A 230,686-nucleotide genomic window follows, 5' to 3' on the forward strand; every position below is an offset into this window, starting at 1 on the left:
AGCTCGACCGGATCGCCCGCATCGCGGAGCCCGAGGAAATTTGTGCCTTTGACGGTGCGTCCGTCCTTAACGTCCAGGCACGGGACGATGCGTTTAGCCAGCATATTTAGCGAGGTCCTCCAATTTTATGTTTTGCTCGTAAAGGGCCTTGCCGACGATCACGCCCGAGCAGCCGATCCGGTCAAGCTCGTCGATATCCGCAACCGAGGTGACGCCGCCGCTTGCTATCAGATGTATCTCAGCGATCGCCGCCCTGATCTGCCGATAAAGCTTGAACGACGGCCCTTTCATTGCGCCGTCACTCGCGATATCGGTGACAAAAGCGTTGGTCACGCCTCGCTCAGCGAAATTCCTGAGGAACGCCAGAACGGGCGTTGTCGTGTCGGTCTGCCAGCCATTTATCGCAACCTTCCCGCCGCGGGAATCTGCCCCCAGCAGCATCTTTTCGCTGCCGAACTTCTCGACCCACGACAGGAAAAGCTCGGGCTGTTTTACCGCAACGCTGCCAACCGTAGCGATCGCCGCACCGGTATCAAAAACCGCTGCAACGTCCGATTCCGTCTTCAAGCCGCCGCTGAAATCGATAGTGAGTTTCGTTCCGGTCGCGACCTTTTTAAGCACGTGCAGATTCGCCGGTGCTCCCGTCCGGGCACCGTCCAGATCGACCATATGCAGCCGCCGCAAACCTGCATCCTCAAACCGCTTCGCCGTTTCAAGCGGGTCGTCGGAGTATACCGTCTTCCGCGAAAAATCGCCCTGCGTGAGCCGCACGCATTTGCCGCCGATCAGATCCATTGCGGGAATTATTTCGATCATATTTATTTCAGCAATAATTACTTCCTGTCCACATGGCTTGAGACGAGCCTGTCAATACTGGTTCAGTTCGATTTCTCCGGGGTCTCCGTGTCTTCGCCTCGGCGGCCTCTGTGTTAAGAAAAACTCTTTTAAACACAAAACCCCAAAAAAGGGGGCCCGAAGGCCACCAGGACACCTCCAACTAAAACAGGCGGGTAACAAATCTAAGGAAATCTTCAGATGTTCCCACGAAGCCCGATTTCTCGGGGTGAAACTGGATCGCGTGAAAATTGTCGCGGCCGATCGCGGCACTAAACCTTTGGCCATATTCAGATGTCGCGGTTGTGCTCTCACCTGTTTCGACATAATAACCGTGCACGAAATAGACACGCTCGCCTTCCGCAACGCCGTCAAATAAAGGTGAATTAAGCTCTGTGATCCGGTTCCACCCCGTATGCGGTATCTTCAGCGTGTCCGACTCAAACCGGCGAACGCGATACGGCATTATGCCCAGACATTCCGTCTCGTTTTCCTCCGACGCCTCGCACATCAACTGCATCCCGAGGCAAATTCCCAAAACCGGCGTCGTCAGCGAACGGATTACCGAATCGAGCCCGCGTTCACGCAGATACTTCATCGCCGTCGAAGCCTCGCCAACGCCTGGAAAGATAACTTTGTCCGCCGCTCGCAATTCGTCTGCAACGTCAGTAACCAAAGGCTCGACACCAAGACGGATCAGAGCATTCGCGACCGAGGCCGTATTTCCGCCGTTGTATTTAACGATCGCTACTTTCACAAAACTCCTTTAGTGGTCGGCAACTGGCTTCCCTCTCGGCGGACCGCCATCTTGATTGCCTTAGCAAATGCTTTAAAGATCGCCTCGATCTTGTGGTGTTCGATAGTACCTGTCGCGCTGATATTCAGGTTGCACAAAGCCTTGTCCGAGAACGACTTAAAGAAATGAAAGAACATCTCCGTCGGCATCTCGCCGATCATTTCGCGTTTGAATTCCGCATCCCAAACGATCCAATTCCGCCCGCCAAAATCGATCGCGACCTGCGCCAGGCAATCGTCCATTGGAAGACAATATCCGTAACGCTCCATTCCGCGTTTATCAGCCAATGCAAGCGAAAACGCCTCGCCGAGAGTTATCGCGACGTCCTCTATCGTGTGGTGTTCGTCGATATGCAGATCGCCGTCGGCCTTGATCGAAAGGTCGAGCCCGCCATGGCGAGCAAGCTGTTCGAGCATATGGTCAAAGAACGAGATCCCGGTCGAGATTGATGAACTGCCGGCTCCGTCGAGGTTCAATTCGACCGTGATCTCGGTCTCTTTCGTGTTGCGAGTATGCGTAACGCGTCGTTCCGGAGCACGGAGCAGATCGTAAATGTCACTCCAATCATCGACCGTAACCGCCGATTCATCGCCCTCGAGCGGAAAAGACGGATTGCGAATATAGATCGCCTTCGACCCGAGATTCTTCGCAAGCTGAACATCCGTCGGCCGGTCACCGATGACGTATGAATTCGCGAGATCGTATTCGCCGGTCAAATATTTCGTCAGCAGCGCCGTTCCCGGCTTTCGGGTTGGTGCATTTTCGTGCGAAAAGGTACGGTCGACAAAAATGTCCGCAAACTCAATTCCCTCGTCCGCTAGAGCCTGAATGACAAAATTCTGCGCCGGATGAAATGCGGTCTCGGGAAAACTCTCCGTTCCAAGGCCATCCTGATTCGTCACCATAACGAGCACGAAATCGGTCTCGCGAGCGATTTTCGCAAGATTGGTTATCACACCCGGCAAAAACCGCAGTTTCTCAAGCAGATCGACCTGAAAATCATCGGGTTCCCGTATCAATGTCCCGTCGCGGTCAATGAAAAGTACTTTTTGCATAGTTTTGTTATCAGTTATCAGCTATTAGCTATCACTTATTCCGAATCGAACAGAGGCGGCCAACAGCCGTTCATTTTCTTCCGGCGTTCCAACCGTGATCCGCAAACAGCCTTCGCAAAGCTCGACGTTGTTTCGATTGCGAACGACGATCTTCTCCTCGATCAAGTATTGATAAATGGCGTTGGCATCATCAACCTTAACCAGCAGAAAATTTGCGTCAGATGGATAGACTCGCTGCACGATGTCGAGGCCGATCAACGAATTTTCTAACCGCAACCGCTCGGCTTTAGCAGCATCGATCCACGCGTTTACCGTCGCTTCGCCGTCCAGAGCGTCGATCACGGCCTGCTGGGCAACGCCGCTGACGTTGTATGGCGGCTTTACGCGGTTAATCAGGTCGATTATCTCGCTGCTCGCAAAGGCTAGTCCAACGCGAACGCCAGCCATTCCCCAGGCTTTTGAGAATGTCTGTAGAACGACGAGATTCGGCTGTTCGGAAAGTTCAGCGATCATTGACGGTTCGTCCGCAAAATCAATATACGCCTCGTCAACAACAACGATCCCGTCAAACTCCCGTGCGATCTCCAGCACCGATCCGCGGCTCATCAGATTGCCCGTCGGATTGTTTGGCGAGCAGATAAAGATAAGTTTTGTTGAAGCTGAAATGGCTGCGAGGATCGCCGGAACGTCGAGCTGAAAATCATACGTCAGGCGTATCTCGCGGACCCCTACATCATTTATATCCGCCGAGACACGATACATTCCGTACGTCGGCGGGCACGTGATCACTTCGTCGCGTCCGGGCTCGCAGAAGATGCGAAACAGCAGGTCGATCGCTTCGTCGCTGCCGTTCCCGACAAATATCTGCGACGGCGAAACGCCTTTCATCGCCGCGATCCGATCTTTCAGTTCACGCTGAAGAGGGTCAGGATAGCGGTTGAGCCCAAAGCCAGCAGGCGAACCGAACGCATTCTCGTTAGCGTCGAGAAACACCTCGGCCGAGCCCTCGAATTCGGATCGTGCCGACGAATACGGTTTTAGACTCCTGACGTTTTTACGCACCAGGCTCTGCAGATCAAACGTCATCCCGACCTCCGCTCCATTCGCGTCTGATCGCGACGGCATTTTTGTGCGCGTCGAGCCCTTCGGCGGCGGCCATCGTTTCGATCGTCGGGCCGAGATTTTGAATGCCTTCGGCAGTCAGACGTTGAAACGTGATGCTTTTTGTAAAGCTCGCGACCGACACGCCGCTGTACGCCCGGGCCGCACCGCCGGTCGGCAGCGTGTGATTCGTCCCCGACGCATAATCTCCTGCACTCTCGCACGAGTAGTTTCCGATGAAAACGGAGCCCGCGTTGATGATCGTTTCCGCGATCTCGTCGGCGTTTTGTGTGGCGATAATGAGATGTTCTGGACCGTATTCGTTGAGTAGTTCGATGCCGTCTTCCAGTGTCTCGACCAATATCGCTTTCGAATTCTGGATCGCTGCCGCTGCGGTCTGCTTTCGTGAAAGCGTCTCGATCTGACGATCGACCTCGGCGAGCGTTTCGTTGATCACGGTTTCCGAAGTCGAGACCAGAATAACCTGACTGTCCGGCCCGTGTTCAGCCTGCGAAAGCAGATCTGTCGCGACAAACGCCGGTACGCTGCCTTCGTCCGCCAAAACGGCAACTTCTGACGGCCCGGCCGGCATGTCGATCGCGACACCTGAACGCAGAACCTGCAGCTTTGCCTCAGTAACAAATTGATTCCCCGGCCCAAAGATCTTGTAAACCGACGGAACAGTCTCCGTCCCATACGCCAAAGCCCCGATCGCCTGAGCACCGCCGATCTTGAAAACCTTGGTCGCCCCGCAAAGCCGCGCTGCATACAGCGTCGTCGGATCGATCTTTCCTTCCTTATTCGGCGGCGATGTAACGACGATCTCTCGGCAGCCCGCAAGTTTCGCCGGGATGACAAGCATCAGCACCGTCGAAAACAGTGGAGCACTTCCTGCCGGAACGTAAAGTCCGACTTTTTCGATCGCAACGTTCTTTCTCCAGCAAAACACGCCCGGCGTTGTCTCGATGACGTTTCGAGCGCTGTGGTCGACGGCGTGAAACTTCTCGATATTAGCTTTCGCAACCGCGATCGCGTCCTTTAGTTCCTGAGGAACGAGGGCATCTGCTTCTAGAAATTCGTCTTCGGTCACCAAAAACTCTTCCATCTCGACCTTGTCGAAATGCCTGGCACAATGGCGCAGAGCCGAATCTCCATGTTCGCGGACGTCTTTGAGGATGTTCGCGACCGTGCGTTCGAGAAAGACGGTGTCGATCGTCGGGCGCTTGAGCATCGCGGCCCAGGTTTCTTTTGATGGCTTCTTTATTATTTGCATTTCGTTCACTAACCTTTCTTCCCATGTCTTTTGTGAAGGAACTTTGTGGTCTTTGTGTTAAGAAGCGTTCTTAAACACTGAGAACACGGAGCAAAGCCCACAGAGGTCACGCAGAATTTATTACCTGATCATCTGATCGATCGAGAGAACGAGGATTCCCTCAGCTCCCGCATTTTTTAGCTGGTCCACGACTTCCCAAAAATCTGTTTCGCTCACGACCGAATGCAGTGAAACCCAGCCTTCATCAGCGAGCGGCACCATTGAAGGGCTTCGCATTCCGGGCAGGAGGCGTTTGATCTCGTCGACCCTTTCGACGGGAGCGTTGAGCAAAATGTATTTGTTTTGAGCTGCAGCTTTTACGCTGCGGATGCGGAATAGAAGCCTGTCGAGGATCGCCTGTTGTTCTGGCCCGAGATCACGCCGCGTTATCAAAACTGCCTCCGACAACATCACAGTCTCAACCTCTTTCAAACCGTTCGAAAACAAAGTGCTGCCCGAGCTCACCAGATCGCAAACCGCATCGGCCAGCCCGATCGACGGAGCGATCTCAACCGAGCCGCTGATCTCGTGGATGTCTGCTGACACACCTCGCGATGTGAAATAATCTCTCAGAATATTCGGATAGCTCGTCGCGATCTTTTTGCCCGCGAGCTGAGACAATTCCGAATACTCAAACCCTTTCGGCACCGCGAGCGACAAACGGCAGCGTCCGAAGCCGAGCTTTTCGATCGTGTCGACGGCCTTTGGATTCTCGGCGATCACGTTCTCGCCGACGATCCCTATATCAGCAACACCATCAGCCACATAGTCCGGAATGTCGTCATCCCGCAAGAAAAATATCTCGAGCGGAAAATCCGCCGCCTCGGCCCGCAGCTTGCCGAGCCCATTCGAAAAGCCAATGCCGCATTTTTTCAGCAGCCCGGTCGAACCGTCCGACAACCTTCCTGATCTTTGTAAAGCTATCTTTAATTTCATATCTAAAAACGACAAAGCGACGCCCATCGAGACTTGATTCGAAGTTTCGCGGCGTTTGGATTAAAACTAATTTACGATTTTGTTAAAACGAGTATCAGTTCACGCAGCTATTTGCTTACGTGATGATGGTGGAGATGAATGTGTGAAAAAGCTCTAAGCATCCTGACTTATATTAAAACCACACCGCGAGATCATTTGCAAGCACTGCCGGAAAAACTCCATGTGATAAAATCTAAAAACACATATGGACGACCACAGCGAAGAAGAGATATTGCAGGAATTTGGTAAACGCATCCAGCGTTGCTACGGCTGTTTTATCGCCTATCATCTCAAAGACATGTACCTCGGCGAAGACGTCACGTTCTTCTGCGAACATTGTAAAGACGAGACGATGTTCCACTTTGACCAGTTCTCAAAGCTCCTCGACCTTAGCAAACTGAACGAGGTCGCCGGCGAGCATCATCATTGAGCTTTAGAAATGCGAAGCTATGAACTGCTGCCAGCCGTCGGGAGTTAGCTTTTCAGTTTTTAGGAGTTTTAGTTTGAACGTTTTCCAATCCGGATTATTGGCGACGTCAAATTCCATGTCTTCAATATAGCTTCCCTTCGTGTTAACCCAGATCAAGCCTTTCCCGCCGATCCCTGGACCCGATGCTTCGTAGAGGCGGCATTTTTCGCCGTTACGGGTTTCGTCTCGCTGATACCTGATGTTGAGATCACCACGATAGGCGAACATCGGGCCGTCCGGTTTGAACGTCGGATCCGCGATCCCCACTACAAATGACTTTTTCGGATCCCTGAGGTGAGGGAACGAAACATTCAAGCTCGCGAGATCAAAATTGTAGAGGTGGAATGGAAGCCTGGCGATCTTTGCCGATTCTTTATCTGGTTTGAAAGCCGGGATCAGCACGTCAACCTCGCGGGAGGATGGTTGAAAAGTCAGGGTTGCGAAGAGCCGGCGGTCTTCTTTGGAAAAGACCTGATAGGATTCGATCTTCTTGGGGAAAAATCCCGCCCAATCCATCTCTGCAACTACCAAGCCGGCTTGTGTACCTTTCTCGTGAAACTTGAACGATTCGATACGGGCATTGGTCGCGACATAGAGCGAGACGTTCTCCGACTTGGTGCCGTCCGTATTGGTTTTCAGGTAATGAAAGACCGTGCCGACCGCGACCCTTTGCGGCTTAAAATTAAATGCAGCTGATTGGGCCGATGCCGATATGACGACCAGCCCGGTCAAAAACAGCGGATAGACGATTTTCTTGATCAATAGCATAGTGGCTCTCCGTTGAAAGTCTAAGTTACGCCTTATCTAAAAGATATGTTCCATCGTTTTGGACAATGGCGGATCCAATTCTTAGACTTGGAAAAGTAATGGAAGAGGCTCCGATACCAAAAAACACCCTAACCGGGCTCGCCGCCCGGCTAAGCAGGCTGCCGAGCGACAAACGACGGGCCGCACTGGAAATAGCGGCTTCGCTGGCCGGCGTCTCTCTTCGAGTCAGCCGCGAGTTTGTTGAGGCAGTACCGAAGGCGGCGAAGATCCTGTCCGCCGATGATCTGCGGCATTGGGGCGAGCTCGGGCGGCGGCTGGCGATGGGGAATGCTGATACAGGTGCCAAATTCTTTACGGATGGCGTCGGTGCTCTTAAACCCGTGCCGGACGAGGCTCGTTCGGCGGTCTTTCAGATCTGTACGCGGCAGTTGGTTTTGTCGAGTTCGATCTCGCTAGAAACATTCAAACTTGTTCCAAAGATCGCAAGTGACATCGGGGACGACCAGCTTTTCGCAGACGTGCTGAATCTCGCGGCCGAGATCGCGCAGCGGTCGGCGAAGCACAGCTCTGAATTTCTCGAAAACACTCCGGCGGTCGCGAAAGTCCTCACTGAATTTGGCGATGAAAAGCGTGCGGTCGCCGACGGTGTGCTCGCACTCGCCGCCCAATTTGCCAACCGAACCGGCGGCATGACCGCTGATCTATGGTCGAATCTGCCCGCGTCGCTCGAACGGCTAAATGCTGAAAACGCCAAACTTCTGATGATCCGTGCCGGTGAATTCCTTGAATTCGGCGGCAGTGTCACGCTGCATTTTGTCTCATCGGGCAGCGAAGTTTTGGCGGCTTCGGAATCGGCGTTTGAGGATTGGTGTAAGCTTGCCCGCTCGATCGCTCGTCACGGAAATGCGGTCCTGATCTCATTCCTGAGGGCCACACCAAAATTTTTCGCATCCTTCACCAAAAAGAAGAAAGCTTCCCCGGCAGACATTCGACGCGTGCTCCAACTAACTACGAAGATTGCCGAAACCGATGCGGAAAGTGCACTCGCGGCGTTCAAATCGAGCTCGGGAGCGTTGAGAAAGGTATCGATCGAACAGTTCGAGGAATGGGTCGATAAAGGGTTATCTGAACGCAGTAACGAATCTTCAAAATCACGCCGCAGCTATTTTGCTCTCGAAACGCGTGCTTCGAATGAACGTCTTCAGGAAACTCGACTGGGACTTCCACTTGAAAAAATTCAGTCTATTTTGCGGATGTACGTAGAGGCTCTAACGGGCAAAGAGATAGAGATCGCGCCGCTCACGGCGATGCCGCAGGAATCGCGGATCGGCGACGGCAAGACGATATATCTGCCCGCGTCCGTTGCCGAATTTGACAACGACGACCTCGATTTCAAGCTCTACAAAGTCCTCGCCGCCCATGGTGCCGGCCAGATCGAATTCGGCACTTTCGAGCGCGACACCGACGAGCTAAAGCAAGCATACGCTGAACTTACGGAGCTTTATTCCATCTCAGAGGATGACAGGGATGCGTTCGCTCTTGGCGGTTATCTTGAGGACGTTCGCAAAGCAGAAAAGGCTCTATCGGAAAAAGAGATAAAGGCCGAGGCGAAAAAACGGCGGAAGAAATTGCCGAAAGATTCCGACTACAAGACAGTCCTGACTGCGTTCCCCGAACCCCGTCTCGCTAAAAAGATCTTCGGCACGATGGAGAATGCCCGCATCGACAATCGCCTGCGCCAAACCTACCGCGGCCTTGTTCCGGACCTCGATCTGATGCAATCGTTTTTGCGGTCAAATCGCCCGTACATCTTCGACCTGCCGATGTACCAGGTGCCGTTCGAATTGCTATTCCAGATCACGCTCTGCGGCGGTGCGACGGATGACGCAAAGCAATTCTATGGCCAGGTCGTTAGCGAGATCGAAGCTATCGTTGAGAAATACGTGTCGGGCCAACGGGTCAGAACCGGGAGCGATAGCGACTGGGCTCCCGCACCTGCTCAAAAGGCCGACTCCAATCCATCGAAGAACCCGGTCGCTACCGCTCCCGGTTCTGACAGTGTTGCCGATTCCCTGATGGCAACGAGCCGCATCTACACACTCTTTCAAAACATCTCGCCCGAGCAGAATCAGGAAACTGAGGCTGAGAATGAGGAAGACAAGAGCGAGTTTGCCTACGACGACAAAGACACGTCCGAAGGCGTCGTTGATGACAAGGCCAAAAAGGAGCGTGAAAAGCAGGCGCAGGACATTCGTGACCTGTTCAACGCCTGGAACAGCCTCGACGACGAAGGCGAACCTGACGAGCTGCAGGGTGCCGAGGCCTGGTCGCAGAACGAGATGCCGGAACAGGCTCTCGAGGATGACGATGTCGCCTTTGCGTACGACGAATGGGACCGCGATCTGAACGATTACCGCGTGGGCTGGAGCCGCGTGATCGAGAAAAAGGTGAAGCAGGGCGATCGGACCTTTGTCGAGCTGACGCGTTCGCGATATCGCGGCGTGATCTCATCGATCAGGCATCAATTCCAGCTCATGAAGCCCGAAAATCTCACGCGGATCAACCGCGAGATCGACGGCGAAGACTACGACCTCAACGCCCTCGTTGATTACGTCGTCGACAAACGTGCCGACGGCCAGCCGTCCGAAAATATCTATACCAAAAAGCTCCGCCGCCAACGCGACGTGGCCGTTTCGATCCTCCTCGATCAGTCCAGCTCGACCGCTCGCACGATCACGCGAAACCCTCTGCAGCCGTACACCCATCCCGGCCGCCGCATCATCGAGATCGAAAAAGAAGGCCTTGTACTAATGAGCGAAGCCCTCGAAGCCGTCGGCGATGTCTATTCCATCTACGGCTTCACGAGCGAAGGCCGCCGGAATGTTAAGTTCTATGTCGTCAAGGATTTTGCCGAGAAGTATTCGGCCGATATCGAGAAACGCATCGGCGGCATCACGTTCCAAAACAACACACGCCTCGGCGCCGCGATCCGTCATGCCTCGGCAAAATTGTTAAAACAGGAAGCCCGCACCAAGCTCCTCATAATCCTGACCGACGGCCGCCCATACGATCACGACTACGGCGACGCCCGCTACGCCCGCGAAGACGTCCGCGAAGCCCTAACCGAAGCCAAAACGATGGCAGTAACCCCATTCTGCATCACCATCGACCGCGAATCCGAAGCGGAGCTGAAGGATCTGTACGGCAACGTCGGGTACACTATCATCGATGACGTTTTGTCACTGCCAGAGAGAATGCCGAATATCTATAGGAGGTTGACTAGTTAACACATGGATAAGGCTGAGACAGTTTTCCTCTTCGACGTCGATAACACGCTGCTTGATAATGATCGCGTGACGGCGGATCTGCGGCGGTTTTTGGATCGGGAGGTTGGGGCTGAGCGGAGCGGTGTTTACTGGCGGATATTTGAGGAGCTGCGTAGCGAATGCGGTTATGCGGATTATCTTGGGGCGTTGCAGCGGTATCGGCTCGGGCATCCGTATGACTCGCATTTGCTGGCGGTTTCGACTTATCTGATCAATTATCCGTTCGCCAATCGCCTGTTCCCGAATTCGCTCGACGTTATCGAAAAATGCAGCCAGATCGGGCAGGTTGTGATTCTCACCGACGGCGACGTGGTCTTTCAACCGCGTAAGATCGAGCGTTCAGGCCTGTTCGAAGCGGTCGGCGGCAATATCCTGATCTACATACACAAGGAACACGAACTCGAAGACGTCGAGCGCCGCTACCCCGCGAAAAAATACGTTCTCGTCGACGACAAGATCCGCATCCTCTCCGCGATCAAAGACATCTGGGGCAACCGCGTGACGACCGTCTTCCCACGCCAGGGCCACTACGCTCTTGACACTGAACACGTCGCGAAATACCCCGACGCTGACATCACCGTCGAGCGGATCGGCGACATCTTGGATATAGATTCCTTCTGAACCTTTGCGACTTTGCGGCTTAACTTTGCGGCTTTGCGGGAAACACAGCGTAAAGGAGAATTTCCCGCAAAGCCGCAAAGAAAGGACGCAAAGCCGTAGAGGAAGAAAACCGCACAATGGCGACTAGCTCGATATTCTGCTAACGTTAAAGTTTTGCTATGAATATCGTCTCGCTCGAAAATGTCTCTAAAAACTACGGATTTAAGCCGCTTTTTGAGAATGTAACGCTTGGTCTTGAGGACCGTGACAAGATCGGCATCATCGGGGCGAACGGCTCGGGGAAGAGTACGCTTTTGCGGATAATTGCGGGTGTCGAGGTGCCGGACACGGGCCGCGTGGTCACCGCAAAGGGCCAGACGCTGGCGTTTCTCTCGCAAAATCCACCGTACGACGAAAACCTGACCGTGCTTGAGACCATTTTCGCGTCGAGCAGCGGTGTGATGCAAACGATCCGCGATTATGAGGCTATTTGTCACGACGTGGCGGCCGGTGCTCATGACGACGCAACGATGGAGCGGATGTCCGATCTCCAACACGAACTCGAGATGAACGGCGGTTGGGATATCGAGGCTAACGCCCGGGCCGTCCTCACCAAGCTCGACATTACCGACACCTCCGCCAAGATGGGCACGCTCTCGGGCGGCCAGCGAAAACGCGTCGCTCTCGCCCACGAGCTGATCTTCAAACCCGACATTCTGATCCTCGACGAGCCGACCAATCATCTCGACGCCGACACGATCGAGTGGCTTGAGAATTACCTCGCCCGTTATACCGGAGCCCTTTTGCTCGTCACGCACGACCGTTATTTTCTCGATCGCGTGACTGACCGAATCTTTGAGGTAGATCGCGGGACGGTGCAGAGCTTTGCGGGCAATTACGCCTATTATCTTGAGAAAAAAGCAGAGCAGGACACGCTTCGCGAGGTCGAAGGGCACAAACGCGAGCAGTTGATCAAGAAAGAACTCGCCTGGCTCCGCCGCGGTGCGAAGGCGCGCACACGTAAATCCAAGCACCGCATCGAGGCCGCTCACACGCTGATGGCCGTTCCAAAAGAGCAGGCAAAGGGCGAGGTCGATATCGCGATCGGCTCAAAACGTCTGGGATCGAAAGTGGTCGAGATCAACGACATTTCAAAATCGTACGGCGAAAACCGCCTGATCGACCACTTCACATACCTGCTGAAACGCGACGACCGCATCGGCATCATCGGTGCAAATGGTTCCGGCAAAACGACTTTGCTCGATATGCTCACCCGCCGCATCGAGCCGGACAGCGGAGAGATCGAGATCGGCCAGACGGTCCACATCGGCTATTACGACCAGGAAAGCCGCGAGTTGAACGACGACCAACGCGTCATCGACTACATCCGCGACGTCGCCGAATACGTCACCACCAACGAGGGCATCCAGATCACCGCCGGCAAAATGCTTGAGCGTTTTCTATTCGCTCCCGCGGCCCAGTACGCCGTGATCGGCAATCTCTCAGGCGGTGAACGGCGACGCTTGTATTTATTAAGAATTTTGATGGGCTCGCCCAACGTCCTGCTCCTCGACGAGCCGACCAACGACCTCGACATCCCGACGCTCATCGCTCTGGAGCAGTACCTCGACGAATTCGCAGGTGCCCTGATCGTCGTCAGCCACGACCGTTACTTCCTCGATCGCACGGTCGAAAACATCTTCCGCTTCGAACCCGGCGGCCACGTCCGCGAATACGCCGGCGATTACTCAGCCTATCTGGAAGCCGTGGAACGTCAAGAAGCCGAACGCAAGGCCGAGGCGTCTACTCCTGTCAATGCCGCTAGCAGTAGCGACGCGGCAACCGCCCGAGTCAGAACCGGGAGCGATAGCGACTGGGTTCCTACAACAGCTGAAAAGGAAAAGCCAAAAAAACTCACCTTCAACGAAAAACGCGAGTTCGAAACCCTCGAAAAACGCATCGCGGAAACCGAATCACGCCTTCCCGAGATCGAACGCGAAATGGTCACAGCGGCCAGCGACGCGGGCCGTGTCCACGAGCTTTTCACGGAGCAGCAACAGCTAACCGAGCAGCTCGAAGCCGACATGGAACGCTGGGCTGGGCTTGCTGACCGTATCGAAGGCTAACTAAAAAAATGAATATACAAGAACTTGGGTATCAGCAGACGCCGCTTGGCGATCTGACGTTGCGTCGGCGGCTGGAAACGCTTTTGGATTACCGCGAGGTCTACGAGGTCAAGCTCGGCGACGATTATCTGATGTCGAGCCTCTTTACCGAGGCCGAACAGCAACTCGCAACCCTCGGCCTCGCGCCGCTTAAGGGCAAACTCGACGTCGTCATCGGCGGTCTTGGACTCGGATACACCGCTGCGGAAGCTCTCAAAAACGACAATTTAGAGAGCCTGCTCGTCATCGACCTTTTCCAAACAGTTATCGACTGGCATAACCAAGGCCTCGTCCCGCTCGGTTCCGGGCTGCGCGATGACCCGAGATGCGAACTCCGCCAAGGCGATTTCTTCGCCCTCGCCCACACCGGCTTTGACACAGCCACGCCGGACCGAAAATTCGAGGCCGTCCTTCTCGACATCGACCACTCGCCAAAACACTTCCTCGACGCCACAAACGAGTCGTTCTACACCACAAAAGGCTTCACCGCCATCCGCCACCAACTAAAACCGAACGGCACATTCGCCCTCTGGTCCAACGATCCCGAAAATGAAGCTTTCACCACACATTTGAAACAGATCTTTGGCACTGCCGATGCTTATGACATCGAATTCGCCAATCCTTACACTGGCTCGACATCGATCAATTCAGTGTATGTTGCACAAAACGGCCGTTAAATTTTCGAGATTGAAACTAATTCGTGTGATATGCTAGCGGCAAGACTGAGCATACAGGATCTGCATTATTATGGATCTGCGAGATATCTTCCAACTATCTTTCCGCACACCACACCGGTTTCAACTGTATCGATTGAACGTTTTTCTCTCTCTTTTTTTCTTCTGGGCAGCGAGTTCAGTGCCCGCTCAGGATAAGCCTAAACCAACGCCCGCACAGACTCCGCCAACTATCACCGATCCCGACGATGCTCCGTTAAGAGTTCAAACGGACCTCGTTACGCTCACGTTGACGGTCCAGGATACATGGGGACGGGTTGTGTCGAATCTGACCAAGAAGCATTTCTCGGTATTTGAGGACGGTGTTGAGCAGGAGATCAGTTTTTTTGAGGACGTCGATGCCCCAGCCTCGATCGGAATAATCTATGACGTTTCCGGGTCGATGGGCGGCGGGAAGATCGGGCGGTCGCGACGAGCTCTAGAGCGCTTCATGCTCACAAGCCATCCATCTGATGAGTTTTCGCTGATCACATTCAGCGACAAGGTCCAACTGCTTGCAGACCGCACCCGCGATATCAATGCCGTTCTCGATAAGCTTACGCTCGTAAAACCGGGGGGAAATACCGCATTCTATGATGGGGTCTATCTTGGAGCGGATCGAGTCATGCGCGGTTCTCACAACAAAAAGGCGTTGCTGATCATAAGCGACGGGGTCGATAACAACTCGCGCTACACCTTTAACGAAATGCGGCGTTTTCTTAAGGAATCGGACGTTATCATCTATGGTATCGGCATCTACGGGAATGGCGACGGCGGCGGAGAAGGTGCTTTAACTCGCCTAGCCGAATCCACCGGCGGCCGAGCATTTTACCCGGGCTTGACCGACGGAAGTTTCGACGAGATCTGCGAACGTATCGCCCTTGAACTTCGCCATCAATACTCCATCGGCTACGTACCGAAGGATTTCCGCCAGGACGGTAAATGGCGTCGGCTAAAGGTCAAGATCACTCCGCCCCGCGGTATGCCCCGCCTGTCAGTTCGAGCGAGAGAAGGGTATTTCGCCACGCCCCTTATTCAAAATAAGTAAAAAGGGCTGTCGAAAAGCGACAACCCAATATTCATTTTTGGAGATGATGGTGGCTGGAGAGGGACTTGAACACTCGACCTCGGGGTTATGAATCCCGCGCTCTAACCAGCTGAGCTACCCAGCCACGAATATACGATTATAGTTTCGCGGGCGAAAAAATCAAGGCGTAATTGTGAAAGCTGAGTATTTTGCCGTCGATCCGCCATTCGCATTTGTGAACAACCCATCGCGAAATTGAGCCGTCGAACCTTGTAGGGGTATTATTAGCTCTATGACGAAGCCTTCTTCACACGGCGTTTTTATCGTTGCGTTTTTATTATTGACTTCCCTATCGGAGCTCGTTTATGGCCAGGCGGCAAAGCCTGCAACTTTCAGAGCGATCACGATCGTGACCGAACCTTCTGCGTCCGTTTGGATCGACGGCGTTGGCTGGGGAAAGACCGACAAGGCCGGCCGGATGGAGATAAAGACGGTTTCGGCAGGTGCTCATTCGCTGCGCGTTCGAGCGAATGGATTCAAGGAAAAGACCGTGCCTCTGACCGCCCTGCAGAAAGGCGAGATCAGCATTGCTCTCGTCAAAACCACCGACGAAGCTGAGCTCGCCTTCCAAGAGGGCGAGCGAATGGCGTTTTCTGACCGTGAAAAAGCGGTCGAAGCGTATCAAAAAGCAATAAAACTCCGACCAAATTACCCCGACGCTTACCTCGCTCTGGCCCGCGTTCAGACCGAGATGCAGGATACCGAGGACGCGCTGGAATCGATCCTTGCGGCTCGCAAGCTGCGACCCGGCTTTGCCGAGGCTGCGGCGGTCGAGGGACGTATCCACAAGGAGAACGGCGAAGAGGCTAAAGCGATCGCGGCTTTCAAGCGCGCGATAGCCGAGGGCAAAGGCTTTCAGCCGGAGGCTTACGCTGGATTGGGCCTTTTGTACAAGGAAAAAGCGGAAGGGGCTGGGGCCTCGGGAGATTTTGAGGCCGAAGACGCCAATTTCGCCGAAGCAGCTAAGAATTTGAAGATGTCGTTGAGGCAGCTCTCAGGAGCTCCGGACACGGTGGTGATCTATCAGCTGCTTGGCTTGATCTACGAACGCGAGAAGAAATACGCCGAGGCTATCGCTTTATACGAGGAATTCCTCCGCATCTTTCCTAACAGCAGCGAGGCAACCGCGGTGCGGTCATTCATAACTCAAATTAAAAAAAATATGGCCGACACGCCCAACTAACTGGCGTGCCGGCCGGATGCCGCGGCTCCAATCGTTTAGAACGCTTGCGAGAAACGGAAATGGATGTGGCTTTGCCGCAAGCGATATTCGGCCGGCGGCCCGATCGGTTGCGGTATCAGGAATCGCGGCGGGTTGAGCAAATGGCCATAGTCTACGCCAAATTCGCCGCCGACCGGCGTCTTGATCCTGAGCCCCAGGCCAACCGAATGGGTCCAGACCGCACGCTGATTCTGAGCAGCGATGTCGCCTGCAACGACAGCCGGAGCACGGAAAACATCTTTCGCGGTACGGAAAACATTTCCGCCATCATAGAATGGAACGACCCGGATCGAGCTTGAAATTGGAACGCGGGCTTCGAGATTGACGACCGCCAAAGCGTTACCACCGAACGGTATGGTGAAAGGATCTAGCGTCACGATCTCACCGCGGCTGTTGCGAAACGTCCCTTGCGGTACGATCGCCACACGCGGGCCCGCTTCTTCAAAATCGAATCCCCGCAGGTTATTCGCTCCACCGGCAAAAAATCGCTCGCTGATCGGAAGCAGGCCGTTCAGCGAAGGGTATTGAACACTAGTGAATCGGTTGTCATCGGAGAAAACGCTGCCGAGTCCGATGATCGCCCTCGCGGCAAGCGTTGTGTTCTTCAATGCGGCAAAGGTGTGGTAAAAATTATAGCTTGCCTGGAACTTCTGAAAACCGATATTTGCCCCGAGTGCGGGCACCGAAAAATTATAGTCAGCCGTCAAATAACTTCCATGGGTCGGATCGCTCGCGTTGTATCGGCACGGTTCCGATTGCTCGCCTTTGGCTATGAGATCGAGCAGCGAATATTTCACAGAGCAATTGCGACGCGTATCCAGGACAAAAGTTGCCCCAAACCCTGATATCCGTGTTTTAGCGTCGGGCCGGAGTAGATCTTTAACAAGTAGACTTTCGATATTGAATAGCCGTACATCTTCGAACTTATAACGTAAGAAGAGTATGCTCCGTTTCTTTCTACTGATAGTTCTGTTGGTCTCGACCGAGAGACTGAGCCGGTTGATAGTGGGGTCACCGACGTTATTCCCAAATATATCGATCGGGTTACCGTCTGCGTCTATCCGCTGGACGATCCCGAACGTGCCTTTATCAAAAGTCGATCGGAAAAACCGTGTGACCGTAGTATCACGCTGATATTGTGCCGAAAACGTCAGCGGAGCAAATCGCTTCTCGCCGTCGCGCAGGAATCGCGGGTTGATGAAATCAAGTTGAACGAGCTGCTGCCGCTGAGAAACTTTTACCCTGGCTCCGCCCTGCCAGAGATTGCCGAAGAGATTGACATTTCGAATGTCGAAAAACCCACTCAACCCAAGGTCAGTTGAAAAACCACCTCCGTACGACAACAGCCGCGAAGGCTGCTCTTCGAGGTTGACGATCACGTCTGTCAGCCGGCGAGCCGCCGTTTTATCACCCGCGGGCTGCGTTTTGATGTCAACACGGGAAAACGCATCGGAACCGTAAAGATTCTGCTCGCTCGAATAAATATCGGTCGCCTTGAGCAAGTCACCCGAGCGAAAAGCGAGTGCCTTCGAAACTGCCGAGCTTTTCGTTAGCTCATTACCGTTTATCAGGATGCGGTTTATTTCTACCTGCTTACCCTCATTCTCGACGCTGAACTGTACCCTCACTTCATTCCGGTCACTGGCCGTGTCCTCAGGGTCGATCACCTTTGACGTAACGCGGGCATCGTAATAGCCAAGATCAGAGTAATATTCCGATATCTTTCTAACCGCGTTTCTGGTACGTGCACGCGAGTAGTTGACCCCGATCAACGATGGCAGTTTTGCCTGAAGGTCAGCAGTCGGGATCGTGCTGTTGCCGACTATGTCGATCCCAGTCACAACGGTTGGAATTCCTTCGTCGACCTCAAACGTGATAATGAGATTCTCGCCATCGAGCGATACGCCCTGATTTACGCGGACCTTTGCGGATTGATAACCAAGCTCAAACATCAGCGACTCGATGGTACTTTTGTCATCCTCGAGGATCGCCTCACTGGTGTAACCGCGGCCATAGCCCAGTACCGGGACAATACCCAGCAGGTTCGCTTCTTGCGAAGCGAGCACGGTTTGTATGTCCTCGATCGTTAATTTATTGGTTCCTCGGATCCGTATATCCGTGAGTTTCAGCCGTCGATCGAGGTTGACGCGATATCTGACCAGAACCTCACGGCCCATGAGGTCTTCGCCACCCAGCGATTGACACAGAAATAGTGTGTCATTCGGAATCAAATTATTCTCGGAATCTGAGATCGCTGGCGTGACGGAACAGTAGGCCGTCGCTTTTGCGAAAAAATAGCCTTCTTCCTGATAGTAATTTGCGAGGCGGCGTTCGCCTTCCACGATCGCTGAATAGTCCAGGGTGCCTTCTCGTTTTATCGGCAAGAGCCTCGTTTGGGAGCTTTTGCCTAACTTGCCTTTTTCCGTCTCAACGGTAACTTCGACCTTAGGCCCGACCTTGCCCACAAGCGTTACGGTGATCCGATTCGCGTCGCCGTCATAGGTAACTCGAGGCTCGTCGAGCAGCGGGGCGAGAAAATTATCTTTTCGGAGGATCTCACGCACCTTAGCCACATCCGCCATCAGGCGTTCGCGCGAGTACGAGCCGCCTTTTTTTAGCCTGAGATCTTTCTCGGGTATGGGCTTGTTGTATCCGTCGATCTTGATCTGAAAACCCTCGACCTTAGCCTGCTCATTCGGCTTGACTTTGAAAGTGACGCCAACTTCGTTCTCGTTCTGCAGCGGCCGCCGTTCGTAGACAACTTCTGAGCGGTAGAAACCCCGCTCGCGCAAATAGTCGAGTATGTCATTAGCGTTGTCCTGGAGTGTCTGCTCCGTTATTGCGGTGCCAGGGGTCAACAAATTAAGCTTGAAAAGCAGGTCCTGTTCGGTGATCTTGTCGCCATCGCTCGCCCCGACCACGACTGAAACTCGTTCGGCCTGTGTCTTTCTCTTTACGTCGAAACGCAGCTCGACATCCCCCGCAGTATTGGTCGCCGCGGTCACAACAACGGTATCGACTTTATTTGTCTCATACAGCGCAGCGACCGCGTCACGAATTCGCGGGGCAGAATATGAACCGCCGATCGCGAGCCGTACCATCAACCGGTATTGCTCAGCCAGAGCATCATTTTTGCCTGAACCGGTAAAGACTACATCGATCTTTGAGACGGGCAAATTATCGTATTTATTTTGAGAAAGGACGGAAAAAAAGCAGAGTACTATCAGAAAAACCAAGCCTACAGTTCGTTTCAACAGCGCGGCAAAACCCGGCGGCGCGTTGAACGCCGTCTGGAGTTTTGTGTTTTTGCTGCTTTCAAACCCCATCTTCCCCGTCGCTAAAATCGTCTCCTGAACCTGATCTCAAAGCTGAAATTATCTCTGTTTCGCGTGACGTTCGTCAGTGAACGCTGTTCGTATTGAGCGACGAATGAAAGTTTGTTCGAGACGCGGTACTCGAGGGCTAAGACTTGATTCTGGTCCTGCGAAAGGTTCGTCGAATACGTCACCCGCAGATTATTGTTGATCTGACGCCCGACCGTCAGCCTCGCTCCCGGATTGACCGTCTGGCCCGAGATCAGCGGATCGATCTCAAAGACATTTAGGCCGAAGAGTTTGTCCGTTGCCTTTCGCGCCGGGTTGTTAATGATCGAATCGGTCAAGATCTCAGCCGCCGTGTTGATGCCGGTCGACGCCAGAGTTGGAATGCCCCCAGCCGCATTTGTAAGGCTGCCGGTCGTGATCAGCGAAACCACATCGGCTTGAGGTAGTGCAGGACTTGATCGAACCGTCGCCGAAAGCTCTTCCGAATCCTTGAGCGGGCCCGCGAGGTTCACAAAAACCTGATAACCGCCGATCTCGGACTCAGCCTGCAGATTGATCACCGGCTCGATCGCCGTGTCCGGCGGGAATTCTAAAACGCCGCGTTGTACAACGTATCGATCCTTGCGAAAGAGGATCGTTCCGCTATTCGCCGTGATCCTGCCCGATAATCGAGGTTCATTCGTATCGCCCGTCAGCGTCAGCGAAACCGATGCGGTTAGATCCGCAATGTTGTTTTTTACGACGAGAGCATCGCGTCCCTCGATGACTAGATCGAACCGCGGCGGCTTGATCGCCCCTGCTCCGCCGCCCGAGAGGACCGGATCGCGGCGGCCGCTTACGAGATTGGCAAGGTCAATATCTTTCGAATAAACTGCCCGGCGTGCAAAGACCCGTCCACCGATAATTAGCTGCAGATTCTCGTTCTTAGCCTCGCGGAGCCCAGTGATCTCAAGCCGGGCATCGCCCGTCGTCACAAAATCCTTTGGCAAGGGAACTGTCACATTCTTGCCATCGAGCGTAAATCTAAACCGCTGAACGGCAAATCCATCGAGCGTTCCGCCGCCGCTGCCGGTAAACCTGCCGCCGCCCAGATAACCGGCTGCCTCTTCGATCTCAACCTGATTCGAGGTAAAGATCACTCGCGCCTTCAGACGGTCAACGGTAAATCTGTCAGAACCGAGAAACGTCGCTACCGAGCCGTTGACAACATTCGCGGTGCCTGAGATCAAAGCCGTCTTATTCGGCCCGGAAAATCTAACTGCGGCATCAGCAAACCCTGAAAAGAAGGTATCTTTGACAAAAAGGTTGATCAGATTCAGGTTAACGCGGCCATCGATAGCTAGGTTATTTATGCCGGCATCGGTCAGGGCTTTCGCTCCCGTAATAGTCATATTCGAACCGCCGCCCGAGAATCGTGCTTTCTCAAACACGACCTCGCGCGGGTTAAATCTAACGAGGATCGGTTCCGCGGCCGACAGCGGAGTGTCCTGGATCAGCATCGCAAGCTGGGAAAATTCTGCTTTGCCGGTCAAAGCCGAGGTCGAAAATTCGCGAACCCCTTTATCATTTAGCTGACTGAGATTCCCGCCAAACTCAACGCGGCCTGTTCCGGTTCCGGTGATCGCCATTCCTTTAAGTTGCGGCACGAAAGCCAAAAACGGAGCGAGCGGGTTTTGGTTAAAATCGGTTGCGACCATGAATGGCAGATCTTCGCTGCCGAAATTCGCCGTCGCATTGATCACCTGCGGCCGTCCGTCGAGTGTCGCCGTGAGATCAGCGGTCAAAATTTGATTTGCCGTCTGTCCTTTGAACACCACCTGCCCGAGTATGTTGTCGCCGACCTGAACATTCGGAGCGATGCCGCTGAAATTGATGTTGTAGCTCGCTGTTTGATTCGAATTTCCGGTCGCGTTCGCCGCAAAATCAAGATCACCGGTGATGACCGGAATGTTGTCGGATCTTGGCAGCAAAGCGATAACGAGCGGCACTGGAACCGACTTGCCGACGAGGCTGAAATTAAAATTGCCCGCGGCGCGATCGTACGTTCCCTTGGCAGTTAGTTGTCCGGCACCGATCCGCATATCAGCCTGCTGCAGATCGATGGTAGTGCCGTTGAAAACCGCCTTCACATTCAGTCCGTCAAAAACCTGTCCGGCAATGATACCTTTCTTTGCGAGTAGATTTACCTCGCCGCGGGATTCGTTTGGAAGCCCCGTAATGTCAACGGTTCCGGATGTTTGGCCGTTGAGGTCGCGGATCTGTTCCGGCAGCGTTATAGGCAAGGCCGCTAGCAAATTTCCAGCATTGACATTAGTCAGCGTGGCTTTTATGGCGACGTTGTTGCTGCCGGTCCTTGGCATATTTACGGCGAATTCCGCGTTGCCGCCCGAGCCGTCGACTAGTTTTCCGTTTTTCAGATCAACGCCGTCAGGCGAGACGAAAACATCGGTCGTGACCCTGCCCAATTCCCTTCCGCGAAGAGCGATCGAATCGAGCGAAGCCTTGCCATCAACGATCGGATCGGTCAGATTGCCCTTAACCATGCCGTCAAAATTGAGATTTCCGGCGACCTGCACCTCCATTGAATTGAGTTGCTCCTCAAGCGCCGGCGATAGATCTAAAACCCTAACAAGGCGATCGATCTCAGCCGCATCCATCGAACGCAACGCAACATTCAAATCGGAATTTTCATCCTTCAGATCAAATCGTCCGGTCGCAGTCAGCTTACTTTTTTCGGTATTCAGATCTGCACGATCAACATTGAACAGGCCGTTCGTTGCCGTTAGCCGAACATCGCCGTTCACTGGAATAAGTCCCCGTTCAGCAGTTCCCGCGTTTGCCGTGATCGCTGCATTCAAGGTGCCGCTTGCATTGCGAAAGTTCGTTCCGTTGAACGTCAGATCGATGTCCCCCGTAGTTTTCCCCTCGATCGGCGTCAGGCTTCCGCCTTGCAGGGCGATGAGCTTAGAGATATCAAGATCAGAAAACAACCCTTTCAAGCTTGATCGGCCGCGATCATTTAGAGCGATCATGGCGTTTCCATTCAGCTTGCCGTCCATTACGTCGGCGTTTAGGTCATTTAACAAAACACTGTCATTGTTTGCTTCGACCTTTGCCGAAGCCGCCCCCAGAGCAACGCTGCCGATCAAACCGCCGCCGAGCGTCATGTCCGCCGTCGCTCGATAGCGTCCTGAAGGCTCGAGAATGAAAACGGGTCTCGCGATCTTTACTGCCTCAAGCTTGCCGCCGTCCGGAAGAGAAGTCGTTTTTTTGAGCGCTACATTTCCGGCGTCGATATCATTGGAACGTGCCTCGACTCGGCCTTGTCTGATCGTCACTCTCACGCCGCCGATGTTTAAGCTTCCCAGTACCGCCGCTCCCGTATCGATCTTTGCGACGCGTGATCTATCGGCATAAATGACCAATCCGGCTCTAGTATTTTCGATCTCGGCGAGCGGCGTTTCGACTCCGTTTACGATAACGCCGTCTTTTGTAACCTGATCGGCACGCAGATTTTCGAGGGTCACGGCGGTCGAATTCGGCAGGTCCTTGAACCGGAATTTATCTGCGGATGCATTCCTCACCTTTGCATCTTTTATCGCTGCGGCCTCAGACCTAGCTCCATCGAGGCCGACTTCGGTCAGGCCATCGCGGTGCTTTACCGTCACATTGCGGCCGGTCACGCCCTGCAGGCTGAGATCTTTCGTTTTAAACGAACGCGTCGTCGCGCTCGCTGAGTTCAGGCTGAATGCACCGCCGTTTTGCGAAAGTTTCAGATTCCTCGCCGCCAGTTCCTCGAACTCAACATCACCGATCGCAAAACGCTTCGCCCGCCCGTTTCCCGCCTCAGCCCGAATCTGTTTGTCCTTGTATTCAGCTAAAGCGTCGGACAGAAAAAGTCCGCCAAGTGTCAGATCTCCCTTTTTCGCCGCCGCGGCCTGCAGTTCGCCGACCCAGCGGAAATCAGTCCCCGTACCGCGAACATTACCCGCAAGCTTCAAAAGATCGATACGGAAATCATCGAAGGTCAGGAGCTGTGCGATCGCCGTCCCGTCGGCCTCGTAATTGGAATTCGTCCCGCTAACGGTCGCTACGACATTCGCACCTTTCAACGAAACGCCGTCGGCACGAAGCGATTCCGTAAAGATCTCGCCATCGACCTTATAACTCTCGCCCTCACCCGTGACCTTGCCCATAAAATTCCCGACGCCTACCAGCGAGGTCCCGAGCGGCATAATGCTCGAAGCCTGCGTCAGGTCGACGCTCGAGTTGATGTCGAATGCATATTTCGGCGATGCCCAGTCGGTCAGGGTTCCCGTCAACGCCATTTCACCGATCGGAGTGTTGATGTCAAATCGGGTTAGTTCTGCTCCATTTTTATGAGCGATACCTTGCGCCCGAATGTCGATCTTTTCGATCGCGCGTTCCTCGTAGATAAAATTAGAATCCGTCGATGCTAGGTCGAATTTGTAGCGTTTTTGATCGTCCGCGACGTCGCGATCTTCGGGTGAGAGAAGAAAAACCACGTTCTTCGCATTGCCAGAGATCTTTCGCGATTTGTCGCCAAAATGCACAACGCTGTCCTTTAGCGAAAAATCGACCGAGTCGTACTTGAAGTTCACCGCCGAGCCCTTCTGATCCTCGATGAGCTTCAAATTAGAAAAATTCGACTTCCCATTCTCATCAAAGGTTACCCACGCTTCGGCCCCGTTTACGTCGGTCTTGTCGAGGATCACGTCGCGTGCAAGCTGCCAGGAATAGAGGTCTTTTACGGAAAGATTGAGGTGGGCATCGCGGATAAAAAAGAGCTTTTCTCCGCTGACCTTGTCATTGAAAGTTGCGTTCTTAAGCTCAAGTTCAAGCGGATTGAGCGTCACGCGAAAAACGTCGGCATCAAAGACTATCCCGATGTCGGCCATTTTCGCCCCGAACTGGGTTTTCACATAATTATCGAAAACGCCGTATTTGTATGCAATCAAACCGATGAGCGAAATGAGCAAGCCAAGCAGAGCCATGCTGCCCAGGCCGAGGAACGCCTTGCGACGGGTCAAGAAACGGCGCCGTGCGGGGCTCGGATCGCTCTGTTCGAGCTCGCTTCCTTCCTTGATCTCGTTCTCCGCCATTATTTCGATGCCTTGATGCGAAAGCCCGCGCGTATGCAAGGGCGATTCATTCAACGTACGCAATTCACCCATGCTTTTACGCATGGACTTCTGCATGAATCCTTACAACCTTACTGTCTCCACGATCTGCAGATCGAACGCGTCCAGCGCGTTCACCTTGGGTGGGTGATTCGAAAGTAGCCTGATCTTGGTCAGCCCGAGGTCCTTTAATATCTGGGCGCCGATGCCATAATCGTGAACTTTCCCGTACCCTGTCTCGATTTTGGCCGCCTGAAAGTCCATGCCTTTCTCATGCATCAACGCATAAGTCTTCAATTGGTTCACTAGGTCTAAATTATTCTCACGCTGGCGAAGGTAAACAACGACGCCGCTGCCGACCGCAGCGATCGTTTTGAGCGACGCCTCGACCGCGCTTGATGCCTCACCAAGCTTTGCCCCGAACATTGCAAAGGTCACGTTCTCCGTTTGGACGCGTACAAGCACCGGCTCAGTTGTATTAGAAACGTTTCCCATCGCAAGCGCGAGATGCGTTTCGCCATTGATCACATTCTCGTAGAGGATCGTCCGGAATACCCCGAATTGTGTCGGCAGGTCAGCCTCGACAACCCGGCGAACAAGCGGTTCTTTCTGCATTCGATAGCGAACCAGGTCGGCGACCGAAATGATTTTCATAGCGTGCTTCGCCGCAAAGACTTCGAGCTCCGGCATCCGTGCCATCGTGCCGTCGTCATTCATGATCTCGCAGATGACCGCCGCCGGCCGTAAGCCAGCGATCTTTGAAATATCCACGCTCGCCTCTGTCTGCCCGACACGAACCAAAACCCCGCCATTTTTTGCCCGCAACGGAAAAACGTGTCCCGGCCGCGCCAAGTCAGTCGGCCTCGAAGCCGGATCGACAGCCGTCAGGATCGTTTTCGCCCGGTCAGCTGCCGATATACCCGTCGTCACACCTTCCTTAGCCTCGATCGACGTGGTGAAAGCCGTGCCCATGCTCGACGTGTTCTCTGTCGTCTGCGGGTAGAGCTGCAGCTCGTTACAGCGCTCCTCGGTCAGCGGCAGACAGATAAGCCCGCGGCCGTGGACCGCCATAAAATTAATGATCTCGGGCGTAACTTTTTCAGCCGCGCAGACGAGATCGCCTTCGTTTTCACGATCCTCATCATCGACGATGATGATCATTTTTCCGTCGCGAATGTCTTTCGCAGCGTCTTCGATCGAGGAAAGAGCCATGTTGTATTTCCGCATGCCGGCCCAAATCCGGCGTAAGTCACTTTGTAACTGAATTTTAACGAAAAAGGCTCGGATATGCGAACAATCATCGGAACTGTCCATATATCAGGTTTCCCTAAATTCACTTTTTAGACTGTATGCGTGCCGACATAATGAAAACGATAACCTGCATGCCCCGGCCATATGCCCCAATTTTGCCTCGCAAATGCGACAGGTCGGCTCTCGGGCTGAAATCTTGCGACGTACCGATTTGTCTTTCGCCCGCAGCCTGACACAATATCTGTTTACGCGAATGACACAGCCCGACAACACACGTAAACTCTCGATCATTCTGCACGCCCTGTTTCTGATCTCTGGAACGGTGACCGTGCTGATCGGGCAATTCCTGCCGATCATGGCGCGTCACTACGAGCTGAACGACCTGCAGGTCAGCTTTTATTTTCCGTCGCAGTTTGCGGGTTCTCTTCTCGGAACTTTCCTGACCAGCATCTTTGCGAGGCGGAATCAGTTCCTCGCGGCGTCGTTCGTCGGGGCCCTGTGCATGGCAACCGGGATATTGCTGATGAACGTCGATTCTTTCCCCGCATCACTTGCAGCGTTTGCCCTGACCGGCGTAGGTATCGGCCTGACGCTGCCGGCGATCAACATGACGGTGCTCGAACTGAACCCGATGAATTCCGCGTCGGCACTCAGCGTACTTAATTTCTGCTGGGGCATCGGAGCGATCGTCTGCAAACCGTTTGTCGATGCGACGCATGTCGGCGGCAATATCTGGGCGACGACACTGATCCTTGCGTTGCCGATGTTCGCGGCGGCAGCGTTCCTGTTCTTCCAGCCGACACGCATCATTACCCTCGCCGAAACGCCCAGTGACGCGCCGGTCGACACCACACCGATCTGGACAACGCCGCTCGCCTGGGGCATTGCTCTGTTCAACTTCATCCACGTCGGATTCGAAAGCGGCATGGGCGGCTGGCTAACGACCTATACAGAACGCATTGACGCCACGCACGCAACACGTTTGGTGACGCCGACGCTGCTCTATTTTGTTCTATTCGTCGTGGGACGCGGCGTCGCACCGCTGCTGTTCAGATTCCTGAACGAGAACAAAATGATCCTGCTAGGGCTGTTTACAGTTCTCGCCGGAATGGCCGTCACCGTCACCGCGTCATCAGTTGCGTTGCTCGCCCTCGGAGCCGCGATCGCCGGATTTGGCACATCCTGGATATTCCCGACCAACGTCTCGCGGTTTTCACACACCTTCGGCCCGACCGCAACGCGACGCGCCACGCCTCTCTTCATCTGCGGCACATTGGGAGCCGCGTCATCGACATGGCTGATAGGGTTTGTATCGGACAAGACGGGAAGCTTGAATTCAGGAATGTACGTGTTGGTCGTAAGTATTTTGTTGCTGCTGGTGTTGCAGTTTGGATTAGCGATGCGAAATGCGGAAGCCCGCACGAAGTAAGGGCTCTCTGAAAAATTCCGAAGTACTGGTATTTTGGAGGCGATCGACCTAAAAGGTTCTTTGATAACTAAAATGTCATTATCCCGACTGAGCCCTTACTTCGTGCGGGCTTCCGCAACTGGTCGCCAACTGCGATAAACCAATACGCCTAGGGTGCAGCCGCTTCGGCGGAACGCTAGGAACGAGGTGCGGAAAGGTTCGGCTCCCTGAAGGGGAGCAACCAGCCGTCAAGAAATGGCAACGAATTCTAATATCATGATTAAGATAGCAATTGTACTAATTTTCCTCAGCACGGCCTTTTGTCTAAGCTCTCACGCTCAAGTGGTGGGTGGGAGTTGGCGTGGAATAGTTTTGTTGAAGTCGGATAAAGCTGAGGTTGAAAAGCTCTTGGGAAAACCGAAGGGAAAGTCCGATATCTACGAAACTGAAAAAGAAACAGTCACTGTTTGGTACAACAAAGGATTTTGTAAGGAGAACAAGAAAAGCACCTGGAATGTAAAAAGAGACACAGTTGTCGGAATGATCGTATCGCCGAAGCTTAGCGTAGATATTTCAAAATACGTAGGCGGCGATCTGAAAAACTTTGAAAAAAATGCCGACAAGGAGTTTAAAGGAACTTTCCTATATCTCAATTCGGATGAATCGCTTGAGATAGAAACAAAGATCTCGAACGATGGCGTTGAGGAAGTCATCTATACGGCGTATCGTCCGCTTAAATCGGAACTAAATTTGCGGTGCGAGAAACGATAGGTTCTTACCGCAAATTGAGGCCTTTCAGATATTCCCTAAACTCCTTCCCCAGATCCGCCCGCTTCAACGCAAGCTCAACGGTAGCGATCAAGAACCCGAGCTTATCGCCGGCGTCGTGGCGGGTGCCTTCGAGTTTGACGGCGTAGAAAGGGCGTTTTTTGAGTAGGATACGCATCGCGTCGGTGATCTGGATCTCGCCGCCGGAACCTGGTTTCGTTTGCTCGATCGCTTCGAAGATGTCGGGTGTGAAGATATAGCGGCCGATGATCGCAAGGTCGGACGGAGCCTCGGCGTAGGCAGGTTTTTCGACCATGTCTTTTATCTTAAAGACGTTGGGCTCGACCTCGTCAGCATCGATCACGCCGAAGCGTGAAATGTCCTCGCCCGCGACCTGCATCGTGGCGATCACGGGTGCGTTATATTTCTCATAGACCTCGACCATCTGCTGCAGGGCCGGTTTTTCGCTATCAACGATGTCATCGGCGAGCAGAGCGGCAAAAGGCTCGCTGCCGACGAAATCCTTCGCCTGATAGATCGCATGGCCCAGGCCGAGGGCCTGTTTTTGCCGTGTGTAGCTGATGCGGGCGATGTCTGAGATAGCCCTGATCTGCTCGAACATTTCGGTCTTGCCGCGTTCGATCAGCATCTGTTCCATTTCGAACGAGATGTCAAAATGGTTCTCGATCGCACTCTTATCGCGGCCCGTGATTATCAGGATGGACTCGATGCCGGATGCAACCGATTCCTCGACCACGTATTGGATCAGCGGTTTATCGACAAGCGCCAGCATCTCCTTAGGCGAAGCCTTAGTTGCGGGCAGAAATCTGGTACCGAGCCCGGCAGCGGGGAAAACAGCCTTGCGAATTTTATTTACCATAGTAACTTTGCTAAATTCGATAAGTCCTTGGCGTATCGATGAACTCTAGATTTTAGGTTAAAAATGGCCGATAAACAAACATTCGAAACGGTGCTGGTTAAGCACGAAAAACTCGACGCGACGGGCATCGAGATACCGTTCGATGTCGAGGCGGTTTTCGGCGCGAAACGCGTTCCGGTCAAAGCCGTGATCAACGGAGCCGAATATCGCGGCTCCATCACCCGCATGCGCGGCAAATACATGCTCGGCGTGCCAAAGGAATTCCGCACACATGCCGGAATCGCTGCTGGTGAGCACATTGTAGTTACATTGGAAAAAGACACGGCTGAGCGTACAGTCGAAACTCCTGAGGATCTCGCCGCCGCACTCAAAAAGGCCGGGGTTTCCGCAGCGTTCGATGCATTGAGCTACACATTGAGAAAAGAAAACGTTCGATCGATCAAGGACGCTAAATCATCAGAGACCAGAGCTCGGAGAATCGCAAAAACGATCGAATTGCTTACAGCCAGATAACACGACTGATAACTGACCATGCTAGACCTTAACTTTGTTAGAGATAATTTGGAAGCCGTTCGCGAGGCACTTGCGAACCGTAATTTTCCGGCTGAGCCGCTCGAAAAGTTTGCCGAGCTTGACGCTCAGCGCCGCCGCGTGATCGGCGAAGCCGACGCGGTAAACGGCCAGCGAAACGCCGTGAGTAAAGAGATCGGTGCCCTGATGCAGTCGGGCAAACGCGATGAAGCTGAAGCAAAAAAGGCCGAGGTCGCTGGCCTTAAGGAACGTCAGGGAGAACTCGAAAGGCTCCGCGACGAGGCGGAATCAGCAATGCGTGACGTACTGATCAACCTCCCAAATCTTCCCGCATCTGACGTTCCGATCGGCAAGGACGAAACAGCGAATCAAGAGATCCGCCGTTGGGGCACACCTCGGGAATTTGATTTTGAACCTAAAGATCACGTCGATCTCGGCGAATCTCTCGGCATTTTGGATCTCGAGCGTGCGACCAAGATCGCCGGTTCCCGGTTTTCAATACTGCTCGGAGCGGGTGCGAGACTGGAGCGGGCCTTGGTCAATTTCATGCTCGAAATCCACACGACCGAGCACGGCTACACTGAAACCCTGCCGCCGTATCTTGTGAACCGCACCGCCCTTTTCGGAACGAACCAGCTGCCGAAGTTTGAGGAAGATCTGTTTCATACGACCGACGAACGACAGTTCGCCCTTATCCCGACCGCCGAAGTTCCCGTGACAAACTACTTCGCGGACGAGATCCTCGATGCAAGTGATCTGCCAAAGCATTTCGCCGCATACTCCATGTGTTTCCGCAGCGAAGCTGGAAGTTACGGCCGCGATACGCGGGGCTTGATCCGCCAGCATCAGTTCGAAAAGGTCGAACTCGTAAAGCTCTGCGCACCGGAAAACTCCGAGGAAGAGCACGAAAAACTGACCGCAAACGCTGAGAAAATATTGCAGCTATTAGGTTTACCGTACCGAACGGTCGTCCTCTCAACCGGCGACATGGGCTTCGGAGCAAGGAAAACTTACGACATCGAGGTCTGGCTGCCTTCGCAAAAAACATATCGCGAGATATCAAGCTGCTCGAACTGCGGTGACTTTCAGGCACGCCGCATGAACACCCGCTTCCGCCGTGCCGGCGGAGCCAAACCCGAATTCGTCCATACACTAAACGGCAGCGGTTTGGCAGTTGGACGAACGTGGATCGCGATAATTGAGAATTATCAGCAAGAAGATGGATCGATCCTGATCCCGGAAGTTTTGCGGCCGTATATGAATGGAGTTGATTCGATAGCATTAAAGTAAGCGGTAATCAAAATGATTTAACCGCAGATGACGCAGATACAACAGATAAAATCTGATCTTCTTAAATCTGCTTCATCTGCTTCATCTGCTTCATCTGCTTCATCTGCTTCATCTGCGGTTAATTTTACTAAGCGACACTAAACTTTTCTTTGACGAGAAAGAATGTCGTAATTACAATGTAATTATGAAAGCCCAGATCATTCAGATCGGTAATTCGCAAGGCATTCGAATACCGAAAGCTTTGCTCGAAGAAAGCCGCATTGTTGGCGAGGTCGACCTTGAGTTGCACCCGGACGGCATCCTGATCCGCAACGCTCAGAAACCGCGCGCGGGTTGGGAAGATGCGTTCAAGCTGATGGCTGAGAATGATGACGACGAACTCGCGAGCGATGCCTCGACCAGCGGTTTCGACAAGAAGGAGTGGCAATGGTAAATAGATTCGACGTCTATCTCGCGGGCCTCGACGCCGTGCCGTCCAAGGACGCCAAAAACACGCGCCCATGCGTGGTCATCTCACCCAACGAAATGAACGCCCATCTCGCCAGCGTGATGATCGCTCCGCTTTCGTCCGTCACCACAAAATACCCGACGCGGATCGCAGTAAATTTCCTCAACAACGAACGCATGATCGTCCTCGATCAGATCCGCACGGTGGATAAAGTTCGGCTCGTCAAGAAAATAGGTGAGATCGACAAATCGGCACACAAGGAAACGATCGATCGGCTTCAAGAAATGTTTGCGTAGTAATTCCGAGGTTTTTCCTTTGCGTCTTGCTCCTTGGCGACTTTGCGTTAGGAAGTTTTTTTAACGCAAAGTCGCGAAGACCGCAAAGGAAAGAACAAGAAGTTCAAGCTCTCTGGGGTTTAGCCTTGTTCCACAGATCATCCATTTCCTTGAGGTTGGCATCTTCCAGCGTTTTGCCTTCGCGTTTTAGTTCGTCTTCGATGTATTTGAACCGCTGACGGAATTTGCGGTTAGTTTTGTTGAGGGCAGTTTCGGGTTCGACGTCGAGGTGGCGGGCGAGGTTCATGACGACGAAAAGCAGATCGCCGATCTCTTCGTCGATGTTGGTTTTGTCGCCGTTTTCGATCGCGGATCGCAGTTCGGCAGTTTCTTCGTTGAGTTTATCGAATATCTGGTCCGCATTTTCCCAGTCGAACCCGACTTTCGCTGCTTTTTTGGTAAGCTTCAGCCCTTCGAGCAGGGCGGGAAAATGAACTGGCACTTCGTCGAGGATCGAATCTTTCACCTTCTCAACCTTGCCGGATGCCTTTCGCTCGTCAGCTTTTAGCTGGTCCCAGTTGTCGAGAACGTCCTCGGCACGGGCAAAATTAGCATCACCGAACACGTGCGGATGCCGCAAGATCAGCTTTTGTGTAACTCCCGCGGCAACGTCATCGATCGTGAAATCACCACGTTCCTTGCCAATGGTCGAGTGGAAAACTACTTGCAGCAGCAGGTCGCCGAGTTCCTCGCGTAGATTTGCAATGTCGCCGGTTTGATCGGCTTCCTGGATCGCGTCGAAGGTCTCGTAAGCTTCCTCGATCAGGTATTGCGACAGCGATTGATACGTCTGCTCCGCATCCCAAGGGCAGCCGCCCGGAGCACGCAGTCGGTCCATTATTGTGACGAGTTCGTCGAAGGATTTTGACATAGGTTTGGTTCTTTGATCATGGTTCGTTGATCATTGTTTTGGAAGAAAGAAAACGACTTCTAACGAACAACGATCGACGAACAACCATCTAACAACCAAGATTTTGAATTCTTTTTTCCCAAAATGCTACTATCGAAATAAGGTAAAAATATATGATCGGTCACGACGACGAGAACGAAGAAGTACATTATAAGGTCGCTGACAAGCGAAAATTCAACGCTGACGGCTCGCTCCGCGAAGGCGTAACGCTCGATGCTGCTCCTGCAAAACCGGCTGCTCCGGCGGAAGAAAGACGCGCTGCGGCTCCGACTGCCGCGGCTCCGCAGTCGGCCGCAGTTCAGGAAACTCACATCGGCCCGATGGACGAGGAAGAGGAGTTTGCGGACGAAGACAATGGCGACGAGATCCCGGGAGCAAAAGATCCGGCGAGTTTTGTAAATTTCCTCTCGACCCTGGCGACCAACGCTGCTGCTGCTCTTGGAGCCGTTCCGCACCCCGCAACCGGTCAGCGTTCGCTCGATCTCGAATCCGGTAAATACTGGCTGGACATCTTGGGAATGCTCCGCGACAAAACCAAGGGAAACCTACACCCACAGGAAAGCCGCCTGCTCGAAGGCCTGCTCGGCGATCTGCGAATGCAGTATGTTCATCTGGTAAAGGCAACCGAAGAAAAGCTCAAGGCCCAGGCAGCTCAGAAGTTTTCGAGCGCGGATATTTTGGGAAAGAAATGATCGACCACATAGGAACATTGAACACATAGTTCTCTTCGCCTATGTGTCTATGTTCCTCTGTGGTAAAGACCTCAAATGAAACTCACCTTCCTCGGCACAGGCACATCGACCGGCGTTCCCTCGATCGGGTGCGATTGCGAAACGTGTCTTTCTGAGGACCCGCGTGACAAACGCCTGAGAGTTTCGATCCTGATCGAGCATCGCGATAAGAAGATCCTCGTTGATACCTCGATCGATTTTCGGCAACAGGCTTTGCGGGCGAAGATCAACCATTTGGATGCGGTTTTGGTTACGCATTGTCATGTCGATCATGTTTTTGGCCTCGACGACATTCGACCGTTAAATTTTCGCCACGGGGCGATGGGCGTTTATGCGAACGAGATCGCGTGGACCGACCTTCGGCGAATTTTCCAGTATATTTTCAACCCCACGCACTTCGGCGGTGGCTTGCCGCAACTGATCCCGCACACCGTTACGCCCGGAGCTCCATTCTGCATCGGCGAAGATATCGAGGTCACGCCGCTCGAGGTCATTCACGGAAAATTGCCGGTCATCGCATATCGCTTCAACGATTTTGCATACGCGACCGATTTGAAAGTGATCCCTCCCGCATCGATGGACGGCCTCCGCGATCTCGATGTTTTGGTCTTGGATTGTGTGAGGATAAAGCCGCATTCGACGCATCTATGCTTGGAAGAAGCATTGGCGATCATCGCTGATCTTCGGCCCAAACAGGCTTTCCTCACCCATCTGAATCACGATATTCTGCATGAGCGAGATACGAAATTATTACCCGAAAATGTTCGATTCGCCTACGATGAGCTTGTGGTCGGCTAGATCGGCACTTTTCCATAGATTTTCCTCCATTTTTCCACCGAAACATTGGTTATCTAACTGCTTAAATGCTTGTGCTTAAACACGTTACCGACATGTTACAGAAAATATCATCCTTTTCATTACCCCACGCGCGCTAAGTGTTGCAAAAACAAGGGTTATGAGAAAGTTTCAAAACCACTATATTTTGTGTTGACAAAGCCAAACCTCTACCATATAGTCTATATCCACGCGAGCGAAACACATTCCAAAACCCGCGTGATTAAAATTTAAAACGAACGGTGAAATTGCAGTCGTGCCGGAGAAACATAGACACGACAGCGGGATTTTCTCGCTAAAAATCACCTGAAACACATCAAAGCGTGGCCCATTTTGAGCCTAAACGCGTGACTTACTGACTAAAAGATATGGACACATTCTTTACACAGACAGGAACAGCGGCGACCCGCCAGGAAGACAACGCAGCACAGACCTCGATGCAGGTACGCAAGCGAAATGGCAATCTCGAACCGGTAGATATCAATAAGATCGTACGCGCGATAACCCGCTGCTGCGTAAATCTGCCGTCGGTTGACAGCCTTCGCATTGCGACTAAAACCATCAGTGGCCTATATGACGGAGCAACGACCAAGGAACTCGACAAACTTTCGATCCAGACCGCGGCGAGCCTCATATTTGAAGAGCCCGAGTATTCCAAACTCGGGGCGCGCCTTCTTAATCAATATATCGAAAAGGAAGTTCGCAATCAGGAGATCCACTCGTTCTCACAATCGATCGCCTTTGGCGTAAAAGAAGGGTTGATCGGCGAGCGTGTTGCTCAGTTCGTCGTAGACAACAGCCGCAAACTGAATGACGCGATCGACAATACACGAAACGACCTGTTTGAGTTCTTCGGCCTTCGTACATTATATGACCGCTATCTGCTGAAGAATCCGGAAACCCGCGATGTGATCGAAACACCGCAGTTCTTCTGGATGCGTGTCGCCTGCGGCCTTTCCGAAAGTCCGTACGAAGCTATCAGCCTGTATCACCTTTTCTCGTCGCTCGAATACGTTCCGTCGACACCGACCTTGTTCAACTCGGGTACACAGCACGAACAGCTTTCGAGCTGCTTCCTGCTCGATTCGCCACAGGATACGCTCGATAGCATCTACAAAAAATATTCCGACGTCGCGATGCTGTCTAAATTCTCGGGCGGCATCGGCATAGCGTATCACCGTGTGCGTTCACGCGGCTCGCTGATCCGTGGAACCAATGGCCATTCGAATGGCATCGTCCCGTGGCTCAAGACACTGGATTCCAGCGTTTCGGCCGTAAATCAGGGCGGCAAACGCAAAGGTGCGTGCTGCGTCTATCTCGAAACCTGGCATGCTGACATAGACGATTTTCTCGAACTGCGCGACAACACCGGCGATGACGCCAGCCGCACGCACAACCTGAATCTCGCGAACTGGATCCCGGACCTGTTCATGAAGCGCGTTCAGGCTGACGGCCAGTGGTCGCTGTTTGACCCTAAGGTCGTGCCTCACTTCCCTGACCTGTTCGGCGAAGAGTTTGAAGCCGCTTATGTTAAAGCCGAGGAAGAAGGCCTATTCATGCGTCAGATCAACGCCCGCGATCTTTATGCAAAGATGATGCGGACGATGGCGCAGACCGGCAATGGCTGGATGACTTTCAAAGATTCGTCGAATCGCAAATCGAATCAAACTGCACGTCCCGAGAACGTTGTTCACCTTTCAAATCTCTGTACGGAAATCATCGAGGTTACGAGTGACGACGAAACCGCCGTCTGCAACCTCGGTTCGATCAACGTGGCTCGTTATGTAAAGGACGGCCAGGTCGATTACGACAAGATCCGCCGCAACGTCCGCCTTGCGGTTCGTCAACTGGATAAGGTCATTGATCTGAATTACTACGCTATCCCCAGCACTTCGCAGTCCAACAACCGCTGGCGCAATATCGGCCTCGGTGTGATGGGATTGCAAGATGTTTTCTTCCAGCTTCGCCTGCCATTCGACTGCGAAGAGGCTCGCAAGATCTCGGCGAAAATTCAGGAAGAGATCTACTTTGCAGCACTCGACGCTTCGTCGGATCTCGCGGTCGAACGCGGCGTTCACCCGGCGTTCCTCGACACGCGTGCGGCACAGGGCGATCTGCAGTTCGATTTCTGGGGCGTAACGCCGGACGACATGCCGCGTTGGGATGCTCTGCGTGAAAAGATCAAGGCGACCGGACTGCGTAATTCACTGATGATCGCCATCGCCCCGACCGCCACGATCGCCTCGATAGCCGGCTGTTACGAGTGCATCGAACCGCAGGTCTCGAACCTTTTCAAACGCGAAACCCTCTCGGGCGATTTTGTCCAGATCAACAAATACCTCGTCCAGGAACTCAAAGCTCTGGGTCTTTGGAACGAAGAGATCCGCACAAAGATCAAGCTCAGCGAAGGCTCGGTACAGGACATCGCCGAATTCAACGACGAACTCAAAGCTATCTACCGCACCGCCTGGGAGATCCCAATGCGTTCCCTCATCGACATGCAGGCCGACCGCGGAGCGTTTATCGACCAATCGGCTTCCTTGAACCTTTTCATGGAAAGCCCGAATATCGGCAAGCTTTCGTCGATGTATATGTACGCTTGGCAAAAGGGTTTGAAGACGACCTATTATCTTCGCTCACGCCCAGCTACGCGGATTGCACAGGTCGCCGCCGCTGATAATATCGCATCTGTTATCGAAGAGCCTAAAAAAGTCTATACGGATGAGGAAGCGTTGGTCTGCTCGCTGGAGAATCCCGAAGCGTGCGAGGCGTGCCAGTAAGACGGCCGGTTTAAAAGATTCTCGAAGTTCAGCTTCGAGTCAGAAATAGAAAAGAGCCTTCCCGACTACTTGGCAGCGGTAGGAAGACTCTTAGGTTTACTCCAAATTTCCGTGGAAACGTGGAGGTTAGCTCATCGGGCATTTATTGTGCCTGACGAGCCGATAGCGTTTCCCCATATTTTCATAAGGAGGTACGCTAAATGTCTACGACAACAGACGAGTTTGAGATTATCTATGTCGCCAGCTACTGGCATAAATGGGCTAAGAAACGCATTTATGCTCGTTCGTTTGGTATCAAAGCTTTTCCAATTCGCGTTCGCACAAGAAAGCGAAAAGAAAAAGCCTAATCCACAATAGCGGTTCAGTTCAAAGATCTTCTTAAAAGGGCCGGAATATCGAACCAACTGAAAATCTAATAGAGCTTAATGACAAATGAAACTCTATCATAAAAACGCCATTTCGCAAATCTAGGCCCTCTCAAATTTACAAGGAGTAAATTATGCCCAAAAAAAGTAATGAACAGACTTCATCGCGGGTCGCATCGAAGGCCAGTGCTTTATTGCGGAATCCGCGGACGCCCGCTAACGTTAAGAGCGTAGCGGCATCCGCTCTAACTCAGAGCCCGAACAAATCGGGCGGCAAGCGAAAAGGTAAATAGAAACTACCTGCATTCTTTAACGACGGTCCCGACAATGTTGGGGCCGTCTTTTTTTGATAAAAATCTCCTTTATCTGCATCGACTTAGTGAAATTCCACGAACACAAGACAAGAGACGTTGTCCACAATCAACCACTACCGCTTGGTATTTGTCCTGTCAGAGGATACAATATCGTCCATTCTGTAGTGGTAATCGTTTTCATTCGTTCTTTGTTATTTACTAAAGAAACATCTTTTATAGTTGACGATTCGCACGTTTCGTCAAATGTAAATTAAAGTGCGGCTCGTGGCGATTTTTAACGCGGCGTGGGCGATTTAAAACGACTCTATTTGCGTATTCATACGAATTTCAGGAGATTCAAAATCATGTTGCTCGATAATGGCTTTAACCTAACTCTTCGTCCAATGAAGTACCCGCAGTTTTACGAGATGTACAAAAATGCGATCAAAAACACTTGGACAGTAGAAGAGGTTGATTTCTCGACCGACGTAAACGATCTCCGCAACAAGATGTCTGCTTCAGAGCGTCATATGATAAACCGCCTTGTCGCTTTTTTTGCGACAGGAGACTGTATCGTTTCTAACAATCTCGTTCTCAATCTCTACAAGCACATCAATTCGCCCGAGGCGAGGATGTATCTGTCGCGGCAGCTTTTTGAGGAAGCGGTCCACGTTCAGTTTTACCTGACGCTGCTCGACACCTACATTCCGGACCACCACGAACGCGAGCAAGCTTTCGCCGCCGTCAACAATATTCCGTCGATCCATAAAAAGGCCGAGTTTTGCTTCAAATGGATCGATTCGATCCAGAATCTGCACGCTCTCGAAACCAAGGAAGACCGCAGACAGTTCCTGCTCAATCTGATCTGCTTTGCGACCTGTATCGAAGGCCTGTTTTTCTTTGCCGCATTTGCATACGTCTATTTTCTCCGTTCTAAAGGCTTGCTCCACGGCCTCGCGGCGGGAACGAACTGGGTTTTCCGCGACGAATCCGCCCACATGGCTTTTGCCCTCGACGTGATCGGCGAAGTCCGCAAAGAAGAGCCAGATCTATTCGACGAATCGCTCAACCGCCAGATCGTCCAGATGATCGACGAAGCGGTCGATTGCGAAATGCAGTTCGCCGAAGACGTCCTCGGCCTCGGCGTCTCGGGCCTCTCGATCGCAAATATGCGGCAGTATCTCGAATACATCGCCGACCAGCGTTTCGTCATGCTCGGCCTGCCAAAGGTCTACGGAGCGAAAAATCCGTTCGACTTCATGGACCTACAGGACGTCCAGGAACTAGCCAACTTCTTCGAACGCCGCGTTTCCGCATATCAGGTCGCGGTCGCGGGCGAAGTCAGTTTTGGGGAATCGTTCTAGCAGCGAGAGCTAAATAAGGTGAAGCAGGTAAAAAACTCGGGCGAGGATAGTCCGAGTTTTTTGCTCTCAGTCTGGTGAAAATATTCTGGGCTCATCTACTTTTTGGACGTTCACTTTCGGTAAGATCACTTTTGGCTCAACTTTACCAAAAAGTCCTAATAAAAAAGTGTGAATCGATTCACACTTTTGACTTGGTCTAGCTCAGAATGCCTATAAACAGGGCATTCTGAGCGATTCACATGCCGCTCTGCGAGCCAGAATCACCCCCTCAATTGGTAGAGGAAAATAACCTGTTTCCACCCATTGACCGACAGATTGGTAGAGTTATTCTTGCGATTGGTCAAACGTTATATATGCTCAAGAATCGTCGGTTTTGTTGGCGAGAATGTGGGATTTTTGTGGAAATCGGACTTTTTGAGATGGGTGCGGCGATGGGTTAGAGATGGGATATCATGATGGCGTAGGTGATGAATCTGATGGACGCGAGCCGATGGCAAAAGGTCAAATCGCTGCTTGAGGTGGCAATCGACACCCCGGCTGAACAGCGCGAGGTTTTTCTCGCTCGTTCGTGCGCAGGCGACCAGAGCCTCATCGATGAGGTGAACGAACTGCTGCGGTTCGAAACCGATGGCACCGACCCGCTCGAAGATATCGCATTTTCATCGCTCCCGAATGAACGAACGTCGCGGATCGGCACAGAAATTGGGCGCTACCGGATCATTGATGAGATCGGAGCCGGCGGAATGGGAGCCGTATTCCTGGCGGAGCGCTCGGATGGTGAGTTTGAACAGCGTGTTGCGATCAAGATCATCAACAGTGCGGTCGGTTCGGCTGAGCTGCTGCGTCGATTTCGCAACGAACGCCAGATCCTTGCCACGCTTGACCATCCAAACATCGCCCATCTTATCGACGGCGGAACGACCGGCGACGGCCAGCCTTACCTCGTGATGGAATACATCGAGGGCGCGTCGATCATCGAATTCGCAAACGCAAAGAACCTATCGATCGACGAACGCCTCGACCTGTTTCGCGAGGTCTGCTCAGCGGTTTCGTTCGCCCATCAAAAGCTTGTCATTCACCGCGATCTCAAACCGTCGAATGTTTTTGTTACGAGCGACTGCACGGTAAAGCTCCTCGATTTCGGCATCGCAAAGCTCTTAAAATCCGACGGCGGCAACGAAACGCGGACGCAGGCGTTTGCCTTCACACCGGAATACGCCTCGCCCGAGCAGGTTCGCGGTGAGCCGCTTTCGACCGCGACGGATATCTACTCACTTGGGGTTATCCTTTTCGAACTCCTGACTGGCTCGCGGCCCTTCGAGCTGAATGATAAAAACATCGCGGAAATGATCCGGACATTGACCGAATCCGCTCCGCCAACGCCGTCGGCGGTTACGGGACGGGGAAGTTCGGACGTCGTCCTGAACAAGGGCCCGCGTTTAAAAGGCGACCTCGACAGTATCGTTTTGATGGCTCTCAGAAAAGAGCCATCGCGGCGATATCTCTCCGTCGAACAGTTCAGCGAAGACATCCGGCGACATTTCAAGCGCCTTCCGGTTTCGGCGACGAAAGATACGTGGAATTACCGCACAGGGAAATTCGTCCGGCGGCATAAGGTTGGCGTTGTCGCGGCGGTTATCATTCTGATCACGCTCATGGGAGGCCTTGCGGCGACGATGTATCAGGCACGCATCGCGAGCGTCGAGCGGGCTAAGGCCGAGCGTAGATTTAATGACGTTCGGCAGTTCGCAAATTCCTTCATGTTCGAGATCAACGAACAGATCATGAGCAGCCCGATCAAGGCCCGCGAGCTGCTCGTGCAGCGGGCGATCGAATACCTCGACAGGCTAGCCGCCGAATCTTCCGACGACACCGAACTCGAAAGCGAACTCGCCACCGCCTACGAAAAGATCGGCGACGTGCAGTCGGAGCTTTTCAAGCCTTCGTCCGGCAAAACCTCGGAAGCACTGACGAGCCATCAGAAGGCTCTTGGGCTTAGAGAAAATCTATTCAGATCCGATCCCTCAACAGCAAGAGCGATCGCGGTTAGCGACAGCCGCATGAAGATCGGCGACATCCTGGTCGCGATCGGACGGCTCGCCGAAGCGCGAGAGAACTACTCTAAAGGCAATGAGTTGCTTGCATCTCAAGCCGCCTCATCGAACAGCGAATTTCGCCATCAGCAAGCCCGTTTGCTGGCACGGCTCGGCCAAACCTCGGTTCGCAGCGGAGCCCTGAGCGAAGCACTTCGTTACTACGAAGATTCGCTCGCTCTATATCGCGTCTTAATGGCGGAAAACCCGGAAAATACGAAGTACCGCCGCAATTTCGGCATCATTTCATCGTTCCGCGGCTTCGTTAACATAGAAACGGGCCAAACCGCTGAGGGCTTGAAAGACTACGGAACGCTGCTCGCGATCGAACGCGAAATACTGGCTAAAGACGAAAGCGATAACGTCTCTCGCGGCGTCGTTAGCGGAGCCCTCGTCTGGTACGCCGTGGCGCTGAGCGAGGACGGGCAGATCGCGGAATCCATCAAGCACTTCAGCGAAGGCATCAAGATGCAGGAAGCGATCCTCGCCGCCGATCCTGGGAACCTCGGCGAGGAATACGGCCTTGCCGATTGCCGTTTGGAATTTGGCAAAGCGATGGTCAGAAATCGTCTGTTTCGTGAATCGATCGACCCGCTCGAAAAAGCCCTCGTGGGTTATCGAAAGGTCTCCGAACAGGACAGACAAAACCTGATGAACCGCCACCGCATCGCCAACGCCCAGCGATTTCTGGCCGACGCCCTATTTCAGACCGGCAGCAAGCCTAAAGCTCGAGAGCATTACGAGCATGCCCACGCGGCTTTTAAAGAGCTGACAGCCTCAGACCCCGAAAATGTTGATTGGCAACAAGACCTTGCAATGAGTTACCAGCGCCTCGGCGAAGCCGCCCTCGACAACCGCGATCGAATTGCCGCTCGCATTCAGTTTGAGACTGCCTTACCAATATTCGAAAATCTCGCGGCAAGATCGCCTGACAATATCAAACGTCGAAACGAACTCGCCACAATTCGGTCTCTGGTCGCAGAGATGTAATTTACCAGCCCGAATTGATCTGCGTCGGCACCTTGCGATCCTGCCCGATCGCCGCGGTTTGTGAAAAGCAAACAAAAGAGATAAACAAAAATAGATTCTTGGCCATTTTTATTTAGTTCGATCCATACGGATCCGTCTCCATCTTTTGAATTTTCCTCATTAAAGCAGTTCGTGCACCGAGTTGGCAACTTTTTGGGCGGCCGTTCAGCCTGTTCAGAAGCTTCTCCATACAGTCAGAAGTGTCGCGGTGTGAAAAGCGGCGATCAAAAGATTGCTTATAACAACGGGGTTTTTGAAGGTTCTAACGGTAAATGGCGTGGTAATTTTATATACGATCTGCACGAATAATAACGCCGAGGCTGCTTCCGGTCTTGAGACGATCAAGAGTAGGGAAGACGCTAGAAGGATCGAAATGTATATCGACAGTAGAATGCTTCGAGCAGGCGTGTGATCGCCGTAACTCTGGCGGACCCATGCTGCGTTCGTTAAAAGCCCCGCACAGACCGGGATGAGTACTGCAATGTTGAGAACTAATGAAAGGACGATCATTATCGGCATAGTTTCCTCGATACTGGAAATTAATCTAACCTATATTGCATACTTTTTGTTCGCTGTTAACTTCGAAAACAGAGCTCGAACAGATTCATTTAGACCGCTAAAGACCGACAGTAAAAATGCATGACAGGCCCGGAATGCGGTATTATTTCCTTTAAATACTTGCAGCAATTCGCGGGCAATTTAATCATGAATAACCAGATCACCGATTTTATCAAACACCATTACCGCCATTTCAATTCGGCGGCCCTTATCGACGCTTCGGAAGCTTACGTCAAGCACCTCGATGGCGGCGGGAAGATGATGATCACGCTCGCGGGAGCGATGTCGACAGCCGAATTGGGCTTGAGTCTGGCGGAGATGATCCGTCAGGACAAGGTGCAGATCATTTCCTGCACGGGAGCCAATCTCGAAGAAGACCTGTTCAACCTTGTCGCCCACGACTTCTACGAGCGCGTGCCGCATTACCGCGACCTGACGCCGGCTGACGAACAGGACCTGCTCGACCGCCATATGAACCGCGTGACCGACACGTGTATCCCCGAGATGGAAGCGATGCGGCGATTGGAAAAGGCGATGGTCGATGTCTGGACCAAGGCCGATCAGGAAGGCAAACAGTACTTCCCGCACGAATTCATGTATCAGGTGCTAAAAAACGGCTCGCTTGAGGAGTATTACCAGATCGACCTCAAAGATTCGTGGATGTACGCCGCGATGGAGAAAAACCTGCCTATGGTCGTGCCGGGCTGGGAAGATTCGACGATGGGCAATATGTTCGCGGGCCACGTCATCACCGGCGACATCAAAAACGTCCACACCGTCCGCACCGGCATCGAATACATGATGTCCCTCGCCGAATGGTACACCGCGAACGCGACCGACGACTCAACCATCGGATTCTTCCAAATAGGCGGCGGCATCGCCGGCGATTTCCCGATCTGCGTCGTGCCCATGCTTCACCAGGACCTCCAGCGAGACGGCGTTCCTGTCTGGGGCTATTTTTGTCAGATCTCGGATTCGACCACATCGTACGGTTCGTATTCAGGAGCCGTGCCGAATGAGAAGATCACCTGGGGCAAACTCGAAGCGACGACGCCTAAATTTATTGTGGAATCGGATGCATCGATCGTGGCTCCGTTGATGTTTGCTTATATTTTGGGGTGGTGACGTCATGACTGAAGCTCAATCCATTGCGACAGAGATCAACAGGACAGTTTCAAAGATAAAGGCCGGTTCGCTAAGATTCTTCGGCGAGTGGTTTGGGCGTCCCTATGACAACGGACACCAAGTAGTTTCGGCATCGGCGGTAGAGAATGTTTTGACGATTCGGTTTAATGAAGATGAGACTTTGTCAGTTTGGGATCCTTCGAAATCAAAGATCAGTGGATCGGAATTCGAGATAAAATCTGCTTCATGGGTTCGATGGGAATGGTTTTTGTACGGCCGGGAAAGGACAGAAGAAAACCTTAGATTTGAAGACTTCAAGGTTGTCGACGGTAAGATTCAGGCTACACACAATATTGATTGGTATGAACCGAAATTTCGAGCAACTGTAGATTTCCCAGCAGTTCAGATGTATTCTCCGTTTGACCTCTGAAGCATTTGTTCTGATTCTTGATGAGCGCAGAGGCCCGTCCATTGACACGATTGAGTGATCGGAGTTATGCTTCTCACATATTCCCCCGTTTGTTTCGACAGGCGGGTGCGAGGGCGGGGTAAGCAATTACTTCGCCTTCTGCGTTTTTCACTCACGTTTTGATGAACATAAACGTTTATATCGATGGGTTTAATCTTTATTACGGTGCGACAAGGGGAACGCCGTATAAATGGCTCAATCCATTTAAGGCCTGTCAGCTACTGTTCCCAAATGACTCAATAAATAAGGTCAAGTATTTTACCGCCCGAGTTTCAGCTAGAGCCTCTGACCCAGATCAGCCAATTCGTCAAAACACATATTTCCGAGCTCTATCGACGGTACCGCAAATTGAGATCATCGAAGGAAGATTTCTGACGAAGGACGTGATGATGCCTTTAGCAAATACGAATCCGCAGCAATATGCGCGAGTCGTAAAGACTGAGGAGAAAGGCTCGGACGTCAATCTGGCCGTCCATTTAGTAAATGACGCCTACAAGAAAGATTTTGAAATGGCCGTGATGGTCACAAATGATTCTGATCTGTTGGAACCGCTAAAGATCGTGAAAGACGAGTTAGGCCTGGCCGTCGGGATCGTTAATCCACAAAAGCATCCAAGCTTCCATCTCAAACAACACGCAACATTCATGAAAAAGCTTAGAACAGGCGTTCTGCTGGCAAGTCAATTCCCGAATACTTTGACAGATGCCAACGGAACATTTCACAAACCGTTAATCTGGTAAATTTCGAAAGGACTTAAATGCAGCATTTCGACGTCCTCATTATCGGCGCGGGCCTGTCCGGGATCGGGGCTGGGGCTCGGTTGCGGATGGACTGTCCGGATAAGACGTTTGCGATACTAGAGGGACGTGAGGCTTCGGGTGGGACTTGGGATCTGTTTCGGTATCCGGGTGTGCGGTCGGATTCGGATATGTTTACGCTGGGTTATCGTTTCAGGCCGTGGCGTGACGGCAAGGCGATCGCGGACGGGCCGTCGATACTCAGGTACATCCGCGATACCGCGAATGAGTACGATCTCGACAAGCACATCAGATACGGACATCGCGTGACGCGGGCCGAATGGTCGTCGGATGATTCGGTTTGGAAAGTCAGTGTCAGTGTCAGTAGCCCGCACGTAAGTAAGGGCTCGACTGCGGAGGAGACCTCGCCGGGATATGTGGAAGGCCCCGCCGTCGCTGGATCTTTCCCGCAAAGCCGCGAAGGAGCAAAGAAACCGCAAAGAGAGACGCGGGTCTTAACATGCAAATTCCTCTACCTCTGCACCGGCTACTATGATTACGAGGCGGGCTACACGCCGGACTGGCCGAACATTAAGGAATATCGCGGAACGCTCGTGCATCCGCAGAAATGGCCGGAAGGTTTAGATCATGCGGGGAAACGCGTTCTCGTGATAGGCAGCGGGGCGACGGCGGTCACTCTCGTTCCGGCGATGGCTGAAACGGCGGAGCATGTCACGATGCTACAGCGTTCGCCGACGTATATCGTGACGATGCCTTCGCAGGACGGGATAGCCAACCTCTTTCGAAAACTGTTTCCCGACCGAGCCGCATATATGCTCTCGCGGTGGAAAAATATTCTGCGGCAGATGCTGTTTTACGAGATATCGCGAAAGCGGCCGGAATTCATGAAGCGGCTGATCGCGAAAGGTGTTAGGGCTGAGCTTGGCGACGAGCAGGCGATGGAGAGCTTTCAGCCGAGATACGATCCATGGGATCAGCGGCTGTGTGTCGTGCCCGATTCGGACCTTTTCCGCGCGATCCGCGAAGGTTCGGCCTCTGTCGTCAACGGCGAGATCGAAAAGTTCACCGAAACCGGCGTCCGGCTCACGAATGGCGAACAGCTCGATGCCGATATCATCGTCACCGCGACCGGTTTGGTGCTAAAGATAATGTCCGGCCTCACGCTCGTCGTTGATGAAGAAACGGTCGATCTCTCGAAGGTAATGGCCTACAAAGGCATGATGTACAGCGATATTCCTAATCTCGCTCAAGCATTCGGCTATACGAACGCATCGTGGACGCTCAAATGCGACCTGACGAGTGAATACGTCTGCCGCCTGATAAAGTACATGGACGAGAACGGCTTTGCGAGCTGTGCACCACGTCTTACCGACCCGACGGTGAAGCCCGAACCTGTTCTGGATTTTAATTCCGGATACGTGGTTCGTGCTCTGAGTGAACTTCCAAGTCAGGGCACGAAACCGCCGTGGCGTTTGTATCAGAATTACGTCAAAGATCTCGGAATGCTCCGGCGTGGACGGCTCGATGACGGAACGATGGAGTTTCGCCGCCCCGGTTCGAAGACAGTTCCCGAATCGTAAGCGGTCGGTGTATCATCGTTTCTAATGAAGATAATTGTTACAGGCGGAGCAGGATTTATCGGTAGTGCAGTCGTCTGGCGGCTCAATGAGCTGGGCCACGACGACATTCTGATCGTTGACCGCCTAGATGAGACCGATAAGTGGAAGAATCTGGTTCCGCTGAAATTCGCTGATTATTTAGATGCGGACGATTTTCTCGACGATCTCGGCGATTTCAAGGATGCTCAGGGCATCTTTCATCTCGGAGCCTGTTCAGCGACCACGGAACGTGATAGCGATTACTTGATGCGTAATAACTATCAGTACACAAAGGATCTCGCGGATTTCGCTGTCGCGAATAATATACGCTTTGTTTACGCTTCTTCGGCGGCAACGTACGGTGACCGTTCAGCCGGAATGGATGACGGAACGGAACATCTCGACGCCCTGCGGCCGCTGAATATGTACGGCTATTCGAAGCATATTTTTGACAAGTATGCGGCTCGAAACGGCATGTTCGACCGCATCGTCGGGCTCAAATATTTCAACGTCTTCGGCCCGAACGAGGACCATAAGGGCGACATGCGTTCGCTCGTGAACAAGGCTTTTGGCGAGATAAACGCGACCGGGATGATCGGGCTCTTTCGCAGCTATAATCCAAATTTCGAGGATGGTGAATTCGGGCGGGATTTTGTTTATGTGAAGGATGCGGTCGATATGACGCTGCATTTTCTCGAAAACAGTGTCGGCGGGCTGTTCAATGTTGGCTCGGGAGAAGCGGCGACGTGGAATTCCCTGGCTAACGCCGCTTTTGCTGCATTGGACAGGAAACCGAACATTCAATACATCGACATGCCCGAGCAGCTTCGCGGCAAGTACCAATATCATACGCAGGCCGACCTGACGCGGATACGAAATGCCGGATATGCAAAGCCGATCACGCCGCTCGCTGACGCCGTCGCCGATTACGTTCAGAATTACCTTGTCCCGGACAAGCACCTCGGCGACTAGTTCCCTATGAGCCAGATCGACGACATCTTTGTTTCCACGCACGATTGGTGCGGTACCGTACTCGTTTGGGACGAGCAGGCGATCTTTCTCGGCCGGGCCGCGGATGCTAGCCTGCACGAATCGCCGGCGATCAAGGTATGCGTGGCACTCGAGCAGAGCTTTGCGTTGAGAACCCACGAAGACGACACTTTCACCAACTACGAATCCGCCATCATCGCACCCGGCCAGCCCCACGCCATCGATGGACGCCACAATTGGATGGTGATGCTCCTTCTTGCTCCGGAGACCAAACTTGCACAACCGCTGGCGCCGATATTCTCCAAGAAAGGAATTACAAGGCTTACGACAGAAGCCGTTACGAAGATCCGTGCGATCTTTGCGGATTTTGACGAACGTTTGGCGGCAGGTGATGTCGATAATATTTGCCAACAAATGGTCGCAGCCATCGATAACGGTGAAAGCCTGCCGATCGACAGCCGCGTCGCACAGAGCATCGAATGGATCAGGGCGAGCCGCGATGAGGGCATTTCTGTACAGGAGATCGCCGCTGGGGTCGAGCTTTCAGAAAGCCGTTTCTCGCACCTTTTTACTGAAAACGTACGAGTTCCGGTCCGCCGATATCTACTGTGGCTGCGTCTGCGTGATGCGATGCACTTGTTCGCAAAAGGTGAATCTCTGACCGAAGTTGCCCACGAGGCGGGTTTTGCTGACTCCGCACATCTCACTCGCACTTTCCGCTCGCTGCCTGGGGATCGCCCCGTCCGCCCTCACCAAGGAAAGCACCATCATTTCATTCCTCAAATAGCAGAAGCGTTCAAGCATTTCTGCCCCCGATGGTTCAAACTCGCTGTTACTAAGCGATGAATAAAGATAATTTGATCTATCCGGAACCGATAGTCATCGGTGCCGACGAAGCGGAAAGCTGGGAAAATTGGGGTTTTCGCGACACGAGTTTTGCGATCAACGAGCGTGATGTTGTCGAGATCACCGGCAGCCGTTACGAACTGAGCGGACAGGAATTACCCCGTCTGCTGCCGTGGATCCGCGAAACTCTGGCGATCGACCTGGATCCGAAAGATCAACATCGAAATTCCTATCCGACCGAAATTCCCGCCGCGATCGAGTCACCTGCTTTCAGCAAGGCCATCCGCGAATTCCTGAAGGAAGAGCAGATCGACGCCTCCGGCGAAAATCGCCTGCGCCACGGCCACGGCCACACGCAGGAAGAGATGTACGCCATCAAGCACAAACGCCTCGGTCGCATCCCGGATGTGGTTTTGTATCCGGAGAGCGAAGCTCAGGTCGCTTCACTCATCGCGACGGCGAAGGATCATAATGTTGTGCTCATCCCATTCGGCGGCGGCACGAACGTCACCGACGCATTACGCTGCAGCGACAATGAAAATCGCGTGATAGCGACTGTCGACATGCGGCGGATGAACCGCATTTTGTGGATCGACAAGGAAAATATGATGGCCTGTATCGAAGCCGGAGCCGTCGGCCGTCATATCATGACGCAGCTTGCAAAATACGGCGTTTCGATGGGCCACGAGCCTGACAGCGTCGAATTCTCAACCCTCGGCGGCTGGATCGCGACCAACGCGAGCGGCATGAAAAAGAACAAATACGGCAATATCGAGGACATCGTCGTCGATATCACCGTCGCCGCTGCCGACGGCGAGCTAAAACGCACGACCGCCGCCCCACGCGAATCCGTCGGCTCCGATCTCCGCCGTTTGATGTTCGGCTCGGAAGGCACGTTGGGTATCGTTACGTCGGCGATCGTAAAGCTTTTTCCTCTGCCGGAATCACAGGCTTATGGCTCGGTTTTGTTTCCGAGTTATGAGGCCGGTTACGCCTTCATGCAAGAGCTTGCTCACACATCGACACCGCCCGCTAGTGTTCGTCTGGTGGACAATTTGCAGTTCCAGTTCGGGCTCGCTCTGAAGCCAGCATCGAACGGACTAAAGGTTTGGAAGAGCAGCATCGAAAAGTTTGTCGTCACGAAGGTTAAAGGATTTGATCCTTACAAAATGGTCGCTCTGACTTTGGTTTTCGAAGGCACAAAGCAAGAGGTTGACCGCCAGCAAACGGACGTTTACCGCATCGCCGCCAAGCACGGCGGGATGAAAGCCGGTGCCGAAAATGGCCGTCGCGGCTATCAGCTGACGTACAGCATCGCTTATATTCGTGACTTTTTGATGAATTACTACATCATCGCTGAGTCCTTCGAAACCTCGTGTGCGTGGAGCGATGCGCTCAAGATCTGTGACAACGTCAAACGCGTGCTGCGCGAGGAATATACGAAACGCGGCCTTCCCGGGACGCCGTTCGTCACATCTCGTATAACGCAGGTCTATCGAACGGGCGTCGCGATCTATTTCTACTTCGGCTTTTACTACAAAGGTGTTGAGAACCCATCCGAGGTCTATCTGGAGCTGGAAAACATCGCTCGCGAGGAAATATTGAGATGCGGAGGTTCGCTTTCGCATCACCACGGCATCGGCAAGATCCGCGAGCAGTATCTGCCGGAGATCATGTCCGAAACGGCTTTGAAATGGAAGAAAGACATCAAGAAAAGCCTTGATCCGCAGAATATTTTTGGAGCAGGAAATCAGAGCCTGAGGTAAAGAGCTATGATGCGAGCCGAACGATTGATCCAGTTGATCAAGACCGCAAAACTGAGCGGCGGCGTGGACGATCCGCCGTTGTGGCAGATCGAGAAGACGCGTTTTCAGTCTAACCTGTGCCGTATTTTGCTGCTTCCGGTCGGCGGCTTGCTGGTCGCGGTAATGAAATATGTCCAGGGCTACCGCATCGAGAATATGGCGGAGATCCGCAAACAGTTTAGGCAGATCTGGGAGGACAAAGAGCGGGGGCAATATCCGCTGGTCATCTGTTCAAATCATCTGACGTTTATCGATTCGGCTTTGGTTATCTGGGCGTTAGCATCGAATTTGTGGTATCTGTTCAATTATAAAGCGTTCATGTGGAACGTTCCGGCCGGTGATTTCTTTAAGAAAAAGCTGCACTATCACGCCATTCTTTACCTAACGAAATGCATCTTCATCGACCGCAAAGGCTCGCCGGCTCATAAAAATGCGGTCCTCAATCTGTGCCGATATTTATTGGCAAAAGGAAATGTCGTACTGATATTTCCCGAAGGCCAACGCAGCCGGGAGGGACGTTTTGATGTGGACAAACTCCGCTTCGGCACCGGCAAGATCCTGACATCGCTCGAAAACGCCCGTGTTCTTTGCGTCTACATCCGCAGCCCGCTTCAGAAGGCCTTCTCGAATTATCCGCCGAAAGGCTCCAATTTCAGCCTCAATATGAAGCTCATCCAGCCAAATATCGAAGGCACGTCCAAAAAACAGGCCAGCATCGCGGCTGTCAAAGAGATCGGAGCTGTGATCGCGCAGATGGAGAAGGAATTCTTCGCTGCACACCCAACGCCATGAACGTACTCGCCCTGACATTGCTTCTCTCATGTCTGCCGTCGGCTCTGATAGATTTTGCATTGCCGAAATGGAAGGCGGACAAGAATGTGCGTATCGAGGACGCCTATAAATGGACGTTTCAGGCGACACGCGGCGGTGAACACGCCGTTCCGGATACCGAATCTGCCCGAAACTGGATGATGGGCGAATGGGATTCACTAAGCGCAAAAGCTGCCGTTGAGCCGATCTGGGACCCACTTTGTAAGGGCGACGACATCGGGAGGCTGAACCTGCGGCCCTTCAAAGCCCGCGGCGGCAAGCCCGATGACCTGCTTGACGCATTCCTCGCCAGCAGCCGCGAATACCGATCTGACGGCAAGAATTTTGTGACAGCGTGGAACGAACTCGGCAGGCGTTTGAAGAAACGACCCGCCGGAAACTTGAAATATGGTGATTGGCTCTCACTCGACACCGAAATGAAGGCGAGAAACTATCCGGCAGTTCACCATAGCAAAGCTTACGATGAAGCGGTTCAGCCTTCTTATCGAATCTTGACAAAGGCGGAAATGAAGAAGCTTCTCGCTCCCATAAAATAGGCTAATTTTCTGGCCGGTTGCCTATTCCCGCCTGCTCAAATAACATTTCCCTGATGAAGATATTTCACGGAACCGAAAATGCCAACATCACGCGGCCGACCGTTCTGACGCTCGGCGTTTTTGACGGACTGCATCTTGGGCACCAGGAAATAATGCGAAAGGTCGTCGAGCGGGCCAAGGCGGTCGAGGCGGTTGCGACCGCTATAACCTTTGACCCTCATCCACGGGCTGTTCTGCATCCTGATTCGGCTCCGCCGATGCTGCAGACGCTCGATCAGCGGCTCGCGAACCTCGAGGTTCTCGGCATCGAGCAGACCATCGTAATTCCGTTTACACGTGAGTTTGCAGGTCAGCCCGCTGAGAATTTCCTTGCTGATATCATTCATGACCGTTTGCAGGCAAGGGAGGTCTATCTCGGCAAAGGTTTTGCCTTTGGCAAGGATCGCGGCGGTAATATCGAGCTTCTGCGAACGATGAGCGAGAAACTTGGCTTTGTTGCAGATGAGGTCGACGAGATCCAGCTTCGCGGAATGCGGATTAGCTCTTCAAAGATCCGTAGGCTTCTCGCCGAGGGTTACGTCAATCTCGCCCGCCGCATGCTCGGGCGTCCGTACGGCGTCGAGGGCGTGATCATCCGCGGTAACCGCCGCGGCCATACCATCGGATTTCCAACAGCAAATCTAAAACCGCGGAATCGCGTTATCCCGAAATTCGGCGTTTACGCGACCGCAACCCTGATCGACGGTTCCTGGCGCAAAAGCATAACAAATATCGGCGTTCGCCCGACTTTTGAATCCGATGCCGACCCTTCTATCGAAACATATGTATTCGACTTCGACGGCGACCTCTACGGCGACGTGCTTAGAGTTCGTTTTTTGCACCGCATTCGCGACGAACGAAAGTTCAACGGCATCGATGAACTGAAGGCCCAGATCGAAAATGACTCGAACCGGGCGAGGAACTATTTCCACCATCAGGGCGTAAAGAACATGCTAGAGCTGTTATGAAAATAACCGAACTAACGCCATTGATGCGGACCGAAGATCTTGCTGGCACGATAGAGTTTTATACTAGTGTCCTCGGTTTTTCCGAGGGTGAAGTCAACTTCGATTGGGGCTGGACAACGCTTTGGATCGATGAGGTTGCCGTGATGTTTGCGAAGCCGAACGAGCATATGCCTTACGAAAAGATCGGGTTCACCGGCACGTTCTACTTCACGACCGACAATGTCGATGCGATGTGGGAAAAGGTTAAGGATAAAGCAAAGATCTGCTACGGCATCGAAGAATTCGAGTGGGGAATGCGTGAATTTGCGGTTTACGATAACAACGGTTACATTCTGCAGTTCGGGCAGGAGATCAAGGCGGAATAAATGTTAGAAAACGGAACACTTGTGAAAGAGCGTGAACTGCTTGAGCCAATTGGAAATGGCTCGAACGGATTTGTGCCGACAAAAGACCTGGCGATCGCGAAAAAGGTCACGAATGACCAGCTTATTGACGAAGAACGCGAACTGCAGAACGTGGAAACCAGCGAGAACAGCAAGTTCCATGGCATCCGCGGCTATCTGCGTCTGTTTCAGATATCGCGTGTGATCGCGATGCTCGCTCTGTATCTTTACCTCGACCAACTCGATCTGCATCTGAAAATGCAGACCAAGCAAAAGCTCGAACGGCTGAGATCAGCGATGCGTTTGACCCGGGCGGCATATTACGGCGAAAAACTCTACGCGATCCGCCTTTGGTTCTTTCAGAAATTTCTCAAAAGCCTCCGCCGGTTTTTCCTTGGGACGGAAACCAATCGCGAAAAGATCCAGGAGCGTCAGGCCCTTTGGCTGAAAGACGAGCTGATCAGACTCGGGCCGACGTTTATCAAGATTGGCCAGTCGATGGGAACACGTGCCGATCTCCTGCCGCTGCCGTTCGTAAAAGAGCTCGGCACGCTCGTCGATCAGGTACCGCCATTTCCGAATGATGTCGCTTTCGCGATAATTGAACGCGAACTCGGCCGAAAGATCAACGAAGTTTACGCCGAATTTGAACTCGAACCCCTCGCGGCTGCTTCACTCGGACAGGTGTATCGAGCTCGCCTGCACACTGGCCAGGAAGTCGCCGTTAAAGTACAGCGGCCCAATCTCGACGCAACTATCAAGGGTGATATCGTGATCCTCGAGAAGGTCGCCAAATTTGCCGAACGATTCCCGCAGCTAAATGAAAATGCCGACTGGGCAGGAATGCTTCGCGAATTTAACACGACGGTTCACGAGGAAATGGACTATCGTGCGGAAGGCCGCAACGCTGAGCGTTTTCGCGAGAGCTTCAGGACATGGACCAATGTCCATGTACCGACCATTTACTGGAATGCTTCAACCTCGAAGGTCCTGACGATGGAATTCATTCACGGCACCAAGGTTACCGATCTCGAGGAATTGGTTCGCCGCGACGTTGATCCGGCAATTATAAACCGTTTGCTCATAAAGACTTACCTTAAACAGCTTCTCGAAGATGGCTTTTTCCACGCCGATCCGCATCCGGGCAATTTGCTGGTAATGCCGGACGGACGCCTCGCGTTCTTCGATTTTGGCATGGTCGGCCGTATCACGCCTGAACTGCAGGCAAAGATGATCGATGCGTTCTTTCATGTCGTCAGCAAAGACCCGGCGGGCATTGCTCAGGATCTGATCGATCTCGATTTCCTCAAACCCGGTACGCCGCATTCGACGGTAAAACCCGTCGTTGAAAAGATGTTCGAGTTTCACTTCAACCTGAAGCTCAAGGACGTTAATTTCAAAGAGCTGACCTACGATCTGGCCGACGTGATGTACGATTATCCGTTCCGTCTACCGTCGAATTTTACGTACATCATGCGTGCGCTGATGACGCTCGAGGGTATCGGGATCATCACCGATCCGGAATTCAATTTCTTCGAAACGGCAAAACCGTACGCCAAGGAATTCATGCTCAGGCGCGAGAGCAAAGATTTCCGCAAATTCTTTGTCGACAAACTGATGGGCCGCGACGAAGGCGGCAAGATCGATTGGGATCGTACGTGGAAACTCGCGAAGATGGCATTTCGAACAGTTTTGAATAACTAGTCAGTACCCAGGCGGCCGGGCTTTCATGTTATTCTTGTAATTTATGGCAATGAATGTGAAGCTACCGCTGGCCTTCCTGATCTTTTCGAGCGTTTTCGCTATCGCTTGTTCACAGACCGATGCGAATACGCAGAAACCAGGAAATTCGAATCTGTCGCAATCTACCGCCGCTAATTCGGCCGTTCCTACGCCGGCCTCGGCTAACACCGATGTGGTTCCGCAAGCCCCGGCGAATTCCAATGCGCCTGCACAGATGCCGGCCAATGCGAATGCGGCACAAAACGTTCCGACGGCCACCATCAGAGCTCGAAACGTGACAGCGACTGCCGGACGCGAGGTAACTTTAGAACTCGATCTCGATTCAAATGACGACGTCACCGTCATGGTTTTCTCGCTTGAGTTCGATCCGGCTGTTTTCACATACGTGTCTTCGAAGATCAGCCCCGGAACGCCGAAATCTGCGGTTTTAACAGTCAATGCAGAGCAGACCGCCGCCGGCAGGCTCGGCGCAATGCTCGATTCAGCGGAGGCATTTGCCGCTGGCAGGAAGCCGGTCATGACCGTCACCTTCCGTGTCGCTGCTGATGCTCCGGTACGAGATCACCAGATCATCTTCAGTTCGAAACCCGCCCGCCAGAGCGTTTCGACCATCAAGACACAGCTTGTCAACACGACATTTGAGCCTGCAACTGTTCGCGTCGTCGCTGGTCGCTAGGTTCGACCGTGATCGAGGTTAGATGGCTAAACAGAAGGCCTTCGGGGCAAAAAGCACGATAAGCTCTCAACACCTAGCGCTTATAGCGGCTCTTTTCTTGTTCTGGATAAACATTTCAGCACAGCGATCTATGCCGAAGATAAAGATCCCTTTCTTGAACAGTGATCTTGCCGTCAGTTCGTTAAAGGACGAGGCATGGGACCACGCGGCTTTAGTGTCAGTTGAGAATTACTGGTCCGGCAAAAAAGCTCCGGCTGGACGACAGTTCAAGGCTCGACTTTTGTGGTCGAAGGATGCTCTGTACGTCCGTTTTGATGGCCACCAGGCCGAACCGCTGGTCGTATCAGAAACTCCCGAACTCGGCAGCAAAACGATCGGCCTGTGGAACCGCGACGTCTGCGAGATCTTTATCGTGCCGGACAAGGCGGACAGAAGCAGGTATTTCGAATTCGAAGTAGCCCCGACCGGAGAATGGGTCGACCTCGGAATTCAGTGGTCGGCGAATAAACGCAAAACCGATCTGGAATATTCATCAGGAATGGAATCGGCGGTGTCGATCGAACCTGAAAAGATCGTGATGGCGATCAAGATACCGTGGAAAGCATTCGGCAAAACTCCAAAGAGCGGCGACGTCTGGCTCGGCAATCTCTTTCGCTGCATCGGCAAAGATCCCAACCGCGGCTATCTCGCGTGGCAGCCCACAAAAACCGCGAAACCGAATTTTCATGTGCCTTCAAAATTCGGCGAGTTTGAGTTCGTGAAATAAGGGCGAGCAGGATGCTCGCCCTCCAGTCAGACCGTCATTCCGCCGTCGACGGCAATGGTTTGCCCCGTGATGTAGCTTGAAGCGTCGGACGCGAGGAAAACGGTCACGCCTTTTAATTCGCCTTCGCTGCCTACGCGCGGGATCACGTTGTTTTCCTGAATTGACCGTTCATAGATATCTATAACCGCATCCGCCAATCGCGAATGAAAGAATCCCGGCGCGATCGCGTTGACGCGTATTCCCTTTCTGCCCCAGCTTGCCGCGAGTTCGCGTGTGAGGCCGATCAAACCGGCTTTACTGGCGACGTAACCCGCATAGAATGGGCCGTTCGCGGACGAGGTCAGGCCGGCGATAGAAGCGATATTGATGATCGAACCGCTGTTCTGCTTCAGCATTTCGCGGCCTACTGCCTGGGCGAAAACGAAACAGCCAGTGAGATTAACATTCAGCACCTTCTGCCACTGCTCGAGCGGCATTTCCTCGGGCATCGCTCCCCACGAGATTCCGGCGTTGTTGATGAGAATATCGACGGAACTGAATCTCTTGATGGTCGAATCAACAACCGCCTGAACCTCTTCAGGCTTTGAAACGTCGCATACTTTGCCGGCGACGTTAAATCCACGGGCCGCAAATTCATTCACCGTATCTTCGAGCCACTCCGCACGCCGGGCGCAGAGCATCAGATTCGCACCGGCTTCAGCCAACGCCTCTGCCATTTCTTTGCCGATTCCCCGCGACCCGCCGGTGACGATAGCGGTTTTGCCGGTCAGGTCGAAAAGTTCTTTTACGTTCTTTGTCATGACTCAATCGTAAGTGAGGGAATAGGTAATAGTAAATAGGGAATAGGAATTGGTGAGATCGATACCTCTACCTATCCCGATTCCTTTTCCCTATCTCCTATTCCCTATTCCCTGTTTACTGTTTACTATTTCCTATTTCCTATTTACGATTAAGCTATGGAAAAAACACAAAAGGAACTCGCGTTTCTGCGTGACTTATACATTCAAGACGACTGGACGAAGCGGTTCACCGACCTCGTGGACAAGCATATGGATCTGAGGGATTCGGAAAATATGCTCTACATCAACGCCGGAATCGGCGGCCATGCCCTCGCCATTCACGAACGTTTTGGCGAAAAGACCGACGTTTTTGCGACCAGCGAGAACGAAGACCTGCTCACTATCGCCAGTGACAAAGCGGCAGCCATACAGGCTCCGGTCGACTTTTCGATGATCCGGTTCGAAGATGATTCGTTCGACGCCGTTCTGGCGGATGCGAGTTTTGTTAAGCCGGCTGATATCGAATCATTCATCGAGAACACGATCCGAGTTGCAAGAACTGGTGGGGACATTGCTATATTTCTGCCGACGGCAGGCAGTTTCGGCGAGGTTTTCTCCCTTCTCTGGGAAGCTTTTTTCAACGAAGACCTGACCGAATACGGCCCCGCAGTCGAGACGCTTATCGCAGAACTCCCGACCGTTTCCCGTATCGAGGAACTCGCCGCACGATACGATCTCGTTAATATCAACACGCAAATGGCGACCGAGCTCTTCGAATACGATAACGGAGCCGAATTTATCGAATCGCCTCTCGTTGCAGATTTTCTGATGCCCGTCTGGCTCGAAACGCTCGACGAAAACGAAAAAGAGCGAGTCGTAAAACAACTCGCCCAACTGATCGATGCCGAAGACGGCAAAATAACTTTTAGGTTTACGGTGAAAGCGACTTTACTTACGGGGGAGAAAGGTTAGATCAGGTCTTCCTCTTTTATATTTGCCGCCTTCATCAGGTGTTGTTGGAGGCCGGCCTTCAACATCTGATTCTTGTGAACTGGGATTGATAACCTAACGATGCTTCCGGGCTTTCCGCATATATGATGGCTTCCATTGACACGCAACAAAGTCCACCCGAATCGTTCGACAAGGTTTGCAAACTCCTTGCCTGAGATCGGTTTCATATAGCAATTTCAAGTAGGCGGTCCGTCTTTCCCATCTTTATACTAGACAAATCAACGGCGAGACATCCCTCGACTGCCTCGTAAAGATTTTCAAGAAGTTCTTCAAATGAATCGCCTTGAGTCGCGCACCCTGGTATCGAAGGAACTTCAGCCCAAAATCCTCCCTCTTCAGCTTCGTGAACAACTACTTTAACTTTCATATTTTACGCCTGCTTCATCTCCGCCCGTTTACGCATTTCTTCCATCAGGGCTTCATCGCTCATCTGGTTGATCTGCGGAGCGGCGGTGTTTGCGGAAAGCTTCTGAGCTTCGGCTCTTTCTTCCTCTTCTGCCTCGCGCATTCCGTCTTTGAAGGCTTTGCGCGATTGACCGAGCGATTTGGCAAGCTGCGGCAAACGGGTCGCTCCGAAGAGCAAGAAGAGAACAGCGACGATCAGGAGAATTTCTGTAGTTCCAAAATTCATAATATTATTCCTCTGCCTTTAGATCCTAAAAATGACCGAAGGGCCTAAATATGTCTAAATAATAAACCTATTTGCGCAAAGATTCACGCAAAATATTAATGCTTCGCCTTAAATCGGTCCATTGCATCGATCAAAGCCGACGAAATGCCCTTTTCCGAGACGGAATGCCCGGAGTCGGGGATCACGATAAATTCGGCCTCAGGAAACGCCCGATGCAGATCCCATGCTGATGTGATCGGGCAAACAACGTCGTATCTGCCTTGCACGATCACCGTCGGAATATGGCGGATCTTATCGACATTCTCGAGCAAATAGTTATCTGTCGGGAAGAACGAGCCGTTCATAAAGTAATGGCACTCGATACGCGCAAGACTGAGAGCTTCGTGTTCGCCTTCCCAATGATCCATAAGGTTTTTGTCGGGGTATAGCTTGGATGTCGAGCCTTCCCAAACGCTCCAGGCACGTGCGGCTGAGAGCCGGGTTTGCTCATCATCGCTGGTAAGGCGTTTGTGATACGCCGAAATGAAATCTCCGCGTTCCTCGACCGGGATCTCATCGCGATAGCGTTCCCAGAAATCGGGAAAGATCTCCGACGCTCCGTATTGATAAAACCAATCCAGTTCTTTCTTACGCGTAAGAAATATCCCGCGAAGAATGAGGCCAAGGCACCTGTTCGGATGCGAGATCGCATAAGCAAGGCTCAGCGTGCTTCCCCACGAACCGCCAAAGACGTACCACTGATCGATGCCGAATTTATTTCTGAGCGCTTCGATATCCTTGATCAGGTCCCACGTAGTGTTCTCACGAAGCTCCGCGTGCGGCGTCGATCTGCCCGAGCCGCGCTGATCGAACAGGATCACCTGATAAACTTTTGGATCAAAGAACTGCCGGTAAAGCGGAATCAACCCACCGCCGGGCCCGCCGTGCAGAAAAACGACCGGAATGCCGTTCGGATTACCGACGCGTTCGTAGTAGATCGTGTGAATATCCGACACGATGTACATTCCGCTGTCAAAAGGTTCGATCTCAGGGTAAAGATTTGCCATATTCTAATAATAACAGATGCCGATGCCGGGAACGCAGGCCGCCCTCGGCTGCGTTCCCGGCATTCAGGCCGGCATTCCCGGGTTTAAGAAATTCTCTTGCCAAAGCTGAAAGACCAGCATCGTCCAAAGCTGCTTGTGATGGCTAGCGACGCCTTTTTCGTGCTCGGCGATCAGTTTTTGAACATAATCGCTTTCAAATATGCCTTGAGCATTTAACCGCTCAGGTGCCAGCATGTCGTGCATCAGCGGATTGAGTAGTGTTTTCAGCCATTCGGCGATCGGAATTCCAAAGCCTTTTTTTGAGCGGTGAAGGATATTAGACGGGAGCAATCCTTCGAGCGATCTTTTTAGAATGTGCTTGCCTTTGCTGCCGCGCAGCTTGTAATCCAGCGGCAGTGAAGCAGCAAATTGCCCGACTCGCGGATCGAGAAACGGAGCTCGTGTCTCAAGGCTGACCGCCATCGACGCACGATCGACCTTGGTGAGAATATCCTCGGCCATGTAGAAATTCATGTCAAGGTACTGCATCTGCTCGATCTCGCTGGTCGCGTCGCATAGCTTGAGCAGATCTCTCGCCCCCGCATAAATATCGCCGCTCGAATTTTTTAGGGCGTGCTCGGTCAGAAGAAGTTTCTGTTCGTCAGGAGTGAACGAACCGAACCACGAATGATGCCGCGTGACCGTGTCGTATTTTGACGCTCGGACGAACCGTTTGGCCTTATATTCGAAGGAAAGGTTCTTGGTCGACACTGGCAAACTGCGCACGATCGGCTCGATCAATCCCGAACGGACAAAACCCGGGACCGTTGAATAGAGCTTTGCCACCTTATGTGCGTAATACATCGGGTATCCGGCAAACAGCTCATCGCCGCCATCGCCGCCGAGAGCGACGGTTACATGTTTGCGGACAAACCGTGCGAGCAGATACGTAGGGATGAGTGAGCCGTCGGACATCGGCTCATCCAGCCAAGAACCGATATCGCTGATCAGTTCAGCGGCCTTTGCGACGCTCAGGATCTCTTCGTGATGATCGGTGCCGAGATGGGCGGCGACCTGGCGGGCGTATTTGGTCTCGTCGAAGGAATCTTCGGTAAAGCCGATCGAAAATGTCTTCACCGTCTCGGTTGCATGCTGCGTGGCAAACGCTGCAACTGCCGACGAATCAACGCCGCCGGAAAGCAAAACACCGAGTGGTACATCCGCTACGAGCCGCATTCTGACGGCATCTGAAAGCAGATCTTTTAGCTCTGCCGCTGATTTTTCTATCGACGTGTTACCGCTCTTAGCAAACGTCAAATTCCAATAACGCCGCGTTTTTATCTCTCCGTTCTCGACTGTAAGTACGTGGGCGGCCGGAAGTTTTGAGATGCCTTTGTAGATCGAATGCGGAGCCGGAACGTAGTCGTAGCTCAGATAATGCCGCATCGCATCGAGATTCAGCTCTGGCTTGACTGACGGATGAGCGAGGATGGCTTTCGGCTCGGACGCGTAAAGCACTTTGCCGTCAAAAATGCCGTAATATAGAGGCTTTTCGCCAAAGCGGTCGCGGGCGATGATGAGTTTTTTCTTACGCGTGTCCCAGAGCGAGAACGCGTACATGCCGTTCAGATGATCGACAAGGTCTTCGCCATATTCTTCGTAAAGATGCGGCAGTATCTCGGTGTCGGACTTTGTGACGAACTTGTGGCCTTTCTTTTCGAGTTCGTCACGAACCTCGCGATAGTTGTAAAGTTCGCCGTTCATCATCACGATGACGGATTTGTCCTCACTAAAAACCGGCTGATCGCCCGTATGCAGGTCAATGATCGACAACCGCCGCATCCCAAGCGCTATCGTGTCGTCCATCCAGATCCCCTCAGAATTAGGCCCACGATGCACGATCCGCTCACACATCGAATGGAGAACTGCCTCGGTGTGGTGGGTTACGTCAGATTGTTTCAGGTTTATCCAGCCTGCGATTCCGCACATTGGTATTAGTTTTTTGGTAGTTTGCTCCTGAATTTTATCGAATGGGCAATCTGGGAGGCTAGGCCTAGGTAACGCTTATTGCTGTAATTGACGGCAAGAGTAAATGTGCCCTCGCCAAAGGATTCTCCATCAAATACTTTTATTGTGGGGAAATTAACGTGGTATAGATAACGAAAATTACTTGCTCCGGTTTCGGGACACCTCTGTACGACTGCCTTCTTCGATCTTATTTTCGTTCGAAAGACTCGCGTCTCTTTTGATTTCTCGCAAACAAAAACAAGTTTTTGTGGAAAGGCGGTTCTGCTATTGATAACATAATTAGGCGTGTTCTTATGCGTCCAATAACTAAACGAGATCCGGATACCAGGAGCTTCATAAAACCCGCCGTCAACGTCCGCTAATCCGGTTAGCTTAGTCATGGACGTGGGAATTAAAATACTGAACCACTTGTCCGGATTCTTTCGGCTTAGCTCGGGGGTTACATTCGTCTTTCTTTGTCCAAAGGCCCATAATGCAGAGCACGTAAACAATAGAGTCACTACAATAAAGCTGAACTGGCGAACTTGAGATTTCATTGCTGCTCTAAATCGAACCGTGACTTTTTAAAATCCTATCTTTTCCCGCACCGCATAGATCGCCTTGTTCTGGGATTCGTGATAAGTACGGACGAGCAGTTCCGCGAGCAGGCCCATCAAAAAGAACTGCACCGATATCGCAAGCATAACGACCGTGATGATAGGCAGCGGCGTGAGGATGAATGATGTGGCGTAAAAGATCTTCAGGAACAATGCCCACACGCCGGCGATCATCGAGATAAAAAACGCCAGCATCCCAAAAGCACCGAATACATATAGCGGCTTCGTGTGATACTCCGCCATGAACTTGATCGTAATGAGATCAAAAACGACCTTTATCGTGCGCGAGATGCCGTATTTTGACTTGCCCATTGTCCGGGCGTGGTGATCGACCGGGATCTCGGCAACGCGGGCTCCGGCCCATGATGCGTAGATCGGGATAAAACGGTGCATTTCGCCGTAGAGCCGAACGTCCTGGATAACGTCACGACGATAAGCCTTGAGCGAACAGCCGTAATCGTGCAGCGGAACACCGCCGATCCACGAAATGATGCGGTTCGCGATCTGCGACGGGATCTTACGGGAAATGAGCTTGTCCTGACGGTTCTTTCGCCAGCCCGATACGACATCGTAGCCCTCGTTGAGCTTATCGAGCAATCGTCTGATGTCAGCCGGATCATTCTGCAGATCAGCGTCCATCGGGATCAAAATTTCGCCCTTCGCAGCGTCTATCCCAGCCGACATTGCCGCCGTTTGGCCGTAATTTCTACGCAGCGAGATCACCCGAACGCGATCGTCCGACGCCGCGAGTTCCTTCAAGATCTCGAGACTCTTATCCGTCGACCCATCATCGACATAGATAACCTCAGCCGTCTTGCCAAGCGCGTCCAAAGCCGCCTGTATCTTGGCGTGCATCGGGCGCAGGTTTTCTTCTTCGTCGAGAACCGGTAAGAAAAGCGACAATTCCGGCGCTTCAACGGTTTTTACATTTTCAGTAGAATCCATCTAAATACTCACAGCAAACGTTGTAGTTTAGCGGTTCGGGGGTAAAAAATACAGTGGACCGATCATGAGGCGGCGATCGTCTTTCGAACAACCTCGGCATCGGTTACCGCTCGAGCATATTCCGGCGGCCGCAAGGTTCCGCCCATGAAGACGCGCTCGTTGCGGTAACGCATTTCGCTCGCGACCTCGCCGAAGGCGGTGAAGTGGACTTCTGAAACGCCTGTCGTCCCGATCACTTTGGCGATATTTCGTTCGTTCAGATTGCCGCACGCCATGATCGAGATCCGGCCCGCGGCGTATTTGACGCATTCGGCGAGCATGTCGAGGCCTTCGACCGCAGTCACCTCCTGGCCGGATGTGAGAATGCGGTCGACGCCGATCTCGGCAAGTTGATCGATAGCCTTGAATGGATCGACACAGACATCGAAAGCACGATGAAAAGTTACTGTCATCGGCCGCGATCGCTCGACGAGTTCGGCGGTTCGCGTCACATCGATATTCCCTTCTCGATCAAGCAGCCCGATCACGACTCCATCAACGCCGAGGCCTTTCGCCGCCTCGATATCGCGTTTCATGATCTTAAATTCAGTATCCGAATAAAGAAAATCGCCGCCACGCGGGCGGATGATAATATGAAGCTTAATATCTAACAGCTTTCTCGCGACCTCGATCGAGCCAAAACTCGGCGTCGTCCCGCCCTCCATCAAATTGTCACAAAGCTCAACCCGCTGAGCTCCGCCCGCTTGAGCGGCGACAGCAGATTGTACGGAATCTACACATATCTCTACAGCAACTCTCATTCCGGCTTCCTCGCGACCACGACGATCGACACGCCAAACGGAAAATTGAAATTCTTGAGCCACAAACTCTCCGACGAAAAGACCTTCCCGAGAATGCCGTTGAGGCCTGAGATGGTGATGTTGTTTTCGGATTCGGGTTTGATGCCGGTGAGTTTCATCAGCGTGCGGCCCGCGAAGATGGGCGGAAAGAATGTGATGTTTGCGTAGGTCGCTCGTTCGACTTCATAGCCCGCTTTTTCTATACGTTCGGTTATCTGTTTGCGGGTATAACGGATGCGATGATGCGAGATATCGTCCTGCACGCCCCAGAGCCACATAAATGCTGGCACAAAAAAGAGCGAGTAGCCGCCGCTTTTTGTAACGCGGAACATTTCTTTTAACCCGGCAACATCGTCATCAAGGTGCTCGATCACATCGAGAGCGGTCGTTAGATCGAAAGTCTCGTCTGCGTACGGCAGCGTCTCGGCGAGGCCTTTCTGAACCTTTAAACCTTTAAGCCGACAAAACTCCAACGCATCATCCGATACGTCCACGCCCTCAGCATCACCGAACTGCGTTAGCATCTCGATATTCGCACCGGTTCCGCAGCCGACATCCAAAATCTTTGGATTTTGGATTTTGGATTTTGGATTTTGGATTATCTGTTTAAGAAACGTTTCGAGGATCGCTCGCCGCCCGACAAACCACCAATGCGAGCCTTCGACCTCGTCCATGATGGCGTAGGTGTGCTGCTGCATTTCTTGTGGTAAGGATGTGCTCATAAACTCTATTTAACCACATTTCAAGGCCTTCCACTGATGGAAGCAAGCGCGCCAAAGCCACGTTGAAGGAATCGCCCTTGCTTACGCGCGGGTTTGCGCATTGTGTTAGACAACGATTCCCATCATCTCGGTCGCGAGAGAGCCAGGGTTTCCTTTGATATCGAGGCCGTAGCTTTGGTTCAGGCGCTGGACGATGCCGTCATCACTCACGGTGCACGGCCCGTTGCCTTCGCGGCAGAGGATCATTAGGCCGAGACCTTCGTCCAGGTATTCCGGCTTGTCTACGCAGAGCATGTAATCGCCCGAGGTTTTGTGAGCCGCTAGTTCCAGTTCGTACAGTGTTGGGTTAAAAATTCCGAGCGGATTCATGTCGCGGTTCGAAAGGCTCTCGATCGTCTGCGCAAAATCGTATGCATGGCGGCCCTCGTGAACAAAAGTGCCCTCGCAGCCGCGTTGACCGCCCGTGTCGATGGTTTCTTTCGCAATCGCGATATAGATCTCGCCCAGTGCTTCACGCAAACTCAAACGCTCGGTCGCAAGCTTGTAATTCGTCCTCACCGAATTTATCACGCCCGTTATCCCCGAAGCGTTGATCTCGCTAACCGGCTGCACACGAATAAGCAGATCGGATTCCTCGATCTCGTTCATCACATGGCGATGCTCGTCATTGCCCTTCGCTATGATCGTAGCGAACGCTTCCTCGACGGAGTGGCGATATTTTTTCTCAATTCCTGTGTCGAATCTCATAAGAATTTGCCCGCGAAAAACGCGAAATTCCGCGAAAGAACATTTACCGCATTTTCGCGTTTTTCGCGGGCAAAACCTCCTAACTCACTTTCCCAAATCCGCACCAACTATTCTCATTGTGCCATTTGATCTCGACGTCTTGTGCTTTGATCTCATCCCACCAGGTCGCAAAATCATCCTTGGAAATATAGAACGCCGTCGGTGCGACCAGGTGGTCAAACACAATGTTGTGCTGCTCGCGCCAGCCGAATGATCCGAGGTGGTTGAGGTATTCGTTGTAGAAGAGTTTGTTCGCGATGCCTTTTGAGGCGACGTTGATCGGGCGATAGACGAGTTTTGTGGCGAGAAAGACGCCGAGCGTTGGCAGCTTTGAAAGCTGATACAGCATCGGCTGCGAGATCTGCGAGGTAAAGCCCGTGCGGACCGGGTCGACGTAGTTAGTGATCCACTCGTTATTCTCAGCACCATAGATCCAGGCAGATATGTGGCCGCCTTTTTTCACCTTTCCGGCAAGCGAAATGAACGCCTTTTTCGGATCCGGCGTGTGGTGCAGAACGCCCACGCTGAATGCGTAATCGAACACCTTTTTTAACGGCAGCTTGAAGATATCGCATTGAATGATATGTGCATTCGGCATCTCACGCGTCAACGCAAACGCCGATTCCACACCGTTACCGAGATCGATTCCGACAACTTCGGCCGCTCCCCACTGGGCTGCGAGCTTCGTGTGGCGGCCTTTGCCGCAGCCGCCTTCGAGGACGACCTTGCCTTCAAAAAAATCAGGCTTGACGGGCTGCAGCCAGCCGAGGAACTGTTCGTTGTATTTTGGATCTTCTTGAGTGAAATTTGTCCACTGCCAGCCAAAATTCTCCGCCGTCGCTGCCTTGTCCTCCTCGATCTTGCCCAGATCGACAAACCGCGGCACACCACGCACGACCTTGTATTCACGGGTACATTTCTTACACGTCAAAACGGCATCAATGATCTCCTTGCCGTCATACTTACTCGCGTAAGCCAGCAAAATATCACCACCGCAGGTCGGGCAGGCTAATAGATCTAAAAGTTTCTCTTTCATTTTTTAGTAACCACAAAAATACACGAAATCAATCGTTCGCTCTTAGTGTTATTTCGTGCACTTTCGTGGTTACTTCCTCTTTCTAAATTCCTCGTACTCGCGATACGGAAACGGCTGCCGCCAGTTGAATTCGAACTCGTCCGTCTCACGATCGGCATAAAGCTGGTCGAACGTCTGCCCAAAAGCGGCAACCGTTTCCTCTACCGAACCGCTATGCGAGAAAACCAGTTCACGTTCTGCCAAGTCCCGCTCGTCGGTCGGGTACTGAAAAATATCGATATTTACACTGTTGCCGCTGCGGACGAACTGAAAATCGAATTCCTCAGGATCACGATTCCATTTCAGGAGAAAATCGTTCTCGCCCGATGCCGGATCGGCGAGCTTGGCCAGTACCCGCATCAGTTCCGGCAATGCCGATTCGTGCGGGGCGTGAGCGGTCGTGGTGTGAAATTCACTCACGCCGTCGTCAAAACCGATCGACATCCATCCGCACTGTGGACTGTTAAAGCTGACTTCTAGTTTCACTGACATACGCAGAGTAATTGTAAATTGTTAATTGGTGATTGTTAATTGGAATTTGAGGAAATCGACCGAAAGCACCTATCAACCAATTAACAATCACCAATTAACAATTTACAATTGAGGGCTAATGCGACAGTACCACGACCTGCTCAAACATATCCTTGCCGCCGGCTCCCGTCACGAAGACCGCACTGGGACCGGTACGATCTCAACGTTCGGCTATCAAACGCGGTTCGACTTGCGCGAAGGATTTCCAATCGTGACCACCAAGCGCATACCTTTTCGTTGGGTCGCTGAGGAGCTTTTCTGGTTTTTGAGCGGTTCGACTAATGAAAAAGACCTCGACGCGCGGGGCGTGGATATATGGGCAGAATGGGCGACCGACGAGCAGACTGCTAGGTTCGGACGTGTGGACCACGATCTCGGTCCGGTCTATGGCTACCTGTGGCGTTCATTCGGTGGTGATTATCCGCAGATGAACGGCGTCGATCAGATCGCTCGGCTGATCCGCGAGATAGAGACAAATCCCAATTCCCGCCGGCTACTAGTCACCGGCTGGAGTCCCGAAACTTGTGACGATGTCGCCCTGCCGCCGTGCCACACGCTTTTTCAATTCAAGATCGACAACGGCAAAACTCTCCATTGCCAGCTTTATCAGCGATCGGCGGACGCTTTCCTGGGCGTGCCGTTCAATATCTCTAGCTACGCCCTGCTGACGCATCTAATTGCTCACGTCTGCCGCCTCGAGGTCGGCGATTTCATCCACACCTTCGGCGACCTGCACATTTACAGCAATCATCTCGAACAGGTGGAACAACTCCTTTCACGCGAACCGATGCCGCTGCCCAAACTAGAATTTGTGAACGCCGAAGACCTGAAGGGGCTCGATGGCCTGCTCAATTTCAAATTTGAGAATTTGCGATTAGAGAATTATCAAAGCTGGGGGAAGATCGCGGCACCTGTGGCGGTCTAACTACTTTACATTTGGCGGCTGGCTGACTTTCATTCTGACGTTGATCCCCTCAGCGGCGACGAGGAAGAGCTTTCTCGCGTCGTAAGCTGAAGTGTTAGTCGGCATGTAGGAGAGCAGATACCGATTCTTGCGCATTTCGTCGCAGATGAATTTGGCGGCGGTTTGGGCTTCGTCAAATGGGAACACCTTGCCGCCAGTCTCTTCAGCGAGGCGGTTTATGACCGCTCCGGCTTTGGGCTGGTCGCGGCGATAAGCTCCGCCGGTGCGGTCGGGGATCTGCAGGCCGTAGATCGTGACGTTCTGATTTTGAAGTTCGCCGAGGATCTTGTCGAAAGGCGTTTTGCTGCCGCGGTCGAGTCCGTCACCGATCACGATAACCGCAGTTTTCCTCGTGCCCGGCATAAGCGGAACGAGTACTTCCTTTAGCGAGATATCGATCGCATCAAACAAGTACGGATTGCCTTTTTTGCGAAAGGTCGCGAGCGATGTTTCCATCTTTTTCGCGTCGTCAGTCCATTCCTGAATGATCTCGGCCTTTTCATCATAGGCGATCACGAAAAGCTGATCGCCGTCAAAGATCTCGTAGGCAAATTCCATCACCGCCTGCTTCATCTTCTCGACCGATGTCGGCAGCGTCTGCGAATTGTCGACTAGAATTACGATCTTCGAAGGGCTCGGGTCGAGGGCAAAATTCTTTATCTTCTGCTCGATTCCATTTTCGTATAGAAATAGGCTGTCGAGCTTGATCGGGTCCGTTTTCTTGTCTTCCCTGAATGCTGTAACGGTTAAGATCGTGCCTTCGGCGGCATCGCCCTTAGCACTTCGGCGCGATTGCGCAGTCATGAGGCTTGCAAGAGTTGCCAGGCAAAAGATCGAGAAAATAAGTTTACGCCCGCCGTTTTTCATTCGCTTTTGGGCTTTGTCGTGCTCTCAACCGCTGCTGGTTTAGACTCTGCCGTAGTGTTTGATGCAGGCTCGGCCTTTGTGGTTGATTCGGTCGGCCCACTTTTCTTTCCGGCGTAATCGGTCACGTACCAACCGGCACCTTTGAACTGGAACCCGGAAAGCGACCACTGTTTCTCAAGCTTTCCATGGCATTTCTCGCACGTTGTCAAAGGCTCGTCAGAAACACTCTGGCGCACCTCGGTCTGAGCTCCGCATTGCTGACATTTGTATTCGTAGATCGGCATAATTAACCCTGAAAAAATAAACTGCAACATTAATGATTATAACAAAATCCAAGTTCTGTGAAATCACGAATCCCTCTCTGAGGAGTTAATTAACGAAGTAATGAAAAAAGATCCAGCAAAGGCCCTTACCGCAATACTGTTCTTGCTCGTGCTCTCTGTTTCTGCCCTGGCACAGGCTAAGGACAAGCCGGCCCTTCAAAGCGTTGCGAACGTTGACCTGAAGCGTTACGCCGGCAAATGGTACGAGATCGCAAAGTACCCGAACAAATTTCAGAAGCAATGCGTTGCAAACACGACCGCAAACTATACCATCAAGGAAAATGGCCGGATAGAGGTTCGAAACGAGTGTATTCTGAAGGACGGAAAGACCGAAACCGCGATCGGCGAAGGAAAGATCGACGATAAAAAGACTAATTCAAACCTGAAAGTCCGCTTTGCACCCGGTGCACTTTCATGGCTGCCGTTCGTTTGGGCAAACTATTGGATCATCGATCTCGACAAGGATTATGAATACGTCGCGATCGGCGAACCAAAGCGAAACTACTTCTGGATCCTTTCGCGAAAGCCGACGCTCGACGATGCGAACTATCAGAATATTCTCCGGCGAGCAGAGGCAATGGGCTTTGATCCTACCAGAGTTGAAAGATCCCCTCAGAACGCCGACGTTCTTAAGGGTTCAGTTATGGTCAAAAACTAGTTCTAGCTGCCGTGCTCGGCTAAAAACCGTTCGGCATCAATCGCCGCCATACAGCCCGTGCCGGCGGCGGTGATAGCCTGACGATAATATGCGTCCTGGGCGTCGCCGCACGCAAAAACGCCGTCGATGTTGGTTTTCATTGTTTTGCCTTCGGTGATCAGATAACCGACTTCGTCCATGTCGAGCATGCCCTTGAAAAGCGAGGTGTTCGGTTGATGGCCGATCGCGATGAAAACACCCTGAGTTGGCAGAACGTACTCTTCGTTGGTCTCGTTATTGAAGAGCCGGACGCTCTCGACGCCTGTTTCTTTTGAGCCATTGATCTCGCGAACCTCAGTATTCCAACGCACTTCGATCTTTTCGCTCGCCATGACGCGGTCCTGCATGATCTTGGACGCGCGAAATTCGTGACGGCGGTGGATCAGCTTGACCTTGGAGGCAAATTTCGTGAGGAATAACGCCTCTTCCATTGCGGTATCACCGCCGCCAACCACCACGATCGGCTTTCCCCTGAAGAAAAATCCATCGCAAGTCGCACAAGCCGAAACGCCGTTCCCGCCGAGGCCTTCGGGTACGGGAGCTTCGCCCGGAATTCCCAGCCACTTTGCGGAAGCTCCGGTTGAGACTATGAGCGTATCGGCCAGAATGGTTGTTGTAATTTCAGTGCTGTCCTGACTTTCCTTTGCAAAAAGCCGGAACGGACGCTGCGAAAGATCGACGGAGTCGATCCAGACGTTGATGATCTCGGTCCCGAACCGCAGGGCTTGTTCTCGAAACTCATCCATCAGGATCGGCCCCATTATTCCTTTAGAAAATCCGGGATAATTCTCGACATCTGTGGTGATCGTCAGCTGGCCACCAGGCTGCGGGCCATCGATGACCAATGGTTCGAGCTGAGCTCGGCCCGCATATACCGCAGCTGTTAATCCGGCAGGCCCGGAACCAAGGATCACAACTTTCTTATGGATCTGTTTTGAGGTCATATTATTGATCTAATGAAGCTTCGCCGCATATCGAAAGGCTAACCAGGCTTTTTTACAGTATAGCGACGCGTTAGCAGGTTCGTCTATTTTCCATTTTGCCTTCTGCCGCGTTAGGGCATTTGGTAAGGTGCTCACGCAGCTCTAAGGCACTATCGCTAAATTGTTCCCAAAATTGATGTTTCGTGTTAGAATTCTCTTTTATTTGACCGAACCTAAAACCTAGCTGGAATTTTGTGATGACCCCTAATCAGCCTCACTTCGAGGAAAAACGGTTTGCTCTTAGGATGGCACTGCGCCTGCCGATCGTCGTTTCCGGACGAACAGATGACGGCGCGACTTGGAGCGAACCCACCGAAACCGACGATATTTCCACGCTCGGAGCCTTATTTCAACTCAATCAACCGATCTCACAAGGTGAGAGCCTCTACATCCGTTCGCATCGCCCCAACGGAGTTCCCGTCGAAGTAAAAGCCCAGGTTATTCGGATCTTACCCGCAAGCTACGGAACGTCCCGCGTTGGCGTCGCGATCGAAGAACCAAAAGAAAGCTGGCTTAGATTATTCGTCGCCTGGATCGCTGACGATAATATCGTTGACGGAATTCACGAATAGCCCAATTTTGTTCCATGCCTAATTACGAAACAATCACCGTCGAAAAACGCGGCAAGGTCGCAGTCCTCATAATCAATCGTCCTGACAAGCTGAACGCACTGAACAAAACCGTCCATGCCGAGGGCGTGACGGCTCTCGATGAGCTGCGAAAGGACGATTCTGTCCGTGTGCTGGTTATTACCGGAGCCGGCGAGAAGTCGTTCATTGCCGGAGCTGATATCAGCGAGTTCGAAGGGCAAACGCCCGTAACGCAGCGAGACCTATTTCACGAGAAGACATTTTTTAATTCTCTCGAGAGCTTTCCGAAGCCCGTCATCGCCATGGTCAATGGGTTTTGTCTCGGCGGAGGCAACGAACTCGCGCTCGCTTGCGACCTTCGTATTTGCAGCGAGTCGGCTCGGTTCTCTCAACCTGAGATAAACCTCGGCATAATGCCCGGCGGCGGCGGAACTCAGCGCTTGACCAACCTTATCGGTGAAGGCCGATCGATGGAAATGATCCTCACGGGCGACATGATAGATGCAGTAACTGCCGAACGGATCGGCCTCGTCAACCACGTCTACCCTGTCGATCAACTCGAAGCCGAGACAATGAAACTCGCCGAAAAGATCGCCGAAAAAGCTCCGATCGCTCTGCAGCTCAGCAAGGAAGCCGTGAAATTCGCCTCCCGATCAAACCTCGACGAAGGCCTTCGGCGCGAGGTCGACCTGTTTGCGATCTGCTTCTCGACCGAGGACAAGAAAGAAGGCGTCTCGGCATTCCTCGAAAAGCGAAAGGCAAATTTTCAAGGAAAGTAGGAACGTAGCTGTCGCTTAGAGTTGACGAATCACAGCAATTTCGTTAAATTCAAAAGTTCGCCGACTCGGAACTAACAACTCCGATCTTGGAACTTGAAAATCGGGGACGTAGCTCAGTTTGGCAGAGCGCTGCAATGGCATTGCAGAGGTCAGGGGTTCGACCCCCCTCGTCTCCACCAAAAAATGAAAACGCCTGTGCGACCTTCGTCGTACAGGCGTTTTCGTCTATGGCTTTAGGTTTTAGGTTTTGGTCTTGGCGAAAACCGAAGGCACAAGACCGAAAACCAATTCTTACTTTGTGCCGCTCGAGAGTTTTCCGATGAGCGAGAAGAGCGGTAAGTACATCGAGATAACGATCGAACCAATCGTGATACCGAGGAACGCTATAAGGACCGGTTCCATCAGGCCGAGGAGATCAGCTATGGCTGTGTCAACCTCTTCTTCGTAGAAATCGGCGATCTTGCCGAGCATGGCATCCATTGCTCCGGTTTGTTCGCCGACGCCGATCATCTGGCTGACCATGTGCGGGAAAACATTGGTCGCCTTGAGCGGATCGACGAAGTTTTCACCGCGTTCGACGCCCTGGCGGACCTTGATGATTGCATCCTCAATGATGACATTCCCGGCGGTCTTAGCGGTGATATCCAGCGATTGCAGGATCGGAACACCGGACGACAAAAGCGTCGAAAGAATTCGTGAGAATCTAGCGACCGCGACCTTTCGTAAGATGCTGCCGAATATCGGCGTCTTCAGCAGTAACGAATCTATGTTCCAACGCCCTTTTGGAGTTTTGTAATAAAAGTTGATCGCGACGCCGAGGCCAATACCGATGACTGCGATCGTCAGTCCGCCCCAGCCGGCGATGAATCCGCTTATTGCCATGACGATTCGTGTCGGCAGCGGCAGCAATTCGCCCGGTCCCAGCAAACCAAGGAAGATCTGCTCGAACTGTGGAATGACCACGATCATGATCAGAGCGATAGCACCGATCGCCACCGTGATAACAGCGGCCGGATAGATCGACGCCGAAACGATGCTGCGTTTCAACTTAACGACTTTTTCGATCAAAGTAGCAAGACGCTGGAGAATGAGATCGAGCACACCGCCCGTTTCACCGGCCTCGACCATGTGAGTGTAGAGGCTGTCGAAAACTTTAGGATGGCGTTCCATCGCCTGATAAAGGGTTGCGCCTTCCTCAACGTTCTGACGAACCTGACGGAGCACATCCTTAAAGAAAACATTCTGCTGTTGTTCGGCGAGAATATCGAGACACTGAACGAGCGGCAGACCCGCATCGATCATGACCGAGAATTGACGCGTGAAAACAGCGAGTTCCTTGGCTCCCACCTTCTTACGGCGGCCCAGCTTCGGGATGGCGATCTCACGACCCTTTTCCGTTGCCTGGGTCAGAACGACCTGCTCGCGGCGAAGCAATGCACGGAGTTCATCCTGCGTTGCGGCTTCGCGTTCACCAGCGATGATTTCGTTTAGGCGATTTCTTCCCTTAAAGACAAATGTTGGCATTCTACTCTCCTTCGATAGGGCCCGGAGGACCTATGTTCCCAATAAGATTCTTTACCTAGCGAGGCCTTTCGCCTATGTTTCTGCCCTGTGCGTAAGGGCTGCCGCTGCCCGGCATTGGCCTGGTCGCCGGCCGACCGCCGTGGGCGTTCGAGTAAGCATCGTTCAGGCCGGATCCGCGATCGATCAATTCTTTCAGCTCATCGGCATTCGACGACCGCTGCATTGCGGTTTCGAGAGTGATCAAGCGTTTGTGGTGCAGCGTGGCGAGCGCCTGATTGAAGGTCTGCATACCAAACTTGTCCTGTCCCGTCTGCATCATCGAGTAGATCTGGTGGATCTTATCTTCGCGGATGAGGTTACGGATAGCGGCGTTCGGCACGAGAATTTCGAGAGCCATCACACGTCCGTCGCCTGAGGCTTTTGGCAGCAAAGATTGGCAAAGAATGCCTTCGAGAACGAGGGAAAGCTGCGTGCGGACCTGCGACTGTTGTTCGGCCGGGAAAACGTCGATGATACGGTTGATGGTCGAGTACGCCGAGTTCGTGTGAAGCGTAGCGAAGGTCAAGTGGCCCGTTTCAGCAATTCGCAGAGCCATCTCGATGGTTTCGAGATCTCGCATTTCGCCTACGAGCACGACGTCGGGATCCTGACGAAGTGCAGTTCTCAGTGCCGCACCGAATGAATGCGTATCGGCTGCAACTTCACGTTGATTTACAACACAGTTCTTGTGATTGTGGAGGAATTCGATCGGGTCTTCGATCGTTAGAATGTGGTCGTGCCGGTCGATATTGATCTTATCGACCATCGATGCCAGCGTGGTGGATTTACCGGAACCGGTTGGTCCGGTCACGAGGATCAGTCCACGCGGTTTTTTGCACATATCCGAAACTACGGAGGGCAATCCGAGAGCTTCGAATGATTTGATCTCGTACGGAATGGCACGAAAAACCGCACCGACCGCACCTTTCTGATTAAAGAGATTGGCACGAAAACGCGACATTCCCTTCAGGCCGAAAGAAAAGTCGAGCTCGAGATTTTCTTCGAACCGGTGCTTCTGAGCATCAGTCAGAACCGAGTACGCGAGCCTTTTCGTGTCGGAGGGCGACAGTACCGGAAAGCCCGGAAGCGGAGCCAAATGGCCGTGGACACGGACCTGAGGGCCGGTGTTGGTAGACAAATGGAGGTCGGAGCCGCCAAGGTCGGTCATTTTCCTGAGGAGGTCAGGTAAGGTGAGGGTTGATTCTGAGACTTGTTCGTAACTCATATTTATTGATAGGCGGGTCAGAACCGCCTGCGTAAGCGGGCGGCACTCACGTTTGTAAGAGAGTGTCGGTCTATGCAGCCGATCGAGATCGGTTGCATGGGTATTTCCCCCCGCTTACGCAGGGGGGTCTGACATTAGTCTTTGGTCGACGCCCGCAGTGCCGGACGCAAGCGGTTCTTGAGCGAGTTGATCACCTTCTCGGATTCCTCAGCAAGACGCTCGGATTCCTGAGCCGGTGAATTGGTGGCAACGCTGTAGATGCGGCCATCTACTTCGGTGAAGTAGAACATCCTTGACTGCACCGAACCGCTTTTCGTCTGTGACTGTGCCACGACGACATAGACGGGCTGTCCGGCGATGTCTTTTTGATAGTCGTTGACCACCCATCCGTTCTCACGGATCATGCGGTCGATGACCTCGCGGCGAAGTGTCGAGGTTGAAACACCGCCGACGCTCTTAGGGCCAGACGAGGCTGAAACAGCCGGACCAACGACCGAGATCGAAGCCGATCCGACCTGATCGCCAGCCGAGTTATCGACGCGGAACTGTAGCTCCGCTGGTGAAGACTGGGCCGTTCTCCAGCCCGCCGGGGCTTCCTCGCCGGTCGGCAGAACTGCCGGAGCAGTGCTCTTTACCGTTTTGACTGACGGCTTAGCTTTTGCAACCGGTGCTGCGACGGTTTCCGTTTCAGTCGCACGAGCGGCTTCCATTCTGATCTGCTTTAATCTGAGTGCACGCTTCTGAGCCATGAGAGACTTTTGCGACGCTCCTGAGCGCGATAGAGCTGCCACCAGCGTTTTGAGTATTTCTTTACTCCGCGCCATGTTCTCTCTTTCTTTTTCTTGGCCTTACGCGGACCGGCCTCGGTCGTATCGGTAGCGAGCGGTATGATCACTCCGATGCCGACGAGGATTGCCAATGATAATGCTATTGCCCTAACCAACATAGTTTCCCTCCAGATGGTCTAAATGACCGTTTCCTTGACCACTTCTTCGATCGTCGTGATACCTTCGCGGATCTTATAAAGACCTGATTCGCGAAGCGTTATCATTCCGAGTTCGATCGCCTTTCTCCGTAATTCCATTGCGCTAGCGCCAATAATGATCAATTCACGGAGCTCATCCGTGATCTCCATAACTTCGTACAGGCCAACGCGGCCCTTGAAACCTGTGTTGTTGCACGTTGAGCAGCCTCTTCCTTTGTAGATCTTGAGATCGGCCGCCTCTTCTTTTGAAAATCCGACCTCGATAAGGCCTTCGACCGGCATGTGGGCTTCCTCTTTGCAGTTACTGCAGATACGGCGGATCAGTCTCTGAGCCTGAATGATGTTCACTGACGTCGCCACCAGGAACGGCTCAATGCCCATGTTCACGAGACGTGAAATGGTCGAGGGGCATCGTTCGTGTGAAGCGTCGAGAGGACCAAGTGGCCAGTGAGCGCCGCTTTGATAGCGATCTCAGCCGTTTCGAAGTCTCGAATTTCGCCCACGAGGACGATGTTAGGATCCTGTCGAAGGAATGAGCGAAGTGCGGCGGCAAAGTTTAGCCCGATCTGCTCCTTCATCTGCACCTGGTTGATGCCCTGAAGGTTGAATTCGACCGGATCTTCGGCCGTCATGATATTTGTTTCCGGCGTGTTCAGAGACTGAAGCGCCGAATAGAGCGTGTTCGTTTTTCCGGAACCCGTCGGGCCGGTAACGAGAACCATTCCGTACGGATTGGCGATCGCTCGTTTAAACTTATCGAGGCTCTCTTGCTCAAAACCAAGCTTGGTCATGTCGAGCATGAGCTTGTCTTTATCGAGCAGACGAAGCACGACCTTTTCGCCAAACAGGGTTGGCAGCGTCGAAACGCGGAAATCGAGTTCGCGCGAACGGTTATCGACCTTTACCTTGATCTTGATACGGCCATCCTGCGGCAGACGCTTCTCAGAAATGTCGAGCTTCGACATGATCTTGAGACGGGAAATAAGTGGATCGCGGATCTTCATCGGCGGATGCATCACGTCATAGAGCACACCGTCGATTCGGAAGCGGATGCGGAAATCCTTTTCGTAAGGCTCGACGTGAATATCTGACGCTCCGCGGCGAAGCGAATCAACGAGCAGCACGTTAACGAGGCGAACGACCGGAGCATCTTCGCTGGCCCTTGCCAAAGCGGCCAGATCGATCTCATCGTTTTCTTCTACAATTTCCAGTTCGTCGCTGTCGTTCGCATTGAATTCGAATCGATCGAGCGAAACGTCGAGATCGGCAGATGTGATGCGTTCGTCGGCGACAGCGACCTTTGCTCCGTGTTTAGGCACGCCATTTCGGCTCCCGCCGATCGGGCCATGTCCATTTCCATTACCGTTGCCATTGCCGGTAACACCATTTCTTTCGACTTCGACAGCGAACGCAGCGTCGAAAATATCGATCTCGCTCGAGCCGCTATAGTATTTTGCTATTGCAAGCTGTATCGACGTCTCGGATGCGATCACCGGCTCAACATTCAAGCCCGTCATGAACTTGATGTCATCCATCGCAAAGACGTTCGTCGGGTCTGCCATCGCCAGCGTCAGCGTTGCGCCGACCTTGGAAATGGGCAGGACCGAATATTTCATCGCCACATCTTCAGAGATAAGCTTGATGACGTCGGAGTCGATCTGAAAAAGGTCAAGGTTGATCGAAGGCACACCGTACTGGCGGGACAAAACGGCTGTGACAACGTCATCCGAAACATATCCGAGCCGCACGAGATTGGATCCCAATCGACCACCGTTTGCACGCTGGTATTCAAGGGTCTCGCGCAGTTGATCCGGGGTGATCAAATTTTCGCGGACTAAAATTTCGCCAAGTTTTGCTGACATTTATATTGCGGGTAAGTTTCCATTACCTACTTGAGACCACACGGAAACTTATGAGTAGATTCGTAGGTCAAATTGATCGAGAGGCTATACAGATAAACGATGATTAACATCGTTCAAATGAAATATTACATTGTTATACACAACTGTGTCAACGATTCTTTTCAGTTGAATGGTGACCGGTCAGAATGACCGACTTATCAGCGCTCAAGCCCCGGGGCGTTGTCCTATCTCTATCTAACGCGGGCTTGAACAGATCGGAGGTGTAACCGGGGAACCCTACAAAAATAGGTTAAAAAAGGAGACGGGCTGGCTAGACAATATCGAAAATTCTAGGCATTAGGAATCTAGCATCACTTCGATAGGGCAAAACGCAAGGTTTGCTAGTTGATCGACGAAGAAGACGGGGAGAGAACATGCGTTTCGTCGAGTTCGACGATCAGATTGTCGCTTGACGGTAACGTGGTGTAGATATTGGGAAAATCTGCTGACAGATCGCTGGGTGGCCGGTTGGCAGCTCCGACGTTATGGGTCAGGGCGAACCGCTTTCGGCTGACCTTGCGTTCGTACATTATCTTATCGGCAGCGACGATCATTTGGTCGAACGTCTCACCTGCCTGCGGGTATCCGGAGGCTCCCAGACTGACGCCGACGGATGCCGTTTTGGCTTCGCCGACCGGAAGCTTGAAAGCACAAACAGCCTTTTCGATACGATCACAGAGATCGACGACATCGCCGGGTTCAGTTCCCGGAACGAGAGCGACGAACTCATCACCACCGTAACGTGCAAGGAAATCATATTCGCGAAGCTGCTCACGAATGACCTTGCTTATCTCGCGAAGCATTTCGTCACCGGCTTTGTGACCGTGTGTGTCGTTAACTGCCTTAAATCCATCGAGATCGAGCATCAGCACCTGGAAGCTGCTGCCTCCGCGGCTCGCACGGGCGACTTCTTTCTCAAACTGACGCTGCAGGCTGCGGGCATTAGGAAGCCCGGTCATCGGATCGGTCATCGCGTGCGTCGTCGCCTCGTCATGCTTGAGTGATTTGCCTATTGCATCCGCGGCGATACGAGAGATCGTCTCAAGCAGGCGAATATTCTCTTCGCCATAGGATTCGAGTTCCTGAGAATAGATCGTGACCGCACCGATCAGTTCCTCATCAGCAATAAGCGGAACCGACGCCATCGTGAGATACATTTGCGTCAGCTCGGTCTGCGAATATTGAAAATCGAGATCGGGCTCAACGTTCTGGACGATCTCACGTGACTTAAGCGCGAAGCCGGTAGCTCCCTGGCCGACCTTGATCTGACGCAGCCGAAGCAGATCGGCGTTCTGGCCTTCAACATGGGAGGCGGTCGCCGAGCGTTTGGTGTGATCGAGCAGATACAGAGCACAGGTATCGAACGGCACAAATTTACCGACCTTGCTGGCAAACATTTCGAGCGTCGATTGCAGATCGACAGCGGAGCTGAACTCTCGGGCCAGCTCGTACAGGCTGAAGACCTCTCGGTTGGCGAGCTTGATCTGCTCGACGTAGTTCTGTTTGCCGTTCCCGGCGGCACTCAGCGAAGAATCCGTGTATGAGAGCCCCTGAGCGGTGATATCGCTCTCGAGACTGGCGAGATTTCTCAGCAGTGTGTCTACGATCATTGGATCGAACCGCACGCCTGCTTCGGTCTGAATGATCTGCCGGGCTTTATCGCGAGGCAGAGCGGGCCTGTAGGGTCGGGCCCCGCGGATCGTGTCAAAAGCATCGGCAACTGCCAAAATGCGGGCAGTCAACGGTATTTGGTCTCCGGCCAAGCCTTCGGGATACCCTCGGCCGTTCCAGTATTCGTGGTGGTATTTGATCGTCGGGATAACCGGCGAATCAAAGCCGACCTTTTCGAGGATCAGGGCGCCAACTTCCGGATGGATCTTCGTCTTTTCAAGTTCCGCCGGCGTTAAGCCGCCGGGTTTATTAAGAATATGATCGGGTATTGCCAGTTTGCCTATGTCGTGAAGCAGGGCTCCGGTACGGAGCGCGTCGATCTCTTTTTCTGAAAGGCCCAGGATCCGTCCGAGCCCGACCGCATAGATCTGTGTACGCCTAACATGCCCGACGCCGACCTGATCGCGTGCATCGATCGCGGTCGCTAGAGCCTCTACCGTCGCAAGATGAACCCGGCTTGCCTCGGATATTTCCCTGGTTTTTCAGCCAGCCGGCTAAGGTGCATCCGGTACGCGACAACTGCGGCGCCCGTCAGCGGTGTCAAAAGGAGAACGACCCCGATGCCGAAGAAATGTACCAGCGACCAGATGAATGGAACGGCAATAGCGACCGCCGAGCACCAATACAGTGCTTTAAGGTTTCTAGTTTTGGATAAGGCAGTCGTCATTTTTGACCAAGATCCTATTTCGGCAGATCCTTCAGTCTACTTTTGATCACCGGCCCATGAGGCCGTCCAACGTTACAGTTTATACAATCGGTGTGCCACGAGGTGGCTAGAGTCAAAGCTAGGAAAATGCGGTATTTGTGGGGTCGGCGATTGTTGGTTCGGTCGAGTTGACACGTCAAATTGACTGATACGCGTCATTTTGACCGCGGGAGCAGGAAAATGTTTTGAGCGATCTTATTTTGGATATCTGGCGATATCTCAGCTCACGTCCGCGTGTTACCGATCTTGCTAATATCGATCGTCGTCAAAATCGTAACTATCAAAACCGTCGCGGTCGGGATGGTCATCGGCTTCCTCGTCTTTACGATCGAGTTCGATCGGGTCAAGGCCGACAACAACCAGGCTCGAACCACACTCTTCGCAAACCGCCGTGTCGCCTTGTTCGCACTCGGCATCGACGTAAACTTCTTCGGTGCATTCAGGACAAATGGATGTTGGCATTAAGTGTGATCTCCGGGACCTAATGGGTGGTACTTGTTTTTCACGCAAAAATCGCGTGAAATAGGCCTGACTTTCAATCTAACTTGAAATCGAACGTTTTGGCAAGAATTAATTGTTAAGTTTTTTCCGCATGACAAACCATAGGTACTCAGCAAAATAGATGCAATTTCCCTTTTCGATCCTGGTTGAGAATGATTTCGACGCTGTCGGTTTCGGCACAAATGCCGTGGATTACCTTATCCGCGTACCGGAATATCCGGCTTTGCCTCAAAGATCGAGCTCCGCGAATACTCGATCCAAGCGGGCGGCGAGGTGGCTTCGTCGATGTTGGGCCTCAGCCGGCTTGGAATGAAAACTGCGTATATCGGCCGTTTCGGCGATGACGGAGCGGGCGAGATCGGCTTAAATTCTCTTGCCGCTGAAGGCGTTGATATTGCTTCTTCCGAAGTTGTTCCCGGGGCCTTGACCCAGATCGCGTTTATCGTTATCGACGAAAAGAGCGGCGAACGCACGGTCATCTGGCAGCGAGATACTAAGCTTAGCTATTCGGCTGCGGAGGCTCCGCTGTCAGCAGCGAAACAAGGCCGCGTGCTGCATTTAACGCCCCACGATACTGACGCGTGTATCGCTATGGCAGAGGCGGCACGAGAAGCTGGAGTGATCGTATCTGCGGATGTTGACAACATCTTTAAGGGAATCGAGGACCTGCTTCCGCTCGTAGACGTCTGTATCGTCTCCGCTGAGTTTCCGTCAAAACTGTTTGGAACCATGGAAAACGACCAGGCTCTTAGAGAGCTGTCGTCGCGGTTTGGCTGCCCGATTACCGGCCTCACGCTCGGCGATGCGGGTTCGTTGCTGTTTTGCGGCGGTGAGTTGATCAGGACGCCGGGATTCGAAGTTCCGGGCGGATGTGCGGACACGACTGGAGCCGGTGATGCCTTTCGAACGGGCTTTCTTTTCGGGATGCTTAGTGGCAGGAGCGTCGAGGAAAGTGCGGCCGCGGCAAATGGCGTTGCGGCCCTAAATTGCCGAGGGGTTGGAGCCCGAACGACGCTTCCAACCCTCTCGGAATTAGATCAGCTTTTGCGGCAAACTTAGAGTTTATCTTTGAAAAATCCGGTGACAAGAGCCCAGGCGTCTGCGGCGGCTGTCGCGTCGTAAACTTCAGGACGCGTGTCGTTAAAGAACGCGTGGTCCGCCTCGTATTTGACCGAGTGGATCGGCAGTTCGAATCGCTCAGCCGCGTCTTCAAGTTTGGCGACCTTTTCGGGATTGATCCAACCGTCTTTTGTACCCGAAATGAAGATCGTCGGCGTCGTCAGCTTTTGGAGGATCTCATCTTCGGGGACATCCCCATAGAACGGAGCTGCCGCACTGAGGCCTTCGAGCTCACACGCCGCCCGCAGAGCATAAGTTCCTCCCATACAGTAGCCCGTGATGCCGAAATGCGACAGGTCGAAAGCAAGTGATGCCGCATCGATCGCATTCTTGATCGTGTCGAGCCCGTCCTCGATCGCGAGGGCATTCATCATCGCTCCGGCCTCGGCAGGGTTTGTGGCGAGCTTGCCGCGATAGAGGTCGGGCGCGATCGCGACAAAACCTTCGTCGGCATATCGCCGGGCAATATCCTTAATGTGATCATTGAGGCCCCACCATTCCTGGATCAGAATAACAGCCTTTCCGTTCGGGCTGTCGGGATGTGCAGCGTAAGCCGATGTCGGGCCGTTAGCGGTTTCGAATGAAAGTGTTTCTGTTTGCATAGAAGATCTCCGGATGAGGGTAATTATAGCGGCTTACGCGAAAAACGAGAATCACCGGCTCATTTTTTGGGGTGATCCAAATGTGTATTTTTCTCTGGCGGCCATTTTGACCCCGAAAAGTGTGAATCGATTCACACTTTCGACAAAAGACCCTGTTTACCGCACTATAATCCGTGAAAATGGCCGATTGTTCGAAGGAATCGCCCCGCCTGTCGGCCCTAAACAGCTTGATTGGTAGAGTAAAATCCGAGTTTGTTCAAACGTAGTTTTCGCGAGAAATCACTCTACCAAAAAGCATGAAAAACCGGACGCCTCGTGAGACGTCCGGTCAGTGGCCGATGGGTAGCAAGATGGGTTAGAAAAATCTGATCGTGTAGCTGAATCTCACACCGCGCCCGATCTCGGGCGAGATGTCCTTAATGAAGGAGATGTGATTGTAGAACAGCTTGTTTCCGAGATTATAGGCGTTTACCGAAAAGATATTCGCATAGTGCTGCGTCGGAATAATATATGACGCGGCAACATTTACGACACCGTATCCAGCCGTGCGAGTCTCATTAGTAAAGAGCCTGTCCTGCGGCCCAACCGCAACGAATTCCGGCCTTACGCTTAGATTCTGATAATGCAGGTCGAGGCCCAGGCGGCCGCGAAGCGGAGCAATACGCGGCAGTGGCTGCCCGGTCTTTAGCTCGGCATTGACATAATCAAGCCCGGCGAGCACATTCACGTACTTGTGAGCTGTGTAGTCGAGACTCAGCTCGGTTCCGACAAAACGGCTGTTTCCCTGAACATAATTTGCGATCTCGAGCCCGCTCTCTGGATCGTTTACACCCGTTGGTGCGAGGAAAACGAAATCCTTAATATCGTAGTAAAAGACATTAGCCTCAGCTTTTACGCGGCCTTTCTGGTGCCGGATCGCGGCATCGATGGCGTTGCTCTGCTCGGCCTTTAAGGCTGAATTCCCGACCTCAAACGCCAGGGTGCCATCGTGCGGGCCGTTGTTGTAAAGCTCTTCGAGCGCCGGAGCACGGTACGAGTGTGAGAAGTTTGTGACAAAAGCGCCGCCGTCCCACAGGCCGACACGCATTCCGGCCGCGGCCGAAACGCCTGTGAAATCTCGCTTGATCAGATCCGGGTCGGTCGGCTTGTAGCGATTATTCTCAACGCGTCCGCCAAACTGGAACGTAACGCGTTCATATTTCAATTCCTGTAACGCGAAGGCCGAGAACGAATCCTGTTTCACCGGGCCATTTACCAAAACTTCGTCGCCCGCAGTCTGATACTTGCGGCCAAAGCCCTCGAATCCGAAACGTCCGCTCAATTTGCTGTACTGCTTCTGCTCGAAAACTCCGCGATATGAGTAAACCTTATTGCGAAATGTCGTTCCGACATCGCCATCGACGAGTTCCTGATGCTTGTAGTTGCTAAAATCAACTGTGAATTTAGCTCCCGAGATAAACGAATCGAGATTCGTCAGCCCAAAATTGAACTTGATATCGTTACGCCACATCCTAAGGCTGCGGAGTTCCGCGTCCGGATCATTGATGTCGAGCGGTATACCATAGCGATTCTGGTAATAGCTGAAGGTTGTGTTAAAAAACGCCTTCTTGCCGTAATATCCACCGCCGAGGCTGCCCGAGGCACTTCGCGTAAAGGTATTTTGAACCTTGCCAAAGTCACCGCCGGCATTATAATCGCTGGTCCGTTGGCCAGTGCCGTTACCCCAAAACATCCAGTTTCCGACGCCGTATTCAACGCCACCGCTGGCCGCTCCCTGACTATTGTTCGTACCGCCAATTCCAGAGAAATATCCCCGCAGCCCCGGATGAGTACCTTCATCGTGGCCGCTGATCGAATTGACGACGCCGCCGATCGCGTTGCTGCCATAGAGCAAAGTTGCCGGGCCTTTGACGACCTCGATCCGCTCTGCCGCAAGCACGTCAACCGGTTCCGAGTGGTCACCCGACTGCGAAGCCAGCGAGCCCGCCCGAACTCCGTCTGTCGAGACTAGAACACGGTCGCCATCAAAGCCGCGAATTACCGGACGCGAATTCCCCGGCCCGAACGAGCGTTTCGATACGCCGGGCTCGCCATTTAGAACTTCACCGATCCCCACGGCGGCACGTTCAGTGATCTGGTTCGAATTCACAGAACTGACCGATGCGATCGCCTCGAAGGTTGACTGTTCTGTGCCACTTGCAGTGACGGTGACGTTTTCCTTGATACCGGTCAACTGCGGTTGGAAATCAACAGTTGCCGTTCCCCCAGCCGTTACGGTTACCGTTTTTCGAGGCATCGCCAAAACCTTCCTGATGGGCCACAACCGTATATCGCCCGGCGGAACCGCATCAAAGGAATAATTGCCCTGATCGTCAGTCACCGCAGTGCGATTGAGACCGGCTATCTGGATCGAAACCTGATGCAAAAGATGATTATCCGCATCAAAAACCACTTTGCCCGTGATCTTGCCCGTACTTTGGGCTAAACCTGCGGCAGAAAATAAAAGAATAATAGCGAAAAGAGAAAGCGATCTGTTCATTGTTGTTCTATCACCGACGTAAAATTCCGAACTCTAAGGTTCGCACCTCGCTAAGACTTCGGCGATAAGTTTTTAATGAACGGTCGAAAGGCGGGAATGGGTGGATTGAATGGGATGAATTTAGACAAGAAGAGTTTTCCTAAGCCCGGTTTCATGGCCCTAAAAAAACCAGCCGGTATGTATTATTTCCATTGTAGTTGTGTTCATCGTACAGCCAAATTCCGCGTCCGCGCTTTCTAACTATTTCGTTAAGGATCTCGCGGATCGTTTTACCAATAAACGTGAATTCCTGCTTTGGGCGGTTGCTTGGCGGTGACTGGAGGCCGCCGCCGATTTCTAAACTTGGCTCCTTTAAGTTCAATTCCTTCATGCGTTCTAAGAATTCAGGGCGGCGGCGGAGTTCCTGGAAAACCATCGAAAGTTCATCGCCAACCGTTATCTTAAACTCGCTGAGTTTGGTATCCACCAAACTGGACTCCGTCCCAGCGGGCAATAAATTCATTACGCCGGAATCCTCGCTCCAGACAAAACCCGACTCAACCTGCATAACGGCGTTTAGCCTTTCGTACAGTTCCCCCTGTTCGGCCTCGGGCGAACCTTTTGATCGAGAGCATGCTCCGTTGGTCATAATGATGCCGCCCGGCTTTCCATACATCGACAGTGTATCGCGAAAATAGTCACGGAGTCTGTCACAATTTGTCGGCTGATATGGAACCCGAACAAGCTCAGCGTTTTTTAAGTTTACGTCCGATGTTTGCGAGTTGGCCTTAAATCCGGACAACAGCAGGATAGCGACGATCAAAAAAGATGCTTTGTTCAAAATAGTCTCCTTTAGTTCCTGCCTCCCATCACTTCATGCAAACTTAGCTGACGACTACATCTATCACAGCTTCAGCAATTTCGCACGCAGGATCTTGGACTGCAGCCGGCTCGACGCGATCTCCTGCGAATTCGTGAGCGTGACGTTATACGTTCCGCCGGGCATTGGGGAGATGCTTTTTACGTAGGCGAGATTGGCGATGGCACCGCGTGAGAGGCGAACGAATTTGTGGGGGTCGAGGCGTGGTTCGAGATCCTTTAGGCGATAGTTGATGGTGTATTTTTGATTTTTGGCGGTGGTGATGTGAAGCAGTTCGCCGTCAGCGATGATGCTGGCAATGTCTTCGACGGGGATCAGATAGATCTCTTCGCGGACCTTGACCGGGATGCGTTCGATGAGTTCAGAGCGGGTTGTCTGGTCATACGCCGCAGCTGCGGTTTTGATCTTTTCAGATTCGATCGATCGCCAGTCTTCATGTTCGAGCCGTTCGGAAGCACGAGCGATCGTCTCGGCGAGGCGTGAACGTTCGACGGGTTTTAGCAGATAATCGACGGCGTTCAACTCGAACGCCTGAACCGCGAATTCGTCGTGCGCCGTTACAAACGCCACTAGCGGCATCTGCGATTTCCGCAGCATCTTGACCGCATCGAGCCCCGAAACCTCAGGCATTTTAAGATCGAGGATGGCAAGGTCTGGTCTCACAGTTTTTATCAATTCGACCGCGTCCGCTCCGTTCTCAGCCTCGCCCACAAGCTCAACCTGCTCGAACTCACGCAGGATCGATTTCAAAAATTCCCGAGCAGGGCGTTCGTCGTCTGCGATTATGACCCTTAACTTGTTCATATGTTTTTTAACAGCGGATCAACGCGGATTTACACGGATCATTAGTCTCCTATATCTGCGTAAATCTGCGTTGATCCGTTGTTTCACTTGCTCGCTTTATCGGCAGATCGATCAAGGCTTCTGTGCCGTCGCCTTCACTGGTCGCGAGGGTTAATTTCGCCGTCTTGCCGTAATACGTCGCCAGCCGTTCCCGGATGTTGCGGAGGCCAACGCCGTCCGTGCCGTTCGTGATCAGGGCATTTTTTCCCGGCCCCGAGTCCCAAACCGTCAGCCGCAGCATTGGATCTGCATTGCCATTTGTCACCGCTGCCGAGATCCGTACCTCGCCGCCGTTCTTGTTCTCGGAGATGCCGTGTTTAATGGCATTTTCCACGATCGGCTGAAGAATGAGCGATGGCACCTTGATGTTCTTCAGAGCGTCAGGAACATCGATATTCACCCTCAAACGCTCCTCAAATCTGGCGTGTTCGATATCCAGATAACTCTCGATCAGTTTTATTTCGTCGCCCAGAGTCGAGAATTCGCCGGTCGATCTCAAAACGCCACGCAAAAGCTGCGTTAGCCGCAAAAGAGTGTCGTAAGCCTTATCTGGCGACGTTTTAATAAGGTAGCCGAGCGTTGTCAGGGCGTTGAAAAGGAAGTGCGGATTTATCTGTGATCTTAGAGCCGTAAGCTGCGCCTCGGTCGCCAGCTTGGCAAATTCCTGCTCGCGAAACTTCTGCTCAAAACGCTCGTGGCTCACCCGCAAAACGTCTATCCGGCGGGCCGTGACGAGAGCGACCGACTCGAGCAAAGATATCTCGTCTGACAACAGCCGCCGGCCACGAAAAACTCACTAAGCCGCACGCAGTATTGCGGAGCCTCAGCGGTCGGGATGATGATCCGGGCATCGTCGGCGCTGAGATTTACCGCCGGATAGCGAGCGGTTTCGCCGTCGACGTTTTCATTCCATGTCGCCGATCTGGCAGTGAGCGTTTTCGCGAGGCGTTCAGAGATCGTGTTCAGAACGTCGTCGATAGTTTCCTGATCTTCGACCTCGCGGGCGAGATCCTGCTGCAGTTTTGCGTAATCCACGCGGTGCAGCAGCACTTTATCAACGAGCCAAACGGCAAATTTATAGATCAATGGATAGATAAGGGCCGTCGCAACCCACAACCCGAGGATCAAGGCGGCAGCCTGGACGTCGTCGCGGTCATGCGTCTCGTGGTAGCGTAGCAGCGGAACGGCAGCGAAAACGTAAAGCCCTGACGCAAGAACGGTCAGGAGCATAAGCGAGATCGCCCTTTTCAGGAAAAGATCTGCGAACGCGAACCGGTAATTCTGGTAGAGAATAACGAGCGCCAGCGGTAGCGAGGATTGGTGTGCGATCAACTCGACGTACCAGGAAGTTCCCTCGCGTTCCCCGCTTAGATGAAGTGCCGAAACCGCAAAAACCAGCAATGCAGCCGCCCAAACCGCCTTCTTTTCGAGCGTTTGTCTTAAGTTAAAGATCAGCAGCCCTGCCGAGAGCGCCAGCGATCCGAAGGTGAGCGTTTGCAAAGCCAGATCCGACGGAACCGCCGAGCCCGACAACGCGGCCTGAAAATGCATCAGCGTTGCGATCACGCTGAATCCGTAAGCCGCAAATGTCAGCCAGTGCGTTCCCGATTCCTCAGCCTGTGCCGAATGGACGACGACCGAGGGTAAGAACCCGAGCGCGGAAAATGATAACGCGACCAGCAAAGGCGAGATCGCTGGCCCGCCGAAATCTTTACTGACGAAACCGTAAAGCTCACCAACATTCCAGAGCAAGCCGAGGGCTGCGGTCGTTAGCAGGAGAAGATTTGCATTCTCAGCTCGTTGCGAGCCGCGATGGCGCACGACCATCACGGCAACGAGAGCATATAATGCGATCCCGACCGAGAATCCGAGCAGATTTACCAGCAAGGCTGCGTTCAACGAGTCCATTCCTCCCTTTAGGCTGGTTGATAATGTCCCTAAGCGACAATCTTATCTCAATAAGTTGTTGTTTTCGCAGGTTGAGCGGTAGAATCTTCCCAGATCATGCCTGATCCGCACCAATAACAAGAAATTCGCTTGCCACTGAATAGATGAAAACTCTCTTTATTCTTCGCCACGCTAAATCCAGCTGGGCCGATGCCGAAATGTCGGACTTCGAACGGCCGCTTAACGATCGCGGGTTGAAGGTCGCCGCCTTTATGGGCGAACTTCATAGCCGACAAAGGCCTTGAACCCTATCTGATCCTCAGCTCGCCGTCAGTTCGAGCGAGAACCACCGCCGAGATCGTCAAAAGATCAGGAAAACTTGACGCCGAGATACGTTACGAACATCGAATTTACGAGGCAAGCCCGCAAACCTTGCGGCAGACTATTTCTGAGATAGATGGTGCCTATCGCTCGGTCCTTTTGGTTGGCCACAATCCCGGGATCGAAGGGTTGATACGATTTTGACTGGTGAGATAGAGCCCGTTCCAACGGCCGCGTTGGCGGTGATCGACCTCAACCTCGACGAATGGCCGTACATTGACGAAGGACGCGGTACCCTAAGAAAATTATATCGGCCAAAAGAGGAAATGAGTCAGCGATAAGGTCGGTTTGAATGGGGTACTTTCGCTCAGGCCGGCCGTCGGATATGATTGAGTTTCGGACATCAAAATTATGAAGATCGCAATTGCCGCTGACCACGCGGGTTTTGAAGAGAAAGAAAAGGTCAAGAAAACGCTTGACGAGATAGGTGTTGAGTACACCGATATGGGCACGAATTCGCCAGATTCGGTCGATTATCCGGACTACGCCCGCAAGGTTGGCGAGGCTGTTGCGGCTGGTGAGTTCGATAAAGGAATTCTCGTCTGCGGTTCAGGAACTGGCATGGCGATCGCCGCCAACAAAGTCCCCGGCATCCGCGCCGCCGTCGCCTGGAACGAGGAAATCGCGCGTCTCTCACGTCAGCACAACAACGCAAACGTCCTGTCACTCGCAGCCCGCTTCATCCCCGGCGAAGAGCAGGCAAACATCGTAAAAGCCTGGCTCTCAACCGATTTCGAAGGCGGCCGCCACGAACGCCGCGTTGAGAAGATCGAGCAGATCAAAAAAGAGGATCTTGAGAAAAGATGATCTTTCGTGCCCACATTCCGATATCGCCGCTCGATCAATTTATCGAGGTGATGATCTACTACGAGGGTGTGCAGCACGAACATAAAGTCGACCGCTTTCTTCCGAACGGCGACACTGAGATCCTGATCGATTTTCACGACACGCCGCAGTTCATCTACGACAACGACACGCTGAAGGAAATTCAGGCTTGTAATCATGTGTGGACTTCAGGAGTGCGGACTGAACCGATCACCATCCCGTCAGGTACCGACGCGGCGATGATGGTCATCGCTTTTAAGAAAGGCAAAGCCGCTCCATTCTTCCCATTTCCAATGAACGAGATCGCCGACTCCGTGATCGATGCCGATCTGGTATGGGGCAGTGATTTTGGGAATCTGCGGGAAACATTGCTCGGGACGAAAGACCTCGATCTGCGTTTCTCGCTCGTCGAACAGTTTTTGCTAAGGAAATTCCACCGCCAGCTCGATCTCAACCCGTGCGTCGCATTTGCCGTTGGTGAAATGACCAATAATCCCGATCAAGTCAGCATCGCCCGGATGAACGCGAAGATTGGCTATTCGCAGAAGCATTTTACAGATATATTTCGCCGCCAGGTCGGCGTGACACCGAAATCGTATCTGAAGATCATGCGTTTCCAGAAAGCCGTCCGCACCATCGACACCGCAGCGGAAAACGACTGGGGCCGTATCTCGCTAGAGTGCGGATTCTACGATCAGGCTCATTTTATTAATGATTTCAAACATTTTTCCGGTTTCACACCCGCGAAATATGCTGAGATCCAGTTGAATTATCAGAACTATATTCCGGTCGGCTAGGTAAATTTTTTCCAATACGCACGCGACCATTCCGCCTACGATGGTCACGTTATGGAAAACTTTTACATCAATCACATCGCGGTTTTTGTTTGTGCCGTTCTGAGCCTGGCGATCGGCGGCCTTTGGTATTCGCCCTTGTTGTTCGCAAAAAGCTGGCAGCACGCGGCCGGTGTCAGCGACGAGCAGATGACGAGATTCAATCCGGCGAAAGTCTTCGGGCTGACGTTCATTCTTGCCTGGCTCATGTCATACAACCTGGCTTTCTTCATTGCCGGGCCCGGAACGACATGGCAATGGGGTGTTGGAGCAGCTCTGCTCGCCGCGGTCTGGGCCGTCGGAATGATCGTTGTGATCGCCCTATTCGAACAGCGTTCGTTGAAGTACATTGCGATTAATTGCGGCTACGTTTTCGTATACTTTGCACTGATCGGCTTTATTCTCGGAATCTGGAGGTAACAATGGCACAGAAAACATCAGGGGAATTTGAAAAGAATTTATGGATGGGCTTGTGGGCTCGACCGGCAAGGATCTCGAAGCCTGGCTAAAGACCGTTGATGGGTTTGCCAGCAAAAAGCGAAACGAGGTCATCGCGTGGCTCAAGGACGAGCACAAATTCAACCACATGCACGCGTCCTTGCTCGCGGGAATTCACGCAAACGGCGGCAAACCGGTCTATGCGAGCACCGACAGCCTGCTGGACGATCAGTTTGCGAAATCGGCAGATATGCGGCCGTTGTATGATGAATTCGTTGAGTTCATCTCCAAGAACTTCCCAAACGCGACATTCTTGCCGAAAAAGACGTACATTTCGGTGCTGGAGAATCGTGAGTTCGCCGCCGTAAATATTAAAAAAACGGAACTCAGGATAGGCCTTGACCTCGGCGATCGTCCCTTCGACGAAAAGGTGGAAAAAGCAAAGCTCACAGGCCCGATGCCCCGAATTTCGCATATGGTCATAGCGACCGATAGCAGCCGATTTGATGGAGAACTAACCGATCTGCTCAAGCTCTCACACGCGAGATGTCACTAACCGGCATTTCAGGCCAGAGCTTTCCGTAGAAATGCGACAAGCGGATACATTTCCTTCGCAAGTTTGACGAGGTGTCTAGGAAACTCGGCCGAGGTGAGGAATTCCTCGTCCAGAAACTCCGTGAATGCCATGTATTCTTTGAGCTTTAGATACTCGACGGCTTTGTGTTCAGGGTCGAAGCCTTTCGGAGCCGATTTGAGGCTTTCGCCGCGAACTTTGCCAAAGGCATCAAGGAAGCTCTTTTTCTCTACGATCTTTAGGAATTCGCCAGTATTATTCCCGATCGCGGTTCTAAGTTTAAGTAGCTCTGGACCGTCCGGATAATGTTTTCCGCCGGCTACGAAGCTCCTGCCCGGCTGGACATGGAAATAGTAACCCGGCTGCATCGATTTACGTCCGCCGGGCTGATGTAGGCTCCGAGATTCGTTTTATAAGGGCTCTTGTCCTTAGAAAATCGAACGTCGCGATATATGCGGAAAACGCACGCCTTCGGGTCGAGTCCGCCGACGGCGGCGTCAAATTTACCTATCTCGCCGATCAAATAGCCCGCGAAACCGGTCACATTATCCTGCGCCGCATCGAACAGCTTCTTATTCGCCTGAAACCAATCTCGGTTGTTATTGAGCGAGAGGTCTGACAAGAATTGTAGAGTGCTTTTTTCTATCATGACTGAGCGGGCGATTTTATTATCAGCGAGACGGCTACGCCCATCAGGATCATTACGATAGTGTCTGATACGATCTGCTTCGCGACCAAAAGCCCGGGCATAGGCTCGACAGCGTAATACACTAGGTAAAGCGGGATCGTCACCAGAAAGACGGTCGCGAGGCCGAATTTCAGTCCCTGCATTAAAGCCGGAGCTCCCGGTGTGAGCCCTTTCGTATAGATCCATGCAAAGGCAATCCCCTTGATCAAATGAGAGATGATCATGAACGGCAGATAGCCGGCCGCGTCAGCATCCGTCCTCATGACACCGCTCGCTACCAGCGGCGCGTAATCAGGCCGAAGCAAAAGTCCGTGAAAAACAATGCCGCCGATCATCGATATGAGAAATCCAGCAACGCCGGCGAGAATAAGTCGTAAATTCATTTTGGGCTCCTTTTGACGAGCACGTGTGCCCGCCTCGTTCTTGCAAAATATTGGAAACGCGTGGGCACGAGTTTTTCTTACGAAACCGTATACCCGTACCGTGCAGTTGTAGCCCCTTGTCTGTGTTTTTTCGAAAGTACCGTTTTTTACGCCAGAGGTCAACGGATTTGTGTCAATATTTGAGTTGCTCGCGAGCGAAGCGTAAAATTTCTATAAGCCCTTGCACAGTAGAAATAGATGGAATATTGTGAACACGTCTCAACTATCGTACCGGTAAAACCCAGCTCCGACGGCTGCGAGGATTGTCTTAAGATCGGCGGCCGATGGCTTCACCTGCGGCTCTGCAAAAACTGCGGCCACGTCGGCTGCTGTGACCAAAGCCCGAACAAGCACGCGACAAAGCACTTTCGCTCAACCAATCACCCGATCATCAAATCGTTCCAGCCGGGCGAAGAATGGGGATATTGCTACATCGACGATGCGTTCTACGAAACGCTGCCTGAGTCAGCACCGCCTGCGTAACCGGGCGGAAAGGATTAAGTTAAAAACAAGTAAAAGGAACCAAAAACATGGCTACAAGCGCTGAATGGCATGAAGATTACGATAAAATGAGCGAGAAATCGCGCAATTTTTCACGGGCGATCAAATCCGTACAGGAGGAGCTCGAGGCTGTCGACTGGTACAACCAGCGGGCCGAGCAAACCACTGACAAGCAGCTTAAAAAGATCCTCGAACACAATCGCGACGAAGAGATCGAGCACGCGGTCATGGCGCTCGAATGGCTCCGCCGCTGCACGCCGAAATTCGACGAGCACATGAAAACTTACCTGTTTACCGAAGGTGACATCCTCGAGATCGAGGAAGAAGCGAAATAACGACTGGAGGGTGAGCATCTTGCTCGCCCTTATAGTTACTAGATGAAATACAGGCGAGCAAGATGCTCGCCCTCCAGTCACGATGTGAAACGCGAGGCGGACTCGGATCGATGCAGTTTTTACCGTCATATCGCTTATTTCGCGGGCAAAAACTCTTATGACTACTTTTCCCGAAATGCCGCTCGACGCCTGGCGGCCGACCAAGAACACGCTGCATCTGTTCCTGCAGATCGTGGGCAAGATCCGCCTGAAAACTCATCCGCCGGTGAATCATTGGTGGCACGTGCCGTTTTACGTGAGTCCGCGCGGGCTTACCACAAGGGCGATACCTTATGAAGGCGGGAGTTTTGAGATCGAGTTCGACTTTCACGATCACGAATTGAAAATACGTATGAGCGACGGCCGAATAGAGGATTTTGCTCTATATGACGGCCTGAGCGTTGCCGATTTTTACGCGAGCGTTTTCGCAAATCTCACAAAACTCGCTATCAACCCCGACATCAAGGCAGAGCCGTACGAAGCTCCATCCACCACGCCATTTGCCGAGGACCATGAAAACCACTCTTACGACAAGGAATACGTCGAGGGTTTTCATCAGATCCTGGTAACCGTCGATAATATATTGCAGGAATTTCGCGGCCGTTTTTGCGGTAAATCAACGCCCGTACACCTTTTCTGGCACAGCTTTGACCTTGCTTTGACGCGGTTTTCGGGACGGCGTGCTCCACTTATCGAAGGAGCGAACATGGTCACCCGCGAGGCATATTCGCACGAGGTCATAAGCTTCGGATTCTGGTTTGGCGACGACAAGGAAAATAGCGTCGCGGCTCCGGCGTTTTATTCCTACACTGCCCCAAAACCTGTGGGCCTCGAGAATGAACCGCTGCAGCCGGAAGCCGCATTTTGGACGCCCGACGGCGGCATGGCTTTGCTTATGTACGACGATATTCGCAATAGTCCCGATGCCAGGCAGCAGGTACTCGACTTTCTCGAATCGACTTATCAAGCCGGTGCAAAACTGGCGAAATGGGATGTCGAGAACTTAAGAGCCAGCCTTAATAAATAGTTGTGAACTGATCCATGGTTTACCTGCATCGAATATAAAAAACTTTGGAGAAACTATATGCGATCGATCTTTTGCAGTGTAATTATTACTTTGTTTGCTCTCTCCACACTCGGACAAGAGCTTAGGGTGCCGACGCTTAGCCCGCAGGCCGAAGTAACTCAAGAGGTCGGCCTGACACAGGTCAAGCTGAGTTATGCACGGCCAAGTGCGAAAGGGCGTAAGGTTTTTGGCGAACTCGTTCCCTTTGGCGAGGTCTGGCGAACCGGTGCGAACGCATCGACCAAACTCACGTTTACCGAAGACGTAAAGATCGCGGGCAATGCCCTCAAGGTCGGAACCTATGCTCTCTATTCGATCCCCGGAGCGAACGAGTGGACAATGATCATCCACACGAATACAAAACACCGCTCGCTCGCAGGCGACGTCTATAAGCAAGCCGAGGACGCATTTCGATTTAAGGTAAAGCCCGGAAAGACCGCCAATTATCTAGAGACTTTCACTATCGAATTTGGTGATTTCACAACGTCGTCAGCCAACCTGATCCTCTCGTGGGAAAATACGCAGATCAAATTCCCGATCGAGTTCGATGTCGATGCACGGGTCGCTGAGCAGATCGCAAAACTCGCGGCTGCACCGGCGGGAATGGCCCACATGAACTACTTTCTCGCCGCCGAATACAATCTGCACAATGACAAGGACCTGACCAAAGCAGATGAATGGATCCTAACCGCGATCGAGAAAAGCCCAAAGAATTCCCGTTACGGCCTGCTTCGCGCGAAGATCCTTGCCAAGGCGGGAAAGAAAGACCAGGCTCTGAAGGTAGTCGCCGAAGCTAACGCATGGGCCAAAGAAGCCAAGAACGCGAACTATGTCGAGCAGACACAACTATTTTGGGATTCGCTGAAGAAATAAAATAATGATCGACCTCCGTAGCGATACAGTAACTAAACCTTCATCGGCAATGCGAACAGCAATGGCAAATGCCGAGGTCGGCGACGACGTTTACGGCGAAGACCCGACCGTTAACCGCCTGCAAGAGCGGTCGGCGGAGATCTTTGGTAAGGAAGCGGCTCTGTTCGTTACGTCTGGCACGATGGGCAATCAGATCGCCGTTAAGGTCCATACGCGGCCCGGCGACGAGGTGATCATCGAGGAACGCGGGCACATTTTTAATTACGAGGTCGGAGCGGCTTCGATAATTGCAGGCGTGACGATCAGGCCGGTGCGAAGCGGTGATGGTTCGGGAATTTTGACTTGGGACGACATCGCTCCGGCGGTCAGTTCGGACGGAATTTATGACCACACGCAAACTGGTCTGCTCTGCATCGAAAACACGTTGAATCTCGCCGGCGGCCGCGTGATGTCTGCCGAACGCTGTGCCGACCTCAGCGAACGGGCACATGCGATCGGTTTACCGGTCCATGTCGACGGAGCCCGGATTTTCAACGCGGCCGTCGCCCAAGATACGACAGTCGCTGAGCTGACCAAATACTGCGACTCGGTCCAATTCTGCCTCTCAAAAGGCCTCGGTGCTCCCGTCGGTTCGGTTCTCGTCGGCTCGCACGATTTAATCAAAGAAGCCCGCATCTGGCGAAAACGCCTCGGCGGCGGCATGCGCCAAGCAGGAATTCTCGCGGCCGCCGGCCTCATCGCCCTCGAAGAATCCCCAAAACGCCTCCACGAAGACCACACCAATGCACGCAGCCTCGCGGAAGGCATCGCCTCGCTTCCCGGCATCACTCTCGACGTGGAAACGGTCGAGACAAATATCGTTGTTTTCGATGTCTCGGGTACGGGCAGATCCCGCGAACAGATCTGCAAGCTGCTTAAAGAGAAAGGAGTTTTGGCAAGTGGTTTTAGCAGCCGCATTCGAATGGTAACGCACTGCGATATCATATCGGCTGACATCTCAGCAGCGATCCGGGCACTCGAAGATATCCTTACTTAAGTCACTATCGAATGTTTTAACGTTATGGATCTCGAAGCTCTACGCAAATACTGCCTCTCGTTCCCCGGTGCAACAGAAGACATCAAATGGGGAGCCGATCTGTGTTTCTGCGTCGGCGCAAAGATGTTTTGCGTGACCGGAGCCGACTCGGTCACGGGCGGGCTTTCGGTTAAATGCACGCCCGAGAAGTTCGCCGACCTGATCGAGCGCGAGGGCATCGATCCGGCAGCGTACGTCGGCCGATACAAATGGGTTCGCATCTCTGACCTCGACGCCGTTTCAAATGATGAGCTAAATGATCTGATCTCGACCTCGTACCAACTCGTTCGCGACAAACTCCCAAAAGGCGTCCGCGATAGGCTCAAATAAACAGTTTAATACCCCCGCAACTGCAATTTAAGGCGCGTGAAACAGCGCCGTAACACCGATTTCACCACGCCTCGATAAACTCCCTTCTTTACACATAGCGTTCTAATAGAGCCGTTGTAACCAGCTTATTTACAACAGTTTATAACATTTCCGCCATCACGGCGGCAGGATCGAAGTGTACATATTTTCCGGCCATTAAAACGCCGGAACCCAAGGAGTTTATGAGTCAACAATCCAAAATTTCAGCAAAGTTAATTTACCTAGTTGTCATCGCGGCGATGCTCGCTGTCATGGCAACAATAACATCGGCACAGTCCGAAACGGCGACCGTCTTAGGCTCGGTCCGTGACGCGAACGGTGCCGTCCTCGTCGGTGCGAAGGTCGAGATCAAAAATTCGGCGACGAGCATCGCTTCAACTACAGTTTCTGACCCGAATGGTGATTTTCAGTTCGTCAACCTGAAGATCGGCAACTATCGGATCACGGTCGAAGCGAATGGATTCGGCAAAACGATCGCTGAGGTCAATCTTACGGTCAACTCACGTCAGCGCGTCGATCTTACGCTCTCGGTCGCAAGTGCGACGGAGACGGTAACTGTTACCGGAGCCGCCGATCTGCTCGAATCCGCGTCAAGCGACAAAGGCCAGGTCATCCAACGCCAGCAGATCGTCGCATTACCGTTAAATGGCCGTTCATACGCAAATTTAGCGCTTCTTGCACCGGGCGTTCGCGAATCAAACACCAACAGCGCGATCGGCGGCGGCGGCCGCGAAGCTGCATTTAACGTAAACGGCCTGCGTGCTACCGTGAACAATTTCCTACTCGACGGCATCGACAACAATGCCTACGGAACCAGCAACCAGAGCTTTTCGAGCCAGGTCGTTCAGGTTTCGCCCGATGCAATTGCGGAATTTAAAGTTCAGACAAATACCTACAGTGCCGAGTTCGGTCGTTCCGGCGGAGCAGTTATCAACGCGACATACCGCACCGGAGGCAATAGATTCCACGCATCAGCATGGGAATTTCATCGCAACACGGTCTTAAACGCAACCGGATTCTTTAAGCCGCCCCTAGGCGTTAAACCGCCGCTTATCCGCAACCAGTTCGGCTTCACCTTCGGCGGTCCGATAATTAAGGACCGTACATTCTTCTTTGGCGATTACGAAGGTTTCCGTCAGATCCAGAAGAATCTGGTGTTTTCGACTATACCCACGCTTGCCCAGCGAACCGGAATACTATCAGTCGCCGTTCGCAATCCGCTAACCGGCGTTACATATGCTGCCGGCACGCCGATCCCTCTGACACCGTTCGCTCAAAAGGTCCTGAACGATCTGCCGGCACCGATCAACGCGGGAACAGCGAATAACTATTCAGAGTTGGTTCAAAACAAACAGTTCAACGACAAGTATAACGTTCGTATCGATCACAAATTCAACGATGCTGCATCGATCTTTGGCCGTTGGAGCTACCGCAATTCTGAAGCTTTTGAAGGCCCGAACATCCCAGGCCCGTCGGGGAGCAATCAGAACGGTTTTATTGACATCCTGAATAAGCAGCTTGCTCTCGGCGGTTCTTACGCATTCAAGAATGCCTCGGTGCTCGATATCCGCTACTCATATTCACAGATCAACGCCGGCAAACGGCCGCCGCTCACGGGCGGAGCGAGCATGTTAGACCTTTACGGGATCACCGGACTTCCAACCGACAAGGTTATAACGGGTGGTCTTACAACCCAGACTATCGGCGGCATCTCGCAGCTTGGACGCCAGGCGACTAATCCGCAGTACCAGGATCCCCTCAATCACAATATACGGCTTAACTACGCCTTAACACTCGGCCGCCACAGCCTGAAAATGGGCTATGAGCATCTCCGCGTCGGAACTGACGTTCAGGATACGAACCCGCTGATGGGCCTTGATACTTACAGCGGACAATATAGCCGTCCAATCGGAGCCGCATCGAACAACCTTTATAATCTCGCTGATTTCTACTTCGGACTGCGAAGCCAGTACGAACTAGCCACGCTAACCGTGGCCGAAATGCAGCAGCGGTTTCATTACGCCTATATTCAGGATGATATCAAGGTGAATCAAAGGCTTACGCTTAACCTCGGCCTCAGATACGAATTCGGAACGCCGTATTGGGAAAAGAACAATCGCCTGTCAAATTACGATCCGATCTCGAACACGATCGTGACCGCTAAAAGCGGCTCTATCGCTGACCGAGCACTGGTCGATCCTGACTACAACAATTTCGGCCCGCGTTTAGGTTTCGCATACAGCCTCAACGACAAAACCGTCTTTCGCGGCGGCTTTGGCCAGGGCTATGTTTTTCTAAACCGCCTGGGTAGCGCTGATATTCTCGGCACCAACTTCCCTATCGTTACCCGTGCGGCGGTTGCCCAAACCGCCCCCGATCCGGTCCTGAATCCGCTTTGTTCCGGAAATGTTTATTCAGGAACATGCTTCCGGACGACTCAGCTTGGATACCCGACGAGCGGTTTGCCTAATAACGTAACTCTCTACGTTCCAAAGGATAAGCCGACGACCAGCATCCAGAACTGGCAGCTCTCGATCCAGCGTGAGTTGTGGGGTAACACAGTTCTCGACGTCGCCTATGTCGGAAACCGGGTAAAGGATTCCGTACTTCTGGCCGATCTGAACCAAGCGAGACCACTTACCGAGGCCGAAGCGGCTCTGCCTGCGGCACAACAGCCTTCGCTTCAAGCTCGTCGCCGGATCGCAGGATTTGGATCGATCTCCGCCGTTCTGCCGGAGGGTTTTTCAACATACAACGCATTGCAGGTAAAATTCGAAAAACGATTCAGCAAAGGGCTTTACTTGCTGAATTCTTTCACGTTCTCGAAGGCTCTCGATAACGGCTCGCAAGTTCTCGAGGAGCCAAATGGCAACACCGGGACGCCGCAGGACGTGAACAATTTCAAGGCCGACAAAGGAATCGGTGCATACGATCAGCCCTTCAACAACACGACGAGTTTTGTGTACGAATTGCCCATCGGTCGCGGCCGAACCATTGGAAGCGATATGAACCGTGCCCTCGACGCGTTCATCGGCGGTTGGACATTGAACGGCATCAACACGATGACGAGCGGAGCTCCGATCAACTTCCGCTACGGCCCTTCACCGGTGACGAACAATCTCCCAACCTTCCTCGGCGGCGTCGCCCTGCGGCCAAACGTAACTTGCGATCCGGTTAATCGCGGTGACCGCCCAAATCCGACGACCGGCTATTTCCTGCCGGTAAATCAATGCCTTACGCGTCCGCCGGTCTATTCACCGTTCGGTTCGGCGGCCCGCAATCTGGCACGCAGCGACAAGTATTTCAACCTCGACCTCGCTGTGCAAAAACAGTTCAAGCTGCCATTTACCGACGAGTCGCGTCTCGATTTCCGTGCTGAGTTCTTTAATGTTTTCAACAAAACAAACTTTGGTGCGGCAAACTCGGACATCACGAGTGCAGCCTTCGGTACGATCAGCAGTGCTTTCCCAGCACGGCAGATCCAACTTGCGTTAAAATTGTCCTTCTAGGATATTGCTCGCGTCCTCAGGGGTCTCGGCGTTGTATATGTTACGCCGCGACCGCTGAGGACGCAGATTCAACTAATAAGTCATGAAACCTGCATTTCTCTTCTTAGCGTTGCTTTTAACAACCAGCGTTTTCGCGCAAACTCGCCCAGTGAGCATCGAGGGCCATCGCGGTGCTCGCGGTTGGGTTCCGGAAAACACGATCCCTGCGTTCAAGAAAGCTCTCGAGCTAGGTGCCGACACCCTCGAACTGGACGTTGTCCTAACAAAGGACGGGAAAGTCGTTGTCTCTCATGAGGCATGGTTCTCGTCCGTCATATCCCTCGACAAGAACGGAAACCGGATCCCCGCCGATAAACAGCGTGAAAACAACATCTACAAAATGACCTATGACGAGGTCAAAATGTTCGATGTCGGCAGCATCGGCAACAAGGATTTTCCGCTGCAGGAAAAAATGAAGGTCGTAAAACCGCTGCTCTCAGACGTTTTCACTGAGATTGGCAAATTTGTCAGATCGAGAAAACTTCCTTCGCCTCGTTACAACATCGAGATCAAAACTGAGGGCGTAACCGGTGATGATGTTTTTCATCCGAAAATGGAGCCGTTCACGCGAGCCGTTTATGACGTCATCAAGGCATCGAAGATGCTCAAATATGTGATCATTCAATCCTTTGACGTTCGCCCGCTCCAAGAACTTCGCAAGATCGACCCCAAAGTGCCGGTCTCTTTTCTCGTAGCGAATAAAGATAGCTTAGACAAGAATCTGGAAAGTCTTGGCTTCAAGCCCGATACATATAGCCCACATTTCATGCTTGTCGATGTGGCCTTGATCGCAGCATGCAAAGCCCGCGGTATCAAGGTCGTCCCGTGGACGTTAAATGAAATAGCCGATCTTGAACGAATGAAAACCTTCGAACTTGACGGCATCATCACAGATTACCCGGACCGGGTCGTCAAAGTCTTCAGGAATTAACTCATCCCGCCAATCATCCGCATCCGGCCCGTGAGCGATACCCAAATCGCTCCGGGCCAATTTTTTTGAGTTCCGCGTACCTGACAACTTGGTGATATCGGGTAAAATATAGCGAATGATCATCGCCATCGACGGCCCGAGCGGTGCCGGCAAATCTACACTCGGCAAGATGCTTGCCAAAAAGCTCAATCTCCTATATCTCGACACAGGAGCAATGTACCGAGCCGTTGCTCTCGCTGTTGAGCGGGCAAACGTACCCTATCGCGACATCGACCGCATCGCCTATATCGCAGAAAATGCGAAGATCGATCTCGTCGGCGAGCCTGATCACTTGCGAATCATCCTCGATGGCGACGAAGTCACCTCCGAGATCCGAACGCTGGAGATCGCTCAGGCGGCATCGGTTGTCTCCACCATCTCGGAAGTCCGCCGCATCATGGTCGAGCATCAGCGAGCCATAGGCAACACCGCTCGGAACGGCTGCGTTCTCGAAGGCCGCGATATCGGCAGTGTCGTCTTCCCTCACGCTGATATCAAGTTCTTCTTAACCGCCAAACCCGAAGCACGGGCCAGCCGCCGACATTCCGAGGACCAGGCAAAAGGCCGCGTTTCCACTTACGAGCAAACTCTAGCCGAGATCAACGAACGCGACGAACGCGATGTTTCACGCGAGGATTCGCCGCTCACAATCTCAGACGACGCCGTCGTCATCGACACCAGTGAACTCGACCTCGCCGAGGTTTTCGAACAAATGCTCGCCGTCCTGCGTGAAAGACAGAGTGCGGCTGCTTAGATTTACATTCAAACGCGAGGGATATTGGCTGGTCATATTCTCGATCGCCCCGTCTCTGCTGGGCGTGATAACCCTGTTGCTCTCGTGGTTTATTGGAAAATAACTGTTAATTAGTACCTAAGAATTAGTAATTTGTCTCTAGCAAACCTTAGAAACGAGAACGCACGCCAAAATAGTTTGACTATAACGCCACCAATCGCTAACATTCTTACTTGCTCTTTGTTATGCTCCCGTAGCTCAGCTGGATAGAGCGACGGCCTTCTAAGCCGTAGGTCGCAGGTTCGAGCCCTGCCGGGGGTACCAAACGATTTTTGATTTGGGATTTTAGATTTTGGATTAAGGATTTTTGTTGAATCCAAAATCGGCAATCTAAAATCCAAAATCGAGAGATGGCGGCTATAGTTCAGCGGTTAGAGCGCCTGATTGTGGTTCAGGATGTCGTGGGTTCGAATCCCACTAGCCGCCCCATTTCTACTTAATAAATTCATTGAACCTTTGAGAGACTGGCCTTTTTTGGCTGGTCTTTTTGTTTTCGCCGAGATCAGAATGAATAGGCCGACGATGTGATCGACCTCAACGCGCTCACGAGCTTTGCCATGTCGTCGGGCGTGTTGTAAACCGATGGCGTAACTCTAATACAATCTCCCGCATCGGGACCGGTCCGTCGTACAGTGAGTATCCCGAATTTCTCATTCAAATGTTTCATCAGCGCCTCGTTCGCCTTGGTTGAGATGACACCATCCAGACGAAACGACGTCAACGCAGCGACCATTTTCGGGTCGTCCGGCGTCAGAACCGTTAATCCCTTCATCTCGCGGGCGGGCCCGACCCACAGGTTCCTCAAATATCGCAAACGGCCCTCTTTTGCGGCTGTTCCGATCTTGTTATGAAAATCGATCGCATACGGGATCGCCATGTGAGCCGCAAAGTTTGACGTACCCGTGTCGATCCGTGCGGAGATATCGGTTGAGCCCGGCGATTTCGCCATATAGGTGTCGATATCGGCAATGCGAGGTTTGTTTATGTAGACCACGCCGCAGCCAATCGGCGCTCCGACCCATTTGTGGAGATTTACGCCGACGAAATCACAACCTAGGTCTTTTATCTGCATATCGACCTGCCCGACTGAATGAGCAGCATCGAGGACAACATCGATCCCGCGTTCCCTTGCCATTTTTGCGATCTTGGCAACCGGAATGATCAGCCCGGTCCAGTTATTCAGATGGGTCAAAAGCAGAAGTTTCGTTCTCGGATTCGCATTTAGCGCCTTCTCATAAAAGCTCAGGATACTTGCCTCTGTGAGAGGAACGTCCTTGCTTGGCTCCGGAAAAATCAACTTTACGGCCTTTACGCCCCGCCTTTCCTCGAGCCAACGCATTGCAGTTTTCATCTCCGAATAATCAAGGTCAGCGAAAAGCACCGTATCGCCGCCCTTCAGTTTGTTGTATCCACCAATGAGAGCCTGCAGGGCTTCTGTGGCACCGCGCGTTAACGCGATCTCGTCAACGCCGACATTAAGGAACGCGGCGACCTTAGCCCTTACCGCTTTATATGCATCGCCAAACTGCAACCGCGCAAAATAGGTATTCTCGCGATTCACAAACTCCGTCAGGCGTTGATATTCAGCGAGAACAGGACGTGCCATAATTCCCCAGTAGCCGTTCTCGAGATTTGTTATCTTCGACGTGACGTTGTAATTCCTGGCTATCGCTTTCCATGCCGCTTCATCGTCGGGCCTTATCGGTTGCGTGGGAATAGTTACCGATCCGGCAAAACTATCGTCTTCTCCGTGAGCCAGGCCGGCGGCGAGTCCTAAAGCCCCTGTCGCGGCAAAACCGCCGTACAAGAAATGTCGTCGTGAGGTTGAATTATTGCTCATCGTGCTCCATTTATGCTGAGAATCTTAAAGAACAAGCCTAGTATAGTTCAGATCCGCATTTTCCCCAGACATCCAACGCAAACCAATTAACGCGCGTCTAACTTGCGAGTATCAATGAGTTTGCTGATGGACTTTCGCCACCCCGTTTTGTTGCATTAGGGCGAAAGCAAGTGTTATATTCAGGGATTGCCAAGTGAAGAAATAAGCTGTTCTGTGACGGCTATAGGTTTGGATCCGGGTTTTTAATAATGAGAAATTTTTTGGCCGTTGCGGGTAAAACTGTCCTGTTTTCGTTGGTTCTTTTGACCCTCGTCTTCCCGTCGCTCGCCCAGGTGACACTGCGGCGGGCGATGGATGTAAATGGTGACGGCAAAGCCGATTACACGATCTATCGTCAGACCAATAACGTCTGGTACACACTGCGGAATGGCGGAACGCCGGTTTTCACTAATTTCGGCCTGGCAGGCCTTGATATGCCGGTTCCGGGCGATTTCGACGGTGATGGCAAAGGCGATGTTGCGGTATTCCGCGAGGTAGACGGCGATTGGTATTGGCTGAACAGCTCAAATGGAGCATTCAACGTTGCTCACTTTGGCTCGGCCGGCGATGAACCGGTCGGACGCGATTGGGATGGCGACGGCAAAACCGACCTCGCCGTTGTTCGCCGGTCCAACGGTGTCTTGATATGGTATTTCAGAGCCGGAGTTGACGGATCATTCACGCAAACAGAATTTGGTGCGTCGACAGATTTTACCGCTCCCGGCGATTATGACGGTGACGGCAAGTTTGACATCGCGATACAGCGTCCAGGTGCGACTGCCGATAGCTCGGCAGTATTCCACATCAAGTCGAGTCGAAACGGCACCATATCCGCTACATCGTGGGGCAAGAGCAGCGATCTCGTGATCCCGGGCGACTATGATGGCGACGGCAAAACGGACATAGCGGTGCTGCGTGAAGGCGCAAAACCTAGCGACAATCTTCAGTGGCTTATCCTGAAAAGCTCGGGTGGTTCGATAACGACATCATTCGGTATAACGAGCGTCGATTACAACGTCCAGAACGATTACGACGGAGACGGCAAGACGGACATCGCCGTTTATCGAAACGGAACTCCGGGTGCGTTTTACGTTCTAAACAGCACGACGGGAGCGATGTCAGCGGTTGGCTGGGGCGTTGAGAATGACATCCCAGTGGCGAGTTACGATACGCACTAGAATCTTGCGAAAGAGCTTTGGAAAAATGGCTGAGGACGTAGTTGTCTTCGGTCATTTTTGTTTATTTCCGAGGTTTGTAGTAGCTTCTAATTGTTTTGATAATGGATATTTACAGCACCATTAAGGATAAATTTCCGCTAAAGACCGTCGTGATCATCGGCGATCTCGTCGCTGATCAATTCCTCAACGGAACCATCTCGCGCGTCTCGCGTGAGGCTCCCGTTTTTATACTTCGCCACGAGAATACGAATACCGTTCCCGGTGCCGCCGCCAATGCCGCGGTCAACGTCGCCTCGCTCGGCGGCCAGACCATACTTATCGGCCTCACCGGTGCGGACGCGAACGGCAAAACGCTGATCGATGGGCTCGTGTCGAGCGGGGTCGATTGCACAGGCGTTACGACGACCCCGGACTTTGCAACCACGACGAAGGTTCGAGTGCTAGCCGGCCAGCATTACGCGGCTCGCCAGCAAGTCATTCGCATCGACTACGAAAATTCGAGCGAGATCTCCAGCGAGATCAAACAGAAGCTAAGGGACGAACTCGCGGACCGCTCCGAGATCACGGACGCGATCATAGTTTCGGATTACAACTATGGTGCGGTATTTCCGGATATCTTTGAGGATGCCCGAGCGATCGCCGAGCGGCGGCGGATACCGCTGATCGTCGATTCCCGTTTCCGCCTTACCGATCTTTCAAATGCCACGACCGCCACGCCAAATCGCGAAGAGGTCGAACAGATCCTCGGCGAGAATTTCACTGCAGCCGATTGTTCCGAGCTCCGTTCTCAACTCGGCCTGGAAGCTCTGCTGGTAACCAACGGGAACCAGGGAATGCTCTTGTGCGAAAAAGGAAAGGCTCCATTGAAGATCGACGTCGTCGGTTCGACCGAACCCGTTGATGTAACCGGAGCGGGCGATACCGTGATCGCGGCCTATGCCCTTGGCCTTGCCTCAGGGTTGAGCTTTGCCGACGCGGCCAATATCGCCAACCACGCCGGCGGGCTCGTCGTTATGAAAAAAGGCACCGCGTCGGTCACCGCCGACGAACTGCTCGAATCTTTAAGAGCCGCTGAAACAACTGGATCTTCTACCACAGCAGGCTAATTGTTATGGCTGACTATTTTGCGCCAATCATTTCCCTTTCGGAGCTCGTCGAAACCGTCGCAGAATCCCGCGAGGCCGGCTCAACGATCGTGTTGGCGAACGGCTGCTTTGACCTCTTCCATGTCGGGCACGTTCGATATCTCGCCGGAGCGAAAGATGTTGGCGATATTCTTGTTGTGGGCATCAACTCAGACCGCCAAACCCGGCTGTTAAAAGGTCATGGGCGCCCCTTTATCAATGAAAAAGAACGCGCCGAGATCGTTTCGTCACTCGCTTGCGTCGACTTTGTCACGATCTTCGACGAGCCGACGGTCGAAAACCTGATCCGCACGCTCAAACCGGATTTTCACGCCAAAGGCACGGATTACACGACCGACACCGTCCCCGAACGTGACATCGTCCGTGAATACGGCGGTAAAGTCGCAATCGTCGGCGACCCGAAAGACCATTCGACGACGGACCTCATATTGAAGACAAGAGACGTGAGACAAGAAACAGAAGCCTGATTTCTGGTACGCTTCGTCTCCTGTCCCTGGTCTCTTGTCTCCTGTCTATGCTATGTGGTTATCGCGAAACAAAAACGATCTGATGATCGAAGTTTGGGAGAAGCTCGATTGTGAGAGCATCGGTGCTGCCGAGATCGAGGCGATCGAAACCGTCGTCGCGGATCAATATGGAAGATCGGCGGTCGATTCACCGATGGTCATCGCCCGTCTGCTGGCCGACGAGGGCGCTCAACTGCGGCATTCAGAGATCATGTCGCTCTATGTCGAGCGAGCGTCCGACCGCCCGTACGATGCTGCTCTGAGAAACATTCTTAGCACGAGCAGTCTGGCGGCGACGGAACGTTCGCTCCGCGAGCTTGAAAACCTTAGGCGAAAGTACAAAGCCGAAAATGACAAAGAAGGCCTTAGACTCGTCCGCGAAACCGCGATCGAGGGACGAAAGAACGTAGTTAAACTCGTGGAAAAGCCGAACGCGAGCGAAGAAGCCCGCCCGCTTAACGAAGAGATCGCAAACTGGCTCCGAATCTGGCTCGAAACGCCGGAGATATTTGAGCAGTGGGTTGATATCAGAAGGAGTTCCCCTGATTTTGTACAGATGTTCGGCGATGATGCAGAAGCCCGCGCGTGAGCAAGGGCGTCTTGCTCAAGGTGAATGATTCGCCCTTGCTCACGCGCGAGCTTCCGCAACGGTCTGCTCGCTCGATCAAAAAACTAGCCATGCGCAGATTCTATTCACGACCCGAGAATTTTAACGACCGTATTATCACCCTCGACACCGACGAAACGCGCCACTTGCGCGATGTTTTGAGATTAAAAACGGGCGATGAAGTTTCCGTTTTCGATGGAACCGGACACGAGTACAAATGCTCGATAACTGCGATCGGAAAAAAGGACTCCGAACTCGCCCTGATCGAAGAGATCACCCCAGCTTCGCCCGAATCGCCATTTGAGATCACGCTCGCGTCAACAGTTCTAAATGGCGAGAAATACGACCTAATAATCCAAAAATCAGTCGAACTCGGCGTCGCAAAACTCATTCCGGTTCAGACAATACGCGGCGATGTTAAAACGAAAGACGCCGACAAACGCCTTGACCGCTGGCGACGCATCGCGATGGAAGCGACCAAACAATGCGGCCGTGCGAGGCTGATGGAGATCGCGGAGCCGACGGCTGTCGAGAAGCTCATTGCCGAAACAACCGAAAGCGTCGTGATGTTCTCAGAACGCGACGGCACCGATTTCACCGCGATAAAACCGGGCAAAAAAATAACCGCCTTGATCGGACCGAAAGGCGGTTGGGATGATTCTGAATTGGAACTCGCTCGTGCGAGCGGCATCAGCGTTGTCACTCTCGGCGGCCGCATCTTGCGGGCGGAAACTGCGGCGATCTCACTTACGACGATCCTGCAGCACCGCTTCGGAGACCTGAACTAGAAAGTCGAACTATTACGCGGCTTATAAAAAGCATCGCCACGTTGTTTCATCTTGGCTTTTACGCCGAGCTGGTTAATGAACGAGATCAGCTTGTCCTTTTCCTTAAATCGGAAACTAGCAGTGCCGTTCTGCTTGATATCGGGGTCTTCGAATGTAATATTCGCGTATTTGGTACTCTTATTCATCAGCCCCGCGAGCCCCGCTCCCGGAAGCGGAATGTGGCTGATGACCTTGCCCGCCTGCGGTACGCTGTCCTTCGAATCCGGATAGACCATGATCAGCGAAGCGTACGGTATCCAGAACATCTCCTTTCCGTCACGCTTAAAAACGACCCGCTCGTTCGCGTCGTCAAACGTCAGATCGCCGGTCTCTTTTGTACTAGCACCAAACAAACCGCCTTCGTAACGAGCCTCATATGACGACGGGGCATTCGCTGGAATGCTTGGCGTTTTTTCGGCCGGCCGCGGCTGGGCGATCGCGATCCCCGAGAATATAACCAAGGCGGACAAAACGACTAAAAACATATTCATAAACGCTAAAAACCTTCCAGATCTATTGCAGAAAAGTGTTCGCTAACAATCTATAGACGCGCGATCTTGGTTCAAGGTTGTTAGTTCACCGCCGAAAGCTCACGATTATCGAGATATTTTGCAAGACGCTCGTTGGCGATCGCGATATATTCACTGGAAATTTCCGAGCCGAGCCACCGCCGATCTAATTGATGAGCGATCTTCGCCGTCGTTCCGCTGCCCATGAAGCAGTCGTATACGACGTCGCCGGCGTTTGTCCAGGTATTTATCTGATCCTCGACAAGCTGCTCGGGAAAGATCGCCGGATGGCCGAATGCGACCTTGTCCTTCGAACTCGACGTTCCCACATTGTAGTAAAAGATCTCGCTGTCACCGTAATAAAAGATGTTGTCGAGCTTTCGCTCCTTCGGCGCGACGTGGTCGTGAGCGAGGTCGTTGCGGCCGACCTTTGTAATGCGAAACGATTTGAACGCCTTTTCCTGCTTGATCATCTGCGTGATCGGGTTAAACGTCGCAGGCTGCCCTTTAGAAAAGCAGAACATATACTCGAAACATTGCCGGTAACGCTTGCCGCAATCGCTCGGGATAGGGTTATTTTTGGCGTAGATCATCGTGTCATGCACCTTGAAACCGGCCTTTCTGAATTCAAAGGCGTGTTCAAAGCTCGTTAGTGATTCGCCGCCGTTGATCGTCCGATCGCCGACCACCCAAATGACAACACCGCCGGGTTTCGTCTTTTGAAATAGTCCCGCCGCAATATCCTCAACCGGAAAATGATATCCGTTATAATCACGCAGATCGTCATACGGCGGGCTCGTGATCGTCATGTCGATCAGATCATCGTCCATCCGCCGCAGCGTTTCGATACAGTTTTCGTGATAGATCGTTCCGAATTGCATAAGCTCAATTTATGTCGCCTTTTTTGCACAAGCCCGCGCGTAAGCAAGGGCAAAACATTCAACTTGAGATTCGTCCTTGCTTACGCGCGGGCTTGTGCCACCAGATCCCTACCGGAGCTAAATTGGCCACTTATTTAAAAAAGCTCCCAGAAATGCCTTCTCCGGCTTTTGCATCTCGTTTTCGAGAAACTCGCGGAAAAAGTCCTGCTCCATCACGTAATCTTCCTCTGAGATCTGACCCGCGAAGTAGACGACGCGGAGCCATACGAGATAGGTATTGAGCGTGTCGATCTGGTTGTATTCGACGATCTTTGTCAGGTCGCGGGCAAGCCAGAGGTCTGTGACCTGATCGCCTTTGACATCGATCTTTCCGGGGAATCCGCAGAGCTTCGCCAGCTCGTCGAGCCGTGGCGACATGCCGCCGCGGTTTGAGAATTTTGTCAGCAGATCGAGGTGCGCGTCGCTGTTTCGCGAATCAAAATAATCCGGCCCTTCCCACGGTTTTCCCGGACGTTGATTGAACGCCGGAGCCGTGATCTCGTTGATGATCCCGCGTTGGATCAGCACCTGAAGGTCTGATTCGGACGAATTGTAGCCGACTAGCTGCGGCCGACGGTCGCCGATTATGTAGAGAAAACGGTCGATGATCGCGGCTTCGTCGACGTCGTCGGATTCGACCGGAAGTTTCGGCAGCGAGTTGAGCGAAAACTCCGGCACCTTTTCGCCATCGCGGTAGACCAGCTTACGCGACAAAAAAGCGATCGAGACGACGCGCGAGAACATGTATTTGAGAAACGGACGCGGATTTTTCTCGGCGTCGTACTGAGGCGAGTGTTCCCACAGCCGCTGCATTGCCTCGATCTCGGTGGTTTCCTCGGGCAGGTCAAACAGCCGTTTGGAGCCCGCCGCGTCGGGCACCCATTCGAGATCGTAAAACAGAGCAAGTTCCTGAATCGGGGATTTCAGCATGTTAAATATTTAGATTTCCCGCACTAAACACTGTATCTATTAGCTCTTTGGTGTGGGAACAACAAAAGTCTAACATACTCGGCGCGCGGGCGAAACAACCCGCGCTTGCCCTAACGATGCTGATGCGTTTATATTGTTCCCACCGTGTCGACAGCAAATAAGACCCATTCTAAACTCGGCATCGCCGCGTGCCTCACCGCCTTAGCCGTTTGGGTATATTTTGCGGCGGCTGTTTACCTGATCTTTTACACCGAGGGATTTACCAATAAACTGACCGACCTTCTGATTCCCGAATCGCAAAGCGTGACCGACCTGCGGCGCATGGGTTCAGCCGTCGTTCTGATGGTGGTTATCTTTTTCATTATTCCCGCAGGGGGACATTTAATCGGTATCCTGATGTCGGTCATCGGTTTGTTCCGCCCGAGCAAAAAGCGTTTGTTTTCGATCCTCGGGCTTTTCCTAAATATCCTTCCAATGGCTGTCCTCCTGATCCTATTTCTCATTGGGAACTTTACGGAACCGAAATAACCCATACCGTTGATAACTGGCCGATTTCGTGTGCATACGAGCCTAAAAAACTCCAGCATTAAACCGTAACTATAAGAAACATATAGCTTTGCGGTTTTATGGCACGGTGCTTGCCACTAAACGAGCGACAACAATGTCGGAAAAATTCAATTTTCAGGGGGAAGTTTTATGTTAGTTAAGAAATACATCACGACATTTTTGATGGCAATCATGATGGCCGTCGCAATACCGGTTTTGGCCGAAACGGTCTCAGCACAGACCACTCGTTATTACCGCAGCAACGGACAGGTTTATAGATACAAAAAGCCCAACGTCTATCGCCGCCATCGTAAGGCGTTCAACATCGGTATCGGTACTGGCGTCGGAGCCCTCGTCGGCGGTTTGATCGGCGGGAAGAAAGGCGTTGTGATCGGCGGCCTCGCCGGTGCCGGCGGCGGTGCCTTGTTTACGCACAAGCAGCGACCAAAGAATTACGTCAGGCGCGTCTACGTCAGACCGCGTAACTACTAATGCACAAGCCCGCGCGTAAGCAAGGGCGAATCCCTCAAGTTAAGGATTCTCCCTTGCTCATGTGCACACTTCAGCATTTACATATCCGGGCATCATTCATTTGATGTCCGGATTTTTTTGCCTTTGCACGAATTGCGTCGAGTTAGGTGTAATTTTGGTATACCCGGTTCTTATTCGCAGAGCCGTTATGTCTGTAAACCATCGGAAATGCTGTAAGTTCCATCATTGGCACACCCGTTGCTGTATACAATATCGACGACGATGTCGGAGACCTTTGGAGGGATAAAATACTATGTTTCAGAAATTCTTAACAACGTTCTTAATGGCGATCATGTTTGCAGTTACGATCCCTGCCTTCGCAGGCACGGCATCAGCTCAGCGTCGGGATAACGACCGCAATCGCCGCTACAGCCGCGACAACAACCGGTATAATAACGATCGAAACTACGATAACCGTACCTACGACAACACGAATTACAACGACCAGTATTACGAGGACGATTATTACTACGATCAGTATGGCAACAAGAAGCCCAATGTTTACGACCGTCACCGCAAAGCCATCAACCTAGGCGTTGCCACAGGCGCCGGGGCAGTGATCGGAGCCATCTTCGGCGGCAAAAAAGGAGCCCTGATCGGTGCTGCCGCAGGTGTCGCAACTGGTGCGATCATCACCGCAAAGCAGAAACCGCGAAACCCGAATAGTTATCCGTATCAGTACTAATTGAAAGAGTTGGTTAATTAAAGCCTTGGGAACCTAATCGTTTCCAAGGCTTTTTTTCTTGGTATGAAAGGAAGGCACCCTATCGCGTCCGATGAGTTGCGACGGGTTTGATAAAGTACATTTATGGCCTGAAGGCTGCCTTTTTTTCGGCATCCTTTTTTGCTTCCGCGTCAGTGTCCCTTAGAAGGATGTACTTATTCTCGAAAATTGAAAGGCTAAAACCATCGCAAACTAATATGCCATTATCGCTAGGCCAGTAATGCCAAGCCGATTCTGGCAAATTCCATTGTTTAGAAAGATTCTTAGAGAACTCACCCGCACTCTCAAACGGCGTCTCGTCGTAAAATAAATGGATGGATGAAACTTTTTGATCCAAGAAAGAAATTCGTACAAAGTTAACATTATCGAAACCGGGGATATTATTAACATACCCGTTCAACGTTGTGATTTTGTTATTTTCCGGTGCTGGCAAAAGGGGGTACTTTTTAGCCACTTGGGCTACTGTCATTCTCAATGAGATTCCTCTCAAAACTGGTGCATTTGCTAATCCGATTTCGCATTTTGCTGGAGGCGATTTAGCTGTTTGAGCGAACACTGAGAGCGGTAGAAAAATAAATGCGACAAAGAATTTCATTTCGACAAAATAATACCATATGGTTTTGGAATTGCGACGGGATGTACTCTTCTTAGGTTCCGACAGTCCGAAGTAAAGACTCTCTAATCCGTCACCGCCCCAAACGCGCTCGACGAAACCAGCTTTGCGTACTTCGCCGCAACGCCGATCACCTTCGGCCCGGCGGGCGGCCCGGACCAACGTTCGCGTCTCGCGGACAATTCCTCATCCGACAAATTCACCTGTAGCAGACGCTTCACCGCATCGATCGTGATGCTGTCGCCTTCCTCTAATAATGCAATATTGCCGCCGACTGCCGCTTCCGGAGCAACGTGGCCTACGACCATTCCGTATGTTCCGCCTGAGAATCGTCCATCGGTGATCAGCCCGACCGCGTCACCGAGCCCGAGCCCGATGATCGCGGAGGTCGGCGAGAGCATTTCTCGCATTCCGGGTCCACCTTTCGGGCCTTCGTAGCGGATTACTAGGACATCGCCCGCATTGATCTTCCGGGCCATGATCGCGGCCATGCAGTCCTCTTCGGAATCGAAAACGCGAGCCGGGCCGGTGATCGAAGAGTTTTTGATACCCGTGATCTTCGCAACCGCGCCTTCCTGTGCCAAGTTTCCGCGAAGTATCGCAAGATGACCCTGAGCGTAAATTGGTCTGTCAAAAGGATGTATCACCAGCGACTGGAGTGCAAGCACCCCTGCTTGCACGTTCCCGCTAGAGGCAAGCAAGGGTGCTTGCACTCCAGTCGTGGCCAAATTCTCCGCAACGGTCTTACCGGTGATCGTCATACAATCCCCATGGATCAAACCATTCTCCAGCAAAATTCTCATGACCTCCGGAATTCCTCCGGCTTTGTGCAGATCGGTTGCAACATACAAACCCGAAGGTTTTAGGTCGCACAAAACAGGAACCTTTCGACGAATGTCCTCAAAATCATCGATCTTCAGATCGACCTCTGCCGAATGTGCGATAGCGAGCAGATGCAGCACCGCGTTTGTCGAACCGCCGGTCGCCATTATGACGGCGATCGCGTTCTCAAAAGCCTTCCGAGTCATGATCTGTCGCGGCAAAAGCTGATTCTCGACCGCTGCGGCCAAAGCCGTGACCGAATCGAGCGTACTCTGCGTCTTTTCATCATCCTCAGCCGCCATCGTCGACGAATACGGCAATCCCATGCCCATCGCCTCGATCGCGGATGACATCGTATTTGCCGTGTACATCCCGCCGCACGAACCGGCTCCCGGACAAGCGTGCTTCTCGACCGCCATCAGGGCAGCATCGTCGATCTTTCCGGCAAGATATTCGCCAACGGCTTCGAAAGCGGAGACAACGGTAAGGTCCTTGCCATTCAAATGCCCGGCCTTGATCGTGCCACCGTAAACGTAGATCGCCGGGATATTCAGCCGCGCGATCGCGATCATTCCGCCCGGCATATTCTTGTCGCACCCGCCGATCACCAGCACGCCATCCATCTGCTGGCCGTTGCAAACCGTCTCGATCGAATCTGCGATAACCTCACGCGAGATGAGCGAATACTTCATCCCCAACGTGCCCATGGAAATGCCGTCCGATATCGTAATAGTCCCAAAAACCTGCGGCATCAACCCGACGCGTTTTGCCTCAATGACTGCGGCATCCGCGAGTTTCCCCAGACTCAAATTGCACGGCGTGATGTTGCTGTAACCATTCGCCACACCAATGATCGGCTTATCAAAATCACCGTCCTCAAACCCAACCGCCCGCAGCATCGAACGATTCGGGGCACGCTCAACGCCTGATGTGATTATTTTGCTTCTCGAATTATTTGGCATGTTTCTCTAATGCAGAAGCCCGCACGAAGTAAGGGCTCCCACTGCAATCACGAACGTCAAATCCCAGTCGGCGCCCTTACTTCGTGCGAGCTTCCGCAATACTTCCTTAACTCCCAACCGCCGTCGATTCCCCGCGATGCAATTGGACTCGTTTCTCAAAAACCTCACGCACCATCCGAATGTCCTCTAAAAACACCGGCAATTCTTCCATCCGAAGAGCCTGCGGTCCATCGACCAACGCCTTGTTCGGGAACGGGTGAAAATCGACGAGGATCATATTTGCCCCGGCGATCACGCCCTGGGCGGTGACGTGCATGATGTCGAGGATCGTGTCCGAGCTGCGCGAACGCGTTCCGACCGAGTGCGATGGATCGATGCACACGGGCATACGCGTCAGACGTTTGACGACCGGAATGTGGGCAAAATCGACCATGTTGCGATGCGGGTCGCCGATGTTGGTCTTCATACCGCGTAGGCCGAAAACGACCTTGTGATTGCCTTCGCTGGCCAGATATTCGGCAGCGTGGAGCGATTCGTCGAGCGTGATGCCGAAACCTCTTTTCAACAAAACAGGAAATTCCTGTTGACGACCTACGCTCTTGAGCAGTTCGAAATTCTGCGTGTTTCGCGTTCCGATCTGCAGCATCACGCCGGTCGGGTTTCCGGTCGCGTCGAGAGCCTCGTTGATCTCGTCAACATGCGACTCGTGCGTGACCTCCATCGCGATCACCTTGATGCCGTATTTTCCGGCGAGTTCGAAAACGAACGGCAGACAATTCTTGCCGTGCCCCTGGAAAGAATAAGGCGAAGTTCGCGGTTTGTACGCACCCATTCGCGTACAGACCTGACCGTTCTCCTGCAAAGCCTTCATCATCGCTTCGACGCTCTCAGGCGAATCGACGGCACACAAGCCGGCAAAAACGTTCAGCGTATCCTGTCCGAAATTCACGCCATTGTAGGTGAAATTGCTCGGACGATTGTCGTCCTTGTGACGGCCGAGAATGCGATATTCCTCAGAAACGCGAACCGCGTGATCGACGCCAGGAAAGCTCTTCATCTCATCCAGTGCCAAAGCGGCCGTGTTACCGATCAAATAGATCTCCGTCAAAAGCTGTTCACGCCCCTGAACCTTGTGCACGCGAAACTCGATATTCGGAAGGTTAATTAAATGACTCTCCAGCCGCTGAAATTCGCGGGTCGATTCGTCAATATTTGGTTTTAATACAAGGATCATAAAATTATTAAATCTAGTAACAACGGATTATCGCGGATTGGCACTGATTCTTATCAAAACTTAGAAAGCGGGAAACCGTTTGAACCAAAGCGTTTTCAAATCTGCGAAAATCGGCGTAAATCCGTTGTTTCTTTTCTTACTCCTAAGCGACACTGCCCAGACGCGTCGTCGAATATCGTCCGAGAAATCTCACGCCCTCGGTCTGTTCGCCGATCTCGGTCAAGGCTCCCGTCAGATCGCCTTCGATATTGGGTACGTTGATGTCGAGATAAAAGTTAAACTGGCCCGGCGAATTGCGGATCGGCAGGCTTTCGATCTTGGCGATGTCGATGTTGCGGCGAACGAGCGGTCTCAACGCTCCATGCAAAGCCCCGGCTTCGTTTCTTAGTTGAATAACGACCGATATCTTTGAGCCGGTGTTTTCCTCGTTCGGCTTGGCAGACAATAATGCAAAACGAGTGTAATTCTCACCGTTGTCCTCAAGATGCTCGCGAAGTATCTTCCCGCCATATATCTCAGCCGCCCGGCGTCCGCCGATCCCGGCACGCGTCACATCGCGGCTCTCGACCGCACGCCGAACGCTGCCCGCCGTGTCGTCAGCCGGAACGCTTTTCAGATGCGGATATGCGGCAAAAAATCTGCGGCATTGAGCGAGCGCCGCCGGATGCGATTCGACCGTCTGTATCGTCTCCATCGTCGCATCCTGACACGCGACCAAATAGTGCGAAACCGGCAATATCACATCGGCAATAATATGCAGCGAACTATCGAGCAGCAGGTCAACACAGCGATGAACCGACCCGATCAAACTATTCTCAAGCGGAGCCAAGATAAGATCGGCTTTTCCTGCATCGATCGCGGTGAAAAGGTCTTCGAAAGTCGGAAACGAAACGGTCACGCACTCATCGCCGAGGATCCCAAGAGCTGCTTCCTCGCTGAACGTTCCGCGATCACCGAGAAACGCGACACGCGATTTTCCCGTCAGTTTCGTAACTTCCGTTTGCGGAGCGTCGGAACTTTCGAAAGGTTTGAGATACGTTTTTTGCTGAAGCAAAAGCGATTCATCGATTATCCGCTGAAAGATGTTGTCAATGCTGTGCTCGTCAAACGGCCCTGTGTTTTCCTGCCGCAACCTCGCCAAAACCTCGCGTTCGCGGTTCGGATCGCACAGCGAACGCTCGTCATTCGTCTTCGCCGCCCCGACGCGCAGGGCGATCTCCGCCCGCTTATTCAAAAGCCGCAGCAGCTCGCCATCGATAGCATCGATCTCAGCCCGAGGATTGTTAATTGTCGGTGCGGTCATAAAAATCATGAATGATTAACCGCAGATGGACGCAGATGAACACAGATTTTTTTATTCTATCCGTGTTTATCTGCGTTCATCTGCGGTTAAATTCCTTCCTAGACTCCCCAAAGAAACTGCCCCGGGTTGCTGTGCAAGCTCTTGTCGACGCCGGATTGCCAATCAGGGCGGGCCTTCGAGCAAATGTCGATCGCGATCACATCTTCCAAAACTTCCGACGAATGCTCAACACCCGGCGGGATGAACAGCATTTGATTTGCTCGAACCGTCACGTCTTCGTCCGGCAAACGAAACAGCCACGCGCCTTTTAGTACGAAGATCACTTCTTCTGATTCATGTGAATGAAGCTTGGTGACCTCGCCCGCGTGAACCTCTACCTTGCCGATCGTCAGCGATTCGCCAGTAGCAATCTTTCTAAAATACGACGAGCTAACCTCGTCACTTTCGACCTCGTTTAAATCAAACAATTTCATGATTCACCCCTGAATTACCTTTGTGCTCTCCGTGATCTTCCCTCCGAGCCCTCCGTGTTAAAACTATTCTTAAACACAAAGATCGCAGAGGGAAGACACAAAGGATGCAAAGTTAGTTCTTTGCCGTATTCACCAGGGTATTTTGCGACAACCACGGCATCATCGCTCTGAGCTTGGCACCGACTTCCTCGATCTGGTGGCGTTCGCCTTCGCCTTCGAGACGTTTGAAATTCTCCTTCCCGCTCTCGCATTCGCTCATCCATTCGTCCGCGAATTGCCCCGATTGGATCTCGCCGAGAATTTTCTTCATCTCGGCTTTGGTCGCATCTGTAACGACTCGGCTGCCGCGAGTCAGATCGCCGTATTCGGCGGTGTTTGAAATAGAATAGCGCATGTTGCCGATGCCGCCTTCGTAAAGAAGGTCGACGATCAGCTTCATCTCGTGAAGGCATTCGAAATACGCCATTTCCGGCGAATATCCGGCCTCGGTCAGCGTCTCAAAACCAGCCTGAATGAGCGAAGTCAATCCGCCGCAAAGCACTGCCTGCTCACCAAATAGATCCGTTTCCGTCTCTTCCTTAAAGGTTGTCTCGATGATGCCGGCACGACCGCCGCCGATCGCTGACGCATAAGCCATCGCCACCGCCGAAGCGTCACCCGACACATCCTGATGCACCGCCATCAAACACGGAACCCCGCGGCCGCGAGCGTATTCGCTGCGAACCAAATGCCCCGGCCCTTTCGGAGCAACCATGAAAACATTGACGCCTGCGGGCGGCTCGATCTTTTTAAAATGAATGCCGAAACCGTGCGCGAAAGCCAGATATTTGCCGTCTTTCAGTGCAGGTTCGATGTCGTTCTTATAGATCGACGGCCCGAGTTCGTCGGGGACGGCCATCATGATAACGTCAGCTTTTTCGGCGGCTTCGCGTGCAAAAGTGACTTCGAGCCCTGCTTCCTCAGCCTTTTTCCACGATTTGCTGTCCGCATGCAGCCCGACTATCACATCATGGCCCGACTCTTTCAAGTTGTTAGCATGCGCATGCCCCTGCGAACCGTACCCGATAACGGCGATCCGCTTTGACTTCAAAAGGCTATCGTCCGCGTCTTTGTCATAAAAAACTTTCATGTTTGTGTTGTTTCCTTAATGTTCTTTCTTACTTTGCGTCTTCTTTGCGTCCTCTGCGACTTTGCGTTAAGTAACGTACTTATCCAACGCAAAGACGCCAAGACCGCAAAGAAGACGCAAAAGATCATGCTGCGGCCGCAGCCCCAAATTGTTCATCTGTCATCAATCTCGACAACCGATTGATCGCCACACATCCGCTTCGCGTTACTTCGTTGACCGTCAATGGCCGCAGCATTTCGATGAATGTGTCAACCTTGTCCATCGTCCCCGAAAGCTCAAGTATCATCCGGTCGTGCGAAATATCGACGACCTTCGCGCGAAATATCTCGACCAAACTCATCACTTCCTGCCGCTCGTCTCCGGATCTGACCGAAACGTCGATAAGAGCCATTTCCCGCTCGATGTGCGGCAAACTTGTGACCGCTTTCACCTCGCGAACACGTGCGAGCCGAGAGCATTGCTTGATGATCTGCTCGACGGTACGGTCGTCGCCCTTGGTGACAACCGTAGCCTTCGACCATTCCGGCTCAAGCGTTTTGCCGACCGTGATCGTCTCGATATTAAACCCGCGAGCCGAAAACAACCCCACGATCCGCGAAAGCTCCCCGGGTTGATTAGCAACGATGATTGAAATTGTGTGGCGCATGGCGTTTTGGTCTTTGGTTTTTGGCTTTAGGTCTTCGGTCTTAGCCATCTCTAGTTCCGTGCCGATCCGTGCGTTCCGTGGTTAAACTCTTAGGAATTTTAACCACGGAACACAGGGAAGGCACGGAAAGAACTACTTGAGGATCATGTTCCTCGACGCCCCGCCGACGGGAACGATCGGGAAAACATTCTCTTCCTTAGAAACAACGATGTCCCAAATCGTGACCCCATCAAACTCGAGCCCCTGTTTCAAAACATCCTTCAATTCGCCCGGCGTTTTCGCTCTTAAACCCTGTGCTCCGTATGCTTCGGCGAGCTTTACAAAATCCGGCGATATCGACAGATCGACCTCGGAATAAGCACGTTCATAGAACATTTCCTGCCACTGGCGAACCATGCCGAGGTAGCCGTTGTTCATGATCAGGACTTTGAGCGGCACTCTGTATTGGATCGCGGTGATTATCTCCTGATTGGTCATCTGAAAACCGCCGTCGCCGACGATCGCGACCACCTGCGTTCCCGGGACCGCGATCTGCGCTCCCATCGCCGCCGGCAAGCCAAATCCCATCGTTCCCAGCCCGCCGCTGTTGATCCACTGCCGATTTCGCTTGAACGGATAAAATTGCGCCGCCCACATTTGGTGTTGTCCGACGTCCGAAACGATCACCGCATCGCCGTTCGTCACCTCGTGCAAAGTCTCGATGACCTGCTGCGGCTTGATCTCAAACTCCGAATACTCACACGACAGCGGCACCGCCTTTTGCCATTCGCGGATCTCGCTCCACCAACCGCCGAGCCGTTCGCGGTGGTTCGTCGCACATTTTGAAACCAGAATTTCGGACATGATCTCAAGAGCGACACGAGCATCGGCGACGACAGGATATTGAGGCTTCCTGATCTTTCCGATATTCGAAGCCTCGATGTCTATATGAATCACTTCCGCATTCGGAGCAAATTCCGCCAGCTTTCCGGTTACGCGGTCGTCGAACCGCACGCCGATCGCCACCAGCAGATCGCTCTCAGCAACCGCCATATTGGCGGTGTACGTGCCGTGCATTCCAAGCATTCCCAGACACTGTGCATGAGCCGTTGGAAATCCGCCCAGCCCCATCAAAGTCGGCGTCACCGGCACACCCATAGCCTCAACGACCTTCGTCAAAGCCTCCGACGCACCGCTCGTCACCACACCGCCGCCGACATAAAACACCGGCTTTTTGGCCGTCAGTATTCGCTCCAAAGCAACGCCGAGCATCTCGCGGTCACATTCCGGCTCGACCGCCTGCACACTCAAAAATCTCGCGCGGTCGTCGCGGTATTCGCACAAAGCCGCCGTCACATCCTTCGGAATGTCGATCACGACGGGCCCGGGTTTTCCGGTGCTGGCGAGATAAAACGCCTCATTTACAGCGTTCTCCAGATCCTCGACATTGCGAACGAGATAGCTGTGCTTCACGATCGGCAAAGTAATGCCAAATGTGTCGACTTCCTGAAAGGCATCCGTCCCGATCACCGCCGTCGGCACTTGGCCGGTGATAACCACCAGCGGGATCGAATCCATATACGCGTCCGCGATCCCCGTCACCGCGTTCGTCGCTCCCGGCCCTGAGGTCACGAGTGCAACGCCGACCTTCCCAGTAGCCCGCGCGTAACCCTCAGCCGCATGCACCGCGCCCTGCTCATGGCGAACCAGATAGTGCGTGACCGCCTCGCGATATCGCCACATTTCGTCGTAGATATGCAAAACGGCTCCGCCGGGCAGGCCGAAAACGGTGTCGACGCCGTTATCGACGAGGGCACGCATCAATATCTCGGCCCCGCGAACCGGGTCGACCAATCGCGTCGGTACCTGAACTTCACCAGCAACGTTCTGAGCGGTTGAAACAGCTTCTAACATATCGAATAAAGTTTCCCTTAAAACCAAAAGGCCATCATCGGTTTGTGCGATGATGACCTCATTAACCCTTTTTACCGGACCAACTTGTCATCATTTCTCTACCGGAAAAATAATGTCGTAAATTACTACAAATACAGGAAAGCCAGGCGAAGATACACTAAGAACCGAGACATCAACCGTGCGGATGATCGCATTTGAAATATTGTGGTTCGAGTGGTTTTGCATTAGCAAATGTTTTGATGCTGAGAGAATTATAATCTCTAATTATCAGATGTCAACCCTTTTTATTGAATTGAGAGAGGTTAGAGTGTTTTTTTCTCGCGCATTTCAAATAGCACGCACAAAAGGCGAGAATCGGATCTGCCTACAGAAATTAAGCGTGGCCGATCCACGCATAACCCGCATAACCCGCATAACCCGCATAACGTAACAAAGTACGCAAAACATATCATTTTGTGCAATCTGTGCATAATGTATCAATCCGTGCAAAACGTGCTTCCATTTTGGGTGCGTTTTGGGTTAGCGTTGATCATTATGAAAACTTGCTCGACCTGCACCTGCCCAAAACCGCTCGCTCTTCGTTTGAACCCATATCAGCGCGATGAGAAACTCCCACTCGTCGAAAGAGTCCTCGGCCTGCTAGTCGAAAGCCGCTACTTGAACGGCCGGGCCGAACGCCTTGCCGAATTCAGCCAACCGCGAGACGTCGCGGAAATCTGTCTCGACCTGCATCCGAAGCCGTTTGGCTCCTGGCTTTTCGGTGCGTTTCGATCATTCGGTTCCGTGCTTTTCCGTGCGTTCCGTGGTCAGTTCTTCCCTTGGCAGAAGATAGGCCACGGAGCGGCGACAGCGACTGGAGCGGCAAGCATCCCTGCTTGCCAGCGGTTGAAAACCGCTTACGCGCTCAGCTTCACTCAACTCGCAAACTCCCGAGGCCCATAACAATCGCGGAAGCCGCAATTGTAGCAAGCAAGGATGCTCGCCGCTCCAGTCAGTTGCGTCCCGCCGCAACCTACACCAATAAGCCTTGATCTTTGAAAACCCAGGGACACATCCCTTTGCGGCCTTTGCTTCTTCGCGTCTTTGCGTTGAAAATCCTTTCTACTGAAATTTCATTTATGTAGCCCGGAATTTCAGGTAAATTCCAGGGACACATCGAAATGGCTTAGAATGCTTTTATGATCCAGACACTTTCCGGCCAGCTTGAAAAATTTCAGAACGCGGTCGGCGTTAAATTTCAGCTTTACAACAGCCTATTTCTCGCCCTGCCGTTTTACGGGATCGACAAAACGGGTATTCTGCTTTCGCTTTTCGGCAGCAATTGCGAAGAAGGGTTTGCGGCCGGAAAGAGCCCGACCGAGATCATCGACGGCTTTCTCGCGGAGCGACAAAACAGCGACGCTCTTGATCTGCTGTTCCGGTTTGTCCAGTACGCGGAGCGTCAGGTCGTCCTGTTCGACGCTCTTGAGGACGCGGCGTTTGCCGAGATGAACGACCTGAACGGCCCAGGGACGCTCACGCAATTGGAGGCGGCGGTTCAGCAGAGCGATCGGCTCGCCGAGTTCAAACAAAAGCTCGCCGATTTCTCAGTACGTCTCGTTTTGACCGCTCACCCGACGCAGTTTTATCCGGGTTCGGTGCTTGGCATCATCAACGATCTCGACGCGGCGATCACGGCGAACAACGTGACGACGATTAACACGCTGCTCCAGCAATTGGGACGCACGCCGTTTTTCAAGAAGCAAAAGCCGACGCCGTTCGACGAAGCCTCAAGCCTGATCTGGTACTTGGAAAACGTCTTCTACAATGCCATCGGAGCCATCGCCTCAGAACTGCGTCGCTCAATTTCGGATGAGTCAGTGAACCTCGCCGAGCTGATGAAAATGGGATTCTGGTCCGGCGGCGATAGAGACGGGAATCCGTTCGTCACGAGCGAAACCACTCTCCAGGTTAGTGACGCGTTAAGACGTTCGATCCTCCGCTGTTACCACACCGATATCCGAAGATTGCGTCGCCGCCTAACCTTCGCCAATGTCGAAGCGGCCGTGATCGACCTCGAAAAACTAGTCTACCGCGAAGCCTTCCAAACCAGCGATCAGCGAGTCAGTCCAGGGAGCGATAGCGACTGGATTCCCAGGGACACATCGTTGACCAAGCTCGAGATCCTCACAAAACTCGGCACAATTCGCACCGATCTCGTCACCGGCCACAACGGCCTCTTCGTCCACCTCGTCGATGACCTGATAAACAAAGTCGAAATATTCGGCCTCCACTTCGCGTCACTTGATATACGACAGGAAGCATCCGAACACGAAAAAGTTTTGCAGGAGATCGGCGACGCGAGTGACGCGTTTAGTTATGGATCATTGACCGAAGCGGAAAAGATCGAGCTTTTATTGACAGCTCCAAAAAGCGCGTCACCAGAATATTTGCCGACCGAATTGTCCAGGGACACGATCCGCACCGTCGCGGCGGTTGCCGAGATCCAGCAGAAAAACGGCGAAGAAGGCTGCGATCGCTACATCATCAGCCAATGCCAGAGTGCGGTTCATGTGGTCGAGGTCATCGGATTATTTCTCGCCGGCGGTTGGAAACTGGACGAGCTGAGCGTCGATATCGTCCCGCTTTTCGAAACGATCACGGACCTGCAGCACGCACCGTCGATCATGCGAGAGCTTTATAACTTACCCGCATATCGCGAGCATCTGCAGCGACGCGGCAACCGACAAACGATCATGCTCGGCTTCAGCGACGGAACCAAAGACGGCGGTTATCTGATGGCGAATTGGAGTATTTACAAGGCAAAAGACGAACTAACACGAGTCTCGCGGGAGTTTGGAATTAACGTCGTGTTCTTCGACGGCCGCGGCGGCCCGCCCGCTCGCGGCGGCGGAAAAACGCATAAATTCTACTCCTCAATGGGCCAAAACGTCGCCGACGAATCCATCGAACTGACGGTCCAAGGCCAAACGGTAAGTTCAAATTTCGGAACCGTGGCGTCCGCAAGATACAACATCGAACAATTGCTGCACGCCGGAATTTACAACGATATTTTCGCTCCGAAGGAAACAACTTTCAGCGAACGCGAAGAATATCTGATGACGAACCTAGCCGAACAAAGCTTCAACGCCTACGATGAGCTAAAAACGCATCCGAATTTCCTCGAATATCTGTCCGCCGTCAGCCCGCTCCGATTTTACGCCGAAGCCAACATCGGCAGCCGACCGACAAAGCGAGGCTCCGGAAAGCTAACGCTGAAAGACCTCCGTGCGATCCCCTTCGTCGGAGCCTGGAGCCAGATCAAACAAAACGTCCCCGGCTTCTACGGTGTCGGCTCAGCACTAGAAAAAATGGACGCAAATATCGACGAGATCACGGAAATGTACCGCTCCAACGGCTTCTTCAAAGCCCTCATCGACAACTGCGAAATGGCCATGCAAAAAACCTTCATGCCCCTGACAGCATTTCTCGAAAACCACGAAACCTACGGCGAAGTCTGGCGAAAGATCCGCGACGAATATGACCTGACCCGAAAGTACTTAACCCTGATCTCCGACACCAAAGAACTAATGTCCGACCTGCCCGTCGAACAGCAATCAGTAAGAACCCGCGAACGCATAGTCCTGCCGCTCCTCGCGATCCAGCAGTACGCCCTAACCAAGATCCGCGAAAGCGAAGAACGCGGCGAAGCGGTCGAGAGCCGGTCAGTTTACGAGAAATTAGTGATCAGATGCTCGTTTGGAATTATTAATGCGGGAAGGAACTCGGCCTAACGCTGATATCAAATATGGAAGCTAAATTTCACAGAAATGAAAAGTACCCAATATTTCTCCGCGGTAAGATCGTCACCGTTTGTGAATTGCTATTAAAGGAAAAAATAGGCGTAATAGCAGGTTCTCGTGAGTTAGTAAGCCTTAGCTCTAAGTTTTTTGATAAGCACGACGAAGATTTTTTGCCATTTGTTGCTATCGACTCCGAAACAGATCATCTACCCGTTGATTGGGAGCAAGGAAATTGGAGTGAGGAGGCGTTGAAACGAAAGGACGTAGAAATTTCTGAATATGAGGCAGCGGCGAAACAGGATGTATTTACTGCGTGCAGAAACCTTATTTCCAGGTTCGACCTACGGGACTGATCGATCGACCTTTTGATTTGATCTTTGAAAATTAAACCTGATCAGCCCTACGAGCATTTATCTCACCGGTTCTCAACTTTCGCTCGAATTCGATCCTGAACTCGGCCATCTGCTGATCGAACTCGGCAAATTCTTTGTCAGTCTCGATCTTTTTCCTGACCTTGTTGTCGAAAAATCTGACGCCTTTGATATCCGAATTTTTCAGAGATTCGAGCCAGCCATGCAATTGTTTTGAGATATTGATCGCCTGCTTTATGAGATTTGAGATCTCAAATTTGAGATCTGAAAACCTATCCAGAGATTCGCAAATGCGGAGCATTGAACGAGATTCACCAGCAGAACCGCGGGCAATATACAGGAAATTGATCAGCTCATTTGTAGTACCACGCTCAAAACCTTCGGCGATGTTATTCGAGATGGAAAGCGATGCACGTTCGAGTTGATTTTTAGTATCACCTAGGCCTCGAAAGTCATTTTTGGAAGTAAATTCGAAGACGTTCAAAGCAAAACGTGTTGATGCCTGCCAGACAGGGAGCTCTTCGAATGTGGAGTATTTCATAGCTTGCTCTTGGGTGAACACGACGAAACAGGTCAAAAATACGTTGAGCGGTTTCGATCGTGATTGACCGAAACCGCTCGTATTTTAGACTTCTTTTATTTGAGATTTCAAATTTGAAATTTCAAATTGATTTTGGGAATTCCATTTAGATCTTTGAAAACTAAACACTCTACGCTACTTCTTCAGTATCTGAAATTTCAGATCTCAAATTAGAAATTTCAAATACTTCCTGGAATTAGCACGAAGAGAATGTCTGAGATCTCAAATTCGAGATCTCAGACACATGAAGGCTAGAACGTATAAGTATTCGCCCCGATCAATGTCTCCGCAATTCTCTGTCTTGCAGCGACTGTATTGATCGGCGAATTGTTCTTAGTAAATCGCTTGAGTGCAACCAGCAGCGTACGCATTTCGTCTCCGTCTGTCATGGCGGCGATGGCGTTTTTGGCTTTGGCTTCGACGCGTTGGATGGCGTCGTTGCAGTAAACCTGGGCCATGTCGGCGTAGCGGTCGGCGCCCGACGAGCCCTGGAGCTTTTGGGCACGCAGGACGGCGGTTTCCATGGCGTAGGCTTCGATAATGATGTCGGCTGCGTACATCAGGAGTTCCTGCTGCTTTTCGAGCTCCATCATGTATTTCTGGGCCGCGGTTCCGACGACCATGAGAGCTGCCTTCTTGGCGTTTTGGGCAAGTTTCAGCTCCATAGCAAGTGGTGAATCGTCCTCGTCGAACGACATCTGCGGGTTAAGGATCTCGTCCATGAGAGCTTTTGCCGCTGGGATCAAGCCGATCTCGCCTTTCATCGCACGTTTTAAGAGCATGCCGGGAATGAGCAGGCGATTGATCTCGTTAGTGCCCTCGAAAATGCGGTTGATGCGGGCATCGCGGTAGGCACGCTCGGCAGGATAGTCGGCCGTGTAACCTGCTCCGCCGTAGATCTGGACCATTTCGTCAACGACGTAATCTAGCACTTCGGAGCAGAAGACCTTATTGATCGAGCTTTCGACTGCGTATTCCTCGATAGAGCGAAGTTTGGTTTCGTTATCGGCACCCGTTCCGATCAGGGCGTCGATCATACCGACCGTGCGATAGGTCATCGATTCGCCAACCCAGGTGCGGGTGGCCATTTCGGCTAGTTTGAACCGCATCGCACCGAACGTCGATATCGGCGTATTGAACTGCTGACGCTCATTCGCATAACGGACCGAATCGTGGATCGCAAGCTTGCAGCCGCCGATGACCGAGGCCCCGAGCTTGAAGCGGCCGACGTTGAGGATGTTGAACGCGATCTTCGCACCATCGCCGACCTCGCCGATGATATTGCCGACCGGAATGCGTGCGTCAGAAAGGATGATCGGGGTTGTGGACGAAGATTTGATACCCATTTTATGCTCTTCGGAGCCGGGGCGGCAGTTTTCGCTGCGTTCGACAACGAAGGCCGAGAATTTTTTCTTCTCGCCGTCGACCTTGGCAAAGATGATGTAAACGTCGGCAAAACTGCCGTTCGTGATCCACATCTTTTCACCGTTGAGGATCCATTCGGAGCCGTCCTCGCTCAGACGGGCCGAACATTTTGCACCGAGAGCGTCCGAGCCCGAACCAGCTTCGGAAAGGCAATATGCAGTGATCTTTTCGCCGGAGATGATCGGCGGTATCCACTTATGTTTGAGGTATTCGGAGCCAAAATACAGTATCGGAAGCAAACCGATCGACGTCTGAGCACCAAACGTCACGCCAAAGCCCGAGCCGCGGCCCATCATCTCAGCCACGACCACTCCGGTCGTCTGGTCGAGTTCGAGACCGCCGTATTCCTCGGGAATGGTCGCACCGAGCAGGCCGAGTTCGCCGGCTTTCGCGATCAGCTCACGCGAGATCTCCCAGGCGTGTTTCTCCATCGCATCGATCTGCGGCAGGACCTCGTTGTCGATAAATTCCCGCGTAGTATCGCCGATCATCCGCTGTTCGTCCGACATATCCTCAGGCGTAAAAACCTCAGCCGGGACACGCTGCTCGATCAAAAACGAACCGCCTTTGATGTATTCTTTCTGCATTTGTGCTTCCATTACGTTAATTGCTCCTTACGAATTTGCTCAGAACATTGTAATGAATGAATGCTCATTCAGTCAATGTATTTTCGGGGTTATGGCTGAATATTGAGAAATTTTTCAGTTCAACCATAACGTAATTGATGTTCTCTGCATCAATTCTATAAAGATTTTGCGTTCAAATCCGCTGGTACCTTCGTTATAATTTCGAATGATGAAAAAATTCATACTTATCGCAGTTGTTTTTCTTGCGTTGTCTTCCATCACGGTTGCGCAAACGCCAAAATTGGAGACCTCAAAGATCTACCGAACGGGATTCAACTTACTCCGTTCGGTTACATTTTCCTGGCGAAAGAATATTGGGCTTTCATGGAGGTCGACTATATGGATGCCTGGAGCGGGTTCATTGAGCCAGTCTTCGGGAAAGGCCTGCGGATTAGGTTTTCTGATGGTCTAATTGTTTCGGTTTTTGACGGACATGAGAAGGTAGAAAAGATAGAAACAAAGATCGGTCAAAATACGATTACGTACCTATTAGTGAATAACGCAAATGGAAAGCAAATACTTGCGAAGGTGGGATCAGCAAATTTCTCCGCAAAGATAGTCACCGATGACGATAAACTAGAGTTTCTAAAAATAATAGCTGAGTTTCGCCGTGGAAGATGCGAAACCTGTTTGAATTCGCGGAACACGAAACAAATGCGGGCAGTTTTCGAGAAAAGAGCATCCGAACAACCCAAGGAGAAATAGACGCAAATGAAATATAATTCCACCTGCGTCTATTGGTCATTGAAAAGAAACCTAGCTTAACAATTCAAAGATCCCAGCCGCTCCCATTCCGCCGCCGACACACATGGTAACCATGCCGTAGCGGCCTCCGGTGCGTTTGAGTTCCTGGAGGACTGTGGCGGTCAGCTTTGCTCCTGTACAGCCGAGCGGATGGCCGAGGGCGACCGCGCCGCCGTTGACGTTGACCTTTGCGGGGTTCATTTCAAGGACTTTCATGACCGAGAGTCCTTGGGCGGCGAAGGCTTCGTTGAGTTCGATCACGTCTATCTGATCAAGCGTCAGGCCCGCCATTTTTAGTGCCTTGGGGATCGCATAGACCGGGCCGATTCCCATTTCTTCGGGTAGACAGCCAGCGGTTGCGAACGAGATAAATCTCGCGAGCGGCTTGATGCCGAGTTCGGCAGCTTTATCGGCGGACATCACTACCGCAGCGGCGGCTCCGTCGGACATTTGCGAAGAGTTCCCGGCGGTTACAGTTCCGTTGACGTGGAAAACAGCTCGCAGTTTCGCCAAACCTTCGACTGAAGTATCAGCTCGGGGGCCTTCATCCTGGGCGAAGACAACTTCTTTGCGACGAACCCGGCCTTTTTCGTCTAGTTCGTCGACAAAAATGGTCATCGGCACGATCTCATCGGTGAACCGTCCTTCCGCAATAGCGGCGAGGGCTTTGCGGTGCGAGTTGTACGAGAATTCGTCAGCCTGTTCGCGGGTGATCTCGTATTTGCGGGCGAGATTCTCAGCCGTGAGTCCCATGTTCAGGTAATAATCGGGATATGTATCAACAATACGCGGATTTGGCCGCACAACATTGCCGCCCATCGGGATCATCGACATCGTCTCGAGCCCGCCCGCAACGATCGCGTCAGCACCGCCCGACATGATGCGTTCCGCAGCCAGAGCGATGGTCTGCAAACCCGAAGAGCAATAACGATTCACCGTCATCGCCGATGTCTCAACCGGCAAACCAGCCGCGATCGCCGATGTGCGAGCCACGTTCATCCCCTGCTCGGCCTCGGGAAAAGCACAGCCCATGATCACATCATCGATCAGCGAAGCGTCCACGCCGGAACGCGAAACCGCTTCCTTAATAGCCGCCGCCCCGAGATCATCAGGCCGAGTATTTCTCAAGGTTCCTTTCGGAGCCTTTCCAACAGCCGTACGCACGGCTGATACGATTACTGCTTCTTTCATAAAATTACCTTTCCTATACGTCTTCACTGACAATGGCGATTTCCCAAATATATTGATACTCACATTTAGCTAAAGGCTCAAACGTTCTGGATGTATAGAACCCTTCATCTGTTTTGATAAGCCCATTTCTACTGGACGAGGTGTCAAAAGCAGGAAAGTTGTTTACCAATATTCGTCCGGCTTGTTTTGCAGTAAGCTTTTTATCCGAATCGCGTTCAAACCGCTGAGTTTTGACTAAAGTCCGAACGCGAGAGCCCGCGTCTTGGTTCTCGTGAAAAATTTGGATTTTGACAAGCGACATACAGTTCCCCCTTACCTAAATCGATTCGGCTCTTCGCTTGATCGTCTTCAACATCTCCATCCTTATCAAACCGCTGAATGGTTGGACAAATGTCCAGTAAAATCCAAAGCTCTTACGACTGCCTTTGTCGAGGCATTGGATGCGGGTTTCGGTGGTGAGCCGGGTGTTTTCGCCGTCTCTATCTAGTGAAAAGTTCCACACCGCCTTCGCATAGCCGCTTTTGTCGAACGCCTTGAAGTTATCCGCGTTCACATCCTGCAGATCGCCCCACGGCGTCCAGAATTTTCCGGCGAGGCCGATCAGCAGTTCGCTCGCGGGCCGCTCGCCGAGAATCCGGAATTTAGAATAGCTCAAATTCCGAAGCGTCAACGCATCCGCCGACATACCGCGAAGCGTGAGCAGCATTCGTACGATCCACGATTCGCCAAAATTCGCGTTCTGAGCCGCTTCGTAAACGGTCGCGGCATCGGCGTGGATCGCTATCGAGTGTTTTTCCTCGAAATCGTATTCGGCTAAAAATTCATCGATCAGCATTTAGACGCTCCAGTTTTTTCTCTACGCGATGAACATCCATCATCCTCGCCGTTCCCTCGCCGCCGCTGGTTGAGAACGAGGCGAACATTTGCCAATATCGCACGGCCTCGCGATACTTGACGATCTGATCCTCGCCCTTCAGCGTGTCGCCCCAGTTTTCGTAATATGAGCCGCGAACCTCGCAATCCGGAAACCAGCCTTCGCCGCAATCTGTGGCTGCGAGCATTGTCGCCTCCGTTTCCGCGTATTTACCTTCTCTGGCTGTCTGCCACCAATCCGGTGAACTCATATCGCCACCTCAACCTCTTCGACACTCAGAACCCTCTTCAAGTCGCCCGGCTCGATCTCGACCAAAAACCCTCGTTTTCCGCCGTTGATGTAGATCTTATCAAGTTCAATAATGCTCGCCTCGACATAAACGGGCATCGCAGTTCGAGTGCCAAATGGCGATGTGCCGCCGACAAGATAGCCTGTATGTTTAGATGCCCGATCTGGGGTTGCCGGCTCGACAGATTTGACGCCGATGTGGCGTGCTAGGTTCTTTGTCGAGACAAGCTTGTCGCCATGCATCAGCACGATCAGCGGATTTTTCTCGTTCGTTTCAAATATCAAGGTCTTTACGACCGCGTGCTCATCCACGCCTAGCTGCCGAGCCGATTCGCCAGTACCGCCTTTTTCGACGTAATCGTAAAGCCGGGGCGTAAACTGCACCTTTTTCTCACGCAAAAACCTCACTGCTGGCGTCACCGGATGATCCATTTCTTACGAAGCTAGCTCCTCTTTTGCAGTACGAGGACATCCTAAAGCCGCAACGTAGAGCCCGAGCATTATATCGATCGCTCCGCAAAAGCCCGGCCACCAGATCGGAACTCCTGCATCCTCAATAAGCAGAGCGTGAACAAAGTCAAACACGCCGTGAGCCGCAATACCAAAACCGACGATACGACAGCTTTTTGAGTAACCAAATACCGCAATACTCGAGAAAACCAGAGCAAAAACTAACTCGGTTAAAACCACAGACATTCGCCCATCGATCGCTCCGAACAGGACATAAAGAAAGCCGATCACGATCAGTACCGTCGGGTAAAATGAGCGGTCTTTCTCAAACCCCGAAAAGCGGGCGAAAACCGCGAGCACAACCGCCGAAACTATGCCGACCAGATACTCCATCGAGAGAGCTAAACCTCCTTGTATCTGAAACAGGTCGTCAGGTGATCATTCACCATCCCTGTCGCCTGCATGAATGCGTACATGATCGTCGAGCCGACAAAATTAAATCCGCGTTTCTTTAGATCCTTAGACATCGCGTCGGATATCTCTGTCTTCGCCGGAACATCACCCATGCCTTTCAGCTTGTTGTTGAGCGGTTTACCGCCGACGAACGACCAGATGTATTTGTCGAACGAGCCGAACTCTTCCTGCACCTTCAAAAATGCCTTCGCATTCTCGACCGCTGACTTTATCTTCAAACGATTGCGAATAATGCCCTCGTTCAAAAGCAATTCACCGCATTTTTCTTCGTCATATTGCGAGACGATAACGGGATCGAAATTATCAAAAGCCTCACGATAATTGTCACGCTTCCGCAAAATCGTATCCCAGCTCAATCCTGCCTGCGCACCTTCCAAAATAAGGAACTCGAACAAGGCCCGATCGTCGTGCAGCGGCACGCCCCATTCTGTGTCGTGGTACCGGATATTCAGCTCATTTTTCGCCCAGCTACATCGCTCCATATTTATTGAACCGAGATCATGAGTCCTTTGTCAGGATTCACATTGTCGTATTCGAGTCGCTTTTTCTTCTCGCCGCCATACGTAACAACAATGCCGTTTTTCGATTGCTTAACCTTGCTATCGTAATAGTTATAACTGCACGAAGCATAGATCTCGCTCTGTATCTTTCGGTTTTTCAATGTCTTATCAGCCCTAATCCACAAGATCGCCTGCGGACTGTCGCCACCGCACGGTGCCATGGGGCTTGTTATTGGCGACGAACTTTGCACATTTGCGACGAGATAAACCAAGCCGTCTCGCTCTGCCGTGAACAGCGTGCGGTACTTGTGCGGCGGATTGCCCGGCAGGCTGCCGTTCGTCCCGGTTAGGGCATCGTCGAGGTTGAAGATTACCGACCGTTTTCCAAAGGCAATCTCAACCTCTGAGTATTTTCTGGGCACAAGCTTGAGCGCCGACTGAGCACTGGCAGCAAGTGCCGTGATACAAATCACCAATGCCGTTATCGCAATTCTCATCGTTCGATCTTATATACTTTCAAATAGCAAACGGTTGAGCTTGGATGCTTGGCTGAGGTTAGCTTCCCTGTCAGTTTGACCTTGTCGCCAAGTTTGACTGGTTGCCCCGCGTTGTCGCGGATCTTTAGATCCTCTCGCTTAAATCCACTCGCCGGTTTGTCTGCCGTATTGGCTCCGCCGCCAACTTCGAGATCGACGCTTATTCCTTCCTTATCGCCAGCCTTAGCGAGCAGACTGTAACCGCATTCCATTCGGCCGCTGGTATTCGAGCAAAAAATGCTGCCGCCCTTTTCCTCAAGAATGCCGCTGACCTCGATGTTCTTATCGTTATTACTAAGGTCACAAGCATTCGCATATTCGACCGGTTCGCCAACAACATTGCACGCAGAAACGAAGAGTGATGCCGCAATTACAGTTAATAGAAAAATGTTTTTCATGAGTTTAGTTCCTTCCTTTTTTATCTGTTAATTTGTCTGAACAGATAAGGGAACGTACCTCTCAACTAAATCTTGCGGGCTCAGCTGCGTAAAATCTGCGTGGGCCTCGACCACCGATTCGCATTTCAACACATCCTCGGCAGAATTTACGGTCGTAATGCCGATAGAAACCATTCCAGCTCGATGGGCTGCTTCAAATCCGCCGATGGCATCCTCAAAAACAATGCAATTCTTTGGTGCAACGCCGAGTTTCCTCGCCGAAACCAGAAACATCGCCGGATCCGGTTTTCCCACCGTTACATCAGTCGCCGTCGTTACCGCCATGAAAAACTGCCTCAGATCGAGCCCGTCGAGGATGAATTCCATATTGGTATTAGACGCCGCGGTCGCGACCGCCATCTTGACCCCGAGCTTTTTGGACTCGGTCAGGAATTCAATCAAACCGTCGACCGGTTTCCTTATCGGAAGATAGGCTTCTCGATAAAGAGACTCTTTTCGCTTTGCCAGTTCTGCGATCCGCTCATCCGAAATATCACCGAAAACCGTAGGTAATATCTCACGGTTTGTTTTTCCCGCCGTTGCGACCAGGAATTTGTGCCGGTCCATTTCGACGCCGTTTTCGTCAAGCAGATTGGCCCACGCCTCTGTGTGGACATGCATATTGTCAACGAGCGTTCCGTCCATATCAAAAATGAACGCCCTGCTTGAGATGTCTGTCATTGACTTTTTTTGGCAATGTACAGCGTCTTCTCGATCGACGCATGCAGCGTGCCTTCCTTGTCCTTTAACTCAACATTATAGATCCGATCGACCGATCTTTCTGTCTCAGCAAGCGCTTTGATCTCCGCTATCTCTTCTGTCGTCAGAACAAAACTCGCGTACAAGGTCGTCTTACCCGGCTTTCTAAATCTAACCTTCGCCGCCTTGTCCCCACGACATATCCATCGCCCAGAATATGCATCAGCATCAGCATATAAAGCGGATCGATCGATGCATAAATGCTGCCGCCGTAGATGGTGCCGACATAATTCCGTGTCCGCCACGAAAGCGGCAGTTTCATCCGCAATTCGTGAAAATCGTCCGAAATATAAGTCACGCGGCCGCCGGTTCCGCGATAGCACGGAAAAAGTTAAAACCCCAGCGAAAACGACGGCTCTTAAAACTCTCTGGCATGATCAAGACTGGAGCAGCAAAGGCCGTGCCAATTAATTCCTCAAGGGCTTACCAGTTTTCAGCATTCCCGCTATACGCTCCTGCGTTTTTCGCTCGCCGCAAAGCGAGACGAAAGCCTCCCGTTCGAGGTCGAGAAGGTATCGCTCCGAAACAAACGAACGGTGATTCAGATCGCCGCCGCTCATCACCTTAGCCAGTTTGTGGCCGATCAGAACGTCGTGATCCGAAACAAAACCGCCCTGCTTCATCATGTGCAAAGCGAGTTTCATCGCTGCTTGTGCCGATTCGCCGAGGGCGAGAATGTCGGTCTTCTCAACCGGCTGAACGTAGCCAGACGCCGCAAGATTAAGCACTTCCTGCTTAGCATCCGCAATAAGGCGGTCGCCGTTCATCGATATCCCGTCGATATCACGAATCAATCCCCACGACTGTGCTTCCGGACCTGAGGTCGCAACCTTGCCCATACCGATCAGTTCGAACGTTTTCTTGAGGAACGCGAGCGGATCGGCATCCGGAGCCTTTGCCGCTGCGTTCATCGCACGCAGGGTCATTTCCTTCGTTCCGCCGCCGGCCGGGATCAGGCCGACGCCGACTTCGACCAGACCGATATATGTTTCCGCTGCTGCCTGTACACGATCGCCATGCATCGAGATCTCACATCCGCCGCCGAGCGTCAGGCCGTATGGAGCGGTGACGACAGGTTTTGGCGAATATCGCAAACGCATGACCGAGTTCTGAAGTCCGCGGATCATCATATTGATGTCGTCCCATTCCTCTTCCTGCGCAGCGAGCAGGAGCATCATGATGTTGGCCCCAGCCGAGAAATTCCCGCCCTGATTGCCGACCACGAGCCCCGTGTAATTTCGCTCGACTTCATCTAAAGCAAAATTCATCATCGCGACCGTATCGCCGCCGATGGAGTTCATTTTGGAGTGGAACTCGAGACAAGCAACACCGTCACCAAGGTCTATCAGCGAAGCTCCGGGATTCGATTTGATAACGCCGCTGCGTTCTTTAATATCCTTGAGGATCATCACGCCCGGACGTTCCGGCATCGGTTTGTATTCGCCCGCGACGAGGTCGTAGAACGAATGATGGCCGCCTTCGTTCTTGTAGAACGAGGTGGCACCCGAGGCAAGCATCGCTTCGACATTCGCCGGAACAGCCTGGCCTTCTGCACGCATGCGCTCGACCGATTCAGCAACGCCGATCGCATCCCAAGCCTCAAAAACACCGATCTCCCAACCGAAACCCCATTTGATAGCGTTGTCGATCTCAACGATCGTATCGGCGATCTCAGGAATGCGGTTCGCCGCGTAACGCGAGACACGCGAGGTCGTTTTCCATAGGAATTCGCCAACACGGTCGTCACCCCAGACCAGAGTTTTCACGCGTTTTGCCCGATCTTCGATCCCCTTTGCCGCGTCGAGCGACGGGAATTTTGTCTTGACCTGCGGCTTGTATTCGAAGGTCGCGAGATCGAGTTCGAGAATCACGCGTTTGCCCTCGGCATCTTTCGATTTCTTAAAGAAACCGCCGCCGGTCTTATCGCCAAGCAGCTTTTTGTCGAGCAGCGAAGTGATAACTTCCGGGATCTGAAAAACTTCACGGTCTTCGTCATCGGGAACGGCCGGATAAAGATTGGTCGTAACGTGAGCCGTCACATCGAGCCCAACGAGGTCCGACGTCCTGAATGTCGCCGATGAAGCATGCCCGATCGCCTTACCCGTCATTTGATCGATCTCGGTCGGCGTCCAACCACCCGCGATCATCTCGTGGATCGTCGCCATCATGCCGAACACGCCGATGCGATTCGCAATGAAATTGGGGCGATCTTTGGCGGGAACAACGCCTTTTCCGAGCCGTCGATCGAGAAAACCGGTGATTCCGCATGCGACCTCACCGCTCGTTTTCGTGCCCGGAATGACCTCGACGAGTTTCATGTAACGCGGCGGATTAAAGAAGTGAATACCGACAAAATGAGCTTTAAAATCATCCGAAAACGGCTCCGCGATCGAGTCGATCGGAATGCCGCTTGTGTTCGAGGCGATCACCGCTCCCGGCTTGCGATAGCGGTCGACGTCCGCAAAAAGCTTGTGCTTGATCTCAAGATTCTCAACGACCGCCTCGATCACGAGGTCGCAATCTTTGATCTTCGCGAGGTCGTCGGTGAAATTTCCGGTCGTGATCAGCTTGGCGTTGTCGCCCAGCATGAATGGAGCCGGTTTCAGCTTCTTAGCCGCCGCAAAAAGCGAATCGACGATACGATTCCTAACCTGAGGCGATTCCAGCGTCAGCCCTTTTTCTCCTCATCCGGCGTCAATTCCCGGGAGCGATGTCCAAGAGAAGCGTCGGAATACCCGCATTCGAAAGATGTGCGGCTATACCCGCACCCATTGTTCCGGCTCCTAAAACAGCCGCTTTTGTGATGTTCATATCTTGTCTCGAAGTTCCTGTTTTCTAGCGATTTGAATTGGAAAAAGTATAACTGAATGAGCATTCATTCAGCAAGGGAAAAATTCAAAATCGATCAATAACCGTTACGCCAGTTCCGCTGAAACTGTTCATGCTGGTGAGTTCTGAAACAGATTTGTCAAGCGAGATCTTTTTGCCGATCAGCTTCTGCGGTTCGAGTTTTCCAATGCGGATCAGCTCGAGCATCCCCGGATACCGATGAGCCTGCATTCCGTGGCTGCCGATGATCTCGAGTTCGCGGCCGATTAGTTTGTCGATCGGAATTTGGGGGCGGTGGCCGCCGGCTTCCATGATGCCGACCTGGATGTGCTTGCCGCGTTTGCGTAATGAAGCGAGCGAATTCATCAAGATATCCGGATGGCCGAGAGCGTCGATCGAGATGTGAGCACCGCCGTCGGTGATGTCGAGTATGGCTTCGGCAGGGTTGCCATATCGCGAATCGATCGCGACCTCGGCTCCTATCGAGCGGGCATATTCGAGTTTGTCTTCGGCTATATCAACAGCGATAACTCTCGCCCCAAACGCTGCCGCGATCATTATCGCCGACAGCCCAACACCGCCGCAGCCGTGAACGGCAACCCATTGCTCCGGCTTTATCTTCCCCTGATCTACAACAGCGCGATAGGAGGTTGCGAAACGGCAACCGAGCGATGCGGCCGTAACGAAATCGATCTCCACAGGCAACCGCACGAGATTCGCATCTGCATATTCGATTGCCACGTATTCCGCAAAACCACCCCAGGCTGTAAATCCGGGCTGAAACTGGTGATCGCAAACCTGCTGATCTCCGGCGAGGCAAGGCTCACACGCTCCGCATCCGCAGACAAACGGCAGAGTAACGCGGTCGCCGATCTTGAATTTTTCGATCGCAGAACCCAAATCAACGATCTCACCGGCGAGTTCATGACCGGGAACATGAGGCAGTTTGATATCCGGATCGTTTCCCATCCAGCCATGCCAGTCGCTGCGGCAAAGACCGCACGCCTTGACGCGAAGGACAACGCCGGTCGGGCTCGGCATTGGATCGGCGACATTCTGAATGTTGATCGGGCCTTGGAACCCCTCGAAAACGGCTGCTCTCATAGGTGTTTATCTTAGTCGAAGTGTTCGAAAAAATCCTTGACTTAATTCGAAAATCGGATGATAATTCTCACATTCAAATAGTAAGCACGGATATGCATTTTGGGGGAAGGTACGCCTTCCCCCAAAGGGCCTTTTGAATAGCTTCTAAAAAAACAAAAATAACACGGAGACCCTAAAATGTTGAAGAAACTTCTGCTCATCCTTCCACTATTGCTCATTTGCTCGGGCTCGACTCTAGCCCAGGGAACCGCGACCGAAACGGCCCCCGCAAAGACGGCCGAACCCGCCAAGAAACCGGCGGTCTTTCGCTCAACAAAAAGGCCAGGTCTCGGAAGCTCAGACCTTACTGAAAACAAAAAAATTCTACGACGGTGAAGCTACTGGCGTCACTAGTGCGGAATGGAAGGCAGCCGTGAAAAAATATCAGGGCGAAAACGGATTGGCCAAGACAGGCTCTTTAAACCGGGCAACCCTCGAGAAAATGGAGATCAAGCTGACCGATAAGCAAAAAGAGATCCCGGTAGATCCGAAGCATTTAGCTTCAGCCGAAACAAAGCCGGCCAAAACAGAAAAGGCAGCTTCGACTACTGCGAAAACAGAATCAAAGCCGTCTGACGGACCGAAACGCCCGGCTCCGTTTCAGGCAAATAAGGATCAGATAACTGCGCTTCAAACTAAGTTAAAGGAAGCAAGACTATTTACTGGTGAAGCCGATGGTTCACGCAGCGACAGCCTCAAGGAAGCCGTGAAAAAATATCAGGAAGCCAATGGCCTGAAGGCGACTGGCGGTATTAACGCTGAAACTTTAGAGAAAATGGGAATTGCCCTCACGGACAAACAAAAGGAACAAGTTGCCGCTCAGGCTGCGTATGACGCGGCAAAGAAAAACTAATAAAGATGGCAATTTCAGATCGGAGGCCGCCGTTTTTCCAACCGGCGGCCTTTTCGTATGCCGACGCAATTCTAAGCACGCGGCCTTCGGAATAAACAGGCCCGCCAATAAGTAGCCCGATCGGCAGTCCGGAACTCGAAAAACCGCAAGGCACCGAAATAGACGGCACGCCGGCAATTGAAAAGCCGAACGTACAGGCATCCAATGCAAAAGGATCGACCGCATCCTTGATAGCGATCGGCAATCCCGGAAGCGTTGGAACTATTACCGCATCAACGTTTTCAAAAACTGAGGCGACGGATATTCGATGCTTTTCGATCTGAGCCATGAGCTTTTGGTATTGCCCTTCGGAAACATTGCTTCCGGATATGATCGTCTTGCGAGTTCGTTCGTCATAGAGACCAGGCGAGGCTTTTAGATATTCTGCATGAAAGGCGTACGATTCGTAGTCAATGATACCGCCAAGGTCGGGAATAGGAAGCTCTACCTCGGTTATGACTCCGCCCAGGCTGCGTATAACTTTCACCGCTTCGTCGAATGAAGCGCGAACCTCCGGCACGATCGAAGAATCGCAAACATCGCCCGACGTTTTGAGGATGCCGATCCTGAGTCCAGAAATATCTGCCTGAACACCTGGATCAAAATCCCGAGCGCTGGGGTGGTCGGTCATAGTCCGAAACATCCACGCTATATCTGTTACCGTTCGGCACATCGGCCCGACGTGGTCGAATGTCTTTGAGACCGGAATGGTGCCGGCGGCACTCACGACCCCGAAAGAAGGCTTCAATCCGACTATGCCGCAGCAGGACGCTGGTATTCTGACGGATCCGCCAGTGTCAGTGCCAACGGCACCAAAACACAGCCCGGCTGCCACTGCGGCAGCCGAACCGCCGGATGAACCACCCGCGACATGATCTGGCGACCAAGGATTGTGAACTGCTCGATAGTGGCTTATCGCTGATGTCGTGCCAAGGGCAAATTCGTGCATGTTCAGCTTGCCGAGGATCACGGCTCCAGCCGCTCGGAGACGCCTTACGACCTCTGCATCCTCAGACGGTCGACGGTTGGCAAATACTCCGCTTGCAGCAGTTGTCAGAATGCCCGCCGTATCGACATTGTCCTTGATCGCAATAGGAATCCCGAGCAACACATCAAATCGTCCGCCTTTCATTACAAGATCCTCGGCAGCTTTCGCCTGCCGAAGCGCCTCTTCCGGCGTTACCGTGATAAAAGAATTTAGCTGCTTGTCTAAACGATCGATCCTTTCGAGACAGGCCTTTGTCAGTTCGACGGGAGAAATTTGCTTATGCTTAACGGCATGTGCGGCCTCGGCGAGGTCGAGTTGGGTAAGATCGCCAGCGAAGCTGACCTCAGTCCGTTTAGACGGCGTACAGCCGATCGAGCCCACGATCGCTCCGGCTGAAGCAGCGGCGATGGTCGATAACATTTGCCTGCGAGTAAAGCGTCTTTGCGACATTCTGGAATTGTATTATATTAGGCTTACATTCCGTCCAAATTTAGACGCGTTACGCCTCGACCTTATCGTATGAAAAAACACAGCATCGGCTTCCTGGTACTTATCTCCTTGTGTATTCCGGTCCTTGCTCAGTCCGAAAAAGAACAGGCATCTATTCGCAAAATTATGGACGACCAGACCGCCGCCTGGAATCGCGGCGATATCGACGCCTTTATGTCGATCGGCTACTGGAAGTCCGAAAAGCTTAAGTTCGTTTCCAGCGACCGCATCACCTACGGTTGGCAATCAACGCTCGACAATTACAAAAAGACTTACAGTTCTACAGCCTTAATGGGAAAACTCACGTTTTCCGGTCTCGAAATTGACGTGCTCTCGAAGGACGCCGCGTTTGTCATCGGCAGTTGGTCGCTTGCTCGTGACAAGGACAATCCAAAGGGTAAATTCACGCTACTGTTCCGCAAATTCAAAGAAGGCTGGCGGATCGTTACCGATCATTCGTCATAAGAATTGCCGTGTTTTCTATAAAAATCGGGAACATCCAACAAATCTGAAACGTTAAGTGCCGTTATGAGAAAACTCATTTACGGGATATTGATCGTTCTATTCACCACATTAAACGCATATTTTCAGACGCCGACGCCCGCTCCGGTTCCTGCATTGACCGAAAAGGATTACATTCGCGTCGATCCAGACCCTTCCAAAGGCTTTACCTATCCATACTATTTGTACGTGCCGAAGGAATTCAGCGAGCGGGCCGAACTTGGGAAGGTACAAACCCTCTTTGTCGCTCCGAACAACACCGGAAAGGTCGATGACGATCTCGCTGTCCATGAATTCGATGTGAAACGCCGCATGGTTACAAGCGGAGCCGTCGCTGCGGCGATAAAAGTGGCGGTACTAATGCCGGTTTTTCCAAGGCCCAAGACCGATTGGCAGATCTATACTCAGGCACTGGACCGTGATTCGATGCTCACATCAAAAAAGGAATATCATCGCCTTGATCTGCAGCTCATCGCGATGATCGATCATGCGATCGCCTCACAGGCGAAACTGGGCATCAAGTTCGATAAACGCGTTCTCCTGAACGGATTCTCGGCACAAGGAATGTTCGTCAATCGATTCATATTTCTGCACCCTGACCGTGTTAAAGCCGCTGCGATAGGGTCGCCGGGCGGCTGGCCGATCGCTCCGGTTGCGAAATACAAGGATAAAGCCCTGCGTTACCCGATCGGAATTGCCGACTTCAAGCTCGTCGCGGGTGAAAAACTTGATCTTAAAACTCTGCGCAAAGTGCCGATGTTCATATTCCTGGGCGACAAGGATGAGAACGATTCGGTTCCCTTCGACGATTCATACGACGGCGAAGACCGCGATCTGATCAACCCTTTGCTGGGCAAAACACCGGTCAGCCGGTGGGAGATATCGAAGAAGCTCTACAAAGACGCCGGGCTAAATGCTGAATTCAGGCTTTATCCGGACGTTGCTCACACGGTTACACCGCAGATGCGTGATGACGTTCGAGCCTTTCTGCTTAGGAACAAATAAATGACTATTCCAGGCCAATGAAATCAAGATTCGGCAGTGCTCCCGCGACAGTCACAGTTTGCGTGGCAAATCGGTAACGCTTAGAGGAAACGCCAACAAAATAGCTCTGACCGGTCAAAACACTTGGAAAACTATAGATGCCAAATGAACTTGTCGTCGCAGTTTGCCGGACACCGAGCGAATCGGTAAGGATTACAGTTGCATTTCGTAGCCCAAGGCCCGTTGGAGTCGTGACGCGGCCACCGATCGTGACCGGAAGGGCACTTGGCGAAAACGCCGGTATTTGCCACATTCCGCGTCCGTGCGTCGCTATTCGAATCAAATTATTGCCGGTCTTGGCAATGTCAAAAACAGCGACGCGAGGAAACGCTGTGCCGAACGAATTCCATGTCGTGCCACCGTCCGCAGAGACGTAAACGCCAATGTCGGTTCCCGCATAGAGAATATTTGAGTTAGCCGGATCAACCAGAAATGCGCTGACCGGAATGCGAGGCAGTGTGCCGGAAATATTCGTCCACGTTGGCGGCGATGCGTTCAGGTTCGTGGTTTTCCAGACGTTATTGACGGCATAGTTAGCGATCGTTACGTAGGCCGTGTTGACATTGTTTGGATCGATGACCGTGCGCGAGATAAAGCCGCTAGGAACCGCTGCGTTCGGATCGAGATCGACCAGCGTCGCACTTCCTGTCGTAGTTCCAAAAAGCCCGCCCGTACGCAAGCCGAAAATTCGAACATTGTCATTTTGAGGTGAGATCCCGATCGAACTCACCGCCACTCCGCTCTGGATCGGTGCTTGGCTAACGACAGTGTGCGTCACGCCGAGATCGCTTGAGCGATAGATGCGGTCAGTCGCATAGTAAACAGGATTCGGGTTGCCCGGGCCGGCTTCGAACGGAGCGTAGAACAACACGGCTGTATCACCGCAGTTGATGTTGTTATTTGGCGTCGTGCCGTTAGTGCAGCCGCGTGATGACCAAGCTGCGGTAGTGGTGCCGCGTGTTCGGTAACCGACGATATTGTTCAACTGGTTTTGATAAGTATGATACATCCGCACGTTAGTCGTATCGGTTGCATTGCTGTCTATTATCGAGTTTCCGCCGTCGCCGCCGTCAACTCGATTCCATTGGGTCCCGCCGGCATTGATCTGCAGTGTGCCGTTATCTTGGGTCCCGCCGATCGTCAGCGTCGGGTCGGTCGGGTGTACTGCAAGGCCCGTGAACTGCGTCGCGGAATATTGCGGGGTGTTGAGCTCGACATAGTTCGCCCCGCTATTGGTTGACCGGTAAATGCCGCCGTCAGTGCCCAGATAAATTATTGCCGGATTTGATTTAGAGACGGCAAGAGCGTGTGAATCGACGTGTACGCCGCTGCCACCCTCAGTAAAACTCGTTCCGCCATTGGTCGAGAATGCGGCGACGACCGTTGGTGATCCGGCTAGATAGACTTGATCTGGATTAATCGGATCGACGGCGATCGCGATGTCGTAAAAACACTGAGGATTGCAGAAATTATTCGCGATACGCAGCGTCCACGTCACACCGCCGTCGGTTGATCGAAGTACACGGCCTGTGCCCTGTCCACTGGCAGCATAGAAAACGGCGTCGCCGCTTCCCGCCGGGTGGACCGAGGTCAATTCGGTGTTTAGTTCGCTGGTTGTTGTACCTGTGTAAGCAAAAACCTGGTTAAAGGTAGGATTCGCAGACAGTGCATCGGCTGATCGATGAATGCCCCCAACTGTCGATGAGAGTACGCCCGCAACCAGGATGTTGGGATTTGTCGGGTCGATCGCGATATCGCGAACGGATGCGTCAAGACTGCCGGCCAGTCCGGTCAAGCGTGAAAAGGTTGGCGACGCGGACGTGGCATTGGTCGAGCGATAAATGCCGCGCGGCGGCAGCGGCGTATATGCCGTACCGCCGGAACCCGCCACACCACTCGTCGTGGCGACAAAAATAGTATTTGGATCTGTCGGGTGAACGATCACCTCGCCGATGCTTCGGCCGGTCATCACATCGGCATTCGCACCGTCGCGGTTGAGAGGGCCTGAAAGAGTAGCGGTCGTCGAGGCATTATCGATTCGATAAACCCCGACGCCGAAAAAGCTGTCGGATGAGAAATTTGGCTCGCCGGTTCCAACATATACGATCTCAGGGTTTGACGGTGCGATGGCGATGGCACCGATAGCCAGGCTCAGGGCGTTGTCCATCAGCGGTGTCCAAGTGGTGCCACCGTTCGTTGAGCGGTAAACTCCCCCCTGAGCGGTGCCGGCATAGACGACATCCGGGTTTGTCGGATGGACCGCTATTGCGGTTGTACGGCCCGAATATTCAATGTTCCCGAGAAATATCGGTGCCGGGCCGACCGGAACCCAATCGGCGAGCAACGCATCTTTGAAGCTAGACTCAGGCAGTCGGGACTGACGTTCCTGTTCTTTCTCGAGATCCTTAACAGCATCGACCCGCATCCGCGGATCGACCGGCGTCACGCCATCGATCCCACGCAGCAAAGCGGACGCCTCCGCACGGCGATTGAGATACTCCTCCTTGCTGCCGCCTCGGGTTTCCAGCGCTTCGTCCTCCTCCGACTCGAAAATGCCGGGCAGATCGGGCTCTCTTTCAAAGAACGGGATCTCCATTCCAGCCAGTGTTTTGGAAATGGGCGTCCAAAATGCGATCGACACGACGGCGACGATAATAGCGAAGAAAAGAGTGAGCTTTTTCATAATGTAATTCGACATACCACCCGCCTACTACGAGCTCGGGATCGATGGCGTAACTCCGGTGTTGCAGGACATTTCAATAACGGTATATTTCCGCTTCAGGTCCGCCAGTTCTCGTCGCTGACGGGCTTGTATCTCGAGATAATCTTCTGGCGGGTTTCCCCAACAGCCTTCGATGCGAAAGAACTTGATCTCCTTCTTTCTGCTATTCACGAGTTTTCCTATCGTGCATTTCGCTTTCATCGACTTCAGCGAATCGGCCACCGTTATCTTCTTGATAACGACATCACCTGAGCGTGACGGCACCTCGACTACGCGAACAACCTCATCGGCTTTGACGCTATTCGGCAAACAGCTATATGGCTGCGATCCGGCCAAAACACTGATCGTCATGGCCGAGCATATCGCGACCAAAAGGATCGAAAAACCTATGGAACTGCCAAGCATTCGTAATTCTCTCGAGAAATTTAGAGAACCGTTCTCTACTGTCTAACTTCGTTTTTGAGTTTACTTCCAATCGGGGTGGAAATACCTTTTTAGCATAATTCGGCGGAAAATGTAAGCAAAATAGCTCGCGTCTCAATCAGGAAGTATGGCTGAGAGTACTCGAACGACGTTTCCGCCCATTATCTTTGCGATCTCATCGTCGCTAAATCCTTCGGCCAAAAGCGCTTCGGTAATGAGAGCTTCACCGCTCGTGTCGAACGGAGCTTTGACCGAACCGTCAAAATCCGAGCCCAAACCGACGTGGTCGATGCCCGCAATATTTACGGCATAACGAATGGCTCTCGCGACCGCCTTCGCGTCGTCGCCGCAAACGGCAGTATCCCAAAATCCGATTCCGATCACGCCGCCGGTCGCAGCGATGCGCCGCAGTTGATCGTCGGTCAGGTTTCGCTGGTTGTCACAGGTTCCGCGAACGCCGGTGTGTGAAACAGCAACCGGTTTTGTCGCGATCGCCAGCACGTCGTCGATGGTTTTCGGCGATGCATGCGCGAGGTCGACGATCATTCCCTTAGATTCCATCCGGCGAACTACGCTCTTCCCAAGCTCGGTCAGCCCGTATTTTTCGACGCCGTGAGCGGAGCCGCCAACTTCGTTGTCAAAAAAGTGAGACGGCGACATCATTCGAAAACCGGCGTCGAAGAAAACATCGACATTTTCCAGCTTCCCGTCGAGCGCGTGCGCTCCCTCGATGCCGAGCCAGCCGCCAACCGTTCTTTGTGTCCCTCGGCTTTCGAGAAACATTTTGAGATCGTGTTTGGTCTTGATGATGACCATGTGTCCCTGGGACGCGGCGGCGTATTCGTGAAGCTTTGCCGCCTGATACAAGGCTCGTTTGGTAAGGCTGAAAAGATTTTCGAGCGGCTGGCGTTGTGCAAGGGCGAGCCAGAAAATATTGTCAGTATCAGGAGTATTCTGCTCTATGTTTAGGCCCCGAGGTGTTTTGGTCACAACAGTGAAAGCCTGCAACGCGACATTACCGCGATGCAATTTTGGAATATCGACTTGGGCCGCAGGTGTGTCGAGATTCAGATCACGATTCCACAAAAGCGAGTCCGCGTGGAGATCAGCAACGATAAGTTTTTCGTGCAGCTCACTCGCTTTCGCACTCAGGCGATACGGCGGCGGAGAAATGATCGGATTAAGCTTTCGCTCGGTATATCCGGCCGCGAAGAAAAAGACAAAGACCAACCCTGCCGCAAGTGATGCGAACAACAGGAAACCGATGATCTTTACCGCGTTTTTCATTTTTACCTTTGGATCACAACGATGTGTCCCTGGCGGCTCGAGATCCGTGACGCATCGAGAACGCGCTGAACCTCGAGGCCGTCCTCGAAAGTCGCCGCGTCACTGATCGAAGTTTCCCCTTTGCGGATCGCGTCAATTATCTTTGGAGCGAACCCCATAAAACCGCGCGGAAAACCTGTGTCGGGATAATTTCCTACATTTTCGAGGATCGGCGTTTCGACCGGCCGCCAATCATCGCCGGCCATGGCGATGAACGCGTCCCCACGATGATCGATCCGCAATGCTCCTTTGCTGCCGTAAAATTCGACGCGGTTTTGATAACTGGGATATTCGACCATCGAAACGGACACAAGACCTGTCGAGTGATCGGTGATCGGGCCGTCTTCGAAGCGAAGAAGCATATTAGCTTCATCATCGGTCGTCACCTGCCGCATCTCGCCATTGGGGGCGCGTCGCTGGGCGATGTGCGATTGGAGCTGGCAAAGCACTGTCTGGATCGGAGCCTCCAGAAACCAGTTGAATGAATCGATAATGTGCGAATTTATCGCTCCCAAAGCTCCGCCGCCTGCGGCCGCGTCCGACCACCAATTCCACGGAATATTTGGGTCACCGCGGTGCGGAGCCTGAAATATGGCCTTCGCGTGCCGCACTTTGCCGATCACGCCGTCGTGAAGCATCTGTTTCGCAACCTGCCGCCCGGGCTGGAATCGCAGTTCGTGATCGATCAGGGCAAGGATAGGCCTTCCCGCTGCTGCCACTGCCGCTGCTGCTGAAGTCATTTCCTGAGCCTCAGCGACGCTCATCGCCATTGGTTTTTCACAAAGAATGTGTTTGCCATGCTCGATCGCGAAGAGTGTCATCTCGCGATGCAGATACGGCGGCGTTGTAATGCAGACGAGATCGACCTCGGGGTGCAGGATCGTGTCACGCCAGTCCGCCGAGAAATGGCCGATGCCGAAATCGTCCGCCGCAGCCTGTGCGTTTTCATAACTTGCACTCGATACCGATGCGACCCACGCACCCTCGCAAGCCAAAAACGCCGGTAATTGCACCTTGCGCGCAAAACCGGTTCCGATCAGTCCAATGCCTACTTTTTCTTTCACAGTAATTTGATCCCGAAAATACTAAAGATGCCCTTCGGCTTAAAATGCTACACATTTTGGCGCCGAAATGAAATCCAATTATGCACAGATCGCTATGTTTTGCACAGATCGACATATTTTGCACAAATTGATATGTTTTGCAGGTTATGCGTGCTTCGGCAATGGAACGGCCTCAGCAATTGATATCGCTGAGGCCGTAAAATTAATGATCTTGAAAACTGCTCAGTCGATGCCAAGCTCGAGGCTGCCGGTCGCTCGCCGCGTGCCGCGATGGCCGCGTTTTAGAAATGTTTCGTATGCATCTTTGTCTGCGCCGGTCAGCTTAAGTATGTGGGCTCCGACCAGGAATCTCTCGGTCGAGATATGAACGCCGACCTTTTCGTAGCGTTTTCCCATGACAGTCATTTCAACCTTGCCAGTCGGCAACTCCATTTCGATGTGGAGCGGACGTTCGTGCCCAACGAGATACTTTTCTTTGACGCGGATCGACGGAACGATCACCGAGATGCCGCTGCGGCTGATATCAAACGTTTCGCCGAGCACGCAAGCTGAACGGGCGAGTTCGCGGGCACGTTCGGAATTTATCTCGGGCTCGAACCAGATCTTGACCGGAGCCGTATGCCGCCTGCGCGACGAAACCATGCTCTCGGACAAAGAGCTGTTGAATTTGCTGATCAGTTTACGAAACATCTGCTTTATCCTCAGAAAAACAACAAGAATCTAAGATATAACGCTTTTGATAGATAATATCAACAACTTTGATGCATATTTTTAAATTTGTTTATCGCGCTAACACCTTGCCGCCATTATCTTTGCTGGTGACACGCGAGATCCCTTTGGCGTCGAGCTTGAGAATATAAGACAATTTGCCGCTCTTGCCGTACTCGGCTGGAGTTGCCGTCGCGTAGTAACTTTTGCCGTCGGTGGTCAGCGTAACCGCGTAATTATAACCCGTCGATTCGCTCGTTCGGATGTCGTCGGGCAGCAATCCGCCAACGATCAGCGTCTCCAGGTCCGCACACCTGCCGTTTTGGACTGAGTAGGCAAGTTCGGCCTTTGAGATGCGTTCGAGCATCTTTTTTGCCTCTTCCTGATGGGTCTCGATGCGCAGATTGTAGAAATACTGCTTACCTTCTTTCTGGATCCGCTTTTGCGCCGCATCATCGACCGTCTGTATTATCCACACGTCACCGGCCTTCTGCAGCTTTATCTTTTGAGTGTCTGTTCTGTCTTCTCTGTCAGGCAAATTAGCTGTAACGGTAGCCTTGTCACCACTGACGACCTCGCCGTTTATCTCGATCTCGGCCGGGATCTGACCGGCGAGCTTTGCAAAATCCAGCGAAAATTCACCAAGTTCCGACTCAGTCAACCCCTCGACCGCCGGCCGCAGATTCGTCAAAAATATTGCCTCTCGAAACTTTTTTTCACGCAGATTCTTGTAAAATACACGAACCGTATCAGCCGGGCCATTAGGCTCGATCGGAATTGTGGCACCTTTTGGAGCTGGTTCGGCATTCGCGGTGTTCGCCGCCGTGGTGTTCGCGGCCTTGGTGTTATTCGCAGTATTGGCATTCGCCGCCGGCTCTTTCGACGTGCAGCCGGACATAGCGATTGACAAGGCGATGCCCAGCGACAAAGCAATTATCGTCGATCGGCTGCCAAAAAATAACAGATCTTTCATTATCTGAAACGGTCTCATCGAACCAAAAATTCTAAATGCAAAACAATCGGGAGAGAAGAAAAAGCGACGCGCTGTGGTTAGCATAGCGCGTCGCGTTAAATAAAGTAAAACAAATTCTTCGCCTGTTATGAGGCCTTCTTTCCTGCCAACCACCATTCGCGGCCAACGCAGTAGAGTACAACCATCAGTACGAGGAACGGCAGTATTCCGAGGAAATCCGATGCCCCGCCCTCGAAGAATGGATTGCCGCTTTTTGACCAGTGTTCAGCGGCGTCCTGAATTCCCTTGAGCGTCGGTTGGACGGCAAACAGAGCGATCAAAATACCCGCGATAGCCCCGCCCGCGATGTAGCCCGAGGCGAGGAGGACGCCGTTCGATTTGTCGGTTTCGGCGATAACCTCGTCCTCGGTCAGGTTGCGTGAGGCGAGCTTTCGTTTCAGATAGATATCAACGAGATATCGAACCATGCCACCGAGGAAAATGGGCGCCGATGTCGAGATCGGCAGGTAGATTCCCACTGCAAACGCGAGCGAAGGCACCCCGGCGAGTTCGAGCACAATGGCGATCATTGCCCCAAGGATCACCAGACCCCACGGCAGATTCTGTCCCAAGACCCCCTTGATGATATAGCTCATCAGCGTTGCTTTAGGAGCATCGTAACGTGTCAGGTCGTTGCCGTCCTCGTCTTTTTTGATGATGCCGTTGATGCCGGGATCGACGAAGTAGACCGGCTTGCCGCTCTGATCGACAAGGTATTTCCCGACCTGGCCGTCTTTCGGCTCAGTGTTCTGCCAGACGCGGTAGGTCGCAGTGTCGGTGTCCTTATATTTGCCGTTAGTGACCTTTTCCGACTGGAACTGGCCGCCTTGTTTGAACAGCTTCTCCTCGCCGATCGTTTTGGTTGCGACCGGGTTTGCCGCATCGATCTTCTGGAAATAGGTCTCATTATTGTTCAGCATGATCAGCAGCGAGCCCAAGACCAATGCTGACGCCAACGCTCCGACAAGGATCGCGATCTGCTGACGCCACGGCGTGCCGCCGACCCAGAATCCGGTTTTCAGATCCTGTGAGGTCGTACCGCCGTTCGACGCAGCGATACAGACAATGCCGCCGATCGAGAGTGCCGTTACGAAATAAGGATCGGCTGCCGTCCAGCCAAGTCCGAGGAAAACGAGACAGGTAATTAGAAGCGTCGCAACCGTCATTCCCGAGATCGGATTCGAAGACGAACCGACCTCACCAGTCAAACGGGACGAAACCGTCACGAACAAAAATCCGAGAATAATGATCAGGATCGCTCCGAAGAACGAGACGAACGGGCTTACGAAAACACTCAGTCCCAGTTGCGGGAACAGCATGATCGCCGCCACCAGGCCTATGACACCGACGATGACCCATTTGATCGAGATGTCCTGGTCTGTACGCGGCAAATTAGAGTTCGACTCGGCAGAACCGCCCCGAAGGTCGGCCAAGCCGCCTTTTAGGCCGTGCCAGATCGTCGGCAGGCTGCGTACTAGCGAGATCATTCCGGCCATCGCCACTGCTCCCGCGCCGATGTAGAGTACATAGGCACTTCGAACGCCGCCGGGCGTCATTTCCGCGATGGTCTTGCTGATCTCAGGTGCGATCGGCCCGGTTGCCGACTCTCCAAAGAATTTGATGATCGGGATCAGAACGAGATATGACAATACGCCGCCGCCCATCATGAGCCCTGCGATACGCGGCCCGATTATGTAACCGACGCCGAGCAAAGTCGGGTCGTTGTCGGAGTTGACTGAGGCTCCCTTGAATCCTGATTTTGTGAAATCGTATCCCGGCGATTCCTTCCAAAAGAACAGCACCTTCATCAACGCGTTGAACGCAAAACCGATCGCAAAACCGATCGAGATGATCTTGCCGCCCTGGATCGCCGCATGGTCGTTGCCCTCGACACCAGCCTCGATCGAGGCATCACGCGATTCCTTGGACGCTCCGGCTTTGAGAACCTCGGCGCAGGCCGTTCCTTCGGGGTATTTGAGATAACCATGCTGGTCCTTGATCAGAGCCCGGCGGAGCGGGATCATCATCAGGATCCCCAGCAATCCGCCCAAAACCGCGACCAGCATCACACGACTGATCTCAAGGTCAAAACCCAGGATCATGATCGCCGGCATCGTCACACCGAGGCCGAAGGCGATCGATTCTCCAGCGGAACCTGCCGTCTGCATGACGTTGGCTTCAAGAATGGTCGCGTCATCAGCGTTATAAATCGCGTAACAACACAGCGCCGCCAAGGCAATTCCAGCGAGGGCGGCCCAAGCAACCCCAATCCCTAAACCAGCCAGCAAATAGAAGAGTCCTCCGCCCGCAAGGACACCAACAGCCATCAATACATACTTGAACGCGGGAGGTATTACCTTAACTTTTGACAACAGCCGGAAAACCGTGATCGCGATAACCGCGACCGGGATCGAGGCCGAAACAGTAAGCCCTGTCTTCAAAACAAGATAGAGCGACGACGCGCCAAAGATAATACCAAGCAGAGTGCCGACAACGAGCGGCAGCGGCGTCAGTTCGCGGAGCGTCGTAGCGTCAGGAATATATGACCTGAAATTTTCGAGAAAAGGATTCTTCATGCCGGTTTAGAGTCTCCAGATTGTCTTTCTGCGTCCCGCTTTAGGCGGGTGTTTTATAGGGGAAAGGATTTTTGAACCTGCGTTAATTTACCCCGCTAACACAAAAAACGCAATCTTTTACCTCAAATTCAGCTCATCAATTCAGTTAGCACCCGTGAGGCGGCGATAGAAAACCTGCTTCACGGCCTCGGCCGCCGCGACGTACAAGGCGGAAATAACAATTATCATCACCAAGATCCCGGGCGGAAGCGGTACGAATCCCAGGATATTGGTTCCGGGGATATAAGGAATTACGATCGTCAGCCCGACAACGGCCACCGTCGAGATCCACAGCCAACGTCCGGGCCGGCTGCGGTAAAACGGACGCCGTGTGCGGACAATAAGGGCGACCAAGAGTTCGGTAAGGAGAGACTCAATGAACCAGCCGGTTTGAAATTCAGCTTCCGAAGCCCTGATGTAGAAATATAAAAGCCCAAACGTCAAATAATCGAAAATCGAGCTGACGAGGCCGAAGACGATCATAAACTTGCCGATGAAACTGATGTCCCATCGGTGCGGCGACTCAACAAATTCCGGATCGACGTTATCGCTGGCAATAGCGATCGCCGGAATATCGGATAGAAAATTATTGAGTAATATCTGTTTGGCGAGCAGCGGCAAGAACGGAAGAAACAGCGATGCTCCCGCCATGCTGAACATATTGCCGAAATTGGCACTCGTCGTCGTAAAAATGTACTTGAGGGAATTGGCAAAGGTTACGCGGCCTTCCTCAATGCCGCGACAGAGCACGTCGAGTCCTTTTTTTAGCAGTACGAAGTCAGCGGCCTCGCGGGCAACATCAACGGCTCCTTCGACCGAGATGCCGACGTCGGCATCGTGCAGGGCAGGAGCGTCGTTAATCCCGTCGCCCATATACCCGACAACATGCCCCATTTTTTGCAATCCTCGGATGATCCGTTCTTTCTGATTCGGGTCAACCTCGACAAACAGCGTGTTGTGCTCGACAGCATGCCAGAGGGCCTCATCATCAAGTAGATTGAGCTCTGTACCAGTTATTATTCCGGCCGATTCCAAGCCCACCGACTTGGCAAGGTGTGCCGCGACATGCCGATTGTCACCGGTAATTATCTTCAGTTGGACCTTGAGTTTCGCAAGGGCTTCGATCGCACTGCTGGCATCTTCCTTAGGCGGGTCGAAGAAGAGAAGAAAGCCTTCAAATACCAGGTCGCACTCGTCATCACGGTTTGCAGAACTATCGTTCAGCAATTCCTTTGTCGCGAGCCCGAGAACACGAAATCCGTCCGATCCCCAAGCCTCGAACCGCTTGCCGATCTCACTTAGCTTGTCCGGCGTTAGTCCCTCGAGACCTTTGGAACCGCGAAAGTGCGTGCAAACCGCCAGAATATTGTCGAGAGCACCTTTGGTGACCATCATTGCCGGCCGATCGCCGGCCTTAACCATGATGCTCAGGCGTTTGCGTGCAAAGTCGTAAGGCACTTCGCCGACCTTTTCGACGCCGCTAAGTTCAACGGCGGGGCCGGCAACGATCGCTTCATCGAGCGGATTAGGGAGACCGGCCTGAAAATATGCATTCAGGTAGGCCAGACGATAGACATCGTCGGACGCGTTCGCCTCGGCATCGAGTGCGGCATCGAGCCGGACGATGCCTTCGGTCAGCGTTCCGGTTTTATCGGTACACAGGATGTCCATGCTGCCGAGATTCTCGATCGCCTCGAGGCGTCTAACAATGACGCCGCGTCGAGCCATCTCGCGCGCTCCCTTTGAAAGATTGATCGTGATGATAGCCGGCAAAAGTTCCGGCGAGATTCCCACGGCTAGGGCGATCGCGAAAAGGAGAGATTCGATCGCGGGCTTGTCAGAAACCACATTGATGGCAAAAACCACAAGGACGAGCCCAACCATTATCCGGGTGAGCATTATGCCAAATTTTCGAATACCCCGCTCAAATTCCGTTTCAGGCGCTCGCAGGCTGAGCTGATCCGCGATCCGGCCGTATTCCGTGGCCGCTCCGGTTCGGACAATTAAAACCTTGGCAAAACCGCTTCGCGCGGAGGTGCCCATATAGACGCAATTCATCCGCTCTGCAAGACTCGCATTTGCATCAGCGACATCCGTTTCTTTCTCAACGGGAAAGGTTTCGCCTGTTAGTACCGCCTGATTAACGAAGAAGTCCTTTGTCTCGATCACCACTCCATCGGCGGGAATAAGACTGCCTGCAGAAAGCACGACAACATCGCCCGGAACGATAGCCTCGTGGTCTATTTGCTTCTCTTCTCGGTTGCGAAGCACTGTTGTCCGTTTCTTTAATCGTGCCCTTAATTTGGCGATCGCGTTGCCGGCTGAATATTCCTGCAGAAACGAAATCAGGGCGCTGCCGACGACGATGAAAAAAATGATCGACGCATCGGTCCACTCGCCAACATACAGCGAGACCGCAACCGCGAACAGCAGAATTAGGACGAGAGGATTTGTGAATTGTTTCGTCAGAAGCCGCAGCCACGTGACCTGGCGGCTTATTTCGAGGGCATTTGGCCCAACCAACTCCAAACGTGCCGCAGCCGCAGCATCGGTCATTCCGCCTGGTGCCGAATCAAGAGCCGCCAGCAACTCACTGGCGGAAACATTCCAATATTTTTCGGGGATCTCGATTCGTTCAGGCATACACAAGGCTCGATGTTCGTATACTAACTCAGTCCCAGTGACAGCGGGAGATTTTTTGAATAATGGCGTCTTTCATATCCAAACGAAATATCCTAAACTGAGCCAAATCAAACCTGGTGCCCGACAAAAGATAATGAAAAAAATTGTTAATTGTGATCTCTCTTCAGTACTCCGTCTCGTTGCTGTATCGATACTGTTTGCCGCTGCTGCCGCCGCTCAAACGGTCCCTGCTCCCAAGGATGTCCTCGGCTTCGAGCCCGGCGATGACAAAAAACTCGCAAGCTGGGCTCAAACTGTCGATTATTTCAAAAAACTCGACGCGGCGAGCGATCGCGTCATTTTCCAGGAGATCGGCAAGACGACGATGGGAGCCCCTTTCGTTTTCGCAACCATATCAAGCCCGGAGAATCTGCGTAACCTAGAAAAATACAAAAAAATAAACGCTCAGCTCGCCGACCCCCGGACGTTTAAGAGCAGAGATAAATTTGCCGAAAGACTGATCGAAGATGGAAAGACGATCGTGTTGATCACGTGCGGCATTCACTCGACCGAGGTCGGCAGCCATACGTCTTCTTTCCTGATCGCCCATCGTTTGGCGTCAAGCAACGAGCCTGAGATCCTGAACATTCTCAAAAACACCATCATCCTGCTGGTTCCGTCGCTCAACCCCGACGGCGTAGATATCGTCAAAAACTGGTACGACAAAACGCTCGGCACGCCGTACGAAGGCACCACGCCGCCTGAGCTTTATCACAAATACGTCGGCCACGATAACAACCGCGACTGGTACGCCTTCACCCAGGTCGAAACCCAGCTCACCGTCGACAAGATCCACAACGTCTGGCACCCTCAGATCGTTCACGACATACATCAGCAAGGAGCCAACGGTTCAAGGCTTTTCTTGCCCCCGTACATGGACCCAGTCGAACCAAATGTGCCCAAAAAGATAGTCGAAGGCTATACGGTACTCGGCAACTACATCGCCGGCGACCTTCGCAAGAAAGGATTTGAAGGCATCACAACCAACTCAACCTACGACGCCTGGACACCGGCCCGAGCGTATTCGCATTACCACGGCGGCGTCCGTATCTTGAGCGAAACCGCTTCGGCCCGCCTCGCTTCGCCAATCACGATTCAGGAGAATCAAGTACGCGGCGGCCTCGGCTATGATGCGAGAAAGGAATCGCCAAACTTCGGCCCTGTGTGGAAAGGCGGTGAATGGAAGATGCGGAACATCACTGAGTATATGACGGGCGGCGCATTCAGCCTGCTCAACCACGCGGCGGACAATCGGGAAAAATGGTTGTCAAGGTTTTATGAGGTTGGGAAAGAAGCAGTGAAGCCGAGAAAGGATGGTGAGCTTTTTGCTTATGTCTTCCCTAAACTTGGCAACGACGATGTAAAGAACCAGGGCGTCCGTTACGACCTGAGCCACGATAGGCGGCAGGAAAGTCTTTTGGGAATCCTGGAAAGGGGAGGCGTAACTGTCGATCGTCCCGACAATCTCGCTATCGCGGGAAAGAAATATCCTCGTGGCACGGCCGTCGTCAGGCTCGACCAACCCTACGGAGCTTTTGCAAAGGCGCTTCTAGAAAGGCAAAAATATCCGGACCTCCTGGATGCCAGCGGAAACCCGATCTCGCCCTACGACGTCACCGCACACACGCTGTCGTTGCTGATGAATGTCGAAAGCGAGGCGATCTCTAGACCATTCACTTACCAACTGCCGAAAAGAAGTTCCGGTACTGGCTCGGGAGCAAGTTGTGGCCAGGGTCATGCTCCACGATATACGATATACCGGTCCGGGCCACCGTCGATGGACGAGGGATGGACACGTTGGATCTTTCGCAAACCTGGCGGCTATGACATCAATTGCGGAGCGCCGGTTGAAAGCATTACCACCTCAGAGATACGGCAGGGCAGCGGCTCCAATTTTGGTGGCAAAGAGACGAACACTATCGTATTTCCCGATCAAAGCGCAGCCCAAATCCTCAACGGCTATACAAAAGGCTCGATGCCGGATGAGTATGTGGGCGGCGTTGGGAAGGAAGGTGTTGCTAAGCTTAAGAAATTTGTCGAAGAAGGCGGAACTCTTGTTTTCCTGAATAGTGCGTCTGATTTTGCGATCGAGCAGTTCGGTTTGCCGGTGCGTGATGTGACGAAAGGCTTACCGCGAAAGGATTTCTTTATTCCCGGCTCGATCCTCCGAACTGAGATCAACACCAATAGTCCGATCGCCAAAGGAATGCCGAAAGAATCTATAGCTTGGTTCGAAGATTCGCCCGCTTTCGATATCGCTCAGGATGCCCGCGTCGAGGTGATCGCCCGTTATCCGACCGACCCGAAAAACGTTCTCCTCTCGGGTTGGGCCCTCGGCGCCGAAAAGATCGCCGGAAAAGCCGCTCTCGTCTCCATCCCAATGGGCAAAGGCAAGATCGTGCTTTTTGGCTTCCGCCCACAGTATCGTGCCCAATCGCTCGCCACCTATCCGCTGCTATTCAATGCGATCTCGAACTGAGCTTCCGGAACAAGCAAGTAATGGCCCCAGGTTTTATCCCGGGGCCATTTTTCATACACATTTCTGCGTTCGCGGAATATTGAATTACTCCATTCCAGTAAAATCCAGATCAGACATACTGCCGTTGAACTGCATGATACGCGGGGCAAAACGGTAGCGTTTTGAGGCGACGCTGATGATGTACGTTTCCGCTATCCTGACGTTGTCGAACGAGTATAACCCGAATGAACTTGTCGTTGCGATCCTTCTGACATTTTGAGAGTCGATCAATGAAACAACTGCGTTTCTCAGAGGCAAGCCGTAGGCGGATAAAACCTTTCCGTGTGGGGGGGGCGGGGGGGGGCGCCGCCCCGGGGGGAGGGCCGGGCGGAGGGGGGGGGGGGGGGGGGGGGGGCCGAGGACGACGATCTGGCCCCGTTGGGGCTAAATGTCGGAATCATCCGCTTGTCCCGCCGCGGAACCGTCCGGATTCATTATGTATATCTCGGGGTAGCCGTCGCGGCCCGAGAAGAAGGCGACCTTGCTGCCATTTGGGCTAAATACCGGATGCTCGTCAAGAAAGGGAGCGACGAACGTAAGGCGAGTAAGCCCCCCGCCTGTTGAATTCATGAGATAAAGCTCACAATTCTGATCGCGCCAAGACTCAAAGACTATTCCGCTGCCGTCGGGGCTGAAGGTGGGTTGGTCATCCGTTGCCACATTGTCCGTAAGCCGCGTTTGGCCGCTGCCGTCGGCGTTCATCACATAGATCTCCTGATTCCCATCTCGAAAAGAAGAGAAAACGATGCGGGTTCCGTCGTAGCTGAAAGCCGGGTAACGGTCACTGAAGACACCATTCGTAAGCCGGGTTTGTCCGGAGCCATCGGCATTCATGACATAGATCTCTTCATTGCCGTCACGGGTGGACATAAAGGCTATCCGCGTTCCGTCTGAACTGAGTGACGGCTGCGTGTCATCTGCAAAATTATTGGTCAGTCTAGTTTGATTCGTGCCGTCCGGGTTCATGATGTAGACCTCGCTGTTTCCATCCCGATTCGAGGTAAAGGCGATCGCTTGTTTGGATCTGAGCGTATAGCGTGCAAGAGCAAAGACCGAATCAGTATCGCTGATATAGGCGGTTCCGCCCACAACAAGCTTTCCGTCATTCTGCTGAACGGAAGTGCAGGCAAAGCCATTCAATCCGGCAAAATCCGTCATCAGCGTACCATTAACGCCAAATGTCGTATCCAATGAGCCGTTTACGTTGTAGCGCGCGAGGCCGAATTGGGCATGAGGTATTTCGGGAAGTTCCCCATCTGTTCCTACTGGTATTTCGGTTAGTCCGGTCACTCCTGTCGCAACTATCTTTCCGTTTGGCTGAAGTATTAGGGAAAAAGCAATATCGTGACCGCTAAGATCAGTGGAAACCTTACCGCCTGATCCAAAAGAGCCGTCGAGCGTGCCGTTCGAGTTGTATCGAACCAATGCGAAGTCCTGGCTCAGGCTGCTTTTGGTACCAGCAGCTATGATCTTTCCGTCCGGCTGTGCTGCCACGGTTACCGCTATATCCTCACCAAAGATGTCCGTCACAACGATCCCGCCGTTACCGAAAGACGGATCGAGACCTCCATTGAGATCGTATCGAGCGACGGCAAAATCTCCTTCGCCAAATACATCTGGACGAGACCGTCCGGAGTCAAATAGAGTTGAATTTGTCGAACCGGCAACGACGATCTTTCCATCGGCTAAAACGGAACCGATGCCGATATCGTCGACGTTTCGACCTAAATCGGTGATCACCTTGCCGCCCACCCCAAAACTGGTATCCAAACTGCCGTCAGAGTTGTAGCAGGCCAAAGCAAAGTCATCCTCGTGGCCTTCGCTCCAACTTACGCCAACGGCCACTATCTTGCCGCCGGGTAGTAGAAGCAAACTATTGACCCCATCATGTTCACCACCAAAGTCGGTCGTCACCTTTCCGCCGACACCAAAGTCGCTATCAGGGCTACCGTCACTGTTGTATCGAGCTAAACCGAAATCATCGTCAAAGGGCGGATGTGAGGCGAGCCCGCCGACGAGGATCTTTCCATCCGGCTGCAGCTTAACGGCAAGGGCCATATCACGAAACCCGAAAAAATCGGTCGTAACCCTTCCGCCGGTACCAAAACTGGTATCTAAACTTCCGTCACATGATAGCGAGAGATAGCGACGTCAGCGAGGAACATTCCCGGTGTCGTGCTGCCAAAGAATGGCTGCCAGCCGGTGATGCCCGCGGCAACGATCTTTCCATCAGGCTGCAGAGCTAACCCCATGACTTGGTCCGGAACACCGGGCCTGAAATCGGTTGTTACTTTTCCGCCGCTGCCGAATGTTAGGTCAAGATCGCCAGCCGTAGCCCGACCTTATCAACGGGCACAGCCAAAGCCAGATGACCACGGCAAAAACGAGTAAGAGCTTTATTCGGATGATCGAAATGGTGCGGAGCGCACCGCTGGTCTGGAAGCGTATTCTTACGATAAATCTGTTCGATTTCATATAACCTCCCGGTTTTTGGCGGAGGTCTTTGAAGAGAAGTCGCTCTCTCCTTCGGCCTAGCCACTGCTATTCCCGGCGACTTCGCGGGAACGGCGTTTCAATTCTTCAAATTTCATCTCTCTTTTTTGCGCTAAAAACGATTGTGATATTTGATAGGGACCATAACTGAACGGCGTTCTGACCGATCCCACAGAAATTTGGCAAATTGATCCTTTTTCTCGCATTACAGAATTAATGCGCGCAAGGCGTGTGCCATTGGAATCCCGGGATTTTCGGCATAAATGCAAATAGAACATAAGCTGGGACTAAGCGAATACCGCTGGGCGCGATACTTTTCGCGGAGAATTCCACATCCCGCATGCTGTATAGAGATCAAAAAAGCCCGGGCTTCGAGGCCGGGCTTTTCTGTTTTGCTGTGAAAACAATACCGCTAAATCTTAGAATATGGATTCGTCAGTACCATCAAGACCATTAAGAGAATGAAATACGGAATCAAAACCGCTGCTCCGGGATAATCTTTCGCGATCCGTTGGCCAAAGAAAAGAGCAACAATTCCCGCGGCTCCGACAGCTGACGACCAAAAGATCAAAGCAGTCGTTCCCGCGACGAAGAAATAAACGATCCCCGCCGCACTCATCGATCCCGCCGCAAGCTCGATGACTGTGATCTTCGCGAGCATCAGCGGAACCAACGGGCCGAGAAACGTCTTGGCGAAATGGCCTTTCAGCCACTCGACATTTCCCTTCCAGTCGAAGACCTTGTCTAGGCCGGACTGGATGAACAATATCGCGACCAGCAACGCACCGAGCAGAGCGGGAAGGTTTTTGACTGTTTCGCCGAACTGCATTTACTTTCGAGCTTTCGCCATGATCGCTTCGATCTCGTCCGGATCTTTCGTGACGCCGGCAGTCAGGTTGATGTTGCCGGTTTCGGTGACGACCACATCGTCCTCGATGCGGACGCCGATGCCGCGGTATTTGGCTGGGGCGGATTTGTCATCGGGTGGAATGTAGAGTCCGGGCTCGACAGTTAGAGCCATTCCAGGAGCATATGGCCTCGACTGGCTGGCTTGTTGATCGATGTAATAGCGTCCGGCGTCGTGTACATCGAGGCCGAGCCAATGGCCGACACCGTGCATGTAGTATTTCAGGTATGCCTTTTTCTTGATCAGGTCCTGCGTTTTTCCTTTAAGCAGACCTAGCTGTTTCATGCCTTCGGTGAGCAGTTCGATCGAATATTCCTGACGCTTTTGATGCGTATTTCCAACCACAGTGAAATCGATGCATTTGCGCTGAACATCGAGCACAACGTCGTAAACCTCGCGCTGAGCTTTGGTGAATTTGCCGTTCACGGGAAATGTGCGTGTGATGTCCGACGCATAGCCTTCATACTGCGCTCCGGCGTCGATCAGGATCAGGTCGCCGTCTTTGAGCGGCATGTTGTTTTCAACGTAATGCAGGATCGTCGCATTGTCGCCGCCGCCGATGATCGAGTTGTACGCAACGCCCGACGCTCCGCGGTCTTTCATGTACGCTTCCATGAAAGACTCGACCTGGCCTTCGTTCATCCCGGGCTTAACTTTTTTCATAGCAAGCACGTGTGCTTCGGCGGCGATGTCGGCGGCCTTCTGCATCAGGGCGATCTCTTCCTTGTCTTTGTGAAGCCGCATTTCGCCGGTGATGATCGTCGGATCTTTGATCGTGTGTGGCGGATATGCTGTTTTCAGACGGCGAACACGCTGCTCGGTCAGATAGCCGAGGATCGCCTGGTCGAGCTTAGAATCGACCGCGAAGCGATAATAAAGTACGTCATGTCCGTCGAGTATCTTGCCAAGATCGGCGGGGAATTTCTCGATCGAAAATGCTTTATCAGCACCGTAATTCTTCACCGCACCTTCGACACCCTGGCGGCGGCCGTACCACGTTTCCATCAGCGGGTCGCGTGGACGAACGTATAGCGTGAACGGCTTTTTCGCGTTCGGGTTGATAACGGCGATCGCGTCCGGTTCCGGAAACCCGGTCAGATATCGAAAATCGGGGTCCTGATGAAACTTGAACTCAGTATCATAGCTTCGGGTAACTTCGTGTGCCGCCGGAATGATCGCAATGGAATTCTCATCCATCTGCTCGATAAATCGCTTTAATTGGTTACGCATAATGACAAAAGTGTAACCCAAAGCAGCAACTCGGCAAAGAGAGGGATACGCTCAATTGTTGACCGATCCACGCGTCTCACTTCAGTGGACAAAGTGAGACGGCTTAAAATGTTCTTTTTCAGGTACTTACGGTTAAATATCGTCTCATTTGCAAAAATTACAACGTCATCAGTGAGACGGAGCCTTTCGACGGATCGGCCAATACCTCGTCTGCGATTCTGCATTAGCAAATTGTTGCACACATAAGACATTTTGTCAAGTACGGATAGATAGAAAGATAGTGCCGAAAAGCTACCGAGTGTTCGCAATTTCCCGCACCATCTGCGTTCCTGCTCTGTAAATTGCTGTTATAATTCTCGGCAAATTGCTCGAGAAAAGGAGAGATAGAAATGAAGAAGATATTATTGCTCGCCGCCGTTGCTCTGATCGCAACAACAGCAGCTTTTGCTGACATTGCTCGTCCGGAAAAATCGCCTAATAGTGTCGAAAAGCCCAAACCGGGCGTCTCCACGACGATGGAGATCATGATGGACAAATCCGCGAAAGAAGCAAAATTGCTTATTCCCAAATCGCAGATCAAACAGCTCCGAGCCGAACTCGAAACACTCGACGACGACAACGGCAACACTGCCGCCGCGACCGGCGGATTCACCCGTTTGCAGACGATCGTCAGCGGAGCGTTTTTAAGCCTGGCCTTCGTTTTTGGCGGAATGTGGTTCGTGCGTTCCGGCAAGGCTTCGACAAAAGGCGGCAAAGCTCTCGCGGCTGCTGCAATTCTGGGCGGCATCGGAGCGGCGACGACCGTCGTTTTCGCAAACGTCGGCCCACCACCAGCCGCTCGTAACATTACGAGTAAGCTGTTCGATCAAAAGATCTTCAAGCCATACGGCTTTGCGTACGGCAAGATCAAGATCGAGACGACCGAAGGCAATCAGGTCAAGCTGATCGTTCCGGATGTCACGGAAACTCCCGCCGGCGAATAATCAATGCAGGAGATCAGCAGCGCCAGGATTGAGTTCACAAGCGCACACGTCTTTTTGGGCGCGTTCGTGGCGGCGTGTGCGATTGCGGCCGTCCTGATCGGGAGCTTTCCGCTCGGGGCGTCGATCGTGACGATCTTTTTGTTTGCGGGTGTTCACAATGTGATGGAATTTCGCTATTTCGTCGCACGAATGCCGCTCCGTTGGGGACGATCGAGAGTTTTTTACACAGTTGGTATCGGCGGCGTGATCGTGCTGGCGGCGTCATATCTGACGCTCTATTTCGCGAGCGGCAACTGGTTGTGGAGCAGCGAAAGCTGGGCGGTTTTTGCGGCTTCGTGGAACACGGCTTTCGTGCTATGGCTCGGGCTTTTATTCTATCTCCGGGGCAAACAGCGGCCAAAAAGCGATTGGGCGTGGGCATTTCCGGCAGCGTTTCTGCTCGCGGCTCTGGCGTGGATCGTACCGCAATATTGGAGCCTGGCTCTGGTTTACATTCACCCGTTCGTCGCGATGTGGTTTCTCGAACGCCAGATACGCCGCACAAGACCGGACTGGCTGCGGGCATATCATTTCTGCCTTGCCTCAATTCCAGTTTTTGTCGTAACGCTCTGGTTCGCGATCGGCAGCCAGCCAAATCTCTCGGAGGACACAAACCTTTTCTGGCGGATCACACAGCACGCTGGAAGCCAGATACTACCGGGCATTTCGAGCCATTTTCTGGTTGCGACGCACGTTTTTCTCGAATCCATCCATTACTTTGTCTGGATATTGCTGATACCGCTGATCGATCGTCGGGCGATACCGTGGAAACTGAGCGAGATACCGCTTTTTCGTAGCAAAGGTGGTTTTCCAAAGTTGGTTGGGCTTGCCTTGGCGGTCGCGATGGCGGTCGCGATTGCTCTTTGGGCTGGATTTTCGGTCGACTACACGATTACGCGCGATATTTATTTTGCATTCGCCATTGGACACGTTCTGGCAGAGTTTCCGTTCCTTATAAAAATGCTTTAGCCCGCGAATATACGCGAAAGAACGCGAAAAGCTTTTTCAGAAATCTTTCGCGTTTTTTCGCGTATTTCGCGGGTAAATCCTTATGATCCTTTTTGACGAGGTCAGTTTTGTTCAGACGCAGAATCTGCCGCTGGGTGAGCTGTGGTATTTTTTGCCCTTTGGTTATCTGGTGACGATCCTGATCGAGACGCCGGTGCTGCTCGTCGGGCTATCGCCAAAGGTGGCGATAGTTCAGCGGTTGCGGTGCGGCGTTTGGCTGACGGCGTGTACTTATCCGATCGTGGTTCTGGTGCTTCCGGCGATCTTTTTTGATCAGTCGAGGGCGTTGTATCTGACGGTGGCAGAGATATTCGCTCCCGTTGCCGAGTGCTTTCTGTTTTGGCTCGCGTTTCGCGGTAAAGATCTGCTCGAATCAAAAGATTGGATACGCTGCATGATAGCGATCATCATCGCGAATCTTGCGTCGTTCGGATTTGGCGAGATAATGAATGCATACGGCTGGTTTGGCCTTTTTTGAGGTTATGCGAAGTTTACGGTTTTCATTCACATTTCTTTGGGTGCTTTTTGCAGCGAGCTTTTGCTTCGGGCAAACAGCTTACGAAACCTATTCGAACGCCCGCTTTGAGTACGATCTAAAGTATCCCGCGGATATCTTTACGCCTCAGGAAGAAGCTCAAAACAGCGACGGACGTGCTTTTCATTCGAAAGACGGTACTGCAAAAGTTCTGGTTTGGGGACAATACAATGCTCTTTTAAAAACTCTCAAAACAGCCTACAACGCTGATCTAAAAAGCCATCCGAAAGGAGTCAGCTATAAAACTCTGCTGAAAGACGGGTACGTCATCTCGGGCGTAAGCGGCGGCAAGATCTTTTATCAAAAGACGATGCTCAATGGAAAAGACGGCGATGGCGGAGCTGTTTTTGCGACGTTCTTGATCGAATACAAAGCGGCTGACAAAACAAAGTTCGATCCCATAGTCCGCAAGATGGCCGCATCGTTCAAATTCAACTAAATGCCGCCATCGGAACAACAATTACGCATCACCGAGATCTTTCTCTCGATCCAGGGCGAATCGTCGCACGCCGGGCGGCCGTGCTCGTTCGTGCGTCTCACCGGCTGCCCGATGCGTTGCGTTTGGTGCGACAGCGAATACACTTTCACCGGCGGCGAAAAGATGTCGTTTGACGAGATCTTCGCAAAGCTCGATGAATTCGGATGCAAACTCGTCGAGGTCACCGGCGGCGAACCGCTGGCTCAAAAGAACGTATTTCCATTCATCACGGAGCTCTGCGACCGCGGTTACGAGGTGCTGATCGAAACCGGCGGCTTTGTCTCCACCGAAAATGTCGATGAACGGGCCAAGATCATTCTCGACATAAAATGCCCTACATCCGGCGAAGCCGAACGCAATCACTGGTCGAATCTTGAACGGCTTCGAGCTGAAAGAGATGAGGTAAAATTCGTCGTTTCGGATCTCGACGATTGGGAATTTGCGAAGGAAATGATCGCGAAATACGATCTCGTAAGCAAAACCAAGGAGATTCTGATCTCGCCGGTTCACGGTATAGATATGCGGCCACTCGCCGAAGCCGTTGCGGCGAGCGGATTACGGGTTCGATTTAATTTGCAGCTTCATAAATACGTTTGGGGACCCGATATTCACGGAGTTTAGTGTTGCCGCTTTCGCGGAACTTCGAGTAGTTCGGTCGAATGTTCGGTAACGCTTGCGGGCGTGAAAATGCTGTCTTCGAGCAGTTTGTTGGTGGTGACCTTTTCGATCTCGCCTTCATTGTCGGGAAATGGAAGGCGCGGGTTGAGTTTGTCGAAATTGACAAACTGCTTATAGTTAAAACAATAGACAGAGAACAGCCCGAAAAGCAGCAGGGCCGCAAAAGCTGCGTAAAACAGCACATCGGGGCCAAAAAGAATGACCTTGTATTGAAACGCTTTAACGATCAGCATCGAAAGGCCGACGATCGCCGCGATCGAAAGCGAGAAGACACCGACGATCTCAAACGCGCGTATGCGCCGTGCTATTTTCGCGTACTCTTCGGACGGGAATTGTTCGGCCACATTTTTCGCGATAGCGTCGAGCTTTAGTCCGCAGCGGCGGCAGAAGCTGTGATCATCGGCATTCGGAGCTGCACAGTTTGGGCAAAACATCTCGGCGCATTATACGCTTTTCCGTGAAAGTGAGTTCCTTGTTTAGAAATTTATGATAGCGATCTGTCTCATCTCAGGTGGAATGGATTCGTGCGTTACGGCTGCTATTGCCGCCAGAGAATCGGACGAACTCGCCTTTTTGCACATTTCATACGGCCAGCGGACCGAGGCTCGCGAGCGAAAGGCATTCAATGATATCGCCGCTCATTACGGCGTCGAAAAACGCCTCGACATCTCGATCGAGCATCTTGCCAAGATCGGCGGCTCTTCTCTGACCGATGCGTCGATCGCTGTTTCCGAAGCCGACCTTTCATCGCAAGAAATCCCAACCAGCTACGTTCCTTTTCGTAACGCCAACATGCTCGCGATCGCCGTGAGCTGGGCGGAGGTTTTGGGAGCGTCGGCGATCTATATTGGAGCGGTCGCCGAAGATTCGAGCGGTTATCCGGATTGCCGGCCAGAATTTTACGCGGCTTTTCAGCAAACGATAGACACGGGAACGAAACCCGATACACATATTCAGATCCGAACACCGATCATAGAGCTTTCAAAGGCCGAGATCGTCAAAAAAGGGCTTGAATTATCTGCTCCGCTCGAATTAAGTTGGTCGTGTTATCGTAATGAGATCGACGCCTGCGGTACTTGTGACTCATGTGCTCTGAGGCTGCGGGGATTTGAGATGGCAGGCCTTCTGGATCCTATAAATTATGTCTAGAAATACCCACCCGCTACGGTGGTATCGACCGATACAGACGGAGAAGAAAATGAGAATAAAGCCATCACTCGTTATTGCAGTAATGATCGCGATCTCTGCGGTCTGCGTTACGGCCCAAAAAACCACAAAATTCACATCAAGCTACACCAATCTTAGCGGCAAAGCGTGCAAATTCTATCCCGGCGGCGAAGGACAAGACGGCATGTCTCTCTGCAAGGGTCCCGGTAAATATCAGGTTCGAATATACTCGTCCGCCACGATGACGCACATCGTTGCCGAACTAAAGGGAACCGACAATTCGTATTCACTCGCTAGTGTTAGCCTTGACTTCAACCAAGCCAGGTCGAACGTCGAATGGCGGCTCGCCAACGGCGTGCCTTTTGCCGCGATCTTTCGAGCCCCGACCTACGGCGAGCCAAACGAATTTGGCGGGCCCGGCAAGAAAACCGGCGAGCAACTCGTCGTCGTCGGCCTCAAAGGCCATGACGACATCGAGGCGACAATTGACGCAAAAACGCCGAATGCCAATGCCAAGGCTCGCGAGGCAGCGGATACTAAATTTTGGAAAAAAGATTAAACGAGCTCAGCTCGCTTTTGTTCGAGTTCGGCTATACGGGTACGCAGTTTTTCGATCTCAGAATCGATCTCGGCGAGGCCCGTTTCTTTTTGGCTTAGCTTATGAAATACAGGCGTCACGATGGTCAGCGCCGCGATCACGATCGACAGGACGCCCATCGTGCGAGCCACCCAATTGTCGGATGGGTCGAAATGAGTCCAAATGATCCAGAGCAAAATGGCCGTCAGGGACCAAACCGCTCCGTGGATCGCCCACCGGGACCATGCAAACCGCCGATCCAGGCTTGCCAGGGACAGCAGCGAAATGTGCGAACAAGCCGTGGCGAGCAACGTCACCGTCAAAAGGACCTCTGTGAAATAACCCGAATGGACCGTTCCGTACCAGATCAGGAAGATCCACATTATAGCCGATGCGATCGCCAGCAAGATCCCGGTGGTCGGCAGCCATCGAACCCGTTTCACTTCAAGATAGGCTCCGCATGCAAGGCCCAGAATGCTGGTTACCGTTATCGTTCCGGTAGTCAGTAAAACCTTTGTTTCAAACTCACCGAAATTTCCAAGGAGTATCACTACAATGCCGATCAGCGCACTGACGCTGACGGACGCGATCAAGATATAGAGGAAAAGCCTTTTAGTGTTCATCACGACACCTCCGAAGTTGCTTCCCCAATAATACGCTTTTCCCTCAGCAGCGGTTCGGAATAAAAGAGCTAGATCGAAAGACGTTCGCGGTCGATATTTAGATCAGGGATATCTCCTAATGCCGCAAACGCCACATCTTTCGTCTTAAAGTACTCTTGAGCAAGCGCGTGGATATCGTCGACTAAAACGGCGTTAAGATTCCCGAGCGACTCTTCCAATGAGATCTGGCGGCCGTGGATCATCTCCGCCTGAGCAAGCGTCGCGGCACGCGCAGCGGAATCCTCAAGGCTGAGTAGGATCGACGCGGTAGTTTGCTGTTTGGCGAGATCGAGTTCGTCCTGAGTCACGCCGTTCTTTACCACATCCCGCATCTCCGCTATCACCAGATCGACGACCTCTGCGACTTGTTCGGGCGAGGTTCCCGCAAAGACCGAGAACATCCCGCAATCCTGATACATTATCGCCGACGCCCCGACACTGTAAGCAAGCCCGCGTTCCTCACGCACCTTCTGCCACAGCCGGCTCGAAGTTCCTCCGCCAACGATATTCGCTAGCAGATCCGCTGCATAACGGCTCTTGTGCGCCGCTCCTACGAGCGGAGTTGCAATTATCATGTGCGCTTGTTCGAGATTCTTGTTTTGCTTGATCAAGATCGGGGCTCCAACCACTGGAGGGTGAGCATCCCTGCTCGCCCGTGGTTTTACTTCAGACGAAAACGCCTTTTCCGCCAGTCCGACTATCTGATCGTGATCAATATTTCCCGCTGCCGCAATGACTAAATTGCCGGCATGATATGTATCCAGATGATATTTCTTCGTGATCTCGCGGTTAAAACTCTTGACGATCTTCGGAGTTCCGGCGATGTTCAGCCCAAGCGGATGTTCCGGAAAAAAGGCCTCGCTGAAAAGCTCACCGAGATATTCCTCCGGCGAATCCTCGACCATCTTCATCTCTTCGATGATCACCTTTTGCTCACTTTTAAGATCGGCTTCGTCAAACCTCGGGTTGGCGAGAATATCGGCGATCAGGTCGAATGCATTGGGCAACTGGTCATCAATAACCTTGATCGCAAAACCAGTTTCCTCGTGCGAGGTAAAAGCGTCGAGATTGCCGCCTAGCCGGTCTTGTTCGATCGCAATTTCCAGAGCCGAACGTCGTTCTGTGCCCTTAAAAACGGTGTGTTCGATAAAATGCGAAATGCCGTTCAGCTCGGCGGGTTCCTGCCTCGAGCCGACGCGAAAGAAAAAACCGAGAGTAGCTGAGCGCACTCCCGGCATTCGATCTGTAAGTACTGTAAGTCCGTTTGAGAGCCGTGTTTCCCTGATTTCTTCCTTCATGTGCGAAGAGAAGAGACTAGCACGATGGCCTGCGTTTTTGAAACCATAACGCCGGCGAGTTATCGAACCTTTTTGACCGAGAGCGTCGCCATCTTCGGAAAAGCGACCATTTTCACATTCTCGCCCGGACGCGGCGAGAGGTCGACGAATTGTATCTCGTAACCGTAAATAGTAACGCTGTCAGGTTTTAGCCCACTATTCAGCTCGATCGTTTTCGCCGCCATTTTGCCTTTCGAAACCGATATCTTGATCTTCGCATTGCCCGCCCAGACACACTGGGCGTTTATTGGACAACGCGAATCTTCGACCACCGACACAAGCTTTATGGCAAGCCGGCCCCCGGCTGCATTTTTCATTTCCCCAACGCGAACCTTTACAGTTTCGGGCTCCTTGGCCGACGCAAGAGCCGCAAGTCCAAAGATCGTAATAAACATCAGAGTAAGGATTTTCATAGTTCCCTCCAACGGAACGGCAATTAGCGTTCCCATGCTTAGAACGATCCAGACTGGACGGAGTTGCAGGCGATCGAGGTCAGGCTTTTATCTTCTCTTCGATCGCCCGGGCGAATTCATTGGTTTTTGCGTTTCCGCCGAGGTCTTTGGTGATCCATTTTCCTTCTTTGAATACATCGAAGAGAGCAGTCTCAAATTTCTGGGCTGCGTCTTTTTCGCCGATGTAGTGGAGCATTTGGATCGCCGAAAGCATCAGAGCCGTTGGATTTGCAATACCTTGTCCCGCGATGTCGGGTGCCGAGCCGTGAACTGCCTCGAAAACGGCTCCGAGTTCGCCGATATTTGCGCCCGGAGCGAGGCCCAGACCGCCGATCAGCCCCGCACACAGGTCGGAGAGGATGTCGCCGTAGAGATTTTCCATGACCATGACGTCAAACTGCTCCGGCCGCATAACGAGCTGCATACAGCAGTTGTCGATGATCTTGTCGTCTGCCTCGATATCAGGAAAATCCTTTGCGACCTTGTAAAAACACTCGAGGAAGAGACCGTCCGAGAGCTTCATGATGTTGGCTTTGTGAATCGCGGTAACCTTCTTTCGGCCATTGTCACGTGCGTATTCAAATGCGTATTTCGCAATTCGTGTCGACGCTTTTTCGGTGATGATCTTAAGCGATTCGACCACGCCGGGCACGACGATGTGTTCGAGACCGGAATATAGCCCCTCGGTATTTTCGCGGACGATGACAAGGTCAAGCTCAGGATAGCGGCATTCGATATTCGGCAGAGCCTTGACCGGACGAACATTTGCGTAAAGATCAAGCGCACGCCGCAGCCCAACGTTGACCGAGGTAAAGCCCTTGCCGACCGGTGTCATGATCGGACCTTTTAGCGATACCTTCGTGCGCCGCATCGCGTCGATCGATGCCTGAGGCAGCGTTTCGCCGTATTTCTCAAGTGCCTGAGCACCGAGGATCTGTGTTTCCCATTCGATATCAACGCCAGTCGCCTCAATAACGCGAACCGTCGCCGCCGTGATCTCCGGCCCAATGCCGTCGCCCGGAATAAGTGTAATAGTGTGTTTTGCCATAATTTCGCCAAGGCCGAGTTTAAGCCTAAATACCCATTGTAGTAAATCAGTGTTAGTTATATTAAATTGCCTATCTTATTCGCTAGCCGGCTCGTTTTTTACCAGCCACTTCTTTATCATCAAGTTTTACGATGTCATTTACTGACCAACAAAAAATACTGATCATCGGCGGCGGAATTATTGGACTGTCGATAGCCCGCGAGTTGCACAAATGCGGTGCCCGGCACATTACACTCATCGAAAAAGGCCTCTGCGGCGAGGAAGCCTCGTGGGCGGCCGGCGGAATGCTCGGGCCGCAGGCTGAGGCGGATGAGGCTGGTGCTTTCTTTGATATTTGTTCAGCGTCGCGTGATCTTTATCCGGAATTTGCGGCGGAATTGCTCGATGGGACAGGAATCGACATCGAGCTTGACCGCAGCGGCACGCTTTATCTCGCATTCAGCGACGAAGACGTCCGTGAAGTACGCGAGCGATACGAATGGCAGCGGGCGGCTGGGATGAAGGTCGAGCACTGGCCGGCAGACGATGCCCGGCGGGCTGAACCATTCATATCGCCGGATGTGCGCGAAGCTTTGTTCTTTCCTGACGATTGGCAGATCGAGAATAGAAAACTGCTCGCCGCATTACGCCGTTACGCGGATCTCAATGGCATCGAGATCCGCGAGAATATGCAGATCGAACGGCTCTGCGTTGAAGACGGAATTGTTACTGGTGCTGAGACGGACAATGAAAAACTCGCGGCCGACGTTACCATACTTGCAACCGGTGCGTGGACGTCGCTCATCAAACTTGGGGTCGCGGAAATGCCGTTCAAGATCGAGCCGATCCGCGGTCAGGTAATAGCGTTTCAAACGGCAAAACGCCTCTTTCAGCGAGTCATCTACAGCCCGCGAGGTTACATCGTGCCGCGAGCCGACGGGCGGATCCTAGCTGGTTCAACGACCGAAAGGGCCGGTTTTGATAAGGAATTAACGGAGACGGCCGCTGGTTCCCTGCGTGAAATGGCGAGCGAGATCGCACCGAGTACCTATGGCCTTACGACTTCAGATCATTGGTCGGGACTCCGTCCGGCGGCCGCCGACAAAATGCCGGTTGTCGGCCGACTGAACAGCGTGGGCGGCCTGGTCATCGCGACGGCTCATTACCGAAACGGTATTCTGCTCGCCCCTTGGACCGCAGAAACCGTAGCAAGAAGCGTGTTCAACCATACCGTATCAGCCCTCCCCGATGCCTTCAGCCCGGATCGCTTTCGGCTTCGACGCGTAAGCACGAGCAGCTGAATTTGTTCTTCCATTATGCGACTCACTGCACTTATTCTTATTCTCCTCGCGAACATTGCCGTGTTCGCCCAGTCCGGACGTGTGCCGTCTGCGGGAACTTCGCCGGCGGCTCCGAGCGTTGCGGATGCAACTGTCAAGCAGATGTTCGAGGAAGTGAACGGCTACATCCGTGCAAAAGCGACCGAGTTCGACGCGAAAAAAGTTGAATTCAGTGACGGACTTTTCAAGCAAACCAAGCTTGAACAGCGCCAGTTGGCAGCCAAATACGCCGCGAAAGCCTCGCTTCGAAAAGATCTCTCGGCTGACGATCAATATTATCTCGGGATGCTTCACTGGATCGCCGAAAACCTGGAAGGAACGCTCGAAAATCTACAAAAATTCATTGCATCTGAAAGTCCTGAGACAGGACGTAAACAAACGGCGCGATCGGTTGTCACAGTAGTGTTGGCAAAGCAGAAGAAGATGCCCGAGGCAGAAGCGGTCCTCGCTGAATATCTGAAAAACGAGCCCACCAAGTTGACGGAACGCTCACGTATCGGTGGCGAGATGGCTAAAGCGTATCAGGCGCTGAAGGATTTCAAAAAAATGGCTCCGCATGCCGACGCAGGCTACACGGCATCGAAGGGACTGCTAAAGGATGCGACGTCCCGTTCACGCGGTTTGGACGAGATACTTGATGCCGGGATGCTCGTATACGAAGCCTATCGTGATTCCGGAGAACTGCCAAAGGCGGAAGACGCCCTGGAAGATATGCGAGCTACCGCGGCCGAGTTCGAAGCTCCGGGCTTCTACTATTACGCTGTCGACCAAAAGATCAAGTTCTTGATCGAGACCGGTAGAAAGCCGGCGGCGATAGCATATTACGGGGCATCGATCGGAGGTGCGGAAAAGGACTTCCGATCCAAAACTGCTTCAGCCGATGTAGTTTCGCGGCTTAAAAAACGAGAAAAACATTACAAACTATTGGGTGAAGCGGCTCCGGAATTACCGATGATAGACCAATGGTTTCCGGGTGAAGCTAAAACGTTGGCCGCATATCGAGGCAAGGTGGTTCTACTAGATTTTTGGGCCACTTGGTGTATGCCGTGTTTTGAGGCCTTCCCGTCGCTGATCGAATGGCACCAAGATTTTAAGCGCGAAGGCTTTGAGATCCTTGGGGTTACGCGTTACTACGGAACCGTAAACGGCCTGCCTGCCGATACCCTAAGCGAGACCGCGGACCTTAAAAGATTTCGAGAACGCGAACGACTGCCTTATGATTTTGTCGTAATGAAGGACCAAAGTGCTCAGATGCTTTATGGAGCAACGGCTCTGCCGACGGCCGTTTTGATAGACAGAAAGGGCGTGGTACGTTACATTGAAGCCGGTACAAGCTCGGCACGCATCGGGCAGATGCGCGAAATGCTCGTAAAACTACTAGCTGAAAAATAAACGTGGATGCCCAAAAACGGAGCAACTGCAAAAACCAAGCCGCAAGAGCTTTATGACCGTATCGCCGACGTTCAGAAACTGGCGATGAAGATCAACGGATATCGCACCTCCGTGGCAAAATATCTCCGCAGCCTGGATCTGAAGGTTGACGGCGATTCGCGCGTTCTCGACGCAGGCTGCGGCACCGGTATCGTCACGCTCGCCCTGCAGGAAGCCGGCTATCGGCCGCACCGGATCGAGGCGATCGACCTTTCCTTCAAATCGCTCTCAGTCGCACGAGACGAGTTCAAACAGCGCCGCAGGCTCGCCGGACGGACAGGTGTGCTCCAAAGCAACGTTCTAGAAATGCCGTTTCCCGATGAAGCATTCGATCTGGTTTTGGTATGCGGAGTTCTCGAGTACGTTCCGCTCGAAGAGGCTCTTAGCGAATTTGCTCGCGTTTTAAAAAAGGGATCGCCGCTTGTTCTCTTGCCGGTAAAACCATCGATAGTCGGCTCGGTGCTGGAGTTGCTTTATAATTTCAAGATCCACCCGCTGCAAAGCGTCAGAGAATCAGCCTCGAAGTATTTCAACATCATGGGCAATCACGAGTTTCCGGTCACGGAGCCGATCGGATGGTCAAAAACGATCTTTTTGCTGGAGAAGAAATGACCCTAAGCCCGCTGATCATCGCTCATCGCGGGGACAGTTTCCACGCACCTGAAAATACGCTCGCGGCCTTTCAAATGGCGCTCGACGCAGGTGCGGACGGCGTTGAGTTCGATGTTCGTTTGTCGAAGGATGGTGTTCCCGTAGTGATCCACGATGCGGATCTACGGCGCACCGGCCGTCAGAGCGCAAAGATCTCGGAGCTGACGGCAGAGGAACTACGGAGCGTGGATGTTGGCTCTTGGTTCAACAAAAGGTTCCCGGAACGCTGCGATCCAGCGTTTTCAAAGGAAACGGTCCCAACGCTCGCCGAGGTTCTAAAGCTCTTAGAGCAAACCAGCGGCCCGATCTACATCGAGCTAAAATGCGGGATCAAAGACTACGAAACCCTCGCCAAAGCCGTTTGCGATGTGATCTGCAAGTCGCCGCAGCTACCGCAAATGATCGTCAAAAGCTTCAAGCTCGCGGCGATCCCGGTTGTTAGATTCAATCTCCCCGAGGTCCAGACCGCGGCCCTTTTCGAACCAAGGATCCTCGACCTCGTTCGCAGCAAAAAACACATAATAACCATCGCAAAAGAATTGGGGGCAGATCAGCTATCGGTACACACATCGCTTGCTACGAGAAAATTCACTACCCTCACCAAAGCCATTGGAATGCCCGTCACGATCTGGACGGCAGACAATGAAAAGTGGGCAGGAAGATGCCGCGAACGGGGGATCCGCGCTCTGATCACAAATGACCCGGCAAAATTGCTCGCTTCACGTGCAAAGATCTAATTTTCGTTGAAATTCTCGAACCCGTCATGGATGACGGCAGTCTTAAGCTGGCCTGCAATGGACTCCAGATTTGTCAGGCCTAAAAAGCCCCTGAATGTACCTTTGCCATATGATCCGCAGGGGAAATACCAAAGTTGGTCAATATCCTCGGAGCGATCTCGGATGTCAGCATTTGCTCGCTCGCAAATTGAGTTTCGGCAAACGACGGATGATAGGCGAACAAATGGCCTTCGGGGATGTGGTAGGCGGTGGATGAGGATTTGTCTTCGATGACGACGTTTTTGAGCCCGCTTTGTGCAATATCAATCCGGTTTCCTTTAATGGAAATGATCGTCTCCTTCAGATTCTGCTGCCCGATATCGACCGCAAAACCTTTTCCGGCGAGCCGCCGAAAAACCACCGGTTCGCCGTTTATGGTCAGGCTTTCAAGCTTTTGTTCGATCTCGGCCGTTCGGCTCTCCGCGATCGCGAAGTTGAACTGAGGCAGCATCGACGGCACGGGCTCAAAACCAGTCGCACCAACCCCGAGCAACGCCATAAATTTGGCTTTGTCATCGACATAAAGCTGAGTTTCGATCGGCTCGCACTCGACCGCGTCTTGGCCCATGCTCGAAGTTATGAGCAGTTTGTAATCAGGGTTCTTCGTTACAAAAGCACCGAGACGGGCAAGCATTTTATCCGTCTTTTCCATCGCAAAAAGTATTTCGCCGCCGTATGTCTCGATCCAGTCCTGCTCATATTTTTGATTCTCGTAATCATCCGGGAACAATGCCGCCCAATAGCGATGCATGCTCGACGCAACGTGGTTCGTGAAGAACGTTACAAAATCAGGCTTTCGCTGCTGCAAGAGCTTAAAAAATACGTCGAACGCGATCACCGATTGATATGTTCGCCGCCGCGTCGCCTTCCAGGGCGTTAACCTTTCCTGCGCCAGATGCCCCCCAATGTCGAGCATCGTCGACGGCCGGAAACCAAGATCCGCAACCTTAGCTACAAGCCTCGCTATCTGCCCGAATGGTACCGAGCGATCCACATTCCGCGCCGATTCGCGCGACAGCTTAAGATTTACATCCTGAAAAACTTCGACGCTTGCCGGAAAACACTCGCTCCCTGCGGCAAAAACGTCCGGCACATAAAAATCATAATTCGTGAGATCTCGCGGCAGCGGATATGAATGAAACGAACCGAAAACACCGGTCTTCACGCCATTCTTGGTCAGAATATCCCAGATCGGCGGAAATTCGCGGTTTACTTCGCTCAGATCCTGATTAAAATCTGAAATGTAATGCCGGTCGTTCGAAACGCCGCGATGAACGGTCGGCCATGTATTCCACGGCGAGAGATGCCCGATGTTCTCAGAAAAGGTTTCGAACTTTTTGAGCTTGCCGTAGTTTTTTGCGAGCCATGAATTTGGTCTCGCTCGCCGATAATAGTCGAGTATCCTGACGGGGACTTCATTCAACTCAAATAGGATCAGCTTGGTCATTGATCTTTTTAGTTTATCAGATACCGCGGCCGCGGCGAACGCTATGACAAAGGCAAAAAGCCGGAGCGATCGTAATAGATCACTCCGGCAATATTAAGTCTCAACAGAATTATTGAGGTAAACGTCCGGGCGTCAGCGGTGCACCGGCTGCGTCAAGTTCCTTTTCAAACTTCGGCAGCTCGATCTCAAGCAATGCTTTAAGACGCCTGAGCACCGGAGCGAGTTCTGAGTTCGCAAGCTCGTAATTAGCAAGCTGCGAAGCCGTAGGTTTGATCGTCGAAAGACGGATCGAGCCGGCGACATTTCCGATACGCTGTGCGATCGAAGGCGGCGGGATCTCAGAATTTTCACGACCGCCGCGAAGCTCATTTATCAACGCATCGATCTCGTTATCAAAACCCTCAGCCTGATCGACGAATTTCTTATTGTTTTCAACCGGAGCCTCAGCCGCGGAACGTTTCAAAGCAGAAATACGTGTTTTCAGGCCGCCCGAAACGTCATTTGCCGCACTGACCGCCCGCTGAAGCGTCGAGACCTTTCGCTGGAATTCGGCCAGTGTCTTTGCATCGGCCGGCGACATGTTTTCTTTGCCTTCGACTACGACGTTGAAGCTCTGACTTCCCTGCAACGGCGTGACGACACCGTTAACGCGCATGGCCATCGAGACATTATATTTGCCTGGCATAACCAGCGAACCCTGCGGTCCGCCGCCAAATCCGCCACCAAAGCCGCCTCCACCACCGCCGCCGCCGAAACCACCACCACCGCCGCCTGGACCGCCCTGGCCAGCCGGGGAAGGAGCCGTAACTGATGGAGGCAAATAGCGCATATCCCAAACGACACGTTGAACTCCCTGTCCCGCTGGAGCGGTAAGACGCCGCACGATCTTACCGTCGGAATCCGTGATCGTAAAGATCAGGCTCGGAGCTTCTTCCTCAGTTTCCGCTCGCAATTCAGCGATCGAGGGGTATTTGAAAGGTGCTTTCGTCCGCTCTGCGGCACGCTCGGCTTCCTGGCGTTTTTGCCGCAATGTTTTAGGCGCTTCTTTGAGAAAATATGTGATCGTGGCTCCGTATGCCGGATTCGGAGCCGTGTAATATGACGCTCCTTGCGATCCGGCAAATGACGAATTTGACCGGTTATACATCAAGGCATCCTTGATCGGGAACATGGTCGAAGCTTGGTCAACCATTGCCCGCGTCACCTGACGAAGCGGTGAGTAATCGTCCATCACATAGATACCGCGGCCGAAGGTTCCGAGGACGAGATCGTTCTCGGTCTTTTGGATCGCGATATCGCGAACCGCTATCGTCGGCAGCCCGCCACGCATCTGGATCCATTTGCCGCCGCCGTCAACGCTGAAGAACGCACCGAATTCCGTGCCTACGAAAAGCAGATTCGGATTCACGTGATCCTCCGCGATCGCATAGGTCGAGCCGCGTGCGGGCAGGTTGGAAGCGATCGACGTCCAGGTCTTTCCGGCGTCGGTGCTTTTTACAAGATACGGCTTGAAATCGCCGTTCTGGTGATTGTTGAAAACGGCATAAGCCGTGTTGGCATCATGCTGTGAGGCAAGTATTCGATGGACGTAGCTAAGCTCGGGGATACCTTCGATCTTATCGACCTTCCGCCAAGAGCCGCCATCATTCTCGGTTATCTGGATCAATCCGTCATCGGTTCCGATATAGATCAGGCCTGCCTTTTTCGGCGATTCAGAAAGTGCCGAAGCGTTGCCCCAGAGAGCAGTGGATTGGTGTTTGGCGATCGCATCAGGTCCCCAAACCTTGCCCATAACGGGCAGAGTGTTGCGGTCGATACCGCGTGAAAGATCGCCGCTGATGACCTTCCAGTCGTCGCCGCGATTATCGGTTTTGAAGAGTTTGTGCCCGGCGAAATAAAGCCGCGTATTCGAATGCGGACTAATGATGAAAGGCGAATCCCAGTTATATCGCTGCGATTCGATCCCCTTGCCCTCTAGCGGAGCAATGCCGACGCGTTCGCCGGTTCGTTTGTCAAAACGAACAAGGCCGCCGTTTTGGCTTTCAGCGTAAATGATGTTCGGATCCGTGGGATCGACACGCGATGTGAATCCGTCGCCGCCGTTCGTCGTGAACCAGTCAGCGTTTGCGATGCCGCTCGTTTCACGGGTGCGTGCCGGGCCGCCGATGGAATTATTATCCTGCAGACCGCCGTAAACATTGTAAAACGGCACAGCCGTGTCGACCGTTACGTCGTAGAACTGTGCGACCGGCAGATTTCCCTTAAAATTCCAGTTCGATCCCGCATCAAAAGTCTCGTAAACTCCACCGTCGCAACCAACGATCATGTAGTTGGTATTTTTTGGATCGACCCAAATGGCATGGTTATCGACATGCTTCAAACGCTCACCGAGCCCACGCTGCGTGCGGCCGCCGTCGTCCGACACCTGAAACTGGACGTTCGGAATATAAACTCGATCGACATCTTTAGGATCCGCCACGATCTGGCCGTAATACATACCCTGTGCGATCGTCGGGCTCATTCTTTCCCACGTTGCTCCGCGATCGGACGAGCGAAATATCCCACTCAACTGGCCGCTTGCCTCGATAGTCGCGTAAACAACACTAGTATCCGCCGGCGAGATCGACAGGCCTATGCGTCCGAGGTCGCCAGGAGGAATTCCGGAGCGAAGCCGTGTCCAGGTATTGCCGCCATCGGTTGATTTGTAAACCGCGCTTTCTGGGCCGCCGTTGATCAGAGTGTAGAAATGGCGGCGACGCTGCCACGTCGCGGCGTACATAACGTCCGGATTCGATGGATCGATGACAACATCGGTCGCTCCGGTATTTTCGGTGCCGGGAATCACTGCCTTCCACGTCCGGCCGCCATCGGTCGTTTTGTAGAGTCCGCGTTCGCCACCACCCGACCAAAGCGGGCCCTGAGCCGCGACAAAGACCACATTGGAGTCACGCGGGTCGATCGCTATTCGGCCGATGTGTTCTGAAGTTTTCAATCCCACATTACGCCAGCTGCGGCCGCCGTCGTCCGAGCGGTAAACACCGTCGCCATAGCCGACGCTTCGTTGGCTGTTTCGCTCACCTGTACCGACCCAGACGGTCGAAGGGTTCTTAGGGTCCATTGCGATCGCCCCGATCGAGAACGCACCTTCGTTGTCAAAGACCGGCGTGAACGTGGTTCCAGCGTTCACCGTTTTCCAAACGCCGCCCGAGGCGACCGCAACATAGTATTTCGCACGGTCGTTAGGATCGACCGCAAAAGCGATCACACGCCCCGACGTCACCGCCGGCCCGATCGAGCGAAAACGCATACCGCCAAACACTTGCGGCCCAAACGGATCGGGCGTCGGTGGAGGCCCCTGTGGCGTAGGCGAGGGCGTAACCGTTGTCGATCGGGTTGAATCACCGCCCGGCGTTCCTGTCGCTGACGGCGTCGGCACAACCGCTGTTGCGGGCGGGGTAGGCGATGGTTCCGGACGCGGCGGCCGCTGAGCGTAGAAACTAGAGATCGATAACACGGAAACGCAAATTAGGACGGACCAAAAACGCAATTTTTGCACTAGGTGAACTCCTTCGAAGTCTTGAATTTTTTGTTGAATTGACGTGAAATTATGCTACTATTTTGCGCCGTTTATCAAGCCCGGAAAAGTTTGCTCGGCTTATTTAGACTTTTTCACGGTTTGGTCGAACTACTTGTTGATCCGTCTAACAAAAAAACCTCCAATTGGTAGAGTTGATCGGCTGATTGGTCAAACGTTATTTGCATTGGAATTCGCTATAAAATTTCGAACTTACAGCCGATCCGGCCAAAAATGCCGCCCCGTCCGCCGCCAATACCGCCACCCGTTCCACCGCCACCGTCCGCCACCGGGAAACTCCGCCCGCATCATCCCGCCGCCGATGAACTCGCGTGTCAGTAGATCGAGAGTTTTCAGCACACCTGATGATCCGAAGCCGGCATCGAGACGATGCCGTTTTTAAACATCACGCGGTTTCCCACGAGAATCGGAACCGGTTGATTTTATTGACCGTAATTCCGAATCGGTCTATCATTTCAGAACTATCCATTCCTTGATCAAAAAGGCGTCTCTAAAGACCAAGTGCTCGATATCGTGGTCTAAACAGAACTTATGAAACGATGCCCTGAATGTAGGCGGGATTATTACGACGATACCTTGGCGTTTTGTCTGGAAGATGGAAGTGCGCTTGTCCAGGGCTCGGTGCCTTCGCCCGACGAGCCACAGACGGCGATACTGCACTCGACTGCTGCTCCGGGCGAGGCACCGACTCGTGCCCAGATCCACATGACAGACCAAACGGCGGTTTTTCCGACCGGTACGGGTGATGTTGCTGCAAAGCCTCGGAGCTTTGATAGACGTCTGCTCCTTGCTCCGCTCGCACTCGCGGTTATTGTTCTTGGTGGTTTCTTTGGTTACAGATACATCGTTCCGGCCAAGCAGATCGAATCGATCGCGGTGATGCCCTTTGTTAATGAGAGTGGGAATGCGGATGTTGAATATTTGAGCGATGGAATGACAGAAACGCTCATCAAGAGTTTGTCGGAGTTGCCGAATTTGAATGTCAAACCGCGTTCGTCTGTCTTTCGTTACAAAGGCAAAGATACCGATTTGAAGACCATCGGCAAAGAACTTAATGTCGAGGCGATATTGAATGGCAGGGTGATTCAACGTGGCGAACAACTGACTCTTAGTTTGGAATTAGTTGATGTCCAAAACGACAAAGTGCTGTGGACGGAAAGCTACGGGCGCAAGCAATCCGACCTTGTTTCGCTGCAAAGTGAGATCGCCAAAGACGTTTCGACCAAACTCAAACTAAAACTTTCCGGTGCGGACGAAGCGAAAGTAACTAAAACCTCAACCGCAAATCCCGAAGCCTATCAAGCGTATTTGAAGGGACGTTATTATTGGGCTAGGCGGACGGGGGAAAATCTCAAGAAGGCGATCGAGCAATTCAAAGCTGCGACTGACCGTGATCCGAATTACGCCCTCGCATACGCAGGTCTTGCCGACTGCTATGTTGTATTGAATCAGTATGCGGGAACGCCGTTGACCGAAACGATACCCCAGGCGAAGGCTTACGCCGAGCGTGCGATTTCCATTGATCGACAATTAGCAGATCCCCACACATCGCTTGGTGTCATCTATGAACAATCCTGGCAATGGGCGGAAGCTGAACAGGAATTCAAGCGAGCTATCGAACTTAACCCAAATTACGCAACTGCGTTTCATTGGTATGCTACTTTCCTACGAAATACCGGACGGACAAATGAAGCTGTCCCGTTGATCACGCGGGCACAGGAAATTGACCCGCTTTCGAGCGTTATCCACAGCGAAGTCGCGGTGATCTACCTAGTCCAAAACAACTATCAAGCCGCAATTGAAACCTGCCTCAAAATAATTGAACTCGATCCCGCGTTTTCAAACGCTTATCAGTATTTGGGCCTGTCTTATTTCAAAGTGGGGCGAAATGCCGAGGCTCTTACAACTTTAGAAAAAGCAGTGGAACTGAGCAAAAGGGACGGCGAGAAACTAAGGTACTTGGGATATGGATTCGCTATCGAAGGAAAACGCGTGCAAGCATACTCTATTCTCAAGGAATTGGAGGAGAAGTATGTGAAAAAGGAAGCAAACGGACGCGATGTCGCGAGTGTATATGCGGGTTTAGGTGAGAAAGACAAGGCATTTGAATGGCTTGAGAAAGACTTTCAGACCAAAGCGGGGGAGTTTTCGCCGATGACATGGGAGATCCCTTTTGAAACTCTCCGCGGCGACCCGCGATACAAGGATCTGCTGAAACGGATGGGTCTGCCGGAGTAGAATCTTATGAAACGATGCCCTGAATGCGGCCGCGATTACGATAATTCGATGATGTTCTGTCTCGATGACGGAGCCGAGCTGCTCTACGGCCCGGCAAAGTCAGAACCGGGAGCGATAGCGACTGGGTTCCCGTCCGTCGAACCTCAAACCGCGATCCTGCACTCGACGGCGGCTACGGGCGAGGCACCGACGCGAGCACAGATCCATACGACCGAGCAAACTGCTGTTTTGCCGCCGGGCATCAGTGAGACTAAGAAGAGCTTTGACAAGCGTCTGATTTTCGCTCCGCTCGCACTCGCGGTCATAGCTCTCGGCGGGTTCTTTGGTTACAGATATATCACTCCGGCCAACCAGATCGAATCGATCGCCGTCATGCCGTTTGTCAATGAAAGCGGGAATGCAGATGTCGAATATCTTTCCGATGGAATGACCGAGACCTTGATCGGGAGTTTGTCCAAACTGCCAAATTTGATCGTGAAGCCTAGCTCATCTGTCTTTCGTTACAAAGGACAGAAAACTGACGCGAAAACTATTGCACAGGAATTGAATGTGCACGCGGTATTGAATGGCCGGATCGTTCAACGTGGGGACGAATTGACGCTGAGTCTGGAACTCGTCGATGTTCAAAAAGATGCGGTACTTTGGAGCGAGCGATATGTACGAAGACAGTCGGAACTTGTGTCACTTCAGAGCGAGATCGCCAAAGATGTTTCAAGCCGTCTAAAAACAAGGCTAACGGGTGCTGAGGAAGAAAAGATCGCGAAAAGCTACACCGCCGATGCAGAGGCTTACAGAGATTATCTTCAGGGACGTTATTACTGGAACAAAAGGGATGGGGTGAACCTCAGAAAAGCCATCGAGCAGTTCGAAGCAGCCATTGACAAAGACCCGAAATATGCGCTCGCTTACGTCGGTCTCGCCGATTCGTATGCAGTATTCCAGTGGTGGGATGACGACTTTCCGGTTGATTCCTTGTCAAAAGCCAGGCAATTCGCAAAACGAGCAATTGAGATCGATGATTCGCTTGGGGAAGCTCACGCATCGCTCGCATACGTGAATTTGTACTCGTGGAATTGGGCTGAATCCGAAAAAGAGTTTCTGCGGGCTATCGAATTGAGCCCGGACTATGCGAATGCGCACAGATGGTACCACGAATACCTGCTTACGCAGGGAAGAGTCGATGACGCAACGAAGACGCTAAAGAAATCGTACGAGCTTGAGCCGTTGTCAGTGATCGTCAATTACAACCTTGCAAATCATTACTGCCAGGACAAACTTGATCCTCAGTCTGCGACCGAGTTTGCCAAAAGAGTTGTAGATCTAGATCCCAAATTCCCCGGGGGACCTCAATTGATGGCGTGTGTGTATCTGGGACAAGGACGCAATGCCGATGCCTTGGCTGAAGCGAAAAAGGCGGTTGAATTAACGAATGGAAAGATTCGTAGAATTGTTTCTAAACTTGGAGCTGTCTATGCAGAAACCGGGCAGACGGAGAATGCAAAGGCGATAATCATAGAACTGGAAGAAGCCTATGCAAAACAGAAAACAGTTGGTGTCCAGATCGCCGAAGTATATGCGGCACTGGGTAATAAAGACAAGGCTTTTGAATGGATAGAAAAGGATGTAGAAAGCCGCGGCTTTGAATTGGTGTTGTCGATCAGGCGGGACGAGCAGTTTGGTTCACTCAAGAGCGACAAGCGTTACGCGGCAATACTGAAGCGGATGGGTTTGCCGGAATAGAATTCTATGAAACGATGCCCTGAATGCAGACGGGATTATTACGACGATACGTTGCTCTACTGTCTCGACGATGGTAATGCTCTGCTCGAAGGCCCGGCGAGCGGCCATGGTGTGAGCGATGAACCGGCGACGGCGATCCTGCACTCGACGGCTGCTCCGGGCGAGGCTCCGACTCGTGCTCAGATACAGATGACAGACCAGACCGCGGTCTTGCCGACCGGCACGGACGATGTTGGAACGAGTAGGAGTTTTGATAAACGCCTGCTGTTCGCTCCAGTGGCTCTCGCGGTGATCGTCCTCGGCGGATTTCTTGGATATCGATATTTCACCGCTTCGGTCAGCGGTCAAATAAATTCGATCGCGGTGCTCCCCTTCGAAAACCGCAGCGGGGATGCCGATACCGATTATCTTTCGGACGGGCTGGCGGATTCGCTGATCTATCGTCTTTCGCAGCTGCCGAATCTGAAGGTCAGCCCAACGAGCTCGGTCATGCGGTACAAGGGGAAGGAAACGGATGTTGCGAAGATAGCCAAGGAACTCGAGGTCGACGCGGTGATGTCGGGGCGTTTGTCACAGCGCGGCGATGACCTGTCGATAAGTGTGCAGCTGATCGACGCTCGCACCAAAAAGCTGATCTGGGCCGAGCAGTATGACCGTAAAATGGCCGATCTGCTGGCGACGCAGCGTGAGATCGCGACGGCCATCACGCAAAAACTTGAACTAAAACTGTCAGGCAATGAAACGGGCATAAGCAAAAAATACACAGACAATAATGAGGCCTACCAGCTTTACTTGCGCGGACGTTACAGCTTTGCCAAGCGGACAAAGGAAGACATGCTCCGCGCTATCGAATTCTTCAAGCAGGCTGTCAAGCTCGACCCTAAATTTGCACTAGCATATGCTCGGCTCTCCGAAGTCTATGGCACGATGCCGGCCTATCCCTACCTTTCTCCAAAGGAGGCCTTTCCTGAAGCAAAAGCCGCGGCCGAAAAAGCATTGGAAATTGACCCGACGCTCTCCGAGGCACACACTTTTCTCGCTTATGTACAGGTGATCTATGACTGGAACTGGGCTGAAGGCGAACGCTCGTTCAAACGAGCACTCGAACTCGATCCGAACAATTTTTCGGCCCATTTTCGTTACGGACAGATATATCTGCTCTCGACGGGCAGAATTGACGAAGGGATCAGCGAGATCAAACAAGGACTCAAAGCAGAACCCTTGGATGTGAATATGGGGGTTACTGTCGCCTGGGCGGACCTTATACGAGGACAAAATGAGGAAGCTCTTGTGGAGGCGCGTAAAATTCACGATCTTGAGCCGAACCACCTACTTTCGCGATGGATGCTTGCATCGGTCCTCACCGAAATGCGCAGGTACGATGAAGCGATAGCTATATGTGAGAAATGGCTGCAAGATGAACCGAATAGCCAAATGGCCATTCGTGATGCGGGATTTGCCTATGCCAAAGCCGGACGCCGCGACAAAGCGGACGAAATGATCGCCCGGTATCGGGAACTCGCAAAAACCGAGTGGGTGGCGGCGGCCCGGATCGCTGCGATCTATGGTGCTTTGGGTGAGAAGGACAAAGCGTTCGCTGAGTTGGAAAAGGCACTCGAGGAACGCGATTGGGAAATGCATCGGCTCAGCGTCGAGTTATATATGCGGCCCCTGCGTGATGATCCGCGATTTAAGGCAATGCTCAAACGCGTAAATCTACCGGAATAGAATTCTATGAAACGTTGCCCTGAATGCAGACGCGATTATTACGACGACACGCTGAGTTTCTGTCTGAACGACGGGACTGAACTTGTCTATGGATTAACGCCCGATGAACCGGCGACCGCGATCCTGCACTCGACGGCGGCTCCGGGCGAGGCTCCGACGCGAGCACAGATACAAATGACCGACCAGACGGCGATCTTGCCCGCAAGCATGGGTGATGTTGCCGCGAAGCCTCGCGGGTTCGATAAACGTTTGTTTTTCGCTCCGCTCGTGCTCGCGATCGTCGTTCTCGGTGGATTTTTCGGATATCGATACATTACGCCTGCCAAGCAGATCGAGTCGATCGCCGTGATGCCGTTTGTTAATGAGAGCGGGAATGCGGATGTTGAATATTTGAGCGATGGAATGACCGAGACACTGATCAAGAGTCTGTCTGGTCTGCCAAACATGGATGTACGACCGCGGGCGGCAGTGTTTCGCTACAAAGGCAAGGACGCAGATCTCCAGACGATCGGCAAAGAACTGAATGTACAGGCGATTCTCAACGGCCGTGTGATCCAGCGCGGCGATCTTTTGACGTTGAGTCTGGAATTAGTTGATGTTCAGAAGAACCGGGTGATTTGGACCGAACAATACCAACGGCGGCAAGCCGAGGTCGTTTCGCTTCAAAGCGAGATCGCGAAAGATGTTTCTGCCAAGCTGTCGCCGCGGCTTTCCGGGGCTGACGAGGCCAAAGTATCTAAGCAGGCAACGGCTGATCCTGCAGCTTATCAGGCCTACCTCAGAGGCCGGTACTTCTGGAACAAACGAACCGCTGAAGGCATGTACAAGGCTATAGAACAGTTTCAGATCGCGATCGACCGTGACGCTAGTTATGCCCTGGCATTTACTGGCTTGGCAGACAGTTATTCACTTTTGCCCAACTACATACCAACCGCTCCGGCGGATTCGCAGTCACGTGCCGAAGGGTTTGCCAGGCAGGCTATCGCGATCGACGGGCAGTTGGCCGAACCGCACGCCACGCTCGGCAACGTCTATTACAGCAAATGGCGGTGGGCAGACTCAGAAACTGAATTCAAACGAGCTCTCGAACTCAATCCGAATTACCCGACGTTGTATCACTGGTATTCGATCCTCCTTTTTGCTTTGGGGAGAAATGACGAAGGGGACGCGATGATAACGCGCGCCCACGAGCTCGACCCGATGTCCAGCATCATTAGCCAGAACCTCGCTCAGACGTATCGAAGGAAAAATGATCACAAGGCCACTATTGAACTTTGCCAAAAGATCATAGATCTTGATCCGAATTTCCCGGGCGGCCACTTTGTTATCGCTTGGTCGTATCTGAAAACCGGACGCAATGATGAGGCGATCGCCGAATTCCAGAAGTCGATCGAGCTCGTCGGTCGGAATTCGAACTCTTTTGGGGAACTCGCCGTCGCGTATGCAGTCTCAGGCCGAACAAAAGAAGCCCAAGCGATGATCAAGGAGCTGGAGGAGCGATACAGGAATAAACAAGCGGAGGGGAAAGACCTCGCGATCGTCTACGCCAGTCTTGGAGACAAAGACAAGGCATTCGAATGGCTGGAAAAGGATTTATCGTCACGTACTGTTTCTTTGCCAGAGATCCGATGGTCTCCAGGTTGGGAGCCGCTCCGCGACGACCTTCGATACAAGGACATTATCAAACGGATGGGTCTGCCGGAATAGGATCTTATGAAACGATGCCCTGAATGTAGGCGGGATTATTACGACGATACTCTGCTGTATTGTCTGGATGACGGCAATGCTCTGCTCGAAGGTCCGGCGACGGCCTCGTCGGGCCATGAACCGGCGACAGCGATCTTGTCGGTACCCCCTGCGATAGCGGGCGGTTTGACAGGGACTACAGACGGAACGGACGTGAAAACCGCGATTCTTCAACCACCCGCTACCGCAGGTGGTCCTGACTTGGCGCCTGGGTTTGATAAAAGTCTCATTTTGGCTCCGCTCGCACTTGCGGTCATCGTCCTCGGCGGGTTCTTTGGTTATCGATATCTCAAACCTGCAGCAGGTGGGCCGATCAATTCGATCGCCGTTCTGCCTTTTGAAAACCGGAGCGGTAACGCAGATTCCGAATACTTGAGCGATGGTTTGGCGGAATCTTTGATCTATCGCCTTTCGCAACTTCCCGATTTGAAAGTCAGCCCGACGAGTTCGGTCTTTCGTTACAAAGGCAAGGAAACCGACCCGCAGACCGTCGCCAAGGAATTGGGAGTTGATTCGGTGATGACAGGACGCATCACCCAACGCGGCGAAAACTTGACCATCAGCGTAAATCTGGTTGATACCCGCAACGGCAAATCGCTGTGGGGGGAGCAGTATGAACGCAAGATGTCTGAACTGCTCGCAACGCAGCGTGAGATCGCGGCGGCGATAACTCAAAAATTGCAGTTAAAGCTTTCCAGCGAAGAGACGGGCCTTGCAAAGAAGTACACAAACAACAACGATGCGTACCAACTATATTTGAAAGGCCGTTTTGCCTGGAACAGACGAACGGTCGAATCGCTCAAGCAGGCGGCTGAATTTTTCAAGCAAGCGATCGAGAAAGACCCGAACTACGCACTCGCTTATGCAGGTTTGGCCGAAACGTACGCTCTTTTTTCGCAGTATAACGTCGCCTCATCAAAAGACAGTATGCCACAGGCAAAAGCGGCGGCTTTGAGGGCATTAGAACTGGACGATTCCTTAGCAGCTCCACACGCCGCTCTCGAAGCGTATTTTACCTTTTATGAATACGATCGGGTTGCGGGGGAAAAGGAGATCCGCCGGGCCATCGAACTCGATCCGAACTACGCGACTGCCTATCACTGGCTCGGTGGAGATGTGCTTTACCCGACGAAACGGTTTGACGAGGCCATTGCGGCGATGAGGCGAGCCGAGGAGCTGGATCCGCTTTCTCCAATAATTGGAACAAATCTCGGTGACGTACTACTTTACGCCCGCCGCTATGACGAGGCGATCGTTCAATATCAACGTGTTCTTTCTTTCGACCCGAATTTTGCCAACGCCTTCTCTGGCTTGGGTTTGACGCATTGGCAAAAGGGCATGAAACCGGAAGCAATAGCCGAAATGCGTAAGTATATTGAACTGAGCGGTTCTAGCTTCGGAAAAGGAGATCTGGGGTTCTTTCTGGCAAAATCCGGACAGCGGGATGAAGCGGTTAAACTCCTGGCCGAGTTAAAGCAGGCATCTTCACAGCGATACGTTCCTGGCACCGCCATTGCGGTGATCCACATTGGGCTTGGCGAAAAAAAGGAAGCTTTGGATTGGCTCGAAAAGGACATTGACGACCGCGGACCATATCCGACTTATTACGCAGTTATGCCGGAACTTGACGACCTGCGCACCGAGCCGCGATTCAAGGCAATGCTCATACGCCTGAATCTGCCGGAATAGAATCTTATGAAACGATGCCCTGAATGCAGGCGGGATTATTACGACGACACTTTGCTGTATTGTCTCGATGATGGCAATTCGCTGCTCGAAGGCCCGGCGACGGCCTCCGTGTCAGAACCGGGAGCAATAGCGACTGGGTTCCCATCGGACGAACCGCAAACCGCGATCTTGCACGCGACGGCCGCTCCGGGCGAAGCTCCGACTCGTGCACAGATTCATACGACGGAACAGACCGCTGTTTTGCCTCGCGGATCGGAGGCGGAGCCTCAGGAATCTTTGAGTGGTCTTTCGGAAAAGCAGAGCTTTTCCGCAAATAGGGCGGCGAAGCCACTGGCGGCGTTGGTTGTGGCGGTTCTGATTCTTGTTGGCGGATTCTTTGGCTATCGATATTTCTCAGCGTCTGGTTCCAAACAGATCAATTCCATCGCCGTGATGCCGTTTGAGAATCGGAATTCGGATGCCGACACGGATTATTTGTCTGACGGTTTGGCGGAATCGGTGATCTTTCGGCTGACGCAGATCCCTGATCTGCGGGTCAGCCCGACGAGTTCGGTGATGCGTTATAAAGGAGCATCGACTGATGTTGCCAAGATCGCCTCCGAACTTGGCGTAGATGCGGTGATGACCGGACGACTTACCAAGCGGGGCGACAATCTGAACATCACGGTCGAGCTAGTGGATGCCCGCAACAACAAGTCTCTGTGGGGCGAGCAATATGAACGGAAGCTTTCGGAATTATTGACCACCCAACGCGAGATCGTCACCGAGATCGTGGGCAAACTGCAGCTAAAACTGTCGGGCGAAAGCGAGCAAAAGCTGGCGAAGAAATACACCAACAATGACGAGGCCTATCAACTTTATCTTAGGGGCCAGTATCATCTAGCCAAACGATCAAAAGATGACATTTACAAGGCCATTGATTACTACGAGCAGTCGATAAAGCTCGATCCCAACTTTGCCCTGGCCTACGCAGGTCTGAGCTATGCGTACCAATTAGGGATGGGAAGTTCCTTCTTTTCATTTTCCATGGAAGAGGGTCTAAGGAGGGCAAAGGATGCCGCCGTCAGGGCCGCAGAGATAGACCCGAATCTGGCCGAGGCACGCACAGTCATCGGAATATCGCTTTCGAAGGAATTGAAATGGCCCGAAGCTGAGCGTGAATATAGGAAGGCTCTGGAGATCGATCCAAAAAACGCAGGCTCACATTACCAGTACGGCATTTTCCTCCAGTACATCGGCCGCACCGGTGACTCGATCCGTGAGATCAAAACTGCCGTCGAATTGGATCCCCAATCTTTGATAATGCAGGCAAACCTCGCCGGGGCGTATCTCTTTGACAGGCAAAGCGAATTGGGATTGGACTTGGCAAAGAAAGCTTTCGACCTAGATCCTAACTTTATTTCGGGCCGTTTTTGGCTTGCTTATGCCTACTGTGCGAATAAGAAATATGCCGAGACGATCGAGCTTATAGACAAAGCGCCGAGTGACGAAGTTTCTCAGCGAATATTAGCTCGTTTTCGCGGATACGCTTACGCAAAAAGCGGACGCCGTAGTGAGGCTGAATCGATTCTCGCAAAATACAGTTCAGATCCGACGTTCTCAGACTCGTCAAATGCCGCCACGATTTATGGAGCACTTGGCGACAAGGACAAGGCATTTGCCGCGCTAGAGAAAGGTTTTGCCGCGAAAGAGCAATTGTCGCGAATAAAGGTCGATCCGCTTTTCGACGACCTCCGCGACGACCCGCGATTTAAGGATCTGCTGAAACGGATGAATCTGCCGGAATAGAAGCTGATGAAATGGTTGGGGCAAAGACAAAGATCAGACGATCGAATATCTAAACAAAGCGTATGACGAGCGTGAAAGGCCGTTGCTCCTACGAAAGGTCAATAAAACCTGGGACTTCGTGCGAGACGACCCGCGATTTAAGGAATTGGTCAAACGAGTCGGGATCCCGGAATAGAAATTAATTATGAAACGATGCCCAGAGTTGAGGCGGGATCACTAGGGCAGCATGTTCGAAATAATTTATACAAAGTAAGGCAGTCCGTGATAAAGTAAGGATTATCGGGGAAGGAAAATGCAATCAAGCGCAAAAATAACCAGCAAAGGGCAGATCACCATACCGCTCAAGGTAAGGACGGCACTCGGCGTTAAGGAAGGCGACAAATTGGTTTTCGAACAGAATGGCGGCGAGATGACCGTTAGGCCGCAAAAGCGAGAGAGTCGTTTTGCAAAATATGCCGGAATTGGAAATCCGGGTATTGGCAAGGGTCGCGAGGCCGTCATTAGCTACGTTCGCAGCCTTCGAGATCCGGAATGATATCGGCTGTTGATACGAACGTCATTGTCGCTCTTTGGGATGCCGACGAACGCGATCACCTAACCGCTCTCGATCTGCTTGATGAAGCGGCGTCGCGCGGCGGTATCGCGATTTGCGGTGCGGTTTATGGCGAATTGTTGGCAGGGCCTGGACGTACTGAGGAGTTTATTAATAACTTTCTCGACGATGCTGAGATCGTGGTCAATTGGTCCAGTAGCGAAGCCATTTGGCGAACTGCGGCTTCGGCTTTTCAGAAATATGCCGCACGCCGACGGCGCGGGAGATCCGGCGAAGCTCGACGCATTTTGACAGATTTTTACATAGGCGCTCACGCTCTCGAAAATGGGCACAGCCTTTTGACTCTCGACGACGGGATCTACCGCGCAGCTTTTCCGAAGTTATCGCTTTTTCGCGTTTGAGAACAGGATCATACGAGACCAATGAAAACTATCAGAAATGAAGCCAACCGCTCGAGCCTGATCGACCGTTTGAGCAAGTTAAAAGGTGATGAAACCCCGCTTTGGGGCCGGATGAATGTGAATCAAATGATGTCGCATCTCGTTCAGGCGGGCGAATTTCCATTTGAAGCGAGCCTCCCGGACAAGAGTACGTTTGCGTCGCGAACGTTTATCAAGCCGCTTATTCTGTACGTCCTGACGATGCCGAAGGAGGTTAAGGTGAGTGCCGATTTTGATCAGCAGGCCAATGGACGCAAGCCCGAGGAATTTGATGCTGATCGCGGGAAGCTCGTCGATCTGATCAACAAACTCGGCGACGCGCCGGTCGATAGCGAATGCAAATATCATCCGATGTTCGGAAAAATGACGGCGAAGGAATGGGCTCTGCTCGTCCACAAACACATCGACCATCATCTTAGGCAATTCGGAGTTTAGCTAAAAAGCCTCGGCAAACGGCGTTGGAGATTTTTTGGCAGGAGAATTTCCATCGCATCATCGACCGTTACGATGCCGGCGATGTCGCCTTCGTCGTCGATGACGGGTAGGGCGAGCAGATTGTATTCGGAGATCGTCTGAGCAACATCCTCGGCACTTTCGGACGGGTGGGCGAAGCGGAAATCGGTACGCATCACTTCCTCAAGCTTTCGGTTCGGGTCGGCGAGAATCAGCGAACGGAGCGAGATCAGGCCGCAGATCTTCCATGAATCTTCTTCCTCCACCACGTAGAGGTAATAGATCATGTTCGGCGTCTCGGCCATTTCGCGCAGGCCTCGAATGGTCTCACCAACGGTCAGGTGCTTTGGGAAAACAACGAATTCGGTCGTCATCAAGCCGCCGGCTGTATCGTGTTCGAACCGCATCAATTCCGCTACGTCTGCCTTCTCATTTTCCTCCATTAGATTGAAAAGCTGCTCCGACTTTTCATCGTCCATTTCATCGAGGACGTCGACAGCATCGTCGGGTGACATTTCTTCCAGAATGTCGGCTGCCCGCTCTTCGTCCATGTCTTCGAGGATGCGTGCCTGAGCCTCCGTGGACATCTCTTCGAGAGTGTCCGCCGCGATCTCGTCATCGAGGCTTTCGACGACCTCAGTTCGGTGAATAGGGGAAAGAGATTCAGCGAGTTGGGCGATCTCGACCGGATGAAGCCGGGAAAGTTTATCCTTCGAAGATTTAAGCTGCACCGTCACGGTCGCCGTATCGGTCGCGAGGTATCCTACGTCGGCCCAGTCAATGACCTCAACGGGCCGATCGCTGCCGTAAAAGCCTTTCGGCATCAGGCGGCGAACGAACCCCTGCAGGCTCACATCTGCGCCTGAGACACGCCACATATCGCCCGCCTCGATTAGCTGCACATCGTTCACACGAACCACGCGTTTGCCGTCGACGTCGATCAACTGGTTATCAAGCACGTCCTTACCCAACAAGACCTCGCCATCCCTTCGAACAAAGGGTGTCAGATTAAGTATTGCGGATGTCATCGTAGCCCCGTGCAAACCCAGGTTCTGAAAATCACGACTCGGAATAAAGAAATTTCGGCGGCTGTACCTCGCAACCAGGCCGATCACCGGCGGATGTTCTTCCTCACCGTATTTCACGATCACATCTTTGATCACCGCGATCTTTTCATCACGGATATCAAAGATCGGCCGGTTAAGGATTTGCGAAATGTAAAGCATGATCAAATGTCAGTTATCACCAAAGAGAATACCATTGACCACCGACCTCTGCCCACTACCAGCTACAATTGCCACAACAATGTTAAAAATTTTTGTAATTTGTGGAAACAATGCAAGCTTGCGCTTTTTTATTAAATAGGTGAAAGGGTCATGGCCGAGAAAAAAGGCCATTCGAACTCGATGGATACCCGTCTACCTATCCCCATCCACAATGAAAAAATCACACCTATCAATACTCATCTGCCTACTGCTAGCGACTCCCGCTTTGTCGCAGGACCGCCCACGTTTTTTTGATAATTTTGACACTTCCCACGGTGTTCAGGTCGTAAAACCCGCATACATACAAACCTCAGCCAAAGGCGGGCCATCCGCCAGTTCAGTCACCTACGCAACGCCGTCCGGCAGCACGAAACTAGTAAATGGCAAGCGGTATTTGATGCCAACCGGCATGTCGGCTCCGGTCAACGCCTCAAAGGCAAAGCAAAACACGAGATCGTCAAACATGAACGTTTACGAGGGGCTCGCTGAGCGTGAGGGAACGAGCTACGGTACACGTTCGTCAGCGATGTCCATGGGCACAAATAACGGTATGAAGGGGTTTACGACCGGAAATCCCGAACACGATTCTTACATTGTCGATTCGAGCCGACGCTATGGGATCGATCCGCTGCTTATATACGCTCAGATGCATCAGGAATCGTCATTCAAGCTCAAAGCGACATCAAACAAAGGGGCGAGCGGCCTGATGCAGCTCATGCCCGCGACCGCGAGACGTCTCGGGGTGTCTAATATCTACGACCCGAAACAAAATATCGAGGGCGGCGTTAAGTACATGAGAATGCTGCTTGATATGTTCGGCCAGGATGTAAATCTCGCCCTGGCAGGCTACAACGCGGGCGAAGGCGCGGTGATGAAATACGGAAATAATATTCCGCCTTATAACGAGACCCGCGAATACGTCCGTCGTATTTCAGCGAGATACAGCTCGATCTCAAATCCCGCACTCGCGAGCACGATGCCGCGGGTGAACAATAGAACAGCCGCTCAGCTGGCAAAAAATGAAGCTCCGCCGCTCACGATCCAGCAGAACGCAATGGCGGTCAAACTTCCCGATGGCCGGATGAGGTTAGTAAATTAGTCTGTTCTCCGCTCAACGAGCAATTCTTCTCCAACTAGTCGCCATCGACATCCGCGGCCGGACGCACCGGCCGCGTTTTTTTTTGGATCACTGGTTCCAATGCGATAGTTGCGAATGATTGTCCGTCAGATCGTTTGTGGAGTATCATTTGCTCGGAGAAGATAAGCGTATGTATTGCATCAAATGCGGGGCGGATAATTTAGAGACGGCAAAGTTTTGCCGGAAATGCGGCGAGTCTTTCGAGGTAGAGGAAGAAACCCGCGTGGCGATTCGCGAAAACGGTGCGGTTGCCTCGATGGGCGGCGATGCGGATACTGATTCGCAGGAAGCCGAGATATTCGCGATCAGCCCGACACTGATGTTCGTGAAGGTCGGCTATGCTCTCGCGGCTCTCGGCGCCTTGTTTTTAGCGGCTTTTACGAGCGTCTTTCTTTCGAATTGGATATCGGTTTGGCTGTCGGTATTTATTGGCCTGCTGCTGTTTTTGATCCCCGCATATTATCACTTCAAAAGGCAGATGGTCAGCTACAAGCTCACAGAATCAAAGCTCGAGATCGACGAAGGCTTTATATCCCGCACGACCCGCAGCGTTCCGATCCGGCGCATTCAGGACGTCACCGTTTCATCGACGATGCTCCAGCGAATGCTCGGCTTCGGCAACCTGACCATCGACAACGCCAGCGACGACGGCGGCAAGGTCGTGATGAAAAACATCAACACCCCGAAATTCTACGCCGACGTTCTGCTCAGACAGATGCGGCGGCTAGATCAGTGATGCAAAAGCCCGCGCGTAAGCAAGGGCGAATCACTCAAGTTGAATGTTTCGCCCTTTGCATGTAACTGCGGGCTTTCGCCCAGTATCTATTCGATCCCCGAAAAATCCAGATCCGTGATCGTATCGAGAACCTGAACCAGCCGCGAGGAGAAGCGGTAGCGGTTTGAGCGGACTTCCATCACGACACTCGATCCGGCCTCGACGTCGAAGAATTTGTAGTACCCAAACGACCCCGTCGTCGCCGTCCGCCGATTGCCCTGCGGATCCGTGATCGTCACCGTCGCGTTCCGCAGCCCACGCCCATCCGGCGACAACACACGCCCCGAAATATCGATTCCCGTTGCCGTTGACGGAAGCAGCTCAATACCCCAACCGCCCTTCAGTTCTCCAGTGAGTTCATCCACGTTTTCCGGCCTTGCGACTCCGTTGTCATCGCGGATGTAGAGGTTCCACGTACCGTTTGCCGTAACACCGGCAAAGTTTCCATAAAGCGATTGGGCATTCGTTCTCGCAACCACGCATCCCGGTTCGACATACGGCCCGGCTGGTGCCGGTGCCGGGAAGTTCGTTACGGGCGTCTCGCATGTAGTTGGCTTGAAGATACCCGTTGCCAGCGGACCTGAGTCAGGCAGCACTGCGTTCGGGTAATCCGCCAGGGTCAGTGTGACCGCTCCGGCTTCCGTGATCGCGACAGGTCCGCCGACATCGCCGACCAGAGCATATTTCGCTCCGTTCGGGCCGACCAGCAGCACGTCGAGATTATCCGGCTTCGTCGAATAGAAATCGTACAGCGTCACTCTGATGCGGAAGGCGTTCGTCGTTGCTCCCGTGACCACGATCGGCGACGGATACAGCCCTGCGGCCGTGCCCTGGATGATCGAGATCGCAGCCGGGTTCTTGAACTGGTTCGCCGTGTCATTGATCGTCAGTACCGCACTGTTCGGGGCAGAAGCACCTGGTGTCACGTTAGTGAGCGTCAGGTTGACCGTCTCGTCCGTATCCGCACTGAGATCGCCGCACAAGCCGAGCGTGACGGTCTTAGACGTTTCGCCGGGGTTAAAGTTAATTACGTTCCCCGTCATGTTGATAACGTCAGCTCCTGTTCCGCAACCCGCTGTTCCGATAACCGCTCGGGTCGACGTTAGCGTCAGGAACGCCGTTGTGCCACCGGTCGTCACACCAGTTCTGTTGATCGTAACGTCTATAGATTGCGACTCATCTTGCTTGTAAGTCGTTGAGCCAAAGGCGAGAAATGTTGTCGGCGTTGGGCTCGGCGTTGGTGTCGGTGTTACCCCGACCGGAACCATCGCATAGCCGCGGGTCGCACCGTTGAAGACGCCGGTTCCGACAATAATTCCGTTATCGCTGATCCCGAGAGCTGATGACGAAGTGTTAGTCGAGAGATCCCAGCCGGAGTTTGCGGGGATGAGGTCTTGGAGGCGATAAGTGGTCGTGCCGTTCCAGACGAACGGGATCGCGAATGCCGACGAAGCCGTGCCGACAACCCAGCCGGCGGAATTAACGCCTCTGCCTGAGGCCTGAGTTGTGCCGACCGGCAGCGGAACAGCGACCATTCCGCCCGATGGCGACCAACGGAACGGCAGGCCTGAGCCTTGATTGAGCATGCTCGAGCCTGTTACAAAACCGCTGTTGCTGACGCCGAACGCGAGGGCTCCGTTCGATCCGGGCAGAGCACCAACCTCGGTGGCCGTGTTGCTGCTCATGTCATAAACGATGCCGACATTTCGTGCCGCATTATTTGGGTCGATGCCCTGGCCGACTATGCGGCCCGAATCGTTGATGCCGAACGCGGTGGTGAAAAAGCATCCGGTCGCAGTCGTTTGCGTTATCACGGTCGCAACTCCGGCACTGTAGATCACCGCCCGCTGCAGAGTTCCGGCATTGACCGAGCCAACCGCAACTCCTGAAGTCGTCACATCGTTCGCATCGCCAAGCGTTTCGCCCGCCGGGAGCGGAAGCTGTGAGACAACGCCATTCTGCCACACCAGCGGAAGCCTGCCGGACCCAAATGCCGTCGTCGCTCCCGTTCCAACGACGATTCCGTTGTCATTCGCACTATTCGCGACGGCGAAATTCCGACCCGCCAGATTAGGCAACGCCACGCGGCCGCCGCTCTGCGTCCAGCTATATGCCTGCGTCGCTCCGGTCCGGAACGACCGCCCGACCGCCACGCCGCCGTTCGAAACACCAAACCCCTGCGAAGCCGTATCGCCCGCCTGCACCACACCGAGGTCAAAGATCTGATACTGCGGCGCACCGTCTGCACGATCGTCCGCCGCGGCTTTGCTGTTCGTTGTCGAGATCTGAACGCCGACGCCGATCAGGGCGAAAGTTGCGAGAATAATAAGTGATATCGGCCAAAGCGATGTGCGTTTTGAATGGGCAATGTTTTTCATAAATATTCCTTGTCGTTGCTGTGACAAAACAGTTGCGTCGAGCCATTTTGGGACAAAAGCCGGACGCATTTCTAATTGGATCTTGGTGTTACGACAGACAGTATATGCCTAATTTTATACGCGTCCAAACACATGAACGAGGGTGTTTGAAAAGTTAGGAGAATAAGAGAGAAACCACGAAATAACACAAAAAGAACACGAAAATGAGATATTCCCCTTTTCGTGTCCCTTTGGTGCTTTTTCGTGGTTACTTCTTCTTGTTCTTGCTTTTCGCCTACTTCTCCACATCCTCTAAAAGCGGAGTTGTTTCGTCGTCTGTGGGACGTGAATAGTAGTTGTAGTAGCCCGAGCCGTAATAATAGTATTCGGTCGAATTGGCTTTGATGCCGTTCAGCACGACGCCGTAGATTCGGGCTCCGATCGCGCTGACGCGCTGCTTGAACTGCTTCATGAGGTGAAGCGAGCTCTTATTGGCCATGGCGACGAGCACGACGCCATCAACCAACGTCGAAAGGATCGAGGCGTCGGTGAAGGAGATCGCGGGCGGCGAATCGATGATCACGTGCTTGAATTTGCCCGAGAGGAACGTCAGCAGATTACGCATTTCGTTCGAGCTGAGCAGTTCGGCCGGATTCGGCGGGATCGGGCCGCTGGTGATGATCTTGAGCTTTGGCAGATCGGGATATGTGCGGATCAGGCCTTCGGTCTGTTTGTCCCCCGAGAGATAATTGGTCAGCCCGCGTTGGTTATCCAGCCCAAAATGGCTGTGCAGACGCGGCCGGCGAAGGTCGCAATCGATGATAACAACGTCGGCGTCGCCCTGTGCAAGCGTGATGGCCGTGTTGATCGCCGTCGTCGTCTTACCTTCCGAAGGCTGCGACGACGTGACCAGAATAGTTTGGGGCGGTTTGCCCGCACTTGAGAAGAGCAGCGAGGTACGAAGATGGCGATAAGCCTCGGCGATGGGCGATGTTTTTTCGTCCAATGTCACGAGTGCTGTCGACGGCCCCGCCTGATTCGCACCACCCTTGCCCGCGAGCAGTTTGCGTTTGTCCGTGTTCAGCGAATGCGGTATCAACGCCAGCGTCGGCAAACCTAGATGACGGCTAATGTCGTCCGAGGTCCGTACCGAATCGTCAAGGAAATCAAGCAAAAACGCGAGGCCGATCCCTGCGGCAAATGAGAGCAGCAGAGCGACCAAGATATTGCGGCCTCGAGCCGGGCCGATCTGTCCGGCCGCAGGTGCCGGGCCTTGCTGCTTAATGTTATTAGGACGGTCGGTCGAGAGCGCCAGTTCCTGCTGCTTCTGCTGCGATGTGTAGGTATCCAGAAGCCTTTGGTTTGCATCGAGTTCGCTCTTAAGTGTCCCGAGCCGAGTCTCGGCAACACCTTCACTGTTTGCCTGTCCGGCTGCGATCTCAAACAGCTCTTTCTGTCTTGCTTCGCGATTTCGCGCCGCGTCGAGCTGCGATTTCAACGAAGCCAGCAATTCTTTAGCAGCGTTCGTTTCTAATGCCTTGGCGTCATTTTTTATCTTTACACCGACCTCTTGCTCAATTCGCTCTTTTTGTGCTTTTAGCTCGGCAATTTGTTCATTGATAGTGACGACGGCAGGGTGCAGTTCTGTCTTGGTGGCGAGCAATTCCTTCCGCTTCTCGTTCCTTTCATCGATCTTCGTATCGATCGCTTCCAGGCGCTTGCGATGGTCATACTGCGCCTTCATATTCTCCTCACGGAGTTTTAAAATTGCGGCGTTATCAGGCGCCACTGCAAGGATATCGCCGCCCTTTGCATTCAAAACAGATCGATATTTTGCCTCGATCTGTCCTGTTTCCTTCGACGCTTCGCGCCAGAGTGTCAACAGGCCTTCCAGGTTACCGGCACGAACCTCGCCCTTAGCATCGCCCATTCCCAAAGCGCTTGCTTTGACGCCGGCGATGTAATCATTCTGTTGCTGGGCGATCGTTGCCTTGAGCCCCTCAATAGACTTGCCAAGCTCGTCATATGCCTGTTTGCTGGTACCGATCTCGCGCTCTTCGTTCTCTTCGATAAAGAGCTTTGCGATACCGTCCGCGACCTTAGGTGCACGCACCTGGTCGGTACTTGTAACCCTGACCGTTACGATATTCGTTTGATTCAGCGGAACTACGTCTACATTGAACATTCCCGCATACATTGAAGCTCGTGCGTCTTCCTCAGGCGTCAGGGCGACCTTGACCTTATTTTCAGGGTCGGTCGAGGTTTCAGAGAGAACCGGAAGTGTATTAGGCGTTTCGGCGGGTTTTTTGTCGACCGAGAAGAGCGAACGCAGCCCGGATAACAATCCGCGGTTCTGCTCCGCGAAAAGATTTGGATCGCGATGAAAACCAAGCGAGATGATCACGCGTTTCATCAGGTCCGAGCTCTTTAGCAGCTCAAGCTGCGTCATGTAATAGCGGGCGTCATCACCGTTATTGACGGTGATCACGTTCTGCTTGGATTGGGGCGGCTTGCGCGGCTCGATGATCACATTTGTCTGGGTCTGGAACAGTGACGGCTGGCGATACGAATAGATAGCCGCCGCAACAGTCGCGAGGATCGTGATCGCGATGATGATCGGCAGACGCTTGTAAACGATCTGGAAATACTGCCGCAGCGAACGCCGGTTATCGAGCGTATCTTCGTAGGTAGCTGCGTACCCGCCGCCCGCCGAATAGTCCACATGGGTGTTCGGCTGTAAATTCTTGATACCTGGTAACGGGGTTAACCGCTGATCGTTTTCCATACTACTGTTAGATCCTTTCTGCCCAATCTTTTCGTGCGCAATCTTGTTTTATACCACATTTGGCGGGTATTTTCACGACAATTGCCGGTTTTTCGCCGATAAGTAGATATTCAAACAATATTGATTAGAAGCGTGAATCGCAGGGCTCGTTGTCGGAGATATGACGCGGGTGATATATTGATGATTTGCCCGCATGCTAAAGATCGCGGGTAACCGGACGACCTTATGACAGTACCCTCGGAAAGCAGTGAGAACAATTTTACACTAGGAATAGACGGGTTCAGCTTCGCAGACCTATTTGACGCGATCAAGCTCAAAGAACTGGCTGAGACATTTTACGCCGAGGTCGGACAGCAAGACGAGATACTCCACACCGCACTTACCAAATACATCGCGGCTCGCGGCCAAGGTTACGAAAGAAAGGTCGCGTCAAAGATCCTCACGGATTCGGCCCCATTTCTCTCCGATTTCATCGCTCGGCTTTTTAAGATCGACCGCGAGCGCTCAGAACTCGAAAAAAATGTCCTCGTTCAAAATCCGGTATGGAAATACAAATTCTTTGTCCAGCGCCGCGCCGCTAAGAAATATAAACCGGAACAGCTCGCCGAACTCAACGAGAACCAGCTCTGGATCGCCCTGACCGAACTCCGCGGCAATGCATTTGACGAAACACTCGTACGAGACGAAGAACTCTCGATCGCCGAGATGACTTGCAGGCTGCTCGAAGCTGAAGAAGTTCTGAGCAAGGACGGTGAGATCACGCCATCGATCGCCGATACCGTAGCCAAAATCAACTCCGCCTACGAGCTGCTGAAGGACGCGGCATTTGGCAAGCTCTATTCGCAGTACGTATTAGAGATGGACGCCCGCGGCGATCTTCTGACCGTACAAGCAGCTCTCCAACTCGTCGAGGCTTGGTCGGCGAAAGCTTTCGCGAGCAAGTCAAAGAAATGGTACAGCTTTAAGGTTCCCCACGCTCTCGATTACCAGAATCTGGTTCACCTTATCCACCCGGAGCCGCACCTGCACAACATCATGCGCGGCGGCGAGGACATCCTGCGGCGGCGTGACGGCTTTAAGCTCACCGACGACCGCGGCACAATGCGTGATGCCCTGTACGAGATCGATTACTGCATGATCTGTCACGAGCGGGAAAAAGATGCGTGCTCGACCGGGCTTCGCGAGCCCGACGGTACGGCCAAACGCAATCCGCTCGGCATCAAAACCGAGGGCTGCCCGCTCGATGAAAAGATCTCAGAGATGCACCTGCTCAAAAAGCAGGGCGACTCGATCGGTTCGCTAGCGATCGTCACGATCGACAACCCAATGTGCGCCGGTACCGGCCACCGCATCTGCAACGACTGCATGAAGGGCTGCATCTTCCAAAAGCAGGAACCGGTCAACATCCCGCTCGCGGAGACCGCAAGTTTGACCGACGTGCTGAAGCTGCCCTACGGCTTCGAGATCTACAGTTTGTTGACGCGTTGGAATCCGCTCAACGCCAAACGCCCGTATGCCTTGCCTTACAACGGCAAAAACGTCATGGTCGTCGGTCTCGGGCCGGCTGGTTACACGCTGTCGCATTACCTTCTGAACGAAGGCTTCGGCGTGATCGGCATCGATGGGCTGAAGATCGAACCGCTTCCGACCGACTGGACCGGCAACCACGGCAAATCGTGTCCCAAGCCGATCAAAGGCATCAGCGAGATCACCGAGGAACTCGACGAACGCATCCTGTCGGGCTTCGGCGGCGTTTCGGAATATGGAATTACGGTTCGCTGGGATAAGAACTTCCTGACGATGATCCAGCTAATGCTGACCCGCCGCAAGCGTTTTCGCCCGTATGGCGGCATTCGTTTTGGCGGAACTCTGACGATCGAGGACGCCTGGGAACTCGGGTTCGACCACATCGCCATCGCCACCGGAGCCGGACGACCGACGATCGTCCCGATGAAAAACAACCTCATCCGCGGCATTCGCCAGGCGAGCGATTTTCTGATGGCATTGCAGCTAACTGGTGCGTTTAAGAAGGATACGCTCTCGAATCTGCAAGTTCGCCTACCCGCCGTTGTCATCGGCGGCGGTTTGACCGGTATCGATACCGCGACCGAGCTGTTCGCCTATTATCCCGTGCAGGTCGAGAAAATGCTCGGAAAATACGAGCAGGTCGTCGCCGATTTTGGCGAGGAAAAGGTCGTCGAGCACTTTAACGAAGAAGAGATCCGCGTACTGCAGGAGTTCCTCGAACACGGCCGCGAGATCCGTGCCGAACGCTCCCGGGCGGCGGCGGCCGGTGAACAACCGAATTTTGTGCCGCTCGTACGAGGCTGGGGCGGCGTTTCGCTCGTCTATCGCAAGCGTTTGCAGGACAGCCCCGCTTATCGCCTCAATCACGAAGAGGTCCAAAAAGCCCTCGAAGAAGGTATCGATTTTGTTGAATGCATGTCGCCAACTGAAGCGGTGCCGGATGAATACAACGCGGTGAAGGCGATCATTTTCGAACGCCTCGATTACGTCGCCGAAACTGGAAAATTCGAGAAAACGGGCGAAATGCATGAGTTTCCCGCCCACACGGTCTGCGTCGCCGCCGGAACTTCGCCGAACGTTATTTACGAGAAAGAAAAACCCGGAACGTTCAAAATGGACGAGTGGAAGCAATTCTTCCAGCCGTTCAAGGTTGAGCGGAATGGTGATGGTAAGCTCCACGTCGTTGAAACGCCAAAGGGTGAAGCCGGATTTTTCACCAGCTACGAGCACGAAGGCAAATTCATCAGCTACTACGGCGACAATCACCCGACCTACGCCGGAAACGTCGTCAAGGCAATGGCTTCGGCCAAGCACGGGTATGAGAAGGTTGTTGAGATCTTTGCCGATGAACTCGCGACTCGCGGGGACCTTCCGCAGTGGGATCGCGACGCGATCTTCGACAAGCTCGAAGCCAAACTCGACGAAGAGCTGCGAGCCTACGTCGTGAAAGTTGACCGCCTGACGCCGACGATCGTCGATGTCATCGTCAAAGCTCCGCTTCAGGCGAAAAAATTCGAACCCGGCCAATTCTACCGCCTGCAAAATTTCGAAACCTCAGCCCCGATCGTCGACGGTAAACGTCTGATGATGGAAGGTTTAGCGTTGACCGGAGCTTGGGTCGATGAAGAAAAAGGCCTCTTGTCGATGATCGTTCTCGAAATGGGAACTTCGTCACGTATGTGCCAGCTTCTGAAAGAGGGCGAGGAAGTTCTCGTCATGGGCCCGACAGGAACGCCGACCGAGATAACTGAGAACGAGACTGTTCTGCTCGCGGGCGGCGGTTTGGGCAATGCCGTTTTGTTCTCGATCGCAAAGGCTCTGCGTGAGAAACATAACAAGGTCATCTACTTTGCCGGTTATAAGGACGGGGCAGATATGTTTAAGCGTGAGGAGATCGAGAATGCCACCGATCAGGTCGTGTGGGCGACCGATTTTGGCAAAGAGATCGTCCCGCACCGGCCGCAGGATTCGCATTTCCGCGGGAATATCGTTCAGGCGATGATCGCCTATTCCGAAGGCCGTCTCGGCGGCCAAACCGTTGATCTGAAAGAGGTTGACCGCATAATCGCCATTGGCTCCGACCGCATGATGAACGGCGTTCGCGAAGCCCGCCACACAACGCTCAAACCATACCTCAACGAAAACCACACCGCCATCGGCTCCATCAACAGCCCGATGCAGTGCATGATGAAAGAGGTCTGTGCCCAGTGTTTGCAGAGACACGTCAACCCGCACACCGGCGAAGAATTCTTCGTCTTCTCCTGCTTCAACCAAGACCAGCATCTCGATTTCGTCGATTTCAAAAACCTGAACGAGCGCTTGAAAGCTAACAGTATTCAGGAGAAATTGACGAACCTGTGGCTGGATCGAACGCTTGCCAAGGCATCATGACATCAAGGATGTTGATGCTTTGATGTTGTCAATGTTAGGTAGATTTTGTTATCATCTTCGCGTTATGAGAACAACATTGACAATAGACGATGACGTGGCATTTGGTCTAAAAAAGATCCAGGAAAGTGACCCGTCGAGGCCCTTTAAGCAGATCGTAAATGAGGCTCTTCGTCGTGGATTGAATAGCTCCAACGATAAGGCTAAAAGAAAGCCCTTCAAAATCAAGCCGTTTAATCTGGGTCTCCGAGAGGGATTAAGCTACGACAATGTAGAGGAATTGCTTGACATTGCCGAAGGGCCGAACCGCCGATGATCCTGCCAGACGTAAACTTGCTCCTCTATGCGTATGACCGTGGCAGTAAATTCCACACGGCGGCGGTCCTATGGCTTGAAAAGACGCTTTTGGAAGACGAGGTTTTCTTTTCATGGCACACGATCACAGGGTTCTTACGCATTGTGACGAATCCGCGCATCCTGACCAACCCGGCGACGCTCGATGCAGCTATAAGCATCGTCGATTCGTGGCTCACATTAGAAAATACCCATCTTGTCTTTCTGGAAAAAAAGAACTGGCCGCTTTTCTCAAAGATACTCCTCGATGCCCAAGCCAACGGCAATCTGGTAATGGATGCTCACCTCGCCGCAATGGCCGCCGCCTGCGGGGCAACGCTTGCCAGTACTGACCGAGATTTCACTAGATTTTCGGGGATTCAGTTTGTCGATCCAATCAAGTCTTAGGCACAGGCTGATTGACCGAGATGAGCATATAGCAATTGAAGGTGAACAGATAGCCCGGGCGCGATTGAACGAAACAGCCGCACCGTAGTTGACCGGGTTCTGAAGGGAGCAGATGCAAGCAATGACGCGAGGAGCAACCGCGTTAGGACGCCGAATTAAATTTGATTTGGTCGTTGCTTAGCAGATTGGCCTTCTTTAAAACCTCATCAGGATCTTGAAGGCGAATTGTATTGGGGATTTAAGTAGTCTAAATTAAGAACGTCCCTAATGACTGCAGCTACTCGTCGCGTTTCGTCATAGGCTGAGCAGTAATTTCAGATTTCAATTCAATGCTCGTCGCATGTATAGCCGCTTTTGGCACCCAACATCCACGAGTGGCATTAGGATCAAAACGGCCAGTAACTAGAATTCTGGCACTGTGTGTTTCACGTTTTGACTCTGCAAACAGCATCTCGATGTCGGGTGAAAACTCATATCCCTCTGCTCGCCAAACGCCAGCAGCGGCAATGTCATCCATCCTACAAGTTTCGTCCCTTATAAAGACCGCCCCATAGCTATACGCCTCCGCTTCAACACGAATTGTGCGAAATGCGTAGAAATATGGATTTTTCGTAAGCTGACAGAGCGAAACTGTGGGTGGCGATATCTCATACCAAAGCAACGTACCGACCACGCCCAAGGCGAACGACAGTAGCGGCATAACAGCCATCGCGACGAATACGGTGCATCTGAGGATCAAGTTTTTTAATTTTGACAGGTGCATCAGTAACCGAATCTTAACACGAAATCATCGTTGCGGATCAAACTTTAAAATTGGCGAAATCCTCCGAAGCGAATCATACCTTTGTCGGCGATGCACTAAGCTCAACACCTAGAGCTCGAAGCAGTTTAATTACCGTTTCATAACGCGGCTTTGCTCCGGGCGTCAGTGCCTTATAGAGACTCTCTCGACCAAGTCCAGCGTCTTTCGCAAGTTTGCTCATTCCCCGAGCCTTAGCTACGTCTGAGATCGCCATTAGAAAGACATCGGGATTTGGGTCTTCGAGTGCGGCGTTTAGGTATTCGGCGATCACCTCGTCATTATCGAGATAATCGGCAGCTTCAAATGGTTTTATCGCGTTCACTTTGATTTACAAACTCCGTCTATTCAGAGAAAGTGTATCCGCATAGATAGAACTGAGCAAAAGGCGCCAGGAATCTATCAGAAATTCGACCGCCACGACTGCTTTATTTTCAACACCATAACGACTCCTTTAGCAGGTGCTCGGCGGTTTAGCGACATGCAAAAGACGTGTCCGGTTACAGCGTGGAGATTGGCATGGATAGGCTTACTATCTCCATTAACGGTGGCTGTGAGTCGAATAAGCGGAGCTTCCTCAACAGACATCTCGAGCAGCGGAAGGCCCTCCCTATCAACCTTTCCCCCTTTTATTCGATAAAAATTAAGCGAACGACCATCAACTTCACGCTGAACGAGGTTATATGAGTCGAACTGGCTTTCAACAATCGAACGCAATGATGGCGGAAGAGAATTAACCGCATGTTGGAGTAAATCAAACTCAACATCTGTGAGTTTGGTGCCTCCGCGCGTCCATCGCTCAAAAAAATTGCCAAAATTTCGTTTCATTCCGTCGCTGAGTATTTCGGCAAAGATAATCGAGGCTCTACTCGCCCCACAATATCACCCCTACGATTCTTTATCGGCATCGGGGAAAGATCTGGAAGAGCAGTGTCGACCAAAATATCGAGCTGTTTCAGGATATCGACCGCGATCACGGGACGACCGCGATGATCGTCGCCGTCTTCGACTTTCAGAGCGATGCCGAGGCCGCGGGGGTATTTGTCGGACGGGAGGACGCCGCAGAGCCAGACGCCGTCGGCTCCTACTTTGGAGATGATCTTGCCGGGGGCGGCTTTCATCAGCATTGTGTCGAGGCGGTCTGTGCCGCCGATGAGTTCGGGGTGCCGCATCATGGCGTGGATGATGCGTGAGGTGGCTTCTTGTACAGCCGGATGGAAGTTGAGCGGAAAGACCAGGTTTACAAAGCTTTTCGCCATAGCGGCAACCGATACGGCGAAGTTTGGAACGCAGCACCCATCAATGCCCTGGCCAATCTCGGTTTCCGCTATCCCCGTGAAGTCGGAAACGCAGCGTAAAATGCGTTTTTGGATACGGCTCTCTGAGAGTTCGTAGGTCGCGATGTCTGCATCGATGTGTTTCGCAAGTGCCAGCATCGCGGCGTGTTTGCCGCTGCAGTTATTGTGAAGCTGCGTCGGCGTTTCGACTTCGCGGATCATGCGTTCGGCTTCTGTGGCGTAGAAAGGAGCGTGGGCTCCGCAGTGAAGGTCGCTTTCAGCCATGCCGATCCGATCGAGCATTCGCGCAACGCGTTCGACATGCATCTTCTCGCCTGAGTGAGAGGCGATAGACATTGCGATCTCGTCCTCGGTAAACCCAAAAGCATCCGCCGCGCCACTCGTGATAAATGGCAGAGCCTGAAACGGCTTCGCTGCCGAGCGAAAGTAGGTGACGGTCGACGGATCTCCAACTGAGGCGACTGCGTTCCCTTCGCCGTCAACGACAAAGATATGTCCGCGATGGATCGACTCGACCGTTTCGCCGCGAATAACTTGGGCTAGGATTTCAGATTGCATAAAACTGTCAGAACTGGGAACGATAGTGACTGGATTCCCGGCTATCAGAACTAAATCCGGCATTATTTGTAAGAAGCTTCGTTACCGCAATCGGCAATTCATAGCGGTAAAAAAACCAGTCACTATCGTTCCCGGTTCTGACCCGCAACAGCCAGCATTGACCTCGCATTCTCGCGTGCGGCTTCGGTTATCTCGGAACCAGCTAGCATGCGGGCGATCTCTTCGACCTGTTCGGCTTCGGAAAGCTCGCGTGCATTTACGAGTGTGCGGCCGCCGGTAATTTGCTTCTCGACGGTAAAATGACGGTCCGCAAGTGATGCTATCTGCGGTTGGTGCGTCACGCAGAGGACTTGTTGGGTCGCCGAGAGATCTTTCAGCTTTCGCCCAACTGCCTCGGCCACGCGGCCGCCGATGCCGACGTCGACTTCGTCAAAAACCGCGGTTTTTTGCGGCCCACTCGCTTTCATGGTTGTTTTGATTATTAGCATCAACCGCGACGCTTCGCCGCCGGACGCAACCTTTGCAAGCGGCTTTGGCGATTCGCCAGGATTGGCTGAAAAGTAGAATTCAACGCGGTCGAATCCGTTCGGCGTGAACGCGGAGTAATCGCTGTCCATCGCCTCGATGCGGACCTCAAAACGTGCTTTCTCAAGGGCAACGGCCTGCAGATTCAACTCAACCTGCTTTTCAAACTTCACCGCGGCTGCCTTTCGCTTGTCATGCAGCTCTTGTGCGGCTTTTACATAAGCGACGCGAAGCTCATCTAGCTGTCTCTTTAACTCTTCCTCACGAAACTCCGCCGTCTCTATGTTCTGCAGACGCTCGTCCGAAACGCGAAGATGTTCGAGAACAGCCTCGACCGAATCGCCGTATTTACGCTTAAGACGTAATATCTCGGCGAGTCGATTCTCTATCTCGTTCAGGCGTTCCGGTGAGAATTCGAGATGGTGGCGAAAGTCGCGGACGGCAAAAGCGAGGTCTTCGACCACCGCACGGGCCGAAGCGATACCCTCAGCGTATTCGGCAAATTGCGACTCATAATCTGAAAGCTCTGCGACCTTTCGCTGTGCTTTTTCGAGGGTTACGGCGGTTGATTCGGCGTTGTCGTAGAGCAGAGCGAACGCATCGCTGCTCAGCGACGTGAGTTTTTCGACGTTACTCAACCGACGCTTTTCTTCTTCGAGCACCGTTTCTTCGTCCGGCTGTAAATTCGCTGCCTGGATCTCGGAGACCTGAAATCGGAGGATGTCGAGCAGTTGGAGCTTTTCGGCAGTATCTCTTTCGAGCGAAGAAAGTTGTGCGCGAACCGCCGACCATTTTTGAAACGCCGCGGCGACCTTTTCCTTTGCCGCATCGACACCGGCGAATTCGTCGAGCATCTCGATATGAGATTCGACGTCGTAGAGCCCGGCCTGCTCGCCCTGCCCGTGAATATCCACGAGGTGCGAGCCGACGCGTTTTAAATAGCCCTGAGTAACGAGCTGGCCGTTTATGAAGACGCGGTTCTTCCCAGCGGCTGAGAGTTCGCGGCGGACGATGATGTCGGTGTCGGCACCAGGTTCGATCTCGATGCCGCTTTCGTCGAAGATCGATCGCAGTTCCTGGTCGACGGTAATGGCGAATAAGCCTTCGATCGTCGCGAACGGCGAGCCTTCCTTGATCAGGTCGTTCGAAACCCGTTCGCCCGTCAGGGCCCCCAGGCTGTCGACAATGATCGATTTGCCCGAGCCGGTTTCGCCGGTCAAAAGGTTCAGTCCGTCGCCAAACTCGATGGCAAGTTCGTCGATCAAGGCGATGTTTTTGATCTTTAGCAGCGTCAGCACGTGCCTTTCAGTTTACTAGATTCTTATGAGAAATCTCGCCTTGAACCTCAAGTTCTCAGCGAAGTAGCCTAATAGCTGGTTGATCTGGGCATCGAGCTCTTATAAATCTGCCCTCGTTTCGCACGCTCACGCAGGCGGTTCTGACCCCTTCATCTACCTTCGGGGAACGAGTTTTTCGCCCTTGATCCATTTGCCGCCTGAGAAGATCGCATCGGGTTGAAACTGTTTTTCCAGATCGGCCGCGGCCCAATCAACGGTTCGACCTTTCTTATAAAAGAAAAACTCAGCCAGCTCGCCCGGCTTTGTCTGGCCAAAACGCTGAACAACGTTAAATTCGCCCGCGTCGTATTCCTCGAGCCCGCGCACTCCTGCTAGATCTCCGACACTTCGTATTCTCACGGGTGCCGCAAAACTTGCGCGGCGACGTTCTGTTACGGCAGAAATGTCCGCCGTATCGATCTTAAATGCCGGCGTGGAAACCGCCGTAACGGGAATGGCTGAGGGTGGTACAACGCTAACGATGTTGGCTCGTCGAAACACGAAATTCACCAGTCCGCCTGAGCCGTTTTCCGGCAAATTGATGTAGATATTCGGATCCTGGGTGCGTTCACTGCCGGTCGCAATCGACTGTAAGGCGGTTATAAACGCGATGAAGTTCATCTTTACCAGATACGATTCGTCTTTGCCGTAAAGAGCTCCGGTCTCGATCAGGATCGTCGGCGTGCCCCAGGCTGAGAAATTGTCACCAAACGCGGTTGGTGTCCATTCGTCACTGTAGCGGGCAATGTGCCCCGGAATGAATTTTTGCAAAGCGGTGACCATGGCGGATGCGATCCGCTGATTGCGTTCATGGCCGAAGCTTGTTGTCTTCGCTTCATCTCCATAAACAACGAGGAACGAAATCGACGCCTGACTCGGGGCTCGTCCGACCGTGGTCAACGCCTGCTGATTGTGCAGGTTAAAACCGATCTCGGGGTTCCAGTCGTCACGCAGCTGTTTCAACAGCCGGGCTTCGGGCGTTTTTAGATCAAGGGCGTCACGGTTGATATCAATTCCCTGCAGATTGCGACGCTGGTACATTTCCTGGCCGTCCGGATTAAGCATCGGCACGCCTCGGATGGTCATCGTTTCTGATATCTTCTTGACCCAATCTTTATCGCGATGCTTCTGGAGATACGCGAACATATCGATCAGGGCCGAGGTCGCGGTCGGCTCGTCACCGTGCATTTGCGACCACATAAAGACCTTTAGAGGGCCTTTTCCCCATTCGACCTGGTAGATCTCGCGGCTGGCGTTGGACATACCGACCTGATCGACCTTTAGCCCGATCTTTTTAAGATGTTCGAGGTACTTTTTAAGATCCGCGTGCCTAACGTCAGACGGGGCGAGGGTCGAGATATGGTGTACATCCCAATCCGACGCAAGCTTTTCGGCGGTTTGCGAATAAGCGTTCATTAGAGACACCATCGTCATTAGGAGGACCAAAACAGATTGCCGCATATTCATAAGATAAACCGAATACTGGGTTTACATCAAGTAAAAGCGGAAATACGCACCGCCGCGGATCACCCGTTTAGGATCTCTTCGTAGAGTGCGACCGTCGCATCGATCATCGTGGTCAATCCGTAATTTTTTCGGGCATGCAGTTTTTGTTTTTCGCCTAGAACGCGGCGTTCATTTTCATGTTGGATGAACCATGTGATCTTTCCGGCAAGAGCTATTGGATCCTTGATGGGCACAATTGCGTTCCGGTCGGTGATCAGCTGCTTCGCTCCGTCTGTTGCCGTGGCGATAACCGGCGTCCCCGCTGCCATAGCGTCGAGGATCGCTAGCCCAAAACTCTCAGAGTGCGAAGGCGAAACAAACAGGTCGGCAGCTGCCATCAAGGGCGAAATATCGTCGAGCCAATCAAGCCACGTAAAGCTCTCATCATGGCCCAAAACCCTGACCAATCGCCGCAGCTCTCGTCGAAAACGCTTGTCGATCGAGTTGTCCTTACCCGCGACCACGAATCGAGCGGTCGGGATCTGCTTCAGCACCTCGTTTGCAGCAAGAACGAGATCACGCTGGCCTTTTAATAATTTAAGCTCGCCAAGTGTAACGATAAGCGGAGCATGGGTAGGGGTGTCGTGAAAGACCCGAAACTCATTCCCCAAAGCTCCGTGATCGACGTCCTTATCATCGGCGACGTTGATCCCATTGGGAATTGTGTGAACTTTGTAAGCCGGAAAGATCCTTTCTAGTTGTTCCTGCACGGGAGGCGAAACGGCGATCGCCGCATCCACGTTCTTGAGTGCGAACCGGTGGAACGGCTTCATCGGAAACACTACGTGACGGGTCAGGACGAGCTTTACACTTTTTACCATGCGAACCGCGACGCTTGCGGCAAGATAGTCGCGCGCCACGTGTGCGTGAACGATCTCAATGCCTTGCTTTTCGATAAACTTACCGATCTTTTTGGCGCTGAACATTCCAAATGAATTCCGGATCGAAACAAAAAGGAAATTCTCTCGCGGGATAAAATCCAATCGGTCCTGCCATTCATTGCTCGGACGCAGAGCGACAAAGACCTCGTGGCCGCGCTCCACGAGTTCGCGGCACAGATCGACAAAATGCCGCTCGCCGCCGCCGAATGTATTTGCCGATGAGACCTGAAGTATCCGCATCCCGCAAGTTTATCGCGAAACCGGTAAAACAAAAAAAGGCCGCCCTTGTTAGGCGACCTTTTAGTCCAAGTGGATGCGTTAGAACCTAGAAAGAATAACGCGCGCTGATCTGGTACGAATAAACGTCCGAGAAGCTGTTCCGCCGAGTGTATGTAGAGTTGACCAGGGCTCCGCTAAATGAATTCAAACGGAAATTTGGACGACCCTGAGCGTCAGTTGAGGCGTAAACGAGTGGCTGGTAGTTATTGTTAGCAGGTGTTACACCGCCACCCCAGTTCTTGTTAAGGAAATTGCCGAAGTTCAGCATATCGATCCTGATCTGCAGCTTGTGATTCGCCTTAAGGAAGTTGAACTTCAACTGCTGCGAGACACTCAGATCAAGCTGATGCCTCATTGGATACCATGCCGCATTCCGAAGAGCATACTGGCCTCTGTTCGAGGAGAGGTAAGGATCCTGGGCAATAAACGCTTCCCAAGCCGCCGATTGTGTTGCCGCTGTCACGGCTCCGTTAGCAACAAAGATAGTCTCCGACGGATCCCTTTGAATGTAGATCATGTCGTTGCCTGAGATCCCATCGCCGTTCATATCATTTGAGTACCTGTAGCTGTTAGTGCCCTGGGTTCTCGACTCCCAAAACGCAGAGATGGTTGTACCACCAAACCTGAAGTAGTCTTTGTGATACGACGCCGAGCCATAGACTCGGTGTCCCAAGGTTCCGCTGCTGTAGCTGAGTTCCGGATTGTTCGCATCCCTCGAGGTGAGGACGCTGCTGAACGACGTGCTCGCTGTTGACCCGGCGTCAACCAGGTTCTTCGAGATACCATATGCATATCCGCCCTTCGCCCAGAAGCCACGCGACGAACGCTTTTCTAGCGTAAAAGCAATATTCTTAGCAAAACCTTCGCTGGAGTTTATCAGAGTGATCGCATTGGTAATGGCGCAATTGACGCGGACATTAGCACCTGAGCCCGATGTTCCGACACAGTTGTTAGCCACCCAACGGGGCCGGACGTCAGGGCCGCCCGTAAACGCCGTCTCCGGGGCCCTTAGATTCGCGTTTATGTAGGCTGTTCCGTTTACATCTTTAGAGTAGATAAATTCGGCTCCTACGACGAGATTGAAAGGCAGCTGGTAATCGACGGCAGCGCTCGATCGCCAGATCGCCGGGAATTTGTAGTCCGGTAAAGCAAAATTCAGATCTTGGGCCCCGGCTATAGGTGCTCCTGTCACGCTTGAGGGCTTGTAAGCATCAGGGTTCGGATTAAAATGGTACGCAAAGCTCGCCGGCGTCTGGGTCGACCCGAGATCTCCAGTTACGAGGCTGGTAAGCACGCCATTGTTGCCGACTTGGTTCGAGATCCAAACGTACGGCGGACGGGCGGAAAAGACGCCGGTGCCACCGCGGAACTGAAGCTTTCCACTCGCTAACGGCGAGTAATTAATGCCGAAACGCGGCGACCAGAGGATGTTACTGTCGGGCAATTTCGAGGTGCTAAGCTTGAGAGGGCTATTGCTCTGATCTCGGAATGTGAGTGTGTCGACGAGAGGGTTCGCAAACCCGGTAGCCCCAAAGAACGGAGCCTCCATGCGCAAGCCGTATGTGATGTTGAGGTTGTCCCTAAGTTTCCACTGATCCTGTCCATAAACGCCCAGATACTTGACATCGAGTGGCTGTTCGGGAATGGACTGGCCCGGGATATTGTTGTACCGGACGCTGAATCTCACCGGACTTGCCGTGGAGACGGTTCCGTTCAGAAATGCGTTCGCATCCGTATAGAAATCTGCTAAGGATCTATATGAATAGATACTCTGAGATTGGGGGAAGAAGATGTTGAGCGAGTGATATTTCTCAAAGCTCATTCCGACCTGGAATGTGTGCGATCCCTTGTAGAACGCCAAGTTATCCTGTATCTGGAACGAGTTGTATTTGAGAGTGTTCAAAGGAGTAAACGGCTCGTAGCCGAACGATGTATACGCTGTATTTGCGCTGAGACCAGCGATTCCGGTGCCTGCCGTACCGTCATGAATATCTACGAGCGGGAAAAGCTTCGTCGTGTTAGGACGGCTCTCATCCTGTTTCGTGTAGCCCATGATCAGACTATTTGAGAGGCTCGAGCTGAACGTCGATGTCCACTCACCTACGAAGGAGTCAATGTCCTCTTTGATCTTGTAGCCAGAATTTTGAAAGCTGAGATACTGAAGTCCCTGAGAGCCGCGCCCAAAACCAGCACTGCTGCTGGACGTGCTGATCGGGTTATCCGTCAGGGAGCGCAGACGCAGATAGCGGAACGTCAGCCTGTTCTTGTCGTTTACGTTCCAGTCGTTTCTGAAAAGGAACTTTTCCGCAGGGATCTCGAAATTATAGTTCTGATACGTCCCGGTCTCGTAGCCAAACCTAGAGCTCAAAAATGCACTTAAAGCGTCGAGATCGGCACTTCTGACTCGAGAGACGGAACCAGTCTGGCATGTTTGCCCCGTGTTACACGCCGTAAAGTTGTGTGCGGGTCGCGAGGTGTTCTCGTTTTCGTAACTAAAAAAGAAAAAGGCTTTGTCACGTCCTGATTTAAATGCCGGACCGTTATTCTCGCCAAAATTAAAATACGGCAGAGGCCCGCCAAACGAAAAGCCATACAGCTTAAAGTCTGACTGACCGCGGTTAAAGATGAGATTTCCGTTCTCCGTCCCGCCGAATGTCTCGTTACGCCAGTTAAAGTATGCAGAGCCGTGATAGGTATTGGTTCCGCTCTTTGTAACCGTGTTGATACCGGCGCCGGTGAAATTACCCTGACGCACGTCGTAAGGCGCCACGTTGATCTGAAGTTCCTGGACCGCCTCGAGTGAGATGGGCGAAACGTTCGTTCGTTCACCAGGCTGACCGCTAAGTCCAAACGAGTTGTTAAAGTACGAGCCGTCAACGGTAATGTTGTTCATTCGGGCGTCCTGTCCCGCGACTGACCCGCCAAAGTTTCCGGTTGCATTGAAGAACGGCGAAAGCTTAGCAAAATCGTTGATGCGTCTGCCAGTCGTCGGTATGGTGGTGAGCACCTCGTTCGAAACGTTCGTTGACGCTCCGGTCCGGACTTCGCTGAATGTCTCATCACCAGTCACGGTGACCTCGATGTTGGTTTCGGCGACGCCCATCGTGAAATTAAATGTCGAGGCGTTACCGAGGCTGGTCGTCACATCCTTACTAACTTGTTGTTTAAAGCCCTGGGCTGAGACAGTGACAGTGTATGGCCCGCCAACTCTCAGACCGGAAAGGCTGAAACGACCGTCAGCGTTGGTCACGCCCGTGGATTTGCTGCCGGTAGGCTCATGAACGGCCGTAACGGTAGCTCCGCTTATCACAGCCCCGGCGGAATCCACAACGGTTCCAACTATCTCGGAAGTCGTAACCTGAGCGGTCACGGACATTGAAACGATAACGGCGAATACAACAGCCATCATCGATCGTAATAAATTTTTGTTAGTCATTTTCTTTTTTTGACCTCGTCAATTAAGTTTCCAATCCCTTCCGGGTCGATGACGGATCTGAATTCCGTCATTTATCATTATTTTTGAATATTTATATTAAATTTCGGATTTTCTGTTCTCTATAAACGTAAGGTTGTTGTGGAGAACATACTCTTCCCAATGGCGAAACGTCGCCGTAACTTATTTAGATTCTTACCGTTCGAGGCAGTCACACGGATCGCGAGAGGAAAAACCGCGAAACTGCAAGATCTATAAAAGCAAAAGTGCATAAATAAGAACGCAAATTGAGTTCCTCAATCTATGTCCTGAGCGTTCTGTCTCGTTATCAATCGATAGAATATAGTGCGGAAGTTAATTCCATGTGAACTCGGGTTGAATTTACCTTGAAGAATCCTGAAATAAACAGATATTAGAGGCACAAACTGCAACCTTTATTTAGCCGGTTGCGTTAAAGTAATTGCATTTTGTATCATTTTCGGTTACAAAATGGTGTTGTCGGGGAGCTTGATCGAAAAAAGCACGAAAAATAAGGCTTTTTTGAGTGTCATCGAAACTTGACTTTTTTGTAAGAATGGAATAACTTAATCCCGCGTCAAACAAATCGGAATGTATTCGACGAGTAAAGCGCTTATATCATGAGCAAGAATAAGGGGAAATAATGGCACAGGTAGAATACTCTACATCATCATACAAGACGCCATTGCATCATCGCATCATTGCGAGCATGCCTGTTAAGGCTAGCTGGGTCGATTCTGTAAGCGGAGAAACGGTGAATGTCGAAGGCATGACCGAGAATGTTGGTGAAACCAGCGCTCTTGTCAATCTCGAAACGTTGCCGCCGGTTGGCAGTGAGGTTCGTCTTCGCATTTTGGAAGAGAACAAAACGATCATCGAGGTACTGACCCAGGTAATTCGGGTCGAACGCGACCCGAGCAAGCCAATGGCCGCTCTTTCCGTTTTAGATAACATGAAAAAATGGAAAAATACGGCCATGACAGCCGCTCAAAGGTGGGTGACGAGGCACTGGCAGCTTAATTACGAAGAAGAATGGGTCAATTAGCCCGTAGTTTCAATTCGTTATCATAACCAAGCGGCAGAATTTCGATCGAGATTTTGCCGCTTTTCGTTTACACTGCAGTTTTATTACAAAAGCTCACGGTTTTCCGGCCTAGCCGGAATGTCCGACACAACGATTTCAGACGTCAGAGCATCATTTAGATAGATGAAAAAGGTTCTCCTCGTAATTTCTCTTGCCCTATTTGCCGGATCCGCGTTCTCACAGACGGTACCGCTTACTCAGTCTGAGTATGTGAAGTTGCTCTACGCTCTTCAAACCGACCCCAAAAGAAAGACGGACATTATTGACGCTCTGCGCAAGCGGGGAATAGATTTCGTCGTGACCGACGGTGTTCGCAGCCTGACGCGATCGAAAGGAGCAAACGATGAGGAGCTGAAACGAGCACTCGAAGAAGCCGAACGTCGACGGCTTAATCCCGAATCGACCAAACTCCCCTCTTCGTCGGAATCCATTGCGTTGATCGAGAACGCCCGGAAGAAAACTCTCGAAGCGGTCGAAGAAATGCCGGATTTTGTCGTGAAGCAGCAAATTCAGCGTTCGGCCGCATACGCCGGTACGAATAATTTTCGAAATCTTGATCGTCTGGTCGTAGCTGTCAGCTATCGTTCGACCGGTGAAGAAAGCTATCGCGTTCTCTCGGTAAATGGCCTACTGCAGGATGCCTCGGAAGCGAGGCAATCGTACGAGAGCGTCGGCGGCACGAGTTCAACAGGTGAATTCGTCACCATGCTTGCAACGATCTTTAAGCCGGAAAGCGAGACCAAATTCGAGGTCGTGCAAACCGACATCCTTCGCACATATAAAACCTTTGTTTACGATTTCTCGGTTGAGAAAGATCGAGCTAAACAGGTGATAACAGCTGTAGGCTCGTCGACCGATTCTACGATCACGGGCATGAAGGGCAGGATCTGGATAGACCGTGACAACGGCCGCGTGCTGCGAGTCGAGAGCGAAGCGACCGAGATACCGCCCAATTTCCCGATCCGCACAGCAAAACGCAACATTGATTACGAATGGGTAAAGATCGTTGACGAAAAATTCCTGCTGCCCTCGATATCAGACGTTCGCCTGACCATGCGCGAGAAATCCAACGTTTTTGAAACGCGGAACCTGATCAGATTTAAGGATTATCAGAAATACGGAAGTGAGGTTAGGATCCTGGATGACGACAATAAGCCTGAGCCGGAAGCTCCGATCAAGCCTTAATTGAGAGCGTAGTAAGCTCCGGCAGCGGCGACGCCAAGCCACACTAGTCCTTTTCCGAGGAAAAAGACGAATGCAATGATCCCGGCCCGCTTGGTCCACTTGCGGGCGGGACATCGCTTTTTGTTAGTTTCTTCCTGCATACGCTACAATTTCGAAGATATCTTTTTTGATCCGGAATTTCAATTCCGGAGTTTCCCTTCAGATGTTAAGGCGTAAAACATACCTAAAATTTCTTGCTCCGGCAATATTTTTTGCACTTTTTTCGTGTGCATTTGGCCAGGTGGCCGCGCCGAAAGAGGAAAACAAACGAGAGGCCGATTTGATAGAACTGATAAAGCTCGATAAGACGATAAAACTTGATATAAAATACGCGACGGCTGACAACTTTGTCGGCAGGCCCGTCTATCCTGAGTCACGCGCCTTTTTGCAGCGTCCGGCCGCAGATGGCGTCGTCCGTGTGCATAAATGGCTTAATAAACAGGGTTTGGGGATCGTGATCTATGACGGTTACCGACCTTGGTCGATCACAAAGTTGTTTTGGGAAGTTGTTCGCGAGGATCAGAAAAAGTTCGTCGCCGATCCGGCCAAAGGCTCAAAACATAACCGCGGCTGCGCCGTCGATCTGGGTATCTTTGACCTAAAAACCGGCAAAGCGATCCCGATGCCGTCAGCCTATGACGAATTCACCGACCGGGCCTCGCCCGATTACGCCGGCGGTACGGACGAAGAACTTGCCAATCGCGACAAGCTACGCCAGCTTATGGAAGCCAACGGCTTCACCATCAACCCGAACGAATGGTGGCACTTCGACCTGATAGGCTGGGAACAGTACGCGATCTACGATATTCCGTTCTCGGCGATCGGGAATAGCAAGAAGTGATCTGAACCAATAAAATGCGGCCGCCAGCATGGACGGCCGCACATCGCAAAAAAAGAACTACCTCTATTTCTTCTTTCCTGCCTCTATTTGCAGAACGATCTTGATCTGGTCAGAAACGACTGTATTCGGATAATTCACGCCATATTCCCGACGGTTAAGTTCGGTCTCGGCCGTAATGCCCATCTTGCCGCCGCTCCTCTCATCCGGAGCCAGCCAGCCTGAGATCTCGAATGGAAACGTGATCGATTTCGTGACGCCTTTCATGGTGAAATCACCGGTAACCATCCAAGCTTTACCCTTTTTTTCGACCTTTGTGCTCTTGAACGTGATGTCAGGATAAGTTTCGACTTCAAAGAAATCCTTGGTTCGAAGGTGGTTATCGCGTCCGGCAACGCCAGTATCGACACTCGTCGCTTTCGCGGTAAATTCGACCGTCGATTTTGAGATATCTTTTGCGTCGAAATTAACCGTTCCCGTAAAATCGCGAAAGAAGCCCGGAACCTCGATCAGCCCGCTGTGCTTGACCTTAAAACCGATAAAGCTGTGAGCCTTGTCAAAATTATAAACTCCCGAATCGCCGATCGCCGGGCCACCCGCAAACCGCTCGGAAAAAGTCTTGTTAACCGCCCCAACGCCGCTCTGCGATAACGCGACGAATGCAAGAAAGGCAATACCTAAAAGTAGTGAAGTTCGTTTCATAGTCATTTCTCCTCAAATAAATGCAAAATACCTAGTTTATGGTCAGAGTCATCGAAAATCTCGCGGTTCGAGGCGTTTTCACCTGCTTTTTGCGGACAAAGAACATATAGTCACCCGTCTCGGGAATTTCGAAAGTGTAGCTCGGCGAGCTGTCAAAATCGCCGTCCGGAAAATTCTCTTCGCTGAATACACGGAAATCAAAAAGGCTTTTCGTCGCGTTGCGTATCGTTACCTGCTGGCCTTTCCGGGCCTCGAAAACATATTCCATTTCCTGACCGTTCGACAGCGATCCGCTCAAGGCTGCACTAGATCTGCCGGACGCGAATTGGATGCGTTTCGGCTCGGCTTTCCCGCCGTGCTGAGCGAAGATCGACCCGACACCGAAGGCCCCGAAAATCAATAGAAACAACGCGATCGAACTTTTTCTCATAGATCGTCCACTCCGAATAACGAGTACGGCGGCGGAATTTTCAGGCTGACTTTGATACTATACCGCATTATGAACCGCCCCGAAACAAACGAATTCGCTCCGTATTACAACACCTATGTCTCGACCGTCGAAGGCAACAATGTAATGCCTGTGCTTGAGAGTCAGACGGCCGAGCTGCGATCCATCTTCTCTGGTATGCCGGAAGAAAAAGGCACGTTTGCCTATGCCGAGGGCAAATGGACGCTAAAAGAAGCTCTCAGCCACCTGATCGACGGCGAACGCATCTTCGCATACCGCATCCTCCGCATCTCGCGCGGTGACAAAACACCGATCGAGGGATTTGAGCAGGACGGCTATATCGCCACTTCAAACGCCAATGATCGCCCATTTGCGAACCTGCTCGACGAATTTGACCTCCAGCGTCGATCGAATCTCATCCTCGTCAAAAACATCTCTGATGAAGGCTCACGCCGGATGGGAACGGCAAGCGACAATCCGATCTCGGTACGAGCATTGGTTTACATTATGGCCGGCCACGTGACGCATCATCTTCGAGTGATCAAAGAACGGTATCTTTCATAGATGACGTACGACTCGATCATCATCGGCGGCGGTGCGGCCGGATTATTTTGTGCCTTCTCCGCTGGTCGGCGTGGAAAGAAGGTGCTCGTTCTGGAGCATAATGCAGAGGTTGGCCGGAAAATACTGATCTCGGGCGGAGGGCGGTGTAATTTTACGAACATTCACACAAAGCCCGAGAATTTCATCTCGCAAAATCCGCACTTCTGTAAATCGGCACTCTCGCGGTATTCACCACAGGATTTCGTCAATCTTGTTCAGAAACACAAGATCGCATATTACGAAAAAAAGCTCGGGCAGCTCTTCTGCCGTGACAGTTCGCGGGCGATCGTTGAAATGCTTTTGGCAGAATGCCGGGCGGCTCGAGTTGAGATCAAAACGGGCGGCTCAGTGACCGGAGTCGAAAAGAACAACACCTTTACGGTTGAAACAAGTAACGGGATATTTGAATCCAAGACTCTCGTCGTCGCCTGCGGCGGTTTATCGTTTCCCAAGATCGGAGCAACCGACCTCGGTTACCGCATCGCTCGTCAGTTCAAATTGAAGATCGTCGAAACGCGGCCGTCGCTTGTTGCCCTTGTTCTCGACGGTTCGAGCTATAGTTCGCTCGCAGGAGTTTCTCTTGACACTGTCGTAACGGCCGGAAAGACGAGTTTTCGCGAAAACATACTGTTTACCCATCGCGGCCTTTCCGGGCCCGCGATCCTACAGATCTCAAATTATTGGAGTAACGGCGGATCGATCTCGATCGACCTTCTCCCCGACTCAAATGCCATCGAACTACTGGAAAAAGGGCGAGCGAGCAATCAGAACATCGGTAATTACCTAAGCCAGTTCATTCCACAGCGATTTACCAAGGATTTTGCCGAGCGAAATTTCCCGAACAAACCTCTCTCACATCTCAACAAAAAAGACCTTGAGAAAATCGGTAAATCTTTAAATAACTGGCAGGTGAAGTTCCGTGAAACCGAGGGTTATGACCGGGCTGAAGTAACGCTCGGCGGTGTATCGACCGCAGAACTTTCTTCGCAGACGATGGAGTCAAAAAAGATCCCGGGCCTTTATTTTATCGGCGAGGTAGTTGACGTTACGGGATGGCTCGGCGGTTACAACTTTCAGTGGGCGTGGGCATCGGCCTTCGCCGCCGCAAGTGCGATTTAAAATAAGGCGGGGGAAACGTCTCCCACACCGTCTCCCCCTATTTTCGCGGCGCACACAGGGCGTGTACGGCCCGCGAAACTGAATCCTTCCCGCTAAACTCAATTAGCATAGATGTCTTGCAAATATCATGAACAGGAATGCTTGAGGGAAATAAGCTACCGTTTGCTAAAGTTTACACCAACATATTTTCATGTCAAGAACTGAATAAGAAAGTTAAAAGTCTTTTTTTCTAACATGTTAACGAAAATCCGAAATTTCCATCCCGTATTTATCCTTCACATATTCCTCTGCGGCTTTATTGACTGTCTTCAGATTTTCCAGGCGGCGTTCTGATTTCCGGATCTGAACGATCGTCCGGGCCGCCATTTGTTTCACCATATCGCGGCCTTCGGCCATTTCGGCTCTCATTTTTTCGCGAAGTGTGAATAACTCGGACCCCTCGGCAGCCTTTTTCTCTTCTTTTAGTTCTTTCAGCCGCATCTTTATCTGAAAGATCTGACGTATCGCCCGTACCAGCTCATCTCCGATCGAATCGCCCTTTACTAGGTCCGGGCTGTTCCTGAATTCTTCGACGAGTTTGTTCAGCTTATCCTGATCGCCTGATGAATAGGCGTGATTGAGCTGGGCCATCAGGTCATGGCGCTTTTCTTTTTCGGCCGCATCGAGGGCGAGATCGGGATGAATAGTTCGGGCGAGCTTATGGTAGGCCTTTTTGGCTGCCAGCGTCGGTTCCCATTTATCTTCACCGGCCTCGGCAGCCTCGAGAGCACGGGCAGCCGATTCCTCAGCACGTCGCCGCAGTTCTTCGGCCTTTTTCTTAATCTCTTCGTCGTCCGGAACGAGCTTATATTCTTCCTCGGCGATCTCTGCCTCAATTTCATCGAGGTTGGCGTACAGCCGCCCGACCTGCATCGAATAATTTGCCTCAAATTTCTCCAGCTCCGTCCGAAGATCGGTCATCTCCTCCTCACGATCGGCAAGGCGATCCTTGAGCCGTTCGAGAACTGCCCGTTTCTTATTTAGTTCGATCTCCTCGGGAGCTAACTTGTGCATATTTCTAGGAATAGAGATTCATCGGCCGGGTCAAAAGATCGATCGGATCCTCGACGTTCAGGGCCTCGCGAACAAAATACGGCTCACCCGCTGCAACGCCGATCAGCGAACCAAAATAGCGCGAGCGGTTTTCAAGTTCATCGAGAAAATGCTTAGACGTGAGCCGTGTTTCCGGCTCGGTCGATTCGGGATCGTGAAACTGCGACCTATATGCCCTGATCGCATCCATCTTCTCCTCAAGAAAATCCGAAATATCGACCACGAATGATGGCTCGACGTGCCTGGAAAAGATGTTGTGGGCGACAATCGGCACCGCGATCTTTTCGTCACCGGTTTCCTCGTCATAGCGTTTCATACTGGATAGACGGGCAGCTTCGCGAACAAGCTGCGCGATATGATCGTGATCAGGGTGCGGATCGCCGAGCTGGTGCGTGAGGATCACTTTCGGCTTTAAACGCCGCAACACTTTGACCATCGCCGTTCGTTCGACATCAGTTACAAATACATGCCCGTCCGGCAATCCTAAATTTTCTCTCAGATCAAGCTTTAAGATCTTCGCCGCACTCTCGGCCTCGGCGGCTCTGCCTTCCGGCGTCCCACGCGTTCCCATCTCGCCTCGGGTAACATCGAGTGCTCCGGTACGATAGCCGAGAGCTTTCATTTTCAGAAGCGTGCCGCCGACCGTCAGTTCGACGTCGTCCGGGTGTGCACAAATTGCCAGAATATCGACTTGGCTCATAGGAGATAATTTACCACACAGATCCCGCACATCCTGTTAAAATCACTCCATGAAACTAACAGTCCTTGGCTCCGGCACCTCGATCCCGCATCCAAGACGCAGCAGTTCGGGCTACTGGCTTGAAACAACAGGTGGAACGATAATGCTCGACTTCTCAGCATCTGTACCGCTGCGGATGGCTCAAGAAAGGTTAGATTGGGCCGAACTCGACGCGATCTGGATATCGCATTTCCACCTCGACCACTGTGCGGGCATTTCGCCTTTTCTTGCCGGTACAAAGCATGCGGGGATTATGAAAGACCGTAAAAAGCCGCTGCGGTTTTTTGGCCCCGCGGGCACTTCGAACCTGATCGCGGAGTTCAATTCGGTCAACAACTATCGCCTGCTCGATCAGCCGTTTCCTGTCGAGATCATTGAGATCGAGCAGCTCGAAAAATTCGAGATCCTGCCGGGCGTTGAGGCTGTCGCGTGTAAAACGCCGCACACGGACGAGAGCCACGCAATACACATTCGAGACACGGATGATAAAACGCTCGTCTATTCCGCGGATACCGGCTTCGACGAACTAATAGCAACGTTCGCAAATGGAGTCGATCTTTTTATCCTCGAATGCACCTTCATCCGCGACAAGCCAAAACTAAAGCACCTCGAACTAGCCGAGGCGATCTATCTGATCCGCAAGTCGAAATGCAAACAGGCAATGCTCACGCATTTTTATCCGGAATGGGATGGTGTAGATTTTTCGGCTGAAGTCGCTAGGATCGATCCCGCCTGTACCGCCATTCAGGCTTTTGATAGTCTCCGCATCCAGATCTAAGATGGCTCCGAAATAAGTGATAGGTGATAAGTCCTAAGTTAGAACCTATCACCTATCACTTATAACCTATTCCGAAAGAACCCTATTTACTTGACGTTCCGCTTCGCCATGGCCATCAGTTCTTCCGGCATCCATTTGCCGAAATTCTTTTCTTCGGCGCCTTCGATGCCCTTGTTGCGGTTGCGCCATTCTTTGGATGGGTCGTCCTCGCGGCCGGATTGTTTGGGGTAATTCTCGACCTGTTCGAGGCTAATGACGATGCCCTGGGCGATGTCTTTCCAGTCTTCATTCTGAATGCCCCTAAGCACGACCGGCAGGCCTGCGGTCCAATCCTCTTCAGGAGCAATGTTGTCGTATTCCGGGATCGTCAAGAAAGCGGTATCGGGAAACGCCTGGCCGCTGTATTCGCTGACGATCTGGGCGGTAACATCTTTGTATGACGCGTTAGGATTCGCTTTGCGCATCTCTAAAGCTCTGCGGAAAATATCTGAAACTGTTGTTTGCGTGCTCATGATTTGGTATCGACAGATTATCACAGATCTGAATGGAATTGAAAAAATGCGAAAGTCGGCCCTTCAGGAAAAAATAGCACACGGATATAACAGATAAGGACGGATTTCCACGGATGTAAAAATCAGATCTGTGCAAATCTGCTCGATCCGTTTAATCCGCGTTCTATTCTTCGTAAGGCAAATGGAAGCCCCGCCCTTCAGAATGCCGTTCGACCAACACACCGTTGCCAACTTTTTGCTTGTCAGACAGCATCTGAGAAGTTAGTCTTTATCTCCCAGAGGAAGTTGTTTAATGAGATCGTTTTTCGCACTTTTGATCGTTCTACTCTCGTCATTTTTGGCCTTCGCTCAAAAAGAGCAGGCGCCGATGGTCGAGAAGGAGATCAGCTACAAAGACTGGACGTATAAGAATCCGCGAACCGGCGGCGATGTTAACCTAAGAACCCTGGCCAGCGGGAAAAAGCTGACCATCGTAATTTATTATGCTCCGTGGTGCCCTAACTGGCGGTTTGACGCACCGATCCTTGAGCGTTTTTATCAAAAGTATAAAGACAAAGGCCTCGAGATCGTCGGCGTTGCCGAATATGATCCGCTAGATTCGATCAAAAACAATCTTGAGTTCTTAAAGGTTACCTTTCCGACCGTTGTCGAATCTGACAGCCGTGCCGCAAAACAAACGACGCTCCACTACGAATATCGCAAATCAACCGGCGACACCCGCGGCTGGGGCTCGCCGTGGTACATCATGCTCACGCCCGCCGTAATGGAAAAGAAGGGCGATGTGCTCACGAAAAAGACCTTTATCGTGAATGGCGAGTTGATCGAAACAGAAGGAGACGCGTTTATCCGCAAATCTCTCGGCTTGCCGGCTGCTGATCTAAAAGCCCCCGTTGCCGATAACGGCAAGATCGAGTATGTACTGTGACCGGAGCTGAGATACCTAAGACATTCAGGCGTAGGCGGAAAAGAAACCGTGATCAGGTAGCCGAACTGGAGCGTTTGCAGGCAGCTTATCGACTTGCATGAATTCACCGAGAGTTCCTCCTCAGAAAGTGTTATTCGCCGACCAGATACCAATCACGTGTGAGGGGTTTCGAAACTCGTCACACAAGCGAGTTTTCAACCGCTGGGGGCAAGCAGAGCAAGATGCTTGCCGCTCCAAGTCACGTGTTTCGCCTCGGCTTGGGATAGAAATCGTTTTCTGACCATTCATTACACCGGCATCAACGCCAAAACATCTGTCAGCTTCTTTGCAATATCGCGCAGCGGATCTTTGGCGGTAACAAACTTTCCCGCGATAGCGAGATCTTCTGCTTGCGAAGAAAGATCAGTGATCCCCTGAATTGTCGGCAGGTATTTCTGCAGTGTCGGTTTCGTGCGGAACTCGGATTCGAGGGCTCCTAAACCAACCTTGATATTGCGGATCGCAGCTACGATCTCGGCCTTTTTGGCCGTTATCTTTGCCGCCGTGGCGGGTTTCAGGCGTCCGGCTTTGGCGTCCGCATCAGCGACCTCGAGGCCCTGAGCGATCGTTCCGAGCTTGTCGATAAAATCGTTCACGTTCGATAGCTGGTTGTCAGCCTTTTCGCGGCCTGCGCGGACATCGAGCGGCGGAATGATCTTTACCGGCGTCGAGGCCGTCGGCTTCTTAGCCGTTTTTTTAGTTGTTTTCTTTTGTGCCGCGGCCGAACCCGTTATTAAAAGCACGGCTGCCAAACCAATTACTGCGAATCGAAAATCTCTCATATTCATACCTTTAGTATTAAATTACGCTGAAAAATCTTATTATAACAATAATGCATCAGCGGTGTTTAGAAGTTCGCAGGCTCGGGCGCGTTGGCTATGCTGATGGCCTGGAGCTGCAAAAAGAACTCGAGGCCGAGGTAATTGCCGAGCGAAAAAGCGATTTCCTGCTGCTGCTCGAGCATCCGCACACGTTTACCATCGGCCGCCGGTCGAAGGAAAGCGGCGTGCTGGCAACGGCCGAAAATTTAAAAAAGCTCGGCATCGATGTCTTTGAAACGAATCGCGGCGGCAAGGTCACATATCACGGTATCGGCCAGCTTGTCGGTTACCCGATCATCAGCCTGTCGCCGGACCGCGAGGACGTTCACAAATACGTCCGCGATATCGAGGAAGTCCTGATCAGGACGATGGCGGAGTTTGACATCGAGGCCTTCAGGATCGAAGGCCTGACCGGCGTTCACACGGTCGAGGGCAAGGTCGCGGCGATCGGCGTTCATATCAAACGCTGGGTCACAACGCACGGCTTCGCCCTGAATGTGAACACCGACCTTAGCTATTACAACTGGATCATCGCCTGCGAAGGCGAGCCCGTTGCGTCGATGGACAAGCTCCTCGGCCGCGAGATCGATGTTGCCGAGGTCGAGGATAGCATCGAAGGAAATTTTAGAGAAGTTTTTGGTTACGGATCAAGAACGGCTGAGGCCGTTGAAAGCCTGAATGCTCTTGCGGCTGCCGATCAGTAAGGAGTTTTAGATGAAATACTTTAATTTATTCGCAATTATTACAGTTACAGCAATTTTTTCAGCTTGTGGAGGCGGAGCTTCTAATACCGCGACAAGCGGCAATTCCAACACAGCAAAACCCGGCGAACAGGTCCTCGTCGTCGTCGAACGCCCGCAGCGACTCGCTGACATGAGCAAGGCCCGCGGCGAACAGGATAAAGCCGCTCCGACGCTCAAGATCGTCGAGCCCGCAGCTAATGCGACCGTCGCGAGTTCAACTGTGAAGGTCAAGCTTGCCATCTCGGGCGACCTCAAAGGCTACAAGCCGTCGATGAATGAGGAAACGCATACCGGCAATCACATCCACGTCATCCTCGACAATCAGCCGTACGAAGCCTATTACAATCTCGATCAGGAATTTGAACTTAAGAACGTGGCGGATGGTGATCATACGCTTCGTGTGTTCCCTTCGCGGCCATGGCATGAGTCGTATAAGAACGACGGTGCTTTTCAGATGGTGAAATTCAGCGTCAAAAATGGCGGTGCCGAGACCGAAAAGCCGGCAACGACGAACAGCGGTGAGCAAATGTCGAACGCAAATACCGCTAAACCGACACCCGAAGCAAAAGAGATGAAGGAAAGCACCGCGGGCGATGTCGATCCGAAAAAACCGCTGCTCACCTACAGCCGCCCGAAAGGCGAATACAAGGGAGCCGATGCCGGCGAGATCATGATCGATTTCTGGCTGCTCAATGCGAAACTCGTCGGCGACGGCGGTGAATTTCGCGTTCGCTACACGGTCGATGAAGCGGCCCCGCAGTTCATCGATAAATGGGAACCGATCTGGATATCGCGGTGGAACGCCGGGAAACACACCATCAAGCTCGAACTGACCGACAAGGACGGCAATCTCGTCGACAACGGCGGATACAACACGACGACGCGGGAAATTAACATCACTTACTAGAAACTGGAGAATACTGTTTAAATGCGACGAGAAACAACATCATGGTTTAGCGGAAATTTGGGCATGGACATGCCGCTGGTAGCCTACGGACACGCGGGTTATCCGCTGCTCATGTTCCCGACGGCGGCGGCGGATTATTTAGAATACGAGCGGTTCTACTTGATCGATGCCATCAAGGATTTTATCGAGGCGGGACTGATACGCGCCTATTCGATCAATTCGGTCAACAAATACAGCCTGCTCAACCGCGAATCCCATCCCGGCTGGAAGGTCGAGATGCTGACCCGCTACGACAACTACATCATGCAGGAAGTTCTGCCCCTGATCCGCAACGAATGCGGCCAGGATGCAAAACCGCTCACCACCGGTGCCTCGCTCGGTGCCCTGCTCGCGGCGAACACGTATTTCAAGCATTCCGATAACATCCGCGGCACGATCGCGATGAGCGGCAGCTATGACATCTACAATTACCTCGATCAGGGCTACTATGACGACAACGTCTATTTCAATAACCCCGATATGTACCTGCGCCACCTGAACGACGATTACCATCTGCCACGATTGCGAGCCGCAGATTCGATCGTGATCGTAACCGGCCAGGGTTCGTTCGAGGCACCCGACCGCAGCCGCGAATTCTCAGGCCTTCTCCACTCAAAAGGCATCCCTCACCGCCTCGACGTCTGGGGCCACGACGTCAACCACGACTGGGTCTGGTGGCGCAAAATGCTGCCATATTATTTGGGTGAGTTTTTGAAGTAATTCAGGAATTTTTGTTGGACGCAGAGAGTCGGACCTCACGGCTCTCTGCTCCCCAAAAACACCTTTGACCAATCTCCCAAATACCTCTACCAATCAGCCCAAAAGGGCCAAAATAAGCCCGTTTCACCTCTACCAAAGAAACGTCGCATTTTCGCCCGGCGGCGGGCCTTCAATTCACGAAAACCCAGTATTTATCGAGACTCTACCCTTCATTTTTGTAGGAGTGTGAAACGATTCACACTTTTAATGGGGCAATTTTTGGTAAAGATAGGCGAAAAGTAAAAAAACACAAAAATACCACTTCCGAGAACAAAAAAGGCTGCCTTTTCAGACAGCCTTTTCGTGATCAATTCGTACGATAGATCGACGTGATCCCTACCCATCGCCCTTCTTCCCTTTCGGCTTTGGGCCGACGGGTTTTTCAGGCGTCGGATCGGACCGCGGCGTCGATGTCGGCACGATCGGCCTGACCACCGGCGGTTTGTCCGGCGTCGTATCGACCGGCTTGGTTATCGTCGAGGGCAGATCCGGATCAGCAGTCTTGTCACCCGGGAGCGGATCTGTCGTTGGAAGCTTGGTGCCGGGAGTGAAGACG

The 230,686-nt window shown here is 52.5% G+C and carries 217 protein-coding genes, 4 tRNA genes and 5 pseudogenes (2 of these 226 cut by a window edge); 109 read left to right on the forward strand and 117 right to left on the reverse strand.

The features are described from left to right. From hisF to IPG22_03850, 7 genes are all read right to left on the reverse strand, one after another. Positions 1-104: the start of an imidazole glycerol phosphate synthase subunit HisF gene (hisF, locus tag IPG22_03820; GenBank protein MBK6587432.1), read on the reverse strand. It extends 652 nt beyond the left edge of the window; 104 of the gene's 756 nt are visible here — the first part of the coding sequence; it begins with the start codon at positions 102-104; its stop codon lies off the left edge, out of view. Continuing rightward, a complete protein-coding gene (gene hisA / locus IPG22_03825; GenBank protein MBK6587433.1) occupies positions 94-816 on the reverse strand; it encodes a 1-(5-phosphoribosyl)-5-[(5-phosphoribosylamino)methylideneamino]imidazole-4-carboxamide isomerase in 723 nt (240 codons plus the stop codon). Before hisA ends, hisF begins: the two co-directional genes overlap by 11 nt. Before the next feature lie 181 nt (positions 817-997). After that, positions 998-1,591: an imidazole glycerol phosphate synthase subunit HisH gene (hisH, locus tag IPG22_03830; GenBank protein ID MBK6587434.1), complete on the reverse strand. Its 594-nt coding sequence runs from the start codon at positions 1,589-1,591 to the stop codon at positions 998-1,000. Continuing rightward, positions 1,588-2,685 carry a bifunctional histidinol-phosphatase/imidazoleglycerol-phosphate dehydratase HisB gene (hisB, locus tag IPG22_03835; GenBank protein ID MBK6587435.1) on the reverse strand — a complete coding sequence of 366 codons (1,098 nt, stop codon included), beginning with the start codon at positions 2,683-2,685 and terminating at the stop codon, positions 1,588-1,590. The genes hisH and hisB overlap by 4 nt, the downstream gene beginning before the upstream one ends. Before the next feature lie 24 nt (positions 2,686-2,709). Then, positions 2,710-3,771, reverse strand: coding sequence for a histidinol-phosphate transaminase (hisC, locus tag IPG22_03840; protein ID MBK6587436.1), 1,062 nt, complete (start codon positions 3,769-3,771; stop codon positions 2,710-2,712). Further along, complete coding sequence (hisD, locus tag IPG22_03845) at positions 3,761-5,059, reverse strand: histidinol dehydrogenase (GenBank protein ID MBK6587437.1); 1,299 nt, start codon at positions 5,057-5,059, stop codon at positions 3,761-3,763. Before hisD ends, hisC begins: the two co-directional genes overlap by 11 nt. A 120-nt stretch (positions 5,060-5,179) precedes the next feature. After that, complete coding sequence (locus IPG22_03850) at positions 5,180-6,034, reverse strand: ATP phosphoribosyltransferase (GenBank protein ID MBK6587438.1); 855 nt, start codon at positions 6,032-6,034, stop codon at positions 5,180-5,182. Positions 6,035-6,278: 244 nt separating this feature from the next. Here IPG22_03850 and IPG22_03855 point away from each other — a divergent pair, with 244 nt between their 5' ends. Continuing rightward, positions 6,279-6,503, forward strand: coding sequence for a hypothetical protein (locus IPG22_03855; GenBank protein MBK6587439.1), 225 nt, complete (start codon positions 6,279-6,281; stop codon positions 6,501-6,503). Between the two features lie 3 nt (positions 6,504-6,506). Here IPG22_03855 and IPG22_03860 read toward each other — a convergent pair whose 3' ends face one another. Then, positions 6,507-7,310: a hypothetical protein gene (locus IPG22_03860; GenBank protein MBK6587440.1), complete on the reverse strand. Its 804-nt coding sequence runs from the start codon at positions 7,308-7,310 to the stop codon at positions 6,507-6,509. A 65-nt stretch (positions 7,311-7,375) separates the two neighbouring features. Here IPG22_03860 and IPG22_03865 point away from each other — a divergent pair, with 65 nt between their 5' ends. From IPG22_03865 to IPG22_03885, 5 genes are all read left to right on the forward strand, one after another. Continuing rightward, on the forward strand, positions 7,376-10,597 hold the full coding sequence (locus IPG22_03865; GenBank protein ID MBK6587441.1) for a VWA domain-containing protein: 3,222 nt from the start codon (positions 7,376-7,378) through the stop codon (positions 10,595-10,597). 3 nt (positions 10,598-10,600) lie between these two features. Next, positions 10,601-11,257 carry an HAD family hydrolase gene (locus tag IPG22_03870; GenBank protein ID MBK6587442.1) on the forward strand — a complete coding sequence of 219 codons (657 nt, stop codon included), beginning with the start codon at positions 10,601-10,603 and terminating at the stop codon, positions 11,255-11,257. A 158-nt stretch (positions 11,258-11,415) separates the two neighbouring features. Then, a complete protein-coding gene (locus IPG22_03875) occupies positions 11,416-13,362 on the forward strand; it encodes an ABC-F family ATP-binding cassette domain-containing protein (GenBank protein ID MBK6587443.1) in 1,947 nt (648 codons plus the stop codon). Positions 13,363-13,370: 8 nt separating this feature from the next. Beyond that, a complete protein-coding gene (locus IPG22_03880) occupies positions 13,371-14,078 on the forward strand; it encodes a spermidine synthase (GenBank protein ID MBK6587444.1) in 708 nt (235 codons plus the stop codon). A gap of 178 nt (positions 14,079-14,256) precedes the next feature. Beyond that, positions 14,257-15,162 (forward strand): VWA domain-containing protein, encoded by a 906-nt coding sequence (locus IPG22_03885; protein ID MBK6587445.1) that lies wholly within the window; start codon positions 14,257-14,259, stop codon positions 15,160-15,162. A gap of 47 nt (positions 15,163-15,209) precedes the next feature. Here IPG22_03885 and IPG22_03890 read toward each other — a convergent pair. Then, a tRNA-Met gene (locus IPG22_03890) sits at positions 15,210-15,286 on the reverse strand. Between the two features lie 147 nt (positions 15,287-15,433). Here IPG22_03890 and IPG22_03895 point away from each other — a divergent pair. Next, on the forward strand, positions 15,434-16,384 hold the full coding sequence (locus tag IPG22_03895; protein MBK6587446.1) for a tetratricopeptide repeat protein: 951 nt from the start codon (positions 15,434-15,436) through the stop codon (positions 16,382-16,384). A 35-nt stretch (positions 16,385-16,419) separates the two neighbouring features. Here the strand turns inward: IPG22_03895 and IPG22_03900 are convergent, their stop codons facing one another. From IPG22_03900 to ribB, 3 genes are all read right to left on the reverse strand, one after another. Further along, positions 16,420-19,599, reverse strand: a complete 3,180-nt coding sequence (locus IPG22_03900) for a BamA/TamA family outer membrane protein (GenBank protein MBK6587447.1) — start codon at positions 19,597-19,599, stop codon at positions 16,420-16,422. 161 nt (positions 19,600-19,760) lie between these two features. After that, positions 19,761-24,953, reverse strand: a complete 5,193-nt coding sequence (locus IPG22_03905) for a translocation/assembly module TamB domain-containing protein (protein ID MBK6587448.1) — start codon at positions 24,951-24,953, stop codon at positions 19,761-19,763. Positions 24,954-24,971: 18 nt separating this feature from the next. Then, positions 24,972-26,099 (reverse strand): 3,4-dihydroxy-2-butanone-4-phosphate synthase, encoded by a 1,128-nt coding sequence (ribB, locus tag IPG22_03910; protein ID MBK6587449.1) that lies wholly within the window; start codon positions 26,097-26,099, stop codon positions 24,972-24,974. A gap of 292 nt (positions 26,100-26,391) precedes the next feature. Between ribB and IPG22_03915 the strand changes: the two genes are divergently transcribed. Together IPG22_03915 and IPG22_03920 are read left to right on the forward strand one after the other, a co-directional pair. Next, a complete protein-coding gene (locus IPG22_03915; protein MBK6587450.1) occupies positions 26,392-27,567 on the forward strand; it encodes an MFS transporter in 1,176 nt (391 codons plus the stop codon). Positions 27,568-27,918: 351 nt separating this feature from the next. Continuing rightward, on the forward strand, positions 27,919-28,317 hold the full coding sequence (locus IPG22_03920) for a hypothetical protein (GenBank protein ID MBK6587451.1): 399 nt from the start codon (positions 27,919-27,921) through the stop codon (positions 28,315-28,317). 4 nt (positions 28,318-28,321) lie between these two features. On the opposite strand, the gene galU is transcribed toward IPG22_03920, so the two are convergent. Continuing rightward, the gene (galU, locus tag IPG22_03925) at positions 28,322-29,194 is read right to left on the reverse strand and encodes a UTP--glucose-1-phosphate uridylyltransferase GalU (protein MBK6587452.1); all 873 of its coding nucleotides are present in this window, start codon (positions 29,192-29,194) and stop codon (positions 28,322-28,324) included. Positions 29,195-29,257: 63 nt separating this feature from the next. On the opposite strand from galU, the gene IPG22_03930 reads away from it, so the two are divergent. From IPG22_03930 to IPG22_03945, 4 genes are all read left to right on the forward strand, one after another. Next, entirely contained in the window at positions 29,258-29,707 is a 450-nt protein-coding gene (locus IPG22_03930; protein ID MBK6587453.1) for a DUF1905 domain-containing protein, read from the forward strand. Positions 29,708-29,725: 18 nt separating this feature from the next. Next, entirely contained in the window at positions 29,726-31,015 is a 1,290-nt protein-coding gene (serS, locus tag IPG22_03935) for a serine--tRNA ligase (protein MBK6587454.1), read from the forward strand. Positions 31,016-31,199: 184 nt separating this feature from the next. Further along, positions 31,200-31,448, forward strand: coding sequence for an AbrB/MazE/SpoVT family DNA-binding domain-containing protein (locus IPG22_03940; protein MBK6587455.1), 249 nt, complete (start codon positions 31,200-31,202; stop codon positions 31,446-31,448). Beyond that, positions 31,442-31,759, forward strand: coding sequence for a type II toxin-antitoxin system PemK/MazF family toxin (locus IPG22_03945; GenBank protein ID MBK6587456.1), 318 nt, complete (start codon positions 31,442-31,444; stop codon positions 31,757-31,759). The genes IPG22_03940 and IPG22_03945 overlap by 7 nt, the downstream gene beginning before the upstream one ends. Before the next feature lie 103 nt (positions 31,760-31,862). Here the strand turns inward: IPG22_03945 and mazG are convergent, their stop codons facing one another. Beyond that, a complete protein-coding gene (gene mazG, locus IPG22_03950) occupies positions 31,863-32,669 on the reverse strand; it encodes a nucleoside triphosphate pyrophosphohydrolase (GenBank protein MBK6587457.1) in 807 nt (268 codons plus the stop codon). 152 nt (positions 32,670-32,821) lie between these two features. Between mazG and IPG22_03955 the strand changes: the two genes are divergently transcribed. The 22 genes from IPG22_03955 to IPG22_04060 all read left to right on the forward strand — a co-directional run bounded on the left by IPG22_03955 (position 32,822) and on the right by IPG22_04060 (position 56,288). Then, on the forward strand, positions 32,822-33,400 hold the full coding sequence (locus tag IPG22_03955; protein ID MBK6587458.1) for a DUF1844 domain-containing protein: 579 nt from the start codon (positions 32,822-32,824) through the stop codon (positions 33,398-33,400). Between the two features lie 75 nt (positions 33,401-33,475). Further along, positions 33,476-34,237 carry an MBL fold metallo-hydrolase gene (locus IPG22_03960; GenBank protein ID MBK6587459.1) on the forward strand — a complete coding sequence of 254 codons (762 nt, stop codon included), beginning with the start codon at positions 33,476-33,478 and terminating at the stop codon, positions 34,235-34,237. Positions 34,238-34,710: 473 nt separating this feature from the next. Next, on the forward strand, positions 34,711-37,053 hold the full coding sequence (locus IPG22_03965; protein ID MBK6587460.1) for a ribonucleoside-diphosphate reductase subunit alpha: 2,343 nt from the start codon (positions 34,711-34,713) through the stop codon (positions 37,051-37,053). A 200-nt stretch (positions 37,054-37,253) separates the two neighbouring features. Further along, entirely contained in the window at positions 37,254-37,400 is a 147-nt protein-coding gene (locus IPG22_03970) for a hypothetical protein (GenBank protein MBK6587461.1), read from the forward strand. 152 nt (positions 37,401-37,552) lie between these two features. Further along, positions 37,553-37,711, forward strand: a complete 159-nt coding sequence (locus tag IPG22_03975; GenBank protein MBK6587462.1) for a hypothetical protein — start codon at positions 37,553-37,555, stop codon at positions 37,709-37,711. Positions 37,712-38,076: 365 nt separating this feature from the next. Next, complete coding sequence (locus tag IPG22_03980) at positions 38,077-39,075, forward strand: ribonucleotide-diphosphate reductase subunit beta (protein ID MBK6587463.1); 999 nt, start codon at positions 38,077-38,079, stop codon at positions 39,073-39,075. Between the two features lie 476 nt (positions 39,076-39,551). Beyond that, entirely contained in the window at positions 39,552-42,158 is a 2,607-nt protein-coding gene (locus tag IPG22_03985; GenBank protein ID MBK6587464.1) for a serine/threonine protein kinase, read from the forward strand. Positions 42,159-42,429: 271 nt separating this feature from the next. Then, positions 42,430-42,609 (forward strand): hypothetical protein, encoded by a 180-nt coding sequence (locus tag IPG22_03990; protein ID MBK6587465.1) that lies wholly within the window; start codon positions 42,430-42,432, stop codon positions 42,607-42,609. Positions 42,610-42,902: 293 nt separating this feature from the next. Continuing rightward, positions 42,903-43,880, forward strand: a complete 978-nt coding sequence (locus tag IPG22_03995) for a deoxyhypusine synthase family protein (GenBank protein ID MBK6587466.1) — start codon at positions 42,903-42,905, stop codon at positions 43,878-43,880. A gap of 4 nt (positions 43,881-43,884) precedes the next feature. Further along, positions 43,885-44,310: a hypothetical protein gene (locus tag IPG22_04000; GenBank protein ID MBK6587467.1), complete on the forward strand. Its 426-nt coding sequence runs from the start codon at positions 43,885-43,887 to the stop codon at positions 44,308-44,310. 161 nt (positions 44,311-44,471) lie between these two features. Further along, entirely contained in the window at positions 44,472-45,089 is a 618-nt protein-coding gene (locus IPG22_04005) for an NYN domain-containing protein (protein MBK6587468.1), read from the forward strand. 17 nt (positions 45,090-45,106) lie between these two features. Beyond that, positions 45,107-46,687 (forward strand): NAD(P)/FAD-dependent oxidoreductase, encoded by a 1,581-nt coding sequence (locus IPG22_04010; GenBank protein MBK6587469.1) that lies wholly within the window; start codon positions 45,107-45,109, stop codon positions 46,685-46,687. A gap of 24 nt (positions 46,688-46,711) precedes the next feature. Continuing rightward, on the forward strand, positions 46,712-47,677 hold the full coding sequence (gene rfaD / locus IPG22_04015) for an ADP-glyceromanno-heptose 6-epimerase (GenBank protein MBK6587470.1): 966 nt from the start codon (positions 46,712-46,714) through the stop codon (positions 47,675-47,677). Between the two features lie 6 nt (positions 47,678-47,683). Then, a complete protein-coding gene (locus IPG22_04020) occupies positions 47,684-48,541 on the forward strand; it encodes a helix-turn-helix transcriptional regulator (GenBank protein MBK6587471.1) in 858 nt (285 codons plus the stop codon). Continuing rightward, positions 48,538-50,307, forward strand: a complete 1,770-nt coding sequence (locus tag IPG22_04025; protein ID MBK6587472.1) for an FAD-binding oxidoreductase — start codon at positions 48,538-48,540, stop codon at positions 50,305-50,307. Before IPG22_04020 ends, IPG22_04025 begins: the two co-directional genes overlap by 4 nt. Positions 50,308-50,313: 6 nt before the next feature. Further along, positions 50,314-51,138, forward strand: coding sequence for a 1-acyl-sn-glycerol-3-phosphate acyltransferase (locus tag IPG22_04030; GenBank protein MBK6587473.1), 825 nt, complete (start codon positions 50,314-50,316; stop codon positions 51,136-51,138). Continuing rightward, positions 51,135-51,713, forward strand: coding sequence for a hypothetical protein (locus IPG22_04035; GenBank protein ID MBK6587474.1), 579 nt, complete (start codon positions 51,135-51,137; stop codon positions 51,711-51,713). Before IPG22_04030 ends, IPG22_04035 begins: the two co-directional genes overlap by 4 nt. A gap of 53 nt (positions 51,714-51,766) precedes the next feature. After that, entirely contained in the window at positions 51,767-52,720 is a 954-nt protein-coding gene (locus tag IPG22_04040; GenBank protein ID MBK6587475.1) for a bifunctional riboflavin kinase/FAD synthetase, read from the forward strand. Then, the gene (locus IPG22_04045) at positions 52,717-53,085 is read left to right on the forward strand and encodes a VOC family protein (GenBank protein ID MBK6587476.1); all 369 of its coding nucleotides are present in this window, start codon (positions 52,717-52,719) and stop codon (positions 53,083-53,085) included. Before IPG22_04040 ends, IPG22_04045 begins: the two co-directional genes overlap by 4 nt. Then, positions 53,086-54,807: an AarF/ABC1/UbiB kinase family protein gene (locus IPG22_04050; protein ID MBK6587477.1), complete on the forward strand. Its 1,722-nt coding sequence runs from the start codon at positions 53,086-53,088 to the stop codon at positions 54,805-54,807. 49 nt (positions 54,808-54,856) lie between these two features. Next, positions 54,857-55,522, forward strand: a complete 666-nt coding sequence (locus tag IPG22_04055; GenBank protein MBK6587478.1) for a hypothetical protein — start codon at positions 54,857-54,859, stop codon at positions 55,520-55,522. Positions 55,523-55,544: 22 nt separating this feature from the next. Further along, positions 55,545-56,288: a carbohydrate-binding family 9-like protein gene (locus tag IPG22_04060; protein ID MBK6587479.1), complete on the forward strand. Its 744-nt coding sequence runs from the start codon at positions 55,545-55,547 to the stop codon at positions 56,286-56,288. A 26-nt stretch (positions 56,289-56,314) separates the two neighbouring features. Here IPG22_04060 and IPG22_04065 read toward each other — a convergent pair whose 3' ends face one another. Continuing rightward, a complete protein-coding gene (locus tag IPG22_04065) occupies positions 56,315-57,088 on the reverse strand; it encodes a glucose 1-dehydrogenase (GenBank protein ID MBK6587480.1) in 774 nt (257 codons plus the stop codon). A gap of 156 nt (positions 57,089-57,244) precedes the next feature. Between IPG22_04065 and IPG22_04070 the strand changes: the two genes are divergently transcribed. Further along, entirely contained in the window at positions 57,245-58,039 is a 795-nt protein-coding gene (locus IPG22_04070) for a class I SAM-dependent methyltransferase (GenBank protein MBK6587481.1), read from the forward strand. Here IPG22_04070 and IPG22_04075 read toward each other — a convergent pair. The 11 genes from IPG22_04075 to IPG22_04125 all read right to left on the reverse strand — a co-directional run bounded on the left by IPG22_04075 (position 58,036) and on the right by IPG22_04125 (position 67,217). Further along, positions 58,036-58,245 (reverse strand): type II toxin-antitoxin system HicA family toxin, encoded by a 210-nt coding sequence (locus tag IPG22_04075; protein MBK6587482.1) that lies wholly within the window; start codon positions 58,243-58,245, stop codon positions 58,036-58,038. The two genes, IPG22_04070 and IPG22_04075, sit on opposite strands and share 4 nt — an antisense overlap. Then, the gene (locus tag IPG22_04080; GenBank protein MBK6587483.1) at positions 58,242-58,445 is read right to left on the reverse strand and encodes a type II toxin-antitoxin system HicB family antitoxin; all 204 of its coding nucleotides are present in this window, start codon (positions 58,443-58,445) and stop codon (positions 58,242-58,244) included. Before IPG22_04080 ends, IPG22_04075 begins: the two co-directional genes overlap by 4 nt. Positions 58,446-58,448: 3 nt before the next feature. Beyond that, positions 58,449-58,709, reverse strand: coding sequence for a twin-arginine translocase TatA/TatE family subunit (locus tag IPG22_04085; protein MBK6587484.1), 261 nt, complete (start codon positions 58,707-58,709; stop codon positions 58,449-58,451). A 95-nt stretch (positions 58,710-58,804) separates the two neighbouring features. Next, on the reverse strand, positions 58,805-59,755 hold the full coding sequence (pip, locus tag IPG22_04090; protein ID MBK6587485.1) for a prolyl aminopeptidase: 951 nt from the start codon (positions 59,753-59,755) through the stop codon (positions 58,805-58,807). A 63-nt stretch (positions 59,756-59,818) separates the two neighbouring features. Next, positions 59,819-61,723, reverse strand: a complete 1,905-nt coding sequence (gene asnB, locus IPG22_04095) for an asparagine synthase (glutamine-hydrolyzing) (GenBank protein MBK6587486.1) — start codon at positions 61,721-61,723, stop codon at positions 59,819-59,821. 602 nt (positions 61,724-62,325) lie between these two features. After that, entirely contained in the window at positions 62,326-63,303 is a 978-nt protein-coding gene (locus tag IPG22_04100) for a glycosyltransferase family 2 protein (GenBank protein ID MBK6587487.1), read from the reverse strand. A gap of 62 nt (positions 63,304-63,365) precedes the next feature. Further along, positions 63,366-64,103: a copper homeostasis protein CutC gene (locus tag IPG22_04105; GenBank protein ID MBK6587488.1), complete on the reverse strand. Its 738-nt coding sequence runs from the start codon at positions 64,101-64,103 to the stop codon at positions 63,366-63,368. Beyond that, a complete protein-coding gene (locus IPG22_04110) occupies positions 64,100-64,864 on the reverse strand; it encodes a class I SAM-dependent methyltransferase (protein MBK6587489.1) in 765 nt (254 codons plus the stop codon). The genes IPG22_04105 and IPG22_04110 overlap by 4 nt, the downstream gene beginning before the upstream one ends. A 105-nt stretch (positions 64,865-64,969) precedes the next feature. After that, on the reverse strand, positions 64,970-65,611 hold the full coding sequence (locus IPG22_04115; GenBank protein MBK6587490.1) for a hypothetical protein: 642 nt from the start codon (positions 65,609-65,611) through the stop codon (positions 64,970-64,972). 79 nt (positions 65,612-65,690) lie between these two features. Next, positions 65,691-66,686 carry a methyltransferase domain-containing protein gene (locus IPG22_04120; GenBank protein MBK6587491.1) on the reverse strand — a complete coding sequence of 332 codons (996 nt, stop codon included), beginning with the start codon at positions 66,684-66,686 and terminating at the stop codon, positions 65,691-65,693. A gap of 69 nt (positions 66,687-66,755) precedes the next feature. Then, positions 66,756-67,217, reverse strand: coding sequence for a hypothetical protein (locus IPG22_04125; GenBank protein MBK6587492.1), 462 nt, complete (start codon positions 67,215-67,217; stop codon positions 66,756-66,758). Positions 67,218-67,335: 118 nt separating this feature from the next. On the opposite strand from IPG22_04125, the gene IPG22_04130 reads away from it, so the two are divergent. Continuing rightward, on the forward strand, positions 67,336-68,181 hold the full coding sequence (locus tag IPG22_04130; GenBank protein MBK6587493.1) for a thymidylate synthase: 846 nt from the start codon (positions 67,336-67,338) through the stop codon (positions 68,179-68,181). Here IPG22_04130 and IPG22_04135 read toward each other — a convergent pair whose 3' ends face one another. After that, positions 68,182-69,024 carry a VWA domain-containing protein gene (locus IPG22_04135; protein MBK6587494.1) on the reverse strand — a complete coding sequence of 281 codons (843 nt, stop codon included), beginning with the start codon at positions 69,022-69,024 and terminating at the stop codon, positions 68,182-68,184. It lies immediately after the preceding gene. Between the two features lie 59 nt (positions 69,025-69,083). Further along, positions 69,084-69,371: a zinc ribbon domain-containing protein gene (locus tag IPG22_04140; protein MBK6587495.1), complete on the reverse strand. Its 288-nt coding sequence runs from the start codon at positions 69,369-69,371 to the stop codon at positions 69,084-69,086. A 100-nt stretch (positions 69,372-69,471) separates the two neighbouring features. On the opposite strand from IPG22_04140, the gene IPG22_04145 reads away from it, so the two are divergent. After that, positions 69,472-70,068 (forward strand): lipocalin family protein, encoded by a 597-nt coding sequence (locus tag IPG22_04145; protein MBK6587496.1) that lies wholly within the window; start codon positions 69,472-69,474, stop codon positions 70,066-70,068. 2 nt (positions 70,069-70,070) lie between these two features. On the opposite strand, the gene trxB is transcribed toward IPG22_04145, so the two are convergent. Beyond that, positions 70,071-71,051 carry a thioredoxin-disulfide reductase gene (gene trxB, locus IPG22_04150; protein MBK6587497.1) on the reverse strand — a complete coding sequence of 327 codons (981 nt, stop codon included), beginning with the start codon at positions 71,049-71,051 and terminating at the stop codon, positions 70,071-70,073. A gap of 236 nt (positions 71,052-71,287) precedes the next feature. Here trxB and IPG22_04155 point away from each other — a divergent pair, with 236 nt between their 5' ends. The 3 genes from IPG22_04155 to IPG22_04165 all read left to right on the forward strand — a co-directional run bounded on the left by IPG22_04155 (position 71,288) and on the right by IPG22_04165 (position 72,638). Continuing rightward, complete coding sequence (locus tag IPG22_04155) at positions 71,288-71,662, forward strand: PilZ domain-containing protein (protein ID MBK6587498.1); 375 nt, start codon at positions 71,288-71,290, stop codon at positions 71,660-71,662. Positions 71,663-71,676: 14 nt separating this feature from the next. Beyond that, positions 71,677-72,459, forward strand: coding sequence for an enoyl-CoA hydratase (locus IPG22_04160; protein ID MBK6587499.1), 783 nt, complete (start codon positions 71,677-71,679; stop codon positions 72,457-72,459). Positions 72,460-72,561: 102 nt separating this feature from the next. Beyond that, a tRNA-Ala gene (locus IPG22_04165) sits at positions 72,562-72,638 on the forward strand. Between the two features lie 112 nt (positions 72,639-72,750). Here the strand turns inward: IPG22_04165 and IPG22_04170 are convergent. From IPG22_04170 to IPG22_04210, 9 genes and pseudogenes are all read right to left on the reverse strand, one after another. Then, the gene (locus IPG22_04170) at positions 72,751-73,983 is read right to left on the reverse strand and encodes a type II secretion system F family protein (GenBank protein ID MBK6587500.1); all 1,233 of its coding nucleotides are present in this window, start codon (positions 73,981-73,983) and stop codon (positions 72,751-72,753) included. Positions 73,984-74,038: 55 nt separating this feature from the next. Next, a complete protein-coding gene (locus tag IPG22_04175; GenBank protein ID MBK6587501.1) occupies positions 74,039-75,247 on the reverse strand; it encodes a type IV pilus twitching motility protein PilT in 1,209 nt (402 codons plus the stop codon). A 134-nt stretch (positions 75,248-75,381) separates the two neighbouring features. Further along, positions 75,382-75,996, reverse strand: coding sequence for a hypothetical protein (locus IPG22_04180; protein MBK6587502.1), 615 nt, complete (start codon positions 75,994-75,996; stop codon positions 75,382-75,384). Beyond that, entirely contained in the window at positions 75,969-76,193 is a 225-nt protein-coding gene (locus IPG22_04185) for a hypothetical protein (GenBank protein ID MBK6587503.1), read from the reverse strand. Before IPG22_04185 ends, IPG22_04180 begins: the two co-directional genes overlap by 28 nt. Before the next feature lie 18 nt (positions 76,194-76,211). After that, positions 76,212-78,094, reverse strand: a pseudogene (gene pilB / locus IPG22_04190) (type IV-A pilus assembly ATPase PilB). Positions 78,095-78,474: 380 nt separating this feature from the next. Further along, positions 78,475-79,860, reverse strand: coding sequence for a diguanylate cyclase (locus tag IPG22_04195; GenBank protein MBK6587504.1), 1,386 nt, complete (start codon positions 79,858-79,860; stop codon positions 78,475-78,477). Continuing rightward, positions 79,834-80,274 (reverse strand): annotated as a pseudogene (locus IPG22_04200) (HD domain-containing protein). The gene IPG22_04195 and the pseudogene IPG22_04200 overlap by 27 nt, the downstream one beginning before the upstream one ends. Next, complete coding sequence (locus IPG22_04205; GenBank protein MBK6587505.1) at positions 80,238-80,471, reverse strand: hypothetical protein; 234 nt, start codon at positions 80,469-80,471, stop codon at positions 80,238-80,240. Before IPG22_04205 ends, IPG22_04200 begins: the two are co-directional and overlap by 37 nt. Positions 80,472-80,759: 288 nt before the next feature. Further along, positions 80,760-80,972: a hypothetical protein gene (locus IPG22_04210; GenBank protein ID MBK6587506.1), complete on the reverse strand. Its 213-nt coding sequence runs from the start codon at positions 80,970-80,972 to the stop codon at positions 80,760-80,762. Between the two features lie 252 nt (positions 80,973-81,224). Between IPG22_04210 and IPG22_04215 the strand changes: the two genes are divergently transcribed. Then, a complete protein-coding gene (locus IPG22_04215; protein MBK6587507.1) occupies positions 81,225-82,070 on the forward strand; it encodes a carbohydrate kinase family protein in 846 nt (281 codons plus the stop codon). On the opposite strand, the gene IPG22_04220 is transcribed toward IPG22_04215, so the two are convergent. The 6 genes from IPG22_04220 to IPG22_04245 form a co-directional block, all read right to left on the reverse strand. After that, positions 82,067-82,732, reverse strand: coding sequence for a dienelactone hydrolase family protein (locus IPG22_04220; GenBank protein MBK6587508.1), 666 nt, complete (start codon positions 82,730-82,732; stop codon positions 82,067-82,069). The genes IPG22_04215 and IPG22_04220 overlap by 4 nt on opposite strands. 355 nt (positions 82,733-83,087) lie before the next feature. Continuing rightward, positions 83,088-85,271 carry a TonB-dependent receptor gene (locus IPG22_04225; GenBank protein ID MBK6587509.1) on the reverse strand — a complete coding sequence of 728 codons (2,184 nt, stop codon included), beginning with the start codon at positions 85,269-85,271 and terminating at the stop codon, positions 83,088-83,090. A gap of 151 nt (positions 85,272-85,422) precedes the next feature. Then, positions 85,423-86,091, reverse strand: coding sequence for a hypothetical protein (locus IPG22_04230; protein ID MBK6587510.1), 669 nt, complete (start codon positions 86,089-86,091; stop codon positions 85,423-85,425). A 63-nt stretch (positions 86,092-86,154) separates the two neighbouring features. Then, a complete protein-coding gene (locus IPG22_04235) occupies positions 86,155-86,934 on the reverse strand; it encodes a response regulator transcription factor (GenBank protein ID MBK6587511.1) in 780 nt (259 codons plus the stop codon). 49 nt (positions 86,935-86,983) lie between these two features. Next, entirely contained in the window at positions 86,984-87,727 is a 744-nt protein-coding gene (locus IPG22_04240; GenBank protein MBK6587512.1) for a histidine kinase, read from the reverse strand. Continuing rightward, positions 87,688-88,881, reverse strand: coding sequence for a hypothetical protein (locus IPG22_04245; GenBank protein ID MBK6587513.1), 1,194 nt, complete (start codon positions 88,879-88,881; stop codon positions 87,688-87,690). The genes IPG22_04240 and IPG22_04245 overlap by 40 nt, the downstream gene beginning before the upstream one ends. Before the next feature lie 500 nt (positions 88,882-89,381). On the opposite strand from IPG22_04245, the gene IPG22_04250 reads away from it, so the two are divergent. The 5 genes from IPG22_04250 (at position 89,382) to IPG22_04270 (ending at position 91,893) form a co-directional block, all read left to right on the forward strand. Next, complete coding sequence (locus IPG22_04250; GenBank protein MBK6587514.1) at positions 89,382-89,522, forward strand: hypothetical protein; 141 nt, start codon at positions 89,382-89,384, stop codon at positions 89,520-89,522. Between the two features lie 67 nt (positions 89,523-89,589). Further along, positions 89,590-90,048, forward strand: a complete 459-nt coding sequence (rpiB, locus tag IPG22_04255) for a ribose 5-phosphate isomerase B (protein ID MBK6587515.1) — start codon at positions 89,590-89,592, stop codon at positions 90,046-90,048. Further along, positions 90,045-90,863, forward strand: a complete 819-nt coding sequence (locus IPG22_04260; GenBank protein MBK6587516.1) for a helix-turn-helix transcriptional regulator — start codon at positions 90,045-90,047, stop codon at positions 90,861-90,863. Before rpiB ends, IPG22_04260 begins: the two co-directional genes overlap by 4 nt. A 51-nt stretch (positions 90,864-90,914) precedes the next feature. Continuing rightward, positions 90,915-91,319 carry a DUF1761 domain-containing protein gene (locus IPG22_04265; GenBank protein ID MBK6587517.1) on the forward strand — a complete coding sequence of 135 codons (405 nt, stop codon included), beginning with the start codon at positions 90,915-90,917 and terminating at the stop codon, positions 91,317-91,319. A 40-nt stretch (positions 91,320-91,359) separates the two neighbouring features. Next, positions 91,360-91,893, forward strand: coding sequence for a DUF4287 domain-containing protein (locus IPG22_04270; protein ID MBK6587518.1), 534 nt, complete (start codon positions 91,360-91,362; stop codon positions 91,891-91,893). Between the two features lie 8 nt (positions 91,894-91,901). Here the strand turns inward: IPG22_04270 and IPG22_04275 are convergent, their stop codons facing one another. Genes IPG22_04275 through IPG22_04285 form a run of 3 tightly spaced genes read right to left on the reverse strand, consistent with a single transcriptional unit; the run spans position 91,902 to position 92,982 of the window. Then, positions 91,902-92,279, reverse strand: coding sequence for a DUF2461 domain-containing protein (locus IPG22_04275; protein MBK6587519.1), 378 nt, complete (start codon positions 92,277-92,279; stop codon positions 91,902-91,904). Next, positions 92,231-92,560, reverse strand: coding sequence for a DUF2461 domain-containing protein (locus IPG22_04280; GenBank protein ID MBK6587520.1), 330 nt, complete (start codon positions 92,558-92,560; stop codon positions 92,231-92,233). Before IPG22_04280 ends, IPG22_04275 begins: the two co-directional genes overlap by 49 nt. Continuing rightward, on the reverse strand, positions 92,557-92,982 hold the full coding sequence (locus tag IPG22_04285; protein MBK6587521.1) for a hypothetical protein: 426 nt from the start codon (positions 92,980-92,982) through the stop codon (positions 92,557-92,559). The genes IPG22_04280 and IPG22_04285 overlap by 4 nt, the downstream gene beginning before the upstream one ends. 237 nt (positions 92,983-93,219) lie before the next feature. Here IPG22_04285 and IPG22_04290 point away from each other — a divergent pair, with 237 nt between their 5' ends. From IPG22_04290 to IPG22_04340, 11 genes are all read left to right on the forward strand, one after another. Beyond that, positions 93,220-93,504 (forward strand): UBP-type zinc finger domain-containing protein, encoded by a 285-nt coding sequence (locus IPG22_04290; protein MBK6587522.1) that lies wholly within the window; start codon positions 93,220-93,222, stop codon positions 93,502-93,504. 47 nt (positions 93,505-93,551) lie between these two features. Next, complete coding sequence (locus tag IPG22_04295; GenBank protein ID MBK6587523.1) at positions 93,552-93,857, forward strand: hypothetical protein; 306 nt, start codon at positions 93,552-93,554, stop codon at positions 93,855-93,857. A 157-nt stretch (positions 93,858-94,014) separates the two neighbouring features. Continuing rightward, positions 94,015-94,923 carry a hypothetical protein gene (locus tag IPG22_04300; GenBank protein MBK6587524.1) on the forward strand — a complete coding sequence of 303 codons (909 nt, stop codon included), beginning with the start codon at positions 94,015-94,017 and terminating at the stop codon, positions 94,921-94,923. Positions 94,924-94,980: 57 nt separating this feature from the next. Further along, the gene (locus tag IPG22_04305) at positions 94,981-95,835 is read left to right on the forward strand and encodes a DUF2911 domain-containing protein (protein MBK6587525.1); all 855 of its coding nucleotides are present in this window, start codon (positions 94,981-94,983) and stop codon (positions 95,833-95,835) included. A gap of 4 nt (positions 95,836-95,839) precedes the next feature. Next, a complete protein-coding gene (ltaE, locus tag IPG22_04310; protein ID MBK6587526.1) occupies positions 95,840-96,871 on the forward strand; it encodes a low-specificity L-threonine aldolase in 1,032 nt (343 codons plus the stop codon). A gap of 24 nt (positions 96,872-96,895) precedes the next feature. Then, positions 96,896-97,240: an MmcQ/YjbR family DNA-binding protein gene (locus tag IPG22_04315; protein ID MBK6587527.1), complete on the forward strand. Its 345-nt coding sequence runs from the start codon at positions 96,896-96,898 to the stop codon at positions 97,238-97,240. A 290-nt stretch (positions 97,241-97,530) separates the two neighbouring features. After that, positions 97,531-100,788: a TonB-dependent receptor gene (locus tag IPG22_04320; GenBank protein ID MBK6587528.1), complete on the forward strand. Its 3,258-nt coding sequence runs from the start codon at positions 97,531-97,533 to the stop codon at positions 100,786-100,788. 82 nt (positions 100,789-100,870) lie between these two features. Then, complete coding sequence (locus IPG22_04325; protein ID MBK6587529.1) at positions 100,871-101,758, forward strand: glycerophosphodiester phosphodiesterase; 888 nt, start codon at positions 100,871-100,873, stop codon at positions 101,756-101,758. Between the two features lie 115 nt (positions 101,759-101,873). Beyond that, positions 101,874-102,551, forward strand: a complete 678-nt coding sequence (locus IPG22_04330) for a (d)CMP kinase (protein ID MBK6587530.1) — start codon at positions 101,874-101,876, stop codon at positions 102,549-102,551. A 226-nt stretch (positions 102,552-102,777) separates the two neighbouring features. Continuing rightward, positions 102,778-102,854: transfer RNA gene (locus tag IPG22_04335), tRNA-Arg, on the forward strand. Between the two features lie 89 nt (positions 102,855-102,943). Further along, a tRNA-His gene (locus IPG22_04340) sits at positions 102,944-103,019 on the forward strand. A gap of 73 nt (positions 103,020-103,092) precedes the next feature. On the opposite strand, the gene IPG22_04345 is transcribed toward IPG22_04340, so the two are convergent. Next, positions 103,093-104,430, reverse strand: a complete 1,338-nt coding sequence (locus tag IPG22_04345; protein ID MBK6587531.1) for an aminotransferase class V-fold PLP-dependent enzyme — start codon at positions 104,428-104,430, stop codon at positions 103,093-103,095. Positions 104,431-104,678: 248 nt separating this feature from the next. Between IPG22_04345 and IPG22_04350 the strand changes: the two genes are divergently transcribed. The 5 genes from IPG22_04350 to IPG22_04370 all read left to right on the forward strand — a co-directional run bounded on the left by IPG22_04350 (position 104,679) and on the right by IPG22_04370 (position 108,693). Continuing rightward, on the forward strand, positions 104,679-105,647 hold the full coding sequence (locus tag IPG22_04350; GenBank protein MBK6587532.1) for a VCBS repeat-containing protein: 969 nt from the start codon (positions 104,679-104,681) through the stop codon (positions 105,645-105,647). A 101-nt stretch (positions 105,648-105,748) separates the two neighbouring features. Then, on the forward strand, positions 105,749-106,753 hold the full coding sequence (locus tag IPG22_04355) for a hypothetical protein (GenBank protein MBK6587533.1): 1,005 nt from the start codon (positions 105,749-105,751) through the stop codon (positions 106,751-106,753). 5 nt (positions 106,754-106,758) lie between these two features. Beyond that, positions 106,759-107,259 carry an adenylyltransferase/cytidyltransferase family protein gene (locus IPG22_04360; protein MBK6587534.1) on the forward strand — a complete coding sequence of 167 codons (501 nt, stop codon included), beginning with the start codon at positions 106,759-106,761 and terminating at the stop codon, positions 107,257-107,259. A gap of 82 nt (positions 107,260-107,341) precedes the next feature. Continuing rightward, positions 107,342-107,887 carry a hypothetical protein gene (locus IPG22_04365; protein ID MBK6587535.1) on the forward strand — a complete coding sequence of 182 codons (546 nt, stop codon included), beginning with the start codon at positions 107,342-107,344 and terminating at the stop codon, positions 107,885-107,887. Continuing rightward, entirely contained in the window at positions 107,884-108,693 is an 810-nt protein-coding gene (locus IPG22_04370) for a 16S rRNA (uracil(1498)-N(3))-methyltransferase (protein MBK6587536.1), read from the forward strand. Before IPG22_04365 ends, IPG22_04370 begins: the two co-directional genes overlap by 4 nt. On the opposite strand, the gene IPG22_04375 is transcribed toward IPG22_04370, so the two are convergent. The 3 genes from IPG22_04375 to IPG22_04385 form a co-directional block, all read right to left on the reverse strand. Next, positions 108,690-109,223 (reverse strand): hypothetical protein, encoded by a 534-nt coding sequence (locus IPG22_04375; GenBank protein MBK6587537.1) that lies wholly within the window; start codon positions 109,221-109,223, stop codon positions 108,690-108,692. The two genes, IPG22_04370 and IPG22_04375, sit on opposite strands and share 4 nt — an antisense overlap. Before the next feature lie 80 nt (positions 109,224-109,303). Continuing rightward, positions 109,304-110,122, reverse strand: a complete 819-nt coding sequence (locus tag IPG22_04380) for a site-specific DNA-methyltransferase (protein ID MBK6587538.1) — start codon at positions 110,120-110,122, stop codon at positions 109,304-109,306. Between the two features lie 117 nt (positions 110,123-110,239). Continuing rightward, positions 110,240-111,091: a 3'-5' exonuclease gene (locus IPG22_04385; GenBank protein MBK6587539.1), complete on the reverse strand. Its 852-nt coding sequence runs from the start codon at positions 111,089-111,091 to the stop codon at positions 110,240-110,242. Positions 111,092-111,235: 144 nt separating this feature from the next. On the opposite strand from IPG22_04385, the gene IPG22_04390 reads away from it, so the two are divergent. From IPG22_04390 to IPG22_04400, 3 genes are all read left to right on the forward strand, one after another. Next, positions 111,236-111,619 (forward strand): hypothetical protein, encoded by a 384-nt coding sequence (locus IPG22_04390; protein ID MBK6587540.1) that lies wholly within the window; start codon positions 111,236-111,238, stop codon positions 111,617-111,619. A 168-nt stretch (positions 111,620-111,787) separates the two neighbouring features. Further along, positions 111,788-112,129, forward strand: coding sequence for a hypothetical protein (locus IPG22_04395; GenBank protein MBK6587541.1), 342 nt, complete (start codon positions 111,788-111,790; stop codon positions 112,127-112,129). Between the two features lie 292 nt (positions 112,130-112,421). Beyond that, positions 112,422-112,853, forward strand: a complete 432-nt coding sequence (locus tag IPG22_04400; GenBank protein ID MBK6587542.1) for a hypothetical protein — start codon at positions 112,422-112,424, stop codon at positions 112,851-112,853. A gap of 121 nt (positions 112,854-112,974) precedes the next feature. Here the strand turns inward: IPG22_04400 and IPG22_04405 are convergent, their stop codons facing one another. From IPG22_04405 to ilvB, 8 genes are all read right to left on the reverse strand, one after another. After that, a complete protein-coding gene (locus IPG22_04405) occupies positions 112,975-113,487 on the reverse strand; it encodes a hypothetical protein (GenBank protein ID MBK6587543.1) in 513 nt (170 codons plus the stop codon). Positions 113,488-113,570: 83 nt separating this feature from the next. Continuing rightward, on the reverse strand, positions 113,571-115,289 hold the full coding sequence (gene ilvD / locus IPG22_04410) for a dihydroxy-acid dehydratase (GenBank protein ID MBK6587544.1): 1,719 nt from the start codon (positions 115,287-115,289) through the stop codon (positions 113,571-113,573). 106 nt (positions 115,290-115,395) lie between these two features. Beyond that, entirely contained in the window at positions 115,396-116,523 is a 1,128-nt protein-coding gene (locus IPG22_04415; protein ID MBK6587545.1) for a 3-deoxy-7-phosphoheptulonate synthase, read from the reverse strand. 142 nt (positions 116,524-116,665) lie between these two features. Next, entirely contained in the window at positions 116,666-117,826 is a 1,161-nt protein-coding gene (locus IPG22_04420) for a chorismate mutase (GenBank protein ID MBK6587546.1), read from the reverse strand. A 98-nt stretch (positions 117,827-117,924) separates the two neighbouring features. Next, entirely contained in the window at positions 117,925-118,299 is a 375-nt protein-coding gene (locus IPG22_04425) for a cupin domain-containing protein (protein ID MBK6587547.1), read from the reverse strand. A gap of 112 nt (positions 118,300-118,411) precedes the next feature. Beyond that, positions 118,412-119,428 (reverse strand): ketol-acid reductoisomerase, encoded by a 1,017-nt coding sequence (ilvC, locus tag IPG22_04430; GenBank protein MBK6587548.1) that lies wholly within the window; start codon positions 119,426-119,428, stop codon positions 118,412-118,414. Positions 119,429-119,552: 124 nt separating this feature from the next. Beyond that, positions 119,553-120,074, reverse strand: coding sequence for an acetolactate synthase small subunit (gene ilvN / locus IPG22_04435; GenBank protein MBK6587549.1), 522 nt, complete (start codon positions 120,072-120,074; stop codon positions 119,553-119,555). A 132-nt stretch (positions 120,075-120,206) separates the two neighbouring features. Then, entirely contained in the window at positions 120,207-121,967 is a 1,761-nt protein-coding gene (gene ilvB, locus IPG22_04440) for a biosynthetic-type acetolactate synthase large subunit (GenBank protein ID MBK6587550.1), read from the reverse strand. 534 nt (positions 121,968-122,501) lie between these two features. Here ilvB and IPG22_04445 point away from each other — a divergent pair. The 3 genes from IPG22_04445 to IPG22_04455 all read left to right on the forward strand — a co-directional run bounded on the left by IPG22_04445 (position 122,502) and on the right by IPG22_04455 (position 126,102). Beyond that, positions 122,502-122,909, forward strand: coding sequence for a hypothetical protein (locus tag IPG22_04445; GenBank protein ID MBK6587551.1), 408 nt, complete (start codon positions 122,502-122,504; stop codon positions 122,907-122,909). 236 nt (positions 122,910-123,145) lie between these two features. Further along, positions 123,146-125,740 (forward strand): phosphoenolpyruvate carboxylase, encoded by a 2,595-nt coding sequence (locus tag IPG22_04450; protein MBK6587552.1) that lies wholly within the window; start codon positions 123,146-123,148, stop codon positions 125,738-125,740. Between the two features lie 14 nt (positions 125,741-125,754). Then, entirely contained in the window at positions 125,755-126,102 is a 348-nt protein-coding gene (locus IPG22_04455; protein ID MBK6587553.1) for a hypothetical protein, read from the forward strand. Between the two features lie 31 nt (positions 126,103-126,133). Here the strand turns inward: IPG22_04455 and IPG22_04460 are convergent, their stop codons facing one another. From IPG22_04460 to IPG22_04530, 15 genes and pseudogenes are all read right to left on the reverse strand, one after another. Further along, the gene (locus IPG22_04460) at positions 126,134-126,661 is read right to left on the reverse strand and encodes a four helix bundle protein (protein MBK6587554.1); all 528 of its coding nucleotides are present in this window, start codon (positions 126,659-126,661) and stop codon (positions 126,134-126,136) included. A 290-nt stretch (positions 126,662-126,951) separates the two neighbouring features. Then, on the reverse strand, positions 126,952-128,724 hold the full coding sequence (locus IPG22_04465) for an acyl-CoA dehydrogenase family protein (protein MBK6587555.1): 1,773 nt from the start codon (positions 128,722-128,724) through the stop codon (positions 126,952-126,954). A gap of 783 nt (positions 128,725-129,507) precedes the next feature. Continuing rightward, a complete protein-coding gene (locus tag IPG22_04470) occupies positions 129,508-130,686 on the reverse strand; it encodes an acetyl-CoA C-acyltransferase (GenBank protein ID MBK6587556.1) in 1,179 nt (392 codons plus the stop codon). Positions 130,687-130,699: 13 nt separating this feature from the next. After that, positions 130,700-130,987, reverse strand: coding sequence for a hypothetical protein (locus IPG22_04475; protein ID MBK6587557.1), 288 nt, complete (start codon positions 130,985-130,987; stop codon positions 130,700-130,702). 15 nt (positions 130,988-131,002) lie between these two features. Continuing rightward, positions 131,003-131,521, reverse strand: coding sequence for a hypothetical protein (locus IPG22_04480; GenBank protein MBK6587558.1), 519 nt, complete (start codon positions 131,519-131,521; stop codon positions 131,003-131,005). Further along, the gene (locus IPG22_04485) at positions 131,508-131,810 is read right to left on the reverse strand and encodes a hypothetical protein (GenBank protein MBK6587559.1); all 303 of its coding nucleotides are present in this window, start codon (positions 131,808-131,810) and stop codon (positions 131,508-131,510) included. The genes IPG22_04480 and IPG22_04485 overlap by 14 nt, the downstream gene beginning before the upstream one ends. Further along, a complete protein-coding gene (ybaK, locus tag IPG22_04490; GenBank protein ID MBK6587560.1) occupies positions 131,807-132,280 on the reverse strand; it encodes a Cys-tRNA(Pro) deacylase in 474 nt (157 codons plus the stop codon). Before ybaK ends, IPG22_04485 begins: the two co-directional genes overlap by 4 nt. 3 nt (positions 132,281-132,283) lie before the next feature. Beyond that, positions 132,284-132,691, reverse strand: a complete 408-nt coding sequence (locus IPG22_04495) for a hypothetical protein (protein ID MBK6587561.1) — start codon at positions 132,689-132,691, stop codon at positions 132,284-132,286. Between the two features lie 8 nt (positions 132,692-132,699). Then, the gene (locus IPG22_04500) at positions 132,700-133,254 is read right to left on the reverse strand and encodes a DNA-3-methyladenine glycosylase I (protein ID MBK6587562.1); all 555 of its coding nucleotides are present in this window, start codon (positions 133,252-133,254) and stop codon (positions 132,700-132,702) included. Positions 133,255-133,256: 2 nt separating this feature from the next. After that, a complete protein-coding gene (locus IPG22_04505; GenBank protein ID MBK6587563.1) occupies positions 133,257-133,769 on the reverse strand; it encodes a hypothetical protein in 513 nt (170 codons plus the stop codon). Further along, positions 133,766-134,206, reverse strand: a complete 441-nt coding sequence (locus IPG22_04510) for a hypothetical protein (protein ID MBK6587564.1) — start codon at positions 134,204-134,206, stop codon at positions 133,766-133,768. Before IPG22_04510 ends, IPG22_04505 begins: the two co-directional genes overlap by 4 nt. A gap of 27 nt (positions 134,207-134,233) precedes the next feature. Beyond that, positions 134,234-134,926: an HAD family phosphatase gene (locus IPG22_04515; protein ID MBK6587565.1), complete on the reverse strand. Its 693-nt coding sequence runs from the start codon at positions 134,924-134,926 to the stop codon at positions 134,234-134,236. Next, a pseudogene (locus tag IPG22_04520) lies at positions 134,923-135,347 on the reverse strand (DUF4442 domain-containing protein). Before IPG22_04520 ends, IPG22_04515 begins: the two are co-directional and overlap by 4 nt. Positions 135,348-135,411: 64 nt before the next feature. Next, positions 135,412-137,815 (reverse strand): annotated as a pseudogene (locus tag IPG22_04525) (3-hydroxyacyl-CoA dehydrogenase/enoyl-CoA hydratase family protein). 84 nt (positions 137,816-137,899) lie between these two features. After that, positions 137,900-138,937: a zinc-dependent alcohol dehydrogenase family protein gene (locus tag IPG22_04530; protein ID MBK6587566.1), complete on the reverse strand. Its 1,038-nt coding sequence runs from the start codon at positions 138,935-138,937 to the stop codon at positions 137,900-137,902. A 177-nt stretch (positions 138,938-139,114) separates the two neighbouring features. On the opposite strand from IPG22_04530, the gene IPG22_04535 reads away from it, so the two are divergent. Both IPG22_04535 and IPG22_04540 read left to right on the forward strand, forming a co-directional pair. Next, a complete protein-coding gene (locus tag IPG22_04535) occupies positions 139,115-139,312 on the forward strand; it encodes a hypothetical protein (GenBank protein ID MBK6587567.1) in 198 nt (65 codons plus the stop codon). 37 nt (positions 139,313-139,349) lie between these two features. Then, complete coding sequence (locus IPG22_04540; GenBank protein MBK6587568.1) at positions 139,350-139,829, forward strand: peptidoglycan-binding protein; 480 nt, start codon at positions 139,350-139,352, stop codon at positions 139,827-139,829. Here IPG22_04540 and IPG22_04545 read toward each other — a convergent pair. Beyond that, positions 139,765-141,276 carry an amidase gene (locus IPG22_04545; protein MBK6587569.1) on the reverse strand — a complete coding sequence of 504 codons (1,512 nt, stop codon included), beginning with the start codon at positions 141,274-141,276 and terminating at the stop codon, positions 139,765-139,767. The two genes, IPG22_04540 and IPG22_04545, sit on opposite strands and share 65 nt — an antisense overlap. 99 nt (positions 141,277-141,375) lie before the next feature. Here IPG22_04545 and IPG22_04550 point away from each other — a divergent pair, with 99 nt between their 5' ends. After that, positions 141,376-141,810 carry a DUF4440 domain-containing protein gene (locus tag IPG22_04550; GenBank protein ID MBK6587570.1) on the forward strand — a complete coding sequence of 145 codons (435 nt, stop codon included), beginning with the start codon at positions 141,376-141,378 and terminating at the stop codon, positions 141,808-141,810. Positions 141,811-141,873: 63 nt separating this feature from the next. Next, positions 141,874-142,851, forward strand: coding sequence for a hypothetical protein (locus IPG22_04555; GenBank protein ID MBK6587571.1), 978 nt, complete (start codon positions 141,874-141,876; stop codon positions 142,849-142,851). A gap of 4 nt (positions 142,852-142,855) precedes the next feature. On the opposite strand, the gene IPG22_04560 is transcribed toward IPG22_04555, so the two are convergent. The 8 genes from IPG22_04560 to mgtA form a co-directional block, all read right to left on the reverse strand. Beyond that, positions 142,856-145,573 carry a carboxypeptidase regulatory-like domain-containing protein gene (locus tag IPG22_04560; protein MBK6587572.1) on the reverse strand — a complete coding sequence of 906 codons (2,718 nt, stop codon included), beginning with the start codon at positions 145,571-145,573 and terminating at the stop codon, positions 142,856-142,858. 27 nt (positions 145,574-145,600) lie between these two features. After that, positions 145,601-146,017 (reverse strand): hypothetical protein, encoded by a 417-nt coding sequence (locus IPG22_04565; GenBank protein MBK6587573.1) that lies wholly within the window; start codon positions 146,015-146,017, stop codon positions 145,601-145,603. A gap of 132 nt (positions 146,018-146,149) precedes the next feature. Beyond that, entirely contained in the window at positions 146,150-147,322 is a 1,173-nt protein-coding gene (locus tag IPG22_04570) for a dipeptidase (GenBank protein ID MBK6587574.1), read from the reverse strand. A 2-nt stretch (positions 147,323-147,324) separates the two neighbouring features. After that, positions 147,325-148,425: a Gfo/Idh/MocA family oxidoreductase gene (locus tag IPG22_04575; protein ID MBK6587575.1), complete on the reverse strand. Its 1,101-nt coding sequence runs from the start codon at positions 148,423-148,425 to the stop codon at positions 147,325-147,327. A 222-nt stretch (positions 148,426-148,647) separates the two neighbouring features. Then, positions 148,648-149,115 (reverse strand): hypothetical protein, encoded by a 468-nt coding sequence (locus tag IPG22_04580; protein ID MBK6587576.1) that lies wholly within the window; start codon positions 149,113-149,115, stop codon positions 148,648-148,650. A 91-nt stretch (positions 149,116-149,206) separates the two neighbouring features. Further along, on the reverse strand, positions 149,207-150,124 hold the full coding sequence (locus tag IPG22_04585; protein ID MBK6587577.1) for a hypothetical protein: 918 nt from the start codon (positions 150,122-150,124) through the stop codon (positions 149,207-149,209). Positions 150,125-150,231: 107 nt separating this feature from the next. Then, a complete protein-coding gene (locus IPG22_04590; protein MBK6587578.1) occupies positions 150,232-152,721 on the reverse strand; it encodes an oligopeptide transporter, OPT family in 2,490 nt (829 codons plus the stop codon). Between the two features lie 141 nt (positions 152,722-152,862). Then, positions 152,863-155,403 (reverse strand): magnesium-translocating P-type ATPase, encoded by a 2,541-nt coding sequence (gene mgtA, locus IPG22_04595; protein MBK6587579.1) that lies wholly within the window; start codon positions 155,401-155,403, stop codon positions 152,863-152,865. A gap of 133 nt (positions 155,404-155,536) precedes the next feature. Here mgtA and IPG22_04600 point away from each other — a divergent pair, with 133 nt between their 5' ends. Next, the gene (locus tag IPG22_04600) at positions 155,537-157,921 is read left to right on the forward strand and encodes a hypothetical protein (protein MBK6587580.1); all 2,385 of its coding nucleotides are present in this window, start codon (positions 155,537-155,539) and stop codon (positions 157,919-157,921) included. Positions 157,922-158,005: 84 nt separating this feature from the next. Here IPG22_04600 and IPG22_04605 read toward each other — a convergent pair whose 3' ends face one another. From IPG22_04605 to IPG22_04635, 7 genes and pseudogenes are all read right to left on the reverse strand, one after another. Further along, positions 158,006-158,191, reverse strand: a complete 186-nt coding sequence (locus tag IPG22_04605; protein MBK6587581.1) for a hypothetical protein — start codon at positions 158,189-158,191, stop codon at positions 158,006-158,008. 153 nt (positions 158,192-158,344) lie between these two features. Continuing rightward, complete coding sequence (locus IPG22_04610; GenBank protein MBK6587582.1) at positions 158,345-160,018, reverse strand: PD40 domain-containing protein; 1,674 nt, start codon at positions 160,016-160,018, stop codon at positions 158,345-158,347. A 15-nt stretch (positions 160,019-160,033) separates the two neighbouring features. After that, positions 160,034-160,096, reverse strand: a pseudogene (locus IPG22_04615) (hypothetical protein). After that, a complete protein-coding gene (locus IPG22_04620) occupies positions 160,075-160,212 on the reverse strand; it encodes a hypothetical protein (GenBank protein ID MBK6587583.1) in 138 nt (45 codons plus the stop codon). Before IPG22_04620 ends, IPG22_04615 begins: the two are co-directional and overlap by 22 nt. A gap of 64 nt (positions 160,213-160,276) precedes the next feature. After that, entirely contained in the window at positions 160,277-160,435 is a 159-nt protein-coding gene (locus IPG22_04625) for a hypothetical protein (protein ID MBK6587584.1), read from the reverse strand. Between the two features lie 430 nt (positions 160,436-160,865). Next, entirely contained in the window at positions 160,866-161,282 is a 417-nt protein-coding gene (locus IPG22_04630; protein ID MBK6587585.1) for a DoxX family membrane protein, read from the reverse strand. Beyond that, a complete protein-coding gene (locus tag IPG22_04635; GenBank protein MBK6587586.1) occupies positions 161,283-162,590 on the reverse strand; it encodes an aminopeptidase P N-terminal domain-containing protein in 1,308 nt (435 codons plus the stop codon). A 389-nt stretch (positions 162,591-162,979) separates the two neighbouring features. On the opposite strand from IPG22_04635, the gene IPG22_04640 reads away from it, so the two are divergent. The 5 genes from IPG22_04640 (at position 162,980) to IPG22_04660 (ending at position 166,254) form a co-directional block, all read left to right on the forward strand. After that, positions 162,980-163,573: a hypothetical protein gene (locus tag IPG22_04640; protein ID MBK6587587.1), complete on the forward strand. Its 594-nt coding sequence runs from the start codon at positions 162,980-162,982 to the stop codon at positions 163,571-163,573. 3 nt (positions 163,574-163,576) lie between these two features. Then, the gene (locus IPG22_04645) at positions 163,577-164,581 is read left to right on the forward strand and encodes a hypothetical protein (protein ID MBK6587588.1); all 1,005 of its coding nucleotides are present in this window, start codon (positions 163,577-163,579) and stop codon (positions 164,579-164,581) included. Between the two features lie 151 nt (positions 164,582-164,732). After that, entirely contained in the window at positions 164,733-165,098 is a 366-nt protein-coding gene (locus IPG22_04650; protein MBK6587589.1) for a hypothetical protein, read from the forward strand. A gap of 4 nt (positions 165,099-165,102) precedes the next feature. Next, on the forward strand, positions 165,103-165,594 hold the full coding sequence (locus tag IPG22_04655; GenBank protein MBK6587590.1) for a hypothetical protein: 492 nt from the start codon (positions 165,103-165,105) through the stop codon (positions 165,592-165,594). Beyond that, positions 165,595-166,254 carry a radical SAM protein gene (locus IPG22_04660; protein MBK6587591.1) on the forward strand — a complete coding sequence of 220 codons (660 nt, stop codon included), beginning with the start codon at positions 165,595-165,597 and terminating at the stop codon, positions 166,252-166,254. Here the strand turns inward: IPG22_04660 and IPG22_04665 are convergent. Then, on the reverse strand, positions 166,251-166,745 hold the full coding sequence (locus tag IPG22_04665; protein MBK6587592.1) for a zinc ribbon domain-containing protein: 495 nt from the start codon (positions 166,743-166,745) through the stop codon (positions 166,251-166,253). The two genes, IPG22_04660 and IPG22_04665, sit on opposite strands and share 4 nt — an antisense overlap. A gap of 52 nt (positions 166,746-166,797) precedes the next feature. Between IPG22_04665 and queC the strand changes: the two genes are divergently transcribed. Further along, positions 166,798-167,460: a 7-cyano-7-deazaguanine synthase QueC gene (gene queC, locus IPG22_04670; protein MBK6587593.1), complete on the forward strand. Its 663-nt coding sequence runs from the start codon at positions 166,798-166,800 to the stop codon at positions 167,458-167,460. A gap of 49 nt (positions 167,461-167,509) precedes the next feature. After that, positions 167,510-168,037, forward strand: a complete 528-nt coding sequence (locus tag IPG22_04675) for a hypothetical protein (GenBank protein ID MBK6587594.1) — start codon at positions 167,510-167,512, stop codon at positions 168,035-168,037. On the opposite strand, the gene IPG22_04680 is transcribed toward IPG22_04675, so the two are convergent. From IPG22_04680 to IPG22_04695, 4 genes are all read right to left on the reverse strand, one after another. Then, entirely contained in the window at positions 168,034-168,678 is a 645-nt protein-coding gene (locus IPG22_04680) for a hypothetical protein (protein MBK6587595.1), read from the reverse strand. The genes IPG22_04675 and IPG22_04680 overlap by 4 nt on opposite strands. A 68-nt stretch (positions 168,679-168,746) precedes the next feature. Next, positions 168,747-170,015: an insulinase family protein gene (locus IPG22_04685; GenBank protein MBK6587596.1), complete on the reverse strand. Its 1,269-nt coding sequence runs from the start codon at positions 170,013-170,015 to the stop codon at positions 168,747-168,749. Between the two features lie 59 nt (positions 170,016-170,074). Beyond that, complete coding sequence (locus IPG22_04690) at positions 170,075-170,467, reverse strand: hypothetical protein (protein MBK6587597.1); 393 nt, start codon at positions 170,465-170,467, stop codon at positions 170,075-170,077. A gap of 79 nt (positions 170,468-170,546) precedes the next feature. Then, entirely contained in the window at positions 170,547-171,554 is a 1,008-nt protein-coding gene (locus tag IPG22_04695) for an isocitrate dehydrogenase (NAD(+)) (GenBank protein ID MBK6587598.1), read from the reverse strand. Positions 171,555-171,685: 131 nt separating this feature from the next. Here IPG22_04695 and thiO point away from each other — a divergent pair, with 131 nt between their 5' ends. From thiO to IPG22_04715, 4 genes are read left to right on the forward strand one after another with little or no spacing between them, the layout of a single operon-like run. Further along, complete coding sequence (gene thiO, locus IPG22_04700) at positions 171,686-172,834, forward strand: glycine oxidase ThiO (GenBank protein ID MBK6587599.1); 1,149 nt, start codon at positions 171,686-171,688, stop codon at positions 172,832-172,834. 15 nt (positions 172,835-172,849) lie between these two features. Further along, entirely contained in the window at positions 172,850-174,265 is a 1,416-nt protein-coding gene (locus IPG22_04705; GenBank protein ID MBK6587600.1) for a TlpA family protein disulfide reductase, read from the forward strand. 6 nt (positions 174,266-174,271) lie between these two features. Next, complete coding sequence (locus IPG22_04710) at positions 174,272-174,916, forward strand: class I SAM-dependent methyltransferase (protein MBK6587601.1); 645 nt, start codon at positions 174,272-174,274, stop codon at positions 174,914-174,916. Further along, complete coding sequence (locus IPG22_04715) at positions 174,913-175,692, forward strand: hypothetical protein (GenBank protein ID MBK6587602.1); 780 nt, start codon at positions 174,913-174,915, stop codon at positions 175,690-175,692. The genes IPG22_04710 and IPG22_04715 overlap by 4 nt, the downstream gene beginning before the upstream one ends. A gap of 79 nt (positions 175,693-175,771) precedes the next feature. Here IPG22_04715 and IPG22_04720 read toward each other — a convergent pair whose 3' ends face one another. The 3 genes from IPG22_04720 to IPG22_04730 form a co-directional block, all read right to left on the reverse strand. Next, positions 175,772-177,178: a hypothetical protein gene (locus tag IPG22_04720; GenBank protein ID MBK6587603.1), complete on the reverse strand. Its 1,407-nt coding sequence runs from the start codon at positions 177,176-177,178 to the stop codon at positions 175,772-175,774. A gap of 109 nt (positions 177,179-177,287) precedes the next feature. Then, positions 177,288-180,734, reverse strand: a complete 3,447-nt coding sequence (locus tag IPG22_04725; protein MBK6587604.1) for a glycosyl hydrolase — start codon at positions 180,732-180,734, stop codon at positions 177,288-177,290. A 231-nt stretch (positions 180,735-180,965) separates the two neighbouring features. Next, positions 180,966-181,112: a hypothetical protein gene (locus IPG22_04730; GenBank protein MBK6587605.1), complete on the reverse strand. Its 147-nt coding sequence runs from the start codon at positions 181,110-181,112 to the stop codon at positions 180,966-180,968. Positions 181,113-181,304: 192 nt separating this feature from the next. Between IPG22_04730 and IPG22_04735 the strand changes: the two genes are divergently transcribed. The 9 genes from IPG22_04735 (at position 181,305) to IPG22_04775 (ending at position 193,130) form a co-directional block, all read left to right on the forward strand. After that, positions 181,305-183,011 carry a tetratricopeptide repeat protein gene (locus IPG22_04735; GenBank protein MBK6587606.1) on the forward strand — a complete coding sequence of 569 codons (1,707 nt, stop codon included), beginning with the start codon at positions 181,305-181,307 and terminating at the stop codon, positions 183,009-183,011. Between the two features lie 6 nt (positions 183,012-183,017). Beyond that, positions 183,018-184,751: a tetratricopeptide repeat protein gene (locus IPG22_04740; protein ID MBK6587607.1), complete on the forward strand. Its 1,734-nt coding sequence runs from the start codon at positions 183,018-183,020 to the stop codon at positions 184,749-184,751. Positions 184,752-184,757: 6 nt separating this feature from the next. Next, complete coding sequence (locus IPG22_04745) at positions 184,758-186,479, forward strand: tetratricopeptide repeat protein (GenBank protein MBK6587608.1); 1,722 nt, start codon at positions 184,758-184,760, stop codon at positions 186,477-186,479. Positions 186,480-186,485: 6 nt separating this feature from the next. Further along, positions 186,486-188,186, forward strand: a complete 1,701-nt coding sequence (locus IPG22_04750; protein MBK6587609.1) for a tetratricopeptide repeat protein — start codon at positions 186,486-186,488, stop codon at positions 188,184-188,186. A gap of 6 nt (positions 188,187-188,192) precedes the next feature. Continuing rightward, positions 188,193-189,914, forward strand: coding sequence for a tetratricopeptide repeat protein (locus IPG22_04755; GenBank protein ID MBK6587610.1), 1,722 nt, complete (start codon positions 188,193-188,195; stop codon positions 189,912-189,914). Positions 189,915-189,920: 6 nt separating this feature from the next. After that, a complete protein-coding gene (locus tag IPG22_04760) occupies positions 189,921-191,702 on the forward strand; it encodes a tetratricopeptide repeat protein (GenBank protein MBK6587611.1) in 1,782 nt (593 codons plus the stop codon). Between the two features lie 292 nt (positions 191,703-191,994). Beyond that, positions 191,995-192,237: an AbrB/MazE/SpoVT family DNA-binding domain-containing protein gene (locus IPG22_04765; GenBank protein MBK6587612.1), complete on the forward strand. Its 243-nt coding sequence runs from the start codon at positions 191,995-191,997 to the stop codon at positions 192,235-192,237. Continuing rightward, on the forward strand, positions 192,234-192,656 hold the full coding sequence (locus tag IPG22_04770) for a PIN domain-containing protein (protein MBK6587613.1): 423 nt from the start codon (positions 192,234-192,236) through the stop codon (positions 192,654-192,656). Before IPG22_04765 ends, IPG22_04770 begins: the two co-directional genes overlap by 4 nt. A gap of 21 nt (positions 192,657-192,677) precedes the next feature. Beyond that, complete coding sequence (locus IPG22_04775) at positions 192,678-193,130, forward strand: DinB family protein (GenBank protein ID MBK6587614.1); 453 nt, start codon at positions 192,678-192,680, stop codon at positions 193,128-193,130. Here the strand turns inward: IPG22_04775 and IPG22_04780 are convergent. Further along, a complete protein-coding gene (locus IPG22_04780; protein MBK6587615.1) occupies positions 193,127-194,374 on the reverse strand; it encodes a magnesium transporter in 1,248 nt (415 codons plus the stop codon). The genes IPG22_04775 and IPG22_04780 overlap by 4 nt on opposite strands. A gap of 211 nt (positions 194,375-194,585) precedes the next feature. On the opposite strand from IPG22_04780, the gene IPG22_04785 reads away from it, so the two are divergent. Both IPG22_04785 and IPG22_04790 read left to right on the forward strand, forming a co-directional pair. Then, on the forward strand, positions 194,586-195,512 hold the full coding sequence (locus tag IPG22_04785; GenBank protein MBK6587616.1) for a lytic transglycosylase domain-containing protein: 927 nt from the start codon (positions 194,586-194,588) through the stop codon (positions 195,510-195,512). A gap of 169 nt (positions 195,513-195,681) precedes the next feature. Continuing rightward, entirely contained in the window at positions 195,682-196,287 is a 606-nt protein-coding gene (locus IPG22_04790; protein ID MBK6587617.1) for a PH domain-containing protein, read from the forward strand. A gap of 86 nt (positions 196,288-196,373) precedes the next feature. On the opposite strand, the gene IPG22_04795 is transcribed toward IPG22_04790, so the two are convergent. Together IPG22_04795 and IPG22_04800 are read right to left on the reverse strand one after the other, a co-directional pair. Then, positions 196,374-198,704, reverse strand: coding sequence for a carboxypeptidase regulatory-like domain-containing protein (locus tag IPG22_04795; GenBank protein MBK6587618.1), 2,331 nt, complete (start codon positions 198,702-198,704; stop codon positions 196,374-196,376). 274 nt (positions 198,705-198,978) lie between these two features. Continuing rightward, positions 198,979-201,468 carry a polysaccharide biosynthesis tyrosine autokinase gene (locus IPG22_04800; protein ID MBK6587619.1) on the reverse strand — a complete coding sequence of 830 codons (2,490 nt, stop codon included), beginning with the start codon at positions 201,466-201,468 and terminating at the stop codon, positions 198,979-198,981. Positions 201,469-201,693: 225 nt separating this feature from the next. On the opposite strand from IPG22_04800, the gene IPG22_04805 reads away from it, so the two are divergent. The 3 genes from IPG22_04805 (at position 201,694) to IPG22_04815 (ending at position 206,124) form a co-directional block, all read left to right on the forward strand. Then, positions 201,694-205,386 (forward strand): FAD-dependent oxidoreductase, encoded by a 3,693-nt coding sequence (locus IPG22_04805; protein MBK6587620.1) that lies wholly within the window; start codon positions 201,694-201,696, stop codon positions 205,384-205,386. A 64-nt stretch (positions 205,387-205,450) separates the two neighbouring features. Then, on the forward strand, positions 205,451-205,699 hold the full coding sequence (locus IPG22_04810; protein ID MBK6587621.1) for a DUF2191 domain-containing protein: 249 nt from the start codon (positions 205,451-205,453) through the stop codon (positions 205,697-205,699). Beyond that, positions 205,696-206,124 carry a PIN domain-containing protein gene (locus IPG22_04815; GenBank protein ID MBK6587622.1) on the forward strand — a complete coding sequence of 143 codons (429 nt, stop codon included), beginning with the start codon at positions 205,696-205,698 and terminating at the stop codon, positions 206,122-206,124. Before IPG22_04810 ends, IPG22_04815 begins: the two co-directional genes overlap by 4 nt. A gap of 277 nt (positions 206,125-206,401) precedes the next feature. On the opposite strand, the gene IPG22_04820 is transcribed toward IPG22_04815, so the two are convergent. The 8 genes from IPG22_04820 to IPG22_04855 form a co-directional block, all read right to left on the reverse strand. Then, entirely contained in the window at positions 206,402-206,824 is a 423-nt protein-coding gene (locus IPG22_04820; protein ID MBK6587623.1) for a hypothetical protein, read from the reverse strand. Positions 206,825-206,960: 136 nt separating this feature from the next. Then, positions 206,961-207,248 (reverse strand): putative addiction module antidote protein, encoded by a 288-nt coding sequence (locus IPG22_04825; protein MBK6587624.1) that lies wholly within the window; start codon positions 207,246-207,248, stop codon positions 206,961-206,963. Positions 207,249-207,325: 77 nt separating this feature from the next. After that, positions 207,326-207,751 (reverse strand): hypothetical protein, encoded by a 426-nt coding sequence (locus IPG22_04830; protein MBK6587625.1) that lies wholly within the window; start codon positions 207,749-207,751, stop codon positions 207,326-207,328. After that, positions 207,748-208,779, reverse strand: coding sequence for an asparaginase (locus tag IPG22_04835; GenBank protein MBK6587626.1), 1,032 nt, complete (start codon positions 208,777-208,779; stop codon positions 207,748-207,750). The genes IPG22_04830 and IPG22_04835 overlap by 4 nt, the downstream gene beginning before the upstream one ends. Positions 208,780-208,901: 122 nt before the next feature. After that, on the reverse strand, positions 208,902-210,602 hold the full coding sequence (gene recN / locus IPG22_04840) for a DNA repair protein RecN (protein ID MBK6587627.1): 1,701 nt from the start codon (positions 210,600-210,602) through the stop codon (positions 208,902-208,904). 153 nt (positions 210,603-210,755) lie between these two features. After that, on the reverse strand, positions 210,756-212,102 hold the full coding sequence (locus IPG22_04845) for a peptidase M14 (protein MBK6587628.1): 1,347 nt from the start codon (positions 212,100-212,102) through the stop codon (positions 210,756-210,758). A gap of 65 nt (positions 212,103-212,167) precedes the next feature. Beyond that, on the reverse strand, positions 212,168-213,268 hold the full coding sequence (locus IPG22_04850) for a glycosyltransferase family 4 protein (protein MBK6587629.1): 1,101 nt from the start codon (positions 213,266-213,268) through the stop codon (positions 212,168-212,170). Between the two features lie 85 nt (positions 213,269-213,353). Continuing rightward, positions 213,354-216,743, reverse strand: a complete 3,390-nt coding sequence (locus IPG22_04855) for a carboxypeptidase regulatory-like domain-containing protein (GenBank protein MBK6587630.1) — start codon at positions 216,741-216,743, stop codon at positions 213,354-213,356. A gap of 658 nt (positions 216,744-217,401) precedes the next feature. On the opposite strand from IPG22_04855, the gene IPG22_04860 reads away from it, so the two are divergent. Continuing rightward, the gene (locus tag IPG22_04860; GenBank protein MBK6587631.1) at positions 217,402-217,803 is read left to right on the forward strand and encodes a hypothetical protein; all 402 of its coding nucleotides are present in this window, start codon (positions 217,402-217,404) and stop codon (positions 217,801-217,803) included. A gap of 162 nt (positions 217,804-217,965) precedes the next feature. After that, entirely contained in the window at positions 217,966-219,027 is a 1,062-nt protein-coding gene (locus tag IPG22_04865; GenBank protein ID MBK6587632.1) for a hypothetical protein, read from the forward strand. Here IPG22_04865 and IPG22_04870 read toward each other — a convergent pair. Further along, positions 219,024-219,167: an alanyl-tRNA synthetase gene (locus IPG22_04870; protein ID MBK6587633.1), complete on the reverse strand. Its 144-nt coding sequence runs from the start codon at positions 219,165-219,167 to the stop codon at positions 219,024-219,026. The genes IPG22_04865 and IPG22_04870 overlap by 4 nt on opposite strands. Positions 219,168-219,229: 62 nt before the next feature. Between IPG22_04870 and IPG22_04875 the strand changes: the two genes are divergently transcribed. Beyond that, positions 219,230-219,907: a M15 family metallopeptidase gene (locus tag IPG22_04875; protein ID MBK6587634.1), complete on the forward strand. Its 678-nt coding sequence runs from the start codon at positions 219,230-219,232 to the stop codon at positions 219,905-219,907. 63 nt (positions 219,908-219,970) lie between these two features. Here IPG22_04875 and IPG22_04880 read toward each other — a convergent pair whose 3' ends face one another. Both IPG22_04880 and IPG22_04885 read right to left on the reverse strand, forming a co-directional pair. After that, on the reverse strand, positions 219,971-220,606 hold the full coding sequence (locus IPG22_04880) for a YceI family protein (protein ID MBK6587635.1): 636 nt from the start codon (positions 220,604-220,606) through the stop codon (positions 219,971-219,973). Positions 220,607-220,637: 31 nt separating this feature from the next. After that, positions 220,638-221,036 carry a hypothetical protein gene (locus IPG22_04885; protein MBK6587636.1) on the reverse strand — a complete coding sequence of 133 codons (399 nt, stop codon included), beginning with the start codon at positions 221,034-221,036 and terminating at the stop codon, positions 220,638-220,640. A 69-nt stretch (positions 221,037-221,105) separates the two neighbouring features. Here IPG22_04885 and IPG22_04890 point away from each other — a divergent pair, with 69 nt between their 5' ends. Then, the gene (locus IPG22_04890; protein ID MBK6587637.1) at positions 221,106-221,618 is read left to right on the forward strand and encodes a DinB family protein; all 513 of its coding nucleotides are present in this window, start codon (positions 221,106-221,108) and stop codon (positions 221,616-221,618) included. Beyond that, positions 221,619-222,776, forward strand: a complete 1,158-nt coding sequence (locus IPG22_04895) for an NAD(P)/FAD-dependent oxidoreductase (protein MBK6587638.1) — start codon at positions 221,619-221,621, stop codon at positions 222,774-222,776. 237 nt (positions 222,777-223,013) lie between these two features. On the opposite strand, the gene IPG22_04900 is transcribed toward IPG22_04895, so the two are convergent. Both IPG22_04900 and bshB1 read right to left on the reverse strand, forming a co-directional pair. Then, positions 223,014-223,829 (reverse strand): hypothetical protein, encoded by an 816-nt coding sequence (locus tag IPG22_04900; protein ID MBK6587639.1) that lies wholly within the window; start codon positions 223,827-223,829, stop codon positions 223,014-223,016. A gap of 4 nt (positions 223,830-223,833) precedes the next feature. After that, positions 223,834-224,568, reverse strand: a complete 735-nt coding sequence (gene bshB1 / locus IPG22_04905) for a bacillithiol biosynthesis deacetylase BshB1 (GenBank protein MBK6587640.1) — start codon at positions 224,566-224,568, stop codon at positions 223,834-223,836. Positions 224,569-224,617: 49 nt separating this feature from the next. Here bshB1 and IPG22_04910 point away from each other — a divergent pair, with 49 nt between their 5' ends. Further along, positions 224,618-225,385: a ribonuclease Z gene (locus tag IPG22_04910; protein MBK6587641.1), complete on the forward strand. Its 768-nt coding sequence runs from the start codon at positions 224,618-224,620 to the stop codon at positions 225,383-225,385. A gap of 86 nt (positions 225,386-225,471) precedes the next feature. On the opposite strand, the gene IPG22_04915 is transcribed toward IPG22_04910, so the two are convergent. Continuing rightward, positions 225,472-225,897: a hypothetical protein gene (locus tag IPG22_04915; GenBank protein MBK6587642.1), complete on the reverse strand. Its 426-nt coding sequence runs from the start codon at positions 225,895-225,897 to the stop codon at positions 225,472-225,474. 292 nt (positions 225,898-226,189) lie between these two features. Here IPG22_04915 and IPG22_04920 point away from each other — a divergent pair, with 292 nt between their 5' ends. Beyond that, a complete protein-coding gene (locus IPG22_04920) occupies positions 226,190-226,822 on the forward strand; it encodes a TlpA family protein disulfide reductase (protein ID MBK6587643.1) in 633 nt (210 codons plus the stop codon). Between the two features lie 287 nt (positions 226,823-227,109). Here IPG22_04920 and IPG22_04925 read toward each other — a convergent pair whose 3' ends face one another. Further along, the gene (locus tag IPG22_04925) at positions 227,110-227,649 is read right to left on the reverse strand and encodes a hypothetical protein (GenBank protein ID MBK6587644.1); all 540 of its coding nucleotides are present in this window, start codon (positions 227,647-227,649) and stop codon (positions 227,110-227,112) included. Between the two features lie 44 nt (positions 227,650-227,693). On the opposite strand from IPG22_04925, the gene lipB reads away from it, so the two are divergent. The 3 genes from lipB to IPG22_04940 all read left to right on the forward strand — a co-directional run bounded on the left by lipB (position 227,694) and on the right by IPG22_04940 (position 230,091). Further along, positions 227,694-228,386: a lipoyl(octanoyl) transferase LipB gene (gene lipB, locus IPG22_04930; protein MBK6587645.1), complete on the forward strand. Its 693-nt coding sequence runs from the start codon at positions 227,694-227,696 to the stop codon at positions 228,384-228,386. Between the two features lie 10 nt (positions 228,387-228,396). Further along, a complete protein-coding gene (locus IPG22_04935; GenBank protein ID MBK6587646.1) occupies positions 228,397-229,332 on the forward strand; it encodes a hypothetical protein in 936 nt (311 codons plus the stop codon). Between the two features lie 69 nt (positions 229,333-229,401). Then, the gene (locus IPG22_04940; GenBank protein ID MBK6587647.1) at positions 229,402-230,091 is read left to right on the forward strand and encodes an esterase; all 690 of its coding nucleotides are present in this window, start codon (positions 229,402-229,404) and stop codon (positions 230,089-230,091) included. Positions 230,092-230,466: 375 nt separating this feature from the next. Here the strand turns inward: IPG22_04940 and IPG22_04945 are convergent, their stop codons facing one another. After that, on the reverse strand, positions 230,467-230,686 hold the 3' portion of the coding sequence (locus IPG22_04945) for a PBP1A family penicillin-binding protein (protein MBK6587648.1). It continues 2,342 nt past the right edge of the window; the window shows 220 of its 2,562 coding nt (coding positions 2,343-2,562); its start codon lies beyond the right edge, outside the window — the gene reads right to left on this strand; the stop codon is at positions 230,467-230,469.

It is taken from the genome of Acidobacteriota bacterium, assembly GCA_016703965.1.
GTDB lineage: Bacteria > Acidobacteriota > Blastocatellia > Pyrinomonadales > Pyrinomonadaceae > OLB17.

Coding starts and splice junctions, on each gene's coding strand:
- IPG22_04570 (MBK6587574.1), bottom strand. CDS start 147,322: ATGAAAAACGCGGTAAAGATCATCGGTTTCCTGTTGTTCGCATCACTT.
- IPG22_04100 (MBK6587487.1), bottom strand. CDS start 63,303: ATGGATTCTACTGAAAATGTAAAAACCGTTGAAGCGCCGGAATTGTCG.
- IPG22_04830 (MBK6587625.1), bottom strand. CDS start 207,751: ATGAAACGAAATTTTGGCAATTTTTTTGAGCGATGGACGCGCGGAGGC.
- IPG22_04625 (MBK6587584.1), bottom strand. CDS start 160,435: ATGAAATCGAACAGATTTATCGTAAGAATACGCTTCCAGACCAGCGGT.
- IPG22_03945 (MBK6587456.1), top strand. CDS start 31,442: ATGGTAAATAGATTCGACGTCTATCTCGCGGGCCTCGACGCCGTGCCG.
- IPG22_03955 (MBK6587458.1), top strand. CDS start 32,822: ATGATCGGTCACGACGACGAGAACGAAGAAGTACATTATAAGGTCGCT.
- IPG22_04055 (MBK6587478.1), top strand. CDS start 54,857: ATGAATGTGAAGCTACCGCTGGCCTTCCTGATCTTTTCGAGCGTTTTC.
- IPG22_04835 (MBK6587626.1), bottom strand. CDS start 208,779: ATGCAATCTGAAATCCTAGCCCAAGTTATTCGCGGCGAAACGGTCGAG.
- IPG22_04005 (MBK6587468.1), top strand. CDS start 44,472: ATGAACATAAACGTTTATATCGATGGGTTTAATCTTTATTACGGTGCG.
- IPG22_04375 (MBK6587537.1), bottom strand. CDS start 109,223: ATGAATATGTTTTTAGTCGTTTTGTCCGCCTTGGTTATATTCTCGGGG.
- IPG22_04455 (MBK6587553.1), top strand. CDS start 125,755: ATGGAAGCTAAATTTCACAGAAATGAAAAGTACCCAATATTTCTCCGC.
- ltaE (MBK6587526.1), top strand. CDS start 95,840: ATGATCGACCTCCGTAGCGATACAGTAACTAAACCTTCATCGGCAATG.
- queC (MBK6587593.1), top strand. CDS start 166,798: ATGATAGCGATCTGTCTCATCTCAGGTGGAATGGATTCGTGCGTTACG.
- IPG22_04920 (MBK6587643.1), top strand. CDS start 226,190: ATGAGATCGTTTTTCGCACTTTTGATCGTTCTACTCTCGTCATTTTTG.
- IPG22_04330 (MBK6587530.1), top strand. CDS start 101,874: ATGATCATCGCCATCGACGGCCCGAGCGGTGCCGGCAAATCTACACTC.
- IPG22_04580 (MBK6587576.1), bottom strand. CDS start 149,115: ATGTTTCGTAAACTGATCAGCAAATTCAACAGCTCTTTGTCCGAGAGC.
- IPG22_04810 (MBK6587621.1), top strand. CDS start 205,451: ATGAGAACAACATTGACAATAGACGATGACGTGGCATTTGGTCTAAAA.
- IPG22_04445 (MBK6587551.1), top strand. CDS start 122,502: ATGAAAACTTGCTCGACCTGCACCTGCCCAAAACCGCTCGCTCTTCGT.
- IPG22_04795 (MBK6587618.1), bottom strand. CDS start 198,704: ATGAAAAACATTGCCCATTCAAAACGCACATCGCTTTGGCCGATATCA.
- IPG22_04535 (MBK6587567.1), top strand. CDS start 139,115: ATGTTGAAGAAACTTCTGCTCATCCTTCCACTATTGCTCATTTGCTCG.
- IPG22_04675 (MBK6587594.1), top strand. CDS start 167,510: ATGAGAATAAAGCCATCACTCGTTATTGCAGTAATGATCGCGATCTCT.
- hisC (MBK6587436.1), bottom strand. CDS start 3,771: ATGACGTTTGATCTGCAGAGCCTGGTGCGTAAAAACGTCAGGAGTCTA.
- IPG22_03965 (MBK6587460.1), top strand. CDS start 34,711: ATGCAGGTACGCAAGCGAAATGGCAATCTCGAACCGGTAGATATCAAT.
- IPG22_04245 (MBK6587513.1), bottom strand. CDS start 88,881: ATGGACTCGTTGAACGCAGCCTTGCTGGTAAATCTGCTCGGATTCTCG.
- IPG22_04170 (MBK6587500.1), bottom strand. CDS start 73,983: ATGCCAACATTTGTCTTTAAGGGAAGAAATCGCCTAAACGAAATCATC.
- IPG22_04600 (MBK6587580.1), top strand. CDS start 155,537: ATGAAAAAAATTGTTAATTGTGATCTCTCTTCAGTACTCCGTCTCGTT.
- IPG22_03905 (MBK6587448.1), bottom strand. CDS start 24,953: ATGCGTAAAAGCATGGGTGAATTGCGTACGTTGAATGAATCGCCCTTG.
- IPG22_04775 (MBK6587614.1), top strand. CDS start 192,678: ATGAAAACTATCAGAAATGAAGCCAACCGCTCGAGCCTGATCGACCGT.
- IPG22_04205 (MBK6587505.1), bottom strand. CDS start 80,471: ATGACGACTGCCTTATCCAAAACTAGAAACCTTAAAGCACTGTATTGG.
- IPG22_04140 (MBK6587495.1), bottom strand. CDS start 69,371: ATGCCGATCTACGAATACAAATGTCAGCAATGCGGAGCTCAGACCGAG.
- IPG22_03865 (MBK6587441.1), top strand. CDS start 7,376: ATGGCGGATCCAATTCTTAGACTTGGAAAAGTAATGGAAGAGGCTCCG.
- pip (MBK6587485.1), bottom strand. CDS start 59,755: ATGGCAAATCTTTACCCTGAGATCGAACCTTTTGACAGCGGAATGTAC.
- IPG22_04515 (MBK6587565.1), bottom strand. CDS start 134,926: ATGACAGACATCTCAAGCAGGGCGTTCATTTTTGATATGGACGGAACG.
- IPG22_04940 (MBK6587647.1), top strand. CDS start 229,402: ATGCCGCTGGTAGCCTACGGACACGCGGGTTATCCGCTGCTCATGTTC.
- IPG22_04565 (MBK6587573.1), bottom strand. CDS start 146,017: ATGCTTGGCAGTTCCATAGGTTTTTCGATCCTTTTGGTCGCGATATGC.
- IPG22_04415 (MBK6587545.1), bottom strand. CDS start 116,523: ATGATCCTTGTATTAAAACCAAATATTGACGAATCGACCCGCGAATTT.
- IPG22_04380 (MBK6587538.1), bottom strand. CDS start 110,122: ATGCAATTCGGAACGATCTATCACGAAAACTGTATCGAAACGCTGCGG.
- IPG22_04385 (MBK6587539.1), bottom strand. CDS start 111,091: ATGCTGAAATCCCCGATTCAGGAACTTGCTCTGTTTTACGATCTCGAA.
- IPG22_04550 (MBK6587570.1), top strand. CDS start 141,376: ATGAAAAAACACAGCATCGGCTTCCTGGTACTTATCTCCTTGTGTATT.
- IPG22_03960 (MBK6587459.1), top strand. CDS start 33,476: ATGAAACTCACCTTCCTCGGCACAGGCACATCGACCGGCGTTCCCTCG.
- IPG22_04900 (MBK6587639.1), bottom strand. CDS start 223,829: ATGCACAAGTTAGCTCCCGAGGAGATCGAACTAAATAAGAAACGGGCA.
- IPG22_04770 (MBK6587613.1), top strand. CDS start 192,234: ATGATATCGGCTGTTGATACGAACGTCATTGTCGCTCTTTGGGATGCC.
- IPG22_04620 (MBK6587583.1), bottom strand. CDS start 160,212: ATGGGGTTAGCTCTGCAGCCTGATGGAAAGATCGTTGCCGCGGGCATC.
- IPG22_04760 (MBK6587611.1), top strand. CDS start 189,921: ATGAAACGATGCCCTGAATGCAGGCGGGATTATTACGACGACACTTTG.
- IPG22_04025 (MBK6587472.1), top strand. CDS start 48,538: ATGAATAAAGATAATTTGATCTATCCGGAACCGATAGTCATCGGTGCC.
- thiO (MBK6587599.1), top strand. CDS start 171,686: ATGTCATTTACTGACCAACAAAAAATACTGATCATCGGCGGCGGAATT.
- asnB (MBK6587486.1), bottom strand. CDS start 61,723: ATGTGCGGAATCGCAGGCTGGATAAACCTGAAACAATCTGACGTAACC.
- IPG22_03970 (MBK6587461.1), top strand. CDS start 37,254: ATGTCTACGACAACAGACGAGTTTGAGATTATCTATGTCGCCAGCTAC.
- IPG22_04145 (MBK6587496.1), top strand. CDS start 69,472: ATGAAAAAAGATCCAGCAAAGGCCCTTACCGCAATACTGTTCTTGCTC.
- IPG22_04345 (MBK6587531.1), bottom strand. CDS start 104,430: ATGAGCAATAATTCAACCTCACGACGACATTTCTTGTACGGCGGTTTT.
- IPG22_03915 (MBK6587450.1), top strand. CDS start 26,392: ATGACACAGCCCGACAACACACGTAAACTCTCGATCATTCTGCACGCC.
- IPG22_04395 (MBK6587541.1), top strand. CDS start 111,788: ATGTTAGTTAAGAAATACATCACGACATTTTTGATGGCAATCATGATG.
- IPG22_04560 (MBK6587572.1), bottom strand. CDS start 145,573: ATGAAAAAGCTCACTCTTTTCTTCGCTATTATCGTCGCCGTCGTGTCG.
- IPG22_04305 (MBK6587525.1), top strand. CDS start 94,981: ATGCGATCGATCTTTTGCAGTGTAATTATTACTTTGTTTGCTCTCTCC.
- IPG22_04695 (MBK6587598.1), bottom strand. CDS start 171,554: ATGGCAAAACACACTATTACACTTATTCCGGGCGACGGCATTGGGCCG.
- IPG22_04235 (MBK6587511.1), bottom strand. CDS start 86,934: ATGAACAAGTTAAGGGTCATAATCGCAGACGACGAACGCCCTGCTCGG.
- IPG22_04360 (MBK6587534.1), top strand. CDS start 106,759: ATGGCTGACTATTTTGCGCCAATCATTTCCCTTTCGGAGCTCGTCGAA.
- IPG22_04710 (MBK6587601.1), top strand. CDS start 174,272: ATGCCCAAAAACGGAGCAACTGCAAAAACCAAGCCGCAAGAGCTTTAT.
- IPG22_03860 (MBK6587440.1), bottom strand. CDS start 7,310: ATGCTATTGATCAAGAAAATCGTCTATCCGCTGTTTTTGACCGGGCTG.
- IPG22_04350 (MBK6587532.1), top strand. CDS start 104,679: ATGAGAAATTTTTTGGCCGTTGCGGGTAAAACTGTCCTGTTTTCGTTG.
- IPG22_03895 (MBK6587446.1), top strand. CDS start 15,434: ATGACGAAGCCTTCTTCACACGGCGTTTTTATCGTTGCGTTTTTATTA.
- IPG22_04465 (MBK6587555.1), bottom strand. CDS start 128,724: ATGGAAGCACAAATGCAGAAAGAATACATCAAAGGCGGTTCGTTTTTG.
- IPG22_04645 (MBK6587588.1), top strand. CDS start 163,577: ATGCAGGAGATCAGCAGCGCCAGGATTGAGTTCACAAGCGCACACGTC.
- hisA (MBK6587433.1), bottom strand. CDS start 816: ATGATCGAAATAATTCCCGCAATGGATCTGATCGGCGGCAAATGCGTG.
- IPG22_04685 (MBK6587596.1), bottom strand. CDS start 170,015: ATGAAGGAAGAAATCAGGGAAACACGGCTCTCAAACGGACTTACAGTA.
- IPG22_04855 (MBK6587630.1), bottom strand. CDS start 216,743: ATGACTAACAAAAATTTATTACGATCGATGATGGCTGTTGTATTCGCC.
- IPG22_04510 (MBK6587564.1), bottom strand. CDS start 134,206: ATGAAAAACATTTTTCTATTAACTGTAATTGCGGCATCACTCTTCGTT.
- IPG22_04260 (MBK6587516.1), top strand. CDS start 90,045: ATGATCTTTCGTGCCCACATTCCGATATCGCCGCTCGATCAATTTATC.
- IPG22_04180 (MBK6587502.1), bottom strand. CDS start 75,996: ATGGCTCAGAAGCGTGCACTCAGATTAAAGCAGATCAGAATGGAAGCC.
- IPG22_04265 (MBK6587517.1), top strand. CDS start 90,915: ATGGAAAACTTTTACATCAATCACATCGCGGTTTTTGTTTGTGCCGTT.
- IPG22_04130 (MBK6587493.1), top strand. CDS start 67,336: ATGCGACAGTACCACGACCTGCTCAAACATATCCTTGCCGCCGGCTCC.
- IPG22_04000 (MBK6587467.1), top strand. CDS start 43,885: ATGACTGAAGCTCAATCCATTGCGACAGAGATCAACAGGACAGTTTCA.
- ilvN (MBK6587549.1), bottom strand. CDS start 120,074: ATGCGCCACACAATTTCAATCATCGTTGCTAATCAACCCGGGGAGCTT.
- IPG22_04925 (MBK6587644.1), bottom strand. CDS start 227,649: ATGAATATGAGAGATTTTCGATTCGCAGTAATTGGTTTGGCAGCCGTG.
- IPG22_03870 (MBK6587442.1), top strand. CDS start 10,601: ATGGATAAGGCTGAGACAGTTTTCCTCTTCGACGTCGATAACACGCTG.
- IPG22_04875 (MBK6587634.1), top strand. CDS start 219,230: ATGTTAAGGCGTAAAACATACCTAAAATTTCTTGCTCCGGCAATATTT.
- IPG22_04545 (MBK6587569.1), bottom strand. CDS start 141,276: ATGTTATCGACCATCGCCGCTGCTTCAGCCGGAGCGATCGTGGGCTCG.
- IPG22_04735 (MBK6587606.1), top strand. CDS start 181,305: ATGAAACGATGCCCTGAATGTAGGCGGGATTATTACGACGATACCTTG.
- IPG22_04880 (MBK6587635.1), bottom strand. CDS start 220,606: ATGAAACGAACTTCACTACTTTTAGGTATTGCCTTTCTTGCATTCGTC.
- IPG22_04110 (MBK6587489.1), bottom strand. CDS start 64,864: ATGAGCACATCCTTACCACAAGAAATGCAGCAGCACACCTACGCCATC.
- bshB1 (MBK6587640.1), bottom strand. CDS start 224,568: ATGAGCCAAGTCGATATTCTGGCAATTTGTGCACACCCGGACGACGTC.
- IPG22_04755 (MBK6587610.1), top strand. CDS start 188,193: ATGAAACGATGCCCTGAATGTAGGCGGGATTATTACGACGATACTCTG.
- IPG22_04355 (MBK6587533.1), top strand. CDS start 105,749: ATGGATATTTACAGCACCATTAAGGATAAATTTCCGCTAAAGACCGTC.
- IPG22_04480 (MBK6587558.1), bottom strand. CDS start 131,521: ATGCTGATCGATGAATTTTTAGCCGAATACGATTTCGAGGAAAAACAC.
- IPG22_04505 (MBK6587563.1), bottom strand. CDS start 133,769: ATGAGAATTGCGATAACGGCATTGGTGATTTGTATCACGGCACTTGCT.
- IPG22_03995 (MBK6587466.1), top strand. CDS start 42,903: ATGAATAACCAGATCACCGATTTTATCAAACACCATTACCGCCATTTC.
- IPG22_04815 (MBK6587622.1), top strand. CDS start 205,696: ATGATCCTGCCAGACGTAAACTTGCTCCTCTATGCGTATGACCGTGGC.
- IPG22_04895 (MBK6587638.1), top strand. CDS start 221,619: ATGACGTACGACTCGATCATCATCGGCGGCGGTGCGGCCGGATTATTT.
- IPG22_04290 (MBK6587522.1), top strand. CDS start 93,220: ATGGAATATTGTGAACACGTCTCAACTATCGTACCGGTAAAACCCAGC.
- IPG22_04315 (MBK6587527.1), top strand. CDS start 96,896: ATGGATCTCGAAGCTCTACGCAAATACTGCCTCTCGTTCCCCGGTGCA.
- IPG22_04630 (MBK6587585.1), bottom strand. CDS start 161,282: ATGCAGTTCGGCGAAACAGTCAAAAACCTTCCCGCTCTGCTCGGTGCG.
- IPG22_04405 (MBK6587543.1), bottom strand. CDS start 113,487: ATGAAATTCTTTGTCGCATTTATTTTTCTACCGCTCTCAGTGTTCGCT.
- ribB (MBK6587449.1), bottom strand. CDS start 26,099: ATGGCTCTTTCCTCGATCGAAGACGCTGCGAAAGACATTCGCGACGGA.
- IPG22_03980 (MBK6587463.1), top strand. CDS start 38,077: ATGTTGCTCGATAATGGCTTTAACCTAACTCTTCGTCCAATGAAGTAC.
- IPG22_04885 (MBK6587636.1), bottom strand. CDS start 221,036: ATGAGAAAAAGTTCGATCGCGTTGTTTCTATTGATTTTCGGGGCCTTC.
- IPG22_04050 (MBK6587477.1), top strand. CDS start 53,086: ATGTTAGAAAACGGAACACTTGTGAAAGAGCGTGAACTGCTTGAGCCA.
- IPG22_04475 (MBK6587557.1), bottom strand. CDS start 130,987: ATGTCGCTTGTCAAAATCCAAATTTTTCACGAGAACCAAGACGCGGGC.
- IPG22_04860 (MBK6587631.1), top strand. CDS start 217,402: ATGGCACAGGTAGAATACTCTACATCATCATACAAGACGCCATTGCAT.
- IPG22_04805 (MBK6587620.1), top strand. CDS start 201,694: ATGACAGTACCCTCGGAAAGCAGTGAGAACAATTTTACACTAGGAATA.
- IPG22_04915 (MBK6587642.1), bottom strand. CDS start 225,897: ATGAGCACGCAAACAACAGTTTCAGATATTTTCCGCAGAGCTTTAGAG.
- IPG22_04105 (MBK6587488.1), bottom strand. CDS start 64,103: ATGAGAGTTGCTGTAGAGATATGTGTAGATTCCGTACAATCTGCTGTC.
- IPG22_04585 (MBK6587577.1), bottom strand. CDS start 150,124: ATGAGACCGTTTCAGATAATGAAAGATCTGTTATTTTTTGGCAGCCGA.
- IPG22_04705 (MBK6587600.1), top strand. CDS start 172,850: ATGCGACTCACTGCACTTATTCTTATTCTCCTCGCGAACATTGCCGTG.
- IPG22_04740 (MBK6587607.1), top strand. CDS start 183,018: ATGAAACGATGCCCTGAATGCGGCCGCGATTACGATAATTCGATGATG.
- IPG22_03930 (MBK6587453.1), top strand. CDS start 29,258: ATGGCCGATAAACAAACATTCGAAACGGTGCTGGTTAAGCACGAAAAA.
- IPG22_03940 (MBK6587455.1), top strand. CDS start 31,200: ATGAAAGCCCAGATCATTCAGATCGGTAATTCGCAAGGCATTCGAATA.
- IPG22_04590 (MBK6587578.1), bottom strand. CDS start 152,721: ATGAAGAATCCTTTTCTCGAAAATTTCAGGTCATATATTCCTGACGCT.
- IPG22_04075 (MBK6587482.1), bottom strand. CDS start 58,245: ATGAAACCGATCTCAGGCAAGGAGTTTGCAAACCTTGTCGAACGATTC.
- IPG22_04065 (MBK6587480.1), bottom strand. CDS start 57,088: ATGACAAAGAACGTAAAAGAACTTTTCGACCTGACCGGCAAAACCGCT.
- IPG22_04070 (MBK6587481.1), top strand. CDS start 57,245: ATGGAAAAAACACAAAAGGAACTCGCGTTTCTGCGTGACTTATACATT.
- IPG22_04470 (MBK6587556.1), bottom strand. CDS start 130,686: ATGAAAGAAGCAGTAATCGTATCAGCCGTGCGTACGGCTGTTGGAAAG.
- IPG22_04745 (MBK6587608.1), top strand. CDS start 184,758: ATGAAACGATGCCCTGAATGCAGACGGGATTATTACGACGATACGTTG.
- IPG22_04635 (MBK6587586.1), bottom strand. CDS start 162,590: ATGCGTAACCAATTAAAGCGATTTATCGAGCAGATGGATGAGAATTCC.
- IPG22_04890 (MBK6587637.1), top strand. CDS start 221,106: ATGAACCGCCCCGAAACAAACGAATTCGCTCCGTATTACAACACCTAT.
- IPG22_04655 (MBK6587590.1), top strand. CDS start 165,103: ATGCGAAGTTTACGGTTTTCATTCACATTTCTTTGGGTGCTTTTTGCA.
- IPG22_04610 (MBK6587582.1), bottom strand. CDS start 160,018: ATGGCCCTTGCCGTTAAGCTGCAGCCGGATGGAAAGATCCTCGTCGGC.
- IPG22_04850 (MBK6587629.1), bottom strand. CDS start 213,268: ATGCGGATACTTCAGGTCTCATCGGCAAATACATTCGGCGGCGGCGAG.
- hisD (MBK6587437.1), bottom strand. CDS start 5,059: ATGCAAATAATAAAGAAGCCATCAAAAGAAACCTGGGCCGCGATGCTC.
- IPG22_04660 (MBK6587591.1), top strand. CDS start 165,595: ATGCCGCCATCGGAACAACAATTACGCATCACCGAGATCTTTCTCTCG.
- IPG22_04765 (MBK6587612.1), top strand. CDS start 191,995: ATGCAATCAAGCGCAAAAATAACCAGCAAAGGGCAGATCACCATACCG.
- IPG22_04665 (MBK6587592.1), bottom strand. CDS start 166,745: ATGTTTTGCCCAAACTGTGCAGCTCCGAATGCCGATGATCACAGCTTC.
- IPG22_04820 (MBK6587623.1), bottom strand. CDS start 206,824: ATGCCGCTACTGTCGTTCGCCTTGGGCGTGGTCGGTACGTTGCTTTGG.
- IPG22_04085 (MBK6587484.1), bottom strand. CDS start 58,709: ATGAATTTTGGAACTACAGAAATTCTCCTGATCGTCGCTGTTCTCTTC.
- ilvD (MBK6587544.1), bottom strand. CDS start 115,289: ATGCCAAATAATTCGAGAAGCAAAATAATCACATCAGGCGTTGAGCGT.
- IPG22_04680 (MBK6587595.1), bottom strand. CDS start 168,678: ATGAACACTAAAAGGCTTTTCCTCTATATCTTGATCGCGTCCGTCAGC.
- IPG22_04120 (MBK6587491.1), bottom strand. CDS start 66,686: ATGAAAGAGAAACTTTTAGATCTATTAGCCTGCCCGACCTGCGGTGGT.
- IPG22_04785 (MBK6587616.1), top strand. CDS start 194,586: ATGAAAAAATCACACCTATCAATACTCATCTGCCTACTGCTAGCGACT.
- IPG22_04720 (MBK6587603.1), bottom strand. CDS start 177,178: ATGACCAAGCTGATCCTATTTGAGTTGAATGAAGTCCCCGTCAGGATA.
- IPG22_04160 (MBK6587499.1), top strand. CDS start 71,677: ATGCCTAATTACGAAACAATCACCGTCGAAAAACGCGGCAAGGTCGCA.
- IPG22_04220 (MBK6587508.1), bottom strand. CDS start 82,732: ATGCAAACAGAAACACTTTCATTCGAAACCGCTAACGGCCCGACATCG.
- IPG22_04280 (MBK6587520.1), bottom strand. CDS start 92,560: ATGATAGAAAAAAGCACTCTACAATTCTTGTCAGACCTCTCGCTCAAT.
- IPG22_04460 (MBK6587554.1), bottom strand. CDS start 126,661: ATGAAATACTCCACATTCGAAGAGCTCCCTGTCTGGCAGGCATCAACA.
- IPG22_04030 (MBK6587473.1), top strand. CDS start 50,314: ATGATGCGAGCCGAACGATTGATCCAGTTGATCAAGACCGCAAAACTG.
- lipB (MBK6587645.1), top strand. CDS start 227,694: ATGCATCAGCGGTGTTTAGAAGTTCGCAGGCTCGGGCGCGTTGGCTAT.
- IPG22_04210 (MBK6587506.1), bottom strand. CDS start 80,972: ATGCCAACATCCATTTGTCCTGAATGCACCGAAGAAGTTTACGTCGAT.
- mazG (MBK6587457.1), bottom strand. CDS start 32,669: ATGTCAAAATCCTTCGACGAACTCGTCACAATAATGGACCGACTGCGT.
- IPG22_04080 (MBK6587483.1), bottom strand. CDS start 58,445: ATGAAAGTTAAAGTAGTTGTTCACGAAGCTGAAGAGGGAGGATTTTGG.
- IPG22_04365 (MBK6587535.1), top strand. CDS start 107,342: ATGATCGAAGTTTGGGAGAAGCTCGATTGTGAGAGCATCGGTGCTGCC.
- IPG22_03850 (MBK6587438.1), bottom strand. CDS start 6,034: ATGAAATTAAAGATAGCTTTACAAAGATCAGGAAGGTTGTCGGACGGT.
- IPG22_04500 (MBK6587562.1), bottom strand. CDS start 133,254: ATGGAGCGATGTAGCTGGGCGAAAAATGAGCTGAATATCCGGTACCAC.
- IPG22_04115 (MBK6587490.1), bottom strand. CDS start 65,611: ATGAGATTCGACACAGGAATTGAGAAAAAATATCGCCACTCCGTCGAG.
- IPG22_04870 (MBK6587633.1), bottom strand. CDS start 219,167: ATGCAGGAAGAAACTAACAAAAAGCGATGTCCCGCCCGCAAGTGGACC.
- IPG22_03880 (MBK6587444.1), top strand. CDS start 13,371: ATGAATATACAAGAACTTGGGTATCAGCAGACGCCGCTTGGCGATCTG.
- IPG22_04135 (MBK6587494.1), bottom strand. CDS start 69,024: ATGACTGCGCAATCGCGCCGAAGTGCTAAGGGCGATGCCGCCGAAGGC.
- IPG22_04495 (MBK6587561.1), bottom strand. CDS start 132,691: ATGGAGTATCTGGTCGGCATAGTTTCGGCGGTTGTGCTCGCGGTTTTC.
- IPG22_04640 (MBK6587587.1), top strand. CDS start 162,980: ATGAAGAAGATATTATTGCTCGCCGCCGTTGCTCTGATCGCAACAACA.
- IPG22_04035 (MBK6587474.1), top strand. CDS start 51,135: ATGAACGTACTCGCCCTGACATTGCTTCTCTCATGTCTGCCGTCGGCT.
- IPG22_04425 (MBK6587547.1), bottom strand. CDS start 118,299: ATGAAATTGTTTGATTTAAACGAGGTCGAAAGTGACGAGGTTAGCTCG.
- IPG22_04320 (MBK6587528.1), top strand. CDS start 97,531: ATGGCAACAATAACATCGGCACAGTCCGAAACGGCGACCGTCTTAGGC.
- IPG22_04270 (MBK6587518.1), top strand. CDS start 91,360: ATGGATGGGCTTGTGGGCTCGACCGGCAAGGATCTCGAAGCCTGGCTA.
- serS (MBK6587454.1), top strand. CDS start 29,726: ATGCTAGACCTTAACTTTGTTAGAGATAATTTGGAAGCCGTTCGCGAG.
- IPG22_04125 (MBK6587492.1), bottom strand. CDS start 67,217: ATGTCAGTGAAACTAGAAGTCAGCTTTAACAGTCCACAGTGCGGATGG.
- IPG22_04790 (MBK6587617.1), top strand. CDS start 195,682: ATGTATTGCATCAAATGCGGGGCGGATAATTTAGAGACGGCAAAGTTT.
- IPG22_04485 (MBK6587559.1), bottom strand. CDS start 131,810: ATGAGTTCACCGGATTGGTGGCAGACAGCCAGAGAAGGTAAATACGCG.
- IPG22_04185 (MBK6587503.1), bottom strand. CDS start 76,193: ATGTTGGTTAGGGCAATAGCATTATCATTGGCAATCCTCGTCGGCATC.
- IPG22_04175 (MBK6587501.1), bottom strand. CDS start 75,247: ATGAGTTACGAACAAGTCTCAGAATCAACCCTCACCTTACCTGACCTC.
- IPG22_04865 (MBK6587632.1), top strand. CDS start 217,966: ATGAAAAAGGTTCTCCTCGTAATTTCTCTTGCCCTATTTGCCGGATCC.
- ilvC (MBK6587548.1), bottom strand. CDS start 119,428: ATGAAAGTTTTTTATGACAAAGACGCGGACGATAGCCTTTTGAAGTCA.
- IPG22_04555 (MBK6587571.1), top strand. CDS start 141,874: ATGAGAAAACTCATTTACGGGATATTGATCGTTCTATTCACCACATTA.
- IPG22_03875 (MBK6587443.1), top strand. CDS start 11,416: ATGAATATCGTCTCGCTCGAAAATGTCTCTAAAAACTACGGATTTAAG.
- IPG22_04845 (MBK6587628.1), bottom strand. CDS start 212,102: ATGCGGCAATCTGTTTTGGTCCTCCTAATGACGATGGTGTCTCTAATG.
- ilvB (MBK6587550.1), bottom strand. CDS start 121,967: ATGTTAGAAGCTGTTTCAACCGCTCAGAACGTTGCTGGTGAAGTTCAG.
- IPG22_04935 (MBK6587646.1), top strand. CDS start 228,397: ATGAAATACTTTAATTTATTCGCAATTATTACAGTTACAGCAATTTTT.
- IPG22_03855 (MBK6587439.1), top strand. CDS start 6,279: ATGGACGACCACAGCGAAGAAGAGATATTGCAGGAATTTGGTAAACGC.
- IPG22_04750 (MBK6587609.1), top strand. CDS start 186,486: ATGAAACGTTGCCCTGAATGCAGACGCGATTATTACGACGACACGCTG.
- IPG22_04040 (MBK6587475.1), top strand. CDS start 51,767: ATGAAGATATTTCACGGAACCGAAAATGCCAACATCACGCGGCCGACC.
- IPG22_04400 (MBK6587542.1), top strand. CDS start 112,422: ATGTTTCAGAAATTCTTAACAACGTTCTTAATGGCGATCATGTTTGCA.
- IPG22_04450 (MBK6587552.1), top strand. CDS start 123,146: ATGATCCAGACACTTTCCGGCCAGCTTGAAAAATTTCAGAACGCGGTC.
- IPG22_04155 (MBK6587498.1), top strand. CDS start 71,288: ATGACCCCTAATCAGCCTCACTTCGAGGAAAAACGGTTTGCTCTTAGG.
- IPG22_04060 (MBK6587479.1), top strand. CDS start 55,545: ATGGCTAAACAGAAGGCCTTCGGGGCAAAAAGCACGATAAGCTCTCAA.
- IPG22_04275 (MBK6587519.1), bottom strand. CDS start 92,279: ATGCAGCCGGGTTACTATTTCCATGTCCAGCCGGGCAGGAGCTTCGTA.
- IPG22_04715 (MBK6587602.1), top strand. CDS start 174,913: ATGACCCTAAGCCCGCTGATCATCGCTCATCGCGGGGACAGTTTCCAC.
- IPG22_04325 (MBK6587529.1), top strand. CDS start 100,871: ATGAAACCTGCATTTCTCTTCTTAGCGTTGCTTTTAACAACCAGCGTT.
- IPG22_04910 (MBK6587641.1), top strand. CDS start 224,618: ATGAAACTAACAGTCCTTGGCTCCGGCACCTCGATCCCGCATCCAAGA.
- IPG22_04285 (MBK6587521.1), bottom strand. CDS start 92,982: ATGAATTTACGACTTATTCTCGCCGGCGTTGCTGGATTTCTCATATCG.
- IPG22_03975 (MBK6587462.1), top strand. CDS start 37,553: ATGCCCAAAAAAAGTAATGAACAGACTTCATCGCGGGTCGCATCGAAG.
- IPG22_04780 (MBK6587615.1), bottom strand. CDS start 194,374: ATGCTTTACATTTCGCAAATCCTTAACCGGCCGATCTTTGATATCCGT.
- hisB (MBK6587435.1), bottom strand. CDS start 2,685: ATGCAAAAAGTACTTTTCATTGACCGCGACGGGACATTGATACGGGAA.
- trxB (MBK6587497.1), bottom strand. CDS start 71,051: ATGACCTCAAAACAGATCCATAAGAAAGTTGTGATCCTTGGTTCCGGG.
- IPG22_04225 (MBK6587509.1), bottom strand. CDS start 85,271: ATGAACAGATCGCTTTCTCTTTTCGCTATTATTCTTTTATTTTCTGCC.
- ybaK (MBK6587560.1), bottom strand. CDS start 132,280: ATGGATCATCCGGTGACGCCAGCAGTGAGGTTTTTGCGTGAGAAAAAG.
- mgtA (MBK6587579.1), bottom strand. CDS start 155,403: ATGCCTGAACGAATCGAGATCCCCGAAAAATATTGGAATGTTTCCGCC.
- IPG22_04420 (MBK6587546.1), bottom strand. CDS start 117,826: ATGACCGCACCGACAATTAACAATCCTCGGGCTGAGATCGATGCTATC.
- IPG22_04690 (MBK6587597.1), bottom strand. CDS start 170,467: ATGAAAATCCTTACTCTGATGTTTATTACGATCTTTGGACTTGCGGCT.
- IPG22_04300 (MBK6587524.1), top strand. CDS start 94,015: ATGACTACTTTTCCCGAAATGCCGCTCGACGCCTGGCGGCCGACCAAG.
- IPG22_04020 (MBK6587471.1), top strand. CDS start 47,684: ATGAGCCAGATCGACGACATCTTTGTTTCCACGCACGATTGGTGCGGT.
- IPG22_04010 (MBK6587469.1), top strand. CDS start 45,107: ATGCAGCATTTCGACGTCCTCATTATCGGCGCGGGCCTGTCCGGGATC.
- IPG22_04045 (MBK6587476.1), top strand. CDS start 52,717: ATGAAAATAACCGAACTAACGCCATTGATGCGGACCGAAGATCTTGCT.
- IPG22_03985 (MBK6587464.1), top strand. CDS start 39,552: ATGGACGCGAGCCGATGGCAAAAGGTCAAATCGCTGCTTGAGGTGGCA.
- IPG22_04800 (MBK6587619.1), bottom strand. CDS start 201,468: ATGGAAAACGATCAGCGGTTAACCCCGTTACCAGGTATCAAGAATTTA.
- rfaD (MBK6587470.1), top strand. CDS start 46,712: ATGAAGATAATTGTTACAGGCGGAGCAGGATTTATCGGTAGTGCAGTC.
- galU (MBK6587452.1), bottom strand. CDS start 29,194: ATGGTAAATAAAATTCGCAAGGCTGTTTTCCCCGCTGCCGGGCTCGGT.
- IPG22_04530 (MBK6587566.1), bottom strand. CDS start 138,937: ATGAGAGCAGCCGTTTTCGAGGGGTTCCAAGGCCCGATCAACATTCAG.
- IPG22_04295 (MBK6587523.1), top strand. CDS start 93,552: ATGGCTACAAGCGCTGAATGGCATGAAGATTACGATAAAATGAGCGAG.